We start from the raw sequence: 224,127 nt of genomic DNA, 5'->3' as shown, positions 1-224,127 counted from the left end.
GCGAAGATGCCGTCGAGCTGGTCATGGAATGCCTCACGCATGCCGCGCACGGTAGGCACCCCAAGCGAACAGACGGGCGTGCGCGGTGAACGCGGGATGAACACTCCGTGGCCCCCTGTCCATCGGGTCCGCGGGCACCTCGCGCTGCGTACGATGGCGGGCGTGGACCCGACGACGCAGGCTGCCCTGGCCGCGCTCGCGGGAGCCATCATGGCGGGCGGCGCCGTGCTCGCCTGGCACATCAGCGATCGGCAGCGCCGCACCCCGCCCGAGACCGAGGAGCCGGTCGTCCAGGCGGGCGTCGCCGCCGTGCTCAGCATCCTGCGCTCCAGCGCGGTCGTCGTCGACGAGTCCGACCACGTCGTCAAGGCCTCGGCCCCGGCCTACGCCTTCGGACTGGTGCGCGGCGACACGGTGGTGGTCCCCGAGCTGCTCGACCTGGTCGCGCAGGTGCGCCGCGACGGCCAGATCCGCGAGAGCGACCTCGACATCGCGGCCCCCGACGGCCGGGTCACCCGGACGCTGACCGCCCGCGTCGCGCCGCTCGGCGCCCGGCTGGTGCTGGCCCTGGTCGAGGACCGCACGCGCGAGCGCCGGGTGGAGGAGGTGCGCCGCGACTTCGTCGCCAACGTCAGCCACGAGCTCAAGACCCCGGTGGGGGCGATCCGGCTGCTCGCCGAGGCCGTCGCCGACGCCTCCGACGACCCCGAGGCCGTGCAGCGCTTCGCCGGCCGGATGCTCACCGAGAGCGACCGGCTCTCCCGGCTCGTCCAGCAGATCATCGAGCTGTCCCGCCTCCAGGGCCACGACCCGCTGGAGACCCCGGTCATGGTCGACCTCGACGCCGCTGTGGCCACCGCCGTCGACACCAGCGCCACCGAGGCCGCCGCCAAGCAGATCACCGTCGAGTCGCGCGGCGAGCCCGGCCTGGCGGTCTTCGGCTCGCAGGAGCAGATCGGCGCGGCCGTCAGCAACCTCGTCGCCAACGCCGTCGCCTACTCCAACGAGGGCTCGCGCGTCGTCGTGACCAGCCGCTCCGTGGGCGAGCAGGTGCAGATCTCGGTCGTCGACCAGGGCATCGGCATCCCCGCCGGGGAGATCGAGCGCATCTTCGAGCGGTTCTACCGCGTCGACCCGGCCCGGCACCGCTCCACGGGCGGCACCGGCCTCGGCCTCGCCATCGTCAAGCACGTCGCCGCCACCCACGGCGGCGACATCGCCGTGTGGTCGGTGCAGGGGCAGGGGTCCACCTTCACCCTGACCCTCCCCCGCGGCCCCGAGCCGGGCACCGGCCGCACCACCACCCCGGTCGAGGTCGTCGCCCCGGCGCGACCCGCGAGTGCCCCCGATGCCACCCCCGATCCCGCAGATCCCGCAGATCCCCCAGCACGCAGAGCACAGCAGGAGACCACCAGATGAGCACCGCCGCATGACCCGCGTCCTGGTCGTCGAGGACGAGGAGAGCTACAGCGACGCGCTGGCCTACATGCTCCGCAAGGAGGGCTACGAGGTGGCGATCGCCGCCGACGGCCGGGCCGCGCTGACCGAGTTCGACCGCTTCGGTCCCGACATCGTGCTGCTCGACCTGATGCTGCCCGGCCTCCCCGGCACGGAGGTCTGCCGCCAGATCCGCCAGTCGTCGTCGGTGCCGGTGATCATGGTGAGCGCCAAGGACGACGAGGTCGACAAGGTCGTGGGCCTCGAGCTCGGCGCCGACGACTACGTCACCAAGCCCTACTCCCCCCGCGAGCTGGTGGCCCGCATCCGGGCCGTGCTGCGCCGGGGCCACGAGCCCGAGCTCATGCCCGACACCCTCGAGGCGGGGCCGGTCCGGATGGACGTCGAGAGGCACGTCGTGACGGTCGACGGCACCGAGCAGCGACTGCCGCTCAAGGAGTTCGAGCTGCTGGAGATGTTCCTGCGCAACCCCGGTCGGGTGCTCACCCGCGGCCAGCTCATCGACCGCGTCTGGGGCTCCGACTACGTCGGCGACACCAAGACCCTCGACGTGCACGTCAAGCGGCTGCGCGCCAAGCTCGAGCCCGACCCGGGCGAGCCGAAGTACCTCGTCACCGTCCGCGGCCTGGGCTACAAGCTCGACCTGTGATGCGGCGGGATGTCGGCGTGCGACGTCCGGAATGCGCTGGTGGGACGTCATGACCGTACCTAGCCTTGACTCGTGACGACCACCAGCACCGCCTCGAGCCAGCCGACCGCGCCCCTCGCCCCGGCGCCCTGGCTGCCCGTCGCCGCCGGTGCGGTCACCCTCGTGATGTGGGCCTCGGCGTTCGTGGTGATCCGCCACGTCGCCCACGACATCAGCCCCGGCGCCCTCGGGTCGGGCCGTCTCCTCGTGGCCGCCCTCGTGGTGCTCCCACTGGTGCTGCGCCGCGGCTGGGTGCGTCCCACCCGGCGCGAGTGGGCGCTGCTGGCCGCGGGGGGCGTCGGGTGGTTCGGCGTCTACAACCTCGCGCTCAACGCCGGCGAGCGCCACGTCGACGCCGGCACCGCCGCGATGATCATCCAGATCGGCCCGGTGATCGTCGCGCTGCTCGCGGTGCCGCTCTTCGGCGAGCGGCTGCACGCCTGGCTGCTCGGCGGGATGGTCGTCGGGTTCGCCGGCGTGGCCGTCATCGCGAAGGGCTCGTCGGGCGACACCGACGCCAGCCTCCTCGGCGTGGGCCTCGTCCTGGTCGCCGCGGTGATGTACGCCGTCGGCGTGCTCACCCAGAAGGTGCTGCTGCGCCGCCTGCCGCCGGTGCAGGTCGTGTTCGTCTCGTTCCTGACGGGGGCACTGATCTGCCTGCCGTTCTCCGGCGACCTGCCGTCGATCGTCGCCGGCGGAGGCGCCGAGCTGTGGTGGATCGTCTACCTGGGCGTCTTCCCGACCGCCGTCGCGTTCACCACCTGGGCCTACGCGCTGACCCACACCGACGCCGGGGCGCTGTCGCTCACCACGTTCCTGGTCCCCGGGATCGCGACGCTGATCGCCTGGCTGACCATCGACGAGGTGCCGCCGGCCCTGACCTTCGTCGGTGGCGCGCTGGCCATCACGGGCGTGCTGATGACGCGGCGCAAGCCGCGGCCGACGCCCTAGTCGGAGCCGGCCTCGAGCCAGCCGCGGAAGGCCTCGAGGTTGCGCGTCGACTCGCCCCGCGAGAGGCGCCACTCCCACTCCTTGCGGATGGAGGAGGCGAAGCCGAGCTCGAGGATCGCGTTGAAGGACTCGTCGGCGTTGGCGAGCACCGAGCCCAGGATGCGGTCGAGCTCGTCGGGCTCGACCGACGCCAGGGGCAGGCGCGCCTCGAGGTAGATGTCACCGTGGCGGTCGACGGCGAACGAGACGGCGTACATCCGCAGGTTGCGCTCGAGGAGCCAGCGGTGGACGCGAGGGTGGTTCTCGTCGGGGTTGCGGCACACGAAGGCGTGCACGCCCAGCGCGTGGGCGCCGACGTCGAGCCGGACCGGGGTCTGGAGCTTCTTCTCCCCCGGCAGCGTCAAGGAGAAGCGGGCGCCGGCGATGCCCTCGCGGGTCGTCTCGGTGTGCTCGATCCCGTTGGCGGCGAGGTAGGCGCGCACGACGGCGGCGGCCGCGTCGGCCGGGGTGTCGGGCCGCGCGTCGGGTGGGGTGTCTGGTCGGTTGTCGGGCTGGGCGTCGGCGGTGCTCACGAGGCCATCTCAGCACGCATGCGGCCGGCCGCACGCTCATAGGCCGCCAGGGTCCGCGCCGCGGTGCGCTCCCACGAGAAGTCCTGCGCGTGGGCCACGGCGCCGCGCCCGAGGCGCTCGGCCAGCGCGGGGTCGTCGATCAGCCGGCGCAGGGTGGCCGCCCAGTCGCGGGGCTCGTGGGTGTCGACGAGCAGGCCGCTCACCCCGTCGCGCACCACCGTGGTGAGGCCGCCGACCGAGGCCGCCACGACCGGCGTGCCGGTGGCCTGCGCCTCGACGGCGACCAGCCCGAACGACTCGTTGTAGGACGGCACGGCGACCGCGGTGGCCGCGGAGGTCCACATCGCGAGCTCGCGCTGGCTCACCGGCGGGACGAACCGCACCACGTCGCTGATCCCGAGGTCGGCGGCCAGGTCGGCGAGGGCGGTCGGGTGCTCGAGCCCGGAGCCGGACGGCCCGCCCACGACGGGCACGACGAGCCGGTGCCGCAGCGACGGGTCCTGATCGAGCAGCACGCCGACCGCCCGCAGCAGCACGTCGGGCGCCTTGAGCGGCTGGATCCGGCCGGCGAACAGCAGCACGACGGCGTCCGACGGCAGGTCGAGCTCGCGGCGGGCCGGCTCGCGCCCCTGCGGAGCGAACACCGTCAGGTCCACGCCGGGATGGATCACCTCGACGGAGTCGGGGCTCGCCCCGTAGAGGTCGACGAGCTGGCGGGCCTCGGTGTCGGTGTTGGCGACGAGCAGGTCGGCGGCCGCGACGACCTGTTCCTCGCCGATGACGCGGGAGAGCGGCTCGGGGGTGTCACCGTCGGCGAGCGCCTCGTTCTTGACCTTCGCCATGGTGTGCATCGAGTGCACGAGCGGGACGTTCCAGCGGTCGCGCGCCAGTGCGCCGACCTGCCCGGAGAGCCAGTAGTGGGAGTGGACCGCGTCGTAGTGGCCCGGCGGCTGCATCGCCTCGGTGCGGAGCACCTCGCGGGCGAACGTGCACAGCTGGCCGGGCAGCTCGGCCTTGGTGAGCCCCTCGAACGGTCCCGCGGCGACGTGGCGCACCAGCACCCCGTCGGCCGCCTCGACGACCTGCGGCAGCGTCGAGGACGTGGCGCGGGTGAAGACGTCGACGGCGATCCCCTGCGCGGCCAGGCGGCGCGACAGCTCGATCACGTAGACGTTCATCCCCCCGGCGTCGCCCGTGCCGGGCTGGTCCAGCGGTGAGGTGTGCAGGCTGATCATCGCCACCCGCTCGCCCACGTTGCCTCCTCGAGGGACGTCCCTGCTCGCGCGCCCCGGTCAGGGCACCTCCGGCACAACCGCGGCGGGCGCCGAGGGATTCCCGCGGGCGCCTGTCTGCGTCGGCCGAGCGTCGTTCGGGCGTCGGTCGGGGTCGGTCGGGGGTCAGCCGGCGTGGGCGCCGCGCGTGGAGCGCCCGGTGCTGCGACCGCGACCGCGCACGAGGGCGATCGCGCCGATCAGGGCGGCCACGATCCCCCAGAACCCGTCGTACCACGGCGTGCCGGCCGGGCGGAACGCCTCGATGAGCGACAGCGTGAGCAGGCCCGAGGCGAGGCCGACGACGGCGCGCATGGCCACGGCGTCGCTCCTGACCAGCGTGGTGCCGAAGATCGCCGAGGCGATGAGCAGGCAGGCCAGGCCGACGAAGTGGAGGGTGCCCAGGAACGGGTCGTCGCCGCCACCGAGCACCGCGCGCACGACCCAGAGCGTGCCGCCCAGGAGGGCGAGCGAGGCGGAGATCTTGGCGGGAGGCACCGGACGAGTGTGCCACGGCCCACCGGGCTGCCGTCGGTCACGGCGACCCGGTGGGCCGGTGGGGTGTGGTGCGGTGTGGTGCGGAGCGCCGGTCAGCGCCCGCGGACCGCGCGGATCCTCACCCGCTCGCGGGTTCCGTCGCCGTGCGTGATCCGCAGGGTCGCGACCCGGCCCGGCCGGACGCCCAGCGGCACCCGGACGCGCGTGGTCCAGTGGCCCACGCCGTCCGCGCGACCGGCGAAGCGGAAGGTCTGCACGACGAGGCCCTTGCCCCCCGTGACGGTCGGCATGCCGCTGCTGACCAGCTGGATCGTCCGCCGGCTGCCGATCGGCACCGGCCAGGCACCCTTGACCTGGGTGCTGCGCGTCACCCACAGGTCGCGCACGACGTAGGCGATGGTGGTCGTCGTGGTGTTGCCGGCCAGGTCGGTGGCCGTGACCGTGACCGACGCGTCACCGAGGCGCCCGCTGGTGGCGACCGTGCAGCCCGCCAGGCCGGACAGCGCGTCGGCGGCGGCGCACGCCGCCTCCGGGACGGTGCCGTTGTAGACCCGGCCGGCGCGGACCCCGGTCACGCGGGCGCTCGGCGCGGTGCGGTCGATCGACACCGGCGCGCTGGTCACCACGGCGACGCCGCCGTCGGCGGCGACGACGGTGCGCGAGACCGTCTGGCCGGCACCGTCGGCGCCGAGCGTGACCGGAGCCGGGCACGTCACGGCGCCGGAGCCCGGCGTGCAGGTGAAGGTGACGGTGACCGGCGCCGCGTGCCAGCCGTTGCGGGCGCCGCCCCCGACCGTCGCGACGACCTTCGGGTCCCGGCGCGCGGTGGACGCGGCCGACGCGAGGAGGTCGGCGTTGCCGGAGAAGGTCGCAGTGACGACGGAGTCCGGGCCGCCGGTGTGGTCACCGGCCCACATGGCCGTGCCGCCGCTCAGCGCGACGGTGGCGCGCTCGGCGCCGTCCACCGCGAAGGTCACCGAGCCGTCGGGCGTGCCCGCGGCCGACGCCACGGTCGCCGTCAGGATCGCGCCGACCTCGAGGGTCGTCGTCGTCGGGGCCTTGGCCACGACCACCTTCTGCACCGCGGCGGCACCGTCGTACGCGCCGACCGGGACGGCTGCGAAGGTGGCGCCGATCCGGTGCACGCCGGCCCGGACGCCCGCCAGGGCGGGGGCCGAGGCGGTGCCGTCGCCGTCGACCGGGACCGGTGCGCCGACGGGCTCACCGTCGAGGCTGAACTGCACGGTGCCGGTCGGCGTCCCGTCGGGGCTGGCGACGGTGGCCGACAGCGGGACGCCGTCACCGTAGGTCACGTCCGACAGGACCCCGAGCTCGACCGTCACCGACGGCAGCGCCGAGACGAGGGCGGCTGTGGCGGAGACCGACCCGATGGTGGCGGTGACGCGGTGGTTGCCCGTGGCGGACGGGGTGCAGACCGCCGCGGCGCAGGCCACCGCCGCCGCAGAGCCGCGCTGGATGGTGAAGGTGCTCAGGGCCGTACGGTCGCCGAGGGCGTTCCCGTGGGTGTCGGCGCCCGTGGCGGTGTAGGCGACGTCCGTGCCCGGGGTCACGGTGGTGACGTCGGGGGTGACGACGAGGGAGGCCAACGGGCCGGGGGTGACCTCGAGCGAGGCCGTGTCGGTCTCGCCGCCGATCGCGCCCTCGACGGTCCAGGTGCCGGCCGTCGTGGGCGAGCAGACGCCCTGGGGGCAGGTGGTGGTCGCGCTGCCACGGGCGGCCGTCACGGTCGGCGTGCCGTCGCTGCGCACGTTGTCGAAGACGTCGTAGCCCGTGACGGTGAAGACGACCGGGGTGCCCGCGGCGGTCGTGTCGTCGCCCGCCAGCTCGACGCGGTCGAGTGCGGCGGGGGCCACGGTGAGGGTGGTCGCGTCGCCGGCCGGCGCGTCGGCGCCGGTCTGGGCGGCGCTGACCGAGTAGACGCCGGCGACGGTCAGGTCGCACCGGCCTGCCGCGCACGCGACGGGCGCGCCACCACCGACGGGCGTCGCGACGACGTCGCTCGCTGCCGTCTGGTCGGGCATGGCGTTGCCAAACCGGTCGGTGCCGCCGACGGTGAGCTGCAGCGGCGTGCCGGCGGTGGTCGTCGCGCCCTCGGGGCTGATCTGCAGGGCCGCGACGTCGTCGGCGAGGACGGTCAGGGTGGTGCTCGCGGTGACCGGGCCCTCGGCACCGGGCGCCGAGGCGGTCACCGTGTAGGTGCCGGCCTGCGTCGGGACGCAGGCGGCGTCGGCGCAGATGGTGGAGGCGCCGCCGCCGGCCGGGGTGTAGGAGATGGTCGCCTGCTGGTCGGGGACGGGGAGACCGTGGGAGTCGGTCCCCTCCACGCTGTAGGGCACGGGGTCACCGGCGGTGGTGGAGGCGCCCTGCGGGCTGATGGCCAGCGCGGCCAGGTCGGACCTCGCGGCGCGTACGGCGATGGTCTGGGTGGCGCGACCGGGGTCGTGGTCGGCGTCGCCGGGGGCGGTCGCGGCGAGGACGCAGGTGCCGCTGTGCTGGAAGAACAGCGTCTGGTCGTCGTCGGCGAGTCGGCACGCCTCGTTGGTGGTGGCCGGGTCGACGGCGTAGGTGACCGGGAATGCGGCGTCGGACGTCGCCACCGGGGTGTAGGTCTCCCCCACGCGGGCCGGGGCAGGCGCGGTCGTGCTGAAGGTCAGCACCTGCGGGATGCCTGCGTCGATCGTCAGGCTCCACGAGCCGATGCTGCCTGCGCCACCGCCGATGTCGTCGTAGACGAACAGCTGCCAGGTGCCGTTGGGGTCGGTCCCACCGAACGCACCGGCAAAGGTCGTCACCCCGGTCCGGGCGGGAGCAGGCGCGGGGAACCTGTTGGCCTCGTTCGCGTCGGTCGGGGCGTAGCGTCCGGACGGCGAGCCGTCGGTGAGGGTGGGGGCGCCGTCGGCGAAGGTGAAGGTGCGTTCGCCATCGAGTGAGTAGATGTCGGACATGACCGTCAGGTTGCGGCCAGACGGGCTGACGAGCATCACGTGCGCGTCGTAGGAGATCTGGTGGGTGAACCGGGTCAGGGTCAGCTCGACGGTCTTCACCCTGCTCGCCATGCCGCCGACGGTCACGGTCGACGGGTAAGGGCTGGCCACTCCAGAGCTGGGGATCGAGATCGCGCCGGAGCTGCTGAACGTGGTCGGGGCGGCAGCGGCCGGGGCCGCCAGGCCGAGGGTGACGAGCACGGGGGACATCAGCGTGGCGGCGAGGAGCCCGCGGCGGACGCTGGAGGAGAGGAATCGCACCGGGACATCCCATCCGAACCCGGGTGGTCCCGTGGTCCCTTGAGGGAGTCTTGAGCGGTTCTTCGAGACGCGTAGCGACCGGATGGCCCATGCGGGCCGTGCCGTCGTAACGACACGGGTGGTTCGGTGGTGACCGAGCGCCCGCTCAGGCCTCCGGCGTGCCCTGGTGGAAGCGCTGCTGCCAGGTGCCGCCGGTGCGCAGCCACAGCGAGCTGCGCAGCCGCCTGCCGTCGTCGCCGGACGCCCGCCAGACGAGGAGGATCGCGTCGGGGGCGACCCGCGAGACGGTGAGGACGTCGAGGCTCACGGGCGAGGCGAGCGGGCCGATCTCGGCCAGCATCTCGGCGCGGTCCCACAGCCGGCCGGAGGAGCCGATCTCCTGCCAGTCGGGGTGGAGCAGCGCCGCGACCGCGGCCCGGTCGGAGCGCACCTCGTCGCCGAGCAGGGCGCGTTCCATCGCCACGACGTGCTCCTCGTCGGAGGGCGCGGCGTCGAGGTCGTCGGCGGCGAGGCCGGAGAACAGGTCGGGCTCGGGCTCGACCTGCCCGACGGCCGCGGCCGGGTGCGCCGTCGAGCTGTCGGGCATGCCGGGACCGGGGTCGGGCACCCGCCCGTCGCGGTAGGCCATCGCGGCGGCGTTGGCCCGCTGGTCGGCGGCCTCGTTGAGCTCGTGGCCGGCGTGGCCCTTGACCCACACGAAGTCGACGTCGCGGCCCTCCATGGCGGCGTCGAGGGCCTTCATCAGCTCGACGTTCATGACGGGCTTGCCGTCGCCCTTCTTCCAGCCCTTGCGCTTCCAGCCCTTCATCCACTTGGTGATCGCGTTGATGACGTAGGTGCTGTCGCAGTAGACCCGCAGCTCCTCGTCGAGGTGCGCGGTCTGCTGGAGCAGGTCGAGCACCGCCATCAGCTCGCCCATGTTGTTGGTGCCGTGCGGCCAGCCGCCGGACGCCCAGCAGCCGTCGTCGACGTACCACGCCCATCCGGCCGGACCGGGGTTGCCGAGTGCCGAACCGTCGGCCGCCGCGATGATCACCGGCACATCTTGGCAGGATGGGCCCATGACCGAGAACAGCACCCAGCCCCGCACCGCCGTCGTCACCGGCGCCTCCAGCGGCATCGGCGCCGCCACCGCGCGCGCCCTGGCCGCCCAGGGCTTCCAGGTGGTCTGCGCCGCGCGCCGCACCGATCGCATCGAGGAGCTCGCCGCGGAGATCGGGGGCAGGGCTGTCACCTGCGACGTCACCGACCAGGCGTCGGTCGACGCGCTCGCCGCGACGGTCCCGACGTGCCACGTGCTGGTCAACAACGCCGGCGGTGCGCTCGGCACCGACCGGGTCGACAGCGCCGACGTCGACGCGTGGGCGTGGATGTACGACGTCAACGTGCTCGGCCTGGTCCGGGTGACCAGGGCGCTGCTCCCGGCCCTGCGCGCCAGCGGTGACGCGGTGATCGTCAACGTCGGCTCGACCGCCGGGCGCTGGGCCTACGAGGGGGGCGGCGGCTACACCGCTGCCAAGCACGGCGTGAAGGTGGTCACCGAGACGCTGCGCCTCGAGCTCAACGGCGAGCCGATCCGGATCAGCGAGGTCGCCCCCGGCATGGTCCGCACCGACGAGTTCTCGCTGGTGCGCTTCGGCGGCGACCGCGAGCGTGCCGACGCGGTCTACGCCGGGGTCGACCAGCCGCTGCTCGCCGAGGACGTCGCCGACGCCATCGCCTGGGTGGCCACCCGGCCGTCCCACGTCGACATCGACGAGCTGGTGATCAAGCCGCGCGCCCAAGCAGCGGCACACAAGGTGCACCGGTCCTGAGGCATGGGAGACTTCCGCGCGTGAAGACCATCGGACTCGTCGGCGGCATGAGCTGGGAGAGCAGCGCGGTCTACTACCGCGACCTCAACCTCGGGATGAGGGAGCGGGTGGGCGGGTTGTCCTCGCCCAGGCTCGCCCTCACGACCGTCGACTTCGCCGAGGTCACCGACCTCGAGGACGACGAGCGCTGGGACCAGGTCGGCACGCTCCTCGCCGACGCCGCGCGTGGCGTCGAGCGCGCGGGCGCCGACTTCCTGCTGCTGTGCACCACGACGTTCCACAAGGTCGCCGACCAGGTGGAGGCGGCCGTGGACATCCCGGTGCTGCACCTCGCCGACGTCGTCGCCGAGGCGGTGCGCGCCGCGGGCATCGACAAGGTCGGCCTGATCGGCACCAAGGTCGCGATGGACGAGACGTTCTTCGTCGACCGGCTCGCCAGCCACGGCCTGTCGGTCGTGGTGCCCGACGCCTCGCACCACGACTTCCTCAACGACGCGATCTACGAGGAGCTCGTGCACGGCGTCGTGCTGCCGCGCACGCGCAGCCGGGTGGTCTCGATCATCGAGGAGCTGTGGGACGCCGGCGCGGGCGGCGTGCTGCTGGGCTGCACCGAGCTCGAGCTGCTGGTCTCGCAGGCCGACGTCGAGCTCCCCGTCTTCCCCTGCACCACGCTGCACGTCCAGGCCGCGCTCGACGCCGCCCTCACCGACACCGAGGCCGACACAGAGGGCTAGAGCGGCAGGGCGTACGCCGTCGCGAGCAGCCGCAGGCCGGTCCACACCGGGGCGTGCAGCTCGACGGCGTCGGCGACCCGCGGCAGCGCGACCGCCAGCACCTCCGAGCCCGCGCCCTCGGTGCTGAGGAGCAGCTCGCGGCCGTCGATCGAGATGCCCTCGCCCTGGTCCTGGACCGGCAGCGGCCATGACGCGACGACCTGCCACGAGGGGTAGGCCATCAGGTACGCGTGGGTGTAGGTGCGCGCCACCACCCCGCCGCCGCCCGGCAGGAACACCGCGTCGGTGACCAGCCCGGGGGCGTCGGCGACCGCCGTGAGGCGGTGGGACCGGTCGGCCCGCAGGCGGCGCGGCGCGGCGTGGACCGTGCCGGAGAACACGCCCTTGCTGATCACGAACAGCCGGCCCGACAGCGGGTGCCGGACCAGCGCCTCGGCGTCCTGGGCGCCGTCGGCGTAGACCAGGCGGTGGGCCACCGGCTCGGCCTCGACGTCCCCGGGCCCGACCGGCACCCGGAGGATCTCGACGTGGTCGCGGGCGCGGCGGTTGTCGCCGATGTCGGCGACCCAGACGTGCCCGGGCCCGGCCGGCGCGAGGGCCTCGACGTCGGTCGGGTCGCGGTCCCACGACGTGACGCCGACGGTCTCGCCGGTCGCGGGATCGACGGCGAAGACGCGTCCGGAGTCGCCCGAGTCGTTGGTGGTGACCGCGAGCGAGCCGCGGCCGGCGGGCAGGACCACCAGCCCGCTGGACTCGACGACCTCGGGGTCGGCGAAGCGGAAGGCGGCGCGGGAGCGGTCGGTGTCGTCGGTGCCGGCCGCGGCGCCGAGCAGGAAGGGCGCCGCCACCGCGAGCCCGATCGCGAGACGACGCAGGTCATGCATCGACGGGCCGTGGGTCCAGCAGGTCGCCGAGGCGGGGTCGTACGCCCCACGCGGCCAGCAGCTCGTCGTACTCGCGGGCGGCCTCGGTGCCGTCGGCTCCGGTGCGGACCGCGCGCAGCAACGTGTTGCGCGGGGTGTGGGCGCTCTCGACGAACTCGACCACGTCGACGCGGTAGCCCTCGCGGCGCAGCAGCGAGGCGCGCAGGGCGTCGGTGAGGGTGTCGGCGAAGCGCTCGCGGAGGATGCCGTGACGGGTGAGCATGGCGTAGGGCGCCGGCGGCTCCGTCGCCCTCAGCTGGGCGGCGATGTCGTGGTGGCAGCACGGGGCGGCGAGCACCAGCGGCGCCTGCCACTCCACCGCCCGGGCGAGCGCGTCGTCGGTGGCGGTGTCGCAGGCGTGGAGGGCGAGCACCACGTCGGGCGGCCGGGGCAGGCGGGCCTCGGCGATCGACCCGACGACGAAGTCGGCCTCGATGCCCAGCTCGGCGGCGACCCGCGAGTTGTGGTCGGCGGACTGCTGCTTCACGTCGACGCCGGTCATCCGCACCGGGAGCCGGTCGGCGAGGTAGGCGTGCGCGGCGAAGGTGAGGTAGGCGTTGCCGCAGCCGAGGTCGACCACCCGGAGCGGGTCGTCCGGGGTCGGGGTGCGCACGTGTCCCTGGGCGATGGCCTCGGTGAGGCTGGCGTCGAGCAGCCGGACGAGCTCCTCGACCTGGCGGTACTTCGCCTGCCGGGTCGGCTTGATGCGGCCCTGCGAGTCGCTGATCCCCAGCGCGACCAGCACCGGGTGGTCCTCGGGGAGCAGTCGGTCCTTGGGGCGGTCGTGGTCACGTGAGGGCGCCACCGCCTCGGACCGGCTCGCGGTGTGGAGCAGCGGCACGCCCTTCTTGGTGACTCGCAGCTGGTGGGTCGCGGTGGCGGTGTCGACGTGCCAGTGGGCGAACGGCTCCGCCAGCAGCGCGTCCACCGCCGCCTCGGCCGCCTCGCCCACACGGTGGTTGGTGGCGTGCGCCTGGGTGTCGTCGTAGGACGTCACCTGGAGGTGGCGGCCCGCCTTGAGGTCGACCGCACGCACCTCGACCCGACGCACCTCTCGACCGCCCACGACCGGAGCCGGACGACCCTTGCGGCGTCCGCTCGCCAGCGCCCGGACCAGCCCGTCGGCGTCCAGGATCGCCGCGCGGACGGTGGCGAGCTCGTCGCTCACAGGATCGAGGCGAGGACGACGATGAGGATCAGCGCCCCCAGTGCCACCGGGATCACGAGTCGGCGGTGGCGGGGGTTCATGCCCTCATCCTAGTGACGGAGGGGTCAGCCGCTCATTCGCCGCCGCCTGACCCCCAAACGCCGTCGAGGCGGCGTGTCCTGACCCCCAAACACCGTCGAGGCGGCGCGTCCTGACCGTCAGGATGAGCCGACTCGACCCTCGCCTGCGTCAGGATGCGCCGACTCGGGGGTCTGTGACCGTCAGGATGCGCCGACTCGCCCCCGGGCGGGCCGGCGGTCACCAGTGCTCGAGGGAGTCGCGGAACACGGTGGCCAGGTCGTCGGAGGTCACCTCGATCGGGGCGGTGGCCAGCAGGCGCTGCTGCTTGAGCGCTCCCTCGACCAGGTCGTCGACGTCGGCGGCGCCGTAGCCGAGCTCGGCGAGACCACTCGGGAGCCCGACGTCGCGCATCAGCGCCCGCAGCACGTCGGGCAGGGGCTCGCCCTCGCCCCCGAGCAGCTCGGCCGCCCGACGGTGCCGCTCCGGGGCGGCGTCGTGCAGGAGGGCGAAGGCGGCCGGCGCCGTCATCACCACCGCCATGCCGTGGGGCACGATCGGCTCGTCGGCCGGGTAGCCCTCGGGGCGGTAGTCGCGGACCCGACCGGCGATCGGGTAGGCGCACGCGTGCGGCACGTGCACGCCCGCGTTGCCGAAGCCGAGGCCGGCGAACGTGGCGGCGAGCGCCATCTGCTCGCGCGCCTCCCGGTCGGTGCCGTCGCGGACGGCGGTGCGGAACGAGCCGGCGAGGAGCGACAGCGACTTCTCGGCCCACATGTCGGCGATGGGGTTGGCGCCGCAGTAGGGGACGCGCTGCTCGGGCCGCTTGGCCTCGAAGTCGGCGAACCACCGGGCCGTCCAGCTCTCCAGCGCGTGGCACAGGATGTCCATGCCCGCCGAGGCGGTGACCATCGCGGGCTGGGTCATCGTCAGGTCGGGGTCGACGATGGCGAGGGTGGGCCGCAGGCGGGCGTGGGAGATCCCGGTCTTGACCTTGAGGGCGAGCACGTCGAGCACGCAGATGGTGGTCGACTCCGCGCCGGTGCCGGTGGTCGTGGGCACGGCGACGAGCGGGAGGAGCCGGCGCTCGGGGGCGCGGCCGCCGCCGACCGGCGCGTTGACGTAGTCGAGGAGGTCACCCGGGTTGGTCAGCATCAGGTCGACGGCCTTGGCGGTGTCGATCGACGAGCCGCCGCCCACCGCGACCACCGCGTGGAACGGACCCGACGCCAGGGCCGCGGCGACGGCCGCCTCGAGGGAGGCGTCGGTGGGCTCGACGCGCGCGTCGGCGTAGACCACGACCTCGAGCCCGCGCGAGCGCATGCCGTCGGCGATCCGGTCGGGGTGTCCGGTGGCGGCGACCCCGCGGTCGGTGACGAGCAGGACCCGGCGGGTCCCGTCGCCCGGAACGTCGCGGCACAGCTGCTGGACGTCCCAGCCCAGCTCGTCGCTGGCTCCGCGGCCGAACTTCAGCCCGGGCGCGGCGTAGGTGAAGACGCTCTCAGTCACTCTCGGCTCCCAACGCATGGTTGACGACGTCCAGCACCTCGACCTCGCCGGACCTGATGGCGGCCGTGGGCACCCACGCCACGGCGTCGGTGGTGCCGTCGACCTCGACGACCCGCGGGTCACCGTCGGCGACGGTAGCGCGGTAGAGCAGGTGCACGCCGTGGAAGTCCTCGATCCGCCCCGACGGCGCGGTGCCCGAGAAGTGGGTGTCGTGCACCCCCAGCAGCGCACCGACCTCGCACGCGAGCCCGCACTCCTCCTCGACCTCACGGGCCAGCGCGACCGCCGGGTGCTCGCCGTGGTCGACGCCGCCGCCCGGCAGCGTCCACTTCCCGGGGTGCGCGGCGGTGCGGGAGAGGTGGGTCAGGAGCACCTGGTCGTCGCCGTCGCGGCGCCGGGTGACGAGTGCGTACGCCGCGACCCGCTGCATGCGGAACGGCTGGTGGTCGACGAGGGCCTCGGCCACCACCGACGACACCGGGACGGCGCCCGAGGTGACGTCGTCGAGCGGCTTCCAGGCCGCCTCGACAGTGGACCCGTCCACCTCCACGACCCGCGGCACGGGCGAGTCCGGGGGCACCCAGCCCTCATAGACCAGCCGGATGGCGTGGGCGTCGACGAGCGCGCCGTCCCGGGGGGAGCGGGGCATGTGGGCGCTGTAGACCCGGGCCCGGTCGCCGACCGTCGCGGCGAGCCCGGTCTCCTCCTCCACCTCGCGGATCAGGGCGTCCCGGGGGTCCTCCCCGTGGTCGACGCCGCCGCCGGGCAGCGTCCACAGCTCGGAGCGCGACACCCGTGGCGCCAGGCGGCTGAGCAGGATCTCGACCCGCCCACCGCGCACGCGGAGGATGACGGCGTAGGCCGCCACCCGCTGACGCCTCGGCAGAGCTCCCATGGCCCCCAACCTAGTGAAGTACGGTGTGCGCCGTGTCCCACCCGTCTCGCGATCCGTGGCTCGACAACGTGAAGATGGTGCTGGTCACGCTCGTCGTCGTCGGGCACTCGATCGGACTCGTCGAGGCGAGCGCGGGCAGCCACTGGGTCTACGACTTCATCTACCTGTGGCACATCCCGGCCTTCGTGTTCATCAGCGGCTACCTCTCGAAGTCGTTCGAGTGGGACCGGCGCAGGTTGAAGAGCCTCGTCCACACCCTCCTCATCCCCTACCTCCTGTTCGAGCCGGCGCTGTTCTACTACCGCCGCGAGGTCGCCGACGAGGGCGTCGAGGGGCCGCTGTGGCTCATCCCCCACTGGACGATGTGGTACCTCATCGTGCTGCTGATGTGGCGGCTGTGCACCCCGATCCTCAAGCGGCACTGGTTGTTCCTGCCGCTGTCGGTGATCGTCAGCCTGCTGGGCGGGCTCTGGAACGACGACTCGTTGATGATCCCCCGCTTCCTGGGCTTGTTGCCGTTCTTCGTGCTCGGCCTGCACCTCAAGCCGCGCCACCTCGCGCACCTCGACGACGTCTGGGTGCGGGTGGCCGCCGTCCCGATGCTGGTCGGGATCGGCGTGATGGCCCTCTACACCGACTCCTGGGCCGAGACGGCGCTGCTCTGGTACGACACCGGCTACGCGGAGATCCCGATCGACAACGAGATCGTGTTCCAGACCCGGCTCACCGTGATGGTGGTCGGCCTGGTCGGCGCCTTCTCGGCGATGGCGCTGGTGCCGCGTCGCAACCTCGGCTGGCTCACCACGATGGGCACCGCGACCATGGTGGTCTACCTGTTCCACGGCTTCGTCATCAAGACCGTCAAGGCCCTCGGCTGGCCGGAGGTCACCGACTCCTACCCGGTGACCGGGCTCGTCGTGACGGTGATCGGCGCGGTGGGGCTCGCGCTCCTGCTCGCCCTGCCGCCCGTGCGGCGGGTGCTCGAGCCGGTCACCAACCCGCTCGGCTGGCTGGGGTCGCGTCGCCGGTCTCGTGAGTCGGCCCCCACGTCGGCCTGATCGCCGCGCGCGGCACGATGTCGAGGTGGGCCGCCTCGTCCCGCGTCGGGGCGTGACCGCCGAGGTGGGCGGGGTACCACGGCGCGTGCTCGCCCGGGCGCGGACGGTGGTGGGGCAGCCGCTGCAGCTCCTCGAGCTGCTCGGTGAGCACCTCCCCCAGCCGGCAGGTCCACTCGGTGAGGTCCTCGTCGGGGCCGATCGTCAACGGCGGACCGAAGGACACGTCGATGCGGCGGCCGCGGGTGAGGTCGGGACGCGGCTCGCGGCCGCGCTCGTCCGGCACCCCCACGGAGTAGACGCGCTGCGCGCCCCACAGCGCGACCGGCACCACGGGCACGCCGGTCTCCCGGGCCAGGCTGGCCACCCCCCGCATCAGCGAGCGGACCGTGTAGGAGTAGCTGATCCCCGCCTCGGGGAACGCGCAGACCGCCTCGCCCTCGCGGAGCAGCCTGCGCGCCGTGAGGTACGCCCCGGCAGGCGCGGCGCGGTCGACGGGGATGTGCCGCATGGCGCTCATCGCCCGCCCCACCCCCGGCACCTGCCACACGTCGTGGCGGGTCATGAACCGGACGTGGCGCCCCGACGAGTGGACCCCCTCCTGGACGAACACGAAGTCGGGGTAGGACACGTGGGTGGCAGCCAGCAGCACCGGCCCGCGGCGGGGCACGTGCTCCGCCCCGAACCCGGTCACCTGCATCCGCAGGGCGCGCATCCCCACCCTCCCGAGCGCGACGGCGGCCCGGTAGGTGCGCTCGCGGCTCACGCGAACGGCGGTCGCGCGTCGCGCGCCATCGAGCGACGACCGGCCCAGCGCCAGACCCGGGCCGCGCGGTCGCGGTCGGCGTCGTCGACGAGGTTGCCCATCCAGCGCAGCGCGAGCGTCATCAGCCAGTCCGAGCGCATCCCGGCCGGGCCGAGGGTGGAGACGACCTTCGGCTGGGTCGCGATCCCGGCGAGGCGGCGGGCGATCGAGAACGCCTCGCCGTAGTGCTCGACGAGGGTCGATCGCCAGGCCTCACCGAGCCCGGTGCCGCTGGCGAGGTGCTCGGCGACGAGACGGCCCGTCTCCATGCCGTAGTCGATGCCCTCGCCGTTGAGCGGGTTGACGCACGCCGCGGCGTCACCGATCAGCGCCCAGTTGGGCCCGGCGACGTTGCTGACCGCGCCGCCCATCGGCAGCAGCGCCGACGTCGGCATCCGGAGCTCGCCCGAGAGCCCGAAGTCGGCGCCGATCGTGTCGGCGTAGGTCTGCATCAGCGGCTTGATGGCCACCTCGGCGGGACGCCTGCTCGTCGCCAGGGTGCCGGCGCCGAGGTTCACCGTGCCGTCGCCCAGCGGGAAGATCCACCCGTAGCCCGAGACCAGCGCGCCCTCCTCGTCGCGCAGCTCGAGGTGGGAGCTGATCCACGGGTCGTCGGAGAGCTCGGAGTCGACGTAGGCGCGGCCGGCGACGGCGTAGACGGTGTCGCGGTGCCACTCGCGGCCCAGCAGCTTGCCGAGCGGCGAGCGGACGCCGTCGGCGACCACGAGCCACTGGCAGGCGACCTCGTAGGTGCCCTCGGCGTCGCGGAGCTCCACGGCAGCGACCCGGTCGCCCTCGCGGCGTACGCCGACCGCGCGGGCGCCGTCGACGGCGCGGGCGCCGCTCTTGATCGCGACGGTGCGCAGGTGGTCGTCGAGCTCGGTGCGCGCGACCGCAGAGCCCCAGTCGGGCAGCGAGCCGCCCGGCCACGGCAGCAGCAGCGTCTGGCCGAAGCCGTGGGCGCGCAGGCCCTGGTTGACGGTGTGGGCGCGCAGCCAGTCCTCGAGCCCGAGCCGCTGCATCTCCCCGATGGCACGAGGAGTCAGTCCGTCACCGCAGGTCTTGTCGCGGGGGAAGGTGGCGGCGTCGGCCAGCACGACGTCGAGCCCGGCACGGGCGGCCCACGCAGCGGCGGCGGACCCGGCGGGGCCGGCGCCGACGACGAGCACGTCGGCCGAGGTGGGGCGGGAGGAGGGGGGTGTCACGACGGGATTCTCTCAGGCGCACCGAGCGGGGCAGAAATGGGCGCAGGCCCCGGCTCCGTGAGGAGCCGGGGCCTGCGTCGACCGCCTCAGTTCTGGTAGGAACCGAAGTCGAAGTCGTCGAGTGCGACGGCCTGCGACGACGGACCGAAGTCGTAGTCGTAGGAGTCGTAGCCGGTGACCGAGTAGGCCGCGGCGCGGGCCTCCTCGGTCGGCTCCACCCGGATGTTGCGGTAGCGCTCGAGGCCGGTGCCGGCCGGGATGAGCTTGCCGATGATCACGTTCTCCTTCAGCCCTCGCAGGCTGTCGGAGCGGCCGTTGATCGCGGCGTCGGTGAGCACCCGGGTGGTCTCCTGGAAGGAGGCCGCCGAGAGCCACGACTCGGTCGCGAGCGAGGCCTTGGTGATGCCCATGAGCACCGGACGACCCGAGGCCGGCTTGCCGCCCTCGGAGACCACGCGCCGGTTCTCCTCCTCGAACCGAACCCGGTCGACCAGGTCGGACGGGAGCAGGTTGGTGTCACCGGACTCGATGACCGTCACGCGCCGCAGCATCTGCCGCACGATGATCTCGATGTGCTTGTCGTGGATCGCCACGCCCTGCGAGCGGTAGACCTCCTGGACCTCGTCGACCAGGTGCTCCTGGGCCTTGCGGACACCCAGGATGCGCAGGACGTCCTGCGGGTCGGGCGTACCGGAGGTGATGTGGTGACCCACGTCGATGTGGTCGCCGTCCTCGACGTTGAGGCGCGAGCGCTTCGACACCGGGATCTCCTGGACCTCGGAGCCGTCGTCGGGGGTGACCACGACGACGCGGGCCTTGTCGGTCTCCTCGATCTTCACGCGTCCCGCGGACTCCGCGATCGGCGTACGACCCTTGGGCGAGCGGGCCTCGAAGAGCTCGACCACACGGGGCAGACCCTGCGTGATGTCGTCGGCCGAGGCCACACCACCGGTGTGGAAGGTACGCATCGTCAGCTGCGTGCCGGGCTCACCGATCGACTGGGCGGCGATGATGCCGACCGCCTCGCCGATGTCGACGAGCTTGCCGGTGGCCAGCGAGCGGCCGTAGCACTTGGCACAGGTGCCGGTGCGGGCGTCGCAGGTCAGCACGGAGCGGACCTTGACCTCGGTGATGCCGGCGGCCACGAGCTCGCCGATCTTGACGTCGCCGAGGTCCTCACCGGCGGCGGCGAGCACCTCGCCCGTCTCCGGGTGGGTGATCTCGACGGCCGCGGACCGGGCGTAGGCCGAGGTCTCCACGTGCTCGTCGTCGATCCGCTTGGGCAGGCCGCGCTCGGTGCCGCAGTCGTCCTCACGGATGATGACGTCCTGCGAGACGTCCACCAGACGACGGGTCAGGTAGCCCGAGTCGGCGGTGCGGAGCGCGGTGTCGGCGAGGCCCTTGCGGGCACCGTGGGTGGCGATGAAGTACTCGAGCACCGTCAGGCCCTCGCGGAAGTTGGCCTTGATCGGGCGCGGGATGATCTCGCCCTTCGGGTTGGCCACCAGTCCACGCATGGCCGCGACCTGCCGGATCTGGTTCATGTTTCCGGAGGCACCCGAGTCGACCATCATGTAGATCGGGTTGGCGCGGTCGAAGTTGGCCTCCATCGCGCGACCGACCTCGGCCGCAGCCTGGGTCCACAGCTCGATGAGCTCCTGACGACGCTCGTCGTCGGTCATCACACCGCGCTCGTAGTTCTTCTGGACCTTCTCGGCCTGCGCCTCGTAGCGGCCCAGGATCTCGGCCTTGTTGTCGGGCGTGGTGACGTCGTCGATCGAGACGGTCACACCCGAGCGCGTGGCCCAGTGGAAGCCGGCGTCCTTGAGGGCGTCGAGCGAGGCCGCGACCTGCACCTTGGTGTAGCGCTCGGCGAGGTCGTTGACGATCGAGCCGAGGCGCTTCTTGCCGACCTCCTCGTTGACGAAGGGGTAGTCCGCCGGGAGGGTGTCGTTGAAGTAGACCCGGCCCAGGGTGGTCTCGAGCCGGAGCGCGGTGCGCTCCTCCCAGTCCGAGCCGACCTCGAGGTCGAGCGGGGGCACCACGTCGGTGAGGCGGATGCTGATCTTGCTCTGCAGCGAGATCTCACGGCGGTCGAAGGCCATGATCGCCTCGGCCGGCGACGAGAAGACGCGACCCTCGCCGGGCTCGCCCTCGCGGTCCGTGGTCAGCCAGAACAGGCCGATGATCATGTCCTGCGAGGGCATGGTCACCGGACGGCCGTCCGAGGGCTTGAGGATGTTGTTGGTCGAGAGCATCAGGATGCGGGCCTCGGCCTGCGCCTCCGCGGACAGCGGGAGGTGCACGGCCATCTGGTCACCGTCGAAGTCGGCGTTGAACGCGCCGCACACGAGCGGGTGGATCTGGATGGCCTTGCCCTCGATCAGCTGCGGCTCGAAGGCCTGGATGCCGAGGCGGTGCAGGGTGGGCGCACGGTTGAGCAGCACGGGGTGCTCGGTGATGACCTCTTCGAGGACGTCCCACACGACCGGGCGGGCGCGCTCGACCATGCGCTTGGCCGACTTGATGTTCTGCGCGTGCGAGAGGTCGACGAGGCGCTTCATCACGAACGGCTTGAAGAGCTCGAGCGCCATCTGCTTGGGCAGGCCGCACTGGTGGAGCTTGAGCTGCGGGCCCGAGACGATGACCGAACGACCGGAGTAGTCGACGCGCTTGCCGAGCAGGTTCTGGCGGAAGCGACCCTGCTTGCCCTTGAGCATGTCGGACAGCGACTTCAGCGGCCGGTTGCCCGGTCCGGTGACCGGACGACCGCGACGACCGTTGTCGAAGAGGCTGTCGACGGCCTCCTGCAGCATCCGCTTCTCGTTGTTGACGATGATCTCGGGGGCACCGAGGTCGAGCAGCCGCTTGAGGCGGTTGTTGCGGTTGATGACGCGGCGGTAGAGGTCGTTGAGGTCGGAGGTGGCGAAGCGGCCACCGTCGAGCTGGACCATCGGGCGCAGGTCCGGCGGGATCACCGGGACGGCGTCGAGCACCATGCCGATGGGCTGGTTGCCGGTCTTGCGGAAGGCGTCGACGACCTTGAGCCGCTTGAGGGCGCGGACCTTGCGCTGGCCCTTGCCGTTGGCGATGGTGTCGCGCAGCGACTCCACCTCGGCCTCGATGTCGAAGTCCTGGAGGCGCTTCTGGATCGCCGTGGCGCCCATGTGGCCCTCGAAGTACTTGCCGAACCAGGTCTTCATCTCGCGGTAGAGCAGCTCGTCGCCGAGCAGGTCCTGGACCTTGAGGCTCTTGAAGGTGTCCCAGACCTCCTCGAGGCGCGCGATCTCACGGTTGGCGCGGTCGCGGAGCTGGTTCATCTCGCGGTCGGCACCGTCGCGCACCTTGCGCTTGGCGTCGGCCTTGGCACCCTCGGCCTCGAGGGTGGCGAGGTCCTCCTCGAGCTTCTTGGCGCGGTCCTCCACGGAGGCGTCGCGACGCTTCTCGAGGCGCTCGCGCTCCAGGCCCACCTTGTTCTCGAGGGAGTCCATGTCGCGGTGACGGGCGTCCTCGTCGACCGAGGTGATCATGTAGGCGGCGAAGTAGATGACCTTCTCGAGGTCCTTCGGCGCCAGGTCCAGCAGGTAGCCCAAGCGCGAGGGGACGCCCTTGAAGTACCAGATGTGGGTCACGGGAGCGGCGAGCTCGATGTGGCCCATCCGCTCGCGGCGCACCTTGGAACGGGTCACCTCGACGCCGCAGCGCTCGCAGATGATGCCCTTGAAGCGCACGCGCTTGTACTTGCCGCAGTAGCACTCCCAGTCCCGGGTGGGACCGAAGATCTTCTCGCAGAAGAGGCCGTCACGCTCGGGCTTGAGCGTGCGGTAGTTGATGGTCTCCGGCTTCTTGACCTCACCGTGGCTCCACGTGCGGATGTCGTCCGCGGTGGCCAGGCCGATCTGAAGCTGGTCGAAGAAGTTAACGTCGAGCACGATGGCTGCAGTCCTTCGTTAGTACGTGGAAAGTGGAGCGTGGGACTGAGGGCGGTGCGCCGGCCGGGGCCGGCGCACCGGTGACTCAGACTTCTTCGACGGAGCTGGGCTCGCGGCGGGACAGGTCGATGCCGAGCTCCTCGGCAGCCCGGAAGACGTCTTCCTCGGCGTCCTTCATCTCGATGGTGGAGCCGTCCTGCGACAGCACCTCCACGTTGAGGCAGAGCGACTGCATCTCCTTGACGAGCACCTTGAACGACTCGGGGATGCCGGAGTCGGGGATGTTCTCGCCCTTCACGATGGCCTCGTAGACCTTCACGCGGCCCGGCACGTCGTCGGACTTGATCGTCAGCAGCTCCTGCAGGGCGTAGGCGGCGCCGTAGGCCTCCATCGCCCAGACCTCCATCTCGCCGAACCGCTGGCCGCCGAACTGGGCCTTACCGCCCAGGGGCTGCTGCGTGATCATCGAGTAGGGGCCGGTCGAGCGAGCGTGGATCTTGTCGTCGACGAGGTGGTGCAGCTTGAGGATGTACATGTAGCCGACCGCCACCGGCGCCGGGAACGGCTCACCCGAGCGACCGTCGAAGAGGTTGGCCTTGCCGTCCTCCTTGACCATCCGCTCACCGTCGCGGTTGGGGAGCGTGGAGCCGAGCAGACCGGTGATCTCGTCCTCACGGGCACCGTCGAACACCGGGGTCGCGACCTTGGTGTTGGGCGCGGCCTGGTCGGCGCCGATCGAGATGAGGCGCTTCTTCCAGTCGGACTCACCCTTCTCGCCGGAGAGGTTGAGGTCCCAGCCCTGCTTGGCCAGCCAGCCCAGGTGCAGCTCGAGGATCTGGCCGATGTTCATGCGTCGCGGCACACCCAGCGGGTTGAGCACGACGTCGACCGGCGTGCCGTCCTCCATGAACGGCATGTCCTCGATCGGCAGGATCTTGGCGATGACGCCCTTGTTGCCGTGGCGCCCGGCGAGCTTGTCGCCGACCGAGATCTTGCGCTTCTGCGCGACGTAGACGCGCACCAGCTGGTTGACGCCCGGAGGCAGGTCGTCGCCGTCCTCGCGGTCGAAGACGCGCACGCCGATGACCGTGCCGGACTCGCCGTGGGGCACCTTCATCGAGGTGTCGCGCACCTCGCGCGCCTTCTCGCCGAAGATCGCGCGGAGCAGGCGCTCCTCGGGGGTGAGCTCGGTCTCGCCCTTGGGCGTGACCTTGCCGACCAGGATGTCACCGGTGGTGACCTCGGCGCCGATGCGGATGATGCCCCGCTCGTCGAGGTCGGCCAGGCCCTCCTCGGAGACGTTGGGGATGTCGCGCGTGATCTCCTCGGGCCCGAGCTTGGTGTCGCGGGCGTCGACCTCGTGCTCCTCGATGTGGATCGAGGTGAGGACGTCCTCCTGCACCAGGCGCTGGCTGAGGATGATCGCGTCCTCGTAGTTGTGGCCCTGCCACGGCATGAAGGCGACGAGCAGGTTGGTGCCCAGCGCCATCTCGGCGTCGTCGGTGCAGGGACCGTCGGCGATCGGCGTGCCGACCTCGAGGCGGTCACCGGCCTTGACCAGCGGACGCTGGTTGATGCAGGTGCCCTGGTTGGAGCGACGGAACTTGGCCAGACGGTAGGTCTGGTAGGTGCCGTCGTCGTTCATCGTCTCGATGGCGTCGGCGGACACCTCCTTGACCACACCGGCGTTGTCGGCGACGACCACGTCACCGGCGTCGACGGCGGCGCGGTACTCCATGCCGGTGCCGACCAGCGGGCTGTCGCTGGTGATCAGCGGCACGGCCTGGCGCTGCATGTTGGCGCCCATGAGCGCGCGGTTGGCGTCGTCGTGCTCGAGGAAGGGGATCAGGGCCGTCGCGACCGACACCATCTGGCGCGGCGAGACGTCCATGTAGTCGACCTCCTCGGCCAGGATGGCGTCGACCTCGCCGTTCTTCTGGCGGACCAGCACGCGCTCCTCGACGAACTTCATCTTCGCGTCGAGGGGGGCGTTGGCCTGGGCGATGACGTAGCGGTCCTCGTCGTCGGCCGTCAGGTAGTCGATCTCGTCGGTGACGACACCCTTCACCACGCGGCGGTAGGGGGTCTCGACGAAGCCGAACGGGTTGATCCGGCCGTAGGAGGCCAGTGACCCGATCAGGCCGATGTTGGGGCCTTCCGGGGTCTCGATCGGGCACATGCGGCCGTAGTGCGACGGGTGGACGTCACGGACCTCCATGCCGGCGCGGTCACGGGACAGACCACCGGGACCGAGGGCCGAGAGGCGACGCTTGTGCGTCAGGCCGGCGATCGGGTTGGTCTGGTCCATGAACTGCGAGAGCTGCGAGGTGCCGAAGAACTCCTTCAGCGCAGCGACCACGGGACGAATGTTGATCAGGGACTGCGGCGTGATGGCCTCGACGTCCTGGGTCGTCATCCGCTCGCGGACCACGCGCTCCATGCGGGCCAGGCCCGTGCGGAGCTGGTTCTGGATGAGCTCGCCCACGGTGCGCATGCGGCGGTTGCCGAAGTGGTCGATGTCGTCGGCCTGGACCTTGACGGGGGCACCGTCGGGGCCCTCGACGACGTTGCCGGCGGCGTCGAGCAGGTCGGGCGCCTCGGCCTGGACACCCGCGTCGTGCAGCTGCACGACGTAGCGGATGGCGGCCACGACGTCGTCGATGGTCAGCGTCTGCTGGTCGAACGCCTCCTGGAGGCCGAGCTTCTTGTTGATCTTGTAGCGCCCGACCTTCGCCAGGTCGTAGCGCTTGGGGTTGAAGTAGTAGTTGTTGAGCAGCGTCTGCGCGGCCTCGGCCGTCGGCGGCTCGCCCGGGCGGAGCTTGCGGTAGATGTCGAGCAGCGCGAGGCGGGTGACCTCGTCGTTGACCTGCTCGGCGGTGGGGGCCTCGCCCCGCGCCTTCTTCTGCAGCTCGTCGTAGACGGTCTCGTAGCGGACGCTGTCCTTCTCGAGCGTCAGCATCATCGACTCGTACTGGCCGAACTCCTCGCGGATCTGCTCGGTGGTCCAGCCGAGGGCCTTGAGCAGCACGGTGACGTTCTGCTTGCGCTTGCGGTCGAGGCGGACGCCGACCAGGTCGCGCTTGTCGATCTCGAACTCCAGCCAGGCACCGCGGCTCGGGATGAGCTTGGCGGTGAAGATGTCCTTGTCGGACGTCTTGTCGGGGCTGGACTCGAAGTAGACGCCCGGCGAGCGGACCAGCTGCGAGACCACGACGCGCTCGGTGCCGTTGATGATGAAGGTGCCCTTGCGGGTCATCATGGGGAAGTCGCCCATGAAGACCGTCTGGCCCTTGATCTCGCCGGTCTCGTGGTTCATGAACTCGGCCGAGACGTAGAGCGGGCGGGAGTAGGTGAAGTCCTTCTCCTTGCACTCCTCCTCGGTGTACTTCTCGTCGAGGAAGACGGGATTGTCGAAGGAGAGCATCATCGTCTCGGAGAAGTCCTCGATCGGGGAGATCTCCTCGAAGATCTCCTGCAGACCGGTCTTCTCGGAGACGTCCTCACCGGCAGCCCGACGGGCGGCCACCTCCGCCTCCCAGCGCTCGCCGCCGACCAGCCAGTCGAAGCTGCTCGTCTGGAGCGAGATGAGGGGGGGAACCTCGAGAGGTTCGGTGATCTTTGCGAAAGAGGTGCGACGGTGGTTACCAGCAGAGCTGCGCGCGGCCAAGAGGTGTCCTCACAGATGAGCAAGTGATCGGCGCTTGCCGACCACCACGACGGCCGTCCGGAAGGCGTCGGGCATCTGAGGGCAGGCGCAACAACACACGATAGCGCAACTGTGGGCATGCCACAAACGCGGGGACGATTTCCCATCGGGTCATGCCACGCGTTGGCCATGACTATGAACGCCGGAGGGCCCGTGGTCAAGCAGAACGCGCCGATCCGGTCCGTTCGGATGGGACCGGGAGCGGCGAGGCGGACCGGTCGTGGACCTGGTCGTGGAGGAGGACGCCTGCGGGGGATGACGAAGGGCGGCCACCCCGGACCCGGGGTGACCGCCCTTCGACGGTTGCTGCGGAGCAGCGAGGTGTCAGACGCGGATCGTCACTTGACGGTGACGGTGGCGCCGGCGGCCTCGAGGGCCTCCTTGGCCTTGTCCGCGGCGGCCTTGTCGACGTTCTCGAGGATCGTCTTGGGGGCGGCCTCGACGAGGTCCTTGGCCTCCTTCAGACCGAGGGAGGTCAGGGCGCGCACCTCCTTGATGACGTTGATCTTCTTGTCGCCGGCGGCCTCGAGGACGACCTCGAAGTCGGTCTTCTCCTCGGCGGCGGCGTCGCCACCGGCAGCGCCACCGGCGGCCGGGGCGGGGGCCACGGCGACGGGGGCGGCGGCGGTCACGCCGAAGGTGTCCTCGAACTGCTTCACGAACTCGGAGAGCTCGATCAGGGTCATCTCCTTGAAGGCGTCAAGGAGCTCGTCGGTGCTGAGCTTCGCCATGATGGCAAACCTTTCGTCTGTGGTGCGGTCGCGGTGTGCGGCCGTTCCGGGGTTTCAGGTGGTGTACGTCGGCCTGGTCAGGCGTCGGTGGACTCGGCGGCCGCGTCGGCCGACTCGTCGCTCGCCTCGGCGTCGGCGGCACCCTCGGACGAGGGGGCCTCCTGGGCCGGAGCGTCCTCGGCAGCGGGAGCAGCCGGCGTGCCGGCACCACCTGCGAGGATCGAGGGGTCCTGCTCGGCCTTGGCCTGCAGCGCACCCGCGAGACGGGCGGCCTGGGCGATCGGCGCGTTGAGCAGGTAGACGGCCTGGGACAGCGAGGCGAGCATCGCGCCCGCCAGCTTGCCCATCAGCACCTCACGCGACTCGAGGTCGGCCAGCTTGGCGATCTCGGAGGCGTCGAGGGGCTTGCCGTCGAGGACTCCGCCCTTGATGACGAGGGCGGGGTTTGCCTTGGCAAAGTCACGCAGACCCTTGGCGGCCTCGACCACGTCTCCATTGATGAAGGCGATGGCGGTGGGGCCGGTCAGCAGGTCGTCGAAGCCGTCGATGCCCACCTCGGTGGCGGCGATCTTGGCCAGCGTGTTCTTGACCACGGCGTAGTTGGCGTTCTCGCCGAGGGCTCGCCGCAGGTCCTGCAGCTGCTTCACGGTGAGCCCGCGGTACTCGGTCAGCACAGCGCCGGCGGAGTCGTTGAAGGACTCAACGATCTCTGCGACGGCGGCAGTCTTTTCTGGCCGCGCCATGGGTCTCCTTCCGGGGTTGACCACCGGCGTCGGTCCCACAGACGACGAACGCCCTGAGCACAGGCTCAGGGCGTGGGCGGCATGACTGCCGCTGCTCTGTCACCTGCGCCGGCCGCCCGCTGCTGCGGACCTTCAGTCGTGGGCGAGGAGCCCATGACAACCTGCGGTCTCTGGTTTCGAGTGCCACAGTACGCGCCGGGCACGGGGGCGACAAATCGGCGGGCAGCCGGAGCCAAAGCGCCCAATCCTCCCACGAGGGGGCGCCAACACTGCTTCCATTGCCGCGTGGACCACCAGCTCATGACCGTCGGGGCCTCACTGGCCCGGAGCGACGAACGCATGCTCACCGGGCGCAACGCGGCCGGCCGCCTCTGGAAGACCGGCTTCGGCGGTCTCGACCCCCTGATCGGCGGCGGGATGCGCGCCGGCTCACTGGTGCTGCTCGCCGGCCCGCAGGGTCTCGGCAAGTCCACCTTCGCCCTCCAGATCGCCCGCAACACCGCCGCGAGCGGCCGACCGGTCCTCTACTTCTCCTTCGAGCACGACGCCGAGGACCTGACGCAGAAGCTCCTCGCGATGGAGGCGGGCGAGCTCGACGACTCCGACCAGGTGCGGGTCAACAGCATTCGCTCGATCTTCGACGACCTGTGGGTGAGCTCGCTCGAGCACCGCCTCGAGTCGGTGCCGTCGGGCGTCGAGGCGCTGGCGCGGGTGGCGCACTACTCCGAGCTGCTCTTCGTGCACCGCTCCACCGGCACCCGCACCGACCTCGACGCGATCCAGGCCGCCATCGAGGCGGTGCGCGAGCTGTCGGGCACCACCCCGCTCGTCGTCGTGGACTACCTGCAGAAGGTGCTGTCCGGCCACGCCGACGAGGAGAACAGCACGACCGAGGTGGTCGAGGGCCTCAAGGACCTCGCCATCGACATCTCCGCCCCGGTGCTGGCCATCTCGGCGGCCGAGAAGAACGCGCTGCGCTCCGGCAGGCGGATGCGCGCCAACGACCTGCGCGGGTCGAGCGCCCTGGCCTACGAGGCGGACGTCGTGCTGGTGCTCAACAACAAGTTCGACATCGTCGCGCGCCACCACCTGACCTACGACCTCGGCAACGCCGATCGGTTCCGCGAGTACGCCGTGCTGACGGTGGAGAAGAACCGGTTCGGCCGCGACGGGGCCGTGCTGCAGTTCCGCACCCGCTTCGACCAGGGCCGCTACGAGCCCGAGGGCACCGAGGTCAAGGAGCAGCTGATCGACGAGCGGGTCTTCCGGGACTGATCCCGGGCGGACCCGCCCGTCGCCGGACTCACACTCCGGGCTGCTCGGTGACCTCGCTCGACGGGGGCTCCTCGATCTCCACGTCGGTGCCGAAGTCGGCGTAGGTGCCCTCGCTGGTCGAGGTCGTCGGCTTGCCGCCACCGACGGCCGGGATCTCGATCGTCTGGTTGAACTTGCGCGGCAGGTTGTCGGCGTCGACCCACATCTCGGTCACCAGCTCGTCGGGGAGCATGTCGGCCATCGCGGGCGGGAACTCCATCGCCTCGAGGTACTGGGTGGGGTCGAGGGTGATGCGGTAGTGGTTGGCCTCGACGCCGTCGACGTCCTCGGTGCCGATGAGCTCCAGCTTCTTCGGCGCCTCCATCGACTTGAACATCACCTCGGGGTCGGTGGCCTTGCCGAGCATGCCGAACAGCGAGTTGGGGTCGCTCAGGTCGATCTTGAGCCACTTGTCGCCGGTGCCGAGATCCTTCGACTTCATGTACATCGCCTTGCCGATGAGGATCATCTCCATCGCCTGCGCGCCCGTGCTCGACGCCTTCATCTCCATGCCGTCGTCGCCGAAGCGGGCCTCGCCGGCCATGGTCTGCGTCTGGCCGGCGGTCCCCGAGGTGGTCTCGAAGGTGAACGTCTCGGCCTCGCGCATCGCCTCCATCACCGACGGGTAGAACTCCTCGGCCGACAGCTCGGTGAGGGACGCCTCGCCGGCACCCTCGTCCGTGCTCTCGTCGGTGCTCTCATCCGTGCTCTCTCTCGTCGGTGCTCTCGTCGGTCGCCGAGCTCGGGGAGTCGGAGGAGCCCGCGTCGTCGCTGCACGCGGCGAGCCCGGTCCCCAGGGTCAGGACCAGGGCGGCGGAGCCGAGTCGGCGGGCAAGGGGCGTGACGCGCATGTGTGTCTCCTGGGACGGGGTTGGACGATGATCCGGTGGCGGGTGCCGTGGGGCTTCTACCCAAGGGTCGCACGGGCAAACGAACATCCCGCCCCAGCACCGAGACACGGCCGAAGACACGGCCGAAGACACGGCCGAAGACGCAGCACGGCCCGGTCACCCCGTGAGGGGTGACCGGGCCGGGCTGTCGGACCGGGGTCAGGCCTGGGCGGCCTCGTCCTCGGACGCGACGTTCTTGACGCGGTTGGGGTCGACCTGGATGCCGGGACCCATCGTGGTGGAGACGGTGATCTTCTTGATGTAGCGGCCCTTGGAGCTGGCCGGCTTGAGACGCAGCACCTCCTCGAGCGCGGCGCGTAGTTCTCCGCGAGCGCGACCTCGGAGAAGGAGGCCTTGCCGATGATGAAGTGCAGGTTGGAGTGGCGGTCGACGCGGAACTCGATCTTGCCGCCCTTGATGTCCGTGACGGCCTTGGCGACGTCGGGGGTCACCGTGCCGGTCTTCGGGTTGGGCATGAGCGAGCGGGGGCCGAGCACGCGACCGAGGCGGCCGACCTTGCCCATCATGTCGGGGGTGGCGACCACGGCGTCGAAGTCGAGCCAGCCGCCGGCGACCTTCTCGATCAGCTCGTCGCCACCGACGAACTCGGCGCCGGCCTCACGGGCGGCCTCGGCCTTGTCGGCGTTGGCGAACACGAGGACGCGGGCGGTCTTGCCGGTGCCGTGCGGGAGGTTGACGGTGCCGCGGACCATCTGGTCGGCCTTGCGCGGGTCGACGCCCAGGCGCATGACGACGTCGATCGTCTCGTCGAACTTCTTCTTGGAGCCGCCCTTGGCGATCTTGATGGCGGCCAGCGGCGCGTAGAGCTCGTCCTTGTCGAACGTCTCTGCGGCCGCGCGGTAGGTCTTGCTGCGCTGCATGGTCTTCTCGTTTCTGTGGTGCGAAGGATGTGGTTTAGGCGAGCCAGCGCGGCTCTCCCACGGTCGGAGCTGGAGTGCTGCCCGCGACCTCGATCAGTCGGTCGTGACGCCCATCGAGCGCGCGGTGCCCTCGACGATCTTCATGGCCGCGTCGATGTCGTTGGCGTTGAGGTCGGGCAGCTTGGTCGCGGCGATCTCACGGACCTGGTCCTTGGTGAGCTTGCCGACCTTGTCCTTGTGCGGGACGCCGGAGCCCTTCGAGAGGCCGGCGGCCTTCTTGATGAGCTCGGCGGCCGGCGGGGTCTTGGTGATGAAGTCGAACGAGCGGTCCTCGTAGATGGTGATCTCGACGGGGATCACGTTGCCGCGCATGGACTCGGTCTGGGCGTTGTAGGCCTTGCAGAAGTCCATGATGTTGACGCCGTGCGGGCCGAGCGCCGTACCGACCGGCGGAGCCGGGGTGGCCGAGCCGGCCTGCAGCTGCACCTTGACCAGTGCGGCGATCTTCTTCTTGGGAGGCATTGCCTTCTTCTTTCTCTCTTGTGGTCCTGACGAGGGCCGATGCCCCCTGCCACGGGTTGTCGCTACTTCAGTGTCGGGCCCGCACGGCGGACCGACGAAATCGTCAGACCTTCTGGATCTGCGAGAACGAGAGCTCGACCGGGGTCTCGCGGCCGAAGATCTCGACGAGCGCCTTCACGCGCTGCGACTCGGCGTTGATCTCGGTGATCGTCGCGTGGAGCGTGGCGAACGGACCGTCGACGACCATCACGGAGTCGGAGACGTCGAAGTCGGCCACCTCGACCGGCTTGCGCGGGGTGGTGGACGCGCCCTTCTCGCCCGCCGCGGCGGCCTCGGCCTCGGCGACGGCCACGACGGCCGGCGCGAGCATGTCCTCGACCTCGCTCATGCTCAGCGGCACGGGCTGGTGGCTGTGGCCCACGAAGCCGGTGACCGACGGCGTGTGACGCACGGCCGACCAGGACTCGTCGGTGAGGTCCATGCGGACCAGGACGTAGCCGGGGAGCACGGTGCGGGTGACCATCTTGCGCTGGCCGTTCTTGATCTCCGCGACCTCCTCGGTGGGGACCACGATCTCGTGGATGTAGTCCTCCATGTTGAGGGAGATGATGCGGTTCTCGAGGTTGTGCTTGACCCGCTTCTCCATGCCGGAGTAGGTGTGCACCACGAACCAGTCGCCGGGCTTGGCCCACAGCTCACGGCGGAACGCCTCGAGCGGGTCGTCGGCGGACTCCTCGGCGGACTCCTCGGCGGACTCCTCGGCGGGCTCCGCCTCGGTCTCGTCGGTCTCGTCGGCGTCGGTCGCCTCGGCGGCGGCCTCGGCGGCCACGTCGTCGTTCACCTGGTCGCTCACCTGGTCGCTCACCTCGCCGGTCTCGGTGTCCGCGACGGAGTCCGTGACGGCGTCCTCCGGGGTCGCCTCGTCGACGGACTCGACCTGGTCGTCGACCTGGTCCACGTCATTGTTCTCAGACACGTCTCACTCCGTAGGTCGTTGCTGGCCCCGGTCGGGACCGGGGGCCGGGATCACCCGGCGGGATTGCGAGCGGTGGTCACTGCCTACCTCGTCACTGGGCGCTGTTGCCCGTGAAGACCTCGAAGACCAGCTTTCCGAAAGCCAGGTCGAGGACGGTCACGAGCGCCATCACCACGATGACGAAGACCAGCACCACGAAGAAGTAGGTGACGAGCTGCTGCTGGGTGGGCCAGACCACCTTGCGGAGCTCGGCCACCACCTGGCGCAGGAACGTGACGGGGCTGGTGCGCCCACGGTCGTCGCCGCGCGAGTCGCGCCGGTCCTGAACCGCGTTGCCGTCGGCCACGTTCTCCACCTTCTCGTTGTTGCTGTGCAGTGTTCCTCGCAGGGCACGAGGGACTTGAACCCCCAACCTTCGGTTTTGGAGACCGATGCTCTGCCAGTTGAGCTAGTGCCCTCCGGTGGTCTCGTCCCCATCGCTGGGGGCATGCCGAAGCATGTGGCGAAACCACCAGTCCGGAAGCATACGGGGCGGGCCCAGTCCCAGTCGAACCGAGGCGCCGCACCGGGCGCGGAGCGGGCACCGGGTCCGCCTACGATGCTGGGATGGCGGGTGCTGCGGGGGCGGGGCGTAGGGAGACCCGGCGCGACGTCTCGCAGCTGCCCAAGGCCCACCTGCACCTCCACTTCACCGGCTCGATGCGGCACGCCACGCTGCTCGAGCTCGCCGAGCGCGACCAGATCGTGCTCCCCGACTCGCTGGTGGAGGACTGGCCACCGCAGCTGAGCGCGGCGGACGAGAAGGGCTGGTTCCGGTTCCAGCGCCTCTACGACGTGGCGCGCTCGGTGCTGCGCACGCCCGACGACGTGCGCCGCCTGGTGCGCGAGGCCGCCGAGGACGACGTGCGCGACGGGGGCCGCTGGCTGGAGATCCAGGTCGACCCCAGCGGCTACGCCGCGCGGTTCGGTGGCATCACCGCGTTCACCGAGCTCGTCCTCGACTGCGTGCGCGACGCCGCCGAGCGCACCGGGCTGGGCATGGCCGTGGTCATCGCCGCCAACCGCACCCGGCACCCGCTCGACGCCCGCACCCTGGCCCGGCTGGCCGCGCAGTACGCCGGGCGGGGCGTGGTCGGCTTCGGGCTGTCCAACGACGAGCGCCGCGGGCGCACCGAGGAGTTCGAGGGCGCCTTCCGCATCGCCGAGCGCGCCGGGCTCCTGCTCGTTCCGCACGGCGGCGAGCTGCGCGGGCCGGCCCACGTGCGTATGTGCCTCGACAGCCTGGGCGCCCAGCGGCTCGGCCACGGCGTGCGCACCGTCGAGGACCCGGCGCTGCTCGACCGGGTGGTCGAGTCGGGGGTGGCGCTGGAGGTGTGCCCGGTCTCCAACGTGTCGCTGGGGGTCTACTCCGACCTGACGTCGGTGCCCCTGCCCCAGCTGCTGGCGGCGGGCGCGACGGTCGCCCTCGGTGCCGACGACCCGCTCCTGTTCGGCTCCCGGCTCGCCGGGCAGTACGCCACCATGCGGGCCGCGCACGAGCTCGACGACGCGACGCTGGCGCGGCTGGCGGAGATGTCATTCGAGGCCTCGCGGGCGCCGTCCGACGTGGTGGCCGCCGCGCGCCGCGACATCGCGGCCTGGCTGGCGTGAGGAGACCCGCGGCCCCGGGTGCGGGTCAGAGGGAGCAGCCGACCGTCACGGGTTCGTTGACCAGGGTGATGCCGAACCGCTCGCGCACCCCGTCGCGCACCTCGCGGGCCAGGATGAGCAGCTCCTCGGTCGTGGCGCCGCCGCGGTTGGTGAGGGCGAGGGTGTGCTTGGTCGACAGTCGTACGCGCTCCCCCGCCGCCGCGCTGGTGTAGCCCTTGGTGAAGCCGGCGTGCTCGATCAGCCACGCGGCGCTCGACTTGACGGTCCCATCGGGCTGCTCCCACCGGGGGGCGTCGGCCGGCAGGGCGGCGGCCTGCTCGGGGGCCAGGACCGGGTTGGTGAAGAACGACCCCGCGCTCCAGGTGTCGCGGTCGGCCGGGTCGAGCACCATCCCCTTGCCGCCGCGCAGCGCCAGCACGGCGTCGCGCACGGCCGCCAGGGCGGCCCGCTCCCCCTGCTGGACGCCGAGGGTGCGGGCGAGCTCGGCGTAGCCGATCGGCTCGGACAGCTCGCCCTGGCGCAGCTGGAAGGTCACCTCGAGGACGACGTAGCGCCCCGGCTCGGCCTTGAACCGGCTGTGGCGGTAGCCGAAGCCGCAGTCGGCGGCGGCGAAGGTGCGCTGGGTGCGGTCGACGCGGTCCCAGGTGCGGACCCGGGAGATGGTCTGGGAGACGTCCTGGCCGTAGGCGCCGACGTTCTGGATCGGCGTGGAGCCGACCGCGCCGGGGATCCCGGAGAGGGCCTCGACGCCCGCCCACCCCTGCGCGACGGCATGGCCCACGAGCGCGTCCCAGTCCTCACCGGCCGCCACGGTGAGCACGACGCCGCCGCACTGGGCGAGCGCGTCGACGTCGCAGGTGTCGGTGTCGGCCGTGACCCCGGTCGTGGCGACCTGCACGACCCGCCCGTCGAAGCCGGCGTCGGCCACGACGAGGTTGGACCCGCCCGCCAGCAGCAGCACCGGGGTGCCGGCGGCGTCGGCGTCGGCCACGGCCGCGACGAGCTCGGCCTCGGTGGCGGCACGCACCCACTCCCGGGCGGGGCCGCCCAGCCGCAGGGTGGTGTGGTCGCGCAGGTCAGTCACCGGCGCCGGCCCCGCGCACCACGGCCTTGGGCATGCCGAGCACCTTGGTGCCCTCGCAGGTCACCTCGAGCGCGAGGGTGACGAGGCCGTCGGCCACCGACTTCACGGTGCCGCCCACCACGACCTCGGCCCCGCCCTCAGCGGGGACGACGACCGGGCTGGTGAACTTCGCGCCGAGGTCGACGACCTCGGCGCCGTCGGTCCACTCCGCGACCGCCCGCCCGACGAGGGCCAGGGTGTACATCCCGTGGGCGATCACGCCGGGCAGGCCGACGCTGCGCGCGACCGCCTCGTCCTGGTGGATCGGGTTGTGGTCGCCGCTGGCGTCGGCGTAGGCGACGAGGTCGGCCCGGGTGATCGTGTAGGTCCGGGGCTCGAGGGAGGCGCCGGCCTCCAGCCGGGCGGTCACTGCGCCGCCTCCGCGCCGGCGGAGTGGACGAGGGTGGCCTTGCCGGTGCACACGACCGCGCCGGTGGCGTCGGTGATCTCGCTGGCGGTGGCGATGATGTCGGCGCCGCCGATCTGGCGCAGCCCGGTCACCCTCAGCGTCGCGCTGAGCTCGTCGCCGACCGCGAGGGGGCGTACGTAGGCGAAGCGCTGCTCGCCGTGGACGATGCGGTGCAGGTCGATGCGCTCGGCGTCGAGGAAGGCCTGCATGGCGTCGAAGGCGAGCACGATCGGGAACGTGGGCGGCACCTGCTCACCGGCCCCGCCCGGGTGGCCGACTGCGGCGGCGAACGCGCCGACCCTCTCGGAGGTCACGGTCAGGGGCGCCGGCGCGGGGAACTCGCGCCCCACCAGCGAGGGGTCGACAGGCATGGCCCGAGCCTAGGACACCCTGCCGGCGCGGCGACCGGGCCCGGACGCACAGCGACCCGTCCGAGTGCTCGGACGGGTCGGGGTGCGACGAAGGACGGTCGTCGGCGAACGGCCTCAGCGGGTCTCGCGGTGAGCGGTGTGCTGCCGGCAGCGCGGGCAGAACTTCTTCAGCTCGATGCGGTCGGGGTCGTTGCGACGGTTCTTCTTCGTGATGTAGTTGCGCTCCTTGCACTCGGTGCACGCGAGCGTGATCTTGGGGCGAACGTCAGAAGACTTGCTGGCCATGGGAGATCCTTGGGTTGCGGGTGGTGCGGTGCGGAGCTGCTGGACACTGGTGGTAGCGGGGGCGGGACTCGAACCCGCGACACCACGATTATGAGCCGTGTGCTCTAACCACCTGAGCTACCCCGCCGCGGAGGCCGGGCTCCCGGAGGAGATCCGACCCAGAGCCCCTTTACGGAATCGAACCGTAGACCTTCTCCTTACCATGGAGACGCTCTGCCGACTGAGCTAAAGGGGCAACGACGGAGAACGATACACACGCCCCGCCACGATGAGAAATCGGCTCCCGCGGAGCCTTCCCGGGCCAGTCCGGACCCCGTTCAGGCGGCGTGGATCCGCGGCCAGCCGACGGCCTCCTCGAGCTCGAGGGCCAGCCCGAGCAGGCGTGCCTCGCGCCCGGCTCCGGCGCCCAGCATCATCCCCTGGGGGAGCCCGGCGGCGGTCGTGGCGAGCGGGAGGGAGACGGCCGGCTCGCCGGTGGCGTTCTGCAGCGGCGTGAAGGCCACCCAGTCCATCAGGCGGGCCATGATCTCGTCGTAGTCCTGGTCGGGTCGCAGGTGACCGACCCGGGGCGTCTCGGTCGCCAGGGTCGGTGTCAGGGTGATGTCGTACGACGCCCGGTGCCGGGCGGCGAGGCGCTGCGAGCCGCGCAGCACCGCGATCGAGAACGGCTGCTTGTGCAGGTTGCGAGCGGCGTGGCGGGCCAGGCCGAGGGTGAGGTTGTCGAGCCGGGACGGGTCCCAGGTGGGCCCGAAGTCCTTCTTGCCCCGTCGGGCGATGACCAGCGCCAGCATCGCCCAGAAGCGCACGAAGTGGTCGGGGAAGCTCGCCGGCACCGGGTTGTCGACCTCCTCGACGTGGTGACCCAGCTGCTCGAGCAGGGCGGCCGTGCGGAGGGTCAGCTCGCGCACCTCGGGGCTGCACGAACGGCCGATGCCCTCGGTGACGACCGCGACCCGCAGCCGGGCGCGGCTGGGGCGGGTGACGTCGCCCACGGGCGGCAGGAGCGGGTTGCGCCAGATCTTCTCGGCCTCGCGGTAGAACGCCGCGGTGTCGCGGACGCTGCGGGTGAGCACGCCGTCGGAGACGATCTGCACCGGCATCTCGCGCATCATCCGGTCCTGGGCCAGGCGGCCGCGGGTGGGCTTGAGGCCGACCAGCCCGTTGACCGCGGCCGGGATCCGGATCGACCCGCCCCCGTCGTTGGCGTGGGCGATCGGCACCGCCCCGGCCGCGACGAGGGCGGCGGAGCCGGCGGACGAGGCGCCTGCGTAGTGGTCGGTGCTCCACGGCGAGCGCACCGGGCCGAGCCGCACGTGGTCGGCGGCCCCGGAGAAGCCGAACTCCGAGAGCTGGGTCTTGCCGAGCGGGATCAGCCCGGTCGCGAGGTACATCCGGGCGAAGTCGCCGTCGGCGGCCTGCGGCTCGGCGGTGAACGCGTCGGACCCGTGCTGGGTCGGCATCCCGGCCACGTCGGCGTTGTCCTTGACGAAGGTGGGCACCCCGGCGAACCAGCCGCCGCGGGGGTGGCGCGCCTCCTCGCGAGCCCGGTCGTAGGCGGCGTACGCCACGGCACCGAGCGCGGCGTCGACCCGCTCGGTGCGGGCGATGGCGGCCTCGACCACCTCTGGCACCGAGACCGAGCCGGAGCGCAGCGCCTCGACCAGGCCGGTCGCGTCGAGGTCGGCGAGGGCGTCGTCGGGGGTGAACGCGTGGACGCGCCCGGCTGCTGTCATGCGCGTGAGACTAGCCAGCGCGTCGTGCCGGCGACAGGCTCTCCGGTGCCAGGTCAGCCGGCGCACCCCCGCCGGTGGCACCCGGCGAGGTGGTCGTCGACGAGCCCGATCGCCTCCATCAGGGCGTACATCGTCGTCGGCCCGACGAAGGCGAAGCCGGCCTTCTTCAGCGCCGCCGACAGCGCGACCGACTCGGGCGAGGTGGTGGGGACGTCGGCGGTGGTGCGGGGCGCCGGGCCGGGCTCGGGCCGGAAGGACCAGATGAACGCCTCCAGCCCGCCGTGCTCGCGCAGGGCGACGGTGGCGCGGGCGTTGGTGACGGCCGCTTCGACCTTGCGGCGGTTGCGCACGATGCCGGCGTCGGCCATCAGCCGCTCGACGTCGCGCTCGTCGAAGGCCGCGACGGTGTCGGCGTCGAAGCCGGCGAACGCGGCGCGGAAGCGCTCGCGCTTGTCGAGGATGGTGCGCCACGACAGCCCCGACTGGAATGCCTCGAGGGTGAGCCGCTCGAGGTGCGCGGCCTCGCCGTCGACGCGCAGGCCCCACTCGGTGTCGTGGTAGTCGCGGTTGACCGGGTCGCCGGCACCCCAGGGGCAGCGCGCCACCCCGTCGGCGCCGACCACGGGACCGACTCCGCTCTCCATGCGGGCATCCTCGCGCACGCCGGGGACAACCGGGCCCAGCCGGGCTCAGCCGCGTTGCTTGAGCCGGACGTTGGGCAGCGGCGGCGCGGGGATGGGCTGCAGGTCGAGGTCGACCACGCCGAACCGGCCCGGGGCCACGTCGCGACCGTCGGCCACCACGCCGTCCCCGACGACGACCTGGTCCTGCCACGCCTGGCGGTAGCCGGCGACCTCGTCGTGGCTGCGGCCGATGAAGTTCCACCACATGACGATCGACTCCCCGAAGGGCGGGCCGCCGAGGAGGAGCACGCGCGCCTCCTCGGCCGCGGTGAGGGTGATGGTGGAGCGCCCCGCGGGGACGTGCCCGAGGTCGCTCGGCGCGAGCTCCTGGCCGTCGACGTCGACCGAGCCCACGTCGAGCAGCACGCCGTGCTCGAAGGTGGGGTCGACCTCGACCTCGAAGGACCTGCCCGGGGCGAGCATGATCTCGGCGCCGAGGAGCGGGGTGTGCACCTCGACGGGCGAGCTCGCGCCGAGGAGCGAGCCGATGAACACCCGGGCCTCCCAGCCGGGCCCGCGGACGGGCACGGGAGCGAAGTGCTCGAAGCGGGGCTCGACGTGGCGGCTGCCGTCGGGCAGGGCGATCCAGAGCTGGGCGCCGTGGAGCATGGTCGTGCCGGGGGTCGAGACCTCCGTGTGGCTGATCCCCCGGCCGGCGGTCATCAGGTTGAGCTCGCCGGGTCGAACGGTGGCCAGGCTGCCGACGGAGTCGCGGTGCTCGAGCTCGCCGCCGAAGAGCCAACTCGCCGTCTGCAGGCCGGTGTGCGGGTGGGCGGGGAGCACCATCCCGCCGGTCTCGTCGACGTCGTCGGGGCCGTAGTGGTCGACGAAGCACCAGGCGCCGATCAGCGAGCGCTGGCGCTGCGGCAGCGTGCGACGTACGCGCATGGCCCGGGGACCTCCCAGCGGGACCTCACGCGGTGCCAGCACCTCGACATCGGTCATCGTGCGCCACGGTACCCGTAGGGGTGGACCCGGCGCAGGTGGTCTTCGGGACTCGGCCCGCCTCGGGACGCGAGCGGCGCACGGGGCCGGTCCGCGTGGGCACCGTCACGGTTTAAGGGTTCGTCGCCGGGCACTCCCGGCGCCTAGTGTCAGACACGACATGCAGGACTACCCACCCCGGATCGCGACGTTCTACACCGGCTCCGACGACGCACCCACGCCGGACCCCGACACCCGGTCGCCGCTGGCGTTCCTGCGATGGGTCCTGGGGCAGCAGAAGGCGCTGATCGCGCTCTCGGCGCTCTGCTACGCGCTGTGGTTCCTCCCGATGACGCTCGGGCCGTGGATCTTCGGTCGCGCGGTCGACCAGGGCATCGTCGGCGGCTCGGAGTCGGCGCTCCTCGGCTGGGCGGGCCTCCTGCTCGCCGTCGTCGTCGTGGGCGGCGTGTTCGGCATCGTGTCCCACACGCTGGTCGTGCGCAGCTGGCTCGTCGCGCTCTACGGGACCCTCGAGATGGTCACCCGCAAGGTGGCCCAGATGGGGCACGTGCTGCCCCGGCGGGCACCGACCGGCGAGGTGCTGAGCGTCGCGTCGAGCGACTCCGACGAGTTCGGCGCGCTGACCGAGATCGTGGCGCGCACCCTGGGCCAGGTCGCGTCCTACCTCACCGTCGCGTTCATCGTGCTCACGATGTCGTGGCAGCTCGGCCTGCTCACCCTGGTCGCGGCACCGCTCCTCGTCGGCGCCGCCCTCCCCCTGCTGCGACCACTCCACCGCCGCCAGCAGCTCGAGCGCTCGCGCACCTCCGACCTGACCTCGCTGGCCACCGACATCGTGGCCGGCCTGCGGATCCTCCGCGGCATCGGCGGGGAGCAGACGTTCGGGGCCAACTACGACCGCCAGTCCCAGTCGGCCCGGCAGGCCGGCGTGGCCGCCGGCATCTGGCAGGCCGTGGTCGAGGCGGTCGGCGTGCTGCTCTCCGGCATCTTCCTGGTCGCCCTGGTGTGGCTCGGCACCCGGCAGGTCCGGGCCGGCGAGCTGAGCGTGGGCGAGCTGATCACCTTCCTCGGCTACGGCCTCTTCATGGTCGGGCCGATCCGCACCTTCTTCGAGTTCGCCCAGAAGGGCGTGCGCTCCCTGGTCAGCGCCCGCAAGGCCACCGCGATCTTCGACCAGCGCCCGCCGTGGCGCGAGCCGTCCAAGCCGGTCGCGCTCGACGGCACCGCCGCGCTCCACGACACCGCGAGCGGGCTGACGGTGGAGCCGGGCGTGCTGACCGTCGTCGTGAGCGCGGTGCCCGAGCAGAGCGCTGCCCTCGCCGACCGCCTCGGCCGCTACCTGCCCGCCGACACCGAGCCCGTCCCGGCCGTGGAGGACGCGGGCACCAAGGGCCGCGCCGCGCGTCGCTCGCGGGCCGAGCGGGCAGCCGAGCGGGCCCGCATCGCGGCGCGCGACGAGGAGCGGGCGACCCGCGAGTGGGGCGTCACCCTCGGCGGCGTCGACCTCTCGCGGGCCACGCTCGACGACGTACGCCGCCAGGTGCTGGTCAGCGACACCACCAGCCAGCTCTTCGCCGGGACCCTCCAGGACGCCGTCGACCCCCACGGCCGGCTCACCCGTGAGCAGGCCGAGCACGCGCTGCGCGTCGCCAACGCCGAGGACGTCTACGACGCGCTCCCCGAGGGCTGGCAGGGCCAGCTCGACGAGCGCGGCCGCGGCCTGTCCGGCGGGCAGCGCCAGCGGGTGGTGCTGGCGCGCGCGCTGGCCACGGACGCGCCGATCCTGGTGCTGGTGGAGCCGACCTCCGCCGTCGACGCCCACACCGAGGCGCGCATCGCCGAGCGCGTCGCGGAGACCCGGCGCGGCCGTACGACGGTGGTCACCACGGTCTCGCCGCTGTGGCTGCACCACGCCGACCGCGTCGTGCTCCTGCACGACGGCACCGTCGTCGCCGAGGGCACCCACGCCGACCTGCTGGCCGGCCACGACGGCTACCGGCGCGTGGTCGCGCGAGAGATGGACGACGAGCTGGACGACCAGATGGACCACCAGCTGGACCCCCAGATGGACGAGGAGGAGCCGGTCCGATGAGCACCGACCTGCTCGCCACCTCGGCCGAGACCTGGCGCGACCGGGCCGCCGACCCGCCCGCGATCCCCGACGAGCTGCTGCCGCCCGAGCACGCCGGCCTGCGCGAGCGCAACCGCGCCCTGTGGCAGCGCCACGAGCTGCGGCGCCAGCGCGCCGAGGACGTCTACGACGCCTCGCGCAACCCGGTGCGCGGCTGGCCGGTGTCGGGCAACCGCGCGGTGCTGGCGTTCCTCGTCGACCTGGTGCGCAGCCGCAAGCGCACCTTCGTGCTGCTGGTCGTGCTCAACGCCCTGGCCGCGGGCTCCGCCCTCGTGGTGCCGCGCCTGCTCGGCTCGCTCGTCAACCGGGTGGACACCCAGGGCGTGGGCGCCGGCGGCCTCGACACCATCGCCCTGGCGGTCGTCGGTGTGGTCGTCCTCCAGGCGCTGCTCACCTTCGGCGCGCAGCGCACGTCGACCTACTTCGGCCAGGACCTGCTCGCCTCGGCCCGCGAGCACGTCGTCCGCACGATCCTGCGCCTGCCCGTGGGCCGCGTCGAGGGAGCCAGCACCGGCGACCTCGTCACCCGGGTCACCCGCGACGTCGGCACGATGGCCCGCTCGGTGCAGTGGGGCGTGCCGCGCCTGCTGATCTCGCTGATGACGGTCGTGCTCTCGATCGTGGCGATGTTGCTCAACTCGCTGCTGCTGGCGGTGCCCGCGCTCGTGGTCTTCGCGCTCTGCGCCCCCGCCGTGCGCACCTACCTGCGCCGCGCGCCCAAGGCCTACATCACCGAGGGCGCCACCTACTCGCGCATCAACACCACGCTCACCGAGACCGTCGAGGGGTCGCGGACCGTCGAGGCACTGGGGCTCTCGCGGGCTCGCGTGGCGGCGGGCTCCGACGACATCGCGGTGTCGGGGCAGGCCGAGCGCTACGGCATGACGCTGCGCAACGTGCTGTTCGCGGCCCTCAACGCGGCGTTCCAGGTGCCGCAGGTCGTCACGCTGGTCGTCGGCGCCTACGGCTACAGCCGCGGCTGGGTCGACCTCGGGCAGATCACCGCCGCGCTGCTCTACGTCGTCGCGCTGGCCGAGCCGCTCGACGCGGTCATCGGCGAGGTCGACCGCCTCCAGGTGGGCGTGGCGTCGACGAGCCGGCTGCTCGGCATCGCCGAGGTGCCGCCCGACCGCGAGCCCGGCGACAAGCTGCCCGAGGGCGCCGAGCTCGTCGGGTCGGACCTCCGCTTCGCCTACCGCGAGGGCCACGACGTGCTCCACGGCGTCGACCTGCACCTGCGCACCGGAGAGCGACTGGCGGTCGTCGGCCCGAGCGGCTCCGGCAAGTCGACGCTCGGGCGGCTGCTGTCGGGGATCAACCGCCCGCGCACCGGCTCGGCCCGGGTGGGTGGGGTGGACCTGGTCGACCTGCCGCTCGAGGTGCTGCGCACCGAGGTCGCGCTCGTCACCCAGGAGCACCACGTCTTCATCGGCTCCGTGCGCGACAACGTCGTGCTGGCGCGCGAGGACTCCTCCGACGACGCCGTGCGCCGGGCGCTGGCCGCCGTCGGTGGCCTGTCGTGGGTCGAGCGCCTGCCCGACGGGCTCGACACGATGATCGGCTCGGGGCGCTTCGCGCTCACCCCGGCCCAGGCGCAGCAGGTCGCCCTGGCGCGGCTGATCATCGCCGACCCGCACACGCTCGTGCTCGACGAGGCGACCTCGCTGATCGACCCGCGCACCGCGCGCACCCTCGAGGGCTCGATGAACAGCCTCCTCGCGGGCCGCACGGTCGTGGCGATCGCGCACCGCCTGCACACCGCCCACGACGCCGACCGCATCGCAGTGGTCCTCGAGGGTCGCATCGTGGAGCTCGGCAGCCACGACGAGCTCATCGAGCTCGACGGGGAGTACGCCGCCCTCTGGCGCGCCTGGACCTCCTGAACCCGCTCGCATCAGGACCGCACCCGACCTGATTCCTGCCTAGCGTGGTGCCGAGCGCACCAGACGAGCGAGGAGGAGGGCGGACGATGGAGCACGACGCGACGACGCCGGCCGGCTACACGACGGTGGCCCCGTGGGTGGTCACCGAGGACACCGGGGCGTTCCTGGACTTCACCACCACGGTCCTCGGGGGCGAGGAGCTCGCCCGCGTGGCCGTCGAGGACGGGTCCATCGGCCACGGCGAGGTGCGGGTCGGGGACACGGTCGTCCTGGCCTTCGACCGCCGGCCGGAGTGGCCGCCGATGCCCAGCCTGCTCCGGGTCTTCGTGCCGGACGCGGACGCCACGTTCGAACGCGCAGTGGCGGCGGGCGCGGTGGTCGTGACCGAGCTCGCCGACAGCGCGTTCGGTCAGCGCGGCGGCCGGATCCGTGACCCGTTCGGCAACATCTGGTGGGTGGTCAGCCAGGTCGAGGACGTGCCGGAGGACGTGATGTGGCAGCGCCTGCGCGAGCCGGCGTACGCGGAGAGCATGCGGATCGCCCAGGAGACGCTGGACGCAGAGCTCGCCGGTCGCGCGCAGGGCCGCAGCAGCACTCCGGTGCGCGGCGACCGCGGATGACCGGCCGGTGGCTCAGCCGTCGAGGCTGCGGTCGAGGTTGATCACGGCGCTGATCAGGCTGAGGTGGGTGAAGCCCTGCGGGAAGTTGCCGAGCTGCTCGCCGTTGAGCGCGACCTGCTCGGCGTACTGGCCGAGGTGGTTGGCATAGGTGAACATCTTCTCCAGCGCCAGGCGGGCCTCGGCGAGGCGACCGGCGCGGGTCAGCGCCTCGACGTACCAGAAGGAGCACAGCGAGAACGTGCCCTCCGCGTCGACGGTGCCGTCGGTGCCCGGGACGCCGTCACCGAAGGCCTCGGGCTCGTAGCGCAGCACCAGGCTGTCGGAGACCAGCCGCTCCTCGATCGCCGCTAGCGTGGAGAGGAAGCGCGGGTCGTCCGGCGCCAGCATCTTCACCATCGGCATCAGCAGCGCACCCGCGTCGAGCACGTCGCCGCCGGCGACGGCGGTGAAGGCGCCGATGTCGTCGTTCCAGCACTCGGTCATCACCCGCTCGTAGATCTCGTCGCGGGTCGCGGCCAGGCGGGTGAGGTCGCCGGGCAGGCCGCGGCGCCGGGCCACGCGCATCATCCGCTCGACGGCCACCCAGCTCATCACGAGCGAGGTCGTGTGGGTGCGCGGCTCCGAGCGGATCTCCCACATCCCCGCGTCGGGACGCTCCCAGTTGTCCATCAGCCACGAGACGATCCGGCGCAGGTCGCCCCAGGCGTCGTGGCTGATCCCGCGGCCGTGCTTGTCGAAGAGGTAGACCGAGTCGATCAGCTCGCCGTAGACGTCGAGCTGGAGCTGGTCGACCGCGGCGTTGCCGATGCGCACCGGGCGGGAGTCGCGGTAGCCGGCGAGGTGGTCGAGCTCGCTCTCGTGGGGCAGGGCGCCGTCGAGGTCGTACACCACCCGGAGCGGGCCCAGGTCCTCGTCGGCGCCGTCGCCGGCGGCCTCGCCGAGCCGCTCGGAGAGGAAGCGCACGAACGCGCCCGCCTCCTCGGTGAAGCCCAGGCGCAGCAGGGCGTAGACGCTGAACGCGGCGTCGCGCACCCACACGTAGCGGTAGTCCCAGTTGCGCGACCCGCCGATGCTCTCGGGGAGGCTGGTCGTCGGCGCGGCGATGATCCCGCCCGTGGGCTCGTGGCACAGCAGCTTGAGGGTGAGCGCCGAGCGGTCCACCCACTCGCGCCACCGCCCGGTGTAGGTCGACTGCGAGAGCCAGCCGCGCCAGTAGGCCGCCGTGGCGTCGAAGAGCTCGGACACGTCCGACGGGGCACAGCCGCGGGCGGGCTCGCCGGGCGTCAGCACCTCGAGCACGAACAGGGCGGAGTCGCCGGTCGCGAGCGCCACCCGGGCCGACGCGGTGCTCGCTTTGACGTCGAGGTCGAGGGTGCTCGACAGCGCCAGGTCGACCTCGCCGTCGGCGAAGCGCACGACGCCGTCCTCGACATCCAGGTCGGGCTCCGTGCGCGCGTAGTCGGGACGGGGCGTCATCTCCATGGTGAGCTCGACCGAGCCCCGCAGCCCGACCACGCGGCGCACCAGGCGCTGCCGGTGGTCGGGGTCGTGGGCGCGCAGCACCGGCATGAAGTCCTGGACCTCCACGACCCCGCGCTCGGTGAGGAAGCGGGTGACGAGGATGTTGGTCTCGGGGTGGTAGTACTGCTGGCTGCGCGCGTCGGGGTCGTCGGGTGCCAGCCGCCACGACCCGCCGTCGGGGTCGAGCAGCGAGGCGAAGACGCTCGGCGCGTCGAACCGGCCCGGGCAGAACCAGTCGATCGTGCCGTCGGTCGCGACGAGGGCTGCGGTGCGGAGGTCGCCGATCAGACCGTGGTCCGCGATGGGCGCGGCGGGTCCGCCGGGGGCCCGGGCGTCACTCGCCATCGGCGTCGCGGCCCAGGCGCCAGCCGTGCTCGGGGAGGGCGAGCGCCGCGTCCGGCCCCCAGGAGCCCTGCTCGTAGGGCAGCGGCGCCGGCCGGTCGTCGAGCACGGGCTGGCACACCTGCCACAGCCGCCGCGTCTCGTCGGCGTGCGCGAAGAGGGTGTGGTCGCCGTGGAGCACGTCGAGGAGCAGCCGCTCGTAGGCCTCGAGCGGCTCGTCGTGCGGGAGCTCCTCCCCCAGGTCGAGGCGCATGGCCGCCGGGGCGAGATCCATCTCCGGGCCGGGGCGCTTGCCGAGCAGGTCGACGTGGATCTGCGCCTCGTCGGTGAGCTCGAGGACGAGCTCGTCGGGGGCCAGGCCGTCGCCGAACACCGTCGAGTCCGGCTCCCGGAAGCGGAGCGTCACCGTGCGTCGCGTCTCGGCCATCGCCTTGCCGGTGCGCAGGAGGAACGGGACGCCGCGCCAGCGGTCGTTGTCGACCCACGCCTCCAGCGCGACGAAGGTCTCGACATCGGAGTCGTCGTCGACGTCGTCCTCGTCGCGGTAGCCGTCGTACTGCCCGAGCACGACCCGGGCCGGGTCGAGCGGGCGTACGTCGGCGAGCACCGCGGCGCGCGCACGTCGTACGGCCGCGGCCGACCACTCCCCCGGGTCCTCCAGGGCGACCGCGCCGAGGATCTGGAACAGGTGCGTGGAGACCATGTCGCGCAGCGCGCCGGTGGACTCGTAGAACGACCCGCGACCCTCCATCGCCAGCGTCTCGGGCACGTCGACCTGCACCGAGGCGATGCTCTCGCGGCTCCACGCCGGCTCGAAGAGGGCGTTGGCGAAGCGCAGCGCGAGCAGGTTCTGCACGGCCTCCTTGCCGAGGAAGTGGTCGATGCGGAAGACCTGGTCCTCCTCGAAGACCTCGTGGACGTCGCGGTCGAGCTCCTCGAACGACGCCAGGTCCAGGCCGAAGGGCTTCTCGATCACCAGCCGGGCGCCGTCGGCCAGGCCCTCGCGTCCCAGCATCGCGACCATGCCGGGCATCGCCGCGGGCGGGACCGAGAGGTACACCAGGCGCAGCACGTCGTCGCCGAGGCCCTCCTCCACCTCGCGCACCCGCGCGGCGAGGTCGGCGCCGTCGTCGGCGTCGGAGGCCCGGAACGAGAAGCGGTCGAGGAGGTCGCGCGCGAGGTCGTCGTCGAGGTCGTCGACCGAGTCGCGGAGCCCGTCGAGCACCTCGTCGCGGAAGTCGTCGTCCGAGTCGGGCGCGTGGCGCCCGCTGCCGATGACGGCGAAGTCCCGGGGCAGCCGGCCCGCCGCGGCGAGGCGGTAGAGACCCGGGAACAGCTTGCGCGACGCGAGGTCGCCGCTGGCGCCGAAGAGGACGAGGACGCAGGGCGGCAGGTCGGCGGTCGTCATGCTCGCCACGCTAACGATCACCCGAAGGAGTGGGCGCCCGCCCGGAGCGTCACGTGTTGCTGTAGACCGCCGGTCCGCCGTCCTCGCCGGAAGCGTCGGGGCCGCGGCCCGCCCAGGTCCAGGCATAGGCCGGGTCCTCCACCGCGACGCCGCCCTCGCCGAGCTCGAGCGGGGCGAAGGTGTCGACCATGACGGCCGACTCCTCGAAGTACTGCACGCCCAGCGAGGCCTCGATCGCGCTGGGCTGCGGGCCGTGTGCGTGGCCGCCGGGGTGCAGGCTGATCGAGCCGATGCCGATGCCCGAGCCCTTGCGGGCCTCGTAGTCGCCGCCGACGTAGAACATCACCTCGTCGGAGTCGACGTTGGAGTGGTAGTAGGGCACCGGGATCGCGAGCTCGTGGTAGTCGACCTTGCGGGGCAGGAAGTTGCAGATCACGAAGTTCCAGCCCTCGAAGACCTGGTGCACCGGCGGCGGCTGGTGGACCTTGCCGGTGATCGGCATGTAGTCCTCGACGTTGAACGTGTAGGGGTAGAGGCACCCGTCCCAGCCCACCACGTCGAAGGGGTGCGTGGCGTAGGTCAGGCGGGTGCCGACGATCCCGGCGCTGGTGCGGTGCTTGACCAGCACCTCGACGTCGGTGCCCTCGACCTCGAAGGTCTCCGCCGGGCCGTGGAGGTCGCGCTCGCAGTAGGGGGCGTGCTCGAGCAGCTGGCCGAACCGCGACAGGTAGCGCTTGGGCGGGTGGATGTGGCTGTTGGCCTCGACGGCGTAGAGCCGCGACGGCTCGGCGGGCACCCACCGGTGGTCGGTCGCGCGCGGGATGACGACGTAGTCGCCGGTGCGGTAGGGCACGACCCCGAAGACGGTCTCGACCGTGCCGCTGCCGGACTCGACGTAGACGCACTCGTCGCCGATGGCGTTGCGGTAGAGCGGGGACGGGTCGGTGCCCGTGAGCACGTAGGCGATCCGCACGTCGTTGTTGCCCAGCACCAGGCGCCGGCCCTCGACCGGGCAGGTGCCGGTCTGCAGGTCGTGCAGCCGGAGGTGCCGCGGCTTGAGCGGGTGGTTGGGGATCCGCGACTGGTCGGGGAGGTCCCACACCCGACTGTCGGTGATCGCGCTCGGCACGCCCCGGCGGTAGAGCAGCGAGGAGTCGGAGGAGAATCCCTCCTCGCCCATCAGCTCCTCGCGGAAGAGGTGGCCGTCGTCGTCGCGCAGCTGGGTGTGCCGCTGGCGGGGCAGCCGTCCGAGTGCTCGGTAGTGGGCCATCAGTGCGCTCCGTTCATCCGATTACCGGACGTCAGCGTCCGTTATCTGGTGGCTAGAGTAGCCCCGTGTCCCCCAGCCCTGCACCCTCCGAACCCACCCGGCGAGCGTCCGCCTGGCCCGAGGAGTGGCGCGGCCTCGTCGACGACGCCGCGATCTTCCCTCCCGGCGACGCGCCCCTCCACGAGGCGACCGCGGCCCACACCGCGCGCCGCGAGGAGTGGTGGGCCGACCTGGTCGGCAGCTTCGTGCTCCGCGACACCGACCTGCCGCTCGTCCGGGGCTTCGGCGGCCCGCTGTCGGTCGTGGTGACCGGCGGCGCCGGCCAGCTCGCCGGTCCGCTGGGCGCGGCCGGCCGCCTCGGGCTGCACGTCGCTGCCGTGGAGATCGCCGTCCGCGACGTCGACGACCCGGTGGGCAACGTGCGCCGCATCGACGCCGCACTGCGCGCCGCCGGGGCCGACGACGTCCCCCTCTACGTCGAGCTGCCCGGGCCGGTGACCCCGACCTGGCTGGCCGCCGCCGACGAGGTCGCCGCGTGCGGGCACCGCCTCAAGCTCCGGCTCGGCCACGTCGACCACGACCTCGTCCCCGGCTCCGCGACCGTCGCCGGGTGGGTCGACGCGGCGCTCGACCGCGAGACGCCGTTCAAGGCCACCGCCGGGCTGCACCGGGCGGTGCGCCACGAGCCGCAGGGCGGCGGCGCGCACGGCTTCCTCAACCTGCTGGCGGCCACGAGGGCGCTGTGGGACGGCGGCACCGTGGACGACGCGACGGCCGCCCTGGAGGTGCGCGACGGCGCCGCGCTCACGGCGGCGCTGGCCGGTGGCGGCGTGGCGTCGGCCCGCCGCTGGTTCACCTCCTTCGGCTCCTGCTCGGTCACCGAGCCGCTCGACGACCTGATCGCCCTCGTACTGGTGGAGGACAACGCATGAGCCGCAGCAGCTGGGTCGAGGGAGCCGCGGGCTCCGGGTTCGACGTCGACCACCTCCCCTACGGCGTCTTCGCCCGCTCCGGCGAGCGCCCGCGGGTCGCGGTGCGCATCGGCGACCAGGTGCTCGACCTCAGCGTCGTCGCGGCCGCCGACATGGTCGACACCCACGAGCTGTTCGACCAGCCGACGCTCAACCCGTTCATGGCGGCCGGGCCCGCCGTCTGGGAGTCGACCCGCGCGTGGGTGACGGGGCTGCTGACCGACCAGACCGAGCGCGACCTCGTCGAGCCGGCCCTGGCGCCGGTCGACTCGGTGACGATGCTCCTGCCGTTCACGGTCGGCGACTACGTCGACTTCTACGCCTCCGAGCACCACGCCTCCAACGTCGGCCGGATCTTCCGCCCCGACCAGGAGCCGCTGCTGCCCAACTGGAAGCACCTCCCCGTCGGCTACCACGGCCGCTCGGGCACGGTCGTGGTCTCCGGCACCGACGTCGTACGACCCTGCGGGCAGCGCAAGGCGCCGACGGAGGAGCGCCCGACGTTCGGCCCGTCCCGGCGTCTCGACATCGAGGCCGAGCTGGGCTTCGTGGTCGGGGTGCCATCCGCGCTGGGTGAGCGGGTCGCCACCGCCGACTTCGCGCGGCACGCCTTCGGCGTCGTCGGCCTCAACGACTGGTCGGCGCGCGACATCCAGGCGTGGGAGTACGTGCCCCTCGGCCCGTTCCTCGGCAAGTCGTTCGCGACCTCGATCAGCGCGTGGGTGACCCCGCTCGCGGCGCTCGACGCCGCCTGGACCGACCTGCCCGGACAGGACCCGGAGGTGCTCGACCACCTCCGCGTCGAGGGCCCTGCCGGGCTCGACATCGAGGTGGAGGTGGTGCTCGACGGCGAGGTGGTCTCGCGTCCGCCCTACCGCACCATGTACTGGTCGCCGGCCCAGATGCTCGCCCACACCACCGTCAACGGCGCCTCCGTGCGCACCGGCGACCTGTGGGGGTCGGGCACCGTGTCGGGCGCCGAGCCCGGCCAGCGCGGCTCCCTGCTCGAGCTGAGCTGGGGCGGCACCGAGCCGTTCACCGCCGGCGGGCGCGAGCGCACGTTCCTCGAGGACGGCGACGAGGTGACCCTGCGCTACACCGCGCCGGGCACCGCGGGCGGCCGGATCACCCTCGGCGAGGTGACCGGGCGCATCCTCCCGGCGCGGCCCTAGGCTGCTCGGTGTGAAGCAGCTCGGTCAGTACGCCGCCCCGCGGCACGTCGTCGCGCACCTGAGCGACCCGCACCTGATCGGCGGCGGAGCGCTGCACTACGGCGTCATCGACAACGTCGCCAACCTGCGCCGCGCGCTCGAGCGGCTCGCGGCGGTGCGCCCCGCGCCCCGGGCGCTGGTCTTCACCGGCGACCTGGCCGACCGCGCCGAGCCCGACGCCTACGCCACCCTCCGCTCGATCGTGGAGCCGTTCGCTGCCGGGATCGGCGCGACGGTGGTGTGGACGATGGGCAACCACGACGAGCGGGCGCCGTTCGCCAGGGGCATGTTCGACTCCGACGACGCCCGGTGCCAGGACCGGGTGCACGACGTCGACGGGCTGCGCATCGTCGCCCTCGACACGAGCGTGCCCGGCCACCACCACGGCGAGCTGCTGCCCGAGCAGCTGGCGTGGCTCGCCGACGTGCTCGCCACCCCGGCCGAGCACGGGACGCTGCTGGCGATGCACCACCCGCCGCTGCCCCTGCCGATGGTGCGCGCCGCCGAGCTGATCGAGCTGCACGACCAGCAGGCGCTGGCCGACGTGATCGCCGGCACCGACGTGCGCGGCATCCTCGCCGGTCACCTGCACCTGCCGACGTGGTCGACGTTCGCCGGCGTGCCGGTCTCGGTGACGGCGGCCAGCTGCTACACCCTCGACCCCGCACCGGTCGACCGCTTCGTCTCGGGTGTCGACGCCGGCCAGGGCTTCACGATGGTCCACGCCTACGACGACCGCCTCGTGCACACCCAGGTGCTGATCGAGCGGGGCGCCGAGGTGAGCCACATCGGCTCCGACATCGAGGCCGCGCTCGAGGACGTGCCCCTGGAGCAGGCGCGCGAGCTCGCCTCCAGCAAGACGTCCCCGTTCAACTCCTAGCCTCCCGAGGATCCCCCCCTTGCGACTCCTGCTCATGCGCCACGGCCAGACGCACGCCAACGTCTCCGGCGAGCTCGACACCGCCCACCCCGGGCTCGACCTCACCGACCTCGGCCGCGCCCAGGCCGTGGCGGCCGCGAAGGCCCTCGCCGACGAACGGATCGACGCGATCTACGTCTCCAGCCGGGTGCGCACCCACCAGACCGCCGCCCCCACCGCGCAGGCGCGCGGCCTCGAGCCGGTGCAGCTCGACGGCCTGCAGGAGATCGCCGCGGGCGACTTCGAGATGCGCAACGACCACGACGCCGTCGCCGGCTACATCGGAGCCGTCGCCGCGTGGCTCGACGGCGACCTCGACCACCGGATGCCCGGCGGCGAGACGGGCGAGGAGTTCCTCGCCCGCTACGACGCGGCCGTACGCACCATCGCCGAGGCGGGCCACGAGGCCGTGCTCGTCGTCAGCCACGGGGCCGCGCTGCGCACCTGGGCCTCGACCCGGACGGCGCCCAGCCCGCAGGCCCCGCCGGCCCACCAGCCGCTGCACAACACCGCGCTGATCGTGCTCGACGGCGACCCCCGCACCGGCTGGGAGCTGGTGTCGTGGCAGGGCCACCCCGTGGGCGGCGACTTCCTCGAGGACCCGACGGCCGAGGACCCGACCGGCGACCTCGACTCCGACGGGGACGGCGAGATCGGCTGAGCGCACGTCGGGCTCGCTAGACGCCCTCGGTGCCGATGCCGGGATGCACGAAGGGCTTGCCGGCCCGCAGCTGCTCGACCGAGCCGGGGTGCACCCGCGCGAGGTGGTCGAGCCCGCGGCGGCGGTAGCGCAGCGTCTGCACGATGCCGAGGGTCCAGAACGCGTACTGCACGGCCATCGCCAGCTTGAAGTCGCCGAGCGTGTAGGACCCCATGCCGCCGGACGCCGACAGGTCGAGCACCAGGCCGATGAGGGCCATCGTCAGCAGCGAGGCGGTGAAGCCGCCGATGTTGACCAGCCCGTTGGCGCGCCCGGTCTCATGCGCCGGGCTGAACGAGCGGGCGAGGTCGAAGGCCACCATCGCGGCCGGACCACCGCTCGCGGTGGCGAAGGCCATCACGACCACGAGCCACGTCGGCGCCACTCCCGGCCACAGCAGGACGGCGGTCCACGGGACCACCATCGCCAGGACGACGGAGACCACGATCCACGAGCGGTAGTAGGGCAGCCGGCCCACCAGCCGGGCGAGCACCAGGCCGCTGACGACCGTCCAGGCCGTCATCGCCATCAGCAGCGTGCTGGCCGCACGCGAGGTCCAGCCGAGTCCCTGCACCAGGAACGGGAAGCCCCACAGCAGCGTGAAGACCGTGGCGGAGAACTGCGAGGCGAAGTGCGACCACATCCCCAGCCGCGTGCCGGGGTTGCCCCACACCGTGCGGACCGACTGCGCCAGAGCCCGCAGCTTGATCACGACGACCTCGCTGCGGCGGTAGGGCGAGTCCTTGACGAGCGCGAGCACCGCGACGAGCAGCACGAGGCCGACGCTGGAGGTGATCGCGAACGTGCGGGTCCAGCCGAGCTCGTCGAGCAGGAAGGACAGCGGGCCTGCCGCGGCGATCGCGCCCAGCTGCCCGGCCAGGCCGGTGACCTGGGTGACCATCGGCGCCTGCCGCACCAGGAACCAGATCGTGACGAGGCGGATCACGCTCACGAAGACCATCGCGTCGCCCGCCCCCACCACCGCGCGCGCCGCCACCGCCCCGGCGAACGAGGTGGAGAACGCGAAGGCGAGCTGGCCGGCCGTCATCAGCGCGAGCCCGACCAGCAGCATCGTGCGTGAGCCGTAGCGGTCGAGGAAGACCCCCACCGGCACCTGCATCCCGGCGTAGACCACGAGCTGCAGCACGGTGAACGCGGCCAGGCCGGTGGCGGTGATGTCGAACCGGTCGGACGCGATGATCCCCGCGACCCCGAGCGAGCTGCGGTGGAACACCGCCAGCACGTAGACGGCGAGCGCCACCAGCCAGATCACCCAGGCCCGTCGTCTCCCGATCTCGTGGATCTGCTCCGCGCTCACTCCCGCCCGGCTTCGCGGTCGGTGCCCAGCGCGGCGGAGAGCTCCGCCCGCGTCGGCGGGTCGGCACCGGGCCGGGAGACGTTGATGGCCGCACCGACGGCCGCGGTCGTGACGACGTCGAGGAGGTCGCGGTCGGTGAGGGCGCGCAGCGCGTCGCCGGCTCCGGGCCCGTGCGCCCCGAGGGCGACCAGCGCGTCGAGCAGCACGCCGCTGAAGGTGTCGCCGGCTCCGACGGTGTCGGCCACGGCGACGGGCACGCCGGGCACCTCGAGCGTCGTCCCGTCGGGGCGTACGGCGATCGCGCCGGCGCCGCCGCGGGTGACCACGACGAGGCCCGGGCCGGCCGCCGCCCAGCGCGCGGCGGTCGCGACCGGGCCCGCGCCGGGCTGGAGCCACGCGAGGTCCTCGTCGCTCACCTTGACCACGTCGGCGAGGGCGACGAGCTCCTCGACCCGGGCCGCAGGCCCGGTGCGGTCGGGGGTGATCGCGGGGCGGGCGTTGGGGTCGAGGGAGAGCAGGGCCCGGCCGCGGTGCGCGCGGAACGTCGTGAGCACGGTGTCGGCACCCGGCTCGAGGACGGTCGCGATCGACCCGACGTGCACCACGTCGCACGGCACGTCGGGCACCGCGCGAAGGTCCCAGTCGAGGTCGAAGTCGTAGGTGGCGGCGCCGGAGTCGTCGAGGGTGACCGCCGCGCTCGACGTGCGGCCCGAGCCGGTGGGCGAGGCGAGGACCTCGACGCCGCCGGCCTCCAGCCAGGCCCGCACGGCCGCGCCGCGCGCGTCGTCGCCCAGCAGGGTCACCAGCCGTACGTCGCGCCCGAGCCGGCCGAGGGCGAGCGCCACGTTGGCGGGGCTGCCGCCGGGATGGTCGCGGGGCGCCCCGTCGGGCCCGGGCACCACGTCGACGAGCGCCTCGCCGACGACCAGGATGCGGGGCTGGACGTCGCTCATGCACCCATCATGCCCGCGGGCTGGCCGGTCGCTCATCCCCGGTGCGGACCCACGGTCGCGAGGGCGCTGGCGAGGCTGGGGGCGAGCGGCAGCCGCGGCAGGAGCGTCGCCTGGACGGCGTGGTAGAGGTCGGGCTTGCCCGGCCAGACGCTGGCCTGCGGTCGGTTGGCGGCGTCGAGCTCGTGGTGCCACGAGCCCCGACCGGCGTCGCGCACGTGCGCGACGACGAAGTCCCACCACTCGGCGTACCGCTGGGCGTAGGCGTCCTCACCCGTGCGCCGGTGCAGCGCCGCGGCGGCCGCGATCGCCTCGGCCGCGACCCAGTGCATCCGCTCGCGCACGACCGGCCGCCCGTCCCAGTCGGTGGTGTAGACGAAGCCGGGCTCGCCGTCGGCGTGCCAGCCGTCGGCGACGGCCCGGTCGAAGAGCAGGCGCGAGGTGTCGAGGAGACCGGCCGGCGCGACGTCTCCCAGGGTCGCCTCGAGGTGGAGCAGCAGCCGCGACCACTCGAGTCCGTGGCCGACGGTCGCGCCGTAGGGCTTGAACGGGTCGCCGGGCCGGTCGCGGTTGAGCTCGAGGTCCACCGACCAGTCGGCACCGAAGTGCTCCGGGAGCCGGCCGTCGTGCGCCGGCGCCAGGTCGAGCACCAGGCCGGCCAGCCGGGCCGCGCGCCGGTGCCACACGTCGTCGCCGGTGACGTCGCCGACCGCGAGCATCGCCTCTACCGCGTGCATCGTGGAGTTGAGCCCGCGGTAGGGCGCGACGGTGGTCCAGGCGCGGTCCCACTCGTCGACCACGCGGCCCAGGTCGTCGTCGAAGAAGCGCTCCTCGAAGACGCCGGTCGCCTCGTCGAGCAACCGATCCGCCCCGGGCAGCCCAGCGACGACGGCGGTCGACGCGGCGAGCATCACGAAGGCGTGCGCATAGCAGGACTTGCCGGTGCCGTCGGGCCTGCCGTCGGGACCGACGGCGGCGTGCCAGCCACCGTGGTCGGCGTCGCGCAGCACGCCGTTCAGCCCGGCGAGCGCACCGGCCGCCACGGCGTCCGCGCCCTCGACGCCGAGCACCGTGCCGAGGCACTGGACGTGGACGGTGCGGGCGGTGATCCAGGTGTGCACGGGCCGCGCGAGGTCGGGCGCCCCGGCATCGTCGAGCCACGCGGCTCCCCCGCCGGGGTGCACGGCGCGGCGGCCGAAGTCGATCAGGCGGCGACACTCGGCGTCGAGCCAGGCGTCGTCGGGCGGGGTGCTCACCCGGGCAGTCAAGCAGCGCCCGCCCACGAACGCACGAGACCCCCGCACGCGGTGCGGGGGTCTCGCGACCGGATCGGGATCCGTCCGGTGGCAGGTAGAGGATTCGAACCTCTGTAGGCAATGCCGGCTGATTTACAGTCAGCTCCCTTTGGCCGCTCGGGCAACCTGCCGGGGCGTGCGGAACAATAGCAAGGCACGGACATGACAACGAATCGCCGGGGCACCCGGCGCGAGCCCCCCAAGGAGGCACTCAATGGCCGACTCGAGCTTCGACATCGTGAGCAAGCTGGACCGCCAGGAGGTCGACAACGCGCTCAGCCAGGCGGCCCGCGAGATCGCCACCCGGTTCGACTTCAAGGGCACCGGCGCCTCCATCGAGTGGAAGGGCGAGAAGGCCATCGAGATCACCGCCTCCGCCGACGACCGGGCCAGTGCGGTGCTCAGCGTCTTCCAGGACAAGCTGATCAAGCGCAACCAGAGCCTGAAGATCCTCGACGCCTCCGAGCCGCGCCAGTCGGGCCAGGTCTCCAAGATCGACATCGCGCTCAAGGAGGGCATCACCTCCGAGGACGCGAAGAAGATCTCCAAGCTGATCCGCGACGAGGGCCCCAAGGGCGTCAAGGCGCAGGTGCAGGGCGAGGAGCTGCGCGTGTCGTCGAAGAAGCGCGACGACCTCCAGGCCGTGCAGCAGCTGGTGAAGGCGCAGGACTACGACTTCGCGGTGCAGTTCACCAACTACCGCTGAGCTCGGACAGCTCGCCGACGAGCACCACGACCGCGCGCACCGGGTCGGCGGGCAGGGGTCGCGCGCCGATCTCCTCGAGGGTCTGCGCGTCGGCCCCGCGCCCGGCGGCGTAGACCGGGTGGTCGGCGGCGAGCCTGCGCAGCGCGGACGCGTGGGCGGTGAACGTCGTCGGGCGCCGCGCCGCGAGGACGACCGCGTCGGCGCCCGCGGCACGCGCCGCCGTGCGGATGGCAGGCACGGGCGTGTCCGCCCCGAGGAACCTGGCGCGTACGCCCCGCTCGCGCAGCATCAGCGCGACGCACAGCAGCACCATGTCGTGCCGCTCGCCCGGCGGGCAGGCGAGCAGGACGACCGGCGCGGCCGCGGAGGCGTCCTGGAGCACCGGCGTCGGGGGCACCGCGGTGAGCGCGGTGAGCTTGCGTCGCAGCATGTCGCTGACGAAGTGCTCGTGGGCGACCGAGAGGGTGCCCGCCTCCCACCGGTCGCCGACCTCCCCGAGGAACGGGAGGACGACACCGGTCACCGCGGCCGAGAGCGGCACGTCCCAGAGCAGCCGGGCGATCGCGAGCTCCGCGGCCTCGGCGTCGAAGGTCTCGACGGCGGACCACAGCTCGTCCGAGGTCGTCGTGGGGTCCACCCGGGCACGCTAACCCGCCGAGCGGGCGCGCGCGGCTTCGCCGGCACCGCCGCGCCGCACGCTCAGACGGCCGCCGCCATCCGCGGCACCACGGTCGCGCCCGCCGCAGGGGTGAGCCAGACGGTGCTCCCCTCCTCGAGGCCGTGGGCGCGGGCGTGGGCGCGGGTCACGACGACCGACACCTCGTCGCCGTCGACGGTGAGCACGGTCAGCCGGACCTCGAAGCCGATGCGCACCAGGCGGTGGATCGTCCCCTCCACGCTGCCGGCCAGGGACGGGGTGCGCTCCAGCTCGATGTCGTGGGGCCGGAGCGAGAGTCCGCCGAGGTGGGTGACCTCGCCGAGGAACGACATCACGAAGTCGTTGGCCGGCTCGTCGTAGAGCTGGTCGGGGGTGCCGACCTGCTCGACGCGTCCCTCGTTGATCACCACGATCTCGTCGGCGACCTCGAGCGCCTCCTCCTGGTCGTGGGTGACGAAGACGGTCGTGACGTGCACGTCGTCGTGGAGACGGCGCAGCCAGTCGCGCAGCTCCTTGCGGACCTTGGCGTCGAGCGCGCCGAACGGCTCGTCGAGCAGCAGCACCGACGGCTCCACCGCGAGGGCGCGGGCCAGGGCCATGCGCTGGCGCTGGCCGCCGGAGAGCTGCGAGGGGAGGCGGTGCGAGAACTGCGAGAGGTGCACCAGCTCGAGGAGCTCGCGCACCCGGTGCTCGACCTCGTCCTTCGGGCGCTTGCGGATCTCGAGACCGAAGGCGACGTTCTTGGCCACGGTCATGTGCTTGAAGACCGCGTAGTGCTGGAAGACGAAGCCCACGTTGCGCTTCTGGGCGGGCAGGTGGGTCGCCTCGACGCCCGCGATGCTCACCGTGCCGGTGTCGGCCTTCTCCAGGCCGGCGATGATGCGCAGCAGGGTCGACTTGCCTCCGCCGCTGGGGCCGAGGAGCGCCGTGAGCTGGCCGGTCGGGATGGTGACGCTGACGTCGTCGAGCGCGACGAAGTCGCCGAACTTCTTGTTCAGCCCTGACACTTCGATGCTCATGGGGTGATGCCTTTCTGGTGGCTCGGGGGTGGCCGGGACGTGGTCGCCGGGTCGGCTCAGTGGCGGTTCTTGGGACGGATGATCGCGACGACGACGATGCAGGCCACCGACACCATCGCGAGCAGGAAGGCGGTCGCGTAGGCGCCCTGCTGGTCGAAGTTGAGGTACTTCTCCTCCACCGCGAGGGTGGCCGTGCGGGTCTGCCCGAGGACGTTGCCCGAGACGACCTTGACCGCACCGAACTCGCCGAGCGAGCGGGCCAGGGTCAGCACGACGCCGTAGACGATGCCCCACTTGATGGACGGCAGGGTGATCCGCCAGAACCGCTGGAGGGCGTTGGCCCCCAGGCTCTCGGCGGCCTGCTCCTGGTCGGTGCCGATCTCCTCGAGCACGGGGACGAGCTCGCGGATCATCAGCGGCAGCGCCACGAAGGTCGTCGCCATGATGATGCCGGGCGTCGAGAAGATGACCTGGAACCCCCAGTCGGCGAGGGTCGGCCCGAGCCACCCGTTGCGGCCGCCGTAGACCAGCACGAGGGCGAGGCCGACGACGATCGGGGACACCGAGAGCGGGATGTCGAGCAGCGAGTTGAGCAGTCGCTTGCCGGGGAACTCCTGGCGCACGAGCAGCAGCGAGATCCCCACGCCGAAGAGCGTGTTGATCACGACCGACCACACGGCGACGTAGGCGCTCAGCTGGAGCGCCACCACCATGTCGGGGTCGGACAGCAGCGAGGCGATCGACTCCCACCCGTTCGCGAAGGTGTGGGTCACGACCAGCGACACCGGCCAGGCGACCAGGAGGAACAGGTAGGCGGTGACGATGAGCCGCAGCACGTAGGTCGTCGGGGTCTTGCGCACGCGCGGGGGGCGGCGGCGCTCCTCGACGGGCGGCACGACCGCCTCGACGTCGTGGACGAGGGTGTCAGCCACGTGCGGCCACCCGCCTCTGGATCAGGTCCAGGAGCACGATCACCGCGAGCGAGATCGCCAGCAGCACCGTGGCGACGGCCGCGGCCGCCGGGACGTTGTCGTTCTCGATGCTGCTGAGGATGCGCACGGAGGTGACCTCGGTCTTGAACGGGAGGTTGCCCGACAGCAGCACCAGCGAGCCGTACTCGCTGACGCCGCGGGCGAAGGACAGGGCGGCGCCGGCGGTGATGGCCGGCGTCAGGCTGGGCAGGATGATGCGGCGGAACGTGGTGAACCGGCTCGCGCCGAGGGACGCCGCGGCCTCCTCGACGTCGAGGTCGAGCTCCTCGAGCACCGGCTGCACCATCCGCACGACGAACGGCAGCGTGACGAACAAGAACGCGAGGAAGACGGCCGGGCGCTGGTTGGCGATGTCGATGCCGAGCGGGCTGTCGGTGCCGTAGAGCGAGAGCAGCACCAGGCCGGCGACGATGGTCGGCAGCGCGAAGGGGATGTCGATCATCACCTCGAGCACCGACTTGCCCCAGAACCGGTCGCGCACGAGCACCCAGGCGATGAGCGGGCCCATCACGACGTTGACGGCCGTGACGCCGAGGGCGGTGAAGACGGTGAGCTTGATGGCGGCGGCGGTCTGGCCGTTGGTGATGGTCGCCCAGAAGACGTCCCAGCCGCCGTCGACGGCGGTGACGACGACCGCCGCCAGGGGGATCAGGACCAGCGCGCTGAACCAGATCATGGCGATGCCGAGCCCGAGACCCGACGACCGCGTGAGCGTGGAGCGCGGACCCGACCGGCGAGGAGCCCTCGCCGGTCGGACCGCTGCGATCTCAGGAGAGGTCATGGTGGAGGTGATGGGGTGACCGGGGTGTCACTCGAGGGAGAGACCGGCGTTGAGGATGGCCTCGAAGATGATGCCGTTCTCCTCGTCGAAGAACTTCGTCGACACCTCGTCCCAGCCACCGAAGTCCTCGTCGACCGTCAGCAGGGTGGGCACCTCGGGGAACGGGTTGGACGGGTCCGTCGCACCCTCGACGGTGCCGCCGTAGTCGACGTCGTCGCGGAGCGGGCGGAACCCGGTCAGGGCGAACTGCCTCTGTCCCTCGTCGGAGAGGACGAAGTCCAGCCACGCCTGCGACGGCTCGGAGGCGTCCTTCAGGATCGCGCCGGCGTTCTCGATCTTCAGCGTGGTCTCCGGGATGATGTACTCGAAGGCCTCGTCGTTCTGCGCGGCGAGGATGGCCTCGTTCTCGTAGGCCATGAGCACGTCACCGGTGCCGCCGAGGAACGCCGTGGTGGCGTCGCGGCCGCTGCCCGGGAGCGAGACGACGTTCTTGAAGAACTTGTCGACGTAGGCGGTGGCCTCCTCGTCGGTGCCGCCGTCGCTGATGACCTGGCCGTAGGCGGCGAGGGCGTTCCAGCGCGCGGCGCCCGACGAGGCGGGGTTGGCGGTCACGATCTCGACGCCGGGCTTGACCAGGTCGGCCCACGTCTTGATGTTCTTGGGGTTGCCGTCGCGCACGCCGAACGCGACGACCGAGGTGGACACGACGCCCTTGTTGTCGCCCGCGTCCCAGTCGTCGGCCACGAGGCCCTCGTCGACCAGGCGGGTGACGTCGGTGGGCACCGACATGTGGACGTAGTCGGCCTTGAGACCGGCGGCGACCGCGCGGCTCTGGTCCCCCGAAGGACCGTAGGAGGTCTGGAACTCCACGCCCTCGCCGTCGGGCGTCTTGGCGAACTCCTCGGCGATGGCCTTGTTGGCGGCCTCGGGGACCGCGAACCCGACGATGTGGATGGTCTCAGCGGCATCCTCGTCGGAGCTGCTGGCGCCACCGGGGGCGCAGGCGGACAGGGCCAGTGCGGACAACGTGGCCCCGACTGCGGCCGCGAGAGCGGTACGTGAACGGATCTGCATGGGGGATGCTCGACTTTCTCGATCGGTGTGCAATGTCGAGAAACATACATGACTTTATTGACCTGCCTCACATTGCCCACGGATCGGGCGAGTCGCCGCGCTCGTCCACCCCCGTCGGAGGGGAGGGCGACGAGGCGTCCATCACGTGGGGAGCGGCGGGAAAACGCCCGATCCGCGACTACTGTGGGCAGTTGGGCGAGGACTCCCCGACACGTAGGAAGCAGGGCAAGAGGTGACCCACACCGACAAGCAGGTCAAGCAGCTGGATCGCGTCATCATCCGGTTCGCGGGCGACTCCGGTGACGGCATGCAGCTGACCGGTGACCGGTTCACCCAGGAGACCGCCGCATTCGGCAACGACCTGGTCACGCTGCCCAACTTCCCGGCCGAGATCCGGGCGCCCCAGGGCACCCTGCCGGGGGTCTCGTCGTTCCAGGTGCACTTCGCCGACCACGACATCCTCACCGCGGGCGACGCACCCGACGTGCTGGTCGCGATGAACCCGGCGGCGCTGCGCGCCAACCTCGGCGACCTCCACAAGGGCGCGACGATCATCGTCGACACGCACGACTTCACCGCGCGCAACCTCACCAAGGCCGGCTACACCGCCAACCCGCTCGACGGCGACAGCCTCGACGCCTACGCGGTGCACCCCGTCGACCTCACCGGGATGACGGTCGAGGCGGTCAAGGACTTCGGCCTCTCGCGCAAGGACGCCTCGCGCGCCAAGAACATGTTCGCCCTCGGCCTGCTGTCGTGGATGTACGGACGCCCCACCGAGCCGACGACGGCGTTCCTGACCAAGCGCTTCGCCAAGGTGCCCGCCATCCGCGACGCCAACCTCGCGGCGTTCAAGGCCGGGTGGAACTTCGGCGAGACCACCGAGACGTTCGCCGTGCAGTACGAGATCAAGCCGGCCACCATGCCGCCCGGCACCTACCGCAACATCACGGGCAACCTCGCGCTGGCCTACGGCCTGGTCGCGGGTGGTGTGCAGTCCGGGCTCCCGCTGTTCCTCGGCACCTACCCGATCACGCCGGCCTCCGACATCCTCCACGAGCTGTCGAAGCACAAGTCGTTCGGCGTGACGACGTTCCAGGCCGAGGACGAGATCGCCGGCGTCGGCGCGGCCATCGGCGCGTCCTACGCCGGCCACCTCGGCGTCACCTCCACGTCCGGCCCCGGTGTGGCCCTGAAGTCGGAGGCGATCGGCCTCGCGGTGATGACCGAGCTGCCGCTCGTCGTCGTCGACGTGCAGCGCGGCGGCCCCTCGACCGGCCTGCCGACCAAGACCGAGCAGGCCGACCTGCTGCAGGCGATGTTCGGGCGCAACGGCGAGGCCCCCGTGCCGATCGTGGCTCCCCAGTCCCCCGGCGACTGCTTCGCCGCTGCGGTCGAGGCCACCCGGATCGCCGTCACCTACCGCACCCCGGTGCTCCTGCTCTCCGACGGCTACCTCGCCAACGGCTCCGAGCCGTGGCGGGTCCCGGCCGTCGACGAGCTGCCCGTGATCGACCCGGACTTCGCCACCGAGAAGAACTACACGGTCACCAACGACGACGACACCGTCACCTCCGAGTTCTGGCCCTACCTGCGCGACGAGGCCACCCTCGCCCGCCCGTGGGCGATCCCCGGCACCCCCGGTCTCGAGCACCGCATCGGCGGCCTCGAGAAGGGCGACGGTCACGGCAACATCTCCTACGACCCGGCCAACCACGACTTCATGGTCCGCACCCGCCAGGCCAAGGTCGACCGGATCGCCGACTCGATCCCGCTCGTCGAGGTCGACGACCCGTCAGGCGAGGCGAAGGTGCTCGTCCTCGGGTGGGGCTCGACCTACGGCCCGATCGGCGCCGGCGTACGCCGCGTCCGCAAGGCCGGCTACCACGTCGCGCAGGCACACCTGCGCCACCTCAACCCGTTCCCCAGCAACCTCGGCGAGGTCCTTCGGGGCTACGACAAGGTGCTGGTCCCCGAGATGAACCTCGGCCAGCTCTCGTTGCTGCTGCGTGCGAAGTACCTCGTCGACGCGGTCGGCTACAACCACGTCCGCGGCCTGCCGCTCAAGGCCACCGAGCTCGCCCACGCGATCGGCGAGCTCGTCGGCCAGGCCGAGGGCATCGAGATCGACCTCGGCGTGTGGGGCGAGCCGACCCAGAAGGAGCACATCCAGTGACCAGCCAGACCGACCTCGGCCTGCCCGCCTTCCGCTCCGGCACCGAGTCGGTGCCCGCGAGCGGGGCCCCGCAGACCGGCAAGGACTTCACCTCCGACCAGGAGGTGCGCTGGTGCCCCGGCTGCGGCGACTACGCCGTGCTCAAGGCCGTCCAGTCGTTCCTGCCCGACCTCGGCCTGCGCCGCGAGAACATCGTCTTCGTCTCCGGCATCGGCTGCTCCTCGCGCTTCCCCTACTACCTCGACACCTACGGCATGCACTCGATCCACGGCCGGGCGCCGTCGATCGCGACCGGCATCGCCACCGCGCGCGAGGACCTCTCGGTGTGGGTCGTCACCGGCGACGGCGACGCGCTGTCGATCGGCGGCAACCACCTGATCCACGCCCTGCGCCGCAACGTCAACATGACGATCCTGCTGTTCAACAACCGGATCTACGGCCTCACCAAGGGCCAGTACTCCCCCACCTCCGAGGCCGGCAAGGTCACCAAGTCGACACCGATGGGCTCGGTCGACCACCCGTTCAACCCGGTGTCGCTCGCACTCGGCGCCGAGGCGACGTTCGTGGCTCGCACCATCGACTCCGACCGCAAGCACCTCACCTCGGTGCTGGCCGCGGCCGCGGCCCACCGCGGCACGTCGCTGGTCGAGATCTACCAGAACTGCCCGATCTTCAACGACGGCGCGTTCGACGCCATCAAGTCGCCCGACACCAAGGCCGACGCGATCATCCCGCTCGTCCACGGCGAGCCGATCCGCTTCGGCGCCCCGCTCGAGGACGGCCGCGGCGCCAAGGGCGTCGTCCGCGACCCCGAGACCGGTGGCGTCAAGGTCGCCCTGGTCGCCGACGTCGGCGAGGACGCCCTGCTCGTGCACGACGCCCACAGCCCCGACCCGTCGACGGCGTTCGCCATCAGCCGGCTGACCGCCGCCGACTACCTCCACCAGGCGCCCATCGGGATCTTCCGCCAGGTGGAGCGCCCGACCTACGACGACCAGGCCCGCGCGCAGGTCACCGCCGCCGTCGAGGAGGCCACCAACGGCGACACCGCCGACCGCACCGCTCGTCTGGCGGGGCTGATCGGCGGTGGCGACACCTGGACGATCCTCTGATCGTCCAGGTGGTGCTCGGCCGGTGAGGGCGAGCGGCGCTCAGTCGAAGTAGAGCGTCCAGACGTTGCCCTTGGTGTTGCCGAAGCCGTTGGAGCGGTCGACCTTGGAGCGCCACTTCCAGCGGCCGCGCTCCGGGGCGTAGATGCGGGTCTTGAAGACGCCCTTGTCGTTGGTCTTGACCTTCTTGGCGGTCTTCCACTTGCAGGAGCCGCACTTCTTCTTGAGGATCTTCACCTTCTGGTTGGCGTAGGGCAGCAGGGTGCCGTCAGCCTGCGGCTCCATGACCGTGCCCTTGAGCTTGAAGGCGTTGTAGGAGACCTGCTTGGTGCGCGGCGGGACCTCCTCGATGATCCGCTTGGGCGCCGACCCGGCGCTTGCGCCCGTGCTGAGCACGCCGGCGACGAGCAGGGCGGCGACCAGCGCCGCCAGGACGGTGCGGAAGATCCGCATGGTGAGTTCCCCCTCGATGGTGTGACTTCTCTGGTGCGTCGGAGTCCCCGGACCCCGACCGCGCCCATCGTAGGTGACGGGGCCGCCCTAGACTCCGTGAGTGCCAGATAGCCGTCGCGGAGTGGTCTTCGGCGCGCTCGCCTACACGCTCTGGGGCACCTTCCCGCTCTACTGGACCCTGCTGGAGCCGGCCGGTGCCATCGAGATCCTGGCCCACCGCATCGTCTGGTCGGTGCTGACGATGCTCGTCATCCTGGTGCTGGCGCGACGCGTCGGGCACTTCCGGGCGCTGCTGCGCGACCGGCAGCGGCTGCTCCTCCTCGTCTGCGCGGCGCTCGTCATCTCCGTCAACTGGGGCGCCTACATCTGGGGCGTCAACAACGACCGCGTGGTCGAGACCTCCCTCGGCTACTTCATCAACCCGCTCGTCACCGTGCTGATGGGCGTGCTGCTCCTCGGCGAGCGCCTGCGGCGCCTGCAGTGGATCGCCATGGCGATCGCCCTCCTCGCCGTCGTCGTGCTCACCGTCGACTACGGCGAGCCGCCGTGGGTGGCGCTGCTGCTCGCGTTCTCCTTCGGCACCTACGGCCTGCTCAAGAAGCAGGCGGGCGCCGGCGCGGTGGAGAGCATCACGCTGGAGACCCTGGTCATCGCGCCCTTCGCGGCGGCGTACGTCGCCTGGCTCGTCGCGGCCGGTCAGTCCACCTTCGGCGGTCACGGCGTCGGGCACGCACTCCTCTTCACCACCACCGGCGTGATCACCGCCATCCCGCTCATGCTCTTCGGGGCAGCTGCCAACCGGGTCTCGATGGTGTCGCTCGGGCTGCTCCAGTACCTCGCACCCACCCTCCAGTTCGCCCTCGGCATCCTCGTCTTCCGCGAGGACATGCCCGCCAGCCGCTGGATCGGCTTCGGACTGGTCTGGGTCGCGCTCGCGATCTTCACCGTCGAGGCGATCAAGCACCATCGCCGGCAGCTGCGCTTGGCGGCGGAGGCCAGCGCCGTGTGAGCGAGCCGTCCCTGACCGGGACCGTGGCACGAGGCCGTCAGCAGCTGACGTCGAGCGCCGCGGTGGGTCGTTCACAGGAGGCGAAGCTCCACGTCTGGTCGCTGAAGGCATCCTGGGTCGGGTCGGCGTACACCTCCGTCGACCCTCGGACTCCCACTGCTCCTCGACCGGGTCGGACGCCCATGGCCCGAGACACGTGCAACCGGCGAGCGGCGGGGATCCGGCAAACCGGGGTGGCCCGCAGGGACCCGCCCACGAAGGCCTGCGCTCCCCGGGCCGGGAGTGGCTGTCAGGTCAAACCCCACGCCGGGCCCGAGCCGAGTTCCCCTTGACGCCCCCATCACGGGGTTCGGGCCGACCCGGGCGTGCTCAAGCGGTTCCGTCCCCGCTCAACCACCCGGATCCGGGTGTCCCAGCGGGGACGGGACTGTCCTAGTGGGGCTGCTCGGGTGACCGCGGGGAGTGTGTTCCCGTGGTGCCCCCCACCCGGCACCCCAGGCCCCCGGCCGACCACGACGCTGCTTCATCAAGGTATGTCGTCGAACCCGCACTTCCCATGGTCAGCTCGCCATGGGAAGTGCCGGTTCGTCTGCATACCTTGATGACCCAGCGACGGCGCCGACAGCCAGCGCGGGCGGGCGCCCGCGGCAACGATCCGCTGCGCGCGCCTGCACCCTCGTGCTGACGTCGCAGTGGTGGCAGACTGCGGTCTCCACACCTTGGGGGACCCATGCCAGTGATGCTGACGCGGCACGACCGGCCGCGGCCGAGGCGGCGCGCGAGATGACCTACCTCGTCGTGGTCCTCCTCGTCGTACTCATCGCTCTGGTGGTCGAGAACGCCCGCCGCGGTCCCGTGAAGGCCACCAGGACCGGCAGCCAGGTCGCGGGCGGAGGAGACGGAGGCGCCGGCGGCGGCTGACCCTGGACGCCGCCGCACCAGCGACCAGGACCGTCGCAGGGCGTGGCTCGACGTCGGCTGACCTCGCTAGCCTGCCGACATGCTGAAGGCCTGCCTCAACGGTCCCCGGATGCCCACCGAGCACCCCGCCCTCCCGGTGACTCCCGCCCAGCTCGCGGACGACGTGGTCGCCGTGACCGGAGCCGGTGCCGAGATGGTGCACGTGCACCAGAAGGACGCGTCCGGTCGCGACACGTTCCGCGCCGACGCGGTCGCCCAGACGCTCGAGGCGATCCGCGCAGCGTCACCCGGCACGCCGGTCGGCATCACCACCGGGGCCTGGGCCGCACCGGGGGTCGAGGACCGCCTCGCCGCGATCGGCTCGTGGACGGTGCTCCCCGACTTCGCCTCCGTCAACTGGCACGAGGACGGCGCCGAGCAGGTCGCCGACGCCCTCCTGGGGCGAGGCGTCGGCGTCGAGGCGGGGCTGTGGACCGAGGCCGCCCTGCAGGCCTGGCTGGCGTGGCCATCGCGGGACCGGTGCGTGCGCGTGCTGCTCGAGCTCCCCGACGAGCCCGACGCGGCACGGTGCCTCCACCTGGCCGACCGCATGCTCGCCATCCTCGACGACGCCGCGAACGCCGTCCCCGTCCTGCTGCACGGTGAGGACCGCAGCGCGTGGCCGGTGCTGGTGCACGCACGCCGCCTCGGGCTCGCCACCCGGATCGGGCTCGAGGACACCCTGACGCTCCCCGACGGCGCGCGAGCGCCCGACAACGCCTCGCTGATCCGCGCCGCCCTCGCGCGGACGTGACGTCGGAGGAGCGTGGGTCAGGACGTCCGCGTGGCGACGATGTCGGCGAAGGACTCCAGGGCGGTCCGGACCGGGCCGGGGTCGAGGGCCTCGAGGAGCTTCTTCGCGCGGGCGGCCTCGCTGAGCACGTGGTCGCGCGCCTGCTGCATGGCCGGGTGGCGGCGCATCAGCTCGAGGGCCTCGGCGTGCTCGGCGTCGTCGGTGAGCGGGCGGCCGAGCAGGCTGAGCAGGCGGGCGTCGGCCGGGTCGGTCGAGGCCTGCGCCATCAGCACCGGCAGGGTCGGCACGCCCTCGCGCAGGTCGGTGCCCGGCGTCTTGCCCGACGTGTCGGACTCCGAGGCGATGTCGAGGATGTCGTCGGTGAGCTGGAACGCCGAGCCGACGATCTCACCGTAGGAGCTGAGCGCCTCCACGACCTCGGGACGCGCACCGCTGAACATCGCGCCGTAGCGCGCCGACGTGGCGATGAGGGAGCCGGTCTTGCCGGCCACGACGTCGAGGTAGTGCGCGAGCGGGTCCTCCCCCGGACCCGGCGGCACGGTCTCCATGATCTGGCCCTCGACGAGGCGCGTGAACGTGCGCGCCTGGATCAGCACGGCCTCCGGCCCGAGCGCCGCGGTGAGCTCGGAGGAGCGGCCGAAGAGGAAGTCGCCGGTGAGGATCGCCACGTTGTTGTCCCAGCGCGCGTTGGCGGTGTGCGCCCCGCGGCGCAGCGCCGCCTCGTCCATCACGTCGTCGTGGTAGAGCGAGGCGACGTGGGTCAGCTCGACCACGCACGCGGCGGTGTAGACGGCCTCGGCATCCGGGTCGGGGCCGGCCTCGGCGGCCAGCAGCACCAGGAGCGGACGGAAGCGCTTGCCGCCGGCCATCATCAGGTGCGCCGCCGCCTCCGAGACGAACCGGGCACGCCCGCGGCAGTGGTCGGCGAGCATGCCCTCGATGCGCGTCATCCGCTCGACCAGCCGCTGTTCGAGGGCGGCGTCGACGACGGGCATGGCGAGGGGCGAGTCGGTCACCTGATGAATTCTCCCGCAACCGCCGCCAGGTCGAGCACCGGCCCCGGCACCACGCCGAGGACGAGGGTCACCGCGGCTCCGACGGCGATGGTCGCCGCGGTGAGCACCGACGGGTAGGCCACGCTCGGACCGTCGCCGACGGGCTCGTCGAAGTACATGACCTTGATGACCCGGACGTAGAGGAACGCGGCGATGATGCTCGCGATCACGGCCGCGATGACCACCGGCCACGCGCCCGCGGCGAGCGCCGCGGAGAAGACCGCCAGCTTGCCCACGAAGCCGGAGGTGAGCGGGATGCCCGCCATCGCCAGCAGGAAGAAGGCGAACACCGCGGCGACGACCGGGGACTCCTTGCCCAGGCCCGCCCAGCGGTCGATCGCGGTGGTCTCGCCGCCACCGTCGCGGACCAGGCTCACGACCGCGAACGCACCGATCGTGGCGAAGCCGTAGGTCGCGAGGTAGAACAGCACGGCCTGGAGCGAGGTGATCTCGCCCGGGGCCAGCTGGTCGGCGGCCTGCAGGCCCACCACGCCGGTGAGGATGAAGCCGGTGTGCGCGATCGAGGAGTAGGCCAGCAGGCGCTTGATGTCGCTCTGCGTGATGGCCAGCGCCGCGCCGACGAACATCGAGAGGATGGCGATGACCCACAGCATCGGCTGCCACGACCAGCGGTCGGCGCCGAGGGCGACGTAGAAGAGCCGCATGAGCGCGCCGAACGCCGCGACCTTGGTGCCGGCCGCCATGAACGCGGTGACCGGGGTGGGCGCGCCCTGGTAGACGTCGGGCGTCCACGCCTGGAAGGGCACGGCGCCGACCTTGAACAGCAGACCCACGGCGAGCAGGCCGGTGCCGATCAGCAGCAGGCTCTGGTTGCCCACGTCGTTGCGGACGGCCTCGTTGATGGCGGCGAAGTCGAGCGAGCCGGCGAAGCCGTAGAGCAGCGCGGCGCCGTAGAGGAAGAAGCCGGAGGAGAAGGCGCCGAGCAGGAAGTACTTGAGCGCGGCCTCCTGGCTGAGCAGGCGACGCCTGCGCGCCAGTCCGCTCAGCAGGTAGAGCGGCAGCGAGAGGACCTCGAGGCCGACGAACATCGTCAGCAGGTCGTTGGCCGCGGGGAACAGCATCATGCCGAAGACCGCGAACATCATCAGCGGGTAGACCTCGGTGTGCTCGCGGTTGGCCGCGATCGAGGCCGTCTCGGCGTCGGTGCCCGGCACCGCGGCGGCCTGGCCGGCGAACGCCGACACCCCGCCGTCGAGGTGCCGCTCGGCGAAGAGCAGCACGCCCGCGATCGCCAGCGCGAGGACCAGGCCCCAGATGAAGAGGCTCGGCCCGTCGACCGCGATGGTGCCGCCCATGGCGAGCACGCCGCGCGCCGCGTCGCCGTCGTAGGTCGGGACGTCCTGGGCGACGAGCACGACGCCCACCAGGGCGAGCACGAGACCGCCGAGGGCCAGCACGACCTGCGCGGGATAGCGGATCCCGCGCGGCAGGAACGCCTCGACGACCACGCCGAGGCAGGCCACACCGAAGACGACCAGCAGCGGCCAGAGCTCGAAGTAGTCGACGATGGGCTTCACGAACTCGGTCACTGGGGACCACCCTCCTGGCCGATGCCCACGCTCGCGAGCGAGTCGTTGACGAACGGGTTGATGACGTCGAGCAGCGGCATCGGGTAGAAGCCGAACAGCACGAGTGCGAGCAGCAGCGGGGCGAGGATGCCGGTCTCACGCCGGTCGAGGTCGGCCACGGGGGCCGTGTCGACGCGGCCGGGGCCGGTCATCGTGCGCTGGTACATCCAGAGCGCGTAGAACGCGGCCAGGACGATCGCGAGCACCGCGACCGCACCGACCACCCAGTGGTAGTCGAACGCGGCGATGATGACGAGCATCTCGGAGACGAACGGCGACAGGCCGGGGAGGCCCGCCGCGGCGAGGCCGCCGACGAGGAAGAAGCCGGCCAGCACCGGTGCGGCCTTCTCGACCCCGCCCATCTCGCGGATCGACGCGGTGCCCGTGCGCCGGATCAGGAGCCCGGCGGCGAGGAACATCAGCGCCGTCGCGATGCCGTGGTTGACCATGTAGAGGATCGCGCCGGACCCGCCGGTCGGGCTGAAGACGAAGATGCCCAGCACGATGAAGCCGAAGTGCGACAGCGACGTGAGGCCGATCAGGCGCAGGACGTCGTCCTGGCCGATGGCGACGAGGGCGCCGTAGATGATCGAGATCAGCGCCAGCACGACGACCGCCGGGGTGGCCCACTGCGAGGCCTCGGGCAGCAGCCCCAGGCAGAACCGCAGCATCCCGAAGGTGCCGATCTTGTCGAGGATGCAGACCAGCAGCACGGAGGTGCCGGTGGTGGCCTTCTCAGTGGTGTCGGCGAGCCAGGTGTGCACCGGGAACATCGGCGCCTTGATCGCGAAGGCGATGAAGAAGCCGACGAACAGCCAGCGCTGCGTGGTCTCGTCGATGTCGAGGGCGGCCAGGTCGCTGATCAGGAAGCTCGGGTTGCCGGCGTCGGCCGAGACGACGTAGAGCCCGATCACCGAGGCGAGCATGATGAGCCCGCCGGCGAGCTGGTAGATCAGGAACTTGGTCGCGGCGCGTCCGCGGCCGGCCCGGCCGAAGCCGCCGATCAGGAAGTAGGCCGGGATCAGCGTCGCCTCGAACACGACGTAGAACAGCAGCACGTCGGTGGCGGTGAAGACGGCCAGCGACATGGCCTCGAGGCCGAGGGTCCAGGCGAAGAAGGCCTTCGCCCCGCTGTTGCCCGCCGCGTCCGACTCGTTCCAGCCGGCCAGCATCACGATCGGCACGAGCGCGACCGTGAGCAGGACCATCAGCAGGCCGAGGCCGTCGAGGCCGAGCGCGTAGTGGACGCCCAGCGACTCGATCCACGTGTGGGTCTCGGTGAGCTGCATGCCGCCGTCCACGTCGTACTGCGTCGCGGCGACGACCGCGGCGACCAGGGTCGCGGCGGCGAAGCCGAGGCCGACCAGCCGGGCGACCGCGTGCGGCACCAGGGCCGTGACGAGCGCGCCGACCAGCGGCAGCAGGATCAGGATCGTGAGAGTCATGCGGGGTCCTCGCAGGGGTGTTCGACGGAGGAGCTGAGCGGGGAGGGCGGAGGGCTCTGGAGGGTGCTCATCCGAGGTTCACCACCAGGAGGGCGAGGACGAGGAGGAGCGCACCGCCGAGGACCGAGAGGGCGTAGGAGCGGACGAACCCGTTCTGGACGCGGCGCAGCGTCCTGGACAGGCCGCCGACTGCCGCCGAGCCGCCCTCGATGACCCCGTCGACGCCGACCCGGTCGAACGTCGTCAGGCCGCCGACGAGCTCGGCAGCGGGACGCACGACGACGGCGTCGTTGATGGCGTCGCCGTAGAGGTCGGCCCGGGCCGCCCGCGTCGCGAACGACACGTCCCGCGGCGCCTCGCGCGGGACCTCCCGCTTGCCCACCAGGAACCAGGCCGCGGCCACGCCCAGCGCGACGACGGCGGTGATGATCAGCGTGATCACGATGGCCGGCAGCGGGGGCTCGTGGTGCTCGGCGTGCCCGGTGACGGGCTCGAGCCACGTGACGATCCAGTCGCCGAGCAGCAGGACGCCGCCGAGGACCGAGAGCGCGGCCAGCACGATGAGCGGCACCGTCATCACCTTGGGCGACTCGTGCGGGTGCACGTCGGGCGCCCAGCGCTTGCTGGTGAAGAAGGTCATCAGCATCAGGCGCGTCATGTAGAAGGCGGTGATGCCGGCGCCGAGCAGCGCCAGGAGACCGATCAGCAGGTTGTCGGCCAGGGCCGACTCGATGATCTTGTCCTTGGACCAGAAGCCGGAGAAGCCGGGGAACCCGATGATCGCGAGGTAGCCCATCGCAAAGGTCACGAAGGTGATCGGCATCGCCTTGTTGAGCGCGCCGTAGTGGCGCATGTCGACGTCGTCGTTCATGCCGTGCATGACCGAGCCCGCGCCGAGGAACATGTTGGCCTTGAAGAACCCGTGCGTGAGCAGGTGGAAGATCGCGAACGGGTAGCCCACCGGGCCGAGGCCTGCGGCGAGCATCATGTAGCCGATCTGGCTCATCGTGGAGCCGGCGAGCGCCTTCTTGATGTCGTCCTTGGCGCAGCCGAGGATCGCGCCCCACAGGAGCGTGACGGTGGCGACGATGACCACAGCGGTCTGGGCGACGGGCGTGAGGTCGTAGATGAAGTTGGACCGCACCACGAGGTAGACGCCGGCGGTGACCATGGTCGCGGCGTGGATCAGGGCCGAGACCGGGGTCGGGCCCTCCATCGCGTCGAGCAGCCACGCCTGCAGCGGCACCTGGGCGGACTTGCCGCACGCGGCGAGCAGGAGCAGCAGGCCCAGGGCGTTGAGCGTGCCCTGGCCGGCCTCGCCGGCCAGCTCGCTGACGGCGCCGAAGTCGGTGGTGCCGAAGGTGGCGAACATCAGCGCGATCGCCAGCGACAGCCCGATGTCGCCCACGCGGTTGATGACGAAGGCCTTCTTGGCCGCGGCCGCCGCCGACGGCTTGTGCTGCCAGAAGCCGATGAGCAGGTAGGACGCCAGGCCGACGCCCTCCCAGCCCAGGAACAGGCCCACGAAGTTGGCCGAGAGGACCAGCGTGAGCATCGCGGCGACGAACAGGTTGAGGTAGCCGAAGAAGCGGCGGCGGCGCGGGTCGTGCTCCATGTAGCCGATGGCGTAGACGTGGATCAGCGAGCCGACGCCGGTGATGAGCAGCAGGAACAGCGCGGACAGCGGGTCGTAGAGCAGGTCCATGCCGACCGTCAGCGAGCCGGTCTCGAACCACGTCCAGAGGTGCTGGCCCATCTGGCGGGCGTCGTCCTCGCGCCCGAGCAGCGCGATGAAGAGCACGAGGCTGACCACGAACGACAGCGCGGTCGTCGCGGTGCCGAGGAGGTGGCCGTGCTTGTCGACGGCCGCCTTGAGCGAGGCGGGCAGGAACGGCGCGACGCCGAGCAGCAGGACCGCGCCGAGCAGCGGCAGCGCGATGACCAGCCACAGCAGGTCGAAGACGCCACCGGCACCGGTGTCGGGCGCGACGATCGGCGCGCTGGCGCCCTCGGCCATCGGCAGCCCTGCGGCGAGGACCGAGTGGGACAACAGGTTCACGAGTGCTCCCTCAGTACTTCAGCAGGCTGGCGTCGTCGACCGAGGCCGAGCGTCGGGTGCGGAAGATGGTCATGATGATCGCGAGCCCGATCACGACCTCGGCAGCGGCCACGACCATCACGAAGAAGGCGGTGATCTGCCCGTCGAGGTTGCCGTGCTGGCGGGCGAAGGCCACGAACGCCAGGTTGCAGGCGTTGAGCATCAGCTCGACGCACATGAACACCACGATGGCGTTGCGGCGCGTCAGGACGCCCACGCAGCCGATGGTGAACAGGATCGCCGAGAGGACGATGTACTGGGTCACTGGTCCGTGTCCTTGTCCGTGCCGACGACGGGGTCACCGGCGGCGTGGCTGTCGGCGTGCTTGACGACGTCCTCCTCGGTGGTGGCGGGCGAGCCGGCCTTGCCCGAGGTCTCCGGCATCGCGCTCGGGTCGCCGATCTGGCGGCGCACGTCGACGATGTCGTCGGCGAACGCCGGGGCCGAGCGGACCGTGCCGCGGGCGACGAGCACGCGCGAGACCGACGACTCGGCCGGCGTGCCGTCGGGCAGCAGCGCGGGGGTGTCGACCGCGTTGTGGCGAGCGTAGACGCCGGGCGCGGGGAGCGGACCGGGGTGCTTGCCGTGCTCGGCGTAGTCACGCAGCCGCTGGGCGGCGAGGTCGGCCTGCGTCGCCCTGGGCGTGAGGCGCTCGCGGTGGGCGAGCACCATCGCGCCGAGGGCTGCGGTGATCAGCAGCGCGCTGGTCGCCTCGAAGGCGAAGACGTAGCGGGAGAACAGGATGTTGGCGATCGCGGGCACGTTGCCCCCGGCGTTGGCCTCGTCGAGGCCGACGACCGTGCCGAGGGTGACCTGGCTGAGGCCCAGGACCAGCACGATCCCGAACATCAGGCCCAGCACGATCGCCATCGCGCGCTGGCCGCGGATGGTCTCCACGACGGAGTCCGTGGCGTCGACGCCGATGAGCATCATCACGAACAGGAAGAGCATCAAGATCGCGCCGGTGTAGACGATGATCTGCACCGCGAAGAGGAACGGCGCGTCGAGCACGGCGTAGAGGAACGCCAGGCTGATCATCACCACGGCGAGCAGCAGCGCGGCGTGCACGGCCTTGCGGACGAACAGGATGCCCAGCGCGGCCGCGACCATGATCGGGGCGAGGATCCAGAAGGTCATCGGGGTCCCCTCGGAGTTGTCGGACGGAGGAGCGGAGCGGAGGAGGACGAGAACTCCGTGGGGTGGTTCATCGGGGTCCCCTCGGAGTTGTCGGACGGAGGAGCGAAGCGGAGGAGGACGAGAACTCCGTGGGGTGGTTCATCGGGGTCCCCTCGGAGTTGTCGGACGGAGGAGCGAAGCGGAGGAGGACGAGAACTTCGTGGGGTGGTTCATCGGGGTCCCCTCGGAGTTGTCGGACGGAGGAGCGAAGCGGAGGAGGACGAGAACTGCGTGGGGCGGTTCATCGGGTCGCCCCCCGGTAGTAGTCGCCCTCGTCGTCGCCGAGGCGCATCGCGTGCGGCGGCTCCTCCATGCCCGGCAGGAGCGGGGCCAGCAGGTCGGACTTCTCGTAGATGAGGTCGGCCCGGTTGTCGTCGGCGAGCTCGTACTCGTTGGTCATGGTCAGCGCGCGGGTCGGGCACGCCTCGATGCAGAGCCCGCACAGGATGCAGCGCAGGTAGTTGATCTGGTAGACGCGGCCGTAGCGCTCACCGGGGCTGAAGCGACCGGAGCCGTCGGGCAGGTCGACGTTGGACGCGCCCTCGACGTAGATCGCGTCGGCAGGACAGGCCCAGGCGCACAGCTCGCATCCGATGCACTTCTCCAGCCCGTCGGGCCAGCGGTTGAGCTGGTGCCGGCCGTGGAAGCGCGGAGCGGTCGGCACCTTCTCGAACGGGTACTGCTCGGTGACGACCTTCTTGAACATCGTTCGGAAGGTGACGCCGAACCCGGCGATCGGGTCCCAGAGACTCTCCTTGATCCCCTTGGAGCCCTGCCCGGACTGAGACGACTCACTCATGGTTCTCCTCCGCTGCGGCGGTGACGGTGGTGCGGCTCTGGGCGAACGTGAGGGGCTGGGCGCCGCCGCGGACGGCACCGCCGGTCGGCATCGGCGGCACGGGGAACCCGCCGGCGAACGCGTCGTGCGGCTCCTCGCGCGCCTCGACGGGCTCGTCCTCGGACGTCTTGTCCCCGACGAACATCAGCCCGACGGTGAGGACCAGCAGCACGGCGATCGCGGCCACGAGGTAGGTGCGGTTGATGTTGCCCTCGAGCGAGATGACGCGGATGGTCGCGACGGCCACGATCCAGGCCAGCGAGACCGGGATGAGCACCTTCCAGCCCAGCGCCATGAACTGGTCGTAGCGCATGCGGGGCAGCGAGCCGCGCAGCCACACGAACAGGAAGATGAAGCAGAAGACCTTGCCGAAGAACCACAGCAGGGGCCAGTAGCCGCTGTTGGCGCCCTCCCACACGTGCTCGATGCCCCACGGCGCGGCCCAGCCGCCGAGGAAGAGCGTGGTGGCGATGGCCGACACGGTCGCGAGGTTGATGTACTCGGCCAGGAAGAACAGCGCGAACTTGAGGCTGGAGTACTCGGTGTGGAAGCCGCCGACCAGCTCGCCCTCGGCCTCAGGGAGGTCGAAGGGCGCGCGGTTGGTCTCGCCGACCATCGAGATGACGTAGATGACGAAGGACGGCAGCAGGATCAGGCCGAACCAGAGCCGGTCCTGTGCGGCGACGATCTCCGAGGTCGACATCGACCCGGCGTAGAGGAACACCGCCACGAGCGCGAGGCCCATCGCGACCTCGTAGGAGATCATCTGCGCGCTCGAGCGCAGACCGCCGAGCAGGGAGTAGGTCGAGCCGGACGACCAGCCGCCGAGGACGATGCCGTAGATGCCGATCGAGGCGATGGCGAGCATGAAGAGCACCGCCACGGGCATGTCGGTGAGCTGCAGCGGGGTCCGGTGGCCGAAGAAGTTGACCTCGGGCCCGAGCGGGATCACCGCCCAGGTCACGAAGGCGGGCACGACCGCGATGATCGGCGCCACCAGGAAGACGACCTTGTCGGCCGCCTTGGGGACGATGTCCTCCTTGAGCGCGAGCTTGACGCCGTCGGCCAGCGACTGCAGGAGGCCGAAGGGACCGTTGACGTTGGGCCCGGGGCGGTGCTGCATCCGGGCCACGACCCGGCGCTCGAACCAGATGTTGAACAGGGTCAGCAGCACCAGGACCAGGAAGATGAGCACGGCCTTGAGCGCGATCACCCACCACGGGTCCTGGCCGAAGGCGGCCAGGCCGGGGTCCGGGAGGTCCGCCGCCAGCGGAGCGAGCATCGTCATCGTGAGGCTCCCTTCAGGGTGACCGGGCTGCCGGGCGAGGCGAGCTCGGCGAGGACGCCGCGGCCGAAGGACCGGGCCGGGACCCAGACCACGCCGTCGGGCAGGTCGGCGACCTCGACGGGCAGCGTCACGCTGCCCCGGTCGCCGGTGACGGTGACGAGCTGCTCGCCGCCGGGCTGGGCCTCGAGCATGCCGAGCACCGACTCGTAGGACGCACGGCTCACGCGGGCCACGGGCCTGCGGGCGGTGGCGCGCAGGTGCTCCTCGCCGTCCTGCAGCGAGCCGAGGTCGATGAGCTGCTTCCAGGTCGCGAGCGCGAACGCGGTCTCGCCCTTGCGGACCGGCTTGGCCGGACGCGGGGCCTTGCCGGCCTCCAGCGCCGGGCGGGCGCCGTCCCACGGACCGAGGGACTGCATCTCCTCGCGCACCTCGCCCACCGTGCGGAAGCCGAGCGGGCGACCCTGGCCGAGCGCGGCGAGCTCGTCGGCGATGCCGGACAGGACGCGCAGGTCGGGGAGGGAGGCGGGGTTGGCGAAGACCGCGTCGAAGGCGCGGGCCCGGCCGTCCCACGTCACGAAGGTGCCGGCCTTGTCGGTGACCGGTGCCACCGGCAGGACGACGTCGGCGACGCGGGTCACGTCGGTCTCGCGGAGCTCGAGGCTGACCACGAAGCCGGCCGCGTCGAGGGCGGCGCGGAACGCGGCCGGGTCGGCCGTGTCGTCGGGGTCGACGCCCGCGACGACGAGGCCGCCGAGCTCACCCTTGGCCAGGGCCGCCACGATCGCGTTGCCGTCGCGTCCGGCCTTGGCGGGCAGCGCGTCCACGCCCCAGGCGGCACCCACGTCGACGCGGGCGGACGCCTCGGCGACGGGACGACCGCCGGGCAGCAGGTGGGGCAGGGCGCCCGCCTCGACCGCTCCGCGGTCTCCGGCACGGCGCGGCACCCAGGCGATCCGCGCGCCGGTGCCGGCGGCGAGCTCGGCGGCGGCGGCGAGGGCGCCGTGGGTCTGGGCGAGCCGCTCGCCGACGAGGATCACGGCGTCGTTGGTGATGCCGTGCTCGGCGTCCTTGAGCGAGCCGATCACCTCGGCCTCGGTGCCGGGCGCGGCCGGCACGAGCCGGCCGTTCATCTTGGCGAGGCCGCGCGAGGTGTAGGGCGCGACGGACACGACCTGCGTACGCCCGCGCTTGGCCGCCTTGCGCAGCCGCAGGAAGATGGCCGCGGCCTCGTCCTCGGGCTCGAGGCCGAGCAGCACCACGACGGGTGCGGCCTCGAGGTCGGCGTAGGTGACGTCACCGGCCAGCGCGACGTGGGAGGCCAGGAAGGCGGCCTCCTCGGCGCTGTGCGGGCGGGCCCGGAAGTCGATGTCGTTGGTGCCGAGCGAGACCCGCGCGAACTTCGCGTAGGCGTAGGCGTCCTCGGCGGTCAGCCGGCCACCGGTGAGCACGGCGGCGGCGCCGGCGTCACGCAGGCCGCGCGCGGCGACGGCGAACGCCTCGGGCCACGAGGCCGGACGCAGCTCACCGTTGTCGCGGACCTGCGGGTAGGTGATCCGGTCGGGGAGCTGGGTGTAGCGGAAGGCGAACCGGTCCTTGTCGCTGATCCACTCCTCGTTGACCTCGGGGTCGTTGCCGGCCAGGCGGCGCATCACCTTGCCGCGGCGGTGGTCGATGCGGATCGCGGAGCCGCAGGCGTCGTGCTCGGCGACGCCGGGCACGGAGACCAGGTCGAACGGGCGCGAGCGGAAGCGGTAGTCGGCCGAGGTGAGCGCGCCGACCGGGCAGATCTGGATCGCGTTGCCGGAGAAGTAGCTCTCGAAGGGCTCGCGCTCGTAGATCGCGACCTGCTGGAGCGCACCGCGCTCGGCGAGGGCGATGAACGGGTCGCCGGCGATCTGCTCGGAGAAGCGGGTGCAGCGCGCGCACAGCACGCAGCGCTCGCGGTCGAGCAGCACCTGGGCGGAGATGTTGATCGGCTTGGGGAACGTGCGCTTGATCCCACCGTGCTCGGAGAACCGGCTCTCACCGCGGCCGTTGCTCATCGCCTGGTTCTGCAGAGGGCACTCGCCGCCCTTGTCGCACACCGGGCAGTCGAGCGGGTGGTTGATCAGCAGGAACTCCATGATCCCCTGCTGCGCCTTGTCGGCCACCTCGCTGGTCGCCTGGGTGTTGACGACCATGCCGTCGGCCACCGGAAGCGTGCACGAGGCCTGCGGCTTGGGGAATCCCCGGCCGTTGCCGGCGTCGGGGATGTCGACCAGGCACTGGCGGCACGCGCCGACCGGGTCGAGCAGCGGGTGGTCGCAGAAGCGCGGGATCTGCACGCCGACCTGCTCGGCGGCGCGGATGACGAGCGTGTCCTTGGGGACGCTGACCTGGACGCCGTCGATGGTCAGGGTGACCAGGTCGGTGTCGATCTTCTCCGGCGCCTTGTCGGTCGTGCTCATGCGGGTGCTCCCACCGGTGCGAAGGCGGTCGAGGCGGCCGGGTCGAACGGGCAGCCGCCGTGGGTCAGGTGCGCGAGGTACTCGTCGCGGAAGTGCTGGATCGAGCTCGAGATGGGGCTCGTGGCACCGTCACCGAGGGCGCAGAACGCGCGGCCGAGGATGTTGTCGCACTGGTCGAGGAGCAGGTCGAGGTCGTCCTCGCTGCCCTGCCCGTTCTCCAGCCTGGCCATCGTCTGGGTCAGCCACCACGTGCCCTCGCGGCACGGGGTGCACTTGCCGCACGACTCGTGCTTGTAGAACTCGGTCCACCGCAGCACCGCGCGCACCACGCAGGTGGTCTCGTCGAAGAGCTGCAGGGCGCGGGTGCCCAGCATGGAGCCGGCGGCGCCGACGGCCTCGAAGTCGAGCGGCACGTCGAGGTGCTCGGGGGTCAGCAGCGGGGTGCTGGAGCCGCCGGGCGTCCAGAACTTGAGCTCGTGGCCCTCGCGCATGCCGCCGGCCAGGTCGATCAGCTCGCGCAGGGTGATGCCGAGCGGCGCCTCGTACTGGCCCGGGTTGGTGACGTGGCCCGAGAGGCTGAAGATGCCGAAGCCGTTGGACTTCTCGGTGCCCATCCCGGCGAACCACGCGGCCCCGTTGGCGATGATGCTCGGCACGGAGGCGATCGACTCGACGTTGTTGATCACCGTCGGGCTGGCGTAGAGGCCGGCGACGGCCGGGAACGGCGGGCGCAGCCGCGGCTGGCCGCGGCGGCCCTCGAGGCCCTCGAGCAGCGCCGTCTCCTCGCCGCAGATGTAGGCGCCGGCACCGGCGTGCACGATGAGGTCGAGGTCGTAGCCCGAGCCGTGGATGTTCTTGCCGAGGTGGCCGGCCAGGTAGGCCTCCTGCACCGCGCGCTGGAGGCGGCGGATGACGTGGAGGACCTCACCGCGCACGTAGATGAACGCGGTGTGGGCGCGGATCGCGTAGGAGCTGATGATGACGCCCTCGACCAGCGTGTGGGGGCTGGCCATCATGAGCGGGATGTCCTTGCAGGTGCCCGGCTCGGACTCGTCGGCGTTGACGACGAGGTACTTGGGCCGGGGGTTGTCCTGCGGGATGAAGCCCCACTTCATGCCGGTCGGGAAGCCGGCGCCGCCGCGACCGCGGAGGCCGGACTCCTTGACGGCGTTGATCACGTCGTCGGGCGACATCGCGAACGCCTTGTCGACGGCCGCGTAGCCGCCGTGCTCCTCGTAGGACGCCAGGGTCCAGGCGCGCTCGGCGTCCCAGTTGGCGGTGAGGACGGGGGTCAGTGTGTCCGTCACTTGCTCTCTCCCTCCGGAGCCGTCCAGCCCTTCTCACGGGCGATCGCGAGCCCGGCCAGCGAGGCGGGGCCGGCGGCCGGCCCCTCGTCGGCGCGGTCGTCGGGGAAGCCGGCGAGCACCCGCTCGGCCTCGCGCCACGTGCACAGGCGCGGGCCGCGGGTGGAGCGGACCTCCTTGCCGGCACGCAGGTCGTCGACGACCTCCACGGCCGACTCCGGCGTCTGGTTGTCCATGAACTCCCAGTTGACCATCATCACCGGGGCGTAGTCGCACGCGGCGTTGCACTCGACGTGCTCGAGGGTGATCTTGCCGTCCTCGGTGGTCTCGTCGTTGCCGACGTCGAGGTGCTCCTTGAGCCGCTCGAAGATCAGGTCGCCGCCCATCACCGCGCACAGCGTGTTGGTGCACACGCCGACGTGGTAGTCGCCGACCGGCTTGCGCTTGTACATCGTGTAGAAGGTCGCCACGCCGTTGACCTCGGCGGCGCTGATGCCGAGCACCTCGGCGCAGGCCTCGATGCCCTCGGGCGTGACCCGGCCCTCGACCGACTGCACGAGGTGCAGCATCGGCAGCAGGCCCGAGCGCTTCTCGGGGTAGCGGTCCGCGATCTCGCGCAGCTCGGCCCAGGTCTTCTCGTCGAGGCCAGGGCGCTCGAGGCTGTGGTCGGCGCTCATCGGTCGACTCCTCCCATCACGGGGTCGATGGAGGCGATGGCGACGATGACGTCGGCGACCATGCCGCCCTCGCTCATCACGCTCGTCGCCTGCAGGTTGGTGAACGACGGGTCGCGGAAGTGGGCGCGGAAGGGCCGCGTGCCGCCGTCGGAGACGACGTGGGCGCCCAGCTCGCCCCGGGGCGACTCGATCGGGACGTAGGCCTGTCCGGCCGGGACCCGGAAGCCCTCGGTGACCAGCTTGAAGTGGTGGATCAGGGCCTCCATCGACTCGCCCATGATGTGGCGGATGTGGTCGAGGCTGTTGCCCATGCCGTCGCTGCCGATGGCGAGCTGGCTGGGCCACGCGATCTTCTTGTCGCCCACCATCACGGGCGCGCCCTCGAGACCGGCGAGGCGGTCGGCGCACTGCTCGACGATCTTGAGCGACTCCCACATCTCGTTGAGCCGGATGCGGAAGCGGCCGTAGGAGTCGGCGGTGTCCCAGGTCTGGACCTCGAAGTCGTAGTCCTCGTAGCCGCAGTAGGGCTGGGTCTTGCGGAGGTCCCAGGCGTAGCCGGTCGAGCGCAGCACCGGGCCGGTGAGCCCCAGCGCCAGGCAGCCGGCGAGGTCGAGGTGCCCGACACCCTCCAGGCGGCCCTTGAAGATCGGGTTGGCGTTGCACAGCGCGGCGTACTCGGGCAGCCGCTTCCTCATCAGCGCGATGAAGTCGCGGATCTCGTCGAGCGCACCGGGCGGCAGGTCCTGCGCGACGCCGCCGGGGCGGATGAACGCGTGGTTCATCCGCAGGCCGGTGATCAGCTCGAACAGGTCGAGCACCAGCTCGCGCTCGCGGAAGCCGATGGTCATGACCGTCAGCGCGCCCAGCTCCATGCCGCCGGTGGCGATCGCGACGAGGTGGGAGGAGAGCCGGTTGAGCTCCATCAGGAGCACGCGCATGACCTGCGCCTTCTCCGGGATCTGGTCCTCGATGTCGAGCAGCCGCTCCACGCCCAGGACGTAGGTCGCCTCGTTGTAGAACGGGGAGAGGTAGTCCATGCGGGTGCAGTAGGTGACGCCCTGCACCCAGGAGCGGTACTCCATGTTCTTCTCGATGCCGGTGTGGAGGTAGCCGATGCCGCACCGGGCCTCGGTGACCGTCTCCCCCTCGAGCTCGAGGATGAGCCGGAGCACGCCGTGGGTCGAGGGGTGCTGCGGACCCATGTTGACCACGACCCGCTCGTCGGCGGACTCGCTGATGCTCTGGGTGATCGAGTCCCAGTCCTGGCCGGTGACGGTGAAGACGCGGCCCTGGCTGGTCTCGCCCGGGGTGGCGTAGAGGTCGTTGTCGGTAGCCATCAGTTGTAGCTCCTGCGCTGGTCGGGCGGAGGGATGGACCCGCCCTTGTACTCGACGGGGATGCCGCCGAGGGGGTAGTCCTTGCGCTGCGGGTGGCCCGGCCAGTCGTCCGGCATGAGCACCCGGGTCAGAGCGGGGTGACCGTCGAAGATCATCCCGAACATGTCGTAGGTCTCGCGCTCGTGCCAGTCGAGCGTCGGGTAGATGCTCACCAGGCTCGGCACGTGCGGGTCGCTGTCGGGCGCCGTGACCTCGACCCGGATCAGCCGGTTGTGGGTCATCGACGTCAGGTGGTAGACCGCGTGGAGCTCGCGCCCCGTGTCGTCGGGGTAGTGGACCCCGCTGACGCCGGAGCAGAACTCGAAGCGGAGAGCCTCGTCGTCGCGGAGCATCTGCGCCACGAAGGGCAGGTCCTCGCGCCGGACGTGGAAGGTGATCTCGCCGCGGTGCACCACGACGCTCTCGATGGCCGAGGTGAGCCCGGCGGCCTCGAGGCGCTCCTCGAGCGCGTCGGCCACCTCGTCGAACCAGCCGCCGTAGGGCCTCGGGGACGCCTCGGGGAAGCGGATCGCCTTGACCAGGCCGCCGTAGCCGGACGTGTCGCCGGTGCCGGTGACACCGAACATGCCGTGGCGCACGCCGACCGCGTGCATCTCACCCGTCGGCGCCGGCACGTTCTCCGGCGACTGCTCGGGCGCGCGCTGCTCGACGCCGGTGCCGGTGCCGGTCTGGGCCTTGGCGTTCTCGAGGTTGCGCTCCTCGGCCGGACGCGCCGCCTCGTTGGAGTCGGTCTTGTCGTCGGACTCGTCGGCGGCCTTGCCGGCGGCCTTCTCGTCGGGCTTCTCGGTCATCGCAGCAGCCCCTTCATCTCCGAGGTCGGCAGCGCGCGCAGGGCGTCGGTCTCGAGTGCGGCGACCTCCTCGCGGCGGTTGGCGCCGAGCTTGGTGTGCTGGACCTGGTCGTGCAGCTTGAGGATCGCGTCGATCAGCATCTCCGGGCGCGGCGGGCACCCGGGCAGGTACATGTCGACGGGGACCACGTGGTCGACGCCCTGCACGATCGCGTAGTTGTTGAACATGCCGCCGGACGAGGCGCACACGCCCATCGCGAGCACCCACTTGGGCTCGGGCATCTGGTCGTAGATCTGGCGCAGGACGGGTGCCATCTTCTGGCTCACCCGGCCGGCGACGATCATCAGGTCGGCCTGGCGCGGGCTGGCCCGGAAGACCTCCATGCCGAAGCGGGCGAGGTCGTACTTGGGGCCGCCGGTGGTCATCATCTCGATGGCGCAGCAGGCCAGGCCGAAGGTGGCCGGCCAGAACGACGCCTTGCGCATGTAGCCCGCGACGCCCTCGACGGTGGTGAGCAGGACGCCGCTCGGCAGCTTCTCCTCGAGTCCCATGTCAGTCCCAATCCAGTCCGCCGCGGCGCCACACGTAGGCGTAGGCCACGAACACAGTGCCGATGAAGAGGACCATCTCGACGAGGCCGAAGAGGGCCATCTGGTCGAAGTGGACGGCCCACGGGTAGAGGAAGATGATCTCGATGTCGAAGACGATGAAGAGCATCGCGGTGATGAAGTACTTGACCGGGATCCTGCCGCCACCCACGGGCTGCGGCGTCGGTTCGATGCCGCACTCGTAGGAGTCGAGCTTGGCCCGGTTGTATCGCTTGGGACCCACGACGGCGCTCATGATCACGGAGAAGACCGCGAAGCCCGCCGCGATGAGTGCCAGCGCCAGGATCGGCGTGTAGAGCTCCATCGCTTCCCTTCCGGTGGACCAGCACCACGCCCATCTGGGGCACGTGACCTTGTGAACGGCTTCACGAGTGGCGCGCCCCACAGTCTAGGACTCGTGCGCCGGATGCGTCACCCCGGGGTCGCACCTCCGAACCCGCGCCTGACCTGCGGATTTAGGTGACGGGGCCGTGCCCTAATTCTCAGGCGGTTGCGCGGTGCAGCGCGACGATGCCACCGGTGAGGTTGCGCCACTCCGGACGCTGCCACCCGGCCTCGGCGAGCATCGCCGCGAGCCCCTCCTGGTCGGGCCAGGCGAGGATCGACTCGGCGAGGTAGACATAGGCGTCGGACGCGCTCGCGGTGAGCGCCGCGATGCGCGGCAGGGCCCGCATGAAGCCGTCGAGGTAGGCGGCCCGGAAGGCCGCGTTGGTCGGGGTGCTGAACTCGCACACCACGAGTCGCCCGCCGGGCCGGGTGACCCGCAGCATCTCCTTCAGTCCCGCGACCGGGTCGACGAAGTTGCGCAGGCCGTAGGAGATCGTCACCGCGTCGAAGGTGTCGTCCAGGAACGGCAGCCGCGTGCCGTCGCCGGCGACGAACGGGAGGGTGGGCCGGTCCTTCTTGCCCTGCTGCAGCATGCCGACGGAGAAGTCGCACGGCACCGCGGTGGCCCCGTGGGCCCCGAACGGCTCGCTCGAGCAGCCGGTGCCGGCCGCCAGGTCGAGCACCAGGTCGCCGCGCTGCGGCGCCACGGCCGCCACCATCGACCGGCGCCAGGACCGCTGGATCCCCGCCGTCATCAGGTCGTTGGTGAGGTCGTAGCGCTTGGCCACGGTGTCGAACATGCGACGTACGTCGGTCGGTTGCTTGTCCAGGTCAGCGCGGGCCACGCGGCGAGCGTAGGCGTCCCGGCCCCGGGAGGCGAGGTGGGGGTGTCGGGGCACCTCCCTATGATCGTGAGTGTCGATGATCGAGGGGGTCATCGGCTCCGGGGGAGGATCCACATGTCACGCCGTCGCTCGTTCGCGCTCGCCCTGGCGCTGCTGTGCGCGCTGAGCGGTCTCTCCGCCGTCGGCGCGTCCACCGCGGCGTCCGCGGCGGAGCCCGGCTCCACGTCCGCGTCCACCTCCTCGTCCACCTCCGCGTCCACCTCTCCGGCGCGCGCGTTCACCCCGATGCGGCTCGGTGACCGCGGGTGGCGCGTGCGCGTGCTGCAGAGCCGCCTGCACCAGCTCGACCTGCACTCCGAGGTCGTGACCAGCCGCTTCGACCGCGAGACGCGCGACGGGGTCGCGACCTTCCAGCGCCGCCGCGACTGGCGGGACGACGGGGTGGTCGACGAGCGCACCTGGCGCGCGATCGTGGCCCGCACGACCGAGCCGACCACCGAGGCGCTGCACAACGTCTACACGCCCGGGCCGCCGCTGCTCCAGCGCGGCGACACCGGCCTCCGGGTGCGCCAGGTGCAGGCCCGGCTCAAGCAGCTGCGCTGGTACGACGGCCCGGTGACCGGCCGCTACGGCCGCACCACCGTCGAGGCGGTCGAGGGGTTCCAGGCCAAGCGCCGGATCCCGGTGACCGGACAGGTCGACCGCCGCACCCTCTCCCGGCTGACCGCGATGACCCGGCCGCCGACGCGGGCCGAGCTCTTCAACATCGTGCCCACCGGCCCGGCCCTAGATCCGCGCTGCCTCTCGGGCCGCGCGATGTGCGTCGACAAGACGTCGCGGTCGCTGCGCTGGGTCGTCGACGGGGTGGTCCTCAAGAGCGTCGAGGTGCGCTTCGGCTCCGACGAGCTGCCCACGCGCGAGGGGGCGTTCGCGGTGTTCCGCAAGTCGCGCGACCACGTCTCCAGCCTCTACCACACCCCCATGCCGTTCGCGATGTTCTTCTCCGGCGGCCAGGCCGTCCACTACTCCCCCGACTTCGCGGCCAACGGCTACAACGGCGCCTCCCACGGGTGCGTCAACGTGCGCGACCGCGCCGCGGTGGCGTGGCTGTTCGACCATGTCCGGATCGGCGACAAGGTCATCGTCTACCGCTCCTGAGCCGGACCGCGGTCAGGGCCTGGGTCAGGGCCGGGGTCAGGGGCCGGGGGGCCCGGTCAGCGAGAACGCCGGGTCGATGGCCGCGCCCGCGCGGCCGCGCCGGGGCAGGGCCGTCGAGGCGGCCTCCACGGCGGGCGCCGCGGGCGCCGCGACCACGGCGGGCTCGCGCGACAGGTCGAGCCGGACCGAGGGGTGGTGCGCGACGCGACCGATCCGGAAGCCCGACGTCCGCGCCAGCGCGCTGACCGTCCGGTTGACCCGGGCGTCCATGACCAGCACGCGCAGCCGGCCGCCCCACCAGGGCGCGAGCGCGGACGCCTCCGCCGCGAGCCTCCTGTCCCGCGAGCCCAGGCGCGCCTCGGCCACCTGGGCGGACACGGCGTCGAGCACCTCGCGCGGCGTCGCGTGCCAGGGCGACCCGTCGACCGACGCGGCCTCCAGCAGGCCCTCCAGCGCCCGGGCGGTGACGTGGTCGAGCAGCAGGTGGGTCGGCGAGACGTGGGCGAGGGCGCCCTCGAGGTCGGCGGCCGACTCGACCCACGCGAGGGTGCACCCCGCCGTCAGGTGGGCGTCGCGCGCGACCGCGGTGAAGCGGTCGGTCGCCTCGCCGACGAGCAGCACGACGTCGGCGGCGGTCAGGTCCGAGAGCGCGCCGGAGGCCTCGGGCCGGAACAGCCAGGGCAGGCCCTTGTCCCGGGGCAGGCCGAGCACGGGTGCGGAGGAGCTGTCGGCGCGGGCGCCCGCCACCCACCCCAGCAGGTCGGGCTGGCGCTTGCGCCGCTCGAGCCCCATGGCGCGCAGCCGCTCCCACGAGGGTTCGTCGCACTCGAAGAGCTGGGCCCCGTCGAGCGTGGCGCGGCGCAGCAGGGCCAGCCGCCGCTCGTCGTCGACCACGACCAGACGGACCTGGACGCCGTCGAGGAGGTGGCGCACGCCCTCGGGGTCCAGGCGCTCGGGCAGGAGCAGCGGCACGGCCCCGGCCACGCGGGTGGCGAGCTCGATCTCGAGCTGGCGGATGCCCGTCGGCACGCGGATCACGACCACCTGGCCGGGGTCGACGCCGGCCTCGATCATGCCGGCGGCGCCGTCGATGGCCCGCCGGTAGAGCTCGTTCCAGGTCAGCGAGGTCCACGCGCCGTCTCGCAGCTCGGCGACGGCGACCTCCAGCGCGCGGTTGCGCGCGTGGCGCTCCAACCGTGCGAGAGGAGATTCGTGGGCAGGCACCTGCGGGCTCCTAGGTGAGACGGCTACCGGGGCAACGTAGGTGACCCACGCCTCTCCTGTTCGCCGTTTGGCCGATCTGTCGTCCTCGTCCTCCGTGCCGCGGCGTAGGCTCCCCCCTCGTGACGACCCCCGCGTCCGGCCCCGGACCTGCTGCGCCGCTCGTCGTGCGCACCGTCCCCGTGGACCTGGCCGACCTCCCCCTCCTCGACCTGCTGCCGCGCGACGAGCCGGTCAGCTGGCTGCGCCGCGGCGAGGGCCTGGTCGGTTGGGGCGTCGCCGCCCGCCTGGAGACCTCGGGGCCGACCCGCTTCAGCGACGCGGTCAAGTGGTGGGCCGAGACCGTGGCGCGCGCCGACGTCGACGACCGCGTCGCCGAGCCGGGCACCGGGCTGGTGTGCTTCGGCGCCTTCGCGTTCGCCGACGAGCCGGGCGACTCCGTGCTGGTGATCCCGCAGGTCGTCGTCGGCCGTCGCGGCGACCGCACCTGGCTCACCACCGTCTCCGTGGAGGCGCCCGACCTGGCCCCGGCACCCGCCCCCGAGCCGCCGGTCGGACTGGTGTTCTCCGACGGCGCCCGCAACGGCGAGGAGTGGATGTCGGTCGTGGCCGACGCGGTGCGGCGCATCACCGACGGCGACCTGGAGAAGGTTGTCCTGGCGCGCGACCTGATCGCCACCACCGACGAGCCGGTCGACGTCCGCTGGCCGCTCCACCGCCTCGCCGCGCAGTACGAGATGTGCTGGACCTTCCACGTCGACGGCCTGTTCGGCGCGACCCCCGAGATGCTGGTGCGGCGCGAGCGCGGCCTGGTGACCTCCCGGGTGCTGGCCGGCACGATCCGCCGCACCGGCGACGACGAGCGCGACCTCGCCCTGGCCGCCACCTTGGCCCGGTCGTCGAAGGACCTCGAGGAGCACGAGTACGCCGTGCGCTCGGTGGCCGACGCCCTCGAGCCGCACTGCTCGTCGATGAACGTGCCGGAGGCGCCGTTCGTGCTCCACCTGCCCAACGTGATGCACCTGGCCACCGACGTCAACGGCGTCGTCCACGACGCCGCCACGTCGCTCCAGCTCGCCGAGTCGCTGCACCCGTCGGCGGCCGTGGGCGGCACCCCGACCGCGGTGGCGACGCGCCTGATCACCGAGATCGAGGGGATGCCGCGCGACCGCTACGCCGGCCCGGTCGGCTGGATGGACGCCTCCGGCGACGGCGAGTGGGGCATCGCGCTGCGCTCGGCGATGGTGGTCGAGGGCGGCGTGCGGCTCTTCGCCGGCTGCGGCATCGTGGCGAGCTCCGACCCCGAGGCCGAGCTGGCCGAGTCGCAGGCGAAGTTCGTGCCGGTGCGCGACGCGCTCGGCGCCGGCTGAGCGCTCGGGACTGCTCCGGTCAGAGGTCCTGGCCCGGCTCGCGGCGCACGTAGGCCTGCGAGTCGGGCAGCAGGTTGCCCATGTGCGTGGCGACGAAGTCGAGGCCGATGTCGCTGTAGATGCGGTCGTGGATGGCCAGCGAGGTCGGCGCGCCGACCTCCCGCACGAAGTCGACGGCCTCGCTCAGCTTGAGCCACGGCGCGCTCACCGGGGCGAGCAGCACGTCGACGGCCCGGCCCGGCGGGGTGAGCGCGTCGCCCGGGTGGTAGACGCTCGACCCGCCGGACTCCAGGACGTAGCCGGAGTTGTCGAAGCGGTCGTAGTCGGGGTGGATGACCGCGTGCTTCTCGCCCACGACCTCCACCGCCGTGCCGGCGACCTCGAGGCGGTCGCCGGGCCGCACGACCGTCACCCGCTCGGCGACCTCGGGCGCCTGCTCGCGCAGCGCCCGCTCCACGGCGGCGATCGTCCAGACGGGCACGTCGATCCCGCGGAGGTGGTCGGGGTGCACGTGGTCGGCGTGCTCGTGGGTGATCAGCACGGCGTCCGCGCCCACGAGCGCCTCCGGGTCGGTGAACACCCCCGGATCGATGACAACGACGCCGCCGTCGCCCTGCACCCGCACGCAGGCGTGACCGAACTTCGTGATCCTCATGGGCCGACCCTACGTCCGCGGACGGCACGGCGAATCGCCGTACTGACTGGTCACGAGGTTAGGGTGGGGCAGCCTCCGACGGGTGGAGTGCCCTGGGGGAAACACCGAATCGCACCCGACACGAAGAGAGTCCTACATGTCTGCACGCCGCGTGCTCGCAGGCAGCGCTGTCGCGCTGCTCCTGCCCGCGTCCCTGCTCCTCACGGTCGAGACCGGCTCGGCCACCGACTCCGCGGCGAGGCCCGCGTCGACGTCGGTGACCGCCAAGGCCGGCCAGAAGATCTCGCTGGAGGTGCTCCCACAGATCGTCCAGCAGGGCAAGCGCACCGCCAGCGCCGACCAGGCCAAGGCCGCCGTCACCGCCACGATCAAGCCGGTCAAGGTCGGCCGCAAGGTCGTCCTCGAGCGGCTCGACGGGACCTCGTGGAAGAAGGTCGGCACCGCCAAGCAGGAGAAGTCGGGCGACGCCAACTTCACCGCCGCGGTGTCCAGCGGCGGCGCCGCCGTGACCTACCGCGCCACGGCCCAGAAGTTCAAGGGCCTCAAGAAGGTCACCAGCGGCACCGCCGACACCGCTCAGTGGCTGACCCCCACGTTCACCGACGAGTTCTCGGGCAGCTCGCTCGGCCCGGCGTGGAGCATGCGCGGCCAGGACTACGAGCCGGACAGCAAGCGCAAGTGCTCCAAGGGCGACCCGAAGGCCGTCAAGGTCTCCGGTGGCACCGTGCGCCTGAGCGTCATCAAGGACACGTCCACGAAGACGAAGTGCAAGGCCACCTCGCGCAAGCTCAAGAAGAAGATCTCCTACCGCCTCAACGGCCACATCGGCACCGAGGGCATGTTCGACTACAAGTACGGCGTCGCCGCCGCGCGCATCAAGATGCACAAGTCGCAGGGCCAGCACTCCAGCTTCTGGTCGCAGCCCGTCGGTGGCAACGGCCCCGGCAGCGACGGCCACGAGATCGACATCATCGAGTACTTCGGTGACAAGCACCCGCAGGGTGGCCTCACGAGCTTCATCCACTGGTACAAGGGCAAGCGCCTGATCAAGACCGGCTCGTGGATCAAGGACTCGAAGTCGTTCCTGAAGAACAAGGGCGACGGCTGGTCGAAGAACTACCACGTCTTCTCGGTCCAGTGGACGCCGAAGACGATCATCTTCCGCATCGACGGCAAGGAGACCTGGCGCACGTCGGCCCGCGTCTCCAAGACGCAGCAGTACCTCATCCTGAGCCTGCTCGCCTCCGACTACGAGGCGCTGGAGATGAGCGACAAGAAGCTGCCGCAGCACATGTACGTCGACTGGGTCCGCGTGTGGGAGACCCCGCAGGCCTGATCGACTGCTCGACGTCGCACCACCGGATCCGCGCGTTGGCCCCTCAGGGGGCCAGCGCGCGGATTCTTGTGTCGAGGTCGGCGCGGTTGTCGCGGCGCACCCGCGCCTCGACCACCTCGATCCCGCCGTTGGGCGAGGCGAGGGCCTGCTCGAGCTCGGGCAGCCCGGTGACCCGCAGGTGGGGCACCCGCGCCGCCGCGCAGAGGCTGGCGACGTCGACGCCGTGCGGGGTGCCGAAGAGGGTGTCGAAGCGGTCGGCGTGCTCGGGCGCACCCTGCTCGAGCGTGGCGAAGATCGAGCCGCCGTCGTCGTTGACCACCACGAGCGTGAGGTCGGGACGCTCCTCGCGCGGGCCCAGGAACAGGCCCGTGGTGTCGTGGAGGAAGGTCACGTCGCCCATCAGCGCGAGCGCGCGCGTCGACCGCGGTCGGCCCAGTGCGGCGCCGATCGCGGTGCTCACGGTGCCGTCGATGCCCGCCAGGCCGCGGTTGGCGATCACCTTGCGGCGCCCGCCTACCTCGTAGGGTGCGACCATCAGGTCGAGGTCGCGGATCGGGTTGGACGCCCCGACCACCAGCAGCCCGCCGGGCGGCAGCGCGCGGCTCACCGCGCCCGCCACCTCGTAGGGCGTGAGGTCGGGCTCGGCGGCCAGCAGCCGGTCGAGCCCGCGCGAGACCGACCGGTCCGCGAGGCGCCACTCCTCGAGCCAGGCCGCGTCGTCGGTGCCGGCCGCGCGCACGCCGTCGTGGGCGTCGACCTCGACGGCCACCGGGAACGGACGCGTGGCCCACATGCCGCGCGGGCGCACGGAGACCACCTCGACGTCCCCGCGGGCGAGCAGCCGCGACACCGGGCGCGACAGGGTGGGGTGGCCGAGGACGACCACGCGCTCGACCCGCCGACCGAGGTCGCCGCCGAGCAGGAGCCGGTAGGTGCGCACCACGGCGTCACCGGTGCGGCAGCCGCTGCTCGGCTCGGCGAGCAGCGGCCAGCCGGCGCTCTCGGCGAGCTGGCGCGCGGGCGGGCCGGCGTCGTCCCCGGCGACCACCACGGTGCGCGGGCCGAGGGCGAGCTCCAGGGGCCGGGGTGCCCGCGGGGCCGCGGTGGCGGCCCACGCCGGCACGTCGCCTCCGTCCCACCCGTCGTCGGGCAGCAGCGGGTCGTCGAGCTGGACGTTGAGGTGCACCGGGCGCCGGTGCTCGTGCGAGCGGACGAACGCGAGCAGGTCGTCGAGGTCGGCCGCCGCGACGTCGAGGGTCGGCGCGAACTCCCCGAAGATGCCCGCCTGGTCGGTCGTCTGGTTGGCGCCGGTGCCGCGCAGCCGGGCCGGGCGGTCGGCCGTCACCACGACGAGCGGGACGGCCGCGTGCGCGGCCTCGACGACTGCGGGCAGCAGGTTGGCGACCGCAGTGCCCGAGGTGCAGCACACCGCCGCCGGCCGGCCGCTGACCTTGGCGAGGCCGAGCGCGAGGAACGCCGCCGTGCGCTCGTCCATGCGCGTGTGCAGGCGCAGACCGCCGGCCTGCGCGGCGTCGTAGAGGGCGAAGGACAGCGGTGCGTTGCGCGACCCCGGGGCCAGCACGACCTCCGTCACCCGGGCCCCGCGCAGGGCGGTGACGACGTCGCGGGCCAGGCGGGTGGAGGGGTTCACGGGGTCCGATCCTGCCCTACCGCCGCGAGCCGCTCGCGCCAGTGGGCGACCCGGTCGGGCGCGGCGGCGAGCCGCACGAGCGCCGACTCGTCGACCTCGGGCCGCTCGACCCGCAGCATCCCGTCGACCGGGAGCAGCGGCTCGGTCGCCACGTCGTCGGTGAGCAGCTGCACCGTCGCGAGCCCACAGGCGTGGTGCAGCTCGGGGAGCGCGGCGGCCAGGGCGACCCCGGCCGCGATGCCGACGCTCGACTCGACGGCGCTGGACACCACGACGGGCAGGCCGATGTCCTCGGCGATCCGCAGGCAGGCGCGCACCCCACCGAGCGGCTGCACCTTGAGCACGGCGATGTCCGCCGCCTCGAGGTCGCGCACCCGGTAGGGGTCCTCCGCGCGGCGGATCGACTCGTCGGCGGCCACCGGCACGTCCACCCGGCGGCGCACCACGGCGAGGTCCTCGACCGCCATGACCGGCTGCTCGACGTACTCCAGGCCGCCGGCGGCGCGGTCGAGGGCGTCGATCGCGCGGACCGCCTCGTCGACGTCCCAGGCCCCGTTGGCGTCGACGCGCACCAGGCCGCCGGGCCCCAGCGCGTCGCGCACCGCCTCGACCCGTGCGAGGTCGTCGGCGAGGACCTGACCCCGCTCGGCGACCTTGACCTTCGCGGTGCGGCAGCCGCCGGCGGTGACGATCGCGTGGGCACGGTCGGGGTCGGTCGCGGGGACGGTCACGTTGACGGGCACGAGGGCGCGCAGCGGCTCCGGCCAGCCCTCGTCGGCCGCCTCGCGGGCGGCGACGAGCCACGGGCGCGAGGTGGGGTCGTCGTACTCCAGGAACGGCGACCACTCCCCCCACCCGGCCGGTCCGCGCAGCAGCACGCCCTCGCGCACGGTGATGCCGCGGAACCTCGTGCGCAGCGGGATCGAGAAGACGTAGGGCTCGTCCATCACAGGTCGTCCCGGAGCGCCTGGCGGTCGACCTTGCCGTTGGGCAGCAACGGCAGGCTCTCGACCCACCTGAACTCCCGCGGGGCCCACGACCGGGGGTGCACCAGGCTGACCCAGTCGCGCAGCTCGGCCTCGCGGACGTTGCCGACCACCACGGCGACCAGCCGCTGGCCCCACTCGGCGTCGGGGACGCCGATGACCTCGGCGTCCTCCACCAGCAGGTGCTCGCGCAGCCGCCGGGCGACCGCGGCGGCCGGGATCTTGACCCCGCCGCTGACCACGACGTCGTCGAGGCGGCCGATGATCTCGAGGCGGCCGTCGGCGTCGAGGCGCCCGGCGTCGGAGGTGAGGAACCAGCCGTCCACGACGCACTCGGCGGTCAGCTCCGGGTCGTCGTCGTAGTGGCTGAACAGGGTGGGGCCCGAGATCCGCACGCGTCCCTCGGCACCGATGGCCACCCCGACGCCGTCGAGGGGCACGCCGTCGTAGACGCAGCCGCCGGAGGTCTCCGAGGAGCCGTAGGTCGCGACGACGCGGACGCCCTGGTCCTCGGCCCGCCGGCGCACGTCGGGGTCGAGCCCGCCTCCGCCGACGAGGACGGCCTCACAGCGGGCGAGCGCGGCGACCTGCACGGGGTCGGCGACGATGCGGTGCAGCTGGGTGGGGACCAGTGAGGCGAAGGTGGGGACGCCGGCGGGGCCGGCCTCGATCGCCCGTGCGACGTCGAGGCCGTCGACGACCGCCGGCTCGTGGCCGGCGACGAGGGACCGGACGATCACCTGCACCCCGGCGACGTACGACGAGGGGAGCGCGAGCAGCCACCGCCCGGTCGCGCCGAGCCGCCGCGCGGACGCGTCCACGCTGGCCAGCACCGCGCGGCGCGGGATCACGACGCCCTTGGGCCGCCCCGTGGACCCGGACGTCTCGATGAGCAGCGGGGCCGGGGTGTCGGCCTCCAGCCACCGGGAGAGCTGCCTGATCGCGACCGAGGGCTCGCCGGAGGGACGCAGGAGACTCACACGCCGAACGCTAGTCGCTCGCCCGCGCCGAGCGCGACGGGCACCACGTCGTAGGGTCGCGCGCATGAGCGCGTACTGGATCACGACCTACACGGACGTCCACGACCCCGACAAGGTCGCGGCCTACGCCGTGCTCGCCGGCCCGGCGCTCGTCGCCGCGGGTGGGCGGTTCCTCGTGCGGGGGGTGCCCGAGGCGACCTTCGAGAACGGTCGGGCGACCCGGACCGTCGTCATCGAGTTCGACTCGGTCGAGGCCGCCGTCGCCGCGCACGACAGCGCGGCCTACCAGGAGGCGCTGCGGGCGCTCGACGGCGGCGCCGACCGCGACATGCGCGTGGTGCCCGGGGCCTGAGGGGCCGGCGGGGCCCACCCCGCGCCGCTCACTCCGGCCGGTCGAGCACCAGCCGCTGGCCGCCGTCGGCGAGCTCGCGGCACGCGTCGAGGTGTCCGGCGTGCGTCGCGGTCTCCACGAGCACGTGCAGCAGCACCTCGCGCATCGTCGAGTAGGGCGGGTCCTCGCCCTCGAACCACCACGCCAGCGGCGCGTCCAGCGGCCGCCGGGCGATCACCTCGGTCGCGAGCCGGCACTCCTCCTCGTAGGCGCCCAGCACGTCGTCGTCGCTCAGGTCGATCGGGAGCCGCCAGCCGTCGTAGCCCACGGGGAGGGCGACCTGCTCGCCGCCGACCGCCGCACGGAACCACAGCCGCTCGACGTCGTGGGTGAGGTGGTGCACCAGCCCCAGCGGCGTCCACCCCGACGGGAGGGTCGAGACGCGCCGGTCCTCGATCCGCATCGCCTCGACCTGCTGCCGGACGTGGCGGCGCTTGCTCTCCAGCCAGTCGAGCAGGTCGTCGCGGGTGGTGTCGTGCGGGTTCGTGTCCACGTGGTCAGCGTGCCATGGTGGGGGATGGACGCCTTCCGGCTGGTCGTCACCGTCGTCGTGATGGTGGGGGTGGTGGTCGCCATCCTCCTCTTCGAGCGGCGCCGCGCCGACCGCATCACCCGCGACACCGGGCGGATGGCGCAAGGCCGCCCTGAGGGCGAGGCCCCGGACCAGGACCGCCGGCCGGAGTAGGGCCATGTCGGACCTGCGGGGGATCCTCGGCTTGGCGCTGCTGCTGCTCATCGCGGTCGCGCTGTCCACGCACCGGCGCGGCATCTCGTGGCGCACCGTCGGTGTCGCGCTGGCCCTCCAGGTCGCCTTCGCGGCGCTGGTGCTGCGGTGGGGCCCGGGCAAGGACGCCCTCGAGTGGGTCTCCGACGGCGTGGCCACCCTCATCGGCTACGCCGGCGAGGGCACGACCTTCGTGTTCGGCCCCCTGCTGGAGGTGGGCGACGACGACCAGACGATCTTCGCCCTCCAGGTGCTCCCGGTGATCATCTTCCTGGGCGCGCTGATCGGCCTGCTCTACTACCTGAGGGTCGTGCAGTGGGCCACCTGGCTGCTGGGCGGCGCGCTCTCCAGGCTGCTCGGGATCAGCAAGGTCGAGTCGATGTACGGCGCGACGGTGATCTTCCTCGGCCAGTCCGAGGCGCCGCTGATGATCGCGCCCTACCTCCGCTCGCTGCGCCGCGGGCAGCTGTTCACCGTGATGACCGCGGGCTTCGCGGCCGCCGCCGGCTCGACGCTCGTGGGCTACTCGCTGCTGGGGGCTCCCCTGGAGTACCTGCTCGCCGCGACCGTGATGAACGCCCCCGCCTCGCTGCTGATGGCCAAGGTGATGTGGCCCGACAGCACGCCGGATGACGACGAGCTCGAGGGCGCGACCCCGGTCGACGCCGAGGAGGAGGTCGACGTGCGCGCGGTGCGCGACGAGGAGTCGACCAACGTCATCGACGCCATCGGGCACGGCACCCTGGCCGGGGCGCGGATCGCGGTCACCGTCGGCGCGCTGCTCATCGCGTTCGTCGCGCTGATCGCCCTGGCCGACGGGATCCTGGGCGCCGTCGGGTCCTGGGTCGGCATCGACGACCTCACCTTCGAGGGGATCCTCGGCTGGTGCCTGGCGCCGCTCGCCTGGCTGCTGGGCGTGCCCTGGTCGGAGGCGGGCCAGGCCGGCGGCTGGATCGGCGAGAAGACGGTGCTCAACGAGTTCGTCGCGTTCGCCAACTTCGGGCCCGAGATCGACAGCCTCTCCCCCGTCACCGTCGCCGTCGTGACGTTCGCGCTGGCCGGCTTCGCCAACGTCGCCTCGATCGCCATCCAGATCGGCACCCTCGGCTCCCTGCTTCCCGAGCGCCGCGGCGTGATCGCCCAGCTCGGGGTGCGGGCGCTGGTCGCCGGCGCGCTCGCCAACCTGGCCAACGCCGCGATCGCCGGCGTCGTGATCGCGATCTAGCCCCCGCACGAGGCGGGGCGTGACGCACGCGACCGAAAATCGCAGGACGGGCGTCGGTGCTGCGGGAGAGGATGGCCGGCGATGCTCACCGCACTGAAGAACTACGCCACTCCCCCCTCCACCCTCGCCGGACGGCTGTCGGTCCAGTCCCTCCTCTTCGCCTCCGGCGACGGCACGTTCCTCGCGGGATCGGCCGTGTTCTTCACCCTCGTGGTGGGGCTCTCCCTCGGCCAGGTGGGCATCGGCCTCACCATCGCCGCGATCGCGAGCTTCGTGGTGGCGGTGCCGATGGGCAAGCTCGTCGACCACTTCGGCCCCAAGCGGATGTGGACCTTGTCGGCCGCCTGCCAAGGTGCGCTCTTCCTGGCGTGGCCGTTCATCGACAGCTTCCCCGAGTACGTCGCGCTGGCCGTCGCGATGGAGGTCGCCGGCACCCTCGGCGGCACGGCGCACGGGGCGTACGTCATCGACATCCTCCCCCCGTCGGAGCGAGTGGAGTCGCGCGCCTACCTCTACTCCGCGCTCAACGTCGGCTTCAGCATCGGCGCGTTCCTCGGGGCGGGGGCGATCGCGTTCGGCACCGAGGCGCTGCGGTGGGCGCCGCTCCTGAGCGCGGTGCTGTTCCTGTGCAACAGCGCCGCCATCCCCCGGCTGCCCGACGCCACCCACGACGTCCGCAGCTCCGAGCCACGGGCCAAGCCGGAGGGCATCCCGGCGATCCGCAACCGCAGCTGGATCGCCGTCACCTTCTTCACCGGTGTCATGTGGACCAACCAGGTGCTGCTCCACACCGTCATCCCGGTGTGGCTGGTGACCGAGACCGACGCCCCCAAGGTGCTGGTGGCGGTGCTCTTCGGCACCAACACCGTGATGTGCATCGTGCTGCCGCGCCTGGCGTCGCGTGGCATCCGCGACGTCACGACCGCCCTGCGCGCCGTCCGCCTCTCCACGGTCTTCTTCGTCCTGACCTGCCTGGTCACCCTGGCCACCCACGAGACGACCGGGTGGCTCACCATCGCGCTGTTCTTCCTCGGTCACGTCGTCCTGACCTGGGCCGAGCTCTACCTCTCCGCATCGGGGTGGACGCTCGAGGCCGAGCTGATGGACCCCCGTCGCCGCGGTGACTACCAGGGCGTCTCGGAGCTCGGCGGCACCCTCGGACGGTTCTGGGCGCCCGCGGTCTACGGATTCCTCGCGATGGAGTGGGGGGCCTTCGGCTGGCTGACGATCGCGGTGATCGTCGTCGTCGCCGCCGCCGGGCTGCACGTGTCCGCGCACGCGGGCCGCCGCTTCCTCGAGCAGCACGTGCCCGCCGACGTGCTGGCCGACGCGCGCGCGGACGGGCCTGCGCCGGAGGACGCGGCCGCCGGCGGGCCGCCCACGATGCTCGAACCCGACGGGCCCCTGCCAGAATCCACCGGTGACCTCCTCCGCTGACTGGCTCGCCGGCGCCCGGCCGCGCACCCTCCCCGCGGCGGTCGCGCCCGTGCTCGCCGGCACCGGCGTCGCGGCGTACGTCGACCACGCCGTGTGGTGGAAGGCGCTGCTCGCCCTCGTGGTGAGCCTGGCGCTGCAGGTCGGGGTCAACTACGCCAACGACTACTCCGACGGCGTGCGCGGCACCGACGCCGACCGGGTCGGCCCGATGCGCCTCGTCGGCTCGGGGGCGGCGTCGCCGGGCGCGGTCAAGGCCGCCGCCTTCGCCGCCTTCGGCGTGGCCGCGGCCGCGGGCCTGGTGCTCGCCGCCACGACCGCGTGGTGGATCGTCGCGGTCGGGGTCGTGTGCGTCGTGGCCGCCTGGTTCTACACCGGCGGGGAGCGGCCCTACGGCTACCTCGGCCTCGGCGAGGTGATGGTGTTCGTCTTCTTCGGCCTGGTGGCGGTGGTCGGCACGACCTACGTGCAGACCCGGACGTGGGAGTGGGCGGCGTTCTACGCCGGGGTCGGCATCGGGGCGCTCGCGTGCGCCATCCTCGTCGCCAACAACCTCCGCGACATCCCCACCGACACGCTCGCCGACAAGCGCACGCTGGCGGTGCGCCTGGGCGACGAGCGCACCCGCTACGCCTACGCGTTCCTGGTGCTGGTCGCCGCCGCCGCGGTGGTGGCCGTCGCGGCCGCCACCACCTGGTGGGCGCTCCTCGGCCTGGCGTTCCTGGCCCGCGCGCTGCCCCCGACCCGGGCCGTGCTCGGCGGGGCCACCGGCGGCGGGCTCGTCCCGGTGCTGGCCGCGACCGGCGCCGCCGAGCTGCTCTGGTCGCTGCTGGTCGCCGGCCCGCTGCTGGTGCTCTCCTGACGCCGTAACCCGTTGGCGGGGCGCCGCCCGCGCTGACTAGCGTTGAGGCGTGGACTACGACTTCGCCATCCTCGACCTCTCCGACGACGCGGAGCCGGCCGTCGCACGGCTCCGTGGCTGGGTCGGCGCTGTGCTGCGCGGCTTCCGCGACCCCCGACCCGACGACGAGCTGGTCGAGCGGGGGATCGGGCACTACCGCACGGACCGGGTCACGGTCCGGGGCGCCTGGCTGCCCGACGCCGAGCTCGGCTCCGGCCCGATGCCCGTCGCGACCTACGCCAGCCTCGACAAGACCCTCAACGCCGGCCGCGAGCTGCTGCCGCTGCGGATGGTCACCGACGTCACCACCAGCCCGGCGCACCGTCGCCGCGGCCTGCTGCGGCGGATGATCGAGGCCGACCTCGCGGACGCGGTCGAGCAGCGGATCCCGGTCGCGGCGCTGACCGCGTCCGAGGCCACGATCTACGGCCGGTGGGGCTTCGGTCCGGCGACGTTCCAGCACGGCGTCGAGGTCGACACCTCGCCCGGCTTCGCCTTCCGGTCCTTCGTCGACCCCGGCCGCGTCGAGCTGCTCGAGCCGGCCGACGCCTGGCCCCACGTCGAGGCGGTCTTCACCGCCTTCCACGCCCGTCAGCGCGGGTCGGTGGAGTGGCCCACGCAGTACGAGGACATGCACTCCGGTGCCTACGACTTCAACGGCAGCGGCAGCAACCGCAGGATCCGCACCGCCGTGCACGTCGGCGACGACGGGCGCGTCGACGGCTTCGCCATCTACAAGCACGGCGAGAAGGACTCCGTGAACGTGGAGGAGATGGCCGCGCTCACCACCGAGGCGCAGCTCGGGCTGTGGTCGTTCCTGGCCGGCCTCGACCGGGTCAGGACGGTCTCCTTCGGCATGTTCCACCCCCAGGACCCGCTCATGTGGGCGCTGAGCGACCTCAACCGGGTGCGCACCACCGCGCTGCGGGAGTTCCTGTGGCTGCGCGTCCTCGACGTCCCCCGCGCGCTCGCGGCGCGGCCCTGGGCGGCGGACGGGACGGTCGTGCTCGAGGTCGACGACCCCCAGGGCCACGCGGCCGGCACCTTCGAGGTGACGTCGGCCGCCGGCGTCGCCACGGTCGTCCCCAGCGAGGGGGCCGGCGAGGTCCGGGTGACCGCGGAGACCCTGGGCTCGCTGTTCCTCGGCACGGTGCCGGTGCCCCAGCTCCGCCGCGCCGGGCGCGTCGAGGGCACCGACGAGGCCGTCCGACGCTTCGCCGCGATGACCGACCTCGACGAGCAGCCCTACAACCTCACGGGGTTCTGAGCTCCAGGTCGGCACCGAGGAGCGCGCCCAGCCGGGTCGCCTCGGCCGCCAGGCCGGGCGCCGGCGGCGCGTCCACCTCCAGCACGTCGCCGCGCACCCGCCACGTCCCGGCGACGGTGCCGGCGGCCACGACCGGGGCGGCTCCGCGGGTCATCGCCGGACGAAGGGCGGGCGGCACCACCCAGGTGTCGTCGGTGCCTGGTCCCATGACCCAGTCGTCCTTGCCGGGCAGCAGCACCACGGTCGGCTCCGGGCGCGCGGACGCGAGATCGTCGGCGTGCCCGGCGAGCAGCCACCGCCGCTCCCCCTCGACGTCGGCCTCGACGAGGTCGTCGCCCACCTGGTCCCACCACCGCTGGAGGCGCCGTCGGCCGGCGCTGAGGCCCCCGCCGAGCCAGTGCTCGACGTGCGCCGGCGTGGTGGGGCCGTAGGCGTCGACGTACTCCAGCACGGCCCGCGGGCCGGCCTCCTCGAGGTCGGGGACACCGGCCCACCCGGGCGCGGCCGCGGGGCTCTGGAGGTCGAGTGCGGACAGGTCCGGGCCGAGCACGACGTCACCCTGCCACGCGAAGGGCTTGAGGAACGTGTGGTTGGGCTCGGCGAACTCGCGCGCCAGGTGGGCGAAGCGAGCGGAACCGGCGAGCACGTCGGCGACCGCCTGCGGGGAGACGGGACCGTCGGCCACGACATCGCGGACGATCGCGCGCAGGTCGGGCCAGTCCTCGGGCGCGAGCCGGTAGTGCTCGACCCAGCTCCGCAGCGCCCACTGCCGCCCCGCCGAGCGGAGCGCGAGGTAGACGCCGGCGGTCTCGGGTGCCATCAGCTGCACCGACCCGCGGAAGGAGAAGGTCCGCACGAGCCGGCCGTCGGCCAGGGCCCGCTGCACCTCCCCCGGCGCCCCGGGGGCGGCCAGGCGCCGGCGCACGGACAGGTCGGGGTCGGCGCCGAAGACCGAGACCGCGGCCAGCGTCCGGACGACCTCAGTGGCGTCGGCGGCGCCGACGAGCAGGTGCTGACGGCGCAGGCGCCACGCGAGCGCTCGGCGCCGGTCCACCCGCAGCGGCGCCACGGCGGATCGGTCCTGCCTCAGTCGCGCTCGGCGCCGGGACGTTCCTCGTCCTCGCGGGCCTTGCGGGCCTCGAAGGCCGCCGACGCCCGCGAGGCGCGCTCCTCGACCCGCCGGGCGAAGGCCTCGCGCTGGCGGTCGAGGATGAAGTAGGACGCGATGCCCGACATCAGGAAGGCCGCGATCACGGCCCAGAACAGGTTGTAGCGGCCATCGAGGAACAGGGCCATGACGCCGACGACGACGCCGAACGACGCCAGGAACAACAGGACCCGCATGGCGGTGTAGACGACGAACTCCTTCACGACACCAGACTAGGCGCCCCCCACTACATTGGAGGAATGCTGAAGGTCCTGCTCGTCGTCGCCGCCATCGCGATCGTCGTGTGGTTCCTGGTCAGGCTGACGCTGCGCCGCCTCGACGGCGGCACGTCACCGCGCCCGCGGGTGATCGGACCCGACGACGACCCCGACTTCCTCCGCGGACTCGACCGTCCGCGCGACCCCGACGACGACTGACGTCTCCGGCGCGGCGCCCTCGGCGTAGGAGTGCTGGCTGGTGCTGCTGAAGAAGTTGATGCCGATGAAGTTGAACCACAGCGTCGCGGCTCCCACCAGCGCCAGGATCGCCGCGTTGCGCCCGCGCCAGCCCGCCGTCGCGCGGGCGTGCAGGTAGGCGGCGTAGACCACCCAGGTGATGAAGGCCCACACCTCCTTCGGGTCCCAGTTCCAGTAGGCGCCCCACGCCTGGTGGGCCCAGATCGGCCCGGTGATGAGGACCGCGAAGGTCCACACGGGGAAGCCGAAGGCGTGCATCCGGTAGGACAGCCGGTCCAGCACCTTGGGCTCGGGCACCCGGGCGAGGTAGCCGGTGGTGGCCGACGAGCGGGCCTTGACCAGGTAGAGACCCGACAGCAGCGCGCCGATGGTGAACGCCCCGGTCGCGATCACCGCCGAGACCACGTGGATGACCAGCCACGGCGAGTTCAGGGCGTCGGGCAGGGGCAGCAGGGCGTCGTCGAGGCCGAGGAAGGCCGCCATGAGCGCGGCCACGACGAACGTCGTCACCAGCGGGCCGAGCCACTCGATGTCGAGACGCAGCGTGGCCAGCACGAAGATCAGCGCCACCACGAAGGTGCCGGAGATCGTGAACTCGTACATGTTGCCCCACGGCACCCGGTTGGGGTCCGCCGCGAGGCCACGGGCGACGAGGGCGACGAGGTGCACGAGGACCGCGAAGACGGTCAGCACCAGCCCGAGGCGGGCGGCCACCTCGGTGCGGCGTCCGCCGTCGGCGGCCCCGGTGCTCGGCCCGGTGCTCGGCCCGGTGCTCGGCCCGGCGCCGACTGACTCGGTGCCGCGTCCGGCTCCCACACCGACGCCTGCCGCCACCGGCTCGGCCCTGCCCACGGTGCGCAGGCCGGCCAGCTGGAAGAAGTAGGCCAGCATCGCGAGGAAGTAGAGCACCGCGGCGGCGATGACGCCCTGGTAGCTGAACACCTCCCACTGTGCGTCGGTCACGACTGCTCCTCATCCTTGGTGGTGGTGGTGCTGTTCGTCCGGGTGGTGCCGGTCGGGTGCTGCAGGTCGTCGACGATCGCGGCCAGCTCGGCGGCCCCGTCCTCGGGATCGCCCGCCGACGACCGGTCGAGCCGGGCCAGCTCCACCAGTGTGCTCCCGTCGTCCTGCCGGCGCGCGCGCACCCACAGGCGCCGCGGGCGCACGAAGAGGGAGCCCAGCAGTCCCAGCAGCGCGAGGACCACCCCGGCCAGGGCGACCAGCTTGCCCGGCGACCGGCTGATCTGGATCTTGTTCCAGCGCTGGAGCCCCTCGAACGTCACGGTGCCGAGCCCGTCGGGGAGCGTCACGGTCTCGCCGGGGCGCAGGTCGAGCCGGAACGGCTGGCCATCGGCCTTCATCACCTGCGTGGCGTCGGCCTTGTCGAGGACGTAGACGGACGAGGCGCTGCCGTCGACCAGGCCCAGGTCGCCGGTCCAGAGGCTCATCGAGAGCAACGGATCGAGGGCGTCGCCCCACACCGAGGCGGGCATGGTCAGGTTGCCGTCGGCGTCGCGTCCCATCGCGAAGGTCGGGTAGAAGGCGCCCTCGAGCCCGATCTGGCCCGGGCGCGCGAACGGCGCCTTGACCACGCCGAAGGACTCGAAGGTCTGCGCGTTGGTCGGCAGGAAGACCACGGGGCCGCTCTTGGCGACCTCACCCTCCCCGTCGCGGATCGTGATCACGGGCGCGTAGCCGTGGCCGATGAGGAAGACGTCGGTGCCGCCGATGGTCAGCGGGTGGTTGACCCGGAGGTCGTAGCGCTTGGTCTCGCCGCCCGGCTCGGTCTCGTAGTCGATCTCGGCGACGAACTCGCGGGCCATCCCGGCCCGCTCGCCCTCGGTGAGCCAGTCGACGTCGAAGTCGGTGATGCTGAAGGAGAACGGCTCCATGACGTCGGGGTCGAAGAGCGCGCCCGGCGCGAAGTCGTCGTACTGGGTGAGGTTGTTGGAGAACCCGTAGTCGTCGCCGTTGAGCAGGATGACGCCGCCCTTGTAGCCGAACAGGCTCCCGGCGGCCACGCCGACCAGCACGACGATGACGGCGAGGTGGAACAGCAGGTTGCCGGCCTCGCGGAGGTGCCCGCGCTCGGCGGCGACCGCGTCGGACCCGGCGACGTGGTCGACGCGGAAGCGACGCCTCCGCACCACGTCGGCGGCCCGGGCCAGCACGACGTCGGGGTCCTCGTCGGTGGTGTACGACGTGCTCTCCGGCAGGCGGGAGAGGTGGCGGGGCGCCTTGGGCGGCCGGGCGCGCAGGGCGCGGGCGTAGACGAACAGGCGCGGGATGATGCAGCCGATCAGCGAGATCATCAGCAGGATGTAGATCGCGGCGAACCACACCGACCCGTAGACGTTGAACAGGTCGAGCCGGTCCCAGATCGGGGCCAGCTGCGGGTGGTTGTCGCGCCACTGGCTGACGGCCAGCGAGTCGATGTTCTCCTGGGGGATCACCGACCCCGGGATCGCGGCGAGCGCGAGCAGCAGGAGCAGCACGAGAGCCGTGCGCATCGACGTCAGCTGGCGCCACGTCCACCGGCCGAGCTCGCGAGCGGTGAGGTCGGTGGGCAGCGCGGTGGCCTGCCGGTCGTCGGAGGGTCGCTGCTGGAGGTCGGTCACACCGGCACCGCGAATCCCTGGACGACCTGCAGCTGGAGCCACTGCACGATGCGGTCCCACCAGCCGGTCACGAGCAGGATGCCGACGGCGATCATCATCACCCCGCCGAGGCGTACGACCAGCACCTGGTGGCGCCGGATGACGGCGAACGCGCCGAGCATCCGGCGGTAGGCCAGCGCGGCGGCGATGAAGGGCAGGCCGAGGCCGAGCGCGAAGACGGCCGACAGCAGCGCGCCGCGGCCGGCGGTGGCCTCGTTGACCGACAGCACGTTGATCGCCGCCAGCGTCGGGCCGACGCAGGGCGTCCAGCCGACGCCGAACAGGAAGCCGAGCAGCGGTGCGGCGGCGAGCCCCACGGCGGGCACCTTGTGGATGCGCCAGTCGCGCTGGAGGAAGCCGAAGGCGCCCAGGAACGCGACGCCCAGCAGGATCGTGATGACGCCCAGCACCAGGTTGAGCTGGCGGGTGTGGGTGAACAGCCACGCGCCGGCGGCACCGGTGAGGCTGCCCAGCAGCACGAAGACGACCGAGAAGCCGAGCACGAAGAGCGTCGCGCCCAACACCATGCGGCTGCGGCGGGCCTGGTCGAGCTCGCCGCCGGAGATGCCGGTGGCGTAGGACAGGTAGCCCGGCAGCAGCGGGATGACGCACGGGCTGAAGAACGAGATCAGGCCGGCAGCGAGGGCGACGGGCAGGGCGAGCACCATCGACCCGGACAGCGCCGTCTCCTGGAACCAGTCACTCATCGAGCACCGCCTCGACGAGCGAGACCAGCGTCTGCGTGGTCGGCACCCGGCCGTTGACCGAGGCGGCGACGCGGCCCTCGCGGTCGAGGACGACCGTGCTCGGGATGGAGCGCGGCGTCAGCGTGCCCGCGAACGGCAGCAGGGCGGCACCGTCGGCGGAGTAGATCGAGGGGTAGGGCACCTCGAGGTCGCGGACGTAGGCGGCCGCGTCGTCGCGCGAGGCGTCGCGGATGTTGAGACCGAGGAACTCCACGTCGTCGCCGAGCGCCTCGGCCGCCTCGTTGAGGTCGGGCTGCTCGCGGATGCACGGCGGGCACCACGACGCCCACACGTTGACCACGACCGGCGCGCCTCGCAGGTCGGCGAGGTCGACCTCCTCGCCGTCGAGGTCGGTGCCGGTCAGCGAGACCGGCTCGCCGCGGTCGGCGGGGGCCACCTCGGTCGGGACGCCGGTGCCGGAGATGTAGCCCTTGTCGCCGGTGCCGGACAGGCTGGAGCAGCCCACCAGCGCGAGCAGGCAGGCCAGGCCCACGAGGAGCCTCAGGAGGGGGCGGACGAGCGTCAGGGCCGGTCCTCCCGGGGAGCGCCACCGGCGGAGAACGGCGCGGACCGGTCGGCCACCGGGATCAGGTCGCCGGCCGGCTCGGAGTAGCGGATCTGCACCATCCGGTCGTCGTCGAACACGACGCTGGTGAGCGAGCACAGCGTGCACTGGCGGGTCTTGGGGTGGTGGAGGTAGCTGCGCTTCTCCAGGAACAGCCGCGTCGTCCAGATCGGCAGCTGGTGGGAGACCACCACCGCCTCGTGGCCGACGGCCGCGTCGCGGGCGTCGTGCACCGCCGCCACCATCCGCCCGGCGATCTCGTCGTAGGGCTCGCCCCACGACGGCCGGAACGGGTTGTACATGTGGCGCAGCAGGTCGGGGCGCTTGACGAACGTCCTCGCGCCGGCGCTGAAGTCGACGCCCTGGAACTTGTTGCCGGACTCGATGACCCGTGGGTCGATCTGTGGGGTGATCCCGAGCCGGGTCGCGAGGGGCGCGAGGGTCTCCTGCGCCCGCTCCAGCGGCGACGTGCGCAGGTGCACGATGTCGCGGTCGCCGATGGTCGCGGCGACGCGCCGTGCCATCTGCTGGCCGAGCTCGGAGAGGTGGAAGCCGTCCATCCGGCCGTAGAGCACGCCGTCGGGGTTGTGCACCTCACCGTGGCGCAGCAGGTGGACGATCGTCTGGACACCCATGTCAGTGACCTCCCGCCGCTGCGGCCGCGGCGGCGGCGGCCGGCAGGGCCTCGATGACGGTGGAGACCGCCCGCTCGTCGTGGGCGGCGGAGACGAACCACGCCTCGTAGGCCGAGGGCGGCAGGTAGACGCCGCGGTCGAGCATCGCGTGGAAGAACGCGGCGTACGCCGCGGTGTCCTGCCCGCTCGCCTCGGCGAAGTCGCGGACCGGCGCCTCACGGAAGAACACCGAGAACATGGTGCCGGCCGTCTGGACCACGTGGGGGACGCCGGCCGCCTCGAGGTGCTCGGCCACGGCGGCGCGGATCGTCCGCGCGGTGGCGTCGAGCTGCTCGTAGACCTCGGGGGTCGCGAGCCGCAGCGTGGCGAGCCCCGCCGTGGTCGCGACCGGGTTGCCCGAGAGCGTGCCGGCCTGGTAGACGCGGCCCTCGGGCGCGAGGTGGGCCATCAGGTCGGCCCGGCCGCCGAAGGCCGCGGCCGGGAAGCCGCCGCCCATCACCTTGCCGAAGGTCATCAGGTCGGGCGTCCACCCCTCGATCGCCCCGTCGAGCCCCCAGCCGCCCTGCGCGGTGGCGCGGAAGCCGGTCATCACCTCGTCGCTGATGAACAGCGCGCCGTGCGCCCGGCAGGTCTCGGCGAGGAACGCGTTGAACCCCGGGGCCGGCGGGACGACGCCCATGTTGCCGGGCGAGGCCTCGGTGATCAGGCAGGCGATGCGCGGGCCGTGGACCTCGAAGGCCGCCCGGACCGCCTCGCGGTCGTTGTAGGGCAGGACCAGCGTCTCCGCAGCCGACGAGGCCGGCACCCCGCTGGTGCCGGGGACGGCGAGCGTCGCCACGCCGGAGCCGGCCTCGGCCAGCAGCGGGTCGACGTGGCCGTGGTAGCAGCCGGCGAACTTCACGACGAGGTCGCGCCCGGTCGCCCCGCGGGCCAGGCGGATGGCCGACATGGTCGCCTCGGTGCCGGAGGAGACGAGGCGTACCCGCTCGACCGGGGTGCGGGCCACGATCTCCTCGGCCAGCTCGACCTCGGGCTCGGTGGGGGTGCCGTAGGACGTACCGCGAGCCACGGCGGCCGCCACGGCCGCCTGCACCTCGGGGTGGGCGTGACCGAGCAGCATCGGGCCCCACGAGCAGATCAGGTCGACGTAGGCGTTGCCGTCGGCGTCGGTGAGCCAGGCCCCGGACGCGGAGGTGATGAAGCGTGGCGTCCCACCGACCGCGGTGAACGCGCGGACCGGCGAGTTCACGCCGCCGGGCGTCACGGCACGGGCACGCTCGAACCAGGCCTCACTGGCCGCTGTGCTCGAGGTGGTGGTCGCGGATGTGGTCGCGGGGGTCACCGGGTCATTGTCACGCAGGTGTGCAAGGGATACCCAGTCGGCGCCCGCCCCCGGTGGCCGGGTGTGGGTTGGCGCACAGCCCGCGCACGCGTAACTTGGTGGGAACGACGACCGAGGGGGTGCGCATGGCGGGTCCGGCCAGGCTGCGCCGCGCGATCGCCATCGTCCCGCTGGCGGTGCTCTCCGCGGCGTGGACGGCGAGCCTCACCGGTGCGGGCGTCGGCACCGCGACCGCCGACCCCGACGGCGCCCGCACGCTCCCCGACGGCACCGCGCTGCCCGAGGCCGCCATCGAGGCGCCCGCCAGCGTGGGCGACGCCGTGAGCCGCACCGCCACCCTCTCCCCCGACACCGCGGACGACATCCCGCAGGCGGCGCTGTCGGCCTACCAGCGCGCCGAGGCCGTGATCAACAAGGCCGACCCGGGGTGCCACCTGCCGTGGGAGCTCGTCGCCGCCATCGGGCGCGTCGAGTCCGACCACGGCCGCTTCGGGGGCAGCGCCCTCGACGAGGACGGCGTGGCCCGCCCGGGCATCGTCGGCGTCGCGCTCGACGGCACCGGCGACACCCAGCGCATCGTCGACACCGACGCCGGGCAGTACGACGGTGACACCCGCTTCGACCGCGCGGTGGGGCCCATGCAGTTCATCCCCTCGACCTGGTCGGTCGTCGGCGTGGACGGCGACGCCGACGGCATCCGCGACCCCCAGGACGTCGACGACGCCGCGCTCGCCACGGCCGTCTACCTCTGCTCCGGCGACGACGACCTGTCGGGCGAGCAGGGCCAGCGTGCCTCGGTCTACCGCTACAACCACTCCAACGACTACGTCGACCTGGTGCTGGAGGTCATGCGGGCCTACCTCGACGGCGACTTCAGTGCCGTCCCGAGCCTCAGCCTGCCCCCCGGCACCGTCTCCGCCTCCCCGAGCACCACCTCGACCGGCGGCCCCGGCCGGGGCGGCGGCCAGGGCGGCGGGAGGGACGACGGCGCGGGCGGCGGCCAGGGCGTCGACGACGGTGGCGGCGGGGGCGGCGACTCGTCGCCCACCAAGGACCCGACGCCCACCCAGACGCCGACGCAGAATCCGACGCAGACGCCCACCCAGACCCCCACCCAGACGCCGACCCAGAATCCGACGCAGACGCCCACGCAGTCGCCGACGAAGGACCCCACGGCGACCCCGACCCAGACCCCGACCCAGACCCCGACCTCGGTGCCCACCACGGTCCCGACGCTCGTCCCGACGCAGCCGATCGGTCAGACGCTCACCTGGGCGCAGGCGCACGCCCAGTGCCTGGTGTCCGACCCGCTCCGCCTCGACGCCTGCATCGCGGCCCTGCTCAACCCCTGACCCGCGAGCGGTCGACGGACCAGGTCAGCGGCGCAGCAGGCGGGCGGCCTCGGAGGCCCAGTAGGTGAGGATGACGTCGGCGCCCGCGCGACGGATCGAGGTGAGCGTCTCCAGGATCGCCGCCTCCCGGTCGATCCAGCCGTTGGCCGCGGCGGCCTCGAGCATGGCGTACTCGCCGGAGACGTTGTAGGCGGCGACGGGCACGTCGACCGCGTCGCGCACCCGGCGCACGACGTCGAGATAGGGCAGGGCCGGCTTCACCATGACGATGTCGGCACCCTCGGCGACGTCGAGGAGCACCTCCCGGACGCCCTCGAGCGCGTTGGCCGGATCCTGCTGGTAGGTGCGTCGGTCACCGACCAGCGAGGAGTCCACGGCCTCGCGGAACGGGCCGAAGAAGGCGGAGGCGTACTTGGCGGAGTAGGCCAGCACCGAGACGTCGCTGTGCGCGGCGACGTCGAGCGCGCGGCGCACGACCGCGACCTGGCCGTCCATCATCCCGCTCGGGCCGACCATGTCGACGCCGGCCGCGGCCTGGGCGAGGGCCATCTGCGCGTAGGCGGCCAGGGTCTGGTCGTTGTCGACCTCGCCGTCCGGCGTGAGCAGGCCGCAGTGGCCGTGGTCGGTGAACTCGTCGAGGCAGAGGTCGGACATGACGGTGAGCTGGTCGCCCACCTCGGCCACGACGTCGGTGATGGCGAGGTTGAGCACCCCGCCGGGGTCGATCGCCCCGGAGCCCGTCGCGTCCTTGTGCTCGGGGATGCCGAAGAGCATCACGCCACCGAGGCCGAGCTCGGCCGCCTCGGTGACCGCCTGCTTGAGGGAGTCGCGCGAGTGCTGCACGACGCCGGGCATCGACGAGATCGGGTGCGGCTCGGCCAGTCCCTCGCGCACGAAGACCGGCAGGACCAGCGAGCTGGGCACGACGTGGGTCTCGGCGACCATCCGGCGCAGCGCGGGCGTGCGTCGCAGCCGCCGGGGGCGGATGGTCGGTCCTTGGACGTGGTGGTCGTCGGTCACGGGTCCATCCTTCCCCAGCGGCGGCTGCGGGTGTCGGTCGACTACTTGGCGCGGGCCTTGCGGCGCCCGGACGCGGTGCGCTCGCTCGGGCGGGTCACCGGCTCGCCGGCCTCCACCATCGCCAGGCGCCGGGCGGCACCGAAGTCGGCCAGCGCGTCGACGAGCACCTCGACGTCGGGCGTGGGAGCGAGCACGTCGACCCGGAGGCCGTGCTCCTCCGCGGTCTTGGCGGTCTGCGGGCCGATGACCGCGATGACCGTCGAGGGGTGCGGCTTGCCGGCGATGCCGACGAGGTTGCGCACCGTGGAGGACGAGGTGAACACGACCGCGTCGAACTTGCCGGTCTTGATCGCGTCGCGGACGGGCGCTGGCGGCGGCGTGGCGCGCACCGTGCGGTAGGCCGTGACGTCGTCGCACTCCCAGCCGAGGTCGACCAGGCCGGCCACGAGGGTCTCGGTGGCGATGTCGGCGCGGGGCAGGAAGACCCGGTTGATCGGGTCGAGCACCTCGTCGTAGGGCGGCCACTCCTCGAGCAGGCCGGCGGCGGACTGCTCACCGGACGGCACCAGGTCGGCGCGCAGGCCCCAGTCGGCGATCGCCTGGGCGGTCTTGTCGCCCACCGCGGCGATCTTCAGCCCGGAGAACGCGCGGGCGTCGAGGCCGTACTCCTCGAACTTCTCGCGCACGGCCTTGACGGCGTTGACCGAGGTGAAGGCGATCCACTCGTAGCGTCCCTCGACGAGGCCGCGCACGGCCTTGTCCATCTGGAGCGGGTTGCGCGGCGGCTCGACCGAGATGGTCGGCACCTCCTCGGGCACGGCGCCGTACTCGCGCAGGCGGCGCGAGAGCGAGCCCGCCTGCTCCTTGGTGCGGGGCACCAGGGCGCGCCAGCCGAAGAGCGGCTTGGTCTCGAACCACGACAGCGTCTGGCGCAGGTCGACGACGTCGCCGATGACCGTGATCGCCGGCGGCGCGACGCGGGCGGCCCGCACGTCGGCGGCCACGTTGGCGAGGGTGGAGATAAGGGTGCGCTGCTCGGTCGTGGTGCCGACCTGGGTCATCGCCACGGGCGTCTCGGGCGAGCGGCCGGCCTCGACGAGGGCGGCCGCGGTCTCGCCGATGCTGCCGACGCCGGAGAGCAGCACGAGGGTGCGGTCGTCGGCGTAGACGCTCCAGTCGACCTTCTCGCCGCAGGTGACGACGGCCATCTCCCGGTGGCGCTTGGTGGTCAGCGGGATGCCGGCGTAGGCCGGGACCGCGCTCACCGACGAGACGCCGGGGACGACCTCGAAGCCGACGCCCGCCTTCACGCAGGCCTGCGCCTCCTCGGGACCGGAGGCGTAGAGGAACGGGTCGCCGGTCATCAGGCGGACCACGCGCTGCTTCTTGCCGTGGCGCACCACGACCTTGGCGCGGGCGGCGTGGGTGAGCGGCTGGCCGTCCTCGCCGAAGCCGCCGTCGACGATCTCGGGGCCTGCCTCGAAGCCGTCCGGGCCCTCGACGAGGCCGAGGACCGAACGGACCAGGGCGACGTGCTCGGGGGCCTCGGTGACGATCACCTCGGCACTCTGGAGGAGCTCCACGGCGCGCACCGTGAGCAGGCCGGGGTCACCCGGTCCGCTGCCGACGAACGACACCCAACCCTGGGCCGGGGTGGGCGCGGTGCTGGCCTGGGGGGTCTGTACTCGCGTCATGCGTGCTGATTCCTCACTGGTGGTGCTTCCATCAGGTCTGCTGCTCCCTCGTCGAGCATCTCGCTCGCGAGGCGTGTACCGAGTCGTGCGGGCTCGTCGACCGGGCCGGTGGCGCTCCTGCGCACGGAGAGGCCGCCGTCCTCGGAGAGGGCCACGGCGCGCAGCCAGAGCTCCTCGCCGGCCTCTCCCTCGACGACGTCGGCCAGGGCACCCAGCGGAGCCGAGCAGCCGGCCTCGAGGGTGGACAGGACCGCGCGCTCGGCCGTGACCGCGGCGCGGGTGGCGGGGTCGTCGAGTCGTGCCAGCGCCTCGACCAGCTCGGCGTCGTCGGAGCGGCACTCGACGGCCAGGGCTCCCTGACCGGGTGCCGGCAGCATCTGGAGCGGGTCGAGCACCTCGGTGGCCTCGTCGAGGCGGCCGAGACGGGACAGGCCGGCCCGGGCGAGCACGATCGCATCGACCTCGCCGCTGCGGACCTTGCGGATGCGGGTGTCGACGTTGCCGCGGATGCCGACCAGCTCCAGGCCCAGGCCGAGGGCCGCGAGCTGGCTGACGCGGCGCGGCGACCCGGTGCCGAGGCGGCTGCCGGCCGGCAGCTCGCCCAGGGTGAGGCCGTCACGGGCGACGACGACGTCGCGGGGGTCCTCCCGGGGCGGGATCGCGGCCAGGGCGATGCCGTCGGCGGGGGTGGTGGGCAGGTCCTTGAGCGAGTGCACCGCGAAGTCGACACGTCCGTCGAGGAGGGCGTCGCGCAGGGCGCTGACGAACACACCCGTGCCGCCCATCTGGGCGAGCGGGGCCGCGCTGCGGTCACCCTCGGTGGAGACCTCGACGAGCTCGACCTCGCGGCCGAGCCGTCGGCGGACGAGGTCGGCGACGAGCCCCGACTGGGTGGTGGCGAGGGCCGAGGCGCGGGTGCCGAGGCGCAGCGGCCGGGTCTGCTGGCTGCTCATGCGGGGTCCTCGCGGCGTCGTTCGGGGGAGCGCAGCGGGGGAGAAGAACGTCGTGAGGTGCTCACTGCTGTCCCTCCGCTCGTGAGATGGCGTCGACGGCCTCGGGGTCGAGGCGGAACAGCTCGGCGAGCGCGGCGGTGTAGGACACGGCCGGCTCGGCGTCGGCGAGCTCCTTGACCCGGACGGTGGGCTCGTGGAGGAGCTTGTCGGCGACCCGGCGCACGGTGTGCAGGACCTCTGCGCGGGTGGCGTCGTCGAGGTCGGGCAGTCGGGTGGACAGCCGGTCCATCTCGGCGTCGACGACCGAGGTGGCCATCGAGCGGAGGGCGACCACGGTGGGGGTCACGCTCGCCTGGCGTCGTACGGCGAGGAACGCGCTGATCTCCTGCCCGACGATGGTGCGCACGTCGTCGACGCCGGCGGTGGCCTCGAGGCCGCGCAGCTCGTCGGCGAGCCCGGCCAGGTTGATCAGCTCGACCCCGGGCAGGTCGCCGAGCGACGGGTCGACGTCGTGGGGCAGGGCCAGGTCGATGACGGTGAGCGGCCGGTCGCTCGAGCCGCGCGCGGTGACCACGTCGCCGAGGCGGACCAGCGGCTCCGGGGCGCCGGTGCACGAGATGACGAGGTCGGCGGTGGCCAGCTCCTCGCCGAGGGCCGTCAGCGGCACCGACGCGGCGCCGTACTCGTCGGCGAGCCGGTCGGCGCGACCGGCCGTGCGGTTGAGCACCGCGATGCTGGCGGCGCCGCTGCGCGAGAGGTGGGCGACCGCGAGGGAGGCCATCGCGCCGGCGCCGATCACGAGCGTGCGGGCTCCGGCGACCGACACCGAGCTGCGCTCGAGGGCGGCGGTGACCAGAGAGGGGGCGGCACGGTCGATGTCGGTCTCGGCGTGGGCACGCTTGCCCACGCGCAGCGCCTGCTGGAAGAGCGTGTTGAGCGCCGGGCCGACGGTGCCGTTCTCCTGCCCGACGCGCAGCGCCTCACGGGTCTGGCCGAGGATCTGGCCCTCGCCGACGACCATCGAGTCGAGGCCCGCGGCGACCTGGAACAGGTGGGAGACCGCACCCTCGTCGTAGTGGACGTAGAGGTGGGGCAGCAGCGCCTCGGCGGGCTGCTCGGCCCGTGCGACCAGGAGGCCCGACAGGTCCTCCACGCTGCCGTGGAAGCGGTCGACCTCGGCGTAGACCTCGAGGCGGTTGCAGGTCACGATGGCCGTCGCCTCCGAGACGTGCTCGCCGGCCATCGCGTCGTCGATCAGCTTGACCGTGCCGTCGCCGTCGAGGGCGAGCCGCTCGAGGAGCCCGACCGGGGCGGACTTGTGGGAGATCCCCACCACGAGCACACTCACGACACGACCTCCGATCCGGGCGTGACCGACTTGCGCTGCTCGTGGTAGGCGAGGATCTGGAGCTCGATGGAGAGGTCCACCTTCCGCACGTCGACGCCGTCGGGCACCGTCAGGACGGCCGGGGCGAAGTTGAGGATGCTGGTGATGCCGGCGGCGACCATCCGGTCGGCGACCGCCTGGGCGGCGACGGCGGGGGTCGCGATGACACCGATCGAGACGGCGTTCTCGGACACGATCGACTCGAGGTCCTCGAAGGAGCGGACCTCGAGGCCGGCGACGACCTCGTCGTGTCGCGCCGTGTCGGCGTCGAGGAGGGCGACGACCCGGAAGCCGCGGCTGCGGAAGCCGGAGTAGTTGGCCAGGGCGTGGCCGAGGTTGCCGATGCCGACGATGACGACGGGCCAGTCCTGGGTCAGGCCGATCTCGCGGGCGATCTGGTAGCGGAGGTACTCCACGTCGTAGCCCACGCCGCGGGTGCCGTAGCTGCCGAGGTGGGACAGGTCCTTGCGGAGCTTGGCGCTGTTGACGCCCGCGGTCGCCGCGAGCTCCTCGCTGGAGCAGGTGGTGGTGCCGCCCTCGGCAAGGCCGGTCAGGGCTCGCAGATACACGGGAAGCCTGGCGACGGTCGCCTCGGGAATGTCCCGGGAGGAGTCGGGGGTCCGTGCGGTCACAGCTGCTTCTTTCCAGTCCCAGCGAACCTCGCGTGGACCCCGCCACTGTAGGAGTTTGTGAACGGGAGAACAAAACGGCAGGAGTGCGGGCTACCACATGTGAGAAGAGCCACCTCACGCGGGGGTCTCCCGACTTGCGCGCGGGTGCCGGAGGCACTACACGGACGCGCCTCCGGCACGGCTCGTGGCGCGAGTCAGGACGCGGCGCGCTCCAGCGCCGCGACGGCGAGCGACGTGTCGGGCAGGGCGCGCAGCTCCCCGGCGACGGCGCGGCACCGCTCCCGCACCGCTCGGTCGGCGAGGAGCTCGCGCGCGGCCGACGCGACCTCCGCGGGCCCGACGGTGGAGGCGTCGAGCACGGCGGCGAGGCCCAGCTCGGCGGCGCGCCCGGCGTTGTGCGGCTGGTCGGCCCCCAGGGACAGGAGCAGCGACGGCACCCCGTGGGCGAGCGTCGCCATCAGGCTCCCCGCCCCCCGTGCGAGACGACCAGGTCGACGTGCGGCAGGAGCTCGTGCTGCGCGACGAAGCGCTCCACCGCACGTGCGGCGGCTGGGGACCGAGGTCGGCCGGGTCGGTCCGTCGCCCGACCGTGGCCACGACGTCCACGCCGAGGGTGGCGAGCCCGGCCAGGATGCGCTCGAAGAGATCACCCGACGCGGCGTTGAAGATCGTGCCGAGGGTGACGTAGATGCGCGGCCGGTCCGTGCGCCGGTCGTCGGACGGCGCGTCGGTCGAGCGGTAGTGGGTCGGCTCGAGCCGGAGCGGCGACTGCGGGCTCCGGAACGACGGCGGCGCGTCGCTCAGCACCAGTCCCGAGGTCAGCCTGGCGAGCCCGGGGTCCGGCGCCAGCCCGTGCTCGGCGCGTACGGCGTCGAGCCGGGGCGCGACGAGCTCCGGACGGAGCAGCAGGCCGGCGGCGAGCACGAGGTGGGTGGCGACCGGCACGTCGAGCAGCTCGGCGGCGACGGTCGTGCCCAGGTCGGTCTCGTCGCGCAGCACGAGGTCGGGGCCGCACGCGCGGATCACGTCGGGGACGGCGAGCGCCATCCGGCGCGCTGCCCGGTCGGCGAAGTTGTCGGCGAACTCGCGCTCGGTCGCGCGGGCGTCCATCACCGCCAGCGGGGTGCGCCCCTGGCTCGCGGACACCTGGTCGTGGTGTGGCTGGGGGCTCTCGCGAACGCGGTGAAACCGGACTCCTCGATCTGGGGGACCAGCCCTCCGGACCCCGCGACGGCCACCTCGTGCCCGGCGTCGCGCGCCACGCGTGCCAGCGGGAGCAGCGGAGCCAGGTGGCCGAGGGCCCCCGACCAACGTGACGAGCAGGCGCATGGCGCCGAGCCTAGGCGCCCCACGGCCCCGCCTGCCCGAGCGTCGGGCGCGGCGCTGTCACCCTCCGACGACGTCGCGCAGGATCCGGTCCGACGCGAGCTGGGCCTCGCGGTCGTACGTCGAGGTGCTGGCCAGCAGCTCGTCCGCGCCGCTGCGCTCGGCCAGCTCCTCGATGCGCCGGCGGACTGTGTGAGGGCTGCCGGCCACGGCGCACGCGAGCGACGCCTCGACGCGACGGCGTACCTGGCTGGTCCACTCGGCGGCGCGGATGTCGGCGACGCTGTCGAGCGGCGGGAACTCGCCCGCCTGGCGCGACATCGCCATCGCCCACGCCTCCGGCAGGGCGAGGTCAAGCGCGGTCGCGTCGTCGTCCGCCAGCAGCACGTCGAGCGCGACCGTCACCCGAGGTCGGCTGTCCTCGTGCGGGCGGAACGAGCGGCGGTAGGCCGCCAGCGCGTCGGCGAGCTCGTCGGAGTCGAGGATCGGGCCGCCCACGACGACCGGCAGGCCGAGGCGGGCCGCCACCTCGAGTCCCCGACCGGTGGCGAGCAGGTGCATCGGCACCCGCCGGCCGGTGGCCGGACGCGCGGTCACCTCGGCGGTGCCGTCGAGGTGACGACGCAGCTCGACGAGGTCGGTCTCGAAGGTGTCGGGGTCCTCGACGTCGCGGCGCAGGGCGCGGCGCACCGGCGGCGTGAAGCCCAGCGAGCGGCCGAGCCCGAGGTCGACGCGGCCGGGATGCAGAGCGTCGAGGACGAGGAACTGCTCGGCCACCACGACGGGCTGGTGCAGCGGCAGCATCACCCCGCCCGACCCGATCCGGATCCGGGTGGTGCGCGCCCCGATCGCCGCCAGCAGGACGGCCGGCGACCCCGACGCGATCCCGGGCACGCCGTGGTGCTCGGCCACCCAGAACCGGTCGTAGCCGAGCCGCTCGGCCGCCACCGCCCGCTCGACCGTGGCGTCGATCGCGGCGGAGTCGGGCAGCCCGCGGCGGGTCCGGGAGCGGTCGAGGAGGGAGAGCCTCACCCCTCCCCCAACACGCGGCGCCCCGATCCGCTTCCCCCGGCCGGAACGGCGCCCTCGCGGAGATCGTGGCAGTTCCACGCCACCTGGTGGCTCGGATGCTCCACGGTCCTGTCGGAGTCCCCGCTCGAGCGGGGACTCCGACAGATCAGGCGACCCAGCGGGCGCGACAGATCGGGTCAGGCCCCGAGGGCGGCGCGGAGGCGCGTCTCGTCGACCCGCCAGAAGTCGTGCTGCCGGCCGTCGACGAAGGTCACCGGGATGTCCTCGCTGAAGCGGTCCTCGAGGTCGCCGTCGGTGGTGATGTCGACCTCCTCGAAGGACTCGCCGACGTCGGCGCAGACGCGGGCGATCACCTCGCGGGCGTCGTCGCACAGGTGGCAGCCGGGACGGGTGTAGAGGGTGACGCGGGGGGCCGTCACGCGAGCAGCCCCCGCGTACGACGTCGCTCGAGGGTGCGCAGCCGGCCCTTCTGCACCGCGCCGGTCAGCGTGACGGGCAGCGCCTCGACGACCTCGACGCGGGAGGGCTGCTTGAAGCGCGCGAGCCGCTCCTCGGCGTGGGAGCGGACGGCGTGCTCGAGGTCGGCGGGCGCTTCGGCGTCGGCGGACGCGACCACGTAGGCCACGACGGCCTCACCGGTCGTCTCGTCGGGCACGCCGATGACCGCGGCGTCGGCGACGCCGTCGACCTCACGCAGGACGTCCTCGACCTCGGTCGGGTAGACGTTGAACCCGCTGACGATGACGAGGTCGTTGATGCGGTCGACGAGGAAGAGGTCACCGTCGGCGTCGAGGAAGCCGACGTCGCCCGTGCCGAACCACCCCTCCTCGTCGGGGCCGTCGGCGCCGTCGGGCCAGTAGCCGCTGAAGAGGTTGGCGCCGCGCACCTGGATCTCGCCGGGGTCCTCGCCCTCGACCTGCCCCCAGGTCTCGTCGACCAGCCGCAGCTCGATGCCCGGCAGCGCCGCACCGAGCGACCCGGGACGCGGGTCGCGGCTGCACAACGTGCTGGTCACCACCGGCGCGGCCTCGGTGAGCCCGTAGCCCTGGTGCACCGGGATCCCGGTGACGGAGGTGAACTCCTCGACCACCGCCGCCTCGAGCGGCGCCGAGCCGGAGAGCACGAGCCGGACCGGGCCGAGCCGCTCGCGCAGGTGCTCGTCGGGCAGCCAGCGCGCGAAGACGGGCGGGGCGACGGGCACCACGCTGCAGGCCTCGTCGTCGATGAGGTCGAGCACGGCCTGCGGCTCGAACCGCTCGACCAGCAGCAGCCGCGCCCGGTGGCGCAGCACCCCGCCGAGCACCGCGTTGAGCCCGTAGACGTGGAAGAGCGGGAGCACGCCGAGCACCACGTCGTCGCCGTGCATCATGGGCGGCTCGACGGCCGCGACCTGCTCGATGTTGGCCAGCAGCGCCCGGTGGCTGAGCATCGCGGCCCGCGGGAGGTCCGAGGTGCCGCCCGTGTAGAGCAGGGCGGCGAGCTTCTCGGGGTCCGGCAGCGGCGGGACGGGGCGTACGACGTCGGCGCGGAGGTCATCGAAGGCCACCTCGCCGTCGCCGGGCGCGGCGCCCGTGACCACGACCAGCGGCCTGGCGAGCTCGGGGTCGAGCCCGGCCAGCGCCTCGCGTACCACGTCGAGCGCGGTCTCGTCGGTCACCAGCAGCCGGGTGCCGGAGTCGGCGACCATCCGGGCGAGCTCGCCGGCCGTCGACCGCGGGTTGACCGGTACGGCGACGACCTGCGCCCGCAGCACGCCGAGGTAGGTCGTGACGAACTCGATGCGGTTGCCGACCGCGATCATCACCCGCTGGCCGGCGCGGATGCCCCTGGCTCCCAGGCCGGTCGCGATGCGGCCGACCTCGTCCTCGAGCCGTGACCACGTGAGGGAGCGTCCGCCGCTCTCCACGAGGGCCTGCCGGTCGGGGACGTCGGCGGCTGCCTCGGCCACCAACGCGGAGATGTCGTCGCGCGGCATGCACCGATCCTTCCACAGCTAGGCTGGCCGGGTGACCCCGTCCGAGCGATCCCGGCGCCTCAACCTGCAGCAGCGCTCGGCCCTCGCGGGCGAGGCCGCGGCGGCCTCGGCCGACGTCGAGAACGCGCTCCTCACCCCGCTCGACCCCACCGCGGCGGCGTTCTTCGACGTGGACAACACGGTGATGCAGGGCGCGAGCATCTTCCACCTCGCCCGCGGCCTCTACCGCCGCCAGTTCTTCACCACCCGCGAGATCGCCTCGGCCGCGTGGAAGCAGGCCTACTTCCGCGTCGCCGGCATCGAGGACCCCGAGCACGTCGCGGAGGCGCGTGCCTCGGCGCTGTCCTTCATCGCCGGCCACACCACCGCCGAGCTCGAGGAGCTCACCGAGGAGATCTTCGAGGAGGGCATGGCGCACCGCATCTGGCCGGGCACGCGCGCCCTGGCCCAGCTCCACCTCGACGAGGGCCAGCGGGTGTGGCTGGTGACCGCGGCGCCGATCGAGATCGCCAGCGTCATCGCCCGGCGGCTCGGGCTCACCGGCGCGATGGGCACGGTCGCCGAGCACGTCGACGGCGTCTACACCGGCCGGCTCGTCGGCGACCTGCTGCACGGCCCCGCCAAGGCCGAGGCGATCCGGGCGCTGGCCGTGCGCGAGGGCCTCGACCTCGCCCGCTGCTCGGCCTACTCCGACTCCAGCAACGACCTCCCGATGCTGTCGCTGGTCGGCGACCCGTGCGCCATCAACCCCGACGCCCGCCTGCGCACCCACGCCAGGGCCCACGGCTGGCGCGTCCACGACTACCGCACCGGCCGCAAGGCCGCCCGCGCCGGACTCCTGGGCGCAGCGGCCGCGGGTGCCGTCACGGGCGCCGTAGCCGCCGGTGTCGGCCTGCGCGGACGCCGCGCGTCGTGACCCGGTAACCGGCAGTTGCCCGCGGGTTCCCAACACCCCCGCAGCGACCTATCGTGGGACTCGCTGCGACCGGGAGGGGACACCGCATGCGGTCGACGAACGACCTACCGCATGCCTTCGACGAAGGCATGGCCGCGCTCCGGCGCGCGGTCCTCGCCGCCCTCGCCGCGTCCCCGGCCCTCCAACCCGCCGGTCGCCCCACGGGTCGCGTCCTGCTCTCCGAGACGGCCGCGCGGGGTGCCTCGGTCGGCGGCCCCTCCGGCGACTCGCTGGGCGGCTCCTCCGGCGGACCCGGACGCGTGGGCGACGAGGACCGGGCCGCGTCCTCGGAGGGCGACGAGGCCGACCGCGAGCGCCTGATCGCGCTGGTGGAGCTCGCGCGCTCGGGCGACAAGGAGGCGTTCGGCCTCCTCTACGACCACTACCAGGCCTCGGTCTACCGGTTCCTCCACCACCGCACCCGCTCCCAGACGCTCGCCGAGGACCTCGCCTCGGAGACCTTCCTGCGCGCGCTGCGCAGCATCACCAGCTTCCGCTGGCAGGGCAAGGACTTCGGCGCCTGGCTGATGACGATCGCGCGCAACCTCACCACCGACCACTTCAAGGCCGGGCGCACCCGCCTCGAGATGACCACCGAGGACATGACCCCGCACGACGACGCCACCGAGGGTCCCGAGGGCGCGGTGCTGGCGAGCCTCACCAACGAGGTGCTCCTCGAGGCGCTCGCCGAGCTGCCCACCGACCAGCGCGAGTGCCTCGTCCTGCGGTTCCTGCAGGGCTTCACGGTCGCCGAGACCGCACTGGCCCTGGGCCGCTCCGACGGCGCGGTCAAGCAGCTGCAGCTGCGCGGCGTGCGCAACCTGGCCAAGCTGATGCCAGAGGGGATGCGGGACCCATGACCCGCCGCGTAACCCCGGCCCCTCCTGGCTCGTTCCCCCCTCTGGGAGGACCGGCCAGCAGTGAGACAGGACGACCGTGATGACGCCCGCCTTCCCGACTCGTCGGCGCGCCGACGAGTTCGAGGCGCTCCTGTCGCGTGACGCCGGCCGCGAGCTCACCGAGCGTGAGGCCCGGCAGTACGCCCCGCTGCTCGACGTCGTCGCCGACCTGCGCGACGTGCCACCGGTGGAGCCGAGGCCCGAGTTCGTCGCGGCGCTGCGCGAGCGCCTGATGGCCGAGGCCGACACCGTCCTCGCCGGGCCGCCCGCGGCACCCGAGCGACTGGCGATGCCCGCCCCGTCGCGCACGCGCCGCCGCACCGTGGGTGCCCTGCTCGGCGGGGCCGCCCTCGTCGGCTCCGCGGCCACGATGGCCGTCGCTGCCCAGTCCGCCCTGCCGGGCGAGTCGCTCTACGGCGTCAAGCGCGGGATCGAGTCGGCCCAGGTGCGTCTCGCCGACGACGACGCCGGCCGTGGCCGGGCCCTCCTCGCCCAGGCCAGGACCCGGCTCGCCGAGGTCGAGGAGCTCGCCGCCGGCGACGCGGCCGGTCGCGACCGGCTCGTCCCCGACACCCTCGACGCGTTCACCGACCAGTCGAGCGAGGGCGTGCGCAGCCTGCTGTCGGCCTACGAGGACACCGGCAGCGACCGCGACGCGCAGCTCGCCCGCGACTTCACCGTCACGAGCATGGAGCGGCTCGAGCGGCTCGACGGAGAGCTGCCCGCCAGCGCCCGCGACGCCCTGCTGGCCGCCGGACGCACCCTCGCCGACCTCGACCTGGAGGTCAGCACCACCTGCCGCGGCTGCGCGGGCGGCATCACCACCACGCCGGAGTTCCTCCTCACCAGCACCCTCGACGACCTGGTCGCCGGCCTCGACGTCGACGACCTGAGCCTCGAGGGCGCCCCGATCTCCGGACAGGACCTCACCGGGATCCGGGTGCCCGAGGCGCTCGACCCGCAGCAGGGCGTGCCGACGCCCGGTCCCTCGACCTCGGTCAGGCCGACGCCGACCCCCTCGCTGCCCGTCCCGACCGGCACCGTCCCGACCGGCACCGACCCCACCACGCCGGAGCCGACCAAGCCGGAGCCGACCAGGCCGGTCAAGGACCCCACCGACGGCATCCCCGACCCGCTCACCGACACGACCGACAGCCTCACCGACACCACCGGCGCCCTCACCGGCCAGCTCGACGACGCCACGGGCGGCGCCCTGGGCGGGCTCACCTCCGGCGTCGACGACGCCACCGGCGGGCTCATCGGCGAGGTCACCGGCACCCTCGACGGGCTCACCGGCGGCACGCTCGGCAACGCGACCGGCGGGCTGTTGCCCTAGCCGGGCTCCTGGCCGAAGACGCCGCCGCGCTCGCGGAGCAGGCTGAACAGCGTGTGCTGGATGGTCTCGCGCACCTGGTCGGTGACGTTGAAGACCAGCATCGGGTCATCGGCCTCGCCCGGCTCGTAGGCGTCGGTGCGGATCGGCTCACCGAACTCCAGGATCCACTTGGAGGGCAGCGGCACCAGGCCGAGCGGGCCCAGCCACGGGAAGAACGGCGTGATCGGGATGTAGGGCAGCCCGAGGAGCCGCGCCAGCGACGGCACGTTGCCGACCATGGGGTAGATCTCCTCGGCGCCGACCACCGACAGCGGGATGATCGGCACGCCGGTGCGCAGCGCCGCCGAGACGAACCCGCCGCGCCCGAAGCGCTGGAGCCGGTAGCGCTCGCTGAACGGCTTGCCGATGCCCTTGAAGCCCTCCGGCCAGACCCCGACGAGCTCGCCGCCGGACAGCATCCGCTCCGCGTCCTCGGTGCAGGCGAGGGTGGCGCCGCCCTTGCGTGCCAGCGAGCTGACGAACGGCAGCCGGAAGAGCAGGTCGGCCCCGAGCGGGCGCAGGAACCGGCCGGTGCGGTCGTGCACGGTCAGCATCGTCATCAGCCCGTCGAGGGGCACCGTGCCGGAGTGGTTGGAGACCACGAGCGCACCGCCCTCGGTGGGCAGGTTGTCGAGCCCGCGCACCTCGAGCCGGAACCACTTCTCCGCCACCGGGCGCAGCGCGGCCATGAAGAACCGCTCGGTCAGCTCGCTGTCGAAGCCGTAGTCGTCGACCTCGTAGTCGCCCTCGAGGCGCCGGCGGCAGAACGCCATCAGCTCGGCGAGGCGTCGCTCCCAGTCGGCGCCGAAGACCTCGTGGGCCGCGCCCTGGAACGCCGCCACCCAGTCGCCGAGCGGGATCCCGGTGGTCGGGGCCTCGGCGGGCTCGTCGGCCCCGGTCGCCGCACCGCGTGGCTCGTCACCCGGGGCGCTGGCGGCGGCGCCCGCCGCGTGCTCCGGGCCGGGCGTCGCCTTGCCCGCCGCCTTGCCCGCCGCCTTGCCCGCCGCCTTGCCCGCCGCCTTGCCCGTCGGCTTGCCGGCCGTCCCGCTCCCGCCGGACCTGCGCGGGGACGGGGCCAGGTCGCGCGCGGCCGAGGACGGCCGGGCGCGGCCGGTGCCGCGGCCGGGTCGGCCGCCGGTGCCGATCGGGATGACGACGGCGTCGTCGCCGGCGGGGCGCCGGGCTTCCTCGGGCACGTCAGGCCCCTTCCCGCGCGGGCACCAGCTCGCGGCAGAAGTCGGCGAACGCCTCGGCCGTGGTGAAGCGCGGCTCGAAGCCCAGCTCGGTGCGCATCCGGGTGGTGTCCACCCCTCGACCGTAGGTGAGGAACCCCAGCTGCTCGGGGGAGAAGTCCGAGACGCGGGCCTGTCGCATGGTGGCGCCGAGCCGTCCGACGGCGAAGCCCGGCAGGGCGACCGACGGCTTGCCGAGGCGGCGTACGGCCTGGCTCAGCGTCATCACCCCGTCGCCGGCGACGTTGAAGGTGCCGGGGATGCCGCTGGTCGCCGCGTGGCGCAGCACCCGCATCAGGTCGTCCTCGTGCAGCAGCTGCAGGCGGGGGTCGAAGCCCAGCACCCGCGGGATCACGGGCAGCCGGAAGTAGCCGGTGAGCGGGCTGGTGACGTGGGGGCCCACGACGTTGGCCGCCCGGATCATCGTGACGTCGACGTCGGGACGTCGGCGGGCGAAGCCGCGCACGTAGCCCTCGATCTCGTAGACGTCCTTGCCGTAGCCCGACGAGGGCAGGCGCTTGGGCCCCATGTCCTCGGTGAACATCGCCGGGTCGCGGGGACCTGAGCCGTAGACGGTGGTCGTCGACTTCACGACCAGCCGCTCGACGGTCGCCGACTTCTGGCACGCAGCGAGCAGCTGCATGGAGCCGATGACGTTGAGCTCCTTCATCGTCCCCCGCCCGCCGGCGGAGCCGGGCGTGGCGATCAGGCTCATGTGGACGACGGTGTCGACGTCCTCCTTGGCGATGACCTTGGCGATGACCGGGTTGCGGATGTCAGCCCGGACGAACGAGACGTCGCCGATGTCACCACGCGGCGGGACGGCGTCCACGCCGATGACTCGATCGATGGACGGGTCGGCAGCCGCGGCGCGCGCGAATCGTCGCCCGATGTCCCGGGAGATCCCGGTGACCAGCACGACCCGCCCCATGGTCGAGGGGTGTTACTTGCCGAGCTTGCGCCGCTGGACGCGCGTCTTCTTGAGAAGCTTGCGGTGCTTCTTCTTGGCCATGCGCTTGCGCCGCTTCTTGATGACAGAACCCACGTGATTCAGACCTTTCCTTGCGACCGACGTGTGCGTCGGTCGGACCCGCACACCCTACTTGCCGGGTGCGAGGACCGCGGAATCGAGTCGGACCCGTGGATCCGGCGGCTCAGCCGGCGTTGTAGAAGCTCTTGCGGAGGTAGTCGTTGACGTCGTCCTCGCGGACGCGGAACGAGCGGCCCACGCGGACGGCGGGGAGCTCACCCCCGTGCACGAGCCGGTAGACCGTCATCTTCGAGACCCGCATGCGGGCCGCGACCTCGGCGATGGTCAGGAAATGCGCCTCGGAGAGGTCGCCTGGGGTGTTGTCAGCCATCGTGTGTGCACCGATCCTTCTGCGCGGAACGGCGCCGGCTTCCCCACCGGCGTCACAGGCGTGCCGCTCCCGCTGACAATAGGGCTCGCGTGACGCGTGGGGAAGAGGAACGCTGGAGAAACTTGTGGGACGTCGGCGTGTCGGGTTGCATCGACCGCCCTCCGGGTCAAGCCGGGTCAGGGCAGCGGGTCGAGGCCGTGCAGCGGGAACACCTCGCTGCGGGTGGCGTTGATGGCCCGGTCGAGCCAGGTCTCGGGGTCGTAGCCCGACGCCCAGTCGCGGTAGGCCGGGGTCCGGCCGTCGGTCATCCGGTGCGGCGGGGTGGCCCCGAGCACCTCCTCGACGTACGCCCGCCACCCGGGCGGCGTCGACAGCTCGGGGTCGAGCGGGGAGCCCGCGACGATCGCCAGCAGGTGCGTCCACGCGCGCGGCACGACGTCGACGACGGCGTAGCCGCCGCCGCCGGTGACGACCCAGCGCCCGTCGGCCACCTCGTGCGCCAGCTCGTGCAGCGCGAGGTAGGCCGCGCGCTGGCCGTCCACGCTCAGCATCATGTGGGCGAGCGGGTCGTTCATGTGGGAGTCGCAGCCGTGCTGGGTGACGAGCACCTGGGGCGCGAACTCGCGCAGCACGGGCGGCACGACCGCGTGGTAGGCGCGCAGCCAGCCGGCGTCGGAGGTGCCGGGCGGCAGCGCCACGTTGACGGCGGTGCCCTCGGCGCCCTTGCCGCCGACGTCGCTCGGGAAGCCGGTGCCGGGGAAGAGCATCTGCCCGGTCTCGTGCAGGGAGACGGTGAGGACGCGCGGGTCGTCCCAGAAGACCTTCTCGACGCCGTCGCCGTGGTGGACGTCGATGTCGATGTAGGCGACCCGCTCGACGCCGTCGGCCAGCAGCTGGGTGATCCCGACCGCGACGTCGTTGTAGATGCAGAACCCGCTCGCCTTGCCGGGCATCGCGTGGTGCAGGCCGCCGGCGATGCTGACCGAGTGCAGCGACTCCCCGCTCCACACCTGGCGGCACGCCTCCAGGGTCGCCCCCACCACGTGGGCGCTGGCGCGGTGCATGTCGGCGAAGACGGGGTCGTCGTCCGTGCCGAGGCCCCGCGCGGCGTCCTCGAAGCCGGGCGTCGCCCCGGCCCGCGTGACGGCGTCGATGAGGCCGCGCTCGTGCACCGTGGCGATCTGCTCGTCGGTCGCCACGGGGGCGTCGACGCGCTTGAGGCCGTCCAGCACGCCGAGCTCGTCGGCGAGGCGCATGGTCAGGTCGACGCGCACGGGCGACATCGGGTGGGTGGGACCGAAGTCGTACTCCGTCAGGGTCTGGTCGAACACCACTGACGCAGGCCCGTCGCACTCCATGCGGCGGACGTTACTCCCACCCCGGCGGTTGTCCGAGCGCCGGGACGATCACGACAGCCGGCCGGTGCGGGCGATCGACTCCATCTGCTCGACGCTGATCGACGGCGAAGCGAGCCCGGTGAGCCGTCCACCCCACCGCACGGGCGACTGCACCAGCAGGACGGTCGACCCGGTGGCGGGGTCGGTGCCGACCCACACCTTCGCGGCGGCACCGGCCTCGAGCTCGACGGGGCGCGCCCAGTCGGGCAGCTGCCCGGGGTCGTAGACGCGGAGGAGCTGGTCCCCCACGGCGACGTCGTCGGCGTCCCGCTCGACGGTGAAGGTCATCCCGGCGAGCCGGATCTCCTCGGCCACCGTGCGCACGCCGGCCGGCGACGAGGAGGCGTCGGCCGCCGTCGGCGACGGGGCGGGGGGAGCGGTCGAGGGGCCGGTGGAGCCGGCCACCAGCGCGGCGGCGGCCACCGCTCCCGCGACGGGGAGGGCCAGCAGTCCCGGACGGGCCCACGCGGGCCGGGTCCGCGCCCGCGGGACGGGGCCGGCGTAGGTGAGGTCGGCGGCTTCCTCGGCGAACGCGGCGCGGAGCCGGCGGGTCAGGTCATCGTCGGTGAGCATCGGTCTTCTCCCTGTCACTGGTGAGTGCGGCCCGGAGTCGTTCCAAGGCGCGTGCGGTCTGTGACTTGACCGTCCCCGTCGAGCACCCGAGCGCCGCGGCGGTGTCGGCGACGCTGAGGTCGTCGAAGTACCGCAGCACCAGCACCGCGCGCTGCCCGGCGGGCAGCTGCCGTGCGGCGCGCAGGATCTGGTCGCGGTCGGCCACCCCGTCGGTCACCGGCACGGCCACGTCGGCCTCCAGCGGGGCCTCGCCCGGCCGCCGGCCCAACGCCCGCCAGCGGTCCTTGGCGAGGTTGACGACCACACGCCTGGCGTACGCCTCGGGCTCGCGACGTGCGCTCGGCCAGCGGCGCGCGGTGCGCAGCAGGGCCGTCTGCACGATGTCCTCGGCGTGTCCACGGTCCCCGCACAGCAGGTACGCCGTGCGGAGCAGCCGGTCGGAGGACCGGCGGACGAACGCGTCGAAGGCGGGCTGCTCGGCGCGGGCGATCATCGGGTCGGGTCTTTCGTCACACCCACCAGAACTCCGCCCCCGGCGGTCGGGTTGTCGCGCGTCAGCTGCCCTCGGCCAGCTCACGGGATCGGTTGCGCGCGGCCTCCATCGCCGCCAGGAAGGCGGCCCGCACGCGGTGGACCTCCAGCTCGCGCAGCGCGGAGGCGGTCGTGCCGCCGGGAGAGGTGACCTGCTCGCGCAGCACGACGGGGTGGCTGCCGGTCTCGCGGAGCATCGCGGCGGAGCCGACGAGCGTCTGCACGACGAGGTCGGTCGCGGTGGCCCGGGGCAGCCCCAGGTGCACGCCCGCCTCGATCATCGACTCGACGACGAAGAAGATGTAGGCCGGGCCCGAGCCGGAGATCGCGGTGACCGCGTCCATCTGCTTCTCGGGGATGCGCAGCACCTTGCCCGTCGACGCCATCAACGACTCGGCCTCGGCGAGGTGCGAGTCGTCGCAGTGCGAGCCGGGCGCGATCGCGGCCATCCCCTCGTCGACGAGCGCCGGGGTGTTGGGCATGACGCGGACGACGGCGACCCCGTCGGGCACCCGCGACTCGATGTAGGCCGTCGTGATGCCGGCGGCCAGCGAGACCAGCAGCTGGCCGGCCCGCAGCACGGGGGCGATCTCCTCGAGGACGTCGGCCATGTCCTGCGGCTTGACCACGAGTGCCACGGTGTCGGCCTTGGCGGCGGCCTCGCGGTTGGAGACCACGGCGACGCCGTAGCGCTCCTCGAGCTCACGGGCCCGCTCGGCCCGCTTCTCGCCGACCATGAGCTGGTCGACCCGCCGACCGGCGCGCACCAGCCCGGACAGCAGGGTCTCCCCCATCACGCCGGCGCCGATGATCCCTGTGCTCATGTCGGCAATCTACTGCGTCGGCTACTTCTTCGAGACCAGCGAGCGCGCGAAGAACGCGAGGTTGCTGGGCTTCTCGGCGAGGCGGCGCATCAGGTAGCCGTACCACTCGGTGCCGTAGGGGATGTAGACGCGCACGCTCTCGCCCGCCGCGGCCAGTCGCCTCTGCTCCTCGGGCCGGATGCCGTAGAGCATCTGGAACTCGTAGGTGCCCGGGCGGCGGCCGAAGCGGCTCGCCAGCGCCGAGGCGATCTTCACCATCCGCGGGTCGTGGGTGGCGATCATCGGGTAGCCCTGGCCGCCGAGCAGCACCTTGAGGCACCGCACGTAGGACTTGTCGATGTCGGCGCGGTCCTGGAACGCGACCCGCTCGGGCTCCATGTAGGCGCCCTTGCACAGCCGCACCCGCGAGCCCTCGTAGGCCAGCGCACGGCAGTCGGCCTCCGTGCGGCGCAGCATCGCCTGCAGCACCGCCCCGGTCTCGGGGAAGTCCTTGCGGAGCTCGCGCAGGATCGCCAGCGTCGAGTCGGTGGTGGTGTGGTCCTCCATGTCGAGGGTCACCGTCGTGCCGGCGTTGCGGGCGGCGCGGCAGATGTCGCGCGCGTTCTCGAGCGCCACCTTGTGGCCGTTGTCGGGCAGCGACTGACCGATGGCGGTGAGCTTGACCGACACCTCGGCCTGGGGCGCCAGGCCCTTGGCCGCGAGGTCGGCGAGCAGCTCCTTGTAGGCGGCGACGGTGGCGTCGGCCAGGGCCGCGTCCGTCGTGTCCTCGCCGAGGTAGTCGAGCGAGACCCGCAGGCCGTCCTCGACGAGCGTGGAGGTCGCCGCGACCGCGTCGGCCGTCGTCTCGCCGGGCACGTAGCTCCTCACCACGGAGCTCGACACGGGCATCGTGGAGACGAGCCGCTGGACCCCCTGGCTGCGGGCGAGGAGGAGGATCGGCTGGCGGAGCAACGACATGGCGGCAAGGCTACGCCGACCCTCCACCACACCTTCACGGCTCCTCCACCCGCCCGAGCGCGCCCCCTCCTAGCGTCGAGGAATGACCTCCCGCCGCCCCTCCCGGCTCCCGTCCGACACCGCGACGTACGCCCTCGCCCTGGCCGTGTCGGCCGGCACCGTGGCGTTCCTGCTGCTCGGCATCGGCGCCCTGGGCATCGTGGGCGACGGCGAGCGCGACTGGCTCTACCTGGCCGCGCCGGCGGCGCTGCTCGTCGTCGCGGCGGCCACCCGCCTCCGACCGCGCGGCATGGTGCTCGCCCTGGGCAGCGCGGCGGTGGCCACCGTCGTGGCGGGCGCGGTGGCCGTCGTGCTGGTCGTCGCCGACGACACGGCGGGCTCGATCGCCGACGTCGTGATGCTGACCGCGATGTACGCCGCCCTGTTCGCGGTGGGCGGGTGGCTCTTCAGCCGGGTCAGGGGGTCCGGCGCCTGAGGGTGGCCGCGCCGAGCGCGAGCGAGGCGATCGCGAAGCCCGCGACCACCGCGACCGAGCGCCACACCGCGGCGACGTCGGCGGCGCCGACCAGCTCCTGCATCGCGTCGACCGCGTACGACATGGGGAGCACATCGCTGATCGCCGCCAGCACCGTCGGCATCGCCTCGCGCGGCACGAAGAGCCCGCAGAGCAGCACCTGCGGCAGCACGAACGCCGGCATGAACTGCACCGCCTGGAACTCGGTGGTCGCGAAGGCGCTCACGAGCAGGCCGAGCGCGGTGCCGAGGACGGCGTCGGCCACCGCGACCACGCCGAGCAGCCACACCGGGCCCTCGACGTCCAGTCCGAGCAGGCCGACGCTCACGGCCACGGCCAGCACCGACTGCACCGCGGCGAGCAGGCCGAACGCCAGCGCGTAGCCCAGCAGCAGGTCGAGCTTGCCCATCGGCATCGTCAGGAGCCGCTCGAGGGTGCCGGAGGAGCGCTCGCGCAGCGTCGTCACGCTCGTCACCAGGAACATCACGATGAAGGGGAACATCGCCAGCAGGCCCGGACCGAAGCGGTCGAAGGCGTCGCCGGGGACGTCCTCGAACATCCACCACAGCAGGGTGATCAGGACGCACGGGACGATCAGCAGCATGGCCAGGGTGCGGTGGTCGCGACGGACCTGGGTCAGCACGCGACCGGCGACGGCGAGCGTGACGCGGGTGCTCATGCGGCGTCCCCGCGCTGCTCGACGAGGTGGAGGAACGCCTCCTCGACGTCGCGGGCGCCGGTCCGGGTGCGGATCTCCTCGGGCGAGCCGTCGGCGATGATCCGGCCCTCGCGCATCAGCAGCAGCCGGTGGCACCGCTCGGCCTCGTCCATGACGTGGCTCGAGACCAGCACGGCGGCGCCGCCGTCGGCGATGCGGTGGAACAGCTCCCACAGGTCGCGCCGCAGCACCGGGTCGAGCCCGACCGTCGGCTCGTCGAGCACCAGCAGGTCGGGCGTGCCGAGGAGCGCGACGGCGAGGCTGGCCCGGCTGCGCTGGCCGCCGGAGAGCCGGCCCACGACCTGGTCGCGGTGGTCGTCGAGCCCGACCGCGGCGACCGCCCGGTCCACCTGGTCGCGGTCGACGCCGAGCACGCGGGCGAAGAAGGTGAGGTTCTCGGCGAGGGTCAGGTCGTCGTAGACGCTGGCGGCCTGCGTCACGTAGCCGACCCGCGTGCGCAGCGGGCGGCTGCCCGCCGGCTCCCCCAGCACCTCGACGGCGCCCGACCTGACCCGTTGTGCCCCGACCAGACACCGCATCAGGGTGGTCTTGCCGCAGCCGCTCGGCCCGAGCAGCCCGGTGACCCCGGGCGACACGTCGAGGGAGATGCCCGGCAGCACCTCGCGCTCGCCCCGCACGACGACGAGGTCGCGCACCTCCACCACGTTTTTCATCATGTGTTGAATTGTGCGCGCACGGCTTCGCCCCCGTCAACCCCTCGACCGGGCGCGGGCGCGGCTAGGGAAGGTCGCCGGTGAGGTAGTGCTGGAGGACGGGGCCGACGCGCGCCACGACGTCGTCCGCCGGCATCTGGGCCATCGCCGGGACGGCGAGCAGGTAGCGCGCGACGATCAGGCCCACCACCTGGCTGGCCACGAGCGGCACCCGCACCTCGGGGCGGTCGGGCACGAGCCCGGCGAGCACCGGGCCGACCACGACGGGGATGAACGCGTCGCGCACCAGGCCGCCGGTGTCGTCGGCCACCAGCGACCGCACCATCGCGAGCAGCCCCGGCTGGACCTCCGGGTCGTCCCAGACGCCGAGGAACGCCCGCAGCAGCCGCTCGCCGGCGCCGTCCGGGCCGGCGGCGACCACCGGCGCGAGCACCTCGCGAGGGTCGACCGGGATCTCGAGGGCGGCGACGAAGAGGTCGTCCTTGCTGCCGAAGTAGTGGTGCACCAGCGCCGGGTCGACCCCCGCCGCGGCGGCGACGGCGCGGATCGTCGTGCCGCGGAAGCCCTTCTCGGCGAACGACGCCCGCGCGGCGGAGAGCACCTCGGCGCGGGTGTCGGGAGCGCCGGGGCGCCGACCCCGGGCGGAGCGGGAGGCGGCCGGCGCGCTCACGGCGTCGCCACGGCCAGGTGCGCGCGGGCGAACTCCAGTGACTCGACCAGGTCGGCCTCGCGCTCGGCGCGGTCGGCGGCGCGCCGGGTGTTGATCTCCAGCACGACGTGGCCGGTGAAGCCCGTGCCGGCGAGGTGGCGCAGGAATCCCCCGGCGTCCATCACGCCGCGGCCCGGCACGAGGTGCTCGTCCCTGCCCGAGCCCGTGCCGTCGGTGAGGTGGACGTGGCGCAGGCTGGCACCCATCCGGTCGGCCATCGCGACCACGTCACTGCGGGCGATGGCGGCGTGGGAGAGGTCGATGGTGGTGTGGGCGTAGTCCTCGGCGCTGGGGTCCCAACCGGGGAGGTACATCTCCATGCCGCGGCGCGAGGACGCCCGCCACGGATACATGTTCTCGACCGCGAAGGCGATGCCCGTGCGCGCCTCGAGGGAGGCGATGCCCTCGACGAAGCCGGCGGCGTAGTCCTTCTGCCACCGGAACGGCGGGTGCACCACCACGACGTCGGCGCCGACCGCCTCGGCCATCTCGGCGGACCGCTCGAGCTTGACCCACGGGTCGGTGCCCCAGACCCGCTGCGTGAAGAGCAGGCACGGCGCGTGGACGGCGCAGATGGGGACCTCGTGGTGCTCGCTGAGCTTCCTGACCGCGTCGACCTCCTGGCTGAGGGTGTCGATGCCGACCATCACCTCGACCGCGTCGTAGCCCAGCCGCGCGGCCCATCCGAAGGCGTGCGCGGTCGACTCGGGGTAGACCGAGGCGGTCGAGAGTCCGATGAGGGGAGCCATCGTCAGCGCGGCCTCGTGACGATGGAGATCTGGTCGAGCCGCTCCAGGATCACGCCCTCGCGCAGCGCCCAGGGGCAGACCTCGAGCGCGGTCAGGTCGAAGATGTCCATGCACGCCTCGGCGACGATCGCGCCCGGCACGATCTGGTGGGTGCGGCTCGGCGAGACGCCCGGCAGGTCGGCGAGCTCGGCGGGCGACATGTCGACGAGCTTGGGGATCCAGCTCGACAGCGCCTGCAGCTCGATCGAGCGCGGCACGAGCTGCCCGTCGCCGCTCGGCGCGGCGCCGCAGATGCGCGCGAGCGAGCGGAACGTCTTCGAGGTGGCCGCAGCCCGGTCGGGCGAGCCCCCGCGCAGGAGGTGCCCGGCGTCGCGGGCGATCTCGGCCCGCACCTGCTTGCGCAGCTCGCGCACCTCCTCGTCGGAGGGCCGGCCGCCGCCGAACCACGCCCGTGCCACCCGGGCGGCACCGAGCGGGAGGGACCAGGCGACGTCGGGCGCCTCGTCCGACCCGCCGGCGATCTCCAGCGAGCCGCCGCCGATGTCGAAGACGGCGAGCCGGCCGGCCGACCAGCCGAACCAGCGGCGTACGGCCAGGAACGTCAACCGCGCCTCGTCCTCGCCGGACAGCACGCCGAGCCGGACCCCGCTGTGCTCCTCGACGTGGGCGAGCACCTCGTCGGCGTTGACCGAGTCGCGCACCGCGGAGGTCGCGAAGGCGAGCATCTCCTCGCACCCCTTGTCCTCGGCGATCCGCGTCGCCGAGGCGCAGAAGTCGGTGAGGGCGTCGATGCCCTCGGCAGTGACCGCGCCCTCCTCGTCGAGGTGCTCGGCCAGGCGCAGCGGCTGCTTGTGGGAGGACGCCGGGAGCGGCGCCGCCCCGCCGTGCGCGTCGACCACCAGCAGGTGGCCGGTGTTGGAGCCGATGTCGAGGACGCCCAGGCGCATACCCGCAACGCTACTAGGCTTGCCACGTGCCCGAAGTCGACCTCGTCTTCCCTCGCGCGTACGTCGAGTTCGCCGACCCGGCCGACGACGCCCAGGTCTTCCGCTGCGACCTGACGTGGCTGACCTCCGCCTACACCTGCATCTTCGGCAACGGCTGCCAGGGCATCTACGCCGACGCCCCCGACGTCGGCTGCTGCACCCTGGGCGCCCACTTCGCCGACCGCGACGACGAGCGTCGGGTCAAGGCCTTCGTCGCCGAGCTCGGCCCCGACGACTGGCAGCTGCACCCCGGGCGGGCGGTCCGCACGTCCGACTGGGTCGACACCGACGACGACGGCGAGCGCAAGACGCGCGTGGTCGAGGTCGACGGGCAGCAGGCGTGCGTCTTTCACAACCGCACCGACTTCAGCAACGCGAGCGGGCACGTCGGCGCCGGTTGCGCCCTCCACGGCCTCGCGCTGCGCCAGGGGCGCAACCCGCTCGAGACCAAGCCCGACGTGTGCTGGCAGCTGCCGATCCGGCGCCAGTTCCGCGAGGTCGAGCGGCAGGACGGCACGAGCTACACCGAGGTCTCCATCGGCGAGTACGACCGCCGCGGCTGGGGACCCGGCGGCCACGACCTCGACTGGTACTGCTCGGGCAACACCGAGGCCCACGTCGCGCCCGAGCCGGTCTACCTCACCCACGAGCCCGAGCTCGTCGAGCTGATGGGTGCCGAGGCGTACGCCGAGCTGGTGCGCCACTGCGACGCGCACGTGGTCTCGCGCTCGGCGCTCGCGCTGCACCCCGCGTCACCGCGCCACTTCTGAGCGGCGGCACGCAAAAGTCCCGGACACCCCCTGTGACGCGGGTGTGACGTGCATTACCTTCGTCGGGTGGTCCCTTCCCCTCCTCCCCCGTCCGAGGGATCCGGCCCCGCCGGCACCCTCGGGATCTGGTTCATCGGCGCGCGTGGCTCACTGGCCACGACCGCGACCATCGGCCTGAGCGCGCTCGCCGCCCACCTGACCGACGAGACCGGCTGCGTGTGCTCCCACCCCGACCTCGACGCCCGGGGCCTGGCGGCCTACGCCGACATCGTCGTCGGCGGCCACGACGTCGACACGCTCCCGCTGGTCAAGCAGGCCGAGCGCCTCGTGGCCGGCGGCGTCGTGCCCGGCGTCCTCGCCCGCCAGGTCACCTCGGAGCTCGAGCACGCCGAGGCGCGGCTGCGAGCCGGCGTCCGCGGCCACTCCGGCGACCAGCGCGCCGACGTCGAGCGCCTCGCGGCCGACATCCGCGACTTCGGCGCCGGCCTCGACCACGTCGTGGTCGTCGACGTCTCCAGCACCGAGGCGCCCCACGACGCCGGACCCGACGCCGCCGACTGGGCCGGCCTGCAGGACGCCTGGGCGCAGGGGCGCGCACCGCTGTCGACGAGCTCGGTCTACGCCTGCGCCGCCGTGCTCGCCGGAGCGGCCTACGTCGCCTTCACGCCGAGCCCGGGCATCGACGTGCCGGCGCTGCGCGAGCTCGCCGACGAGCGCGGCGTGGCCTACGCCGGCAGCGACGGCAAGACCGGCGAGACGCTGGTGAAGTCGGCCCTCGCGCCGATGTTCTCCACCCGCTCGCTGGCCGTGCGGTCGTGGACCTCGGTCAACCTGCTCGGCGGCGGCGACGGCTCCACGCTCTCCGACCCCGCCGCCCGCGAGAGCAAGACCAGCACCAAGCGCTCGGGCCTGGAGTCGATGCTCGGCCACCCGGTGCCCGGCCCCATGCACATCGACTACGTCGAGGACCTCGGCGACTGGAAGACCGCGTGGGACCACGTCCGCTTCGACGGCTTCCTCGGCACCCGGATGACGATGCAGTTCACCTGGGAGGGCTGCGACTCGGCGCTGGCCGCGCCGCTCGTGCTCGACCTCGCCCGGCTGACCGGCCGCGCCGTCGCGGTGGGTGAGAGCGGGCCGCTGTCCGCGCTCGGGTTCTTCTTCAAGCAGCCGCTGGGCTCGCAGGAGCACCGCCTCGCCCAGCAGTGGGAGGCCCTGCTCTCCTGGTCGACGGCGTGCGCCGACCGGGTGGCGACGTGAGGCTCGCCGACCTCGTCGAGCTGACCCGTGCCCCCGCCGCGCTCTCGATCCCGGGGGACGCGTGGGCCGGTGCCGCGCATGCCGGGGTCGCGGGACGCGGGTGGGCGATGCCACTCGCCTCGACGTGCCTCTACTGGTCGGGCATGGCCCTCAACGACTGGTGCGACCGCGGCGTCGACGCCGAGGAGCGCCCCGAGCGCCCGATCCCGTCCGGTCGGGTCGGCGCCGAGACCGCCCTCGCCGTCGCCGCCGGCCTCGGCGCAGCCGGCCTCGGTGTCGCCGCGCTGCTCGGCGGACGTTCGGCCGTCGCGGTGGCGGCCCCGCTCGCGCTGATGGTGGTCGGCTACGACGCGGCCGCCAAGGACACGCCGCTCGGGCCGCTGGCGATGGCCTCGACACGGGGGCTCGACGTCCTGCTCGGCGCCCACGCCTCGCCCGCTGCAGCGTGGCAGCCCGCCCTCGCGATGACCGCCCACACCGCCGGCCTCACCTGGCTCAGCCGTGGCGAGGTGCACGGCACCCGTCCGGAGGTCGCGGCCGCGGCGACCGCCGCCACGCTGGTGGTGGCCGCCGCGACGGCCCATGCCGCGTTCTACGAGGCGCGCACGGGTCGCCTCGCCCGGCTCACCGGGGTCGGCCTGTCGGCGGCCTACGCCGTCGTCGTCGGCCGCGCCCAGGCCCGCGCGGTGCGGCGGCCCACGGCCGAGGCCGCGCGGGCCGCCACCCGCACCGGCATCGGGGGGTTCTCCCTGCTGCAGGGCGCGTGGCTGGCGCGCCGCGGCCGGCTCCCGGCCGCCGCCACGGTCGTCGGCGCCGGACCTGCCTACCGGGCGCTCTCGCGCCGGTGGAGCCCGACGTGAGCGCGGCGGGACGGAGCCCCCTGCGCCTGGGCTACGGCAGCAACGGCTTCTCCGGCCACCGCTTCCCCGACGCCTGCGAGGTGATCGCGGGGCTCGGCTACGACGGCGTCGCCCTCACCCTCGACCAGCCGCACCTCGACCCGTTCGCCGACGACGCGGGCGCCCAGACCGCCCGCGCCGCGAAGTCGCTGGCCGACCACGGGCTGGCCGTCGTCATCGAGACCGGCTCGCGATTCGTGCTCGACCCGTGGCGCAAGCACGAGCCGACCCTGGTCAGCGACGGCGACCGCGGCCCGCGGATCGAGCTGCTGACCCGCGCCGTGCGGATCGCGGCCGAGCTCGGCGCCGAGGCGATGTCGTGCTGGTCGGGCGTGCTGCCCGAGGGGACGAGAGCCGAGGAGGGCTGGCGACGGCTCACCGACGGGCTCGGCCCCGTCCTCGACCTCGCCCACGAGCTGGGGGTCGTCGTCTGCGTCGAGCCCGAGCCCGGCATGCACGTCGACACCGTCGACGAGGCGCTCGAGCTGCGCCGGCGGCTCGGCGAGCCTGACCACCTCCGGCTCACCCTCGACCTCGGCCACCTGGTGTGCAACGAGCCGCGCAGCCCTCAGGCGTCCGTCGCCGTCGCCGGCAGCCTCATCGGCAACGTGCAGGTCGACGACATGGTCCGCGACGTGCACGAGCACCTCGAGCTGGGCCAGGGCACGCTCGACCTCGACGCCGTCCTCGGCGCGCTGGTGGCGACCGGCTTCGCCGGCCTGGCCAGCGTCGAGCTGCCCCGCCACTCCCACGCGGCGCCCACGGTGGCCGCACGTCAGATCGCCGCCCTGCGCGCCTCGCTGGCGCGCCTCGCGGACGCCGAGAGCGAAGGACCCACGCCGTGACCGACATCCGTCCGCTCGCCGACCACGACGCCATCCGGAGCGCGCTCGACGACGCCGCGCGCGCCCGGTGGGAGGCCATGAACGCCGAGGTCGCCGAGGACCCGTCCCGGCTCGGCCGGACGTTCCCCGCCGCGGCGCGCACGACCGGTCGTGGACCGCTGCCGGGCGCCGACGGCGTGCTGCTGGAGGACGCGGTGCGCGTTCGGCTGGTGGTCGAGGCGGCGCGGTCGCTCGACGCCGCGGCCCTCCTCGCCGAGCTGGGCGAGGTCTACCGCTACGGCGACAACGACGAGAAGCGCGCCGTGCTCCACGCCCTGGCCGGAGCACCCGACGAGGTCGACGGCACCGACCTGCTGCTCGACGCGCTGCGCACCAACGACACCCGTCTCGTCGCCGCGGCGATGGGACCGCACAGCGACCGGCTCGACGACGACGCGTGGCGCCAGGGCGTCCTCAAGTGCCTGTTCACCGGCGTCCCCGTCGCGTCGGTCACCGGCCTCTCCCGGCGCGCCGACCGCGAGCTGGCCGAGATGGTGCAGCGCTACCAGCGCGAGCGCGAGGCGGCCGGGCGCGACGTACCCCCCGACGTGCAGGTCGTGCTCGACGCCTGCGGCGCCTCCCCCGAGAAGCAGCCCGAGAAGCAGAAGGACTCCTGATGCGCATCTTCGACCCGCACATCCACATGACCTCGCGCACCACCGACGACTACGAGGCGATGCACGCCGCGGGCGTCCGCGCGCTGGTCGAGCCGGCGTTCTGGCTGGGCCAGCCGCGCACCAACGTCGGCTCGTTCACCGACTACTTCGACGCGCTGGTGGGCTGGGAGCGGTTCCGCGCCTCGCAGTTCGGCATCGTCCACCACTGCACGATCGCGCTCAACCCCAAGGAGGCCAACGACCCCCGGTGCGCCGAGGTGCTCGACGTGCTCCCCCGCTACCTCGCCAAGGACGGCGTGGTGGCGGTCGGCGAGGTCGGGTTCGACTCGATGACGGTCGAGGAGGAGAAGGCGTTCGTGCGGCAGCTGGAGCTGGCGGTCGAGTTCGCGCTCCCGGCGATGGTCCACACCCCGCACCGCGACAAGGAGCAGGGCACCCGCCGCACCCTGGAGCTGGTCACCGAGTCGGGACTGGCCCCCGGGATGGTCGTCGTCGACCACCTCAACGAGGTCACCGTCGACCAGGTCGACGAGGCCGGCTGCTGGATGGGCTTCTCGGTCTACCCCGACACCAAGATGGACGAGCACCGCATGGTCGCGATCCTCCAGCGCCGCGGGCTCGACCGGGTGCTGGTCAACTCCGCCGCCGACTGGGGCCGCAGCGACCCCCTCAAGACCGCGAAGACCGGTGCGGCGATGCTCGAGGCGGGCTTCTCCGAGGACGACGTCGACCGCGTGCTGTGGCGCAACCCCGTGGAGTTCTTCGCCCAGAGCGGCCGGCTGATGATCGACCCCGACGCGACGGACGGCACCGACGGGACGGGCGCCGGCGACGCCTCGGCGACCTTCGAGGGCAACTCGATCCTGCGCGGCTCGCGGGACTGACATGAGGCTGCGCCACCCCGACGGCACCGTCGTCCACCTCGGCTACGGCACCAACGTGCTGCCCGCCGAGGACGTCGAGGGCCTCATCGCGCAGGTCGGCACCTACGGCGACCGGCTGCGCCGCCACCTCGGCACCGACCGGGTCGGCCTGGGCATGTGGCTGCCGGCCGCCGCCGCGCGACGCCTGGCCTCCGATCTCGACGCCGTCTCCCGGCTCCGCGACGCGATCGATGCGCACGGCGTCGAGATCGTCACCCTCAACGCCTTCCCCTACGCCGCCTTCCAGGACGAGGTGGTCAAGAAGCGCGTCTACCACCCGACCTGGGCGGAGCGGGCCCGGCTCGACTACACCCTCGACGTGGCGCGCGTCCTCGCCGCGCTGCTGCCCGAGGACGCCGCCCGGGGCAGCATCTCGACGCTGCCGCTGGCCTGGCGCGCCCCGTGGCTCACCGACCGGCAGGCCCAGGCCGAGCTGCACCTCAAGGCGCTCGCGGAAGGGCTGGCCGAGGTGGAGGCCGACACCGGGCGCACGGTGCGGGTCGCGTTCGAGCCCGAGCCCGGCTGCGTGATCGAGACGACCGCCGAGGCGGTCGACCGGCTCGACGCCGCCGACCGCGAGCGGATCGGCGTCTGCCTCGACCTGTGCCACCTCGCCGTCGGCTTCGAGGACGCGACCGACGCGCTTGCCCGGCTCGACGCCGCGGGCCTCGACGTGGTCAAGGTGCAGCCGGCGGCCGCCCTGGTCGTCGACGACCCGGCCGACCCGCGTGCCCGCGACGCGCTGACGTCGTACTCCGAGGACCGCTTCCTCCACCAGGTGCGCCAGCGCACCGGCCAGCGCCTCGCCGCGCGCGACGACCTGCCCGACGCACTCGGCGGGCGGCGCCCGCTCGACGACGGGTCGCCGTGGCGGGTGCACTTCCACGTGCCGGTCCACGCCGACCCCGCCCCGCCGCTGCGCAACAGCCGCGACGAGCTGCGCGCGTCCCTGGCCGCCCTCCTCGGCGGCGACACCGCCCGCACCGACCACCTCGAGGTCGAGACCTACACCTGGTCCGTCCTGCCCGACGGCGCCCCCGCCGACGACGACGCGCTCGCGGCGGGCCTCGCCGCGGAGCTCGCGTGGGTGCGCGACGAGCTGGTCGGGCTCGGCCTGACGTCCCTCGACTGACACCCGCCCCCGCACCGACCCAGGACAGGACACCGCCGTGGCCCACCCCCAGCTGCTCGTCGTCGACCTCGTCGGCCTCACCCCCGACCTGCTCCAGCACATGCCGCGCCTGCGGCGGATCGCCGACGAGGGCTCGCGGGCGACGCTGGAGCCGATCCTGCCCGCCGTGACCTGCTCGGTGCAGTCGACGTTCCTCACCGGACTCCCGCCGTCGGGGCACGGCGCGGTCGGCAACGGGTGGTACTTCCGCGAGCTCGGCGAGGTGTTCCTGTGGCGCCAGCACAACAAGCTCGTCGAGGGCGAGAAGGTGTGGGAGACGATCCGCCGCGAGCGCCCCGACTACACCGTCGCCAACGTGTGCTGGTGGTACGCCATGGGCGCCACGACCGACTGGACGGTCACCCCGCGGCCGATCTACTACGCCGACGGCAAGAAGGCGCCCGACTGCTACACCCGCCCGCCCGAGCTGCACGACGAGCTCGTCGGCGAGCTCGGCGAGTTCCCGCTCTTCACCTACTGGGGCCCGACCGCCTCGATCGCCTCGAGCGAGTGGATCATCGCCGCCACCCGTCGGCTGATGCCGCGCAGCGACCTCACCCTCTGCTACGTCCCGCACCTCGACTACGACCTCCAGCGCTTCGGCCCCGACTCGCCCGAGGCGGCCCGGGCCGCGCGGGAGGTCGACGCGGCGCTGGCCCCGCTGCTCGACGACGCCGAGCGGGCCGGCGTCACCACGCTGGTGCTCTCCGAGTACGGCATCACGCGGGCCGACCGGCCGGTCGACGTCAACCGGATGCTGCGCCGCGCCGGGCTGCTCGAGGTCTACACCCAGGACGGCATGGAGTACCTCGACCCGTGGGCCTCGCGGGCCTTCGCGGTCGCCGACCACCAGGTCGCCCACGTCTACGTCGACGACCCGGCCGACCTGGAGTCGGTGCGCGCGAGGTGCGCCGAGCTGCCCGGCGTCGACCAGGTGCTCGACCGCGCCGCGCAGGCGGCGTACGGCCTCGACCACGAGCGCTCCGGCGACCTGGTGCTCGTGGCCGACGAGACGGCGTGGTTCACCTACTACTACTGGCTCGACGACGCCCGGGCCCCCGACTTCGCCCGGGGCGTGGAGATCCACCGCAAGCCCGGCTACGACCCGGCCGAGCTGTTCTTCGACCCCGACGACCGCGCGGTGAAGCTCAAGGCGGGGCTCACCCTCGCCAGGAAGATGGCGGGGCTGCGCTACGCCATGAAGGTCGTCCCGCTCGACCCGTCGCCGGTGCGCGGCACCCACGGCCGGCTGCCCGCGGACCCCGCCGGCGGCCCGATGCTCGTGTGCAGCACCCCGGGCGCCGTGACCGGGTCGGTGGCGGCCACCGACGTGCGCGACCTGCTGCTCGAGCTGTCCGGCACCTCTTGACGTCAAGAAACCCGGACCCCGGTGTCAAGGCCACCATGCGCCCGGATGAGAATCTGGCCATGCGCCTGGACCACGTCAGCTTCGCCGCCGGACCTGATGGACTCGCCAGCACCGCCCAGCGCATCGGGGGGCTGCTCGGCACGGACTTCATCGACGGTGGCATCCACCCCCGTTTCGGCACCCGCAACATGATCCTGCCGCTGGACGGCGACATCTACATGGAGATCGTCGAGGTCCTCGACCATCCCGCCAGCGACAAGGCTCCCTTCGGCCAGGCCGTCCGTGCCCGCTCCGCCCTCGGCGGCGGCTGGATGGGCTGGGTCGTCTCCGTGGCCGACATCGCGCCGTTCGAGACCCGCCTGGGCCGCGAGGCCGTCAAGGGCAACCGTCGCCGCCCCGACGGCACGGAGCTGCTCTGGCAGCAGATCGGCGTCAACAGCCTGATCTCCGACCCCCAGCTGCCCTTCTTCATCCAGTGGCAGTCCGCCCCCGAGCTGCACCCCAGCAACGGCGCGACCGGCGACTTCGCCCTCGACTGCCTGGAGATCGCCGGCGACCCGCAGCGGGTCAGCGAGTGGCTCGGCGAGACCGTCGACGCGCCGCTGGAGGACGTCAAGGTCGAGTGGGTCGCCCCCAACGGCACCCCCGGCATCGTCGCCGTCCAGCTCCAGACGCCGCAGGGCCTGGTGCGCATTTGAGGGTTCGGCCCTCCCCCAACATCTGGAACACCCCCGAGGTCTACGAGCTCGAGAACCGCGCCGCCGACCCGCACGACCGGATCGCGACGGCGATGCGCGAGATCGGCGACTGGGCCGGGCGCACGGTGCTCGACGTGGGCTGCGGCACCGGCTTCCACCTCCCCCTGTGGGCCGGCACGGCCGCGCGCGTCGTGGGCGTCGAGCCGCACCCGCCGCTCCTGGCCCTCGCCCGCCGGCGTACGCGCTCCCTCGGCACCGTCACCGTGCTCGAGGGTGGCGCCCAGGCACTGCCCCTCCCCGACGCCTCCGTCGACGTGGTGCACGCCCGGTGGGCCTACTTCTTCGGCCCCGGGTCGGAGCCGGGCCTGCGCGAGCTCGACCGGGTCGTGCGCCGCGGCGGCACCGCGTTCGTGATCGACAACGACCCCACCCGCTCGACGTTCGGCGGCTGGTTCCGGCGCGGCTTCCCCGAGGTCGACCCCACGGCGGTCGAGCGGTTCTGGTCGATGCACGGCTGGCGGCGCCGCCCGATCGACATGGGCTGGTCGTTCGCCTCGCGGGAGGACCTCGAGGCGGTCGTGCGCATCGAGCTGCCGCCCGAGGCGGCCGAGGAGGCCCTCGCCTCCCACACCGGCACCGAGGTCGACTACGCCGTCAACCTCTGGTGGCGCCACTACTAGGGGCACCCCCGCGGCCGGCCGGGTCAGCTCGACTCGCGGATGGCCAGCGTCGGCTCGAGGAGGACACCGCGCGTCTCGACCGGCTGGTGGGTCAGCAGGGCGCGCAGCGTGCGGATGATCTCGACCGCGACGTCCTCCAGCGGCTGCCGCACCGAGGTGAGCCCCACCGGGTAGACCTGCGCCACCTGCGAGTCGTCGAAGCCGACCACGGCGATGTCGCGCCCGGGGGCGAGCTGGCGGATCCAGAGCGTGTGGAGCACGCCCATCGCGAGGGTGTCGGAGGCGCAGACGAACGCGGTGGGCCGCGACTCGTCGAGCAGGACGGCGGCCGCCTCGGCTCCGCTGTGCACGACGTCCTCGACCCGCGAGGCGAGGCCGGTGGTGGGCAGGCCGTTGGCGTGCATCGTGCGGACCCAGCCCGAGCGGCGGTCCTCCCCGATCGGGGAGTCCTTGCGCCAGCCGATCCAGGCGATGCGGGTGTGACCGCGGTCGATGAGGTGCTGGGTGGCGAGTGCGATGCCGGCGGCACCGTCGACGTCGACCCACACGTGGCGGGCCCCGTCGTCGTCCCAGGGCCGGCCGAACGCGACGAAGGGAGCCCGCTGCCGGCTCAGCCAGGCGGCCTGCGGGTTGCCGAGGTAGGTGTCGGTGACCACGAAGGCGTCGACGGCGGTGGAGCGCAGGAGGTTGTCGTAGCCGCCGATCGGGTCGTCGTCGTCGCCGGGGAAGAGCAGGACGTGGTAGCCGACCTCCTCGCTGGCCTCGACGAGGGAGTGCACGAAGCGGTCCATCGCCGCGTTGGCGGTGCCCTCCTGGGCCGGGCCGAAGCGCAGGCCGATCAGCGACGACGTACGCGTGCGGAGGTTGCGCGCGGCGCGGTTGGGCGAGTAGCCGAGCTCGGCGATGGTCTGGCGCACCCGCTCGAGGGTGTCGGGACGCAGCAGGTCGGGGTTGTTGACCGCGTTGGAGACCGTCTGGCGCGACACTCCTGCCCGCTCGGCGACGTCGGCGAGGGTCGGCGGCGTGACCGGCAGCGTGCCCCCGGTCCGGTGTTCGATGCCTCGCCCCATGCCGCCCCTCGCGATCGCCCTAGATCGATCCAATTGCAGGTGAGCATAAGCCCCGCCCGGACGGCCCACCGGGGCACCTCTCGCGCGGCGTGCCCCCGGTGTCGGTGGGCTCGCCTAGCGTGGGCCGCATGTCGACCAAGACCGCACGGGTGCGCTCCTCCTACCGCTGCTCCGAGTGCGGCTGGGAGACGGCCAAGTGGGTCGGCCGGTGCGGCGAGTGCCAGGCGTGGGGATCGGTCGCGGAGGCCGGGGCGCCCACGATGCGCGCCAGCGCCGGGCCGGTGTCGACGCCGGCGGTGCCGATCGGCCAGGTGCCGGTCACCGAGTCCGTCGCCCGCGCGAGCGGCGTCCCCGAGCTCGACCGCGTGCTCGGCGGCGGTCTCGTGCCGGGTGCGGCGATCCTGCTCGCCGGTGAGCCCGGCGTCGGCAAGAGCACGCTCCTGCTCGAGGTCGCAGCGCAGACCGCCCGCACCCGCCAGCGCACCCTCTACGTCACGGGCGAGGAGTCGGCCGCGCAGGTGCGCCTGCGCGCCGACCGCACCGGCGGCGTGCACGACGAGCTGTTCCTCGCGGCCGAGACCGACCTCGGGGCGGTGCTGACCCACATCGAGGAGGTCCGCCCCACGCTGATCGTCGTCGACTCCGTCCAGACCATCGGCGCCTCGGGCATCGACGGCGTGCCCGGCGGGGTGACCCAGGTCAAGGAGGTCGCGGCCGCGCTGATCCGGGTGGCCAAGACCCGCAACATCACCACGGTGCTCGTCGGCCACGTCACCAAGGACGGCTCGATCGCCGGGCCCCGGGTGCTCGAGCACCTCGTCGACGTGGTGCTCCACTTCGAGGGCGAGCGCAACTCCCGCTTCCGCATGCTCCGCGCCATGAAGAACCGCTACGGCCCCGTCGACGAGGTGGGCTGCTTCGACCTGTCCTCCGAGGGCATCTCGGCCGTCACCGACCCGACCGGCCTGTTCGTCGAGCACCACACCCAGGACGTCTCCGGCACCTGCGTGGCGGTGACGATGGAGGGTCGCCGCCCGCTCCTCGCGGAGGTGCAGGCGCTGCTCACCCCGTCCCCGCTGGAGCGCCCGCGGCGCACCGTGTCGGGTGTGGAGTCCTCGCGGGTCGACATGGTGCTCGCCGTCCTCCAGCGCCACGCAGGGCTGCGCATCGCCGGCAGCGACACGTTCGTGGCCACCGTCGGCGGGGCCAGGCTCCACGACCCCGCCGCCGACCTCGCCCTGGCCGTCGCCGTGGCCAGCTCGCACCTCGGCGTGCCGCCGCCCCGCGGCGCCGTCGCGATCGGCGAGATCGGCCTCGCCGGCGAGCTGCGCCGGGTACGCGACCTGCCGCAGCGCGTCGCCGAGGCCGCGCGCCTGGGCTTCCGGGTCGCGGTCGTGCCGCGCGGGCGGGCGCTGCCCAGCGAGCGGGGCATCCCCTCGCGCCGGACGGTCGACGGCCTGCAGGTGGTCGAGGTCGACGACGTGGTCGGGGCGCTGCTCACCCTCGACCTCACGCCGCCGCTCTGAGGCCAGCCCGCCCGGCAACGATCGGTGGTTCGCCGCCGCCCACCCCTAGACTTCACCCCACGGCGCACGGGGGCGTCCGAGAGAGAGCACGGAGGCACCGGTGGCAGAGCGCATGGACGAGCAGCTGAGGCTGCGCGCGACCCTGGCATCGATCGCACCGGGCACCCCGTTGCGCGACGGGCTCGAGCGGATCCTCCGCGGCCGCACCGGCGCCCTGATCGTGCTCGGCCAGGACAAGACGGTCGACTCCATCTCCACCGGCGGCTTCACCCTCGACGTGCCCTTCACCGCCACCGGCCTGCGCGAGCTCGCCAAGATGGACGGCGCGATCATCCTCGACAAGGACATCACCAAGGTCCACCGGGCCGCGGTCCACCTGATGCCCGACCACACCATCCCGTCCGAGGAGACCGGCACCCGCCACCGCACCGCCGAGCGCGTCGCCAAGCAGACCGGCCACCCGGTCATCTCGGTGTCGCAGTCGATGCAGATCATCGCCGCCTACGTCGGCGACATCCGCCACGTGCTGGAGGACTCCGGCAAGATCCTCTCCCGCGCCAACCAGGCGCTCGCCACGCTCGAGCGCTACAAGCTGCGCCTCGACGAGGTCTCCGCGACGCTGTCGGCGCTCGAGATCGAGGACCTGGTGACGGTGCGCGACGTGGCCGTGGTCGCCCAGCGCCTCGAGATGGTCATCCGGATCGCGAGCGAGATCGAGGACTACGTGCTCGAGCTCGGCACCGACGGCCGCCTGCTCTCGCTGCAGCTCGAGGAGCTGGTGACCGGCGTCGACGCCGAGCGCGAGCTGGTCGTGCGCGACTACCTCCCCGGCGGCCGGCGCCGCCCCGCCAGCCCCACCTCCCACGTCGCCGAGCTCGCCGCCCTGTCCCCCACCGAGCTGGTCGACCCGGCGGCCGTGGCGCGCGCGATCGGCCTCAGCGGCGCCGAGCACCTCGACGCCGCCGTCGCCCCCCGCGGCTACCGCCTCCTCGCCAAGGTGCCGCGCCTCCCCTCGGCCGTGGTCGACCGCCTCGTCGACCACTTCGGCGGTCTCCAGCAGCTGCTCTCCGCCGGCATCGAGGACCTCCAGGCGGTCGAGGGCGTAGGCGAGCTGCGCGCCCGCAGCGTGCGCGAGGGCCTCTCCCGCCTCGCCGAGTCGAGCATCACCGAGCGCTACATCTGACCCCGCCCACCCGGCGTACCGGGGCCGAGTCGGCGCGTCCTGACGCGGGGAGGGGGCCGAGTCGGCGCGTCCTGGCGCGCGGAGGAGGTCGAGTCGGCGCGTCCTGGCGCGCGGAGGAGGTCGAGTCGGCGCGTCCTGGCGCGTACCGCGTGCCGAGTCGGCGCGTCCTGACGCGTACCGCGTGCCGAGCCGGCGCGTCCTGACGAGTCGAGCGGAGCGCTACCTCTGAGTCGCGCCGGCCCGGCGTACTCCCCGCGCCCGACTTGTAGGCCCAGTCCGACACCTGGAGGCCTTTGCAACCCCCTCCAAGTGTCGGAGTCCCCGCTCGAGCGGGGACTCCGACAAGCGAGGGACGCGAGACGAGTGACGAGAGCCGGACGGCCGCCCCAAAAACGGTCAGCCGGCGGAGTTGCCCGCGCCGTCCTCGCCGGGGGTGTGGGAGGTGTCGCCGTTCTTCTTGCCCTTGCCGCCCTGCTTCTCCGGCTCGGCGGTCTTGGTGATCACGCCGGGCTGGGGGGCGGTGAGCTCGAACTGGACGTCGGTGGCGTCACCGCCGAGCGCCGCGGCCTGCACGTGGTAGAAGCCGGGGACGGCCCAGTCGGTGAACTTGGTGCACCCCTCGTCGGAGCGCCGCGCCGACCACGTGACCACCACCGGGGCGTCGACGGCCTGGCGGACCACCACGTCCTGCGGAGGGATCGACACGGGGCACTCGCGGCTGCTCCAGATGTAGTCGCTGCCCGAGGTGATGGTGACCACCACCGTCTCCGGCGAGGCCTGCCACGTGCAGGCCTCGGCCACGACGGTGCGCAGGTTGAGGGTGATCGGGATGTCCGAGCCGCCGGCGGCCGAGGTGATGGCCGGGGTGGCGACGATGTCGGACTCGGTGCACGGACCGGTGGGCTCGGCCAGGACCGGCTCCGTGGGCGCGACCTCCTCGGTCGTCGTGGCGCCGTCCGTGCCCTTGCCGCCCTTCTTGCCCTTCTTGCCCTTGCGTCCCTTCGTGCCGGGGCCGACCGCCACGGTCGGGCCGGCGGTCGGGGCGGGCGTGGTCGACGCGGTCGCGCTGGCCCGGGTCGCCTGCCCCGCGGCGTCGTCCTGGGCGTCGGAGGAGCCGCCGAGCACGCGCGCGAGCACGACGACGAGCACCAAGGGGATGCCGAGCACGACGAGACGTCGGGTCCAGTAGACCCGGGCCGGGAGCGGCCCACGCGGTCGTACGGTCGGCGGCATGCCCACAGGCTAGGGAGTCGCGGCCCCGTGGCGGTGGAGGCGCACCGGCTCACCTACGATCGCGACGATGACAGTTCCCGGCAGCGCGCTGCACGACGCCGTGCTCGACTGGTACGACGACCACGCGCGCGAGCTGCCGTGGCGCGGGGCGGCCGCCACGCCCTGGTCGGTGATGGTCAGCGAGTTCATGCTGCAGCAGACGCCGGTGGCGCGCGTCCTGCCCGTGCACGCGGCGTGGCTGGAGCGGTGGCCGACCCCGGCCGCGCTCGCCGCCGAGCCCACCGGCGAGGCGGTGCGGATGTGGGGCCGGCTGGGCTACCCGCGCCGCGCCCTGCGCCTGCACGCCGCCGCGACTGCCATCGTCGAGCGCCACGACGGCGAGGTGCCGGCCGGCTACGACGACCTGCTCGCCCTGCCCGGCGTGGGCGACTACACCGCCGCGGCGATCGCCAGCTTCGCCTTCGGTCGGCGCCACGTCGTGCTCGACACCAACGTGCGCCGAGTGCTGGCTCGCGCCGTCGACGGCACCGAGCTGCCGGCGCCCGCGCCCACCCGCCGCGAGCGGGACATGGCCACGGCCCTGCTCCACGAAGACGAGGCGACGGCCGCCACGTGGGCGGTGGCGACGATGGAGCTCGGCGCGCTCGTGTGCACTGCGCGCCAGCCCTCGTGCGACGTCTGCCCCATCGCGGCCGAGTGCCGGTGGCGCGCGGCCGGCTTCCCGGCGTACGACGGGCCGCCGCGGCGCGGGCAGGCCTGGGCGGGCACCGACCGGCAGTGCCGCGGCCGGATCCTGGCCCTGGCCCGCGAGGCCGACTCCGTGGGAGTCGCGCAGGTCGAGGCGGCCTGGCCGGACGCCGAGCAGCGCGAGCGCTGCCTGGCCGGTCTGGTCGCCGACGGCCTCCTGACGCAGATCACCCCGGGGCGTTGGGCGCTCCCGGGGTGATCAGGTGAGGCTGCTCGCAGCCCCGTGGGTCAGGCCTCGTTGGCCTTCGGCACGTCGGTGGGACCCTCCGTGTCGTCGGGCCCGACGACCGGCGAGCCCTCGGCGTCGACCGTCTCCAGCGGGGGCATGTCGGGCACGGTGGAGTTCTTCTGGCCGCGGAAGGTGAACGTCGCCTGCGGGCCCTCGCCCTCGACGTCGACCAGCACGATCTGGCCCGGGCCGACCTCGCCGAAGAGCATCTTCTCGGCGAGGACGTCCTCGATCTCGCGCTGCACCGTGCGCCGCAGCGGGCGGGCACCGAGCACCGGGTCGAAGCCGCGCTCGGCCAGCAGCGCCTTCGCGGGGTCGGTGAGCTCGAGGGACATGTCGCGGTCCTTCATGCGCAGCTCCACGGCGGCGATCATGTTGTCGACCATCGCCACGATCTGCTCCTGCGACAGCGGCGGGAAGACGACGATCTCGTCGACGCGGTTGAGGAACTCGGGGCGGAAGTGCTGCTTGAGCTCCTCCGACACCTTGCTCTTCATCCGCTCGTAGGAGCCGGCAGCGTCGGCGCCGACGGCACCGAAGCCGAGGTTGACGCTCTTGGCGATGTCGCGCGAGCCGAGGTTGGTCGTCATGATGATGACGGTGTTCTTGAAGTCGACGACGCGACCCTGCGAGTCCGTCAGGCGACCCTCCTCGAGGATCTGCAACAGGCTGTTGAAGATGTCGGGGTGGGCCTTCTCGACCTCGTCGAACAGCACCACGGAGAACGGCTTGCGGCGCACCTTCTCGGTGAGCTGGCCGCCCTCCTCGTAGCCGACGTAGCCGGGAGGCGAGCCGAACAGTCGCGACACCGTGTGCTTCTCGGAGAACTCGCTCATGTCGAGCTGGATGAGCGCGTCCTCGTCGCCGAAGAGGAACTCCGCCAGCGTCTTCGACAGCCACGTCTTGCCGACGCCCGAGGGGCCGGCGAAGATGAACGAGCCACCGGGGCGCTTGGGGTCCTTGAGCCCGGCGCGCGTACGACGGATCGCGCGGGAGAGTGCCCTGACGGCCTCCTCCTGCCCGATGACGCGCTTGTGGAGCTCGTCCTCCATCTTGAGCAGGCGGGTGGACTCCTCCTCGGAGAGCTTGACGATCGGGATGCCCGTGGCCACGGCCAGGACCTCGGCGATCAGCTCCTCGTCGACCTCGGCGATCTCGTCAAGGTCGCCGGCACGCCACTGCTTCTCGCGCTCGGCACGGCGGGCGGAGAGCTGCTTCTCCTCGTCGCGCAGGCGGGCCGCGGCCTCGAAGTCCTGCCCGTCGATGGCGGCCTCCTTGCGCTGGCGCACGTCGCCGATCTTCTCGTCGTACTCGCGCAGGTCCGGCGGCGCGGTCATCCGGCGGATGCGCAGGCGCGAGCCGGCCTCGTCGATGAGGTCGATCGCCTTGTCCGGCAGGAACCGGTCGGAGATGTAGCGATCGGCCAGCGTCGCGGCGGAGACCAGCGCCTCGTCGGTGATGGTCACGCGGTGGTGCGCCTCGTAGCGGTCGCGCAGGCCCTTGAGCATCTCGATGGTGTGCGCGATCGAGGGCTCCTGCACCTGGATCGGCTGGAAGCGGCGCTCGAGCGCGGCGTCCTTCTCGAGGTACTTGCGGTACTCGTCGAGCGTCGTGGCACCGATGGTCTGCAGCTCGCCGCGGGCCAGCATCGGCTTGAGGATGCTGGCGGCGTCGATCGCGCCCTCGGCCGCGCCGGCGCCGACGAGGGTGTGGATCTCGTCGATGAACAGCACGATGTCGCCGCGGGTGCGGATCTCCTTGAGCACCTTCTTGAGGCGCTCCTCGAAGTCACCGCGGTAACGCGAGCCGGCGACCAGGGCGCCGAGGTCGAGCGTGTAGATCTGCTTGTCCTTGAGCGTCTCGGGCACGTTGCCCTTGACGATGTCCTGGGCGAGGCCGGCCACGATGGTGGTCTTGCCGACGCCCGGCTCGCCGATGAGGACGGGGTTGTTCTTCGTGCGGCGCGACAGGATCTGCATGACGCGCTCGATCTCCTGCTCGCGCCCGATGACGGGGTCGAGCTTGCCCTCGCGCGCGGCCTGGGTGAGGTTCTGGCCGAACTGGTCGAGCACCAGCGAGCTCGACGGGGCCTCGCCGCCCGATCCGGACGTCTGGGCGCCGGCCGCGGCCGACTCCTTGCCCTGGAAGCCGCTGAGCAGCTGGATGACCTGCTGGCGCACCCGGTTGAGGTCGGCGCCGAGCTTCTGCAGCACCTGGGCGGCGACGCCCTCGCCCTCGCGGATCAGGCCGAGCAGGATGTGCTCGGTGCCGATGTAGGAGTGGCCGAGCTGGAGCGCCTCGCGCAGCGAGAGCTCGAGCACCTTCTTGGCGCGCGGGGTGAACGGGATGTGGCCGGACGGGGCCTGCTGGCCCTGGCCGATGATCTCCTCGACCTGGGCGCGCACGGCCTCCAGGGAGATGTCGAGGGACTCGAGCGCCTTGGCAGCGACACCCTCGCCCTCGTGGATGAGGCCGAGCAGGATGTGCTCGGTCCCGATGTAGTTGTGGGAGAGCATGCGGGCCTCTTCCTGGGCCAGCACGACAACTCGCCGGGCTCGGTCGGTGAACCGCTCGAACATGTGCGCTCCTCTACGTCTGCGGGTCCGCGGGTCCGGCACGGGGCCGGGGTGCGGACACTGGGCTCAACGCCCGACATCAGCCTACGTGTTCCCACCCCAGCGACGAGCCCGTCCGCTCACAGCGAACGGGCCGCGAGCGTCGCCGCCCGCCGCGCGGGGTGGTCCGCCTCAGTGGGCGGCGTCGTAGGCCTGCTGCACGTCGGCGGAGATCCGGCCGCGCTCGGAGACCTCCATGCCCTGCGCCTTGGCCCACTCGCGCACGTCCTTGGTGTTCGAGGACGACGACGAGGCGGACCCGCCCGACGAGCGGCGGGTGCGTCGGCCGCCGCCGGCCACCTTGCGGGCGTGGCCCACGTAGCCGCTCAGGGCCTCACGGAGCGCGGCGGCGTTGGCGTCGTTGAGGTCGATCTCGTAGGTGGTGCCGTCGAGGCCGAAGGAGACGGTCTCGGTGGCCTCGGTGCCGTCGAGGTCGTCGACGAGCACGATGTTTACCTTTTGCGCCATGGCCGATTCCTCTTCCTTTACCTGAATTACGGACAAAGAACAGTCTGGCAGCACAACGCGAGCGGGCGCAAAAGGAGCAGGCAATTCCTGACGTCGCAATTCAGGAATTGCGTTCGAACACCAATCGCAATCCCTGGAGGGTGAGCCACGGGGAATGCACGGTGAAACAGCCGCAGTCCTCGACGAGCAGCGCGGCCAGGTGCCCGGTGGAGATCACGGTGACGTCCTCGGATGCGACCCCGAGCTCGGCGACCATCCGCGCCACCAGGCCCTCCACCTGCGCCGCGACCCCGAAGACCATCCCGCTCTGCAGCGCCTCGACGGTGTTCTTGGCGATGACCGACCGCGGCCTGGCGAGCTCGACCTTGCGCAGCTGCGCGCCGCGGCGGCCCAGCGCCTCGAGCGAGATCTCGATGCCCGGCGAGATCGCGCCGCCGACGTACTGGCCCTTGGCGTTGACCACGTCGAACGTCGTCGCGGTGCCGAAGTCGACCACGATCGCCGGGCCGCCGTAGAGCGTCGCGGCGGCCAGCGAGTTGACGATCCGGTCGGTACCGACCTCGCGGGGGTTGTCCATCAGGACCGGGATGCCGGTGCGCACGCCGGGCTCGACGACGATGGCACGGACGTCGCCGAAGTGGCGCTCGAGCATCTCGCGCCACTCGTGCAGCACGGCGGGCACGGTGGCGCACACGGCCACGCCGTCGACGTCGTGGATCCGCTCGGCGACCAGCCCGCGCAGCAGCACCGACCACTCGTCGGCGGTGCGGCGCTCGTCGGTGTTGACCCGCCAGTGCGCGGTGACCTCCTCGCCGTCGAGGAGGCCGACGCACGTGTGGCTGTTGCCGATGTCGACGGCGAGCAGCGTCATGGCAGCACCTCCGCGGGAGTCGGGGCCGGCAGGAGGTCCATGCCGATGTCGAGGACGACGACCGAGTGGGTGAGCGCCCCCACCGAGACGAAGTCGACGCCGGTCGCGCCGATGCGGGCGGCCCGCTCGAGCGTGATGCCGCCGCTCGCCTCCAGCGGCACCCGCCCCGCCGTGCGGCGCACGGCCTCGGCCATCAGGTCGTCGCCCATGTTGTCGAGCAGGACCCGCTCGGGCGGCTCGGGCAGCGCGAGCAGCTCCTCGAGCTGGTCGAGCGTGGTGACCTCGACCTCCACGGGCAGGCCGGGGTGGCGGCCGCGGATGGCCTCGAGCGCGGGCAGCACGCCCCCGGCCGCGACGACGTGGTTGTCCTTGACCATCGCCATGTCCTGCAGGCTCGAGCGGTGGTTGACCCCGCCACCGCAGCGCACGGCGTACTTCTGCAGCGTGCGCAGGCCGGGCAGCGTCTTGCGGGTGTCGAGCACCCGGGTCGGGGACCCCTCGAGCGCGTCGACCCAGCGGGCCGTCGCCGTGGCGATGCCCGAGAGGTGGCAGGCGAGGTTGAGCGCCGTGCGCTCGGCGACGAGCATCCGCTGCGTCAGGCCCTGGACGCGCATCACGACGTCGCCCTTCGCCACCCGCGCGCCGTCGGGGAGCCGCCCGGTGATCGTGGCGTCGGCGCCCACGGCGGCGAACGCGACGGCGGCGACGCCGAGCCCGGCGACGACCCCCGGCTCACGCGCCGCGAACACCGCCTCGCCACGCGCGTCGAGCGGGATCGTCGAGGAGCTGGTCGGGTCGTCGGCCCGCGGGTCGGGCAGGTCCTCGGCGAGAGCCCGGGCCACGACGTCCCAGACGTGCTTCGGGTCGAGCCCGGCGGCGCGCAGGTCGTCGAGCACCTCGGCGGGCACGTCGTCGAGGCGGGTCATGCCGGCACCTCCGCGGGGTGGGGAACGGTCGGGGGGACGGTGGAGGGATCGGTGGAGGGTGCCGCCGTCCACTCGACCGCGACGCGACCGTCGGGGTCGAGCCACGCGTCGACGTGGCCGGCGCGGGTGTCGTCGCGGTCGGGGTGGTCCTCGCGCCAGTGCGAGCCGCGGGTCTCGGCGCGCACCGCAGCGGCCTCGGCGAGCGCGGTGCTGACGGTGAGCAGGTTGGTGGTCTCCCAGGCGGGCGGGCCGACCTCGGCCTCGCCGTCGTCCAGCGAGCCGAGCAGGGTCAGCGCCTCGGCCAGGCCGGCGGCGTGGCGCAGCACCCCGACGCGGCTCGTCATCGTCTCCTGCAGGGCTCGGCGGCGCTCGCCCGGGACCAGGCCGGCCGGCCGCTCGTCGGGCGCCGGATCGGCCCCCTCGCGCAGCTCGCCGGGCAGCACGTCGGCGATGCGGCGGGAGAACACCAGGCCCTCGAGCAGGGAGTTGGACGCCAGCCGGTTGGCGCCGTGCACGCCGGAGCAGGCGACCTCGCCGGTGGCGTAGAGCCCGGGGACGGACGTACGCCCCCACAGGTCGGTCGCGACGCCGCCGGAGGCGTAGTGCTGGGCGGGCGCCACGGGGATCAGCTCGGTGACCGGGTCGACCCCGTGGTCGCGGCACACACCGAGGATGGTCGGGAAGCGGCTCTGCCAGAACGCGGCGCCGAGGTGGCGGGCGTCGAGCCACACGTGCGGGCGGCCGGTCTCGATCATCCGGCGGGTGATCGCCTTGGCGACCACGTCGCGGGGCGCGAGGTCGGCCAGCTCGTGCTGGCCCGCCATGAAGCGCACGCCGTCGACGTCGACCAGGAACGCCCCCTCGCCGCGCACCGCCTCGGAGACCAGCGGCTGCTGGCCCTGGGAGTCGGGGCCGAGCCACATGACGGTGGGGTGGAACTGGACGAACTCCAGGTCGCGCAGCCGGGCACCCGCGCGCATCGCGAGCGCCATCCCGTCGCCGGTGGCCACGCTGGGGTTGGTGGACTGGCTGAAGACCTGGCCCAGGCCGCCGGAGGCGAGCACGACGGCACGGCAGAGGACGGCCCCCACGCCGTCGTGCTGGCCCTCGCCGAGGACGTGCAGGGTCAGGCCGGCGACGCCGCCGTCGGCGGCGCGCAGCAGGTCGACCGCGAGCGCGTGCGGGACGACCTCGATCGCCGGGGCGCGCTCGACGGCGGCGATCAGGGCGCGCTGGATCTCCGCGCCCGTGGCGTCGCCGCCGGCGTGGGCGATCCGGTCGCGGTGGTGGCCGCCCTCGCGGGTCAGCGAGAGCTCGCCGCCGGGATGGTGGTCGAAGCGGGTGCCGAGCGCGATCAGCTCGTGGACGGCCGCGGGGCCCTCGGTGACCAGGACGCGCACGGCGTCGGCGTCGCACGCGCCGGCCCCGGCGACGAGGGTGTCGCGCTCGTGCTGGTCGGGAGTGTCCCCCGGGCCGAGCGCGGCGGCGATCCCGCCCTGGGCCCACTGGGTCGACCCGGCCGCGAGGACGTCCTTGGTCACCACGAGCAGGCGCAGCGCCGGGTCGGCGGCGTGGATGCGGAGAGCGGCGGTGAGCCCCGCGATGCCGGAGCCGACCACGACGACGTCGGCGCGGGTCGTCCAGCCCGGCGCCGGGGCGCGGAGGCGGCCCGGGACCGGCCGGCGGGAGGTCATCGGCGCAGGCTATCGGCTGGTCAGGCGACGATCGTGTCGCCGCGGCCCAGCGACGGGTCGCCGAACGTCTCGGCCGGGTCGTGGCCGGTGGCCACGATCGCGTTGTCGGCGTCGACGAAGACCACATGGGGCACGAGCCCCTTCGCCTCGGCCGTGTCCATCTGCCCGTAGCCGATGAGGATCACGGTGTCGCCGGGGTGCACCAGCCGGGCCGCGGCCCCGTTGATGCCGACGACTCCCGAGCCGCGCTCGCCGGCGATCGTGTAGGTCTCCAGGCGGGCGCCGTTGGTGACGTCGACGATGTGGACGAGCTCGCCCGGCAGCAGGTCGGCGGCGTCGAGCAGGTCCTCGTCGACGGTCACCGAGCCGACGTAGTGGAGGTCGGCCTGGGTGACCGTGGCGCGGTGGATCTTGGACTTCATCATCGTGCGCAGCACGTGGCGCTCCTTCAGGTGGTGGTCGAGGCCGCGGACGCGGTCCCCGCCGCAGGGCCGCCGTCGGCGACCCGGTCGAACGTGATGGCCATGTTGTCGATCAGCCGGGTGGTGCCGATGCGGGCGGCGACCAGGATCCGGCCCTCGCCCATCTCCGGCGGCTCACCGAGGTCGGGCGAGGTCAGGGCGAGGTAGTCGAGCTCGAGCCCGGGCTCGGCCTTCAGGACCGACATCGCGGCCCAGCGCGCGGCAGGCACGCCGTACGGTGCGCGGGCCCGGGCGGCGAGGAGCGCCCGGCTGAGGGCGGTGGCGGCCTGCCGCTCGCGGGCGTCGAGGTAGCGGTTGCGGCTGGAGAGGGCCAGGCCGTCGGGCTCGCGCACCGTCTCGGCCCCGACCACGTCGATGCCCATTGCCAGGTCGCGCACCATCCGGCGCACGAGCACGAGCTGCTGGTAGTCCTTCTGGCCGAACACCGCGACGTCGGGGCGGACCAGGCCGAAGAGCTTGGCCACGACCGTCAGCACGCCGTCGAAGTGGCCGGGGCGGGAGGCGCCGTCGAGGATCGTGGCCAGCGTCCCGGGCGCGACGGTGACGCCGTCGTGGACCGAGTCGTGGCTGAAGCCGCCCGGATACATCTCCTCCACGCCGGGCGCGAAGACGACGTCGACGCCCTCCGCGGCGCAGACCTCGAGGTCGGCATCGAGCGTGCGGGGGTAGCGGTCGAGGTCCTCGGTCGGGGAGAACTGCATCGGGTTGACGAAGATGCTGACCACGACGGGACCGTCCGTGGCGGCCCGCGCCGTACGCATCAGGCTGGCGTGGCCGTCGTGCAGGGCGCCCATGGTGGGGACGAAGGCCACCCGTCGGCCTTCTCGACGGGCACGCGCGAGCAGGCCGGCCAGCTCCTCGCGCGTCGACGCGAGTGAGGGGATCGTGGTCATCGAGGCTGGTGGTGGGGGGCTTCGGCGCCCGGGACGGCTGCGTCGTCGAGGACGCGCAGCATCTTCGCCGCACGGATGGGCAGCAGCCGGCCGTCGGTGACCGCACGGTCGAGGGTGGCGTGGGCCATGGCGAGGTAGGACGTGAGCGTCTGAGGGGCGGTGGCGCGGAGGTCGGCGAGGTGCGCGCGGACGGTCTCCACGTCGCCGCGCACGATCGGCCCGGTCAGGGCGGCGTCGCCGTCCTCGAGGGCGTTGTCGAGCGCGGCGGTGAGCAGCGGCCGCAGGGTCGCGGCCGGGTCGTCGGCCCCGGCGGCGGAGAGGATCTCCATCGCCTCCGCCACCAGCGTGACGAGGTGGTTGGCCCCGTGCGCGAGGCCCGCGTGGTAGAGCGTGCGGCGCTCCTCGGGCACCCACATCGCGCGTCCGCCGAGGTCGGCGACGATCGACTCGGTGAGGGCGCGGTCGTCCGCGCCGGCGGTGACGCCGAAGACGCAGCCCGCCAGCCGGGGCAGGTCGACCTCGGTGCCGGTGAAGGTCATGGCGGGGTGGAGGGCGATGGTGCGGGCACCGACCAGCCTGGCGGGCTCGAGCACGGCGAGGCCGTGGCGGCCGCTGGTGTGCGCCACGACCTGTCCCTCGCGGACGGCGCCGCTCGCCACGAGCATGGTCACCACGTTGGACAGCATGTCGTCGGGCACGGTGAGCAGCAGCAGGTCGCTGGCTCGGGCGACGTCGGTCGGCTTGGCGACGGCGACCCCCGGCAGCAGGTCGTGGATGCGACGGCGGGAGGCGTCGGACTCGCCCGCGGCGGCGACGACCTCGTGGCCGGCGGAGCGGAGGGCGGCGGCCAGGACGGCGCCGACGCGTCCCGCGCCGATCACCCCGACCCGGTGCACCGGGCGGAGGACAGGGTCGTGCGTCATGGGGCGACCTCTTCGTTTCAGTCCCGTGAGGGGTACCGATCTACTGCGATCACGGCGAGCGTACGCCCGTGGATCCAGCGGCGGAACGGCCAGCACGCGTGACGAGTGCCACGGAAATGGCTACCCGTGAGTAGGTCTCAGGCGCGCAGGTGCAGCTTGGCGTGGTCGGGGTCGTCGACGACGAACGGGCGCGGCGCGCGCGGGAGCCACTCGTGGGTGACGTGGTCGACCACGTGGATCCCCGCCGGCGCCTCGATCCGCACGACGCCCTCGGGCACGCGGCCCTCGTGCAGGGCGTTCCAGACCAGCCACTCACGGCGCTTGCGGCGATTGCGGATGGAGGTGGCGAACGACTCGGGGTCGGTCCAGTGGGCGAACTCGTCGCCGTCGAGCCACTTGAGCTCGACGCACAGCCCCTGCGGCAGCGCGAACGACTCGATGCGGTCGGGCGTCGTGCGGATCTCCCACTCCGGGGCCTTGGTGTAGACGTAGTCGGGGCTCATCGGGAAGCCCCACTCCTCGATGTTGCGCAGGCCGAGGTCGAGGTAGGCCACCTGGTCGGACTCGATGTAGAGCCCGTGCCGCGGCACGCGGATGACCGCCTCGGCCGTGCCCACCTGCCACGACAGGTCGGCCATCGAGACCTCGCCCTCGGTGGTGAGCACCATGTCGCCGTCCCACTTCCAGGAGTAGCGGGTGCGCACGTGGGAGAAGCACCAGTTGTAGAAGTAGGCCAGCGAGTGCACCGAGCGCTCGTTGACGGAGAGGTGCTCGGCTCCGGCCCGCGCGACCTGGAAGGGGTAGTGCTCCAGGGTGAAGCGGTCGGCGAGCCCGTGCTCGGCCGCGACGCGCAGCGCCTCCTCGCCGGTGCCGTCGTCGGACCCGTTGTCCACCAGCAGCACGTGGTCGCAGGCCCGCAGCAGCGGCGGCAGCACGAAGCGGAGGCCGGGCGCCTCGTTCTTGACGCGCAGCACCGCGGTCGCGCCGGGCCGCAGCCCGCCCGGCCGGTTCCACGGCCAGACGAGGTCGAAGTCGGTGTGGCCCTCGAGGTTGGTCAGGCCGTGCCCGGAGCCGATCGGGACGGTCACTGCTCGTCCCGGGTGCGCCCGAGCGCCCGGCGCACCCCGCGACGCACCGACGGCGGGATCGCGGCGCGTACGTCGTGCGGCACGCGGTCGGCGAGCGAGCGCGACCCGCCCGCCTCGGCGGCCTCGTGCAGCGCCCGGCGGCGGGCCTGGATGCGGGCGTGCTCGGCGGTGGAGCGGCTGATGGCCGCGGACTCCTCGTAGAGGTCGACGTAGGCGGCGCGCAGCTGATCGAAGGTGGCGTGCGCGTCGGCGGTGTCGCCGCCCTCGTCGGCCAGCTTGTTGAGCTCCTCCCACGTCTGCCCGGTCAGCTCGTGCAGGCGCCGGGGCAGCGCGAGGTCGTCGAGCGTGGCGGTGACCCGGCGCAGGGTGGGGTCGATGAAGCGGTGCACCTCGCGGATCTGGTCGCTGCGGGTGTGGATGATCGTCTGCAGGTCGAGGGCGTGGCCGAGCGCCGTCGTGGTGCGCACCCAGTCGCTGAGCAGGTCCTCGTAGCGCACGAACACGCGGCCGCCGTCGCCCTCGGCCGGACGGGTGGCGCGCTCGGTGTGCAGCAGCATGTTGACCCAGCTGGCGGCCAGGTGCGCCGAGCCGAGCTTGTTGGCGTAGTACTTCTGCTTGGAGCCGACCACCTCGGCGGGCGGGCGCAGCATGGTGGCGAAGACCGGCGTGGCTCCGGTGCGGATCGCGGCGACGCGCCACAGGCCGAGGAACCAGCTCAGCCGCGGGTCCTTGACGACCAGCTCGGGGTGGTGCTCGAAGTGCGGCTCGAGCCACTCGGTGACCCGGATCCGCGCGGGCTCGCGGCTGCAGATGCGCCCGGTGTCGAACCACGCCTCGGGCCGGCTGTCGCTGACCTGCACCAGCGACTCGCGCAGCCACTCGTCGTGCACGTCGACGACCCACTGCGGCTCGCTGAAGCCGCGCGGGTTGGAGTCGTCGGGCGGCACCTCGGGCAGCGGCACGTGCATGCCCAGCCGGGACACGATGCCGGCCAGCGTGCTGGTGCCGCTGCGGCCGGCGCCCGCGACGAAGAGGACCTTGCGCGGCACACCGTCGGGGTTCATCTCGTCGATCGCTCTGGGCTGCTCGGTCACGGCGGGCAGCCTACCGGCGAGGGGCGATGTCCTAGGGTCCGGCCGTATGAGGCTCTTCTCCCGCGCTCCCCTGCTCGGCGTGGTGGTCCCGGCGTGGGGCGTGGAGGACTACCTCGACGACTGCGTCCGCTCCCTGCTCGCCCAGACGCACACGCGCTGGGAGGCGGTGGTCGTCGACGACGGCGCGACCGACCGCACGGGCGAGATCGCCGACGAGTGGGCCCGCCGCGACCGGCGCATCACCGTCGTGCACTCGGCCAACGGCGGCCTGGGCGCCGCCCGCAACCTCGGCGTGCAGCACGTCCGCGGCGACTTCCTCGCCTTCCTCGACTCCGACGACGTGCTGCCGCCCACGGCGTACGCCGACCTGCTCGGCGCGCTCGCCGGGTCGGGCTCGGACTTCGCGACCGGCTCGATCGTGCGCTGGGAGGACGACGCCCTGGTCGAGCCGCCGTGGATGCGCCGGCTGCACCGGCCGCTGCGCGGCGCCCGGATCGAGGAGCGGCCCGAGATCCTCGGCGACGTCTTCGCCTGGAACAAGGTCTGGCGCCGCTCCTTCTGGGACGCAGCCGGCCTGTCGTGGCCCGAGGGCACGCGCTACGAGGACCAGCCGACCACCACCCGCTCGTTCCTCGACGGCAGCTTCGACGTGCTGGACGAGGTGGTCTACCGCTGGCGGATCCGCGAGGGGTCGATCACCCAGACGCGGGCGGCGTCGCTGCAGGACCTCGCCGACCGGTGGGAGACCAAGCGGATGTCGCTGGCCTCGGTGCGCGCCCACGGCTCGCCGGAGGTCGAGGCGGTCTTCGTCGACCGGGTGCTGGCCGGCGACCTGTGGCGCTACTTCCTGCTCGTGCCCGGGTGCACCCCGGAGTGGTGGCGGCTGCTGCGCTCCGGCGTGCTGGAGCTGTGGGGGCGCCGGTCGCTGGTGCACAGCGGCCTGCCGCCCGTGCACCGGCTGGCCGGCTGGCTCGTCGAGCAGGACCGCCGCGCCGACGTCACGGCCCTCATGGAGTGGGTCGCGCGGCTCGACGGTCCCGCCCCGCGCGTGCAGGACGTCGCAACGGGCGCGTGGCGGCTGTCGGTGCCGCACTCGGTGCTCGACGAGACCACCGTGCCGCCCGAGGCGCTCGCGCTGCGACCGCACGAGGTCTGAGCACCGGGGCGTCGGTCCACGCGTTCGACCGGGACGCTCACCTGCACATCGGCGCGGGCCCAGGCAGTCGCACAGCAGATCCGTGCGCCGCACGGCCACCGCGCCCGGCGACTAGCCTGCACCGGATGATCGACCATGACGAGGCGGTCCGCCTCTACGGCCCCTGGCGAGCCCGGTCCCCCCAGGACGCAGCCGAGCTGTTGGAGGGGTACACCGGCCGCTGGTGGATCGCGGGCGGGTGGGCCATCGAGGTGTTCACGGGCGTCCCGCGCCCCCACGGCGATCTGGACCCCAGCATCCCGCGCGCCGACGTCGCTGCGCTGAAGCGGCACCTGACGGGGCGACTGGACGTCTGGCAGGCGGCGAAGGGCGCGTTGCGACCGATGCTGACCCCGACCGATCCGTTGATGGAGTCCTGCGGGAACCTGTGGCTGCGCCCCGACGGCGCGTCGCCGTGGGAGTACGACGTCATCCTCATGGACGCGAGCTCGACGACGTGGACCTACAAGCGCGACGCCCGCATCACTCTCCCGTTCGACGACATCCTGTGGGTGCGTGACGGCATCTCGTACCTGAGGCCCGAGATCCAGCTGCTGCACAAGGCTCCGGGCCTGCGCGCCAAGGACCAGGCCGACTTCGATGCCTGCCGAGACCTGCTGGAGCCGGAGCGCCGCGCATGGCTGAGGAGCGCTCTGGCGATCGCGCACCCCGGCCATCCGTGGTTGAGCACCCTGTAGCCAGTCCTGCAACCCGCAGGAGGGTCAGATCAGGCCCTCGGACTCCAGGAACTCCTTGGCCACGTCGTCCGGCTGCTCGCGGTCGACCTGGACGCTGACCAGCAGCTCGCCGAGGGTGTCGTTGTCGAGCGCGGCCATCAGGTCGTCGAGCGCGCCCTCGACATCGGGGTTGTCGGCCAGGAACTCCGTCGACACCGCCGGGACGAGGTTCTGCGCGGGCTGGATGCCCAAGTCGTCCTCGAGCAGCAGCAGGCCCTGCTCCTCCAAGGTGCCGTCGAGGGTGCTGGTCTGGCCGAGCTGCGCCTCCCCGTCGAGCACCGCCTGGAACGTCTCGGTGGAGGCGTAGCCGAGCGGCTCGAGGGTGATGTCGATGCCGTAGGTGTCGACGAGGCCCTTCTCGCAGTCGGTGCGGCCCTTGCAGTCGGGCGCGGCGGCCAGGGTCACCGCCTCGCCCTCGAGGTCGGAGAGCTTGGTGACGCCCTGGTCGTCGGAGAACTCCTGGCTGGCGAAGTAGCCGTTGGCCGAGAACGCCTCCGACGGCTCGAGCAGGGTGATGCCCTTGTCCTCGAGCAGCGTGGCGCCCGCGTCGATCGTCTCCTGCGCGTCGCTCGTCGACAGCGGCTTGGCGTCGGGGCCGTTGGCGTCGGTGTTGAGCTGGTCGACGATGCCGGCGACGTACTCCGGGGCGATCTGGACGGAGTCGGGCATCTCGTTGAGGTAGACCGGGCGGGTGTCGACCAGGCGGGTCTCGACGTCGTAGCCCTGCGACTCGAGCACCTGCTGGTACATCGCGGTCACGAGCGCGGCCTCGTCGAAGCTCTGGCTGCCGATCACGACGGACGTGCCCTCGCCCCCGCCGGAGCCCGAGGTCGGCGCGTCGTCCTCCGCGGCGAGGTCGTCGCCGGCGCACCCGACGAGGAGAGCGGTCAGGGCAAGAGCGGTCACCGCCAGCAGCGGACGTCGTGCGTGCATGTCGTTCTACCTTCTGTGTCCCGTGGCCGAGAGCCACGCGTGTCCGGTCGTGCGAGCGGGTCGGCTCAGCTCCCGGTGGGAGCCTCTGTCACCGTAGTCGAGGCCACCGACGGGGCGTCATCACGATTGGGTGACGAGGCGCGCGACATCGGGTCGGCGGCACGCTGGACGCCGGCCGCGGCGAGCTCGAGCAGGAGGGCGACGAGCGCGACCACCACCGCGCCCGCCATGCCCTGGGCGTAGTCGTTGCGCGCGAACCCCTCGGTGATGATGCGTCCCAGCCCGGGGCCGGCGACCAGCGCCGCGATCGTGGCCGTGGCCCACACCTGGACGAGTGCGAGCCGCACGCCGGAGGCCACCACCGGCAGCGCCAGCGGCAGCTCGACGCGCCAGAAGCGCTGCAGGCGCGACATGCCCATGCCGTCGGCCGCCTCCTGCACGTCGGAGGGCACCTCGCGCATCCCGACGTAGCCGTTGGTGATGAGGGGCGGGAGGGCGAAGAGCACGAGCGCGATGAGGGTGGCGAGCCCGGCCCGGCCGTAGGGGCCGAAGTCGGCGGAGCCGGGCCAGTCGGCGGCGACCAGGAGGGCGAGGAGCGCGAACGTCGGCACGGCGCGCCCCACGTTGGAGATGTTGACGGCGAGGAAGCCGCCCTTGCCGAGGTGGCCGAGCCACAGGGCGAGGGGCAGGCCGAGCAGCATGGCGGCGACGAGGGCCGTGGCGGTGAGCAGCAGCTGCTCGAGCAGGCGGGCGACGAGGCCGCCCGAGCCGGTCCAGCTCGCGGGGTCGAGGAGGTAGTGCCAGGTGTCGGCGAAGAGCTCCATCAGCGGGCCCCCGCCGTCCACGGCGTCAGCACGCGCTGCACCACGACGAGCACCGCGTCGAGCACGACGGCCAGCACGACGCACAGCACCGCGGCGGTCAACAGCTCGGCGCGGAAGTCGCGCTGCACGCCGTGGGAGATCAGGTCGCCGAGCCCGCCGTAGGACACCAGCGTGCCGACCGTGGTGAGCGCGACCGTCGACACGGCCGCCACCCGCAGGCCGGCCATCACCACCGGCAGGGCGAGGGGCATCTCGATGCGGGTGAGCATCCGCGCCCGCCCGTAGCCCAGTCCCGTGGCCGCCTCCCGCACGTCGTCGGGCACCGAGCGCAGCCCGTCGAGGAGGGCCCGGACCAAGATGGTGAGCGCGTAGAGCCCGAGCCCGATCACGACCGTGGCCGCCGAGAGCCCGGTGAACGGCACCAGCAGCGGCAGCAGCGCGAGCGAGGGCACGGTGTAGACGCCGGTGCTGACGCCCAGCACCAGCGACTCCAGGCGGGGCAGCCGCCGGGCGAGCAGCGCCAGCGGCACGGCGATGGCGATGCCGAGGGCGAGCGCGGCGAGGGTGATGGCGACGTGCTCGACCAGCGCGTCGGTGATCTGGGCGTGACGGTCCTCGACGTACTGCCAGCAGAACCACTCGTTGACGAAGCGGCTGTAACAGCTCGGCCCCGAGTCGGCCGCGGCCAGTATGGTCACCGCATGGACGCTACACGGGGCGGCGAGTCGATGATCCGGCTCGAAGGCGTGGGCAAGACCTACCCCGACGGCACCGTGGCCGTCCACGAGCTCGACCTCGACGTGGCCCGCGGCGAGATGGTCTGCCTGGTCGGGCCGTCGGGCTGCGGCAAGTCCACGACGCTCAAGATGATCAACCGGCTGATCGAGCCCACCACCGGCCGCATCTGGCTCGACGGCCGCGACGTCACCGACGCCGACCCCGTCCAGCTGCGCCGCGGCATCGGCTACGTCATCCAGCAGATCGGCCTGTTCCCCCACCAGCGCATCGAGCAGAACGTGATGACGGTGCCGCTGCTCTACGGCGAGTCCAGGGCGACCGCCCGCGAGCGCGCCCACGAGCTCCTCGCCACCGTCGGCCTCGACCCCGAGCAGTACGCCCGCCGCTACCCCCACGAGCTGTCCGGCGGCCAGCGCCAGCGCGTCGGCGTCGCCCGCGCGCTCGCCGCCGACCCGCCCGTGCTGCTGATGGACGAGCCGTTCGGCGCCGTCGACCCCGTGGTGCGCGGCCGCCTGCAGGACGAGTTCCGGCGGCTCCAGGCCGAGCTGGGCAAGACGGTCGTGCTGGTGACCCACGCCATCGACGAGGCGATCCGGATGGGCGACCGGGTGGCCGTCTTCGCCGCGGGCGGCCGGCTCGCCCAGTACGCCACCCCCGGCGAGCTGCTCGCCCACCCGGCCGACGAGCAGGTGGCCGACTTCGTGGGCGCCGGCGGCATCCGCACCCTCACCGTGACCCGGCTGACCGTCGAGCACCTCGAGCCGATCCACGGGGTCGCGACCGGCGACCTCGGCTCGGCCATCGACCTCGACTCCTCGCTCGAGGAGGCGCTCGCCGCGATGCTGCGCGACGACAAGCCGATGATCGGCGTGCGGCGCGGCGCGACGTTCGTCGGGGTGCTCACCCCGGCCGGGGTGCACCGGGCGTTGCGCCAGTCGCTGCGCGGCCCGTCGAGCTGACCGCGCTCAGCCGGTCGTCGAGGTCGTCACGGTCCGGTGCCACGACTCCGTGACGTAGGACGTGGCCCAGCCCATCGACGTGTAGAGGCCGTCGGCGCCGGTGGGCGAGTCGGCGTCGACCTCCAGGCCGACGCGGTCGCGGCCGCGTGACGCGGCGTCGGCGATGATCGTGCGGAGCAGGCCCGTGGCCACGCCGCGCCCGCGCGCCGACTCGAGCACGCCGAGGTAGGCGACGTAGGACCCGTCGGGGCCGGTGTCGGACTCGCTCACCGAGCCCACCAGGGCGCCGGCGGCCTCGGTGCGGCCCGCCTCGTCGGTGATCTCGGCCAGCCACCAGTGGTCCCAGCGGTGGCCGGGGTCCTCGCGGAGGCGGTGGATGAACTCGTCGAAGGTCTCCTCCGTCGAGTTGAAGTGGTCGGTGAAGGCCCCTTCCAGCACGTCGTGCACCGCGCGCAGGTCGGCCTCGTCGGGCATGCCGCCGGAGTCCGGGCCGCCCTGGCGCTCGACCAGGCGGAAGACCACGCCCTTGCGCTCCCAGCGTGCCGGGTCGGGCACCAGCTCGGCCTCGGCCGGCTCCACCGGGCGGCTCATCTGCCACCAGGTGCGGACGCGCTCGAACCCGGCCGCGGCGAGCCAGGCGTGCTGGCGCTCGTCGTCGGCGAAGGCGCCCGTGTCGATCTGCTGCTCCGGCACGCCGCGGGCCGCCCCGACCGCCTCCGCCTGGGTCTGCGCCCACGCGAACAGCACGTCGCTGCAGCGCGCGGCGACGCGCTCGTCGAGGTCGCGGGCGACGATGTGCACGAAGAGCATCCGCCCCGACGCGCGGTCGTGGACGCTCCCCCAGGCCTGGATCCGGCCGTCGGGGTCGCGCAGCACGACGTTCTCGCGCATCGCCAGGCCGCGGTCGGAGACCTCGACCCGCACGGCGTCCTCGCCGGAGCTCGCCCACCCGCGGCCGGCGCGCTCGTGCTCACGCAGCAGCTCGACGAGCCGCTCGATCGTGGCCGGGTCGTCGCCGTCGGGACTCTCGGCCTGCCAGCCCGCCGCGAGCCCGGGGTCGTCGGGCAGCGCGTCGGCGGGGTCGCTCTCGAACCGGTTGTCCTCGGGGATCACGAGGACCCATTCTTCCGTACGCCGCCGCGGCGGCGTCGGCTGCCTCAGGCGCTGCGGTGGTCGCGGCGCGCCGCGGCCGCGCGGAGCACGTCGAGCTCGGCGCGGAGCACGTCGATCTCGGCCTCGAGCTCGGCCACGAGCACGATCGCCTCGGCAGCCCGGCCCTCGGCGTCGTCGCGACCGCGCTCGGCGTCGTCGCGGCCACGCTCGGCGGCGTCGGCGCGACGGGCCTCCTGGCCGCGCTTGAGCGTCTGCTCGGCGGCGTTCTTCTGCGCGCTCGACAGGGCGCGCTCGAGGACGTCGATCGCCTCCTCGCGCTCGTCGATCTTGCGCCGCATGTCGGCGGCGAAGGCGACGGACTCCGCTGTGCGCCGCTCGGTGAGCTCGCGGTACTGCTGGGCCTGCACGGCGCTGTCGCGGGCGGCGTCGCGGCGGGCCTGCATCAGTTCGGTGTGGGTGATCCGGGTGGCGGCCGCGCCGGCGAGCACGGCCACGACGGCAGCCACAGCGGTCAGGGTCGCCGAGGAGGACGCGAGCGCGCCGACCACGAGGACCGCGCCGACGACGAGGAGGGCGACGGCCACGACCAGGCGGGTGCTGCGCTGACGACGGCGAGCAGGCGTCCGCGACACCTGGGACTGCTGGGGCTGCTGGGAAGGCATGGCGCCACCCTAGGGCTGTGACCGGCCGCCGTCTGCGCGACACGCACGCTCGAGGGCGAGCGAGGCCACACTCACGCCGGCCGCCCCGGCCGCAGCGACCAGTGCGCGCAGCATCCAGCCTTGGGCGTACTGCGACTCGTCGCCCAGCCAGCCGACCGTGTAGCCGACGTAGCCGGCGGCGACGAGCGTGCCGGCGAGCGCGCACGCCCGGGCCAGCACGAGCCGGTTGACGGCCTGCTGCGCCTCGAGCCGCTCACCGCGCACGTGCACCGTCTGCCACGTGTGCCAGGCCAGGAACGCCATGATCGCGGCGACCATGACGAGCACCAGGGCCTGCGCCCACGACACCAGCGGCGGCCGCCCGGTCAGCGCCTCGACCAGCGGGTGCATGCCCCACCCGAGCGCCAGGCCCACGACGGCGCACACCGTCAGGGCGCCCGCGGAGGTGGGGCGCAGCGTCCCGCGCGGCTCCGGCGGATCCCCGTCGGGGCCGTCGGGACCCTCGGGACCCTCGGGGCCGGTCACTCGTGGCCCCTGCGGCGTCGTGCGGGGGAGCGCAGCGGAGGAGCAGGACGCCGTGGGGTGATCACTCGTGGCCCCTGCGGCGTCGTGCGGGGGAGCGCAGCGGAGGAGCAGGACGCCGTGGGGTGATCACTCGACCTCGAGCGTGAGGTCCTCGCGCCTCTTCACGCCCGAGGAGTCGGAGGCGTCGAGCAGGTCGGCGATCGGGCCCCGGCCGGGGAAGACCGCGTCGGGCTCGAGGTCGTACCACGGCTGCAGCACGAACGCCCGCTCGTGGGCACGCGGGTGCGGCAGCCGGAGGAAGTCCTCGTTGGAGCGGCGGTCGCCGACCACGATGAGGTCGACGTCGAGGGTGCGCGCAGCGTTGGGGACGTCGCCGCGCTCGCGGCCGAACGCGTCCTCGATCGCCAGCGCCCGCTCCATCAGCCGCGCGGCCGGGAGCGTCGTGTCGGCGAGCAGGACGGCGTTGAGGAACGGACGCGACCCCTCGGGGGCGTCGACCGGCTCGGTCTCGTAGACCGGCGAGACGCCCGTGACGAAGAAGTCGGGGGTGTCGGCGAGGGCGTTGACCGCCCCCTGGAGGGAGGCCAGGCGCTCTCCGAGGTTGGAGCCCAGCGCAACCACCACGCGACGGATCGGGTGCATCTCGCCGGTGAGGGCGTCGGTGTCCACGATGTGGGGGTTGGGGGTCTCAGTCATGAGCGTTGCCTCGCGTTCTGGTGATCGTCAGCGCGACGTCCGAGTACGTCGCGTCGATGGGGGCATCAGGTTTGTGCAGCGTGACTCGCGCCCATTCAACACGAGAGTCCGTCAGGCACACATCGGCGATGCGTTGGCCGACGGTTTCTATCAGGTCGACCGGGTCGCGCTCGACGGCAGCCTTGACGTCGGCGGTCAGCGACCCGTAGTCCACGGTGTCGGCGAGGTCGTCGGAGGCCGCCGCCGGGCGGGTGTCGATGCCCAGCACGAGGTCGACGACGAAGACCTGGCCCTCGCGCCTCTCGAAGTCGAAGACGCCGTGGTGGGCGAAGCACTCGATGCCCCGGACCGACAGCTCATCCGTCATGTGCGACCTCCGTGTGCGATCTCCGTGCGACCTCATCGTGCGACCTCATCGCCTCGACCACCGCGAGCGCGTCGCGGGTGGCTCGTACGTCGTGCACGCGCAGGCACTCGACCCCGCGCACGGCCAGCAGGGCCACCAGCGCGGCGTGGGCGTGCTCGCGCTCGTCGACCGGCCGCGGTCGGCCGTCCTGGGCCAGCAGCGAGCCGAGGAACGACTTGCGGCTGGCGCCGACCAGCAGCGGGCAGCCGAGCTCGTGCAGGCGCTCGAGCGCGGCCAGCAGGTCCCAGTTGTGGTGCGGCTCCTTGGCGAAGCCGAGGCCGGGGTCGAGCAGCACGCGCGAGCGGGGGATGCCGGCGGCCTCGACGGCCTCGAGCCGCTCGGCGAGCTCGCGGCGCACCGACGCCACCACCCCGTCGGGCGCGTAGTCGGTGAAGTCGCGCATCCGGTCGGAGTGGGCGCGCCAGTGCATCGCGACGTAGGAGGCGTCGCTCGCGGCGACGACGTCGAGGATCCGCGGGTCGGCCAGGCCGCCGGACACGTCGTTGACGATCCGCGCGCCGGCGTCGAGGGCGGCCTGGGCCACCTCGGCGCGCATCGTGTCGACCGAGAGCAGGGCACCGGCGTCCGCGAGCTCGCGGATCACGGGCACGACGCGGTCGAGCTCCTCGGCGACCAGCGGCCGGGTGGCGCCGGGGCGGGTCGACTCCCCGCCGATGTCGAGCAGGTCGGCCCCCTGCGCGAGCAGGAGCCGGCCGTGGTCGACCGCGGCCTCGGTGGTCGCCCACCGGCCGCCGTCGGAGAACGAGTCGGGCGTGACGTTGACGATCCCCATCACCCGGGGGACCCGGGCCGTGGGCGGTGCGCCCTGGCTCACCTGGCCCCGGAGTGGATGAGCGCCATCGCCTCGGCGCGGGTGGCCTGGTGGGTGAGGAACGCGCCCCGGACCGCGGAGGTGATGGTGCGTGCGCCGGCCTTCTTGACCCCGCGCATCGTCATGCACAGGTGCTCGGCCTCGATCACCACGATCACGCCGCGGGCCTCGAGGATCTGCATCAGCGAGTCGGCGATCTGGGTGGTCAACCGCTCCTGCACCTGCGGGCGCTTGGCGTAGACGTCGACGAGCCGGGCGAGCTTGGACAGGCCGGTGATCTTGCCCGTCTCGGCCGGGATGTAGCCGACGTGGGCGACCCCGGTGAACGGCACGAGGTGGTGCTCGCACATCGACCACAGCTCGATGTCGCGGACCAGCACCATCTCCTCGTGGCCGAGGTCGAAGGTGGTGGTCAGCACGTCGCCGGCGGTCTGCCGCAGGCCCTGCGTCAGCTCGGCGTAGGCACGCGCCACCCGCGCGGGGGTCTCGCGCAGCCCCTCGCGCCCGGGGTCCTCGCCGATGGCGTGCAGCAGCTCGCGCACGGCCGCCTCGGCGCGCGCGTGGTCGAACTCGGGGACCTCCCCCGGCGCGCGCTCCGGCACGGAGATCGGGTCGGTCACGGCGCGTCCGGGCGCGGCGGCGTGGGGGTGTCGGGGTGGATCTCGGGGATGCCGTGGACGTCACCGCCGGCGCCGGGAGGCGTGAGGATCGCGCCGCCGTCGTCCTCGGGGGCGGCCGTGTCGGCGTGGACGCGGTCGCGGATCGCCTGCGGGATGTCGACCGGAGGGATCGACGACGGCACCCGCTCGGGCGACCCGGTCCAGGCGGGCCGGTTGGGCCGCTTGGTGAGCGCCTCGAAGATCTCGGCGATCTCGGCCTTGTCGAGCGTCTCCTTGTCGAGCAGCGCGAGCACCAGGGAGTCGAGCACGTCGCGGTTGGTCTCGAGGATCTCGAACGCCTCCTGGTGGGCGTGGTTGAGCAGGGTCTTGACCTCCTCGTCGACCGCGGCGGCCGTCTCCTCGGAGTAGTTGCGCGTGTGGCCCATGTCGCGGCCCAGGAACGGCTCGGAGTTGCTGTCGCCCAGCTTGACCGCGCCGAGGCGCTCGGTCATGCCGTACTGGGTCACCATCGCGCGCGCCAGGTTGGTGGCCTTCTCGATGTCGTTGCCGGCACCGGAGGTCACGTCGTGGAAGATCAGCGCCTCCGCGGCCATGCCGCCGAGCATGTAGGCCAGCGAGTCGAGCATCTCGCTGCGCGTCTGGGAGTACTTGTCGCGGTCGGGCAGCACCATCGTGTAGCCCAGCGCGCGACCGCGCGGCAGGATCGTCACCTTGTGCACCGGGTCGGTGCCGGGGAGCGCGGCGGCGACGAGCGCGTGGCCGCCCTCGTGGTAGGCGGTGATGAGCTTCTCGCGCTCGCTCATCAGGCGCGTACGGCGCTGCGGTCCGGCGATCACGCGATCGATCGCCTCGTCGAGCGCCTCGTCGGTGATCATCTTGGCGTTGCTGCGCGCGGTGAGCAGCGCGGCCTCGTTGAGCACGTTGGCCAGGTCGGCACCGGTGAAGCCGGGCGTGCGGCGCGCGACGCTCAGCAGGTCGATGTCCTGCGCGATCGGCTTGCCGCGCGAGTGGACCTTGAGGATCTGGTGACGGCCGTTGAGGTCGGGGGCGTCGACCTGGATCTGCCGGTCGAAGCGGCCCGGGCGCAGCAGCGCGGGGTCGAGCACGTCGGGACGGTTGGTCGCCGCGATGAGGATGACCCCGCCGCGCACGTCGAAGCCGTCCATCTCCACCAGCAGCTGGTTGAGGGTCTGCTCCCGCTCGTCGTGGCCGCCGCCCATGCCGGCACCGCGGTGGCGGCCGACGGCGTCGATCTCGTCGATGAAGACGATGGCGGGCGGGTTCTCCTTGGCCTGCTCGAACAGGTCGCGCACCCGGCTCGCGCCGACGCCGACGAACATCTCGACGAAGTCGGAGCCCGAGATCGAGTAGAACGGGACGCCCGCCTCGCCCGCGACGGCACGGGCGAGCAGGGTCTTGCCGGTGCCGGGCGGGCCGTAGAGCAGCACGCCCTTGGGGATCTTGGCGCCGACGGCCTGGAACTTGGCCGGGTCGGTGAGGAACTCCTTGATCTCGCCGAGCTCCTCGATCGCCTCCTCGCAGCCGGCGACGTCGCCGAAGGTCGTCTTGGGCATGTCCTTGGTGATGAGCTTGGCCTTGGACTTGGCGAACTGCATGACGCCGCGGCCGCCGCCGCCCTGGGCCTGGTTCATCAAGAAGATGAACAGCAAGATGATCAGCGCGAACGGCAGGAGGGTGGCCAGCAGCGAGCCGAGGAAGCTCGGCTGGGGGACGGTCGAGTTGTACTTCTCGATCGTGCCGGCGGCCTTCTGCTCCTGGACGGCCGAGAGGAGCTCCTCCTGCTGGCCGTCGATGTACTGCGCGACGACCTTGTCGCCGTCCTCGCGGGTGCCCTTGTCGAGGGTGGCCTGGATCTCGAAGTCGGCGCCGTTGAACTCGATCTCCTCGACCTTGCCGTCGTCGATGTAGGAGGCGAGGGTCGAGGTGTCGACCTCGTCGTAGCCGTCGCTGGGGGCGAGGAACTGGATCGCCAGGAGCACCGCGAAGGCGGACAGGACGATCCACACCCAGGGACCCTTGAATATGCGCTTCACAGGCAACTTTCAGCTGTTCGGAGGTGGAGGCGGGACGCTACACGCCGCCCGGGACCCCAGTGTCTCAGGCGAGGTGAAGCGGGGCGAGGAGTTCGGGCCCGTTCAGGAGTAGACGTGGGGTGCGAGGGTGCCGATGTCGCGGAGGTTGCGGTAGCGCTCGCGGTAGTCGAGGCCGTAGCCGACGACGAACTCGTTGGGGATGTCCCAGCCGACGTACTTGGGCTCCACGGGCATCGAGAGCGCCTCGGGCTTGCGCAGCAGCGTGGCGATCTCCACGCTCGCGGGGTTGCGGCTCGAGAGGTTGTTGACCAGCCAGCTCAGCGTCAGCCCGGTGTCGATGATCTCGTCGACGATCAGCACGTCGCGTCCGCTGATGTCGGTGTCGAGGTCCTTGAGGATCCGCACCACGCCGCTCGACTTGGTGCCCGAGCCGTAGGAGCTCACCGCCATCCAGTCCATCTCCAGGTGCCGCGGCATCGCCCGGGACAGGTCGGCCATCACCATCACCGCGCCCCGCAGGACGCCCACCATCAGCAGCTCGCGCCCCTCGTAGTCCTCGGTGATCTGGACGGCCATCTCGGCCAGCCGCTGCTGGATCTGCTCCTCGGTGAAGAGGATGTTGACCAGGTCGTGCTCCACGTGGGACGAGTCCATGGCGTCAGCCTAGGGCCACGGCCTCGAGGACCAGCAGCCCGTCGCGCCGCAGCGCACGGACGTGGCCCGGCAGGTCGATCCACTTCTGCCCGCGCCAGTCCACGAGCAGCCGGTCGACGGCGAGGACGTGCTCGCGGGCGAGCTCCGAGGGCGGGCAGCCGGCGTCGAGGGCGGCGCGGTGGACGACGCGGTGGCGGAGCGCGGGCGGCTCGGCGCCCAGGGCCGCGACGTCGAGGCCGCCGTCGCGGCGCGCACGGGCCAGGGACTCCTCGGCGAGGCGGTCGAGGAGAGCGGTGTCCTCGCGGAGCTGGTCGGCGGTGCGGGCGAGCGTCTCGGCGATGCCCGGCCCGAGCTCGTCCTCGAGCACCGGCAGCACCCGCCGGCGCACCCGGACCCGGGTGTAGCCGGGGTCGTCGTTGTGGGGGTCGTCCCACACCTCGATCCCCTCGACCTGGCAGGCGGTGACGGTGTCGGCCCGGCGTACGCCGAGCAGCGGGCGCGCGAACACCCCGAAGGCGGGCCGCATCCCCTGCAGCGAGCGCCCGCCGGAGCCGCGGGCCAGGCCGAGCAGCACCGTCTCGGCCTGGTCGTCGAGGGTGTGGCCGAGCAGCACCAGGCTGGCGCCGAGGTGCTCGGCGACCTGCTCCAGCACGGCGTACCTCGCCTCGCGGGCGGCGGCCTCCGGCCCGAGCCCGGACGCGGTGTCGACGGTGACCCGGGCGGTGAGGGTCTCGTCGACCCCCATCGCGGCGAGCTGCGCGACGACCCGGTCGGCCTGGGCCGCCGAGCCCGGCTGCAGGCCGTGGTCGACGGTCACCCCGACGACGCGCGCGCCCGAGCGGCGGGCCTCGAACACCGTGGCCGAGGCGAGCGCGAGCGAGTCGGCTCCCCCGCTGCACGCGACCGCCACGGTCGCCGTGGCACCGAGAGGCCCGAGGCGGGCGAGGGTGGCGCGGACCGGCAGCCGGACCGCGGCGACCGAGGGGTGCAGCGTCACAGCACGCGGGCGATCCAGGCGTCCGGGTCGGTGATCTCGGCCTTGGACGGCAGGGTCTCGGGGCCGCTCCACACGGCGTTGAAGTCGTCCATGCCGACCTTGTCGACGACGTGGCGCACGAAGACCGCGCCGTCGCGGTACTGGGCCATCTTGGCGTCGAGGCCGAGCAGCCGGCGCAGCAGCCTGTCCATCGAGCCGGCGCCCTTGCGGCGCTGGTTGAACTTGCGGCGGATCTCGGCGACCGACGGGATCACGGTGGGACCGACGCCGTCCATGACCACGTCGGCGTGGCCCTCGAGCAGCGACATGACGCCGGTGACCCGGTCGAGGATCTCCTTCTGCTGGGGCGAGGAGACGAGGTCGAGGACGCTGCCGTCGCCGCTGCGGATCGCCTCGGCGCCGCGGCGCAGCCCGTCGAGCAGCGCGCTCGGCTCGATGGTGTCGGCGACGGCGTGCATCTGGGTCATCAGGTGCTCGCCGAGCCACGGGTTGGCGGTGAACTGGACGCGGTGGGTCTCCTCGTGCAGGCACACCCAGAGCCGGAAGTCGGTCGGGTCGGCGCCGAGCTCGCGCTCGACGTGGACGATGTTGGGTGCCACCAGCAGCAGCCGGCCGTGGGGGTCGTGGAACGGGTCGAACTGGCCCAGCACCTTGCTGCTCAGGAAGCCGAGCATCAGCCCCACCTCGGCGCCGGTCACCCGGGTGCCGACCGAGGCGGTGAACGCCGACGGCGGCCCCTTCTTCTCGACCAGCTTGTCGACGACCGGGCTGAGCAGCTTGGCGAAGCCGTCGGCGTTGGCGCGCAGCCAGCCCGTGCGGTCCACGACGAGGACCGGGGCGGTGCCGGACGTGGTGTGCAGCCCGGTGAAGTCGCGCACGAGCGGGGTGGAGCGGGTCGCGCCCTCGCGCAGCTCGACGACGGCCGCGGCGGCCTCGTCGGGCGACACGTCCGGTCCGGGCCCGGCGACCCGGGATCCCACGGTGACGGCGAAGTCCCAGTCGACGAGGTTCATACCGCGACCCTAGCCGGGCCCCGGTATCCGGCCTGCCGTCCGAGCCGGGGCGACGACAGGCGGACGACCTCAGCCGGCGGGGGTGGAGCAGCGGCAGGCGGCCAGGGCGGCGGCGGCCCGGTCGAGGGCCTCCTGGGCGTCGTAGCGCTCCTCGGGCGGGGACCTGTCGGCCCCGAAGACGAACGCCAGCGGCTGCCCGTCGCGGTCCACGGCGATGCCGGCCAGGGCGTGCACGCCGGTGAGGGTCCCGGTCTTGGCGCGCACCACGCCGAGGCCCGCCTCGGGGCCCTCGGCGAAGCGGTAGGTGAGCGAGCCGGTGAAGCCCGCGACCGGCATGCCGGTGACCAGGCTGCGCATCGCCTCGCCGCCGGGGCCGGCGGCGTGCTGGATGAGGTCGATCAACGTGGCGGTCGAGACCCGGTTGCGGCGCGAGAGGCCGGAGCCGTCGTGCACCTGCGCCCCGGTGACGTCGATCCCGACACCGCGGAGGGTCTCCACGACCCCGGCCGCGCCCGCCTCGAACGACCCGACCCCCGTGGTGGCGAGTCCGACGTGGTGGGCCACGACCTCGGACCCCTCGTTGTCGCTGACGTCGAGGATCCGCTCGGCGACCTGCGACAGGGGGGCGCTCTCGACGGCGGCGAGCTCCTCGGCGCCGGGCGGCGCGACGACGCGCCGCGGCTCGCCGCCCACCCGGAGACCGGCGGCGCGCAGCCCGTCGGCGAACGCCCTGGCCGCGGCCAGCGAGGGGTCGTCGTGACGGCCGTCGCCGTCGGTCTCGCGGCCGCTGTCGACCATGAGCGCGGTGATCGGGCTGACGATGTCGTCGGGGACGTAGTCGCGGCGCCAGGCGGGGTTGTCCGTCGGCCCGGTGAACAGGCTGTCGTCGAAGCGCACCCGCACCCGTCCGCGACCGCCGAGCGCGTCGGCGACCTGCAGGGCGAGCGTCGTGACGTCCGCCCGCGTGGGATAGGTCGACTCGGCCTCGGCCAGCGTGAGCGACGTGCTGGCCAGCAGCGGGTCTCCCCCGCCGACCAGGACGACGTCGCGCGGGCCGGCGCCGCGCACGACGCGGGTGGTGAAGGTGTGGTCGGGGCCGAGCGCCTCGAGGGCGGCCCCCAGGGTGAGGAGCTTGGTGGTCGAGGCGGGCAGGTAGCGCCCGTCACCGGTGGTCCACTCGGGGGAGCCGGGAGCGAGGGGCGCGACCGCGCCGACGACGTGGCGGCCCAGGTCGGGGTCGGCGAGCTCGTCGGCCACGGCGGCGGCGACCTTCCCGGGGAGGATCGCACCCCCCGGGTCGAGGGCGACCGCGCCGACGCCCGGCGGCGCCCAGTCGGGCAGGTCGAGCCCGGCGGGCGGCAGCACCTGCTCGGGCTCGGTCAGCGGGTCGGCGGCGAGCCAGGGCAGGTAGCGCTGGCCCCACTCGAACCGGTAGGCGCCCAGGCCGGCCGCGAGCAGGGCGAGGACCAGCAGCGTGGGCAGCCAGTGCCGGAGGGACGGGCGGCGGCGGGACGGGCCGGCCGAGTGGCGTAGGTCACGTCGCACTCTTTTCGGCCCCTCTCGCTTCGCGCATCGGCCCCATTGTGCGCGACACTGCCCCAGAACCCATGCGTCGGGCCGGGCCCGAGTCACGCGAGGGCCCGAGACGTGCCGAGGAGTGTGGAGGAAGACGTGCTGACGTTCGACGTGGTGGTGGAGATCCCCAAGGGTGAGCGCAACAAGTACGAGGTCGACCACGAGACGGGGCGCATCCGCCTCGACCGCATGCTCTTCACCTCGACGGCCTACCCGGCCGACTACGGCTTCATCGAGCACACCCTCGGCCAGGACGGCGACCCCCTCGACGCGCTCGTGATCCTGCAGCAGCCGACGTTCCCGGGCTGCGTCATCGAGTGCCGCGCGATCGGCATGTTCCGGATGACCGACGAGGCCGGCGGCGACGACAAGGTCCTGTGCGTGCCGAGCCACGACCCGCGCCTGGAGCACCTCCGCGACATCAACCACGTCTCCAAGTACGACCGTCTCGAGATCCAGCACTTCTTCGAGGTCTACAAGGACCTCGAGCCCGGCAAGTCCGTCGAGGGGGCCGACTGGGTCGGCCGCACCGAGGCCGAGGCCGAGGTCCACGCGTCGTTCGAGCGCTTCAAGACCGAGGGCCACGGCAACGACCTCGACAACCTGGCCGACGACAGCCTGGGCGAGGACGCCTGAGCCTCAGGCAGCGCTCGCCCCGCTGATCGCCTCCCTCGGCTCGAGGGCCTCGGCCAGGATGTCGGTGACCCGGCCGACGGGGCGCACGTCGAGCTCGGCGAGCAGCTCGGCCGGCACGTCGTCGAGGTCCGGGCGGTTGCGCTCGGGGACGAACACCGTCGCCAGCCCGGCGCGCTGGGCGGCGAGCAGCTTCTGCTTGACGCCGCCGATCGGCAGCACCCGCCCCGAGAGCGTCACCTCGCCGGTCATGCCGACGTCCGAGCGGACCGGCCGGCCGGTGAGCAGGGAGACGAGGGCGGTCACCATCGTCACGCCGGCCGACGGCCCGTCCTTGGGGATCGCGCCTGCCGGGAAGTGGACGTGGATCGAGCGCTCCAGCGCGGCCGGGTCGATGCCCAGCTCCCCCGCGTGGGCGCGTACCCACGACAGCGCGATGGACGCCGACTCCTTCATCACCTCGCCCAGCTGGCCGGTGACCGTGAGCCCCGCCTGCCCCTCGGCCACGGACGTCTCGACGTAGAGCACGTCGCCGCCCAGGCCGGTGACCGCGAGGCCGGTGGCGACGCCGGGCACGTCGGTGCGCTCGTGGCTGTCGGGCGTGAAGCGCGGGCGCCCGACGAGGTCCTTCAGGGCCGCCTCGTCGACGTCGATCCGCTCGACCTCACCGGTGGCGAGCCGGGTGGCGACCTTGCGGAACGCCTTGGCCAGCAGCCGCTCGAGCTGGCGTACGCCGGCCTCACGGGTGTAGTTGGCGGCGAGCTCGCCGAGCGCGCCCGCGGAGACGGTGACCTCGTCGGGGCGCAGCGCGGCCCGCTCGAGCTGGCGCGGCACCAGGAAGTCGCGCGCGATCGCGACCTTGTCGTCCTCGGTGTAGCCGTCGATGGTGACCAGCTCCATCCGGTCGAGCAGGGCCGAGGGGATCTGCTCCACCACGTTGGCGGTGGCGATGAAGAGCACGTCGGACAGGTCGAGGTCGAGGTCGAGGTAGTGGTCGCGGAACGTGTGGTTCTGCGCCGGGTCGAGCACCTCGAGCAGCGCCGCGGCCGGGTCGCCGCGGTAGTCGGCACCGACCTTGTCGACCTCGTCGAGCAGCACGACCGGGTTCATCGACCCGGCCTCCTTGACCGCCCGGACGATCCGGCCGGGCAGGGCGCCGACGTAGGTGCGGCGGTGGCCGCGGATCTCGGCCTCGTCGCGCACGCCGCCGAGGGCGACGCGCACGAAGCGCCGGCCCAGGGCATGCGCGACCGACTCGCCGAGGGAGGTCTTGCCGACCCCGGGCGGACCGGCGAGCAGCACGACGGCGCCGGAGCCGCGGCCACCCACGACCTGCAGGCCGCGCTCGGCCCGACGCGCGCGCACCGCGAGGTACTCGGTGATGCGGTCCTTGACCTCGTCGAGTCCGTGGTGGTCGGCGTCGAGCACCGCGCGGGCGGCGGCGACGTCGTGGGAGTCCTCGGTGCGCACGTTCCACGGCAGCTCCAGCACCGTGTCGAGCCAGGTGCGGATCCAGCCGGCCTCGGGGGCCTGCTCGCTCGAGCGCTCCAGCTTGTCGACCTCGCGCAGCGCGGCCTCACGGACCGCCTCGGGCAGCTCGGCCGCCTCGACCCGGGCGCGGTAGTCGTCCGAGCCGTCGGGCTCGCCCTCGCCGAGCTCCTTGCGGATCGCAGCGAGCTGCTGGCGCAGCAGGAACTCGCGCTGGTTCCTCTCCAGGCCCTCGCGGACGTCCTGGCTGATCTTGTCGTTGACCTCGTCCTCGGTGTCGTAGGCCCGGGTCCACTCGACGAGCAGGCGCAGCCGCTCGCCCACGTCGGGCGTCTCCAGCACCTGGCGCTTCTGGTCCTCGGAGAGGTAGGGCGCGTAGCCGGAGGTGTCGGCGAGCGCATCGGGGTCGGCGAGGCGGCGCACGGTCTCGATCACCTGCCACGCCTCGCGGCGCTCCAGGATCGAGACGACGAGCGTGCGGTAGTCCTCGGCGAGCGCGAGGACGTCGTCGGTGACAGTGCTGGCGGGGACCTCCTCGGCCTCCACCCACAGCGCGGCGCCGGGTCCGGTGACCCCGGCCCCGATGGCGACGCGGTCCTCGGCGCGGAGCACCGCGGCGGGCCGGCCACCGGCGAACCGGCCGACCCGGTCGACCACGGCGACGACGCCGTGGGTGGCGTAGCGGTCCTCGAGCCGCGGGGCGACGAGCACCCGGGTCGGCTCGCTGTCGGGGTCGGAGTCGTGGGCGAGGCGGGCGGCGTCTATCGCCGCGCTGGCCTGGTCGTCGAGCTCGATGGGCACGACCATGCCGGGAAGCACGACCGTGTCGCGGAGGAACACCACCGGGAGGGCGGCGGGGAGCGAGAGCTTCTGGGTCATGTCCGGTCCAACGCGCGCCTCGACCTCCTCGATACCCCGTGGGGTTTCGCCCACCGCGAACGCGGCTCACCGTCGCAGCGGCACCTCCTCGACGACCCGACCGAGCTTGTCGGGGTTGCGGACGAGGAACAGCTGCGTCACCACGCCGTACTCCACCAGCATCGTGCCGACGCCGTCGCGGTGGCCCGCCACCACGAACTGGATCGCCGGCGAGCCGTTGAGCCACACCGGCTCGAGCTCGAGCGCCTCGGGGGCGACGGCGGTCAGGAAGCGGAAGACCTTGTCGCGCCCGTGGATCGGCTTGAGCGCGGCCTGCACCCGGCCGCCGCCGTCGGTCATCAGCACCACGTCGGGGGCCAGGACGTCCATCAGGCCCTGCAGGTCGCCGGTCTCGGTGGCGGCGCGGAACCGCTCGATCACCGCGTCGCGCTCGGCGGCGCTGACCGAGGCCCGCGGCCGCCGCTCGGCGACGTGGGCGCGGGCCCGGGCCGCGATCTGGCGCACGGCCGGCTCCGACTTCTCGACGGCCTCGGCGATCTCGGCGTAGGGCACCGCGAAGACCTCGCGCAGCACGAAGACGGCCCGCTCCGTGGGCGGGAGGGTCTCCAGGACGAGCAGCATCGCGGTCGACACGCTGTCGGCGAGCTCGACGTCCTGGGCCACGTCGGGCGCAGTCAGCACCGGCTCGGGGAGCCACGGGCCGACGTAGTCCTCGCGGCGCCGGGCCAGGGTGCGCAGCCGGTTGAGCGCGAGCCGGGTGGTCATCCGCACGAGGTAGGCCCGCGGGTCGCGCACCTCGTCGGCGGGCACGCCGGACCACCGCAGCCAGGCCTCCTGCACCACGTCCTCGGCGTCGGCGGCCGAGCCGAGCATCTCGTAGGCGACGGTGAAGAGCAGGCTGCGGTGGGTGACGTAGGGGTCGACGCTCACCCGAGGATCGTCCCAGCCGTCCCGGAGGGCACGGCGAGCGGCAGCTCGCAGACGTCGCTGTAGCCCTGGGAGGCGAGCCCCATAGCGGCGTTGAAGCGCGAGCGCTGGTTCTCCACCGCGACCACCATCGTGAGCTCGACGACGGCGGCGTGGCCGAGGCGCCCGTCTAGGCTCGCCACCATCTCGTCGGTGACCTCCGGCGGCGACGCGGTCATCGCCTCGGCGTACGCCATCACGTCGCGCTCGAGGTCGGTGAAGACCTCCGACTCCCGCCAGCGCGGCACCTCGCGCACCTTCGCCTCGTCGAGCCCGTTGGTGTGCGCCAGGAAGTAGCCGAAGTCGAGGCACCACGAGCAGCCGATCGCACCGGCGCTCGCCATCTCGGCGTAGGTCTTGAGGTGCGGGTCGAGCGCCTTCCACGTCGCGACCTTGCGCTCGAACCCGAAGACCGCCTTGGCGACCGGCTTGTCGTGCCACAGGACGTAGGCGTTGTCGGGGACCTGGCCCCCACATCCGCCGCGCGACGCGGGTCAGGAGTGCGCCGTAGGCACCGTCGAGCGTGGCCTTCGGGATCCGGAACTGGCTGGGCATGGTCATCTCCTCTGCTCGGTCATCGACGACCTGTCGATGGCATGTCGATGACATGGAGACACCGCCCGCCTCAGGTCTGTGACAGGTCCCGGGACAAGAACGCGTCGACCGCCCTCGCCACCTCGAGATGGATCTCGGCGGTGCGCACCGCGTCGGGGGTGGCCATGGCGTGGTCGGCGTCGGGCACCTCGAGCACCTCGCACCCCGCGTCGGCGAGCTCGCGGGCCACAGAGGCGTCCCAGAGCTCGTCCTCGAGCCCGCCGACGAGCAGCTGGCGCCCCGGGTTGGCCGCGATGCCCTCGGCGACGACCGGGTCGACGAGCAGCGGGGTGAGCCAGATGGCGTCGAGCCCGCGCTCGGCGGCGTACGACGCCGCGCGGGTGCCGAGCGACTTGCCGATGACCAGCACGCGGTCGGCGTCCTCCTCGGCGAGCGCGGCGGCCACGTGCCGGCGCACCCACTCCTCGGCATCCTCGTCCCCGCGGGTGGTCGAGTCCCACCAGAGCTCGCGCACGGTCAGGTCGTGCTGGAGCAGCGCGCGGGTGGTGAAGGCGAGCAGGGGCGCGCTGGGCGGATAGGCCCGGCCGGGAGCGACGACGGCGAGGCCGCGGCTCGCGCCGGCCGGCTCGAAGCGCGTGGGCAGTCCGCCGAACGTCATCGAGCGTCGTCCTTCCGGGCGCGGAAGTAGCCGGCCCCGCCGTGGAGCGTGAGGTCGACGTCGCGGCAGCCGGACCGGCGCAGCCAGGCGACCGCCTCGGCCGAGGTGCACATCGGACCGAGCACGCCCGCGCGGGTGCCGACGCGGCGCAGCGGCGCGTAGCGCGGCCCGGCGTCGGTGAACAGCGAGCTGCCGGTGAGCACGGCCCCGGGGGCGAGCACCCGCGCCATCTCCGCGAGCGCGCGCCCCGGGTCGGGGAAGCAGTGCAGCCCCGTCAGGGTGACGACGAGGTCGAAGGAGGCGTCGGCGAACGGCAGGGCGCCGACGTCGGCGCACGTCGTGGTGACCTGGTCGGCCACCCCGAGGCGGACCGCGCTGGCCCGGGTGCGGGCGAGCATGGTCGGGGAGATGTCGGCGGCGACGTAGTCGAGGCCCTGCCCCGGGCGCAGGCCGCGCAGCGCGACGCCGGACCCGGCCGGCACGTCCAGCACCCGCGCGCCGCGCGGCAGGGTGCCGATCTCGGCGGCGGCGGCGTGGAGCAGGGACAGGTCGCTGCCGGTGGCGGCGCGCCAGGCCACCCGGCCGACGCGGTCGTGCTCCACGAGCCAGGGGTAGACGTAGGACCACAGCGGGTCGTCGCTCCAGCCGCCGAGCCCGGGGAGCCGCACGTCAGCCGCCCGCCCTGTCGCCCGAGCCGGTGGGACCGCCGAGCAGGTCGGGGCTGCGCAGCACCTCGGGCGGCACCCCGAAGGCGTCGACGAGGTCGACGACCAGCGGGCGCACCTTGCGGCAGAGCGCGCCGACCTCGCGGGTGATCGCCTTGGAGCGGGCGCTGGAGAGCCGTCCGTGCTCCATGAACCAGGCCCGGTCGGCCTCGATGACGCTGAGCGCGTGCAGGTCGCACAGCAGGTTGAGCGCGACCTTGAGGTCGCCGTCGGGCAGGTCGGCGGTCTTCTGCACGAACGCCTCGAGCACCAGTCGCTCGGTGTGGGCGCGGGCGGCGGCCATGACGTGGTCCTGGACGCGGGAGAAGACGGCGCCGGGGTCCATGCCCCGGTCGATCCCGCGCTTGAGGCGCCGCGCGACGCCGGCGATCATGTGCTCCTCGCGGAAGCGGAGCATGGCGAGCTGGTAGTTGGGGTCCAGCAGCCCGGCCTCCTGGTCCCACGTGTCGCCGCCGGGCAGGAGGTCGCGCACCGACTGCACCAGCTTGTGCACGGCGGTGCGCTCGACCACGGTCTCGACCGCGAGGCCGGCGACGAAGCGCGCCATGCCGAGCTGGTCCATGTCCTCGAACTCGCCGGAGTAGTCGGTGAGCAGGCCCTTGGCGACGAGCTGGAGCAGCACGTGGTTGTCGCCCTCGAAGGTGGTGAAGACGTCGGTGTCGGCCTTGAGGGCGGCGAACCGGTTCTCGCTGAGGTAGCCCGCCCCGCCGCACGCCTCGCGGCACTCCTGGATGGTGCGGGTGGCGTGCCAGGTGCCGAGCGCCTTGGTGCCCGCCGCGCGCGACTCGAGCACGCGGCGGGCGTGCTCGTCGCCGCCCGCGCCCGAGAACACGTCGTGCAGCTGCTCGGCGACGACCTCCTGGGCGAAGTGCAGCGCGTAGGTGCGCGCGAGCAGCGGCAGCAGGCGCCGCTGGTGCATGCCGTAGTCGAGGAGCACCTGCTCCTCGCCGGGCGAGGTGGCCTCGAACTGGCGGCGCCGGGCGCCGTAGCGCACGGCGATGGCGAGGGCCACCTTGGCGGCGTTGATCGCGGCGCCGCCGACGCACACGCGACCCTGCACCAGGGTGCCGAGCATCGTGAAGAAGCGCTTGTTGGGGTTGTCGATGGGCGAGAGGTAGCGGCCCTCGGGGGTGACCTCGGCGAACTGGTTGAGCAGCGCCGTGCGGGGCACCCGGACGCCGTCGAACCAGATGCGGCCGTTGTCCACGCCGCCCAGGCCCATCTTGGGACCGCAGTCCTCGATGCGGACGCCGTCGAGCACCCGGCCGTCCTCGTCGCGGAGCGGGACGACGAGGGCGTGGACGCCGTGGCGCTCACCGGCGACCTCGAGCTGGGCGAACACGACGGCGAGCCGGGCGTGCGCGGCGGCGTTGCCGATGTAGTCCTTGCGGCTCGCGTCGTCGGGCGTGGTGATCACGAACTCCTGCGCCTCGACGTCGTACGTCGCGACGGTGCCGAGCGCCTGGACGTTGGAGCCGTGCCCGGTCTCGGTCATCGCGAAGCAGCCCAGGGTGCGGCCGCTGACGATGTCGGCGAGGTGGGCGTCGTGGTGGTGCCTGGTGCCGAGCTGGAGGATCGCGCCGCCGAACAGGCCGAACTGCACGCCGACCTTCACCAGGACCGACAGGTCGCCGAGGGCGAGGGTCTCGAAGGCCGCCACGGAGGCGCCGATGTCGCCGCCGCCGCCGTACTCCTCGGGGAAGCCCATGCCGGTCTGGCCGGTGCGGGCCATCGTCAGCACGACGTCCTTGACCCGCTCGCGGAACTCGGCCGTGGTCAGCTGCTCCTGGTCGAGCAGGATCTGTGCGTGCTCGACCAGGTTGGCGCGCACCAGGTCGCGGGCCTCGCGGTGCGGGCCGTCGAGGAGCCTGCGGAGGGCCTCGGCGTCGACCTGGGGCTGGCGGTAGCCCGCGTCGTCGGCGTGGACCGCGTCGTCCTCGATGTGGGCGGGCGGGGCCCCAGGCTCCACGGTCGGCAGCTCGTCGGCGATGGGCGGGACCTGGTCGGTGGCCATTCACCAAACCTAGCCATGCAGGTAGGTTCACCGCGATGAACGTGTCGGATGCCACCCCACCGGGCGAGCCGCTCGGGTCGATGGCCTACAACTTCGCCGTCGTGGGCGTGCAGAAGGGTGGGACGTCGACGCTCGCGGTGACCCTCAACCAGCACCGCATGGTGTGCCAGCCGCCCGAGAAGGAGCGCCACTACTTCGACGACGAGACCGTCGACTGGTCGGCGCCCGACTACGAGCGCGACTACACCGCGCCCCGTCGCGCCCGGGTGCACCGGCTGCTCGGCGACGCCTCCCCCACCTACCTCTACTGGCCGCACGCCCTCGAGCGGATGCGCGCCTACAAGCCCGACATGCCGCTGATCGCGGTGTTCCGCGACCCGCTCGAGCGGCTGTTCTCCCACTGGGTGATGCTGCGCTCGCGCAACCTCGCGTGGCCCGACTGGCCGGACTTCCTCACCGAGTGGCCGCACACGTCGCTGCCCGACTCCGTGCCCGACGACGTGCGCACGATGCGGTGGCGGCACATGACCGGCCTGGCGCGGGGGTTCTACGGCGAGCAGCTGCAGCGCGGCTTCGAGCTCTTCGACCGGCGGCAGTGGCTGCTGCTGGAGCTGCGCTCCATGCTCGGCGACTTCGAGGCCACGGTCCACCGCGCCACCGACTTCCTCGACCTCCCCCGCTTCGAGCGCGTGCCGCCCCTGCAGAACTGGCACGCCGGCGCCGAGCAGGTGCCGGGCACCGCCCCGACCGCCGACGACCTGGCGCGGGTGGCGGAGGTCTACGCCAAGGACCTCGCGCTGTTCGAGGAGCTCTCCGACATCGACACCTCGGCCTGGCCGACCCGGCTCGTCCTGGACGGCCGGCTCGATCCCGGCGAGCTGGCCGCGCGGTTCGCCCGCAAGGTGCGCTGAGGCTCCACCTGGTCCCCCGCCCGGTCCCCCGACCGGTCCCGACCGGTCAGGGGCGGGCGAAGAAGTTGGGCGCCCGCCAGGAGTACATCGACTCCAGGGTCACCGGGCGGCCGGTGCGCGGCGCATGGATGATCTGCCCGTCACCGACGTAGATCGCGACGTGGTAGATCGAGCTCGGGTTGCTCGAGGACCCCCAGAACACGAGGTCACCGGGAGCGACCTGGCTGGCGGCGATCGTCGTCGACTCGGCGTACTGCGCGACCGAGTAGTGCGGCAGCGACGTGCCGCCTGCGGCCCACGCCCCCTGCGTCAGGCCCGAGCAGTCCCACGCGTCCGGACCGGCGGCGCCCCACCGGTAGGGCTCGCCGAGCTGGGCGGTCGCGAACGCGATCGCCGCGGCGGCGCCCGTCGCTGCCGGCGGCGGGGGCGGGGTGGTGGGCGTGGTGGTGGGCGTCTCGGTCGGGGTCGGCGTCGGGGTGGGGGTCGGCGTCTCGGTCGGCGTCGGGGTCGGCGTCGGCGTCGGGGTCGGCGTCTCGGTCGGGGTCGGCGTCGGGGTCGGCGTGGGCGTCGGGGTCGACTGCTCCTGCTCGGCCTGGGCCTCCGCTTCCGCCTGGGCCTCCGCTTCCGCCTGGGCCTCCGCTTCCGCCTGGGCCGCGGCCGCCGCCGCCTCGGCGGCGGCCTTCTCGAGCGCGGACTGGCGCCTCTCGGCGAGGCCGAGGCTGATCCCCTGGAGCTCGGCGAGCTCGGCGATCAGGCCGGCCTTCGTGTCCGCGACGGACTGCGCCTGGGCGGTGGCCTCCGCCTCCGCGGCGGCCGCTGCGTCGCGCGCTTGCTCGGCCTCCGCCTCCGCGGTGTCGGCCCGCTCGGCGGCCGCGGCGGCGGCCGACGCTGTCACGTCCGCGACGGCCGACGACGCGACGAAGGCGTCGTACTGGTGGTCGAGCGCGTCCGAGGTGGTGCCCATGGTCACCGTGCGGGCGAGCAGCGACTCGACGCCGTCGGCCTCGACGATCGCCGAGAGGCCCTGCACCTGGGTGCCGTCCTCGTAGGACTGCACGACGGTGTCGGCGTAGAGGTCGCGCTGCGCCTCGACGTCCGCGCGCGCGTCCTCGGCGGCGGCCTTCGCCTCCTCCGCGTCGGCGCGGGCCTGCTCGGCGCGCCAGCGGGCGCCGTTCCACGCCTCGGCGGCGCGCGCGGCCTGCTCGGCCGCCCCGTCGAGCGTGAGGTTGGCGCGGATCAGGTCGGCCTGGACGGCCGCGACGTCGCGCTCCTTGGCACTCGCCCGGTCCTGGGCGGCGGCGACGTCGGCCTCGCTCGGCACCGGGTCGCCGTCCGCGTGGGCCGCGTGCCCGCCGCCGACGGCGAGGCCGGCGACCAGCACGACGGCACCGGCCCAGCGCGCGGCCGTACGACGCGTGGGCTCGTGGTGCTGCGGTGCGGTGTCGGGCACGGGGCTCCCTCGTGGTCGCGGGGCCCGTGCGACTTCCCCTTCGCACGGGCAACTCGTGCCACGTTAGAGAACTTTCGTCACACTGGGAACACTTTCCCCAACTTTCTCAGGAACGCCCGGCGTGTCGACTTGCAAACTACACCGCTGTAGTTCTAAGAGCGATCACTCTGCGTCGACCGGCACCTGGCTGGTCGTGGAGGTGGGGTGGCTCGTCAACCGGTGCCGGTCGAACCTCTGCCCGCTCGCGAGCCCGCCGAGCCAGAAGGAGAAGAGCGCGATCACGACGCCGGCGAGGTCGTCGGCGATGTAGTGCCAGCCGAAGTAGAGCGTCGCGACGACGGTGATCGCGAAGTTGGCCCAGAAGACGACGTGGAGGACCTTGTTGCGCAGCGTGTACTGCACCATCAGCGCCACGAGCAGGGTGATCGCGACGTGGAGCGAGGCGAAGCCGGCGACCGACTGCACGGCGGTGTCCGCGCCGTCGCGGATGACGCCCTTGCGCCCGTAGAACAGCGCCTCCATCAACGCGCTCGAGCCGGTCTCGGGCAGGTCGGCGTAGAGGTAGCTGTACTGGAAGCCGGGACCGAGGGTGGGCAGCGCGAAGTAGGACGCCGTGCCGAGCGACCAGGCCAGGCACTGCGAGGTGGCGAACCAGTAGCCGAAGGTGATGTTGCGCGACCACACCAGCCAGGCCGCCAGCGCCAGCGGCACGAGCGGCAGGAACCAGAGGTAGATCGTGGACAGGATGTGCGCGGAGAAGCCGGTGCCGAGCACGGTGTGCAGGATCGTCGCCGGCTCGTGGCCGAACATCAGCGCCCGGTCGACGAGGTGCAGCTCGCGGTCGTACTTGTCCTCGCCCATGATGAAGGGCAGGAACGACTTGAGGTTCCGGTAGCAGACGTAGGTGATGTAGAACGACACGAGCCCGAGCACCACGAGGGTGATCCGCTCGCGGTCCCAGTGGGTGCGGATCCGCTCGCGGACGATGTCGGGCATCAGGGTGGGCTTCATCCGCGACTGCCACAGGGTGCGGGGAAGCAGGTCGAGCAGGAACGCGCCGAGGATCAGCAGCGGCAGCCGGAGCCACGACGGGCCCAGGAAGCCCTCGGGGTCGACCAGTGGTCGGTCGAGCACGAGCGCGGCGGTGACGGCCAGGACGCCCATCGTGGCGGCGACTCCCACGAGGAGGGCATAGGCCGGTCGGTACACGTCCGTCAGTGTAGGGACGGGTCAGGGGGCGGGTGTGACCGGCAGCACAGCGAGACGCGTCGGGTCGACGCGCAGCGACACCGCGTCGCCGGGCGCCACCCGACTGCCGAGGGGCGCCACCGCGTCGGTCGTGCCGATGCCGTCGACGGCCACGACGAGGCGGACCAGCTCGGGGGTCACCCGGGCCGACTCGACCACGGCGGGCAGCGAGCCGGCCGGATCGACGACGAGGGCCGATCGGCGCAACGCGACGGCGGCGGCCCCGGGGAGGCCGGCGGCGCGCAGGGCCCGGCCGGCGGGCTCGTCGCGCAGCACGCGCGCGTAGCCGAGGAAGAGCGCGGTCTCCTCGTCGACGGGCTCGCGCCAGACCTCGTCGATCGCGCCCTGCTGGACGACTCTCCCCTCGCGCATCACCGCGAGCCGGTCGGCCAGCGCGAACGCCTCGTCGTGGTCGTGGGTGACCAGCAGGGCGGTGGTGCCCGCAGCGCCGAGGATCTCGCGCAGGTCGCCGGCCAGCCGCTCCCGGAGCGTGGTGTCGAGCGCCGACAGCGGCTCGTCGAGCAGGATCAGCCGTGGCTCGACCGCCAGCGCCCGGGCGAGCGCGACCCGCTGGCGCTCGCCCCCGGACAGCGTGGCGGGCAGCCGGTCGTCGTAGCCGGTGAGGCCCACGAGGTCGAGCAGCTCGCGCACGCGCGCCGCCACCCGGGCCGACGGCGTGCGGCGCAGGCGGAGCGCGTAGGCCACGTTGCGGGCCACCGTGAGGTGGGCGAAGAGCTGGCCGTCCTGGAACATCAGCGCGAAGCCGCGCTTGTGCGTGGGCACGCCGGAGAGGTCGGCGCCGTCCCACGAGATCGACCCGGAGGCGAGCGGCTCGAGGCCCGCGACGGCCCGCAGCAGGGTGGACTTGCCGCAGCCCGACGGCCCGAGCACGGCGAGCACCTGACCGGCCGCCAGGTCGAGCGACACGTGGTCGACGGCGACGGTGTCGCCGTAGCGGACGGAGGCGTCCTCGATCTCGAGCATCGTCAGAACGCTCCCACACCCGGCACGCGCAGCCGCTCGACGGCCAGCATGACCGCGGCGGTGGCCGCGGCGAGGACGACGGACGCGGCCAGCGCCATGCCGTAGTTCATCTCGCCGGGGTGCCCGATCAGCCGGAAGATCACGACCGGCAGGGTCGGGCTGGTGTCGCGGGCGAGGAAGGACGTCGCCCCGAACTCGCCCAGCGAGGCGGCGAAGGCGAACCCGCTCGCCGCGAGCATCGGCTTCCAGACCACGGGGAGGTCGACGGTGAGCAGGGTCCGCCACCCGGACGCGCCCAGGGACGCGGCGGCCTGCCGCTGGCGGTCGTCGATCCCGCCGAGCACCGGGGTGAGGGTGCGTACGACGAGCGGCAGCGCCACGAGCGCCTGCGCCATCGGCACGAGCAGCGGCGAGTCACGCAGGTCGAGCGGCGGCGAGTCGAGGGTGATCAGGAAGCCGAAGCCGAGCGTCACGGCGCTGACCCCCAGCGGCAGCATGAAGAAGGCGTCGAGGGTGGAGCGCACGCGACGCTCGGCGAGGGAGTGCGAGCGCCGGGTGACGATGACCGAGACGGCGACCCCCACCAGCAGCGCCATCCAGGTCGCGTCGACGGCGGTGCGCAGGCTGGTGGCCAGCGCCGCCGTGACCGGCACGAGCAGCGCCTGGTTGTCCCCGGCGGTGGTGAGCGCACGGTAGTTGTCGAGCCCCCAGCCGTCGCCGACCTCGAGCGAGCCGGCGACCAGCGTGAGGATCGGCAGCAGCATCGCGGCGAGCACCAGCAGCGTCGCGACGACGACGGGCGCGTCGGCGCGGCGCACGGCCCGCGCGGGGGTCACGGCCCGCTGGGCCGTCGGGTCGGGTGTCGCCCGCAGCCGCGCGGCGAGCGCCAGCAGGCCGACGACGACCACGATCTGCAGCACCGCCAGCGCCGCCGCCGCCCGGAGGTCGAAGATCGTGGTGGTGAGCAGGTAGATCTCGGTCTCGACCGTCGCGTACCGGACCCCGCCGAGGGTGAGCACGATGCCGAACGCCGTCGCGCAGAAGAGGAAGACGATGCTCGCCGCGCCGACGATCGCCGGCCGCAGCGCCGGGAGGGTGACCGTGCGCAGCACCTGCCACGGCGAGGCGCCGAGCGCGGCCGCCGCCTGGCCCGGGCGAGGGTCGAGCGACTCCCAGGCGACGCCGACGGTGCGCACCACGACAGCGATGTTGAAGAAGACCAGGCCGCACACGATGGCGACGGGTGTGCCGTCGAGGCCCAGGAAGCCGAGCGGTCCGCCCTCGCCCAGCAGCTGGCGGAACGCGACGCCGACCACGACGGTCGGCAGCACGAACGGCACCAGCAGCGCCGCGCGCACCGCGGCGCGTCCGGGCAGCGCGAGCCGGTGCAGGGCGTACGCCGCCGGCAGGCCGAGCACGACCGCGAGCAGCGTGGCGACGGCCGACGTCCACACGGTGAACCAGGCGACCCGGTGCACCCGCGGGCGGGCGAGGACGTCGAGCACCGCCCCCGGAGCGAGGCGGCCGTCGACGACGAACCCCTCGGCGAGCATCCCGCCCACCGGCAGCACGAAGAGGACGCCGAGCACCAGCACCGGCGCCGCGGCCAGCGCGAGGAGCGCGACGATGCGCCTCATCGCGAGACGACGTCGGTCCACTCGGTCAGCCACTGCTCGCGGTTGGCGGCGATCTCGTCCGGGTCCACCTCGTAGGGGTCGCTCGGCTGCGGGGCGAACTCGGCCCACTCCTCGGGGACGCTCGCGCCGGGCATCACCGGGAAGACGTACATCGACTCGGGCAGCGCCGACTGGACCTCGTCGCTGAGCAGCCACTCGACCAGCGCCGCGGCGCCGTCGGGGTTGTCGGCGCCGGCCAGCACGCCGACGTACTCGACCTGCCGGAAGCAGGTGTCGAGCAGGGCCGCGGTCGTCGACCTCCCGCCGCTGACGGTGAAGGCCGGGGAGGAGTCGTAGGAGACGACGATCGGGCGGGTGCCGTTGTCCGAGCCGGCGGTGAAGTCGCCGTAGTAGGCGTCCTCCCACCCGTCGACGACCTTGGCGCCGTTGGCGAGCAGGTCGGTCCAGTAGTCGGGCCAGGCGTCGCCGAAGGCGGCCACGGTGGCGAGGAAGAAGGCCATGCCGGGGCTGCTGGTGGAGGCGCCCGGGGTGACCAGGAGGTCGCGGTAGTCCTCGTCGGCGAGGTCCTCGAGGGTGCGCGGGGGCTCGAGGCCCTCCTCGGCGAACCAGGCGGTGTCGACGTTGACGCAGACGTTGGCCGAGTCGACCGGGACGAGCCGGTCGCCACCCTGAGGCAGGACGTACTCCTCGGGCGGCGTGGCCGTCGTGGTCACCTCGGCGAAGGCGCCCTCGCCGAGCGGGCGGGACGCGAAGGTGTTGTCGATGCCGAAGGCGGCGTCGGCGATGGGGTTGTCGGCGGTGAGGCTCAGCTTGGTGGCCAGGGTGCCGGCGTCTCCCGCGCCGCGGACCTCGAGGTCGTAGCCGGTCTCGTCCTCGAACGCCTTCACCAGCCTCTTGGGCAGGTGGAAGGACTCGTGCGTGGCCAGGACGACGGTGCCGCCGCCCTCGGCCCCCGCCGCCGACGAGGACGGCTCGGTGGCGGTGGACCCGTCGTCGTCCGCCCCGCCGGAGAGGCTGCAGCCGGCCAGGGCCAGCGCGGTGACTGCCGTGAGGGCAGGGCGGAGGATCGCGTGCTTCATCTGGACTCCCTATCGCCGGTGCTAGCCGGATCAGGTTCGGAGGGTCTGCGGCTGGTCCGCACTCTCAGCACGCCTGCACGTGCTCCCCTGTCTTCGTGGCGCCCACCCTAGCGCTGCCCCGGTGCCCACGGGCACGACCCGCCCCTACGCTGCGTGGCATGCCGAGCCGCCGCCACGACCTCCTCGCCCGCCTCGTGCCCGCGCTGCGCCGCTCCCGCGAGCTCGACGACGAGCCCACCGAGCGCGCCCGCGTCGAGGCGTGGCACCGCACCCTGGACCGCAGCCTGCCGACCCGCGTCGTGCCGGGATTCGCGCGCCGCTGGGAGGTCTCGGTCACCGACATCGGCTTCCCCTCCTACGTCCTGACGCCGCGCAGGCGTCCGGCGACCCGCACGCTCTACTACGTGCACGGGGGCGGCTTCATGGCGCCGATCGATCCCTTCCACGTGCGCTACGCGACCCGGCTGGCCGACGCGATCGGCGCACGCGTCGTGCTGCCCGACTACCCGCTCGCTCCCGAGCACACCTGGGCCGACTCCCACGATGCGCTGGTCGAGGACGCCGCGAGGTGGGCGGCTGCGGACGGCGGCGCGGTGCTGGCCGGCGACTCCGCCGGCGGCGGGCTGGCGCTGGCCGTGGCGCTCTCGATGCGCGACCGCGGACCGGCTCCGGCGACGTCGCTCGTCCTGCACGCGCCCTGGGTCGACCTCACCACCTCGACGCCCGAGACCTTCGCCCTCGACGCGGTCGACCCCTGGCTGTTCATCGGCAAGACGCAGGCGTACGCCGCGTGGTGGGCCGGGTCGGCCGACGACCTCGCGCGGCCCGAGGTGTCGCCCGCGCTCGGCGACCTCGCCGGGCTGCCGCGCGCGCTGATGCTCTACGGCACCCGCGACCTGCTCGCCCCCGGCTGCCGGCTGCTGGCCCGGCGCGCCGCGGAGGCCGGGTGGGACCTGACCGCCGTCGAGGAGCCCGACCTGATCCACGTCTACGGCCTGCTGCCGGCCGTCCCCGAGAGCGCCCGCGCCTTGCGGCGCGTCACGGAGTTCGTCCGGTGAGGGTGCTGGTCGCCGGTGTCGACGAGCTGCCCGCGCGCCTGGCGTACGACGTGTGGCGGCTGCGCCAGGAGGTGTTCGTCGTCGAGCAGGACTGCCCCTACCCCGACCTCGACGGCCGTGACCTCGAGGCGGGCACCCGACACGTCGTGCTGCTCGACGAGGGGGACGAGGTGGTGGGCACCCTCCGCGTGCTCGAGGACGGGGACGCGCTGCGGATCGGCCGCGTCGTCGTCGCCGCCACCGCGCGCGGGCGCGGGCTCGCCGCGCTGATGATGGACGAGGCGATCGCGCTGTGCGCCGACCGGGCGGTGCGCCTCGCCGCCCAGGCCCCGCTGGCGGACTTCTACGCGGCCTGGGGCTTCGAGGTGGCGGGGCCGGAGTTCGACGAGGACGGCATCAGGCACGTGCCGATGAGGAGGGCGGGGAGGGAGCAGGCGCGGCCGCAACCATGAGCACCGGGCCGAGCACCTCCTCGCGGACCAGCCGCGAGCCGGGCGACAGCCCGCCCACGACCGTGGGCGCGAACCACCACCCGGGGCGGTCGAGGGGCTGACCGCCGAGGGCGACGTCGCCGCCCTCGCTGCGGGCGAGGTCGAGGTAGCGCCGCACCCGGTCGCGCGCGGCCGCCGAGCGCAGCGGGCCGCAGACGGTCGCGGGATCGGACGGGTCGCCGACGGCGACCGCCCGCATGGCCTCGACGGCCACCTGCAGCGCCTCGGCGTGGCGGTGCGCCGGCACGACCACGCTCGCCGGGAGGCGACAGCCCTGGCCGGCGTTGGCCGCCACGGTCGACGCGGCGCGGGCCACGACGTCCTGGAGGTCTGCGTCGTCACCGACGCGCACCGACTGGGGACCGCCGACGTCGAGGTGCAGCCGCTTGCCGGCGCGCTGGCCGGCCTGGTGCACCCGCTCGGCCACGACGGCCGACCCGGTGAGCGACACCTCATCGACGCGGTCGTCGAGGGTGAGGGCGATCGCGACGTCGACGTCGCGGGTGGTCACCACGTTGAGCACGCCGCGCGGCAGCACGTCGAGGCCGATGCGGCCCAGCTCGATCGCGGCGCTCGCGGCCTCGGCGGCGGGCTTGAGCACGACGGCGCCTCCCGCGGCGAGGACCCGCCCGACCTCCGCGACCGCCACGGCCAGCGGCGAGGTGGCGGGCGTGACCACGGCGGTCACCCCGGCCGTCGCGGCGGGCTGGGGCCGGCGGGACGCCATCGTCGCGAGCGCGGCGTCGAGGTGGGCGTCGCGCAGGCCGACCGGCACGCCGGTCTCGGCCGCCATCAGCGCGACGAGCGCGTCGGCGTGCTCGGCCACCGCGGCGGCGAAGCGGCGTACGGCCTCGGCGCGGAGGTCGGCGTCGCCTCCCCACTGGGTCGCGTCGACGGCGCGCCGGGCGGCGCTCACCGCCGCCCGGGCGTCGACCACGCCGGCGTCGGGCACGTCCCAGAGCGGCTCGCCGGTGGCGGGACTGCGGACGGGGAAGGCCCAGCCTTGGCCCGTCGGGCGCTCCGTGCCGTCGATCGGCAGCCCTCGGGCACGGGCGTGCTTGCTCATGCGGAGCACTCCATCACGGCGCAGGGGCGCCCCCACCACCCCGGGTGGCTAGCCTCCTCACCATGCGCGACGACCTCGGGGCGGACGTCCCCCTGCAGGCCCCCGCCACCCGCATCGTCTCACTCGTCCCGAGCCTGACCGAGGCCATCGCGGCCACGGCGCCCGACCGGCTGGTGGGGGCCACCGACTGGTGCACCCACCCCGCCGACCTCGCGGTCGCGCGGGTGCGCGGCACGAAGAACCCCGACCTCGCCGCCGTCCGGGCCCTGTCCCCCGACTTGGTCGTGGCCAACATGGAGGAGAACCGCGAGCTCGACGTGCGCCGCCTCCGCGACGCCGGCGTCGCCGTCTGGGTGACGCGCATCGAGACCGTCGCGCAGTCGCTCGAGTCGATGTCGCGGCTGCTCGCGACCGCGCTCGACGTGCCCGACCCGGACTGGCTGGTCGCGGCCCGGACGCTGTGGGGCACGCCGTCGCCGCGACGACTCTCGGTCGCCGTGCCGATCTGGCGCGACCCGTGGATGGTCGTCGGGTCGCCGACCTACACCGACGACCTCCTCGCCACCGCCGGCCTGGTCAACGTCCTCGCCGACCGGGACGGGCGCTACCCCACCGTCACGCCCGACGAGATCGACCGCGCCGGCGCCGACCTCGTGCTGCTGCCCGACGAGCCCTACGTCTTCACCGCCGACGACGGACCGGAGGCCCTGCGCACCCCGACGCGGCTGCTGTCGGGCCGGCTGCTGACCTGGTACGGCCCGGCGATGGTCGAGGCGCACGCCGCGCTGGCTAACCTCCAGACATGACCCGCGACCCGATCGTCGAGGCCCACCGGCAGTGGGTGGCCCACGGCTGGGCGGAGGCGGCCGACGGGATGGCGATGGTGACCTCCCTCGTGCGCGCCCAGCAGCTGCTGATGGAGCGCATCGACGCCGTGCTGCGCCCGCGCGGGCTGACGTTCGCCCGCTACGAGGTGCTGCGGCTGCTGTCGTTCAGCCGCGGTGCCGCGATGCCGATGTCGCGACTCGGGTCGCTGCTGCAGGTGCACCCCACCAGCGTCACCAGCGCGGTGGACCGGCTGGTGGGCCAGGGCTACGTCGAGCGCGTGCGCAGCGACGAGGACAAGCGCGTCGTACGGGCGGTGCTGACCGAGGCCGGCAGGGAGTCGGTCGAGGAGGCGACGCTCGCGCTCAACCGCGAGGTCTTCGAGGCGCCCGGGCTGCCCGCCTCGGAGGTGCGTGACCTGACCGACCGGCTGAGCGCGCTGCGGCTCGGGCTCGGGGACTCCTGAGGGTCGCGTCGGCGAAGTGACTTCCGAGTAGATACTAGGAAGTCCTAGTATCTCCCCATGGCCGACCTGCACCTTCCCACCCACCCGATCCGACTGGTGACGGCGTCCGCGCTCTTCGACGGGCACGACGCCTCGATCAACATCATGCGGCGCATCCTGATGAGCCAGGGCTGCGAGGTCATCCACCTCGGGCACAACCGCTCCGTCCAGGAGGTCGTCGACGCGGCGCTGGAGGAGGACGTCCAGGGCGTGGCCGTGTCGTCCTACCAGGGCGGCCACGTGGAGTACTTCGAGTACCTCGTGGAGTCCCTGCGCGCCGCCGGGGCCGACCACGTGCGGGTCGTCGGGGGCGGCGGCGGTGTGATCGTGCCCCGGGAGATCGCCCGCCTCCGCGAGTCCGGGGTGACCATCTTCTCTCCCGAGGACGGCCAGCGGCTCGGCCTGGTCGGGATGATCAACACGGTCGTCGCCGACTGCGACGTCGACCTGTGGGGCGATCGGCAGGTCACGGCCGAGCTGGTCCTCTCCGGCGATCGCTTCGCCGTCGCCCGCGCCATCACCGGCGCCGAGGGCGGACACCTCGACGAGGCGCTGCTCGACGAGGTCCGCAGCGCGGCCGCGCGCCGCGTCGTGCCCGTGCTGGGCATCACCGGCACCGGCGGGTCGGGCAAGTCGTCGCTGACCGACGAGATCGTCCGGCGCTTCCGCACCGACCAGCAGGACAAGCTCCGCATCGCCGTCGTGGCGGTCGACCCGACCCGGCGCAAGGGCGGCGGCGCGCTGCTCGGCGACCGCATCCGGGCCAACTCCCTCGACGGCGACCGGGTGTTCTTCCGCTCGCTGGCCACCCGCGGCGCCCACGAGGTGCCCGAGCACCTCGCCGACGTGATCGCGGTGCTCAAGGCCGCCGGCCACGACCTGGTGATCGTCGAGACGCCCGGCATCGGCCAGGGCGACGCGGGCATCGTCCCGCTGGTCGACCACTCGCTCTACGTGATGACGCCGGAGTTCGGTGCCGCCTCGCAGCTGGAGAAGATCGACATGCTCGACTTCGCCGACAGCGTCGCGATCAACAAGTTCGAGCGCCGCGGCGCCAAGGACGCCCTGCGCGACGTCGGGCGCCAGCTCGTGCGCAACCGGGAGGCCTTCGGCAAGCAGCCGCACGACATGCCGGTCTTCGGCACGAGCGCGGCGACGTTCAACGACGACGGCGTCACCGCGCTCTACCAGCACCTGCGCGCGGAGCTCGCGGGCGCCGGCCTCGAGGTGCAGGAGGGCACCCTGCCGACCGTCGACGTGCGCCACTCCTCCGGCATCCGCCAGGTCGTCCCGGCCGACCGCGTGCGCTACCTCGCCGAGATCACCGAGACGGTCCGCGGCTACCACGCGCGCACCGCCGAGCTCGCCGAGGCCGCCCGCCACCTGCAGCGCGTCCAGCACGTCGCCGACCAGCTCGGCGACGCCGACGCGGGCGGGGTGCCCGAGCTGCTCGAGGCCGCCCGCAAGGGCGTGCCCCACGAGGTGGCCGACCAGATCGAGCGCTGGCCGGCGGTCGTGGAGTCCTACTCCGGCGACGAGCAGGTGGTCGTGGTGCGCGACAAGGAGATCCACACCAAGCTGACCCGCGAGTCCCCCAGCGGCAACAAGATCCCCCGTGTCTCGCTCCCCCGCTCCACCGACCACGGCGAGCTGGTGCGCTACTGGCGCAGCGAGAACCTGCCCGGCTACTACCCGTTCACCGCCGGCGTCTTCGCGTTCAAGCGCGACAACGAGGACCCGGCGCGGATGTTCGCCGGCGAGGGCGACCCGGCCCGCACCAACCGCCGCTTCAAGATCCTCTCCCAGGGCCAGCCGGCGACCCGCCTGTCCACCGCGTTCGACTCCGTCACCCTCTACGGCCGCGACCCCGACCCGCGGCCCGACGTCTACGGCAAGGTCGGCACGTCCGGCGTCTCGGTCGCCACCCTGGCGGACATGAAGGCGCTCTACGACGGCTTCGACCTCGTCGACCCGAGCACGAGCGTGTCGATGACGATCAACGGCCCGGCGCCCACGGTGCTGGCGTTCTTCCTCAACACCGCCGTCGACCAGCAGCTCGACGCCTTCCGCGAGCGCGAGGGCCGCGAGCCGTCCGACGAGGAGCGCGCGAGCCTCGCGGCGTACGCCCTCGCCAACGTCCGGGGCACCGTGCAGGCCGACATCCTCAAGGAGGACCAGGGCCAGAACACCTGCCTGTTCTCCACCGAGTTCTCGCTGCGGATGATGGCCGACATCCAGGAGTGGTTCATCGCCAACGGCGTGCGCAACTTCTACTCGGTGTCGATCTCCGGCTACCACATCGCCGAGGCCGGGGCCAACCCCATCAGCCAGCTCGCGTTCACCCTGGCCAACGGCTTCACCTACGTCGAGGCCTACCTCGCGCGCGGCATGGACATCGACGACTTCGCGCCCAACCTCTCCTTCTTCTTCTCCAACGGCATGGACCCCGAGTACAGCGTGCTGGGCCGGGTGGCGCGCCGCATCTGGGCGGTGACGATGAAGGAGAGGTACGGCGCCTCCGAGCGCTCGCAGAAGCTGAAGTACCACGTGCAGACGAGCGGCCGGTCGCTGCACGCGCAGGAGATGGACTTCAACGACATCCGCACCACGCTGCAGGCACTGATCGCGATCTACGACAACGCCAACAGCCTGCACACCAACGCCTACGACGAGGCGGTCACGACCCCGACGGAGGCGTCGGTGCGGCGCGCGCTGGCGATCCAGCTGATCATCAACCGCGAGTGGGGCCTGGCGATGAACGAGAACACCCTCCAGGGGTCCTACGTCATCGACGACCTCACCGACCTCGTCGAGGCGGCCGTGCTCGAGGAGTTCGACCGGATCAACGAGCGCGGCGGCGTGCTCGGCGCGATGGAGACCGGCTACCAGCGCGGGCGCATCCAGGACGAGTCGATGCTCTACGAGCACCGCAAGCACGACGGCTCGCTGCCGATCATCGGCGTCAACACGTTCGTCAAGGAGTCCGCGGCCGACGCCCAGCCGCAGGAGATCGAGCTGGCCCGCGCGACCGAGGCCGAGAAGGAGTCGCAGCTCTCGCGGGTGCGGGCGTTCCAGTCCGAGCACGGCGCCGAGGCCCAGGAGGCGCTCGCCCGGCTCAAGGGCGCCGCGATCTCGGGCGACAACGTCTTCGCCGTCCTGATGGACGCCGCCCGCGTGTGCTCGCTCCAGCAGGTCACCGAGGCGTTCTTCGAGGTCGGCGGGCAGTACCGCCGCAACGTCTGACCCGCTGACGGTTCATCAAGGTATGTCGGCCAACCCGCACCTCCCACGATGAACTCAGGCCGGGAAGTGCGGGTTCGGCTGCATACCTTGATGAGCCGGCGCCGGTCAGCCGAGGCAGGTCAGCCGCCGCCGGGAGCCCCCGCCGCCGGCAGGTCGAAGCGGAAGACCGTGCCGGCCCCGGGCGGGGTGGGCAGGCACTCGATGGAGCCGCCGTGGCGCTGGACGATCGTCTGGCAGATCGACAGGCCCATGCCGGTGCCGCGGAAGTGGGCGCGGACGGCCCCGCTGCGGTGGAAGCGCTGGAAGATGAGCGCGCGCTCGTCGTCCTCGACCCCGACGCCACGGTCCTCGATCTCGACGACGACGCGCGAGCCCTGCCGCCACCCGCGCACGGTGATCGAGGCGGGCTCGCCGGGCCGGGCGTACTTGACGGCGTTGCCGACGAGGTTGCCGACCAGCTGGCGAAGGGCGACGGGATCGGCGTGCACCGACGGTAGGTCGGGGGCGGCCTCGAGCACGTCGTCGGGGCCGAGCATCCCGGACACCTGGTCGAGGACCCCGCCGGGACCGGACAGCGGCACGTCGCGGGCCGCGAGCTCGCCGGACTCCGCGAGGGCGTGCTCGAGCAGGTCGCCGATCAGCTCGCCCATCTGCGCGGCCGCCCGCTCGGCCCGGCGCAGCGGCTCCAGGGCGTCGGAGCCGGGCTCGAGGTCGTCGGCGGCGAGGGAGAGCCACGACCGGACGGCCGAGAGCGGCCCGCGCAGGTCGTGGGCGGCGGTCGAGGCGAACCCCGCCAGCGGGCGCAGGCCGGAGCGGTGCTCGGTGACCTCGCGCAGCACCAGCAGCACGTGTGGGCTGCCGGTGGTCCGCGAGAGCTCGGCCTGCGACACCGCCACCACGACCTCCTCGCCGCTGCGCAGGGGGATCACCACGTCGCCGACGCCGAGCTCGGCCCGGGCGGCGCCGGTGCGGGCCGGGTCGGGGTCTCGCAGCTCCGCCACGAGGTGGGCGAGGGCGTCCGTGTCGCTCGCCCCGGGGCTGACCCGGTGGGCGAGGCGGCGGCTGGCGCCGTTGCTGCGCTCGACGCGTCCCTGCGGGTCGAGCACGACGAGCCCTTCGTCCATGCTCTCGGTCATCTCGGCGAGCAGCTCGGCCTGCTCGTCCGCCTCTGCGCGCGCGGCGGTCTCGGCCGCGTAGGACTCGTCGACCCGGTCGCTGAGCGCCCCGACGGCCAGGCCCGTGACCAGCACGGCGACCATGAAGAGCTGCGACACCAGGACCTGGTCGACCAGGTCGTCGATGGTGGCGAAGGGCCCGCGGCCGGTGAGGCTGAGGGTGAGCGCGATGACGCCGAGGGCGAGGCAGTGCAGCGCCGCCGGGAACGTCGGGAAGCGGGCCGCGGACCACACGGCGAACGCGATGACGAGGAAGACGATGGGGTAGGGCTGCAGGAACAGCACGACGGTCATGGCCACCGAGACCACCCACACCAGCGCCAGCTCCCCGCTGGTGCCGCCGTGGATACGGGCCGAGATGGGCTGCGTGCGCCACTCCCACGCCAGGTGGCCCACCGCCCCCACGGTGAGCACCCCGGTGATGTGGCGGGCGAACCACGCCAGCGGCGTCACCGCCGTCACCGGCGAGCCGTCGACCCAGAGCCCGAGCGTGCCGACCAGGGCGCCGAGGGCGCACCCGACGGCCGCCGCCGCGGCGGTCGCGGCCAGGTTGCGCGGCGAGCGGATGCTGGCGGTCCCGCCGGTGCCCAGCATCGTCGGGCACCACCGGCGCAACAGCAGCACGGTCACGCCGGTCTGGATGACGACCGACGCGCCCCCGAAGAGGCCGACCACGGGCGAGACGCCGGTCGCGATCACCACGGCGACGTGGATGGCGCCCAGCGGCGCGAGCACCCGTCTGGCGCGGCGGGGCGACTCGGCGAGCAGCCACAGCAGCGCCACCCCGGAGCCCGGCCAGATCAGGCTGACGACCTGGTCCTCGACGGCGGTCATCCGTCCGACGACGGTGAGCACGGCGTACGCCGCGGCGAAGGCGACCGCCCGCGGCGGCGACAGTCCCCTCGTCATGGGCAGGAGCCTACGACTCAGATCCGTCCCGGAAACGTCGAAGGCGCGCGACAGCGGCATGTCGTCGGGTCCACACTCGCTGCCATGTCCCTGCGCAGCCTCGTCGCGGACGACGAGCCCGACATCCGCGACTTCATCGGTCACGTGCTCGAGCGGGCCGGCCACGAGGTGATCGTGGTGGACGACGGCGCCCAGGTCCTGACCCGCGCCGCCGCGGAGCGCTTCGACCTCGTCGTCGTCGACCACCACATGCCGCGGATGACCGGACTGGCGGTCGCCGCGGAGCTGCGCCGCACCAGTCCGACCACCAAGGTGCTGATCATGTCGGGAGACCTCGACGTGGGCGACGAGCACGTCCACTTCCTGCCCAAGCCGTTCAACCGGAGCGAGTTCATGAGCGCCGTCGACACCCTGCTCGCGGTGCCGCGGGACGCCTGAGCCCCGCGCTCACCGTCCCGTCGTCGACAGCGCGAGGCCGGTGTCGGCGTCGAAGATGTGGGCGCGATCGAGGTCGACGCTCACCGAGACCCGCTCCCCCGGCACGCCCGTGACCGTCGGCCGGGCCTTGACCTTGACCATCTCGGTGCCGACCTTGACGTCGACGACCGTGCGGTCGCCGAGCGGCTCGAGCCCGTAGAGCTCGCCGGCGAGCGTGGCGTCGCCGCGCTCCTCGACCGACACGTCCTCCGCGCGCAGGCCCAGGAGGAGCGGACGCCCGTCCTCCGCGGTGGTCCACCGCGGGCGCGGCAGCGACCAGCCCTGCTCGCCCACGAGGCGGTCGCCCTCGGTGCGGCAGGCGAGCAGGCTGATGCGCGGGCTGCCGACGAAGCCGGCCACCCACTGGTTGGCGGGCCGCTCGTAGACCTCGGTGGGCGTGCCGACCTGCTGCACCCGTCCCTCCCGGAGCACCGCCACCTGGTCGGCCATCGACAGCGCCTCGACCTGGTCGTTGGTGACGTAGAGGAAGGTGCCGCCGAGCGCGCGGTGGATGCGGGTGAGCTCGGTGCGCATCTCGACGCGCAGCTTGAGGTCGAGGTTGGTGAGCGGCTCGTCCATCAGGAACGCCCGCGGCCGCCGGACCAGCGCCCGGGCCAGCGCGACGCGCTGCTGCTCGCCGCCGGACATCTGCGCCGGCCGGCGCTGCAGGAGTCGCTCGATGTGCAGCAACCCCGCCACCTGCTCGACCGCTGCCGAGATGTCGCTGGAGGACACCTTGCGCGCCCGCAGCGGGGAGGCGATGTTGTCGTAGGCCGTGAGCCGGGGGTAGAGGGCGTAGCTCTGGAACACCATCGCGAGGTCGCGGGCCGCCGGGGTGTCGTGGGTCGCGTCGCGCCCGTCGAGGTGCACCGTGCCCCCGTCGAGCCTCTCCAGCCCGGCGATCGCCCGCAGCGTCGTGGTCTTGCCGGCGCCCGAGGGCCCGAGCACCACGAAGAACGACCCGTCCGGCACGTCGAGGGAGACGCCGTCGAGCGCCTGCACGTCACCGAACGCCTTGCGCAGCCCGTGTGCTGACACGGTTCCCATCAGGCCACCAGCTCTTCCGTGCTCGTGTCGTAGACCGGCGGGGTCCCGCCGGCGTGTCGCAGCCCGACCTGCTCGTCCGCCGCGAACCGCGCGGTGGGTGGCATCCGCACCCGCACGTCGCTCTCGCCGCCGTGGTCGACGACGTAGATGATCTCGTCGCCGAGCGCCTCGGCCGAGACGACGCGGGCCGGGACCGTCCGCTCGGCACCGGGCGCCGTCACCTCGAGCGCCTCGGGGCGTACGCCCGCCACCAGCGAGCGGTCGCGCGGCAGCCCTTCCGGCGGCGTGAGGACCAGCCCGCCGGGACCGCGCAGGGCGCCCTCGGACACCTCGACCGCGATGAGGTTCATCGGCGGCGAGCCGATGAACGCCGCGCAGAACAGGCTCGCCGGCCGGTCGTAGACCTCCAGCGGCGTGCCGACCTGCTCGACGCGGCCCTTGTTGAGGATCGCGATGCGGTGCCCGAGCGACATGGCCTCGACCTGGTCGTGGGTGACGTAGACCATCGTGGTGTCGAGCTCGGCCTGCAGGTGCTTGATCTCGGTGCGCACGTCGGCGCGCAGCTCGGCGTCGAGGTTGGTGAGCGGCTCGTCCATCAAGAACGCCTGGGGGCGCCGGACGAGCGCGCGGGCCAGCGCGACGCGCTGCTGCTCGCCGCCCGAGAGCCGCTGCGGGCGACGGTCGAGCAGTCGCTCGAGCTGCATCATCCGGGCGACCTCGTCGACGCGCTGCTTGACCTCCTTCTCGGGCTTGCCCTCGGCCCGCAGGGGGAACGCGAGGTTGTCGCGGGTGCGCAGGTGCGGGTAGAGCGCGTAGAACTGGAACACCATCGCGATGTCGCGCTGCGCGGGCGGCAGGTCGTTGACGAGGGTGTCGCCGATGCGGATGTCGCCCGACGTCTGCCGCTCGAGCCCGGCCATCGCCCGCAGCGTGGTGGTCTTGCCGCAGCCCGACGGCCCGAGCATCACGAAGAGCTCGCCGTCGCCGATGGACAGGTCGACGTGGTCGACCGCCACGGTGCCGTCGGGGTACCGCTTGTGCAGGGACGTCACCTCGATGCCGGCCATCAGCGACGCACCGCCCCGAGGGTCACTCCGGCCACGAGGTGCTTGCGCACCAGGTAGGCGAAGACGAGCACCGGCAGGGCGAACACCACGGCCGACGCGGCCACAAGGCCCCAGTCGACGGTGGTGCCGCCGATGAGCCCGGCGATGGCGGGAGGAGCGGTGCGCACCTCCTGGCTGGAGGTGAGGAAGATGGCGAACACGAACTCGTTCCAGGAGAAGATCAGGGCGAAGACCGCCGTGGCGGCGATGCCGGGGATGAGCAGGGGCAGGGTGAACTTGTGGAACGCCTGCAGCCGCGTGTAGCCGTCGAGCATGGCCGCGTCCTCGTACTCCGAGGGCACCTCGTCGACGAAGCCCTTCATCATCCAGATGGTGAACGGCACGTTGAAGGCGGCGTAGATGAGGATCAGCCCGAGCTTGCTGTCGATGAGCCCCAGCTCGCGATACATCAGGAAGATCGGGATCACGACCACCACGGGCGGCATGAAGCGGGTCGAGAGGATGAAGAAGAGCTGGTCCTTCTTCGCCTTCAGGGTGAAGCGCGAGTAGGCCCACGCGGCGGGGACCCCGAGCACCGTGGCCAGCACGGTCGACGCACCGGCCACGATGACGGAGTTGAGGAACGACCCGGACAGGTCGGAGCGACCGCCGTCGGGCGCGACGAACACGTCCTTGTAGTGGTCGAGGGTGACGTCGAACCCGAAGAACTTCGCGGGCACCGCGTAGACGTCGCGGTTCTCCTTGATGGACGTCTCGAGCATCCAGATCACCGGGAAGAGCATGGCCACGGCCAGCGCGGTCAGCAGCAGGACCTCGACCACCATCCGGCCCCGGCCGCCGCTGCGCCGGGCGCGCGGCGACGACTCCGTGGTGGGAGCGGGCACCGCCTCGTCGATGGAGATGGCCATCAGCCCTCCTTCAGCTTGTTGAGGTAGCGCAGGTAGAACTGCGCGAGGACGATGACGACGAGGACCATGAGGATCCCGTAGGCCGACGCGGTCCCGGTGCTGAAACCGAGGAACGCGACCTTGTAGACGTGGAACGACAACGTCTCGGTGGAGACCCCTGGACCGCCGCTGGTGAGGATGTAGACGAGGTCGAACAGCCGGAACGCCTCGATCGCGCGGAACATGATGGCGATGAGGAGCAGCGGCCAGACCATCGGCAGGGTGATGTGGCGGAAGCGGAACCACTCCGACGCCCGGTCGATCGAGGCGGCCTCGTAGAGGTACTTCGGGACCGCGGTGAGGCCGGCGAGCGCGATGAGCATGATGAACGGCGTCCACTGCCAGGTGTCGACGACGATCAGCGAGATGAGCGCGGTGCGCTGCCGGGTCAGCCACTCGACCTGGTCGAGGCCGAGGGAGCCGAGCATGCTGTTGATGACGCCGAACTGGGCGTCGAGCATGAACTTCCAGAACAGCCCGACCACGACCGGGGACAGCATCATCGGCACCAGGAACAGCGTGGTCAGCAGCCCCCGCCCGCGAGTCCTCCGCGAGATCAGGTAGGCGATCGCGAAGCCCAGCACGGTCTGCAGCGCCACCGCGCCGACGACGTAGAGCAGCGTCGTCAGGGCCCGCTGGTGGACCTGGTCGGAGGTCAGGATGTCGGTGTAGTTCGTGAACCCGATGAAGTCGGCGGGCACGTCGCGCGTGGCCGAGTAGTCGGTGAAGGACAGGTAGAGCGCCCACAGCAGCGGGAACACCGACATCGCGAGCAGCAGGAGCAGGGCCGGCGAGATGAACGCCACGGCCAGGCCGCGGTCGCTCAGGCGGGGGGAACCCCCCGGTGCAGGGGTCGTCGGAGACGTCCCCTGCACCGGGTGGTCCTTCGTCGTCGTCATGGGTTCAGCTCACAGCCCGCCGCCGCCCGCGGAGTCCAGCACTTCCTGCTGCTCCGCGGCGATGTCGTCGAGTGCCTGCTCGGGGTCCTTGGCCCCGTTGAGCGCGGCGTTGACGTTGGTGTTCTCGATGTCGATGAGCCGGGCGTACTCGGGCACGTTCCACATGTCGCGCATCCGGGTGACCGAGTCGGCGTAGACCTGGTTGAACGGTCCGGCGTCGAGGAACTCCGAGGACTCGAGGGCGTCGGTGCGTGCGGGGACGCCGCCGGCGGCGGCCCACTTCTTCTGGATGTCGGCCTGCTCGAACCACTTCATGAAGTTGAGCGCCTCCGCCTGGCGCTCCTCGGGAGCGTAGGCCGAGATGTGCATGCCCATGCCGCCCAGCGGCACCAGGTCGGTCTCCTGCGAGGGGAGCGTGGCGAAGCCGAGCTTGTCGAGGATCTCGTCCTGGGTCTTGCCGAGCGTCGACTGCTCGGGGTCGACCAGGCCTCCGGCGGCGGCGATCCACTGGAAGGCGATGCAGGCCTTGCCCTGGGCGACCGCGGCGTTGACCTCGTCGATGAACCAGTTGCCCGAGCCCTTGGCGGTCAGCGGCTTCATCTCGTTGACCAGGACGTCCATGGCCTTCTGGCCGGCGTCGTCGTTGATGATGCCCTCGATCGTCTTGTCCTCGGCGTTCCAGAGGTTGCCGCCGTAGACGCCGTTGACCGTGTTGTAGGTGACCGCCGCGGCGTCGGAGCCGTTGGCCTGGTGGAAGGCCAGGCCGCTGACGCCGGGGTTGTCCTCCTGACACTGGCGGGCGACGTCGATCATCTCGTCCCAGGTCTCCGGGGGCTCCTCGCCGATGAGGTCCTTGCGGTAGATCATCGTCCAGGTGTCGCCCAGGAGCGGCAGGCCGTAGAGGCTCGCGTCCTCGTCACGCTGGCCGGTCTCGGCCTGCGGGTACTGGCCGTAGGCGGCGAGGAGGTAGGGGTCGTAGGCGTCGGTCTCGATGTTCTCGTTGACGAAGTCGGTGAGGTCGAGGATGTTGCCGTTGGTCACCGCCTCGCCGATGTGCTGCGAGTCGAGGATCGGGATGTCGAAGTCGGTCTGGCGCGCCGCGAACTGGGTGAACATCGCGTCGTGCCAGTTGGCGTTGGGCACCGTGTTGACCTCGATGGTCACGTTGGGCCGCTCCTTGGTGTACTCCGCGTTGGCGAAGTCCTCCAGCGCCTGGGCGGGGGGCCACTCGAACCAGATGAAGCTCAGCGTCAGCGGGTCGTCGGTGAGCTCGGGGATGGTGGCCGGGGCCGCCGGACCGCCGGCGTCGGACTCGGCGTCGCCGTCGTCGCCGTCACCGCCGCCGCCGCCGCAGGCCGCAAGGGCCGTCGCCACGAGGATGGCCGCCGTGGCCAGGCGTGCCTGCCGTCCGGGGAGGGACCTGCGTCCCGCTCGCTGTAGGTGCCGCATCTGCTTCCTGCTTCCTGCTCGGGATGGGTGATCGGGTGGGTGATCGGGTGGTGCCGGGACTGCGCCGAGACGGGTGGTGCAACTGCGTGGTGGTGGGTGCGTGGTGGTGGGTGCGTGGTGGGTGGGTGCGTGGTGGGACTGGTCGTGCGGTCACCAGGACGTGGCGACGTACTGGGCCTCCATGAACTCGAGGAGGCCCTCGGTGCTGCCCTCGCGGCCGAGACCGCTCTGCTTGGTGCCACCGAAGGGCGCGGCGGGGTCGGAGACGAGACCGCGGTTGAGCCCGACCATGCCGCTCTCCAGGCGCTCCGCGAGGCGGAGGCCGCGCGCGAGGTCGCGGGTGTAGAGGTAGCTGACCAGGCCGAGATCGGTGTCGTTGACGACCGGGAGCAGGTCCTCCTCGCGCTCGAAGCGGACCACCGGGGCGACCGGGCCGAAGACCTCCTCGTGCAGCACCCGGGCGTCGGCGGGCACGTCGACCAGCACGGTGGGCGGGTAGAACGAGCCCGGCCCGCCGGTGGGGCGGCCGCCGATCATGGCGCGGGCGCCGCGGTAGACGGCGTCGCGGACCAGGTGGTCGACCTTGCGCACGGCGTGGTCGTTGATCAGCGGGCCGCACTGGGTGGCCGGGTCGGGGCCCGGGCCGACCCGGATCGCGGACATCCGGGCGATGAGGCCCTCGACGAACTCGTCGTGGACCGAGGAGTGGACGAAGAAGCGGTTGGCGGCCGTGCACGCCTGGCCGCCGTTGCGCATCTTGGCGACCATCGCGCCCTCGAGCGCCGCCTCGACGTCGGCGTCGGCCAGCACGACGAACGGCGCGTTGCCGCCGAGCTCCATCGCGCACTTGAGGACGTTGTCGGCGGCCGTGCGCAGCAGCACCCGGCCGACCGCGGTCGAGCCGGTGAAGGAGACCATCCGGGTGCGCCGGTCGGTCAGCATCGCCTCCACGACGGGGCCGGGCCGGGACGTGGTGACGACGTTGAGGACGCCGTCGGGAAGGCCGGCCTCCTGCAGCAGCGCCGCCACGGCCAGCGCCGTCAGGGGGGTCTCGGCGGCGGGCTTGAGCACGGTCGTGCAGCCCGCGGCGAGCGCCGGCGCGATCTTGCGGGTGGCCATCGCGGCCGGGAAGTTCCACGGCGTGACGAGCACGCTGACACCGACGGGCTGGTAGGTCACCAGGAGCCGGTTGGCCCCGCTCGGGGCGTGGCCCACCTGTCCGCGCAGGCGGACGCCCTCCTCGGCGTACCAGCGGAAGAACTCCGCCGCGTAGGCGACCTCGCCGCGCGCGTCGGCGAGCGACTTGCCGTTCTCCAGGGCGATGAGCAGCGCCAGCTCCTCGCTGCGCTCGAGCATCAGGTGGAAGGCGCGCATCAACAGGTCGGCGCGCGAGCGGGGCGACGTGGCGGCCCAGTCGGCGGCGGCAGCGGCCGCGGCGTCGACCGCGGCCACGGCGTCGGCGGTGTCGGCGTCGGCGACCGTGGCGAGCACCGAGCCGGTGGAGGGGTCGTGCACCTCCAGCCGGTTGCCCGTGCCGGCAGGTCGCCACGCACCGGCGACGAACAGGTCGGTCGGCACGTCGATGGCGTCGACCACCGGGCGCAGCACCTCGTCCACGACGGTCATCGCGCACCTGCCGGGGTGGTGAGGTCGTCGGTCGGCAGCACGGCATCGCGCAGGGCCGCGCGATCGCCGGAATGGGCGGCGCGGACGATGCGCTCGAGGCCGTCGACGTCGAGCGGACGCGGGTTGTTGGCCACGAGACGCTCGGCTCCGCTCGCCTGCTCGGCGGTCCAGCGGAGCTGGTCGGCCGGCAGGCCGATCTCGGCGAGCGTCGCCGGGATGCCGACGGAGGCGAGCAGCGCGGCGACCCGGTCGATGGCCTCGTCGGCCAGGTCCTCGGCGGAGGCGTCGGGCGAGGCGCCCATGGCCACCGCGATCGCCGCCATCTCGGCCACCCGGGCCGGGCGGTTGTACTCCATGACGTAGGGCAGCAGGGCACCGACGCCGATGCCGTGCGGCGTGTGCGTCAGGGCGCCGACCGGGTACTGGATGGCGTGCGCGGCCGCCGTGCCCGCGGTGCCGAGGGCGAACCCGCCCGCGGTGGCGCCGAGCATCATCGCCTCGCGCGCCTCGACGTCGTCGGGGGTCGACCAGGCCCGGTGCAGGCTGCCGGCGATGAGCCGCACGCCGAGCAGGGCGTAGGTGTCGGTCAGCTCGTTCTTGCCCACGAAGACCCGCTCGGTGGCGAGCCCGGTCGTCAGCGGGCGGCGTACGGCGGTGAAGGCCTCCACGACGTGCGAGAGCGCGTCGGCGCCGGCGCTGGCGGTGAGGCCGGGCGGGCACCCGAGCGTGAGCTCGGGGTCGCACACGGCGACCTGGGGGATCAGGTGCGGGCTGGAGATGCCCACCTTGCTGACCCGGTCGGGATCGGTGAGCACGGCCACCGGGGTCACCTCCGAGCCGGTGCCCGCGGTGGTCGGCAGCGCCACGACCGGCACCACCGGCCCGGGCACCCGGAGCTCGCCGTAGTAGTCGGCCGGCGAGCCGCCGTGCGCGAGGAGCACCGCGACCGCCTTGGCGAGGTCCAGACAGCTGCCTCCGCCCATGCCGACCACGACGTCTGGCCGTGCCGCGGCGGCGAGCTGCGCGCACTGCGTCACCTGGTGCACCGGCACGTCGGGCTCCACCTCGGCGAAGGTCGTGACGTGCACCCCTGCCTGCTCGAGGAGGCCCACGAGCTGGGCGAACTCGGCGGTGGCACCGAACCGGGCATCGGTACAGACCAGTGCGCGCGACCCGAGGGCGGCGGTCACCGTGGCGAGGGCGTGACGCTGCCCGGCTCCGAACAGGACCTGGCGCGGACCGCGCAGGACGCCGAGCAGGCTCATGGGGGCTCCGTGGTGGGGGAGGGAATCGAGGGCGAGTGCACGGACCGGGTGCCGCGAGGGCCCGTTCCCCCACCGCAGACGCCCTGACCCATTTCCTATACGATCTGATTCGTGCGAGAGCATGAGTCACCGCACCGGCCGCTGTCAACGGTCCGGCCAGCACTGGTGAGAAGGGACCGGACAGCATGGACGAGGCGAGGACGGGCGAGCCCCCCGTGTCATGGGTCGCTCCCACCGGTGGGCGCAGGCGCCTCGAGCGTCCTCGTGGGCGGCTGGCCGACGAGGTCTACGACGCCCTCCTGGGACAGCTGATGTCGTTGCGCATCGAGCCCGGCTCCCGCGTCACGATGGACGCCCTGGCCCGCGAGCTGCGCGTCTCGCAGACCCCCATCCGCGACGCGCTCAACCGGATGGAGGCCGACGGCCTGGTCGTCCGGGTGCCGCACGCCGGCTACCGGATCCCCCCGCAGATCACCCGCGACCGCTTCGAGGACATGGTCGAGATCCGGCTCCTCCTCGAGCCGTCCGCCGCCCGCCACGCGGCGGAGCGCGCCACGACCGGCCAGGTCGAGGAGATGCGCCGGCTGCTCGAGGAGATGGGCCAGCTCGTCGAGGGCGGCCGCCACCTCGCCTACGGCGCCTTCGGCCTGCGCGACGCCGCCCTCCACGACCTCGTCGCCGACAGCGCGGGCAACCAGGTCGTGCGCGAGGCGCTCGCCCGCCTGCACACCCACGTCCACCTGTTCCGGCTGCTCTACGACGCGGAGGTCACCTTCCTCGCCATGGGCGAGCACGAGGAGGTCGTCGACGCGATCGCCTCCCGTGATCCCGATGCCGCCGCCTATGCGATGCGGCGCCACATCCTGCTCTCGCGAGACCGGTTCCGCCGTCTCTTCGAGGAGTCCGAGCAGGATCTGGACGCACCACCCCTTGACGCGGACGGTCGCCCGCAGCGATCCTGACCCGACCGATCCGATCGGATCCGATCCTGTGGTCGGGCTTGCTCGGGTCCGGACCGCTCGTCTTTGCCGCCCTCAGCCAAGGAGACCCAGGTGCCCAGAGCACTGCTCATGACCGGCGACGCCGCCGAAGAGCTCGACACCATGTACCCCTACTACCGCGTGCAGGAGGGCGGGTGGGACGTCGACGTCGCCTCCCTCACCACGCGCGACGTCCAGCTCGTCATCCACGAGTTCGACCCCAACTGCGACGCCTACGTCGAGAAGCCCGGCCGCAAGCTGCCCGTCGACCTGACGTGGGCCGAGGTCGACCTCGAGCGCTACGACGCCCTCATCATCCCCGGCGGCCGCGCCCCCGAGTGGATCCGCGTCGACCCCGACGTCCGCCGGATCACCGAGCACTTCTTCGCCCGCAACCTCCCCATCGCCCTGGTGTGCCACGGCGCCCAGGTGCCCGCGGTCTACGGCCTCCTCAAGGGCCGCAGCACCGCGTGCTTCCCACCCATCGCCGGCGACATGGAGAACGCCGGGGCGACGGTCGTCGACGCCCCCGACTGCGTCGACGGCAACCTGGTCTCCTGCCGCGGCTGGCCCGACATGCCGCAGTTCGGCCGGGCCATGATGGAGGTCTTCGACAAGTCCATCGGCGGCGCGTCGGCATGAGCCGTGGCCTCCCCGCGGAGGCCGCGACTCGCACGCCGGGGGAGGTCGTCGACGTCGACGGCTCGCCCGTCCGCGTGCACGAGACCGGGGCCGGGCACGCCGTGCTGATGCTACACGGCTCCGGTCCCGGCACGACTGCCGCCGGCGCCTGGGCAGCGACCGCGGCGGCGCTCGCCGGCTCGCACCGCGTGGTCGCGCCCGACCAGGCCGGCTTCGGCCGCACCCCGCTGCCGGCGGGGTCGTCGGGCGGTCGCCGCACCTGGACCGACCAGGCCGCCGGCCTGATGGACGCCCTCGGCGAGACGTCCTACGCCGTCGTGGGCCACTCGATGGGCGGCGCGGTGGCGCTGGCCCTGGCCGCCGCCCGTCCGCAACAGGTCACCCATGTGGTGGCCGTCGGCACGATGGGCGCCCCGGGGGCGCCGCTGTCCGCCGACCTCGACGCGGTCTGGGCCGCACCCCCGACCCCCGACGGCGCACGCGACATGACCTGCCGGCTGGTCCACGACCAGCGCCTCGTCACGCCGAAGGCCGTGGCCGCCCGCACCGCGGCGATGCAGGCGGGCGCGGAGGCGTTCGCGACGCTCTTCCCGCCGCCTCGATCGCGGTGGGTCGACGACCTGACCCTCTCCGCCGACGAGCTGGCGGCCATCCGGGCGCCGGTGCTGCTCGTCCACGGGGCGCACGATCGCCTCACGCCGCTCCGGACGGCCGCGCTGCCGCTGCTCGAGCACCTCGATGACGTACGCCTCCACGTCCTCGGCCGGTGCGGTCACGCGCCCGCCCTCGAGCAGCCCGCGGAGTTCCAGGAGCTGCTGGCCGGCTTCCTCGCCCGCTGAGCGGGCGCAGCGTCAGAGGTTGACCGACGTCAGAGGTTGATCGTGATGTCCGCGTCCTTGCGGAGGTCCGTGACCAGCTCCGTGGCGACCTTGCCGACCTGCTGGGCCTCGGCCTGCTCGACGAGCTGGTCGCGCACCTGGTCGAAGGGCGGGATCTCCTGCCCGCCGCCCGACGCGGCCTGCTGCTTCTTGGCCTGCGCGTAGATCTTGCGCAGCTCCTTGTCGGTGGGCTCGAGCGGGCCGTCCTCGTCGGCGACGAGCTGCTCGACCATCGCCTGGGTCTCGACCTGCTCGCGGGCCTGCTCGGCGCTCAGGCCCTGGGCCTCGACGGCCTCGAGGAGCTCGTCGGCCGACCCCATGCCGTTCTGCTTCGCCAGGTCGGCCAGCTCCTCGTCGACGGCCTCGTCGCTGACCTCGAGGCCACGCGACTCGGCCTCCTGCAGCAGCAGCTCGGTGTCGACGAGGTTGTCGGCGGTCTGCTTGCGCAGCGCCTTCTCGTCGGGCTCCTCCCCGGTCATCTGCGCCTGGGCCGCCGCCTGCTGGAAGGCCGCCTTGTAGATCGGCACGAACTCCTCCTTGGTCACCTGCTCGCCGTTGACCTCGGCGACCACGTCGGGGATCGCGTCGAGGTCGGGCTGGGGGCCCTCGGCGGCGCCGTCGGAGGCGCTCGCGGACGGCGAGGAGCTCGACGAGGAGTCCTTGGCGTCGTCGGACGCGTCCGACCCGCCGCAGGCGGAGAGCGTGAGCACGGCGGCGACCGACAGGGCGCCGATCACGGTGCGGGTGCGGGAGGTCATCAGGGAGAACACGGAGGAAGTCATCGGTAACGACGGTACGCACCCAACCTGAACGCCGTCCTCAGGGTCCTCAGGCCCTGGGGGCGGGACGGCTCAGAGGTCCTCGAGGGAGTCGGGCACGGTGAGCGCGTCGGGGTCCTGGCGCACCGGGAGCTGGGCGAGCGCCGTGCGTACGAGCGTCAGTCGCGCCGCGACCGCCACCTTCTGCCGCAGCCGGCCCACACCGCTCTCGCCGAGGGTCTGCTCGACCGCGGCCGCGATCTGGGCGTCGGTGAAGGTGGGCCGGGTGCCCGCCGGCACCTCGACGTCGGGCAGGGCGAGCAGGACGGGCAGGACCTGGCTGCCGACCGCCTCGAGCAGGTGGTAGCGCTCGATCTTGCTCATCGACTCCCAGGCCGCCTCGCCCTTGGCGCGGCGCCCGACCTTGCCGCCGGCCACGATCTTGGCGGCGGCGGTGACGGCCACGGTCAGCTCGTGCTCGGTGAAGCGCATGGCCCCAGCATGCCCGACCCGTCGAGACCGGGACGGACCGGCACTGGCCCGCCTGTCAGTAGTGGGCGGTCATCACGTGCTTGATGCGCGTGTAGTCGTCGAAGCCGTAGCCCGACAGGTCCTTGCCGTAGCCCGACGCGCCGAACCCGCCGTGCGGCATCTCCGAGACGAACGGGATGTGGGTGTTGACCCACACGCAGCCGAAGTCGAGCTCGCGGGTGAGTCGGTCGGCGGTGCCGACGTCGCGGGTCCACACGCTCGCGGCGAGGCCGTAGGGGACGCCGTTGGCCATCGCGAGCGCCTCGGCCTCGTCGTCGTAGGACTGCACCGTCAGGACGGGGCCGAAGACCTCCTCCTGCACGATGCGGTCGTCCTGGCGTACGCCGGTCACGACGGTCGGCGCGAAGAAGAAGCCGGCCTCACCGTGCCGGGCGCCTCCGGTGCGGACGCTCGCGTGGGCGGGCAGGTCGGCGAGGAACGACTCGACCTTCGCGAGGTGGGCGGCGTTGTTGAGCGGACCGTAGTCGGCCCCGTCGTCCGACGGCGGGCCGGCCCGGGTGGCCTCGGCCTCCGTGACCAGCAGCTCGACGAGCTCGTCGTGCACGCTGCTGTGGACGATCACCCGGGTGGCGGCGGTGCAGTCCTGGCCGGCGTTGAAGTAGGCGGCCGCGGCCACCATCTCGGCGGCCCGGGCCAGGTCGGCGTCGGGCGCCACCACGACCGGCGCCTTGCCGCCGAGCTCGAGGTGGACCCGCTTGAGCGACCTCGCGGCCGACAGCGCGACCTCCGTGCCCGCGCGCACCGAGCCGGTGATCGCGACGAGTCCGGGGGTCGGGTGCTCGACGAGGTAGCGACCCGTGGAGGCGTCGCCGTTGACCACGTTGAGCACGCCGGGCGGCAGGATCGCGCCGGCGATCTCGGCCAGCAGGACGGTGGAGCGCGGCGTGGTGTCGCTGGGCTTGAGGACGACCGTGTTGCCCGCCGCCAGCGCGGGCGCGATCTTCCAGATCGCCATCGCGAAGGGGTAGTTCCACGGCGTCACCTGGCCGACGACGCCGATCGGCTCGCGACGGATCGCGGAGGTGTGGCCCTCGAGGTACTCCCCCGACGACTTGCCCTCCAGGAGTCGCGCGGCGCCGGCGAAGAAGCGCAGCTGGTCGACGCCCTGGTCGACCTCCTCGCTCGCGATGTGGCGCACGGGCTGCCCGGTGTCGCGGGCCTGCACCTCGCTGATCTCGTCGCGGCGCTCCGCGATCGCGGTCGCCAGGTCGAGCAGGTAGCCCTGGCGCGCGCCCGGGGTGAGCCGCTTCCAGGAGGCCGAGGCCCGCTCCGCGGCGGCGTACGCCCGGTCGACCTCCTCGTGCGTCGAGACGGGCGAGCGCCCGTCGGGTGCGCCGGTGACGGGGTCGACGAGCTCGATGAACTCGGTGCTCGCCGACGCGACGAGCTCGCCGTCGATGAAGTTGCGGATCGTCGGGTCGGTCGGCTGGTCGGTCGGCTGGTCGGTCATTGCTCTCCTCGGCGGGCGGTCAGGCGACGTAGATCTTGCGGATGGTCTCGTGGACGACCCAGGTCGTGTGCTCGCCGGCCCGCAGGCGGACGACGCTGCCCGGCCCGAGCTCGACCTGCTCGCCGTCGTCGAAGGTCACGCTCGCGGCGCCGGAGAGCACGACGAACACCTCGTCGACCTCGACGTCGGTGGCGGTGCCCGGGGTCATCTCCCACACCCCGACCTCCACGCCGGACACCGCGGCCAGCGCGCGCGAGCCCGCCGCAGGGGCGCCGGCCAGGACCGTGCCCGGGTCGAGGGGCGCGGTCGGCACGGGCGCGGCGGTGTCGAGGACGCGGGTCGCGGCGGGGCTCATGGCTGCATCGTCCCCAGCGGGGCGGGGCGCGGCGGCCGACGATCTGTCGTCACTTCGCCCCTCCGCCCAACAGTTCGTCTGCCACGAGCGCGACGTGCAGCGAGACCCGGACGTCAGGGTCGTCGAGGTCGGCGCCGAGGATCGACTCGATCCGTGCCAGCCGGTCGTAGAAGGCCGCGCGCGACAGGTGCAGGCTCGCCGCGGCCTCGGTCTTGCTGGCCGGGTGCAGCACGAGCGCGCGCAGCGCCGCCACCAGCTCGGTGCGCGCCCCGTCGGCCCGGTCGTGCTCCTGCAGCGGCCCGAGCTCGCGCTCGACGAAGAGGCGGACCCGCTCGTCCTCGCCGAGCAGCGCCAGCAGCCCGCGCAGGTGCAGGTCGGCGAGGCGGTGCACCCCGGGATCGTGCTCGCGCCTCACGGCGGGAGCGGCGTCGGCGACCTGCCCCGCCTCGGCCACCGTGCGGGCCACCCCGGCCGGGTCGGCGACGGGGCGGCCGGCGGCCACCAGCACGTCGTGGTGGGCCCGCACGCGCGCGGCGAGCCGGTCGACCAGGTCGTCGGCCGAGGACGCGGGAGCGCTCGAGACCAGCACCCGCAGGTCGCGCTCGACCTCGCAGACCAGGGCCGGCAGGCGCAGCGCGTGGGCGGCGCGGACGACGGTCGCGGCCACCTCGTCGGGCTCGGCGGAGGGCGAGGCGCCGACGCGCGGGCGGACCACCACGCCGGTCAGGGTGCGCCGGCGCACCGGGAAGCCGGCCAGCTCGCAGCGTCGTCGTACGTCGTCGGAGTCGGGGTCCTCGCTCAGCCCGGTGAGCAGCTCGAGGTGCGTGCGGCGCATGAGCGTGCCGCGGTCGCGGTCGTGCAGGCGGTGCAGGGCGAGGGCCGACGCGGCCCGCTCGGCCACGGCCACGAGCCGCTGCGACGGCGTCTCGGGTGAGCCGATCACCAGCCGTCCCCACGCCCGGTCGGTCGTGCCGAGGCGGGTGACGAGCCACCCGTTGGCGGCGTCCCAGCCGGTGCGGCCGGCGACCTCGACGCGCTGGGACCGGGCCGGCCATCCGTCGAGGAACCCGCCGCCGTCGTCCGGGCCGGCGAAGTAGTCGAGCGGGCGGTGCTGGGCGTTCTCCACGACCACGGGCGCGTCGGCCAGGCGCTGCACCGCGCGGAGGATCTCGGCCGGGCTCGCGAGGTCGTAGCCCAGGTCGGTGAACGTCTCGTGCACGCGCTGGGCCTCGCGCAGCTCGGCCAGCTGCCGGTCGACCACCCGCTCGCCGATCTCCTGCGCGAGCGTGGCGAAGCGGGTCTCGCGCGCCAGCACCACGAGCGGGAGCCCGTGCTCCTCGCAGGCGGCGACGAGCGGGTCGGGCAGCGCCGAGGCCCATCGTCGGCCGAGCTCGACCACCACCCCCGCGCTCCCGACGTCGACGAGGGCGTCGACGAAGGCCTCGAGCCCGGCGGTGTCGTCGTCGTCGGGGAGGCCGGTGCCCATCGTGAGCAGCAGGTCGCCGGCTCGCAGGAGCTCGCCGACGTCGAGTCGCTCGGTGGCGTGCACCCACCGGATCGGCCGGCCGGCCCCGGCGGCACCGGCGACCACCTCGGGCGCGGCGCGGCGCAGCGCCGGCAGCTCCAGCGCCTCGCGCAGCGTCACCCCCGGCGTCACGTCGACCACGGCGGCAGCCTACGGCCGACGGGGTGACGATGTGTCCGGCGACCGGCCGCTTTGCCGACGATCCGACACCCGCGCGTGCGACGTACGACCAGCAGGATGAGCGCCATGAGCACCCCGAATCCGCAGGACGTCGTGCACTGGGCCGACGGCGCGCCGCTGACCGGCTCCCCCCTCGGCTGGGCCGACGTGACCAACCCCGCCACCGGCCGGGTGACCGGCCGCGTCGCGCTGGCCAGCGAGGAGGACGCCGCCGCCGTGATCGGCGCCGCGTCGCGCGCCGCCGCGCCGTGGGCGGCCACCTCGCTCGCCCGACGCACCCAGGTCCTGTTCGCCTTCCGCGAGCTGCTCAACAGCCGCAAGGACGAGCTCGCCGCGATCATCAGCAGCGAGCACGGCAAGGTGCACTCCGACGCGATGGGCGAGATCGCCCGTGGCCTCGAGGTCGTCGAGTTCGCGTGCGGCATCTCCCACCTGCTCAAGGGCGGGCACAGCGAGAGCGCCTCGACCGGCGTCGACGTGCACTCCAAGCGGGTGCCGCTGGGCGTGGTGGGCATCATCAGCCCGTTCAACTTCCCGGCGATGGTGCCGATGTGGTTCTTCCCGATCGCGATCGCGGCGGGCAACACGGTCGTGCTCAAGCCCAGCGAGAAGGACCCGAGCGCGGCCAGCTGGATCGCCGCGCTCTGGCAGGAGGCCGGGCTCCCCGACGGCGTCTTCAACGTCCTGCACGGCGACAAGACCGCGGTCGACGCGCTGCTCACCAGCCCCGACGTGCAGGCGATCAGCTTCGTCGGCTCGACCCCGATCGCGGAGTACGTCTACGAGACCGCGAGCCGCCACGGCAAGCGCGTCCAGGCCCTCGGCGGCGCGAAGAACCACATGGTGGTCCTGCCCGACGCCGACCTCGACCTGGCCGCCGACTCGGCCGTCAACGCCGGCTACGGCAGCGCCGGCGAGCGCTGCATGGCGATCAGCGTCCTCGTCGCGGTCGACCCGATCGGCGACGAGCTCGTCGCCCGGGTCGCCGACCGCACCCGCACGCTGCTCATCGGCGACGGCGGTGCCGACGCCACGGCCGCGGGCGAGGGCAAGGAGGCCGACATGGGTCCGCTCGTGACCCGGGCCCACCGCGACAAGGTCGCCTCGTACATCGACTCCGGCGAGGCGGCCGGCGCCAAGGTCGTCGTCGACGGGCGCGACGTCGCGGCCCGCGGCGGCTCCGACGACGTGGCCGAGGGCTTCTGGCTCGGGCCCACGCTGTTCGACGAGGTCACCCCCGACATGGAGATCTACCGCGAGGAGATCTTCGGGCCGGTGCTCTCGGTCGTGCGGGTCGCCAGCTACGACGAGGCGATCGCGCTGGTCAACGCCAACGAGTACGGCAACGGCACGGCCGTCTTCACCAACGACGGCGGGGCCGCCCGCCGCTTCGAGGCCGACGTGACCGTCGGGATGATCGGCGTCAACGTGCCGGTCCCGGTGCCGGTCGCCTACTACTCCTTCGGCGGCTGGAAGCGCTCGCTGTTCGGCGACACCCATGCCCACGGCACCGAGGGCGTGCACTTCTTCACCCGCGGAAAGGTCGTCACCACCCGGTGGATCGACCCCGCCAACCGCCCCGAGGGCGGCCTCGAGCTGGGATTCCCGCGCAATGACTGACCCGACGACGGCCTCGGACCTGGCCGGCACCCACGACGCCGCCCGGACCTACGAGCTCGACCGCGCCCACGTCTTCCACTCCTGGTCGGCGCAGGCCCAGATCAGTCCGATGGTCGTCACCCGCGCCGAGGGCAGCCACGTGTGGGACGGCGAGGGCCGGCGCTACCTCGACTTCTCCTCCCAGCTGGTCTTCACCAACCTCGGCCACCAGCACCCGCGCATCGTCGCGGCCATCCGCGAGCAGGCCGCGCACCTGTGCACGATCGCCCCGGCGGTCGCCAACGGCGCCCGCTCGGAGGCCGCCCGGCTGATCGCGAGCCACACCCCCGGCGACCTCGACCACGTCTTCTTCACCAACGGCGGCGCCGACGCCAACGAGCACGCCGTACGCATGGCGCGGCTCCACACCGGCCGGCACAAGGTGCTCACCACCTACCGCAGCTACCACGGCGGCACGCACCTCGCGGTCAACATGACCGGCGACCCGCGCCGGTGGGCCAGCGACCAGGGGTCGACCGGCACCGTGCACTTCTTCGGCCCGTTCCTCTACCGCAGCCCCTTCCACGCCACCAGCGAGGCCGAGGAGTGCCAGCGCGCGCTCGAGCACCTCGAGCAGGTGGTCGCGCTGGAGGGGCCGGCGACGGTCGCGGCGATCGTGCTGGAGGCCATCCCCGGCACCGCGGGGATCATGGTCCCGCCGCCGGGCTACCTGGCCGGGGTGCGCGAGATCTGCGACCGGCACGGCATCGTGCTCGTCGCCGACGAGGTCATGTCGGGCTTCGGGCGCAGCGGGCGGTGGTTCGCCGTCGAGCACGGCGACACCGTCCCGGACCTGCTGACCTTCGCCAAGGGCGTCAACTCCGGCTACGTCCCGCTCGGCGGGGTCGCGATCAGCGACGCCATCCACGCGACGTTCGCCCACCGCGCCTACCCCGGCGGGCTCACCTACTCCGGGCACCCGCTGGCGTGTGCCGCCGCCGTCGCGACGATCCGCGCGATGGAGGACGACGACATCGTCGGTCGCGCCGAGCGGCTCGGCGCCGAGGTGCTCGGGCCCGGCCTGCGCGAGCTGGCGGACCGGCACGAGTGGATCGGCGAGGTGCGCGGCACCGGCGCCTTCTGGGCCGTCGAGCTGGTCGGCGACCGCCGGACGCGCGCCCCGCTGGCCCCCTACGGCGGCTCCAGCCCCGAGATGGCCGCCATCGTGACGGGCTGCCAGGAGCGCGGGATGCTGCCGTTCAGCAACTACAACCGCATCCACGTCGTGCCGCCGCTGACGACCAGCGACGAGGAGGCCCGCGAGGGCCTGGCGATCCTCGACGCGGCGCTGACCGCGGCCGCCGGCTGACCGACGACGTGCCCCGCCCCCACCGGCACGCCACCGCCTACGAGCGGCACGCCCCCGACCCGCGGCTCGTCTCGCGGTCGCTCGCCGGCAGCCGCCTCGGTGCTTTCTGGCTCGACGACGTCGGCGCGCGGCCGGCCCACGACCCGCTGAGCGGCTCCACCCGTGCCGACCTGACCGTCGTCGGCGGGGGCTACCTCGGCCTGTGGGCGGCGGTGCACGCCAAGCGCCGCGATCCCGGCCGCCGGGTGGTGCTGCTCGAGTCGCAGACGGTCGGGTGGGCGGCCTCGGGGCGCAACGGCGGCTTCTGCGAGGCCTCGCTGACCCACGGCGAGGACAACGGGCGCTCGCGCTGGCCCGAGGAGTACGACGTCCTGGAGCGGCTGGGCGAGGCCAACCTCGACGCGTTCGAGGCCGACGTCCGCGACCTCGACCTGGCCTGCGAGTGGGAGCGCACGGGGGCGCTGTCGGTGGCGGTCGAGGAGCACCAGGTGGAGTGGGTGCGCGAGTCCGCGCACTTTCTCGACCGCGCGCAGGTGCGGGCGGCGATCGACAGCCCGCTCTTCCTGGCCGGCGAGCGCGAGCCCGCCACCGCGCTCGTCCATCCCGCCCGGCTCGCCGCCGGCCTGGCCCGGGCCGCCACCGACCTCGGCGTCGAGGTGCACGAGCACTCGGCCGTGACCGGCGTACGCCGCGAGGGCGGTGTCGTCGAGGTGTCCACCGCCCGCGCCACCGTCACGTCCGACCAGGTGGTCCTGGCCACCGGCGTCTTCCCGGGCCTGCTGCGCCGCAACCGGCTGATGACCGTGCCGGTCTACGACTACGTGCTCGTCACCGAGCCGCTCACCGCCGACCAGCGCGCGTCGATCGGCTGGGCCGGGCGCGAGGGCCTCGGCGACCTGGCCAACCAGTTCCACTACGCCCGCCTGACCGCCGACGACCGCATCCTGTGGGGCGGCTACGACGCGATCTACCCGGCCGGCGGTCGGATGCACGTACGCCACGAGGACCGGCCGGACAGCCACGCGCGGCTGGCCTCGCACCTCCTCGCCACCTTCCCCCAGCTCGAGGGCATCCGCTTCACGCACCGGTGGGCCGGCGCGATCGACACCTCCACGCGGTTCGCGGCGTTCTACGGCACGACCCACGGTGGCCGGGTGGCCCACGCTGCCGGCTTCACCGGCCTCGGCGTCGCCGCGACCCGCTGGGCCGCCGAGGTGCTCCTCGACCTGCTCGCCGGCCGACCGACCGAGCGCACCGAGCTGCGGATGGTGCGCGAGCGCCCCCTCCCCTTCCCTCCGGAGCCCCTCGCGTCCGTCGGCATCAACCTCACCCGCTGGTCGCTCGACCGCGCCGACCACCGCCATGGCCGGCGCAACGCGTTCCTCCGTGCCCTCGACCGGGTCGGGCTCGGCTTCGACTCCTGAGCCGACCACACCGCGTCCAGGGACGTCGGACACGGGCTCCGGGTGACAATCGACTCGCGGATCGGGAACCCCCCGACCTGAGCGGACAGTAGTGGGTTGTGAGCACAGGACATCGTGACCTCCGCCGGAGGCTGCGCCAGGGAGACCGGGCCGCGTTCGACGCCGTCTACGCCGAGCACGTGGACGGCGTCTTCACGCTGGCGCACCGCCTGACGGGCCACTGGGCGACGGCGGAGGACGTCACCTCGGAGACGTTCCTCGCCGCGTGGCGCACCCGCGAGTCGATCACCGACGACGACCGCCCCCTGCGGCCGTGGCTGTGGGGCATCGCGACCAACCAGGCGTTGAACGCACGCCGCAGCCGTCGCCGGTTGACGACGTTCCTCGCCCGTCGTCCACGCGACGAGTCGGTGCCCGACCTCGCCGACGAGGTGGTGGAGCGCCTCGACGAGGCGGACGTGCTGGCCCGGGCCGCCCGGGTGATCGGGTCCCTGCGCCGAGCGGAGGCAGAGGTCGTCGCGTTGTGCGTGTGGTCGGGACTGACCTACGCCGAGGCCGCGGAGTCCCTCGGCGTGCCGGTCGGCACCGTGCGGTCCCGGTTGTCGCGCGCCCGCGCCCGGATGCGCGAGCTCGTCGCCGATCCCGACCCTCCATCTGCTCGACCGCCGACCTCGCCCGCCGCCTGCGGCCCCGTGCACCCCACGGGGCCCGTCCCACCCGTCCGACCCGTCCGACCCGTCCGACCCGTCCGAGGAGGACGACCGTGACCCGCGACCTCGACGAGCTCCGGCGCAGCCACCCCGCGCCCCACGACATCACCCTGTCCCCCCTCCACCGCGCCCGCCTCCGCTCGCGCGTGGACCTGGCGATCGACCGGCACGAGGCCCGGCGCAGGGTCGTACGTGGCATCGCCGCGCCGGCCACCGTGCTCGCCTGCGCGACGGCGGTGGCGACGGTGGGCGTGCTCGCCCTGACCGGCGACTCGCCTGCACCCCGGCCCGAGGCGACGCGCGCGGTCATGACGTCGCTGGCCGCGACCCGGGTGCTCGACGGTGCCGCCGACCGGGCGCTCGCCTCGCCGGCGGCGACGGTGCGCGAGGACCAGTTCGTCTACACGCGCAGCGCCGTGATCACCAACGAGGGCAGGCTCGGCGAGGACGTCGTGCTGGGGCCGGTCCGCGAGCGGGAGACCTGGCTGGGCCAGGACCCGGGCCCCTTCGGCTGGCAGGACGACCTGATCCGTGAGCTCGGACAGGACTGGCCGCTCGAGTCGGGCGGACCGTCGCCCGCCGGCGCGCGCCGCCCGACGTACGCCTGGCTCGCACAGCTGCCCACCGACCCGGACGCGCTCCTCGACGTCCTCGACCGCGCGGCGGTGCCCGTCGACGGCCAGGAGCAGCAGCAGGCGACGTTCGAGCTCATCGGCTCGCTGGTGTCGGAGCAGCTGGTGCCACCCGACACGGCGGCGGCGCTCTACCGCGCCGTCGCCCGGATCGACGGGGTCGAGGTCGAGCACGGCGCCACCGACGCGCTGGGGCGCCGCGGGGTCGGCATCACGCGCACCGACGCGCGCTTCCGCACCCGTACCACGTGGATCTTCGACGCGAGCACCTACGAGCTGCGCGGCACGCGATGGTTCTTCACCCACCCCGACGGATCGCCCGACACCCTCTTCGGCGCCACCGCCGTGCTGGAGACCGCCGTGGTCGACAGTGCCGGCCAG

At 73.0% G+C, this 224,127-nt stretch carries 213 protein-coding genes, 4 tRNA genes, 2 pseudogenes and 1 riboswitch (2 of these 220 cut by a window edge); of the genes and pseudogenes, 69 read left to right on the top strand and 150 right to left on the bottom strand.

Features of this window, described 5'->3' with window-relative positions:
• On the bottom strand, positions 1 to 41 hold the start of the coding sequence (phoU, locus tag JX575_RS03245; RefSeq protein WP_186340234.1) for a phosphate signaling complex protein PhoU. It extends 610 nt beyond the left edge of the window; only the first 41 of its 651 coding nucleotides appear in the window; the start codon lies at positions 39 to 41; its stop codon lies off the left edge, out of view.
• 121 nt (positions 42 to 162) lie between these two features.
• On the opposite strand from phoU, the gene JX575_RS03240 reads away from it, so the two are divergent.
• The 3 genes from JX575_RS03240 to JX575_RS03230 all read left to right on the top strand — a co-directional run bounded on the left by JX575_RS03240 (position 163) and on the right by JX575_RS03230 (position 3,097).
• Positions 163 to 1,419, top strand: coding sequence for an ATP-binding protein (locus tag JX575_RS03240; protein WP_186340233.1), 1,257 nt, complete (start codon positions 163 to 165; stop codon positions 1,417 to 1,419).
• 10 nt (positions 1,420 to 1,429) lie between these two features.
• Positions 1,430 to 2,107, top strand: a complete 678-nt coding sequence (locus JX575_RS03235; RefSeq protein WP_186340232.1) for a response regulator transcription factor — start codon at positions 1,430 to 1,432, stop codon at positions 2,105 to 2,107.
• A 72-nt stretch (positions 2,108 to 2,179) separates the two neighbouring features.
• A complete protein-coding gene (locus tag JX575_RS03230) occupies positions 2,180 to 3,097 on the top strand; it encodes a DMT family transporter (protein ID WP_241005315.1) in 918 nt (305 codons plus the stop codon).
• Here the strand turns inward: JX575_RS03230 and JX575_RS03225 are convergent.
• From JX575_RS03225 to JX575_RS03205, 5 genes are all read right to left on the bottom strand, one after another.
• Complete coding sequence (locus JX575_RS03225) at positions 3,094 to 3,579, bottom strand: YbjN domain-containing protein (protein WP_186340431.1); 486 nt, start codon at positions 3,577 to 3,579, stop codon at positions 3,094 to 3,096. The genes JX575_RS03230 and JX575_RS03225 overlap by 4 nt on opposite strands.
• A gap of 86 nt (positions 3,580 to 3,665) precedes the next feature.
• Entirely contained in the window at positions 3,666 to 4,922 is a 1,257-nt protein-coding gene (mshA, locus tag JX575_RS03220) for a D-inositol-3-phosphate glycosyltransferase (protein WP_241005314.1), read from the bottom strand.
• Positions 4,923 to 5,066: 144 nt separating this feature from the next.
• Positions 5,067 to 5,438, bottom strand: coding sequence for a hypothetical protein (locus tag JX575_RS03215; RefSeq protein WP_186340231.1), 372 nt, complete (start codon positions 5,436 to 5,438; stop codon positions 5,067 to 5,069).
• Positions 5,439 to 5,530: 92 nt separating this feature from the next.
• Positions 5,531 to 8,704: an Ig-like domain-containing protein gene (locus tag JX575_RS19780; RefSeq protein WP_186340230.1), complete on the bottom strand. Its 3,174-nt coding sequence runs from the start codon at positions 8,702 to 8,704 to the stop codon at positions 5,531 to 5,533.
• A 145-nt stretch (positions 8,705 to 8,849) separates the two neighbouring features.
• Positions 8,850 to 9,740 (bottom strand): RNase H family protein, encoded by an 891-nt coding sequence (locus JX575_RS03205; RefSeq protein WP_206054500.1) that lies wholly within the window; start codon positions 9,738 to 9,740, stop codon positions 8,850 to 8,852.
• Between the two features lie 25 nt (positions 9,741 to 9,765).
• Here JX575_RS03205 and JX575_RS03200 point away from each other — a divergent pair, with 25 nt between their 5' ends.
• On the top strand, positions 9,766 to 10,518 hold the full coding sequence (locus tag JX575_RS03200; protein ID WP_186340229.1) for an SDR family NAD(P)-dependent oxidoreductase: 753 nt from the start codon (positions 9,766 to 9,768) through the stop codon (positions 10,516 to 10,518).
• A 20-nt stretch (positions 10,519 to 10,538) separates the two neighbouring features.
• Positions 10,539 to 11,252 carry an amino acid racemase gene (locus JX575_RS03195; RefSeq protein ID WP_186340228.1) on the top strand — a complete coding sequence of 238 codons (714 nt, stop codon included), beginning with the start codon at positions 10,539 to 10,541 and terminating at the stop codon, positions 11,250 to 11,252.
• Here the strand turns inward: JX575_RS03195 and JX575_RS03190 are convergent.
• From JX575_RS03190 to JX575_RS03175, 4 genes are all read right to left on the bottom strand, one after another.
• A complete protein-coding gene (locus tag JX575_RS03190; RefSeq protein WP_186340227.1) occupies positions 11,249 to 12,136 on the bottom strand; it encodes a hypothetical protein in 888 nt (295 codons plus the stop codon). The two genes, JX575_RS03195 and JX575_RS03190, sit on opposite strands and share 4 nt — an antisense overlap.
• Complete coding sequence (locus JX575_RS03185) at positions 12,129 to 13,343, bottom strand: SAM-dependent methyltransferase (RefSeq protein ID WP_186340226.1); 1,215 nt, start codon at positions 13,341 to 13,343, stop codon at positions 12,129 to 12,131. Before JX575_RS03185 ends, JX575_RS03190 begins: the two co-directional genes overlap by 8 nt.
• A gap of 297 nt (positions 13,344 to 13,640) precedes the next feature.
• Positions 13,641 to 14,909 (bottom strand): hydroxyacid-oxoacid transhydrogenase, encoded by a 1,269-nt coding sequence (locus JX575_RS03180; protein WP_241005313.1) that lies wholly within the window; start codon positions 14,907 to 14,909, stop codon positions 13,641 to 13,643.
• Positions 14,902 to 15,804, bottom strand: a complete 903-nt coding sequence (locus tag JX575_RS03175; protein ID WP_186340224.1) for an NUDIX domain-containing protein — start codon at positions 15,802 to 15,804, stop codon at positions 14,902 to 14,904. The genes JX575_RS03180 and JX575_RS03175 overlap by 8 nt, the downstream gene beginning before the upstream one ends.
• A 32-nt stretch (positions 15,805 to 15,836) precedes the next feature.
• Between JX575_RS03175 and JX575_RS03170 the strand changes: the two genes are divergently transcribed.
• Positions 15,837 to 16,862, top strand: coding sequence for an acyltransferase family protein (locus JX575_RS03170; protein WP_186340223.1), 1,026 nt, complete (start codon positions 15,837 to 15,839; stop codon positions 16,860 to 16,862).
• On the opposite strand, the gene JX575_RS03165 is transcribed toward JX575_RS03170, so the two are convergent.
• The 6 genes from JX575_RS03165 to rplJ form a co-directional block, all read right to left on the bottom strand.
• Positions 16,795 to 17,625 carry a lysophospholipid acyltransferase family protein gene (locus JX575_RS03165; protein WP_186340222.1) on the bottom strand — a complete coding sequence of 277 codons (831 nt, stop codon included), beginning with the start codon at positions 17,623 to 17,625 and terminating at the stop codon, positions 16,795 to 16,797. The genes JX575_RS03170 and JX575_RS03165 overlap by 68 nt on opposite strands.
• The gene (locus tag JX575_RS03160) at positions 17,622 to 18,869 is read right to left on the bottom strand and encodes a geranylgeranyl reductase family protein (protein ID WP_186340221.1); all 1,248 of its coding nucleotides are present in this window, start codon (positions 18,867 to 18,869) and stop codon (positions 17,622 to 17,624) included. Before JX575_RS03160 ends, JX575_RS03165 begins: the two co-directional genes overlap by 4 nt.
• Positions 18,870 to 18,955: 86 nt before the next feature.
• Complete coding sequence (locus JX575_RS03155; RefSeq protein WP_186340220.1) at positions 18,956 to 22,801, bottom strand: DNA-directed RNA polymerase subunit beta'; 3,846 nt, start codon at positions 22,799 to 22,801, stop codon at positions 18,956 to 18,958.
• Positions 22,802 to 22,886: 85 nt separating this feature from the next.
• Positions 22,887 to 26,468 (bottom strand): DNA-directed RNA polymerase subunit beta, encoded by a 3,582-nt coding sequence (locus JX575_RS03150; protein ID WP_186340219.1) that lies wholly within the window; start codon positions 26,466 to 26,468, stop codon positions 22,887 to 22,889.
• Between the two features lie 377 nt (positions 26,469 to 26,845).
• Positions 26,846 to 27,238 carry a 50S ribosomal protein L7/L12 gene (rplL, locus tag JX575_RS03145; RefSeq protein WP_186340218.1) on the bottom strand — a complete coding sequence of 131 codons (393 nt, stop codon included), beginning with the start codon at positions 27,236 to 27,238 and terminating at the stop codon, positions 26,846 to 26,848.
• Positions 27,239 to 27,315: 77 nt separating this feature from the next.
• Positions 27,316 to 27,981, bottom strand: a complete 666-nt coding sequence (gene rplJ, locus JX575_RS03140; protein WP_186340217.1) for a 50S ribosomal protein L10 — start codon at positions 27,979 to 27,981, stop codon at positions 27,316 to 27,318.
• A 285-nt stretch (positions 27,982 to 28,266) separates the two neighbouring features.
• Between rplJ and JX575_RS03135 the strand changes: the two genes are divergently transcribed.
• Positions 28,267 to 29,256, top strand: coding sequence for a DnaB-like helicase C-terminal domain-containing protein (locus JX575_RS03135; protein WP_186340216.1), 990 nt, complete (start codon positions 28,267 to 28,269; stop codon positions 29,254 to 29,256).
• A gap of 28 nt (positions 29,257 to 29,284) precedes the next feature.
• Here the strand turns inward: JX575_RS03135 and JX575_RS03130 are convergent, their stop codons facing one another.
• The 7 genes and pseudogenes from JX575_RS03130 to JX575_RS03100 all read right to left on the bottom strand — a co-directional run bounded on the left by JX575_RS03130 (position 29,285) and on the right by JX575_RS03100 (position 33,022).
• Positions 29,285 to 29,911: a hypothetical protein gene (locus tag JX575_RS03130; RefSeq protein ID WP_206054499.1), complete on the bottom strand. Its 627-nt coding sequence runs from the start codon at positions 29,909 to 29,911 to the stop codon at positions 29,285 to 29,287.
• 82 nt (positions 29,912 to 29,993) lie between these two features.
• On the bottom strand, positions 29,994 to 30,146 hold the full coding sequence (locus tag JX575_RS03125; protein ID WP_206054498.1) for a hypothetical protein: 153 nt from the start codon (positions 30,144 to 30,146) through the stop codon (positions 29,994 to 29,996).
• 198 nt (positions 30,147 to 30,344) lie between these two features.
• Positions 30,345 to 31,066, bottom strand: a pseudogene (rplA, locus tag JX575_RS03120) (50S ribosomal protein L1).
• A 93-nt stretch (positions 31,067 to 31,159) separates the two neighbouring features.
• Positions 31,160 to 31,588: a 50S ribosomal protein L11 gene (rplK, locus tag JX575_RS03115; RefSeq protein ID WP_186340213.1), complete on the bottom strand. Its 429-nt coding sequence runs from the start codon at positions 31,586 to 31,588 to the stop codon at positions 31,160 to 31,162.
• A gap of 103 nt (positions 31,589 to 31,691) precedes the next feature.
• Positions 31,692 to 32,417 carry a transcription termination/antitermination protein NusG gene (gene nusG, locus JX575_RS03110; RefSeq protein ID WP_241005419.1) on the bottom strand — a complete coding sequence of 242 codons (726 nt, stop codon included), beginning with the start codon at positions 32,415 to 32,417 and terminating at the stop codon, positions 31,692 to 31,694.
• Positions 32,418 to 32,655: 238 nt separating this feature from the next.
• Positions 32,656 to 32,910: a preprotein translocase subunit SecE gene (gene secE, locus JX575_RS03105; RefSeq protein WP_186340212.1), complete on the bottom strand. Its 255-nt coding sequence runs from the start codon at positions 32,908 to 32,910 to the stop codon at positions 32,656 to 32,658.
• Positions 32,911 to 32,949: 39 nt separating this feature from the next.
• Positions 32,950 to 33,022: transfer RNA gene (locus JX575_RS03100), tRNA-Trp, on the bottom strand.
• Between the two features lie 148 nt (positions 33,023 to 33,170).
• On the opposite strand from JX575_RS03100, the gene JX575_RS03095 reads away from it, so the two are divergent.
• A complete protein-coding gene (locus JX575_RS03095) occupies positions 33,171 to 34,214 on the top strand; it encodes an adenosine deaminase (RefSeq protein WP_186340211.1) in 1,044 nt (347 codons plus the stop codon).
• A 25-nt stretch (positions 34,215 to 34,239) separates the two neighbouring features.
• On the opposite strand, the gene JX575_RS03090 is transcribed toward JX575_RS03095, so the two are convergent.
• The 9 genes from JX575_RS03090 to JX575_RS03050 form a co-directional block, all read right to left on the bottom strand.
• Positions 34,240 to 35,298 carry a UDP-N-acetylmuramate dehydrogenase gene (locus JX575_RS03090; protein WP_186340210.1) on the bottom strand — a complete coding sequence of 353 codons (1,059 nt, stop codon included), beginning with the start codon at positions 35,296 to 35,298 and terminating at the stop codon, positions 34,240 to 34,242.
• The gene (locus JX575_RS03085) at positions 35,291 to 35,707 is read right to left on the bottom strand and encodes a MaoC/PaaZ C-terminal domain-containing protein (protein ID WP_241005312.1); all 417 of its coding nucleotides are present in this window, start codon (positions 35,705 to 35,707) and stop codon (positions 35,291 to 35,293) included. The genes JX575_RS03090 and JX575_RS03085 overlap by 8 nt, the downstream gene beginning before the upstream one ends.
• Complete coding sequence (locus tag JX575_RS03080; RefSeq protein WP_186340209.1) at positions 35,704 to 36,117, bottom strand: MaoC family dehydratase N-terminal domain-containing protein; 414 nt, start codon at positions 36,115 to 36,117, stop codon at positions 35,704 to 35,706. Before JX575_RS03080 ends, JX575_RS03085 begins: the two co-directional genes overlap by 4 nt.
• Before the next feature lie 114 nt (positions 36,118 to 36,231).
• Entirely contained in the window at positions 36,232 to 36,402 is a 171-nt protein-coding gene (gene rpmG / locus JX575_RS03075) for a 50S ribosomal protein L33 (RefSeq protein WP_186340208.1), read from the bottom strand.
• Positions 36,403 to 36,452: 50 nt separating this feature from the next.
• Positions 36,453 to 36,529, bottom strand: a tRNA-Met gene (locus JX575_RS03070).
• A 35-nt stretch (positions 36,530 to 36,564) separates the two neighbouring features.
• Positions 36,565 to 36,637 (bottom strand) — tRNA-Thr (locus JX575_RS03065).
• 82 nt (positions 36,638 to 36,719) lie between these two features.
• On the bottom strand, positions 36,720 to 38,135 hold the full coding sequence (locus JX575_RS03060; protein ID WP_186340207.1) for an amidase: 1,416 nt from the start codon (positions 38,133 to 38,135) through the stop codon (positions 36,720 to 36,722).
• A gap of 53 nt (positions 38,136 to 38,188) precedes the next feature.
• Positions 38,189 to 38,779: a DNA-3-methyladenine glycosylase I gene (locus JX575_RS03055; RefSeq protein ID WP_186340206.1), complete on the bottom strand. Its 591-nt coding sequence runs from the start codon at positions 38,777 to 38,779 to the stop codon at positions 38,189 to 38,191.
• A 45-nt stretch (positions 38,780 to 38,824) separates the two neighbouring features.
• On the bottom strand, positions 38,825 to 39,763 hold the full coding sequence (locus tag JX575_RS03050; RefSeq protein WP_186340205.1) for a pirin family protein: 939 nt from the start codon (positions 39,761 to 39,763) through the stop codon (positions 38,825 to 38,827).
• 160 nt (positions 39,764 to 39,923) lie between these two features.
• Here JX575_RS03050 and JX575_RS03045 point away from each other — a divergent pair, with 160 nt between their 5' ends.
• The 3 genes from JX575_RS03045 (at position 39,924) to JX575_RS03035 (ending at position 44,397) form a co-directional block, all read left to right on the top strand.
• Positions 39,924 to 41,855 carry an ABC transporter ATP-binding protein gene (locus JX575_RS03045; RefSeq protein WP_186340204.1) on the top strand — a complete coding sequence of 644 codons (1,932 nt, stop codon included), beginning with the start codon at positions 39,924 to 39,926 and terminating at the stop codon, positions 41,853 to 41,855.
• Positions 41,852 to 43,777, top strand: a complete 1,926-nt coding sequence (locus tag JX575_RS03040) for an ABC transporter ATP-binding protein (protein ID WP_186340203.1) — start codon at positions 41,852 to 41,854, stop codon at positions 43,775 to 43,777. The genes JX575_RS03045 and JX575_RS03040 overlap by 4 nt, the downstream gene beginning before the upstream one ends.
• 86 nt (positions 43,778 to 43,863) lie before the next feature.
• Complete coding sequence (locus JX575_RS03035) at positions 43,864 to 44,397, top strand: VOC family protein (RefSeq protein ID WP_186340202.1); 534 nt, start codon at positions 43,864 to 43,866, stop codon at positions 44,395 to 44,397.
• Between the two features lie 12 nt (positions 44,398 to 44,409).
• Here JX575_RS03035 and JX575_RS03030 read toward each other — a convergent pair whose 3' ends face one another.
• The 3 genes from JX575_RS03030 to JX575_RS03020 are packed head-to-tail and all read right to left on the bottom strand — an operon-like array spanning position 44,410 to position 48,938.
• Positions 44,410 to 46,263 carry a glycoside hydrolase family 15 protein gene (locus JX575_RS03030; protein WP_186340201.1) on the bottom strand — a complete coding sequence of 618 codons (1,854 nt, stop codon included), beginning with the start codon at positions 46,261 to 46,263 and terminating at the stop codon, positions 44,410 to 44,412.
• A complete protein-coding gene (zwf, locus tag JX575_RS03025; protein WP_186340200.1) occupies positions 46,253 to 47,668 on the bottom strand; it encodes a glucose-6-phosphate dehydrogenase in 1,416 nt (471 codons plus the stop codon). The genes JX575_RS03030 and zwf overlap by 11 nt, the downstream gene beginning before the upstream one ends.
• A gap of 49 nt (positions 47,669 to 47,717) precedes the next feature.
• A complete protein-coding gene (locus tag JX575_RS03020) occupies positions 47,718 to 48,938 on the bottom strand; it encodes a homogentisate 1,2-dioxygenase domain-containing protein (protein WP_186340199.1) in 1,221 nt (406 codons plus the stop codon).
• A gap of 65 nt (positions 48,939 to 49,003) precedes the next feature.
• Between JX575_RS03020 and JX575_RS03015 the strand changes: the two genes are divergently transcribed.
• From JX575_RS03015 to JX575_RS03000, 4 genes are read left to right on the top strand one after another with little or no spacing between them, the layout of a single operon-like run.
• Positions 49,004 to 49,870 (top strand): hypothetical protein, encoded by an 867-nt coding sequence (locus JX575_RS03015; protein WP_186340198.1) that lies wholly within the window; start codon positions 49,004 to 49,006, stop codon positions 49,868 to 49,870.
• Positions 49,867 to 51,081, top strand: coding sequence for a fumarylacetoacetase (fahA, locus tag JX575_RS03010; RefSeq protein ID WP_186340197.1), 1,215 nt, complete (start codon positions 49,867 to 49,869; stop codon positions 51,079 to 51,081). The genes JX575_RS03015 and fahA overlap by 4 nt, the downstream gene beginning before the upstream one ends.
• Positions 51,082 to 51,091: 10 nt before the next feature.
• Positions 51,092 to 52,000: a phosphodiesterase gene (locus JX575_RS03005; RefSeq protein ID WP_186340196.1), complete on the top strand. Its 909-nt coding sequence runs from the start codon at positions 51,092 to 51,094 to the stop codon at positions 51,998 to 52,000.
• 19 nt (positions 52,001 to 52,019) lie between these two features.
• A complete protein-coding gene (locus JX575_RS03000; RefSeq protein WP_186340195.1) occupies positions 52,020 to 52,700 on the top strand; it encodes a histidine phosphatase family protein in 681 nt (226 codons plus the stop codon).
• 16 nt (positions 52,701 to 52,716) lie between these two features.
• Here JX575_RS03000 and JX575_RS02995 read toward each other — a convergent pair whose 3' ends face one another.
• The 4 genes from JX575_RS02995 to JX575_RS02980 form a co-directional block, all read right to left on the bottom strand.
• A complete protein-coding gene (locus JX575_RS02995; RefSeq protein ID WP_186340194.1) occupies positions 52,717 to 54,057 on the bottom strand; it encodes an MFS transporter in 1,341 nt (446 codons plus the stop codon).
• Positions 54,054 to 55,010 carry a carbohydrate kinase gene (locus JX575_RS02990; protein ID WP_186340193.1) on the bottom strand — a complete coding sequence of 319 codons (957 nt, stop codon included), beginning with the start codon at positions 55,008 to 55,010 and terminating at the stop codon, positions 54,054 to 54,056. The genes JX575_RS02995 and JX575_RS02990 overlap by 4 nt, the downstream gene beginning before the upstream one ends.
• 32 nt (positions 55,011 to 55,042) lie before the next feature.
• On the bottom strand, positions 55,043 to 56,263 hold the full coding sequence (locus tag JX575_RS02985; protein WP_206054497.1) for an AGE family epimerase/isomerase: 1,221 nt from the start codon (positions 56,261 to 56,263) through the stop codon (positions 55,043 to 55,045).
• Positions 56,264 to 56,351: 88 nt separating this feature from the next.
• Positions 56,352 to 56,433: transfer RNA gene (locus JX575_RS02980), tRNA-Tyr, on the bottom strand.
• 83 nt (positions 56,434 to 56,516) lie between these two features.
• On the opposite strand from JX575_RS02980, the gene JX575_RS02975 reads away from it, so the two are divergent.
• Positions 56,517 to 57,008, top strand: a complete 492-nt coding sequence (locus JX575_RS02975) for a YajQ family cyclic di-GMP-binding protein (RefSeq protein ID WP_186340191.1) — start codon at positions 56,517 to 56,519, stop codon at positions 57,006 to 57,008.
• Here the strand turns inward: JX575_RS02975 and JX575_RS02970 are convergent.
• The 5 genes from JX575_RS02970 to JX575_RS02950 form a co-directional block, all read right to left on the bottom strand.
• Positions 56,992 to 57,645, bottom strand: coding sequence for a B12-binding domain-containing protein (locus tag JX575_RS02970; RefSeq protein ID WP_186340190.1), 654 nt, complete (start codon positions 57,643 to 57,645; stop codon positions 56,992 to 56,994). The genes JX575_RS02975 and JX575_RS02970 overlap by 17 nt on opposite strands.
• 62 nt (positions 57,646 to 57,707) lie before the next feature.
• On the bottom strand, positions 57,708 to 58,685 hold the full coding sequence (locus JX575_RS02965) for a TOBE-like domain-containing protein (protein ID WP_186340189.1): 978 nt from the start codon (positions 58,683 to 58,685) through the stop codon (positions 57,708 to 57,710).
• Positions 58,686 to 58,741: 56 nt separating this feature from the next.
• Positions 58,742 to 59,617 carry a sulfate ABC transporter permease subunit gene (locus tag JX575_RS02960; RefSeq protein WP_186340188.1) on the bottom strand — a complete coding sequence of 292 codons (876 nt, stop codon included), beginning with the start codon at positions 59,615 to 59,617 and terminating at the stop codon, positions 58,742 to 58,744.
• A complete protein-coding gene (cysT, locus tag JX575_RS02955; RefSeq protein WP_186340187.1) occupies positions 59,610 to 60,458 on the bottom strand; it encodes a sulfate ABC transporter permease subunit CysT in 849 nt (282 codons plus the stop codon). The genes JX575_RS02960 and cysT overlap by 8 nt, the downstream gene beginning before the upstream one ends.
• A 27-nt stretch (positions 60,459 to 60,485) precedes the next feature.
• A complete protein-coding gene (locus JX575_RS02950; RefSeq protein ID WP_186340186.1) occupies positions 60,486 to 61,532 on the bottom strand; it encodes a sulfate ABC transporter substrate-binding protein in 1,047 nt (348 codons plus the stop codon).
• Positions 61,533 to 61,764: 232 nt separating this feature from the next.
• On the opposite strand from JX575_RS02950, the gene JX575_RS02945 reads away from it, so the two are divergent.
• Both JX575_RS02945 and JX575_RS02940 read left to right on the top strand, forming a co-directional pair.
• A complete protein-coding gene (locus tag JX575_RS02945; protein WP_206054496.1) occupies positions 61,765 to 63,708 on the top strand; it encodes a 2-oxoacid:acceptor oxidoreductase subunit alpha in 1,944 nt (647 codons plus the stop codon).
• A gap of 20 nt (positions 63,709 to 63,728) precedes the next feature.
• On the top strand, positions 63,729 to 64,820 hold the full coding sequence (locus JX575_RS02940; RefSeq protein ID WP_222129501.1) for a 2-oxoacid:ferredoxin oxidoreductase subunit beta: 1,092 nt from the start codon (positions 63,729 to 63,731) through the stop codon (positions 64,818 to 64,820).
• Positions 64,821 to 64,859: 39 nt separating this feature from the next.
• Here JX575_RS02940 and JX575_RS02935 read toward each other — a convergent pair whose 3' ends face one another.
• Positions 64,860 to 65,270 carry a hypothetical protein gene (locus tag JX575_RS02935; protein ID WP_186340184.1) on the bottom strand — a complete coding sequence of 137 codons (411 nt, stop codon included), beginning with the start codon at positions 65,268 to 65,270 and terminating at the stop codon, positions 64,860 to 64,862.
• A 100-nt stretch (positions 65,271 to 65,370) separates the two neighbouring features.
• Here JX575_RS02935 and rarD point away from each other — a divergent pair, with 100 nt between their 5' ends.
• From rarD to JX575_RS02920, 3 genes are all read left to right on the top strand, one after another.
• A complete protein-coding gene (gene rarD / locus JX575_RS02930) occupies positions 65,371 to 66,279 on the top strand; it encodes an EamA family transporter RarD (protein WP_186340183.1) in 909 nt (302 codons plus the stop codon).
• A gap of 783 nt (positions 66,280 to 67,062) precedes the next feature.
• Positions 67,063 to 67,200 carry a hypothetical protein gene (locus JX575_RS02925; RefSeq protein WP_186340182.1) on the top strand — a complete coding sequence of 46 codons (138 nt, stop codon included), beginning with the start codon at positions 67,063 to 67,065 and terminating at the stop codon, positions 67,198 to 67,200.
• A 79-nt stretch (positions 67,201 to 67,279) separates the two neighbouring features.
• On the top strand, positions 67,280 to 67,993 hold the full coding sequence (locus JX575_RS02920; protein WP_186340181.1) for a 3-keto-5-aminohexanoate cleavage protein: 714 nt from the start codon (positions 67,280 to 67,282) through the stop codon (positions 67,991 to 67,993).
• Positions 67,994 to 68,010: 17 nt separating this feature from the next.
• Here JX575_RS02920 and JX575_RS02915 read toward each other — a convergent pair whose 3' ends face one another.
• From JX575_RS02915 to JX575_RS02840, 16 genes and pseudogenes are all read right to left on the bottom strand, one after another.
• The gene (locus JX575_RS02915) at positions 68,011 to 69,009 is read right to left on the bottom strand and encodes a polyprenyl synthetase family protein (protein ID WP_241005311.1); all 999 of its coding nucleotides are present in this window, start codon (positions 69,007 to 69,009) and stop codon (positions 68,011 to 68,013) included.
• On the bottom strand, positions 69,006 to 70,598 hold the full coding sequence (gene nuoN / locus JX575_RS02910; RefSeq protein ID WP_186340180.1) for an NADH-quinone oxidoreductase subunit NuoN: 1,593 nt from the start codon (positions 70,596 to 70,598) through the stop codon (positions 69,006 to 69,008). The genes JX575_RS02915 and nuoN overlap by 4 nt, the downstream gene beginning before the upstream one ends.
• Positions 70,595 to 72,082, bottom strand: a complete 1,488-nt coding sequence (locus tag JX575_RS02905) for an NADH-quinone oxidoreductase subunit M (protein WP_186340179.1) — start codon at positions 72,080 to 72,082, stop codon at positions 70,595 to 70,597. The genes nuoN and JX575_RS02905 overlap by 4 nt, the downstream gene beginning before the upstream one ends.
• Positions 72,083 to 72,149: 67 nt before the next feature.
• Positions 72,150 to 74,099 carry an NADH-quinone oxidoreductase subunit L gene (gene nuoL / locus JX575_RS02900; RefSeq protein ID WP_186340424.1) on the bottom strand — a complete coding sequence of 650 codons (1,950 nt, stop codon included), beginning with the start codon at positions 74,097 to 74,099 and terminating at the stop codon, positions 72,150 to 72,152.
• Between the two features lie 52 nt (positions 74,100 to 74,151).
• A complete protein-coding gene (gene nuoK, locus JX575_RS02895) occupies positions 74,152 to 74,445 on the bottom strand; it encodes an NADH-quinone oxidoreductase subunit NuoK (RefSeq protein WP_129456153.1) in 294 nt (97 codons plus the stop codon).
• Positions 74,442 to 75,329, bottom strand: a pseudogene (locus JX575_RS02890) (NADH-quinone oxidoreductase subunit J); the annotation flags it as partial. The gene nuoK and the pseudogene JX575_RS02890, both read right to left, overlap by 4 nt.
• A gap of 268 nt (positions 75,330 to 75,597) precedes the next feature.
• Positions 75,598 to 76,155 carry an NADH-quinone oxidoreductase subunit NuoI gene (gene nuoI / locus JX575_RS02885; RefSeq protein ID WP_206054495.1) on the bottom strand — a complete coding sequence of 186 codons (558 nt, stop codon included), beginning with the start codon at positions 76,153 to 76,155 and terminating at the stop codon, positions 75,598 to 75,600.
• Positions 76,148 to 77,482, bottom strand: coding sequence for an NADH-quinone oxidoreductase subunit NuoH (gene nuoH, locus JX575_RS02880; protein ID WP_186340176.1), 1,335 nt, complete (start codon positions 77,480 to 77,482; stop codon positions 76,148 to 76,150). The genes nuoI and nuoH overlap by 8 nt, the downstream gene beginning before the upstream one ends.
• Positions 77,479 to 79,929 (bottom strand): NADH-quinone oxidoreductase subunit G, encoded by a 2,451-nt coding sequence (locus JX575_RS02875; protein WP_186340175.1) that lies wholly within the window; start codon positions 79,927 to 79,929, stop codon positions 77,479 to 77,481. Before JX575_RS02875 ends, nuoH begins: the two co-directional genes overlap by 4 nt.
• Complete coding sequence (nuoF, locus tag JX575_RS02870; RefSeq protein ID WP_186340174.1) at positions 79,926 to 81,236, bottom strand: NADH-quinone oxidoreductase subunit NuoF; 1,311 nt, start codon at positions 81,234 to 81,236, stop codon at positions 79,926 to 79,928. The genes JX575_RS02875 and nuoF overlap by 4 nt, the downstream gene beginning before the upstream one ends.
• Positions 81,233 to 81,910, bottom strand: coding sequence for an NADH-quinone oxidoreductase subunit NuoE (gene nuoE, locus JX575_RS02865; RefSeq protein ID WP_186340173.1), 678 nt, complete (start codon positions 81,908 to 81,910; stop codon positions 81,233 to 81,235). Before nuoE ends, nuoF begins: the two co-directional genes overlap by 4 nt.
• The gene (locus JX575_RS02860) at positions 81,907 to 83,247 is read right to left on the bottom strand and encodes an NADH-quinone oxidoreductase subunit D (protein ID WP_186340172.1); all 1,341 of its coding nucleotides are present in this window, start codon (positions 83,245 to 83,247) and stop codon (positions 81,907 to 81,909) included. Before JX575_RS02860 ends, nuoE begins: the two co-directional genes overlap by 4 nt.
• Positions 83,247 to 84,098, bottom strand: a complete 852-nt coding sequence (locus tag JX575_RS02855; protein ID WP_186340171.1) for an NADH-quinone oxidoreductase subunit C — start codon at positions 84,096 to 84,098, stop codon at positions 83,247 to 83,249. Before JX575_RS02855 ends, JX575_RS02860 begins: the two co-directional genes overlap by 1 nt.
• Positions 84,095 to 84,649 carry an NADH-quinone oxidoreductase subunit B gene (locus tag JX575_RS02850; protein ID WP_186340170.1) on the bottom strand — a complete coding sequence of 185 codons (555 nt, stop codon included), beginning with the start codon at positions 84,647 to 84,649 and terminating at the stop codon, positions 84,095 to 84,097. Before JX575_RS02850 ends, JX575_RS02855 begins: the two co-directional genes overlap by 4 nt.
• 1 nt (position 84,650) lies before the next feature.
• A complete protein-coding gene (locus tag JX575_RS02845; protein WP_186340169.1) occupies positions 84,651 to 85,010 on the bottom strand; it encodes an NADH-quinone oxidoreductase subunit A in 360 nt (119 codons plus the stop codon).
• A gap of 178 nt (positions 85,011 to 85,188) precedes the next feature.
• Entirely contained in the window at positions 85,189 to 85,878 is a 690-nt protein-coding gene (locus JX575_RS02840; protein WP_186340168.1) for a demethylmenaquinone methyltransferase, read from the bottom strand.
• A gap of 114 nt (positions 85,879 to 85,992) precedes the next feature.
• Here JX575_RS02840 and JX575_RS02835 point away from each other — a divergent pair, with 114 nt between their 5' ends.
• A complete protein-coding gene (locus JX575_RS02835; protein ID WP_222129351.1) occupies positions 85,993 to 87,036 on the top strand; it encodes a L,D-transpeptidase family protein in 1,044 nt (347 codons plus the stop codon).
• Positions 87,037 to 87,072: 36 nt separating this feature from the next.
• On the opposite strand, the gene JX575_RS02830 is transcribed toward JX575_RS02835, so the two are convergent.
• Positions 87,073 to 88,260 (bottom strand): AMP-binding protein, encoded by a 1,188-nt coding sequence (locus JX575_RS02830; protein WP_186340167.1) that lies wholly within the window; start codon positions 88,258 to 88,260, stop codon positions 87,073 to 87,075.
• Between the two features lie 119 nt (positions 88,261 to 88,379).
• Between JX575_RS02830 and JX575_RS02825 the strand changes: the two genes are divergently transcribed.
• On the top strand, positions 88,380 to 89,627 hold the full coding sequence (locus JX575_RS02825) for an isochorismate synthase (RefSeq protein ID WP_186340166.1): 1,248 nt from the start codon (positions 88,380 to 88,382) through the stop codon (positions 89,625 to 89,627).
• Between the two features lie 19 nt (positions 89,628 to 89,646).
• Here the strand turns inward: JX575_RS02825 and JX575_RS02820 are convergent, their stop codons facing one another.
• A complete protein-coding gene (locus tag JX575_RS02820) occupies positions 89,647 to 90,282 on the bottom strand; it encodes an MBL fold metallo-hydrolase (protein WP_186340165.1) in 636 nt (211 codons plus the stop codon).
• Between the two features lie 136 nt (positions 90,283 to 90,418).
• Between JX575_RS02820 and JX575_RS02815 the strand changes: the two genes are divergently transcribed.
• Positions 90,419 to 91,618: a glycoside hydrolase family 16 protein gene (locus JX575_RS02815; RefSeq protein ID WP_186340164.1), complete on the top strand. Its 1,200-nt coding sequence runs from the start codon at positions 90,419 to 90,421 to the stop codon at positions 91,616 to 91,618.
• Positions 91,619 to 91,661: 43 nt separating this feature from the next.
• Here the strand turns inward: JX575_RS02815 and menD are convergent, their stop codons facing one another.
• From menD to JX575_RS02800, 3 genes are read right to left on the bottom strand one after another with little or no spacing between them, the layout of a single operon-like run.
• A complete protein-coding gene (gene menD, locus JX575_RS02810) occupies positions 91,662 to 93,269 on the bottom strand; it encodes a 2-succinyl-5-enolpyruvyl-6-hydroxy-3-cyclohexene-1-carboxylic-acid synthase (RefSeq protein ID WP_186340163.1) in 1,608 nt (535 codons plus the stop codon).
• Positions 93,266 to 94,216, bottom strand: a complete 951-nt coding sequence (locus JX575_RS02805; RefSeq protein WP_186340162.1) for an o-succinylbenzoate synthase — start codon at positions 94,214 to 94,216, stop codon at positions 93,266 to 93,268. The genes menD and JX575_RS02805 overlap by 4 nt, the downstream gene beginning before the upstream one ends.
• Positions 94,216 to 95,235, bottom strand: a complete 1,020-nt coding sequence (locus JX575_RS02800; RefSeq protein ID WP_241005310.1) for an AMP-binding protein — start codon at positions 95,233 to 95,235, stop codon at positions 94,216 to 94,218. The genes JX575_RS02805 and JX575_RS02800 overlap by 1 nt, the downstream gene beginning before the upstream one ends.
• A gap of 64 nt (positions 95,236 to 95,299) precedes the next feature.
• On the opposite strand from JX575_RS02800, the gene JX575_RS02795 reads away from it, so the two are divergent.
• On the top strand, positions 95,300 to 95,587 hold the full coding sequence (locus JX575_RS02795; RefSeq protein ID WP_186340160.1) for a DUF1330 domain-containing protein: 288 nt from the start codon (positions 95,300 to 95,302) through the stop codon (positions 95,585 to 95,587).
• Between the two features lie 28 nt (positions 95,588 to 95,615).
• Here the strand turns inward: JX575_RS02795 and JX575_RS02790 are convergent, their stop codons facing one another.
• A complete protein-coding gene (locus JX575_RS02790) occupies positions 95,616 to 96,119 on the bottom strand; it encodes a DUF664 domain-containing protein (protein ID WP_186340159.1) in 504 nt (167 codons plus the stop codon).
• 24 nt (positions 96,120 to 96,143) lie between these two features.
• Between JX575_RS02790 and JX575_RS02785 the strand changes: the two genes are divergently transcribed.
• From JX575_RS02785 to JX575_RS02765, 5 genes are all read left to right on the top strand, one after another.
• On the top strand, positions 96,144 to 96,311 hold the full coding sequence (locus JX575_RS02785; protein WP_186340158.1) for a hypothetical protein: 168 nt from the start codon (positions 96,144 to 96,146) through the stop codon (positions 96,309 to 96,311).
• Between the two features lie 4 nt (positions 96,312 to 96,315).
• A complete protein-coding gene (locus tag JX575_RS02780) occupies positions 96,316 to 97,575 on the top strand; it encodes a nucleoside transporter C-terminal domain-containing protein (RefSeq protein WP_186340157.1) in 1,260 nt (419 codons plus the stop codon).
• Positions 97,576 to 97,656: 81 nt separating this feature from the next.
• Positions 97,657 to 99,012 carry an MFS transporter gene (locus JX575_RS02775; RefSeq protein WP_186340156.1) on the top strand — a complete coding sequence of 452 codons (1,356 nt, stop codon included), beginning with the start codon at positions 97,657 to 97,659 and terminating at the stop codon, positions 99,010 to 99,012.
• Positions 98,996 to 99,871, top strand: coding sequence for a 1,4-dihydroxy-2-naphthoate polyprenyltransferase (locus JX575_RS02770; RefSeq protein ID WP_186340155.1), 876 nt, complete (start codon positions 98,996 to 98,998; stop codon positions 99,869 to 99,871). The genes JX575_RS02775 and JX575_RS02770 overlap by 17 nt, the downstream gene beginning before the upstream one ends.
• A 49-nt stretch (positions 99,872 to 99,920) precedes the next feature.
• Complete coding sequence (locus JX575_RS02765) at positions 99,921 to 101,177, top strand: GNAT family N-acetyltransferase (protein WP_186340154.1); 1,257 nt, start codon at positions 99,921 to 99,923, stop codon at positions 101,175 to 101,177.
• On the opposite strand, the gene JX575_RS02760 is transcribed toward JX575_RS02765, so the two are convergent.
• The gene (locus tag JX575_RS02760; RefSeq protein ID WP_186340153.1) at positions 101,164 to 102,246 is read right to left on the bottom strand and encodes a crosslink repair DNA glycosylase YcaQ family protein; all 1,083 of its coding nucleotides are present in this window, start codon (positions 102,244 to 102,246) and stop codon (positions 101,164 to 101,166) included. The two genes, JX575_RS02765 and JX575_RS02760, sit on opposite strands and share 14 nt — an antisense overlap.
• A 17-nt stretch (positions 102,247 to 102,263) precedes the next feature.
• The gene (locus JX575_RS02755; RefSeq protein WP_186340152.1) at positions 102,264 to 102,548 is read right to left on the bottom strand and encodes a DUF4229 domain-containing protein; all 285 of its coding nucleotides are present in this window, start codon (positions 102,546 to 102,548) and stop codon (positions 102,264 to 102,266) included.
• A 36-nt stretch (positions 102,549 to 102,584) separates the two neighbouring features.
• Here JX575_RS02755 and JX575_RS02750 point away from each other — a divergent pair, with 36 nt between their 5' ends.
• Positions 102,585 to 102,761 carry a hypothetical protein gene (locus JX575_RS02750; RefSeq protein WP_186340151.1) on the top strand — a complete coding sequence of 59 codons (177 nt, stop codon included), beginning with the start codon at positions 102,585 to 102,587 and terminating at the stop codon, positions 102,759 to 102,761.
• On the opposite strand, the gene ccsB is transcribed toward JX575_RS02750, so the two are convergent.
• From ccsB to hemL, 6 genes are read right to left on the bottom strand one after another with little or no spacing between them, the layout of a single operon-like run.
• Positions 102,675 to 103,763 (bottom strand): c-type cytochrome biogenesis protein CcsB, encoded by a 1,089-nt coding sequence (gene ccsB / locus JX575_RS02745; RefSeq protein ID WP_186340150.1) that lies wholly within the window; start codon positions 103,761 to 103,763, stop codon positions 102,675 to 102,677. The genes JX575_RS02750 and ccsB overlap by 87 nt on opposite strands.
• Positions 103,760 to 105,418, bottom strand: a complete 1,659-nt coding sequence (locus JX575_RS02740; RefSeq protein WP_241005309.1) for a cytochrome c biogenesis protein ResB — start codon at positions 105,416 to 105,418, stop codon at positions 103,760 to 103,762. The genes ccsB and JX575_RS02740 overlap by 4 nt, the downstream gene beginning before the upstream one ends.
• Positions 105,415 to 106,164 (bottom strand): cytochrome c biogenesis protein CcdA, encoded by a 750-nt coding sequence (locus tag JX575_RS02735; protein ID WP_186340149.1) that lies wholly within the window; start codon positions 106,162 to 106,164, stop codon positions 105,415 to 105,417. Before JX575_RS02735 ends, JX575_RS02740 begins: the two co-directional genes overlap by 4 nt.
• Complete coding sequence (locus JX575_RS02730) at positions 106,157 to 106,696, bottom strand: TlpA disulfide reductase family protein (RefSeq protein ID WP_241005308.1); 540 nt, start codon at positions 106,694 to 106,696, stop codon at positions 106,157 to 106,159. The genes JX575_RS02735 and JX575_RS02730 overlap by 8 nt, the downstream gene beginning before the upstream one ends.
• Before the next feature lie 29 nt (positions 106,697 to 106,725).
• A complete protein-coding gene (locus JX575_RS02725) occupies positions 106,726 to 107,403 on the bottom strand; it encodes a histidine phosphatase family protein (protein ID WP_186340148.1) in 678 nt (225 codons plus the stop codon).
• Between the two features lies 1 nt (position 107,404).
• Positions 107,405 to 108,745 carry a glutamate-1-semialdehyde 2,1-aminomutase gene (gene hemL, locus JX575_RS02720; RefSeq protein WP_186340147.1) on the bottom strand — a complete coding sequence of 447 codons (1,341 nt, stop codon included), beginning with the start codon at positions 108,743 to 108,745 and terminating at the stop codon, positions 107,405 to 107,407.
• Between the two features lie 125 nt (positions 108,746 to 108,870).
• Here hemL and JX575_RS19775 point away from each other — a divergent pair, with 125 nt between their 5' ends.
• Complete coding sequence (locus JX575_RS19775; RefSeq protein ID WP_206054493.1) at positions 108,871 to 110,097, top strand: lytic murein transglycosylase; 1,227 nt, start codon at positions 108,871 to 108,873, stop codon at positions 110,095 to 110,097.
• 24 nt (positions 110,098 to 110,121) lie between these two features.
• Here JX575_RS19775 and hemB read toward each other — a convergent pair whose 3' ends face one another.
• The 6 genes from hemB to JX575_RS02685 form a co-directional block, all read right to left on the bottom strand.
• A complete protein-coding gene (gene hemB, locus JX575_RS02710) occupies positions 110,122 to 111,117 on the bottom strand; it encodes a porphobilinogen synthase (protein ID WP_186340146.1) in 996 nt (331 codons plus the stop codon).
• A 41-nt stretch (positions 111,118 to 111,158) separates the two neighbouring features.
• Positions 111,159 to 112,811, bottom strand: coding sequence for a uroporphyrinogen-III synthase (locus JX575_RS02705; RefSeq protein ID WP_186340145.1), 1,653 nt, complete (start codon positions 112,809 to 112,811; stop codon positions 111,159 to 111,161).
• Entirely contained in the window at positions 112,808 to 113,764 is a 957-nt protein-coding gene (gene hemC / locus JX575_RS02700) for a hydroxymethylbilane synthase (protein ID WP_186340144.1), read from the bottom strand. The genes JX575_RS02705 and hemC overlap by 4 nt, the downstream gene beginning before the upstream one ends.
• Before the next feature lie 61 nt (positions 113,765 to 113,825).
• Positions 113,826 to 115,112, bottom strand: a complete 1,287-nt coding sequence (locus JX575_RS02695) for a glutamyl-tRNA reductase (RefSeq protein ID WP_186340143.1) — start codon at positions 115,110 to 115,112, stop codon at positions 113,826 to 113,828.
• Positions 115,109 to 115,783, bottom strand: coding sequence for a redox-sensing transcriptional repressor Rex (locus tag JX575_RS02690; RefSeq protein ID WP_186340142.1), 675 nt, complete (start codon positions 115,781 to 115,783; stop codon positions 115,109 to 115,111). Before JX575_RS02690 ends, JX575_RS02695 begins: the two co-directional genes overlap by 4 nt.
• A 194-nt stretch (positions 115,784 to 115,977) precedes the next feature.
• Entirely contained in the window at positions 115,978 to 116,241 is a 264-nt protein-coding gene (locus JX575_RS02685) for a nucleotide disphospho-sugar-binding domain-containing protein (protein WP_186340141.1), read from the bottom strand.
• Between the two features lie 17 nt (positions 116,242 to 116,258).
• On the opposite strand from JX575_RS02685, the gene JX575_RS02680 reads away from it, so the two are divergent.
• Positions 116,259 to 116,471 (top strand): hypothetical protein, encoded by a 213-nt coding sequence (locus JX575_RS02680; protein ID WP_186340140.1) that lies wholly within the window; start codon positions 116,259 to 116,261, stop codon positions 116,469 to 116,471.
• Positions 116,472 to 117,169: 698 nt separating this feature from the next.
• Here JX575_RS02680 and JX575_RS02675 read toward each other — a convergent pair.
• The 3 genes from JX575_RS02675 to JX575_RS02665 form a co-directional block, all read right to left on the bottom strand.
• On the bottom strand, positions 117,170 to 118,141 hold the full coding sequence (locus tag JX575_RS02675; protein ID WP_186340139.1) for an MsnO8 family LLM class oxidoreductase: 972 nt from the start codon (positions 118,139 to 118,141) through the stop codon (positions 117,170 to 117,172).
• A 176-nt stretch (positions 118,142 to 118,317) separates the two neighbouring features.
• Positions 118,318 to 118,560, bottom strand: a complete 243-nt coding sequence (locus tag JX575_RS02670) for a glutaredoxin family protein (RefSeq protein WP_186340138.1) — start codon at positions 118,558 to 118,560, stop codon at positions 118,318 to 118,320.
• Entirely contained in the window at positions 118,557 to 120,116 is a 1,560-nt protein-coding gene (locus JX575_RS02665; protein ID WP_186340137.1) for an AMP-binding protein, read from the bottom strand. The genes JX575_RS02670 and JX575_RS02665 overlap by 4 nt, the downstream gene beginning before the upstream one ends.
• Before the next feature lie 31 nt (positions 120,117 to 120,147).
• Between JX575_RS02665 and JX575_RS02660 the strand changes: the two genes are divergently transcribed.
• From JX575_RS02660 to JX575_RS02650, 3 genes are all read left to right on the top strand, one after another.
• Positions 120,148 to 121,032: an HAD-IB family hydrolase gene (locus JX575_RS02660; RefSeq protein ID WP_186340136.1), complete on the top strand. Its 885-nt coding sequence runs from the start codon at positions 120,148 to 120,150 to the stop codon at positions 121,030 to 121,032.
• Positions 121,033 to 121,160: 128 nt separating this feature from the next.
• Entirely contained in the window at positions 121,161 to 121,931 is a 771-nt protein-coding gene (locus JX575_RS02655; RefSeq protein ID WP_186340135.1) for a sigma-70 family RNA polymerase sigma factor, read from the top strand.
• A gap of 79 nt (positions 121,932 to 122,010) precedes the next feature.
• The gene (locus JX575_RS02650; protein WP_186340134.1) at positions 122,011 to 123,306 is read left to right on the top strand and encodes a DUF5667 domain-containing protein; all 1,296 of its coding nucleotides are present in this window, start codon (positions 122,011 to 122,013) and stop codon (positions 123,304 to 123,306) included.
• Here JX575_RS02650 and JX575_RS02645 read toward each other — a convergent pair.
• The 9 genes from JX575_RS02645 to JX575_RS02605 form a co-directional block, all read right to left on the bottom strand.
• Complete coding sequence (locus JX575_RS02645) at positions 123,303 to 124,541, bottom strand: lysophospholipid acyltransferase family protein (protein WP_206054492.1); 1,239 nt, start codon at positions 124,539 to 124,541, stop codon at positions 123,303 to 123,305. The two genes, JX575_RS02650 and JX575_RS02645, sit on opposite strands and share 4 nt — an antisense overlap.
• Before the next feature lies 1 nt (position 124,542).
• Entirely contained in the window at positions 124,543 to 125,508 is a 966-nt protein-coding gene (locus JX575_RS02640; RefSeq protein ID WP_186340133.1) for an SDR family oxidoreductase, read from the bottom strand.
• Between the two features lie 12 nt (positions 125,509 to 125,520).
• Positions 125,521 to 125,622 (bottom strand): AURKAIP1/COX24 domain-containing protein, encoded by a 102-nt coding sequence (locus JX575_RS02635; RefSeq protein WP_008356322.1) that lies wholly within the window; start codon positions 125,620 to 125,622, stop codon positions 125,521 to 125,523.
• Positions 125,623 to 125,731: 109 nt separating this feature from the next.
• Complete coding sequence (locus JX575_RS02630; protein WP_186340132.1) at positions 125,732 to 125,938, bottom strand: helix-turn-helix domain-containing protein; 207 nt, start codon at positions 125,936 to 125,938, stop codon at positions 125,732 to 125,734.
• Positions 125,939 to 126,114: 176 nt separating this feature from the next.
• Positions 126,115 to 127,296, bottom strand: coding sequence for an acetoin utilization protein AcuC (locus JX575_RS02625; protein ID WP_186340131.1), 1,182 nt, complete (start codon positions 127,294 to 127,296; stop codon positions 126,115 to 126,117).
• Between the two features lie 48 nt (positions 127,297 to 127,344).
• Complete coding sequence (locus JX575_RS02620) at positions 127,345 to 127,908, bottom strand: hypothetical protein (RefSeq protein ID WP_186340130.1); 564 nt, start codon at positions 127,906 to 127,908, stop codon at positions 127,345 to 127,347.
• Complete coding sequence (locus JX575_RS02615; protein ID WP_186340129.1) at positions 127,892 to 128,401, bottom strand: SigE family RNA polymerase sigma factor; 510 nt, start codon at positions 128,399 to 128,401, stop codon at positions 127,892 to 127,894. The genes JX575_RS02620 and JX575_RS02615 overlap by 17 nt, the downstream gene beginning before the upstream one ends.
• 61 nt (positions 128,402 to 128,462) lie before the next feature.
• Positions 128,463 to 129,263 (bottom strand): pyrroline-5-carboxylate reductase, encoded by an 801-nt coding sequence (gene proC, locus JX575_RS02610; protein WP_186340128.1) that lies wholly within the window; start codon positions 129,261 to 129,263, stop codon positions 128,463 to 128,465.
• Between the two features lie 21 nt (positions 129,264 to 129,284).
• Positions 129,285 to 130,214: a proline dehydrogenase family protein gene (locus JX575_RS02605; RefSeq protein ID WP_186340419.1), complete on the bottom strand. Its 930-nt coding sequence runs from the start codon at positions 130,212 to 130,214 to the stop codon at positions 129,285 to 129,287.
• 88 nt (positions 130,215 to 130,302) lie between these two features.
• Here JX575_RS02605 and JX575_RS02600 point away from each other — a divergent pair, with 88 nt between their 5' ends.
• Positions 130,303 to 130,695 (top strand): hypothetical protein, encoded by a 393-nt coding sequence (locus JX575_RS02600; protein ID WP_186340127.1) that lies wholly within the window; start codon positions 130,303 to 130,305, stop codon positions 130,693 to 130,695.
• On the opposite strand, the gene JX575_RS02595 is transcribed toward JX575_RS02600, so the two are convergent.
• The 5 genes from JX575_RS02595 to JX575_RS02575 all read right to left on the bottom strand — a co-directional run bounded on the left by JX575_RS02595 (position 130,676) and on the right by JX575_RS02575 (position 134,531).
• The gene (locus JX575_RS02595) at positions 130,676 to 131,413 is read right to left on the bottom strand and encodes an ABC transporter permease (protein ID WP_186340126.1); all 738 of its coding nucleotides are present in this window, start codon (positions 131,411 to 131,413) and stop codon (positions 130,676 to 130,678) included. The genes JX575_RS02600 and JX575_RS02595 overlap by 20 nt on opposite strands.
• Positions 131,410 to 132,129 carry an ABC transporter ATP-binding protein gene (locus tag JX575_RS02590; protein WP_186340125.1) on the bottom strand — a complete coding sequence of 240 codons (720 nt, stop codon included), beginning with the start codon at positions 132,127 to 132,129 and terminating at the stop codon, positions 131,410 to 131,412. Before JX575_RS02590 ends, JX575_RS02595 begins: the two co-directional genes overlap by 4 nt.
• Positions 132,130 to 132,190: 61 nt before the next feature.
• On the bottom strand, positions 132,191 to 132,796 hold the full coding sequence (locus JX575_RS19770) for a TetR family transcriptional regulator (RefSeq protein WP_277395312.1): 606 nt from the start codon (positions 132,794 to 132,796) through the stop codon (positions 132,191 to 132,193).
• A complete protein-coding gene (locus JX575_RS02580; protein ID WP_186340124.1) occupies positions 132,793 to 133,584 on the bottom strand; it encodes a sugar phosphate isomerase/epimerase in 792 nt (263 codons plus the stop codon). The genes JX575_RS19770 and JX575_RS02580 overlap by 4 nt, the downstream gene beginning before the upstream one ends.
• 2 nt (positions 133,585 to 133,586) lie before the next feature.
• Positions 133,587 to 134,531, bottom strand: a complete 945-nt coding sequence (locus tag JX575_RS02575) for a Ppx/GppA phosphatase family protein (protein ID WP_186340123.1) — start codon at positions 134,529 to 134,531, stop codon at positions 133,587 to 133,589.
• 26 nt (positions 134,532 to 134,557) lie between these two features.
• Between JX575_RS02575 and JX575_RS02570 the strand changes: the two genes are divergently transcribed.
• From JX575_RS02570 to JX575_RS02525, 10 genes are all read left to right on the top strand, one after another.
• Positions 134,558 to 135,340 carry a hypothetical protein gene (locus JX575_RS02570; protein ID WP_186340122.1) on the top strand — a complete coding sequence of 261 codons (783 nt, stop codon included), beginning with the start codon at positions 134,558 to 134,560 and terminating at the stop codon, positions 135,338 to 135,340.
• Between the two features lie 66 nt (positions 135,341 to 135,406).
• Complete coding sequence (locus JX575_RS02565) at positions 135,407 to 136,600, top strand: inositol-3-phosphate synthase (protein ID WP_186340121.1); 1,194 nt, start codon at positions 135,407 to 135,409, stop codon at positions 136,598 to 136,600.
• Complete coding sequence (locus JX575_RS02560) at positions 136,597 to 137,460, top strand: SCO3242 family prenyltransferase (RefSeq protein ID WP_186340120.1); 864 nt, start codon at positions 136,597 to 136,599, stop codon at positions 137,458 to 137,460. Before JX575_RS02565 ends, JX575_RS02560 begins: the two co-directional genes overlap by 4 nt.
• A complete protein-coding gene (locus JX575_RS02555; protein ID WP_241005307.1) occupies positions 137,457 to 138,344 on the top strand; it encodes a sugar phosphate isomerase/epimerase family protein in 888 nt (295 codons plus the stop codon). The genes JX575_RS02560 and JX575_RS02555 overlap by 4 nt, the downstream gene beginning before the upstream one ends.
• The gene (locus JX575_RS02550; RefSeq protein ID WP_186340119.1) at positions 138,341 to 139,000 is read left to right on the top strand and encodes an EboA domain-containing protein; all 660 of its coding nucleotides are present in this window, start codon (positions 138,341 to 138,343) and stop codon (positions 138,998 to 139,000) included. The genes JX575_RS02555 and JX575_RS02550 overlap by 4 nt, the downstream gene beginning before the upstream one ends.
• On the top strand, positions 139,000 to 139,884 hold the full coding sequence (locus JX575_RS02545; protein WP_186340118.1) for a TatD family hydrolase: 885 nt from the start codon (positions 139,000 to 139,002) through the stop codon (positions 139,882 to 139,884). The genes JX575_RS02550 and JX575_RS02545 overlap by 1 nt, the downstream gene beginning before the upstream one ends.
• A gap of 1 nt (position 139,885) precedes the next feature.
• Complete coding sequence (gene eboE, locus JX575_RS02540) at positions 139,886 to 141,055, top strand: metabolite traffic protein EboE (protein ID WP_186340117.1); 1,170 nt, start codon at positions 139,886 to 139,888, stop codon at positions 141,053 to 141,055.
• A gap of 37 nt (positions 141,056 to 141,092) precedes the next feature.
• Positions 141,093 to 142,463, top strand: a complete 1,371-nt coding sequence (locus tag JX575_RS02535) for a nucleotide pyrophosphatase/phosphodiesterase family protein (protein WP_186340116.1) — start codon at positions 141,093 to 141,095, stop codon at positions 142,461 to 142,463.
• 59 nt (positions 142,464 to 142,522) lie between these two features.
• A complete protein-coding gene (locus JX575_RS02530) occupies positions 142,523 to 143,161 on the top strand; it encodes a VOC family protein (RefSeq protein WP_186340115.1) in 639 nt (212 codons plus the stop codon).
• Positions 143,158 to 143,841 (top strand): class I SAM-dependent methyltransferase, encoded by a 684-nt coding sequence (locus JX575_RS02525; protein ID WP_241005306.1) that lies wholly within the window; start codon positions 143,158 to 143,160, stop codon positions 143,839 to 143,841. Before JX575_RS02530 ends, JX575_RS02525 begins: the two co-directional genes overlap by 4 nt.
• A 23-nt stretch (positions 143,842 to 143,864) precedes the next feature.
• Here JX575_RS02525 and JX575_RS02520 read toward each other — a convergent pair whose 3' ends face one another.
• On the bottom strand, positions 143,865 to 144,911 hold the full coding sequence (locus JX575_RS02520) for a LacI family DNA-binding transcriptional regulator (RefSeq protein ID WP_186340114.1): 1,047 nt from the start codon (positions 144,909 to 144,911) through the stop codon (positions 143,865 to 143,867).
• Positions 144,912 to 145,039: 128 nt separating this feature from the next.
• On the opposite strand from JX575_RS02520, the gene radA reads away from it, so the two are divergent.
• Positions 145,040 to 146,437, top strand: coding sequence for a DNA repair protein RadA (gene radA / locus JX575_RS02515; RefSeq protein WP_186340113.1), 1,398 nt, complete (start codon positions 145,040 to 145,042; stop codon positions 146,435 to 146,437).
• 112 nt (positions 146,438 to 146,549) lie between these two features.
• Positions 146,550 to 147,620 (top strand): DNA integrity scanning diadenylate cyclase DisA, encoded by a 1,071-nt coding sequence (disA, locus tag JX575_RS02510; RefSeq protein ID WP_186340415.1) that lies wholly within the window; start codon positions 146,550 to 146,552, stop codon positions 147,618 to 147,620.
• Positions 147,621 to 148,016: 396 nt separating this feature from the next.
• Here disA and JX575_RS02505 read toward each other — a convergent pair whose 3' ends face one another.
• The gene (locus JX575_RS02505; protein WP_186340112.1) at positions 148,017 to 148,853 is read right to left on the bottom strand and encodes a hypothetical protein; all 837 of its coding nucleotides are present in this window, start codon (positions 148,851 to 148,853) and stop codon (positions 148,017 to 148,019) included.
• 67 nt (positions 148,854 to 148,920) lie between these two features.
• Between JX575_RS02505 and JX575_RS02500 the strand changes: the two genes are divergently transcribed.
• Positions 148,921 to 149,799 (top strand): A/G-specific adenine glycosylase, encoded by an 879-nt coding sequence (locus JX575_RS02500; RefSeq protein ID WP_186340111.1) that lies wholly within the window; start codon positions 148,921 to 148,923, stop codon positions 149,797 to 149,799.
• Positions 149,800 to 149,828: 29 nt separating this feature from the next.
• Here JX575_RS02500 and JX575_RS02495 read toward each other — a convergent pair whose 3' ends face one another.
• The 10 genes from JX575_RS02495 to JX575_RS02450 form a co-directional block, all read right to left on the bottom strand.
• Entirely contained in the window at positions 149,829 to 152,408 is a 2,580-nt protein-coding gene (locus JX575_RS02495; protein WP_186340110.1) for an ATP-dependent Clp protease ATP-binding subunit, read from the bottom strand.
• Positions 152,409 to 152,576: 168 nt separating this feature from the next.
• Positions 152,577 to 152,912 carry an Lsr2 family protein gene (locus JX575_RS02490; protein WP_186340109.1) on the bottom strand — a complete coding sequence of 112 codons (336 nt, stop codon included), beginning with the start codon at positions 152,910 to 152,912 and terminating at the stop codon, positions 152,577 to 152,579.
• A 100-nt stretch (positions 152,913 to 153,012) separates the two neighbouring features.
• The gene (locus tag JX575_RS02485) at positions 153,013 to 153,783 is read right to left on the bottom strand and encodes a type III pantothenate kinase (protein ID WP_186340108.1); all 771 of its coding nucleotides are present in this window, start codon (positions 153,781 to 153,783) and stop codon (positions 153,013 to 153,015) included.
• Positions 153,780 to 154,709, bottom strand: a complete 930-nt coding sequence (gene nadC / locus JX575_RS02480) for a carboxylating nicotinate-nucleotide diphosphorylase (RefSeq protein ID WP_186340107.1) — start codon at positions 154,707 to 154,709, stop codon at positions 153,780 to 153,782. The genes JX575_RS02485 and nadC overlap by 4 nt, the downstream gene beginning before the upstream one ends.
• Complete coding sequence (locus JX575_RS02475) at positions 154,706 to 156,403, bottom strand: L-aspartate oxidase (protein ID WP_186340106.1); 1,698 nt, start codon at positions 156,401 to 156,403, stop codon at positions 154,706 to 154,708. Before JX575_RS02475 ends, nadC begins: the two co-directional genes overlap by 4 nt.
• 20 nt (positions 156,404 to 156,423) lie before the next feature.
• Entirely contained in the window at positions 156,424 to 156,840 is a 417-nt protein-coding gene (gene panD, locus JX575_RS02470; protein ID WP_186340105.1) for an aspartate 1-decarboxylase, read from the bottom strand.
• Positions 156,841 to 156,851: 11 nt separating this feature from the next.
• On the bottom strand, positions 156,852 to 157,778 hold the full coding sequence (panC, locus tag JX575_RS02465; protein ID WP_186340104.1) for a pantoate--beta-alanine ligase: 927 nt from the start codon (positions 157,776 to 157,778) through the stop codon (positions 156,852 to 156,854).
• Entirely contained in the window at positions 157,775 to 158,701 is a 927-nt protein-coding gene (locus tag JX575_RS02460; protein ID WP_186340103.1) for a DUF2520 domain-containing protein, read from the bottom strand. Before JX575_RS02460 ends, panC begins: the two co-directional genes overlap by 4 nt.
• 137 nt (positions 158,702 to 158,838) lie before the next feature.
• Entirely contained in the window at positions 158,839 to 159,789 is a 951-nt protein-coding gene (locus JX575_RS02455) for a glycosyltransferase (RefSeq protein WP_186340102.1), read from the bottom strand.
• Entirely contained in the window at positions 159,786 to 160,883 is a 1,098-nt protein-coding gene (locus JX575_RS02450; RefSeq protein WP_241005305.1) for a sulfotransferase family protein, read from the bottom strand. The genes JX575_RS02455 and JX575_RS02450 overlap by 4 nt, the downstream gene beginning before the upstream one ends.
• Positions 160,884 to 160,929: 46 nt before the next feature.
• On the opposite strand from JX575_RS02450, the gene JX575_RS02445 reads away from it, so the two are divergent.
• Both JX575_RS02445 and JX575_RS02440 read left to right on the top strand, forming a co-directional pair.
• Positions 160,930 to 162,039, top strand: coding sequence for a glycosyltransferase family 2 protein (locus tag JX575_RS02445; protein WP_186340101.1), 1,110 nt, complete (start codon positions 160,930 to 160,932; stop codon positions 162,037 to 162,039).
• A 125-nt stretch (positions 162,040 to 162,164) separates the two neighbouring features.
• Complete coding sequence (locus tag JX575_RS02440; RefSeq protein ID WP_241005304.1) at positions 162,165 to 162,776, top strand: hypothetical protein; 612 nt, start codon at positions 162,165 to 162,167, stop codon at positions 162,774 to 162,776.
• 24 nt (positions 162,777 to 162,800) lie between these two features.
• Here JX575_RS02440 and JX575_RS02435 read toward each other — a convergent pair whose 3' ends face one another.
• The 3 genes from JX575_RS02435 to JX575_RS02425 all read right to left on the bottom strand — a co-directional run bounded on the left by JX575_RS02435 (position 162,801) and on the right by JX575_RS02425 (position 165,270).
• Positions 162,801 to 163,748 (bottom strand): glycine betaine ABC transporter substrate-binding protein, encoded by a 948-nt coding sequence (locus tag JX575_RS02435; protein ID WP_186340100.1) that lies wholly within the window; start codon positions 163,746 to 163,748, stop codon positions 162,801 to 162,803.
• A 65-nt stretch (positions 163,749 to 163,813) separates the two neighbouring features.
• A complete protein-coding gene (locus JX575_RS02430; RefSeq protein ID WP_186340099.1) occupies positions 163,814 to 164,572 on the bottom strand; it encodes an ABC transporter permease subunit in 759 nt (252 codons plus the stop codon).
• Entirely contained in the window at positions 164,572 to 165,270 is a 699-nt protein-coding gene (locus JX575_RS02425) for an ABC transporter permease (RefSeq protein WP_186340098.1), read from the bottom strand. The genes JX575_RS02430 and JX575_RS02425 overlap by 1 nt, the downstream gene beginning before the upstream one ends.
• 30 nt (positions 165,271 to 165,300) lie before the next feature.
• Here JX575_RS02425 and JX575_RS02420 point away from each other — a divergent pair, with 30 nt between their 5' ends.
• Entirely contained in the window at positions 165,301 to 166,269 is a 969-nt protein-coding gene (locus JX575_RS02420) for an ATP-binding cassette domain-containing protein (protein WP_186340412.1), read from the top strand.
• Positions 166,270 to 166,275: 6 nt separating this feature from the next.
• Here the strand turns inward: JX575_RS02420 and JX575_RS02415 are convergent, their stop codons facing one another.
• The 12 genes from JX575_RS02415 to dacB all read right to left on the bottom strand — a co-directional run bounded on the left by JX575_RS02415 (position 166,276) and on the right by dacB (position 177,386).
• Positions 166,276 to 167,382 (bottom strand): GNAT family N-acetyltransferase, encoded by a 1,107-nt coding sequence (locus JX575_RS02415; protein WP_186340097.1) that lies wholly within the window; start codon positions 167,380 to 167,382, stop codon positions 166,276 to 166,278.
• A gap of 44 nt (positions 167,383 to 167,426) precedes the next feature.
• Positions 167,427 to 168,044 (bottom strand): hypothetical protein, encoded by a 618-nt coding sequence (locus JX575_RS02410; protein ID WP_222129349.1) that lies wholly within the window; start codon positions 168,042 to 168,044, stop codon positions 167,427 to 167,429.
• 9 nt (positions 168,045 to 168,053) lie between these two features.
• Positions 168,054 to 168,569: a DUF3180 domain-containing protein gene (locus JX575_RS02405; RefSeq protein ID WP_186340096.1), complete on the bottom strand. Its 516-nt coding sequence runs from the start codon at positions 168,567 to 168,569 to the stop codon at positions 168,054 to 168,056.
• A 126-nt stretch (positions 168,570 to 168,695) separates the two neighbouring features.
• Positions 168,696 to 169,265: a 2-amino-4-hydroxy-6-hydroxymethyldihydropteridine diphosphokinase gene (gene folK / locus JX575_RS02400; protein ID WP_186340095.1), complete on the bottom strand. Its 570-nt coding sequence runs from the start codon at positions 169,263 to 169,265 to the stop codon at positions 168,696 to 168,698.
• Positions 169,258 to 169,632, bottom strand: a complete 375-nt coding sequence (gene folB / locus JX575_RS02395) for a dihydroneopterin aldolase (RefSeq protein ID WP_186340094.1) — start codon at positions 169,630 to 169,632, stop codon at positions 169,258 to 169,260. Before folB ends, folK begins: the two co-directional genes overlap by 8 nt.
• Positions 169,622 to 170,464, bottom strand: coding sequence for a dihydropteroate synthase (folP, locus tag JX575_RS02390; protein WP_186340410.1), 843 nt, complete (start codon positions 170,462 to 170,464; stop codon positions 169,622 to 169,624). The genes folB and folP overlap by 11 nt, the downstream gene beginning before the upstream one ends.
• A 38-nt stretch (positions 170,465 to 170,502) precedes the next feature.
• Complete coding sequence (gene folE / locus JX575_RS02385) at positions 170,503 to 171,123, bottom strand: GTP cyclohydrolase I FolE (RefSeq protein WP_186340093.1); 621 nt, start codon at positions 171,121 to 171,123, stop codon at positions 170,503 to 170,505.
• On the bottom strand, positions 171,120 to 173,183 hold the full coding sequence (ftsH, locus tag JX575_RS02380; protein ID WP_186340092.1) for an ATP-dependent zinc metalloprotease FtsH: 2,064 nt from the start codon (positions 173,181 to 173,183) through the stop codon (positions 171,120 to 171,122). The genes folE and ftsH overlap by 4 nt, the downstream gene beginning before the upstream one ends.
• 96 nt (positions 173,184 to 173,279) lie before the next feature.
• Complete coding sequence (hpt, locus tag JX575_RS02375; RefSeq protein ID WP_186340091.1) at positions 173,280 to 173,831, bottom strand: hypoxanthine phosphoribosyltransferase; 552 nt, start codon at positions 173,829 to 173,831, stop codon at positions 173,280 to 173,282.
• Positions 173,832 to 173,835: 4 nt separating this feature from the next.
• Positions 173,836 to 174,828: a tRNA lysidine(34) synthetase TilS gene (gene tilS, locus JX575_RS02370; protein WP_186340090.1), complete on the bottom strand. Its 993-nt coding sequence runs from the start codon at positions 174,826 to 174,828 to the stop codon at positions 173,836 to 173,838.
• Entirely contained in the window at positions 174,825 to 175,841 is a 1,017-nt protein-coding gene (locus JX575_RS02365; RefSeq protein WP_186340089.1) for a zinc-dependent metalloprotease, read from the bottom strand. The genes tilS and JX575_RS02365 overlap by 4 nt, the downstream gene beginning before the upstream one ends.
• Positions 175,842 to 175,910: 69 nt before the next feature.
• Positions 175,911 to 177,386: a D-alanyl-D-alanine carboxypeptidase/D-alanyl-D-alanine-endopeptidase gene (dacB, locus tag JX575_RS02360; RefSeq protein ID WP_186340088.1), complete on the bottom strand. Its 1,476-nt coding sequence runs from the start codon at positions 177,384 to 177,386 to the stop codon at positions 175,911 to 175,913.
• 129 nt (positions 177,387 to 177,515) lie between these two features.
• Between dacB and JX575_RS02355 the strand changes: the two genes are divergently transcribed.
• Entirely contained in the window at positions 177,516 to 178,052 is a 537-nt protein-coding gene (locus tag JX575_RS02355; RefSeq protein ID WP_186340409.1) for an inorganic diphosphatase, read from the top strand.
• Between the two features lie 3 nt (positions 178,053 to 178,055).
• On the opposite strand, the gene lon is transcribed toward JX575_RS02355, so the two are convergent.
• The 6 genes from lon to JX575_RS02325 all read right to left on the bottom strand — a co-directional run bounded on the left by lon (position 178,056) and on the right by JX575_RS02325 (position 185,334).
• Entirely contained in the window at positions 178,056 to 180,416 is a 2,361-nt protein-coding gene (gene lon / locus JX575_RS02350) for an endopeptidase La (protein WP_186340087.1), read from the bottom strand.
• A 66-nt stretch (positions 180,417 to 180,482) separates the two neighbouring features.
• Positions 180,483 to 181,346: an RNA polymerase sigma-70 factor gene (locus tag JX575_RS02345; RefSeq protein WP_206054490.1), complete on the bottom strand. Its 864-nt coding sequence runs from the start codon at positions 181,344 to 181,346 to the stop codon at positions 180,483 to 180,485.
• Positions 181,343 to 181,825, bottom strand: a complete 483-nt coding sequence (locus JX575_RS02340) for a carboxymuconolactone decarboxylase family protein (protein ID WP_241005413.1) — start codon at positions 181,823 to 181,825, stop codon at positions 181,343 to 181,345. The genes JX575_RS02345 and JX575_RS02340 overlap by 4 nt, the downstream gene beginning before the upstream one ends.
• Positions 181,826 to 182,007: 182 nt before the next feature.
• Entirely contained in the window at positions 182,008 to 182,595 is a 588-nt protein-coding gene (locus tag JX575_RS02335) for an alpha/beta hydrolase (protein ID WP_186340086.1), read from the bottom strand.
• Positions 182,592 to 183,263, bottom strand: a complete 672-nt coding sequence (locus tag JX575_RS02330; RefSeq protein ID WP_186340085.1) for a class I SAM-dependent methyltransferase — start codon at positions 183,261 to 183,263, stop codon at positions 182,592 to 182,594. Before JX575_RS02330 ends, JX575_RS02335 begins: the two co-directional genes overlap by 4 nt.
• A 1-nt stretch (position 183,264) precedes the next feature.
• Complete coding sequence (locus JX575_RS02325) at positions 183,265 to 185,334, bottom strand: acyl-CoA dehydrogenase (protein WP_186340084.1); 2,070 nt, start codon at positions 185,332 to 185,334, stop codon at positions 183,265 to 183,267.
• Between the two features lie 35 nt (positions 185,335 to 185,369).
• On the opposite strand from JX575_RS02325, the gene JX575_RS02320 reads away from it, so the two are divergent.
• Positions 185,370 to 186,245 carry a sulfotransferase domain-containing protein gene (locus JX575_RS02320; protein ID WP_186340083.1) on the top strand — a complete coding sequence of 292 codons (876 nt, stop codon included), beginning with the start codon at positions 185,370 to 185,372 and terminating at the stop codon, positions 186,243 to 186,245.
• Between the two features lie 46 nt (positions 186,246 to 186,291).
• Here JX575_RS02320 and JX575_RS02315 read toward each other — a convergent pair whose 3' ends face one another.
• From JX575_RS02315 to JX575_RS02295, 5 genes are all read right to left on the bottom strand, one after another.
• Entirely contained in the window at positions 186,292 to 187,695 is a 1,404-nt protein-coding gene (locus JX575_RS02315) for a C40 family peptidase (protein ID WP_186340082.1), read from the bottom strand.
• A 162-nt stretch (positions 187,696 to 187,857) separates the two neighbouring features.
• The gene (locus JX575_RS02310) at positions 187,858 to 188,904 is read right to left on the bottom strand and encodes a phosphatase PAP2 family protein (RefSeq protein WP_241005303.1); all 1,047 of its coding nucleotides are present in this window, start codon (positions 188,902 to 188,904) and stop codon (positions 187,858 to 187,860) included.
• 21 nt (positions 188,905 to 188,925) lie between these two features.
• Entirely contained in the window at positions 188,926 to 189,927 is a 1,002-nt protein-coding gene (locus JX575_RS02305; protein WP_186340081.1) for an ABC transporter ATP-binding protein, read from the bottom strand.
• Between the two features lie 2 nt (positions 189,928 to 189,929).
• Complete coding sequence (locus JX575_RS02300; RefSeq protein ID WP_241005302.1) at positions 189,930 to 191,585, bottom strand: iron ABC transporter permease; 1,656 nt, start codon at positions 191,583 to 191,585, stop codon at positions 189,930 to 189,932.
• Positions 191,561 to 192,643: a thiamine ABC transporter substrate-binding protein gene (locus JX575_RS02295; RefSeq protein ID WP_186340080.1), complete on the bottom strand. Its 1,083-nt coding sequence runs from the start codon at positions 192,641 to 192,643 to the stop codon at positions 191,561 to 191,563. Before JX575_RS02295 ends, JX575_RS02300 begins: the two co-directional genes overlap by 25 nt.
• A riboswitch (TPP riboswitch) is annotated at positions 192,633 to 192,742 on the bottom strand. (Overlaps the previous gene by 11 nt.)
• A 59-nt stretch (positions 192,743 to 192,801) precedes the next feature.
• Here JX575_RS02295 and JX575_RS02290 point away from each other — a divergent pair.
• On the top strand, positions 192,802 to 193,701 hold the full coding sequence (locus JX575_RS02290; RefSeq protein ID WP_186340079.1) for an alpha/beta hydrolase: 900 nt from the start codon (positions 192,802 to 192,804) through the stop codon (positions 193,699 to 193,701).
• Entirely contained in the window at positions 193,698 to 194,153 is a 456-nt protein-coding gene (locus JX575_RS02285) for a GNAT family N-acetyltransferase (protein ID WP_186340078.1), read from the top strand. Before JX575_RS02290 ends, JX575_RS02285 begins: the two co-directional genes overlap by 4 nt.
• On the opposite strand, the gene JX575_RS02280 is transcribed toward JX575_RS02285, so the two are convergent.
• Positions 194,098 to 195,258 (bottom strand): aldehyde dehydrogenase family protein, encoded by a 1,161-nt coding sequence (locus JX575_RS02280; RefSeq protein WP_186340077.1) that lies wholly within the window; start codon positions 195,256 to 195,258, stop codon positions 194,098 to 194,100. The genes JX575_RS02285 and JX575_RS02280 overlap by 56 nt on opposite strands.
• A 62-nt stretch (positions 195,259 to 195,320) precedes the next feature.
• Here JX575_RS02280 and JX575_RS02275 point away from each other — a divergent pair, with 62 nt between their 5' ends.
• Genes JX575_RS02275 through icmF form a run of 3 tightly spaced genes read left to right on the top strand, consistent with a single transcriptional unit; the run spans position 195,321 to position 199,831 of the window.
• Positions 195,321 to 196,064 (top strand): helical backbone metal receptor, encoded by a 744-nt coding sequence (locus tag JX575_RS02275; protein ID WP_186340076.1) that lies wholly within the window; start codon positions 195,321 to 195,323, stop codon positions 196,062 to 196,064.
• Positions 196,061 to 196,549 (top strand): MarR family transcriptional regulator, encoded by a 489-nt coding sequence (locus JX575_RS02270; RefSeq protein WP_186340075.1) that lies wholly within the window; start codon positions 196,061 to 196,063, stop codon positions 196,547 to 196,549. The genes JX575_RS02275 and JX575_RS02270 overlap by 4 nt, the downstream gene beginning before the upstream one ends.
• 57 nt (positions 196,550 to 196,606) lie before the next feature.
• Positions 196,607 to 199,831 (top strand): fused isobutyryl-CoA mutase/GTPase IcmF, encoded by a 3,225-nt coding sequence (gene icmF / locus JX575_RS02265; protein ID WP_186340074.1) that lies wholly within the window; start codon positions 196,607 to 196,609, stop codon positions 199,829 to 199,831.
• A gap of 119 nt (positions 199,832 to 199,950) precedes the next feature.
• Here the strand turns inward: icmF and JX575_RS02260 are convergent, their stop codons facing one another.
• On the bottom strand, positions 199,951 to 201,915 hold the full coding sequence (locus JX575_RS02260) for an ATP-binding protein (protein ID WP_186340073.1): 1,965 nt from the start codon (positions 201,913 to 201,915) through the stop codon (positions 199,951 to 199,953).
• Positions 201,916 to 201,999: 84 nt separating this feature from the next.
• Between JX575_RS02260 and JX575_RS02255 the strand changes: the two genes are divergently transcribed.
• On the top strand, positions 202,000 to 202,353 hold the full coding sequence (locus JX575_RS02255) for a response regulator (protein ID WP_186340072.1): 354 nt from the start codon (positions 202,000 to 202,002) through the stop codon (positions 202,351 to 202,353).
• Between the two features lie 9 nt (positions 202,354 to 202,362).
• Here the strand turns inward: JX575_RS02255 and JX575_RS02250 are convergent, their stop codons facing one another.
• The 7 genes from JX575_RS02250 to JX575_RS02220 all read right to left on the bottom strand — a co-directional run bounded on the left by JX575_RS02250 (position 202,363) and on the right by JX575_RS02220 (position 210,692).
• A complete protein-coding gene (locus JX575_RS02250; RefSeq protein ID WP_206054489.1) occupies positions 202,363 to 203,430 on the bottom strand; it encodes an ABC transporter ATP-binding protein in 1,068 nt (355 codons plus the stop codon).
• A gap of 8 nt (positions 203,431 to 203,438) precedes the next feature.
• Complete coding sequence (locus tag JX575_RS02245; protein WP_186340070.1) at positions 203,439 to 204,506, bottom strand: ABC transporter ATP-binding protein; 1,068 nt, start codon at positions 204,504 to 204,506, stop codon at positions 203,439 to 203,441.
• Positions 204,506 to 205,414, bottom strand: coding sequence for a carbohydrate ABC transporter permease (locus JX575_RS02240; RefSeq protein ID WP_186340069.1), 909 nt, complete (start codon positions 205,412 to 205,414; stop codon positions 204,506 to 204,508). Before JX575_RS02240 ends, JX575_RS02245 begins: the two co-directional genes overlap by 1 nt.
• Positions 205,414 to 206,352, bottom strand: a complete 939-nt coding sequence (locus JX575_RS02235) for a sugar ABC transporter permease (protein ID WP_186340068.1) — start codon at positions 206,350 to 206,352, stop codon at positions 205,414 to 205,416. The genes JX575_RS02240 and JX575_RS02235 overlap by 1 nt, the downstream gene beginning before the upstream one ends.
• A gap of 9 nt (positions 206,353 to 206,361) precedes the next feature.
• A complete protein-coding gene (locus JX575_RS02230; RefSeq protein WP_186340067.1) occupies positions 206,362 to 207,801 on the bottom strand; it encodes an extracellular solute-binding protein in 1,440 nt (479 codons plus the stop codon).
• A 150-nt stretch (positions 207,802 to 207,951) separates the two neighbouring features.
• Entirely contained in the window at positions 207,952 to 209,427 is a 1,476-nt protein-coding gene (locus JX575_RS02225) for an NAD-dependent succinate-semialdehyde dehydrogenase (protein WP_186340066.1), read from the bottom strand.
• Positions 209,424 to 210,692 (bottom strand): iron-containing alcohol dehydrogenase, encoded by a 1,269-nt coding sequence (locus tag JX575_RS02220; RefSeq protein ID WP_186340065.1) that lies wholly within the window; start codon positions 210,690 to 210,692, stop codon positions 209,424 to 209,426. The genes JX575_RS02225 and JX575_RS02220 overlap by 4 nt, the downstream gene beginning before the upstream one ends.
• Positions 210,693 to 210,877: 185 nt before the next feature.
• On the opposite strand from JX575_RS02220, the gene JX575_RS02215 reads away from it, so the two are divergent.
• The 3 genes from JX575_RS02215 to JX575_RS02205 all read left to right on the top strand — a co-directional run bounded on the left by JX575_RS02215 (position 210,878) and on the right by JX575_RS02205 (position 213,153).
• Positions 210,878 to 211,654, top strand: coding sequence for a GntR family transcriptional regulator (locus JX575_RS02215; protein ID WP_186340064.1), 777 nt, complete (start codon positions 210,878 to 210,880; stop codon positions 211,652 to 211,654).
• A gap of 90 nt (positions 211,655 to 211,744) precedes the next feature.
• Complete coding sequence (locus JX575_RS02210) at positions 211,745 to 212,314, top strand: DJ-1/PfpI family protein (RefSeq protein WP_186340063.1); 570 nt, start codon at positions 211,745 to 211,747, stop codon at positions 212,312 to 212,314.
• Complete coding sequence (locus tag JX575_RS02205) at positions 212,311 to 213,153, top strand: alpha/beta hydrolase (protein ID WP_186340062.1); 843 nt, start codon at positions 212,311 to 212,313, stop codon at positions 213,151 to 213,153. The genes JX575_RS02210 and JX575_RS02205 overlap by 4 nt, the downstream gene beginning before the upstream one ends.
• A gap of 29 nt (positions 213,154 to 213,182) precedes the next feature.
• On the opposite strand, the gene JX575_RS02200 is transcribed toward JX575_RS02205, so the two are convergent.
• The 5 genes from JX575_RS02200 to JX575_RS02180 all read right to left on the bottom strand — a co-directional run bounded on the left by JX575_RS02200 (position 213,183) and on the right by JX575_RS02180 (position 217,973).
• On the bottom strand, positions 213,183 to 213,974 hold the full coding sequence (locus JX575_RS02200; RefSeq protein WP_186340061.1) for a SurA N-terminal domain-containing protein: 792 nt from the start codon (positions 213,972 to 213,974) through the stop codon (positions 213,183 to 213,185).
• A gap of 69 nt (positions 213,975 to 214,043) precedes the next feature.
• Positions 214,044 to 214,442 carry a hypothetical protein gene (locus JX575_RS02195; protein WP_186340060.1) on the bottom strand — a complete coding sequence of 133 codons (399 nt, stop codon included), beginning with the start codon at positions 214,440 to 214,442 and terminating at the stop codon, positions 214,044 to 214,046.
• A 55-nt stretch (positions 214,443 to 214,497) separates the two neighbouring features.
• Positions 214,498 to 215,952, bottom strand: coding sequence for an aminobutyraldehyde dehydrogenase (locus tag JX575_RS02190; protein ID WP_186340059.1), 1,455 nt, complete (start codon positions 215,950 to 215,952; stop codon positions 214,498 to 214,500).
• A gap of 19 nt (positions 215,953 to 215,971) precedes the next feature.
• Positions 215,972 to 216,307 carry a cupin domain-containing protein gene (locus JX575_RS02185; protein ID WP_186340058.1) on the bottom strand — a complete coding sequence of 112 codons (336 nt, stop codon included), beginning with the start codon at positions 216,305 to 216,307 and terminating at the stop codon, positions 215,972 to 215,974.
• 49 nt (positions 216,308 to 216,356) lie between these two features.
• Positions 216,357 to 217,973, bottom strand: coding sequence for a PucR family transcriptional regulator ligand-binding domain-containing protein (locus tag JX575_RS02180; RefSeq protein ID WP_241005301.1), 1,617 nt, complete (start codon positions 217,971 to 217,973; stop codon positions 216,357 to 216,359).
• Positions 217,974 to 218,078: 105 nt separating this feature from the next.
• Here JX575_RS02180 and JX575_RS02175 point away from each other — a divergent pair, with 105 nt between their 5' ends.
• From JX575_RS02175 to JX575_RS02155, 5 genes are all read left to right on the top strand, one after another.
• Positions 218,079 to 219,632: a CoA-acylating methylmalonate-semialdehyde dehydrogenase gene (locus JX575_RS02175; RefSeq protein ID WP_186340057.1), complete on the top strand. Its 1,554-nt coding sequence runs from the start codon at positions 218,079 to 218,081 to the stop codon at positions 219,630 to 219,632.
• Positions 219,625 to 220,980: an aspartate aminotransferase family protein gene (locus JX575_RS02170; RefSeq protein ID WP_186340056.1), complete on the top strand. Its 1,356-nt coding sequence runs from the start codon at positions 219,625 to 219,627 to the stop codon at positions 220,978 to 220,980. The genes JX575_RS02175 and JX575_RS02170 overlap by 8 nt, the downstream gene beginning before the upstream one ends.
• Before the next feature lie 8 nt (positions 220,981 to 220,988).
• The gene (locus JX575_RS02165) at positions 220,989 to 222,404 is read left to right on the top strand and encodes an FAD-binding oxidoreductase (RefSeq protein ID WP_186340055.1); all 1,416 of its coding nucleotides are present in this window, start codon (positions 220,989 to 220,991) and stop codon (positions 222,402 to 222,404) included.
• A 98-nt stretch (positions 222,405 to 222,502) separates the two neighbouring features.
• A complete protein-coding gene (locus tag JX575_RS19765) occupies positions 222,503 to 223,171 on the top strand; it encodes an RNA polymerase sigma factor (RefSeq protein WP_186340054.1) in 669 nt (222 codons plus the stop codon).
• Positions 223,168 to 224,127 carry the 5' portion of a CU044_5270 family protein gene (locus JX575_RS02155; RefSeq protein ID WP_186340053.1) on the top strand. It continues 21 nt past the right edge of the window, so only the first 960 of its 981 coding nucleotides appear in the window; its start codon is at positions 223,168 to 223,170; its stop codon lies off the right edge, out of view. Before JX575_RS19765 ends, JX575_RS02155 begins: the two co-directional genes overlap by 4 nt.

It is taken from the genome of Nocardioides sp. zg-1228, assembly GCF_017086465.1.
GTDB lineage: Bacteria > Actinomycetota > Actinomycetes > Propionibacteriales > Nocardioidaceae > Nocardioides.
This window is presented reverse-complemented; position numbering and strand designations above follow the sequence as displayed.

What these genes read in the sequence shown, in the direction of transcription:
- JX575_RS03235 (WP_186340232.1), top strand. Translation starts at nt 1,430, where the DNA reads ATGACCCGCGTCCTGGTCGTCGAGGACGAGGAGAGCTACAGCGACGCG.
- JX575_RS03200 (WP_186340229.1), top strand. Translation starts at nt 9,766, where the DNA reads ATGACCGAGAACAGCACCCAGCCCCGCACCGCCGTCGTCACCGGCGCC.
- JX575_RS03190 (WP_186340227.1), bottom strand. Translation starts at nt 12,136, where the DNA reads ATGCATGACCTGCGTCGTCTCGCGATCGGGCTCGCGGTGGCGGCGCCC.
- JX575_RS03175 (WP_186340224.1), bottom strand. Translation starts at nt 15,804, where the DNA reads ATGGGAGCTCTGCCGAGGCGTCAGCGGGTGGCGGCCTACGCCGTCATC.
- rplL (WP_186340218.1), bottom strand. Translation starts at nt 27,238, where the DNA reads ATGGCGAAGCTCAGCACCGACGAGCTCCTTGACGCCTTCAAGGAGATG.
- rplJ (WP_186340217.1), bottom strand. Translation starts at nt 27,981, where the DNA reads ATGGCGCGGCCAGAAAAGACTGCCGCCGTCGCAGAGATCGTTGAGTCC.
- JX575_RS03130 (WP_206054499.1), bottom strand. Translation starts at nt 29,911, where the DNA reads ATGGAGGCGATGCGCGAGGCCGAGACGTTCACCTTCGAGACCACCTCG.
- JX575_RS03125 (WP_206054498.1), bottom strand. Translation starts at nt 30,146, where the DNA reads ATGCGCGTCACGCCCCTTGCCCGCCGACTCGGCTCCGCCGCCCTGGTC.
- rplK (WP_186340213.1), bottom strand. Translation starts at nt 31,588, where the DNA reads ATGCCTCCCAAGAAGAAGATCGCCGCACTGGTCAAGGTGCAGCTGCAG.
- JX575_RS03095 (WP_186340211.1), top strand. Translation starts at nt 33,171, where the DNA reads ATGGCGGGTGCTGCGGGGGCGGGGCGTAGGGAGACCCGGCGCGACGTC.
- JX575_RS03080 (WP_186340209.1), bottom strand. Translation starts at nt 36,117, where the DNA reads ATGCCTGTCGACCCCTCGCTGGTGGGGCGCGAGTTCCCCGCGCCGGCG.
- rpmG (WP_186340208.1), bottom strand. Translation starts at nt 36,402, where the DNA reads ATGGCCAGCAAGTCTTCTGACGTTCGCCCCAAGATCACGCTCGCGTGC.
- JX575_RS03060 (WP_186340207.1), bottom strand. Translation starts at nt 38,135, where the DNA reads ATGACAGCAGCCGGGCGCGTCCACGCGTTCACCCCCGACGACGCCCTC.
- JX575_RS03055 (WP_186340206.1), bottom strand. Translation starts at nt 38,779, where the DNA reads ATGGAGAGCGGAGTCGGTCCCGTGGTCGGCGCCGACGGGGTGGCGCGC.
- JX575_RS03050 (WP_186340205.1), bottom strand. Translation starts at nt 39,763, where the DNA reads ATGACCGATGTCGAGGTGCTGGCACCGCGTGAGGTCCCGCTGGGAGGT.
- JX575_RS03045 (WP_186340204.1), top strand. Translation starts at nt 39,924, where the DNA reads ATGCAGGACTACCCACCCCGGATCGCGACGTTCTACACCGGCTCCGAC.
- JX575_RS03040 (WP_186340203.1), top strand. Translation starts at nt 41,852, where the DNA reads ATGAGCACCGACCTGCTCGCCACCTCGGCCGAGACCTGGCGCGACCGG.
- JX575_RS03035 (WP_186340202.1), top strand. Translation starts at nt 43,864, where the DNA reads ATGGAGCACGACGCGACGACGCCGGCCGGCTACACGACGGTGGCCCCG.
- JX575_RS03030 (WP_186340201.1), bottom strand. Translation starts at nt 46,263, where the DNA reads ATGGCGAGTGACGCCCGGGCCCCCGGCGGACCCGCCGCGCCCATCGCG.
- zwf (WP_186340200.1), bottom strand. Translation starts at nt 47,668, where the DNA reads ATGACGACCGCCGACCTGCCGCCCTGCGTCCTCGTCCTCTTCGGCGCC.
- JX575_RS03020 (WP_186340199.1), bottom strand. Translation starts at nt 48,938, where the DNA reads ATGGCCCACTACCGAGCACTCGGACGGCTGCCCCGCCAGCGGCACACC.
- fahA (WP_186340197.1), top strand. Translation starts at nt 49,867, where the DNA reads ATGAGCCGCAGCAGCTGGGTCGAGGGAGCCGCGGGCTCCGGGTTCGAC.
- JX575_RS02990 (WP_186340193.1), bottom strand. Translation starts at nt 55,010, where the DNA reads ATGAGCGACGTCCAGCCCCGCATCCTGGTCGTCGGCGAGGCGCTCGTC.
- JX575_RS02975 (WP_186340191.1), top strand. Translation starts at nt 56,517, where the DNA reads ATGGCCGACTCGAGCTTCGACATCGTGAGCAAGCTGGACCGCCAGGAG.
- JX575_RS02965 (WP_186340189.1), bottom strand. Translation starts at nt 58,685, where the DNA reads ATGAGCATCGAAGTGTCAGGGCTGAACAAGAAGTTCGGCGACTTCGTC.
- cysT (WP_186340187.1), bottom strand. Translation starts at nt 60,458, where the DNA reads ATGACCTCTCCTGAGATCGCAGCGGTCCGACCGGCGAGGGCTCCTCGC.
- JX575_RS02950 (WP_186340186.1), bottom strand. Translation starts at nt 61,532, where the DNA reads ATGCAGATCCGTTCACGTACCGCTCTCGCGGCCGCAGTCGGGGCCACG.
- JX575_RS02935 (WP_186340184.1), bottom strand. Translation starts at nt 65,270, where the DNA reads ATGCGGATCTTCCGCACCGTCCTGGCGGCGCTGGTCGCCGCCCTGCTC.
- JX575_RS02925 (WP_186340182.1), top strand. Translation starts at nt 67,063, where the DNA reads ATGACCTACCTCGTCGTGGTCCTCCTCGTCGTACTCATCGCTCTGGTG.
- JX575_RS02920 (WP_186340181.1), top strand. Translation starts at nt 67,280, where the DNA reads ATGCTGAAGGCCTGCCTCAACGGTCCCCGGATGCCCACCGAGCACCCC.
- JX575_RS02905 (WP_186340179.1), bottom strand. Translation starts at nt 72,082, where the DNA reads ATGACTCTCACGATCCTGATCCTGCTGCCGCTGGTCGGCGCGCTCGTC.
- nuoL (WP_186340424.1), bottom strand. Translation starts at nt 74,099, where the DNA reads ATGGCCGAGGGCGCCAGCGCGCCGATCGTCGCGCCCGACACCGGTGCC.
- nuoI (WP_206054495.1), bottom strand. Translation starts at nt 76,155, where the DNA reads ATGAGTGAGTCGTCTCAGTCCGGGCAGGGCTCCAAGGGGATCAAGGAG.
- nuoH (WP_186340176.1), bottom strand. Translation starts at nt 77,482, where the DNA reads ATGACGATGCTCGCTCCGCTGGCGGCGGACCTCCCGGACCCCGGCCTG.
- JX575_RS02875 (WP_186340175.1), bottom strand. Translation starts at nt 79,929, where the DNA reads ATGAGCACGACCGACAAGGCGCCGGAGAAGATCGACACCGACCTGGTC.
- nuoE (WP_186340173.1), bottom strand. Translation starts at nt 81,910, where the DNA reads ATGAGCGCCGACCACAGCCTCGAGCGCCCTGGCCTCGACGAGAAGACC.
- JX575_RS02860 (WP_186340172.1), bottom strand. Translation starts at nt 83,247, where the DNA reads ATGGCTACCGACAACGACCTCTACGCCACCCCGGGCGAGACCAGCCAG.
- JX575_RS02855 (WP_186340171.1), bottom strand. Translation starts at nt 84,098, where the DNA reads ATGACCGAGAAGCCCGACGAGAAGGCCGCCGGCAAGGCCGCCGACGAG.
- JX575_RS02850 (WP_186340170.1), bottom strand. Translation starts at nt 84,649, where the DNA reads ATGGGACTCGAGGAGAAGCTGCCGAGCGGCGTCCTGCTCACCACCGTC.
- JX575_RS02845 (WP_186340169.1), bottom strand. Translation starts at nt 85,010, where the DNA reads ATGGAGCTCTACACGCCGATCCTGGCGCTGGCACTCATCGCGGCGGGC.
- JX575_RS02835 (WP_222129351.1), top strand. Translation starts at nt 85,993, where the DNA reads ATGTCACGCCGTCGCTCGTTCGCGCTCGCCCTGGCGCTGCTGTGCGCG.
- JX575_RS02820 (WP_186340165.1), bottom strand. Translation starts at nt 90,282, where the DNA reads ATGAGGATCACGAAGTTCGGTCACGCCTGCGTGCGGGTGCAGGGCGAC.
- JX575_RS02815 (WP_186340164.1), top strand. Translation starts at nt 90,419, where the DNA reads ATGTCTGCACGCCGCGTGCTCGCAGGCAGCGCTGTCGCGCTGCTCCTG.
- JX575_RS02805 (WP_186340162.1), bottom strand. Translation starts at nt 94,216, where the DNA reads ATGGACGAGCCCTACGTCTTCTCGATCCCGCTGCGCACGAGGTTCCGC.
- JX575_RS02795 (WP_186340160.1), top strand. Translation starts at nt 95,300, where the DNA reads ATGAGCGCGTACTGGATCACGACCTACACGGACGTCCACGACCCCGAC.
- JX575_RS02785 (WP_186340158.1), top strand. Translation starts at nt 96,144, where the DNA reads ATGGACGCCTTCCGGCTGGTCGTCACCGTCGTCGTGATGGTGGGGGTG.
- JX575_RS02780 (WP_186340157.1), top strand. Translation starts at nt 96,316, where the DNA reads ATGTCGGACCTGCGGGGGATCCTCGGCTTGGCGCTGCTGCTGCTCATC.
- JX575_RS02775 (WP_186340156.1), top strand. Translation starts at nt 97,657, where the DNA reads ATGCTCACCGCACTGAAGAACTACGCCACTCCCCCCTCCACCCTCGCC.
- JX575_RS02750 (WP_186340151.1), top strand. Translation starts at nt 102,585, where the DNA reads ATGCTGAAGGTCCTGCTCGTCGTCGCCGCCATCGCGATCGTCGTGTGG.
- JX575_RS02735 (WP_186340149.1), bottom strand. Translation starts at nt 106,164, where the DNA reads ATGAGTGACTGGTTCCAGGAGACGGCGCTGTCCGGGTCGATGGTGCTC.
- JX575_RS02725 (WP_186340148.1), bottom strand. Translation starts at nt 107,403, where the DNA reads ATGGGTGTCCAGACGATCGTCCACCTGCTGCGCCACGGTGAGGTGCAC.
- JX575_RS19775 (WP_206054493.1), top strand. Translation starts at nt 108,871, where the DNA reads ATGGCGGGTCCGGCCAGGCTGCGCCGCGCGATCGCCATCGTCCCGCTG.
- JX575_RS02705 (WP_186340145.1), bottom strand. Translation starts at nt 112,811, where the DNA reads ATGACGCGAGTACAGACCCCCCAGGCCAGCACCGCGCCCACCCCGGCC.
- hemC (WP_186340144.1), bottom strand. Translation starts at nt 113,764, where the DNA reads ATGAGCAGCCAGCAGACCCGGCCGCTGCGCCTCGGCACCCGCGCCTCG.
- JX575_RS02685 (WP_186340141.1), bottom strand. Translation starts at nt 116,241, where the DNA reads ATGGCGACGCTCGCCCACGGGGTGCCGTCGCTGCTCCTGTCCCTGGGG.
- JX575_RS02665 (WP_186340137.1), bottom strand. Translation starts at nt 120,116, where the DNA reads ATGCCGCGCGACGACATCTCCGCGTTGGTGGCCGAGGCAGCCGCCGAC.
- JX575_RS02655 (WP_186340135.1), top strand. Translation starts at nt 121,161, where the DNA reads ATGGCCGCGCTCCGGCGCGCGGTCCTCGCCGCCCTCGCCGCGTCCCCG.
- JX575_RS02650 (WP_186340134.1), top strand. Translation starts at nt 122,011, where the DNA reads ATGACGCCCGCCTTCCCGACTCGTCGGCGCGCCGACGAGTTCGAGGCG.
- JX575_RS02640 (WP_186340133.1), bottom strand. Translation starts at nt 125,508, where the DNA reads ATGGGGCGGGTCGTGCTGGTCACCGGGATCTCCCGGGACATCGGGCGA.
- JX575_RS02630 (WP_186340132.1), bottom strand. Translation starts at nt 125,938, where the DNA reads ATGGCTGACAACACCCCAGGCGACCTCTCCGAGGCGCATTTCCTGACC.
- JX575_RS02625 (WP_186340131.1), bottom strand. Translation starts at nt 127,296, where the DNA reads ATGGAGTGCGACGGGCCTGCGTCAGTGGTGTTCGACCAGACCCTGACG.
- JX575_RS02620 (WP_186340130.1), bottom strand. Translation starts at nt 127,908, where the DNA reads ATGCTCACCGACGATGACCTGACCCGCCGGCTCCGCGCCGCGTTCGCC.
- JX575_RS02615 (WP_186340129.1), bottom strand. Translation starts at nt 128,401, where the DNA reads ATGATCGCCCGCGCCGAGCAGCCCGCCTTCGACGCGTTCGTCCGCCGG.
- proC (WP_186340128.1), bottom strand. Translation starts at nt 129,263, where the DNA reads ATGAGCACAGGGATCATCGGCGCCGGCGTGATGGGGGAGACCCTGCTG.
- JX575_RS02600 (WP_186340127.1), top strand. Translation starts at nt 130,303, where the DNA reads ATGACCTCCCGCCGCCCCTCCCGGCTCCCGTCCGACACCGCGACGTAC.
- JX575_RS02595 (WP_186340126.1), bottom strand. Translation starts at nt 131,413, where the DNA reads ATGAGCACCCGCGTCACGCTCGCCGTCGCCGGTCGCGTGCTGACCCAG.
- JX575_RS02590 (WP_186340125.1), bottom strand. Translation starts at nt 132,129, where the DNA reads ATGATGAAAAACGTGGTGGAGGTGCGCGACCTCGTCGTCGTGCGGGGC.
- JX575_RS02580 (WP_186340124.1), bottom strand. Translation starts at nt 133,584, where the DNA reads ATGGCTCCCCTCATCGGACTCTCGACCGCCTCGGTCTACCCCGAGTCG.
- JX575_RS02575 (WP_186340123.1), bottom strand. Translation starts at nt 134,531, where the DNA reads ATGCGCCTGGGCGTCCTCGACATCGGCTCCAACACCGGCCACCTGCTG.
- JX575_RS02545 (WP_186340118.1), top strand. Translation starts at nt 139,000, where the DNA reads ATGCGCATCTTCGACCCGCACATCCACATGACCTCGCGCACCACCGAC.
- eboE (WP_186340117.1), top strand. Translation starts at nt 139,886, where the DNA reads ATGAGGCTGCGCCACCCCGACGGCACCGTCGTCCACCTCGGCTACGGC.
- JX575_RS02530 (WP_186340115.1), top strand. Translation starts at nt 142,523, where the DNA reads ATGCGCCTGGACCACGTCAGCTTCGCCGCCGGACCTGATGGACTCGCC.
- JX575_RS02520 (WP_186340114.1), bottom strand. Translation starts at nt 144,911, where the DNA reads ATGGGGCGAGGCATCGAACACCGGACCGGGGGCACGCTGCCGGTCACG.
- radA (WP_186340113.1), top strand. Translation starts at nt 145,040, where the DNA reads ATGTCGACCAAGACCGCACGGGTGCGCTCCTCCTACCGCTGCTCCGAG.
- disA (WP_186340415.1), top strand. Translation starts at nt 146,550, where the DNA reads ATGGACGAGCAGCTGAGGCTGCGCGCGACCCTGGCATCGATCGCACCG.
- JX575_RS02505 (WP_186340112.1), bottom strand. Translation starts at nt 148,853, where the DNA reads ATGCCGCCGACCGTACGACCGCGTGGGCCGCTCCCGGCCCGGGTCTAC.
- JX575_RS02500 (WP_186340111.1), top strand. Translation starts at nt 148,921, where the DNA reads ATGACAGTTCCCGGCAGCGCGCTGCACGACGCCGTGCTCGACTGGTAC.
- JX575_RS02495 (WP_186340110.1), bottom strand. Translation starts at nt 152,408, where the DNA reads ATGTTCGAGCGGTTCACCGACCGAGCCCGGCGAGTTGTCGTGCTGGCC.
- JX575_RS02490 (WP_186340109.1), bottom strand. Translation starts at nt 152,912, where the DNA reads ATGGCGCAAAAGGTAAACATCGTGCTCGTCGACGACCTCGACGGCACC.
- JX575_RS02485 (WP_186340108.1), bottom strand. Translation starts at nt 153,783, where the DNA reads ATGACGCTGCTCGCCGTCGACATCGGCAACAGCCACACGTGCGTCGGC.
- nadC (WP_186340107.1), bottom strand. Translation starts at nt 154,709, where the DNA reads ATGACCCGCCTCGACGACGTGCCCGCCGAGGTGCTCGACGACCTGCGC.
- JX575_RS02475 (WP_186340106.1), bottom strand. Translation starts at nt 156,403, where the DNA reads ATGACCTCCCGCCGGCCGGTCCCGGGCCGCCTCCGCGCCCCGGCGCCG.
- panC (WP_186340104.1), bottom strand. Translation starts at nt 157,778, where the DNA reads ATGACCACGATCCCCTCACTCGCGTCGACGCGCGAGGAGCTGGCCGGC.
- JX575_RS02460 (WP_186340103.1), bottom strand. Translation starts at nt 158,701, where the DNA reads ATGACGCACGACCCTGTCCTCCGCCCGGTGCACCGGGTCGGGGTGATC.
- JX575_RS02445 (WP_186340101.1), top strand. Translation starts at nt 160,930, where the DNA reads ATGAGGCTCTTCTCCCGCGCTCCCCTGCTCGGCGTGGTGGTCCCGGCG.
- JX575_RS02440 (WP_241005304.1), top strand. Translation starts at nt 162,165, where the DNA reads ATGATCGACCATGACGAGGCGGTCCGCCTCTACGGCCCCTGGCGAGCC.
- JX575_RS02435 (WP_186340100.1), bottom strand. Translation starts at nt 163,748, where the DNA reads ATGCACGCACGACGTCCGCTGCTGGCGGTGACCGCTCTTGCCCTGACC.
- JX575_RS02430 (WP_186340099.1), bottom strand. Translation starts at nt 164,572, where the DNA reads ATGGAGCTCTTCGCCGACACCTGGCACTACCTCCTCGACCCCGCGAGC.
- JX575_RS02420 (WP_186340412.1), top strand. Translation starts at nt 165,301, where the DNA reads ATGATCCGGCTCGAAGGCGTGGGCAAGACCTACCCCGACGGCACCGTG.
- JX575_RS02410 (WP_222129349.1), bottom strand. Translation starts at nt 168,044, where the DNA reads ATGCCTTCCCAGCAGCCCCAGCAGTCCCAGGTGTCGCGGACGCCTGCT.
- folK (WP_186340095.1), bottom strand. Translation starts at nt 169,265, where the DNA reads ATGACTGAGACCCCCAACCCCCACATCGTGGACACCGACGCCCTCACC.
- folB (WP_186340094.1), bottom strand. Translation starts at nt 169,632, where the DNA reads ATGACGGATGAGCTGTCGGTCCGGGGCATCGAGTGCTTCGCCCACCAC.
- folP (WP_186340410.1), bottom strand. Translation starts at nt 170,464, where the DNA reads ATGGGGATCGTCAACGTCACGCCCGACTCGTTCTCCGACGGCGGCCGG.
- hpt (WP_186340091.1), bottom strand. Translation starts at nt 173,831, where the DNA reads ATGGACTCGTCCCACGTGGAGCACGACCTGGTCAACATCCTCTTCACC.
- JX575_RS02365 (WP_186340089.1), bottom strand. Translation starts at nt 175,841, where the DNA reads ATGAACCTCGTCGACTGGGACTTCGCCGTCACCGTGGGATCCCGGGTC.
- lon (WP_186340087.1), bottom strand. Translation starts at nt 180,416, where the DNA reads ATGACCCAGAAGCTCTCGCTCCCCGCCGCCCTCCCGGTGGTGTTCCTC.
- JX575_RS02335 (WP_186340086.1), bottom strand. Translation starts at nt 182,595, where the DNA reads ATGACGTTCGGCGGACTGCCCACGCGCTTCGAGCCGGCCGGCGCGAGC.
- JX575_RS02325 (WP_186340084.1), bottom strand. Translation starts at nt 185,334, where the DNA reads ATGGCCACCGACCAGGTCCCGCCCATCGCCGACGAGCTGCCGACCGTG.
- JX575_RS02320 (WP_186340083.1), top strand. Translation starts at nt 185,370, where the DNA reads ATGAACGTGTCGGATGCCACCCCACCGGGCGAGCCGCTCGGGTCGATG.
- JX575_RS02305 (WP_186340081.1), bottom strand. Translation starts at nt 189,927, where the DNA reads ATGCTCGAGATCGAGGACGCCTCCGTCCGCTACGGCGACACCGTCGCC.
- JX575_RS02295 (WP_186340080.1), bottom strand. Translation starts at nt 192,643, where the DNA reads ATGAAGCACGCGATCCTCCGCCCTGCCCTCACGGCAGTCACCGCGCTG.
- JX575_RS02290 (WP_186340079.1), top strand. Translation starts at nt 192,802, where the DNA reads ATGCCGAGCCGCCGCCACGACCTCCTCGCCCGCCTCGTGCCCGCGCTG.
- JX575_RS02280 (WP_186340077.1), bottom strand. Translation starts at nt 195,258, where the DNA reads ATGAGCAAGCACGCCCGTGCCCGAGGGCTGCCGATCGACGGCACGGAG.
- JX575_RS02275 (WP_186340076.1), top strand. Translation starts at nt 195,321, where the DNA reads ATGCGCGACGACCTCGGGGCGGACGTCCCCCTGCAGGCCCCCGCCACC.
- JX575_RS02270 (WP_186340075.1), top strand. Translation starts at nt 196,061, where the DNA reads ATGACCCGCGACCCGATCGTCGAGGCCCACCGGCAGTGGGTGGCCCAC.
- icmF (WP_186340074.1), top strand. Translation starts at nt 196,607, where the DNA reads ATGGCCGACCTGCACCTTCCCACCCACCCGATCCGACTGGTGACGGCG.
- JX575_RS02260 (WP_186340073.1), bottom strand. Translation starts at nt 201,915, where the DNA reads ATGACGAGGGGACTGTCGCCGCCGCGGGCGGTCGCCTTCGCCGCGGCG.
- JX575_RS02255 (WP_186340072.1), top strand. Translation starts at nt 202,000, where the DNA reads ATGTCCCTGCGCAGCCTCGTCGCGGACGACGAGCCCGACATCCGCGAC.
- JX575_RS02245 (WP_186340070.1), bottom strand. Translation starts at nt 204,506, where the DNA reads ATGGCCGGCATCGAGGTGACGTCCCTGCACAAGCGGTACCCCGACGGC.
- JX575_RS02240 (WP_186340069.1), bottom strand. Translation starts at nt 205,414, where the DNA reads ATGGCCATCTCCATCGACGAGGCGGTGCCCGCTCCCACCACGGAGTCG.
- JX575_RS02235 (WP_186340068.1), bottom strand. Translation starts at nt 206,352, where the DNA reads ATGACGACGACGAAGGACCACCCGGTGCAGGGGACGTCTCCGACGACC.
- JX575_RS02230 (WP_186340067.1), bottom strand. Translation starts at nt 207,801, where the DNA reads ATGCGGCACCTACAGCGAGCGGGACGCAGGTCCCTCCCCGGACGGCAG.
- JX575_RS02225 (WP_186340066.1), bottom strand. Translation starts at nt 209,427, where the DNA reads ATGACCGTCGTGGACGAGGTGCTGCGCCCGGTGGTCGACGCCATCGAC.
- JX575_RS02220 (WP_186340065.1), bottom strand. Translation starts at nt 210,692, where the DNA reads ATGAGCCTGCTCGGCGTCCTGCGCGGTCCGCGCCAGGTCCTGTTCGGA.
- JX575_RS02215 (WP_186340064.1), top strand. Translation starts at nt 210,878, where the DNA reads ATGGACGAGGCGAGGACGGGCGAGCCCCCCGTGTCATGGGTCGCTCCC.
- JX575_RS02205 (WP_186340062.1), top strand. Translation starts at nt 212,311, where the DNA reads ATGAGCCGTGGCCTCCCCGCGGAGGCCGCGACTCGCACGCCGGGGGAG.
- JX575_RS02200 (WP_186340061.1), bottom strand. Translation starts at nt 213,974, where the DNA reads ATGACTTCCTCCGTGTTCTCCCTGATGACCTCCCGCACCCGCACCGTG.
- JX575_RS02195 (WP_186340060.1), bottom strand. Translation starts at nt 214,442, where the DNA reads ATGCGCTTCACCGAGCACGAGCTGACCGTGGCCGTCACCGCCGCCGCC.
- JX575_RS02190 (WP_186340059.1), bottom strand. Translation starts at nt 215,952, where the DNA reads ATGACCGACCAGCCGACCGACCAGCCGACCGACCCGACGATCCGCAAC.
- JX575_RS02185 (WP_186340058.1), bottom strand. Translation starts at nt 216,307, where the DNA reads ATGAGCCCCGCCGCGACCCGCGTCCTCGACACCGCCGCGCCCGTGCCG.
- JX575_RS02175 (WP_186340057.1), top strand. Translation starts at nt 218,079, where the DNA reads ATGAGCACCCCGAATCCGCAGGACGTCGTGCACTGGGCCGACGGCGCG.
- JX575_RS02170 (WP_186340056.1), top strand. Translation starts at nt 219,625, where the DNA reads ATGACTGACCCGACGACGGCCTCGGACCTGGCCGGCACCCACGACGCC.